This is a genomic window from Legionella stuttgartensis, assembly GCF_977063405.2.
Genome location: NZ_CDRUHA020000033.1, coordinates 230,011 through 460,696 on the forward strand (window position 1 = coordinate 230,011; position 230,686 = coordinate 460,696).

The following is a 230,686-nucleotide window of genomic DNA, read 5'->3' on the forward strand; positions in this document are numbered from 1 at the left end:
GTATAAACCAGATTCTGCTTCGCTATACTTAAAAGTTTATCTCAATGTAACAGTAGATTGATTTTCTATTTGATCGAATAAACTATCAGGTTCAACTTGTTTTGTACTGATCCAACTCGCTAACGCATTTACTAGCAGTTCAATCGTTTGTTGTTCTCGTTCTTGTGGAATACCAGCAATAACAGGTTTTCTGTTTGATTGCTCAAGGGCAAACGATATAGTATTGTTCGTTTGCGCAGGTAAAAAGGTAATATAGAGTCCCATTAGTTGTTCCAGGGTTAATTCACCGGCAACAACCATGCTTAAAATAGTCTTACGCCATTGCTCATAAGACTGTAATAGCTGTTTATTGTCTTCTGCAATCAGCGTCATAATATCGCTTAAAGTTTCTCCCTGCTCTTTTGTATTTTCAATAGGTTTAGGAGCATTAATGGCTAATTGACCAACATATGCAAAATCTGCTTTATGTTTTACAGCGGGGAAATACTGATCCCCTTGAACTTGAATTACTAAATTAATTTTATTAGACATCATGCTTCTCCATCATATACATCTCTTCTTCTCAGTTCCTTTCCAAGTTCTTTAAAAGATAGCGTTACACTAATTCCCAGCACCTGAGCTAAGGCCTTTAAAGCACTTGATGGTAGTTCGACCTCTGGATCACGCAAATAACTTTTTGGTGTGTCAGCACTTAACCCATCAAATACTTCACGATACATTAATGGATGAGTATAGATCTCATCCACTGCAAGCTGGCGTAGCACATAAGCCATGCACTCCACTAACTCTGACTTTCGAGAAGTATTGAGCAACATACCCATACGTTCTGAAAGTGTTAAATAAGGTTGGTTACTTATATATTTGGGGAAATGAAGATAAAAGCGCTCCAAAATTTTTTTCAAGGTAGCATCATTACCTCGTTGGGAAATGCTTTGTAACGAATCAATCATTGCGACAGCAACGGCATGAAATTGCTCATTACCAACGTTGATAAAATTGTATTCTGCGCGTGGCCTAGCTTCATGATGTACATAAGCTCGGTTACTAAAAAAACCAGCCATAATGCTCTCCTACCCCTCAATATAACTTCATTCTAATGAATCAAAATTAAGGAAATATTAACTATAAACATCATAAGACATAATTTACAGTTACTCCCGATTTCTAGAAACAAAAACGTTAAACAAAAATAATACTTAACACTATAATTCTATACTACATGCGGAAATTTTACTCGATTATAATGCAATAAGACAGACTATTTATGCTTTATGATTATATGGGGTTAATGAGAAGAAATGCATTATAAGTTCGAAATAATAAGCATAGCCTTCTTTAAACTAATTAAATTGGAACAAAAAAGGATAAAACGAAACCATTTGGATACTTTGGAACAGGTAGCATCTCAACATGAGAATAAGATATACTAATTAGACTCTTATTTTTCTAAGGTTCTAGAGCAACAGCTAAAATCAGCTGCATATTTGAGAAGGATTTTACTCTTGGGCCATTCCATACTTTATTTTATTTGTTTGCTCCTTGTACTCTTAGCCTTACTTCTTCATTTAAGGTGCAAAAGCAAACAGCTCAGTGTTAGCCGGTGGCAAAAATCTTTAAATCTGCTAGAACACGCCCAAGTATTTCACCAAATTTACACGGATTCTAACGGCTTTATTCTTTCTCGAAATGCGCGCCAGAAGCATGATGCAATGGAATATGCTTATGGAGAAATTGAGTTCTTATCATTTATCGCACTGTTGTCCTTAACCAACCCAGATGAAAACACGGTATTTTATGACTTGGGCTCAGGGATAGGGAAAGCGGTTTTAGCCTGCAGCATGGTTTTTCCCGTCCGCAAAAGTGTTGGAATCGAATTATTCCCCGAACTGTACTTTGATGCATGCCTACGGGTCAAGCAATTGGCAGCATTGAAGAACTATACTGAGCACGCTAAAAAGATTCAGTTTATTTTAGGTGATTTTCTTGAAGCGAATCTAACAGAGGCAACGCTTGTTTTTATTAATTCCACTGCGTTTATTGGTCCCATATGGGAAAACCTCTGCGCCAAACTGGATAAGCTTCCACAACTGAGTACCGTAATTACAACCAGCAAAACATTATCCTGTACTCATTTTACTGTAACAGCGCATACTAAAGTTGAAATGAGTTGGGGCGTGGTTTTTGCCTATATTCATACTCGAAAAACAACTTTTGACTAACTGTCTTGAAAATATTGAATAATTTTTTTCCCAGTCTATACTTATAAAACAAGGGACCATTGTCAGCACCTAATCTGTATTGGTAGCAGACTTTGAAACACGCGACAACACGAGGTGGGTATGATCAAATCGGAACTCATTGAACACATCGCTGCTCGAATGACGCATCTTACTGAAAAGCAAGTGGCTGATGGCATAAATAGAATATTGGAATTAATGAGTGATGCACTCATTAAAAATCAAAGAATAGAAATCCGGGGATTCGGCAGTTTTTCTCTTCATTATAGACCGCCACGTAATGCCCATAATCCCAAAACAGGTGAAAAAGTAGTGACTAAAGCAAAATACAGTCCGCACTTTAAGCCGGGGAAAGAATTACGTGAACGCGTTGATGCATCGCGTGATAAGTACAAATTACCTGATGAAGAGTAAGGTGTATTTGTTTTTATATCCTATATTAGCCTGAGCAGGAGCCCCAGGAACTTCATGTCCAAAACCCAGGGCTGGCTCAAGTAAATAATTTGTGTCATTCCCGCGCAAGCGGGAACGAAGCCCTTTCTTAGCCTAATGGCAATAGTTGCCAACCCACCGGGTTACAAAATTTTATTTATTCGCTAAATTTAAGTGCGAGGTAACGTAACGCCTGTTTGCCCCTGATATTTCCCACCGCGGTCACGATATGAAACAGCACAAACTTCAGAAGCCTCCAAAAATAGCATTTGCGCCACACCCTCATGCGCATAAATTTTAGCGGGTAATGTAGTAGTATTTGAAAACTCCAGCGTCACATGACCTTCCCACTCTGGTTCCAAAGGTGTCACATTTACGATAATCCCACAACGCGCATATGTCGACTTGCCAAGACAAATAGTTAGGATATTTCGGGGAATGCGAAAATACTCTACTGTTCTTGCTAAAGCAAAGGAGTTGGGAGGAATAATACACACATCGGACTGCACATCGACAAAACTGTTTTCATCAAAAGCTTTAGGATCCACAATCGCAGAATTTATATTAGTAAAAATTTTAAATTCATTCGCACAACGAACATCATATCCATAGCTGGACACACCATATGAAATAATTCGACCATTGTTATTTTCACGAACTTGTCCGGGTTGAAATGGAGATATCATTCCATGTTCAAGCGCCATTTTTTCTATCCATCTATCTGATTTAATCGACACAATAAAAACCTCATGAATTCTTCAAAAGGAGTGTTCTATCATAAAAGTCGGATAAACGAAAGATTGTATTGATATTGCGCCAAATGATTCATGACTTTCTCTTACAGAAAATCGTTTATACTTATAATATGAGTTGCATAATTACGCGAATCAAATGGATGAAGAAACCCCAAGGTATAGCCATGCGGCAAGACAAATCGGTTTCGTAATGAGGCATCATTACTTAGATCGCTCAGAAATCAAATTAATTAAAAAGCTGATTCAAGACAGTTATAATACTTTTGGCCAATTACATCATAATAAAGTATTTCTGAACTTAGGTTTATGGGATAAAAAAATCCATGAAGAATACAAAGAATTGAATTTTGATTTTTCTAAAATATCTGAGGTACAAGATATTTATTCACAATTACTTCTTTACTCCCTAATAAGACCATTAATAAAAACTCAATTTTTTAATAAGCGACTGCTTGAGATAGGCAGTGGTAATGGCCTTGGTCTTAAAGCAAGTTCTGAGTTACTAAAAACTAATTATGCATTAGGGATTGATTTGGTTAATCGATTAGTAATCAACTCCCATCGTCATTTCTACAAACAAGATAAAGTGAATTACATTCAATCTGACGCGGAAACTCTACCTCTAGGAAACGAATGCTTTGATATTGTCATCAATCTTGAAAGTTCTCATCTTTATCCTCGAATTGAGGACTTTTTTTCAGAAGTGGAGCGTGTCTTATCTTTAGGTGGATTTTTTTGTTATGCAGATCATTATTTTAAAAATAAAGATCAATCAAATAAATTAGAACAATTTATTAAGAGCAGCGATAAATTAAAAATAATTCAAAAAGTGAATATTACCAAGCAAGTACAAGCCTCTCTTTATCAACGATTAATCGTAAATGAAGAAGGATTTTACCGGCAAGCCTTGGCTATTGCTGGAGATGATCTAAGTCAATTCATATCCGAACTTCCAACTATTGCAGCGGTCTGTGGATTAATATTTCTTCCATGGTGGAAGATTAGATTTAAAAATCCTGCGCTTCATTACGTTGCCAAATATGCCCGCAAAGAAAAATTTTGGGGAAGAAAATATTATTTTTATTATCTTATTCAAAAGGTTAATAAATGAAAATAAAAAAAATACAAGAAATTGAGTATGAATACGGTCAAGAAGAATATATTAAACGTCTTATTTATCGCTCAAAAGAACCTATTTTGATAAAAATAAAAAATTTTACCGACAAGTTTTCTATCGATTATTTTGAAAATCTTCTTGAAGGAGTAATCACCTATGATACTTATGAAAATGATAGGTGGAAATCATATGATCGGGGTAATTTTTCAACCGTCATGTCCCAAATTAAAAATAATAAGCCGTATAGAATTTTTGGTCAGACCTTTCCAAAGCATTCCGGAGCAATAGAACGGCATGTGCCACTTTGGCAAAAAATTCCCTTTCGCCCTAGGTACTTTAATAAAAATTTAAAAGTTATTTATTTTTTTGGAGGCAAGGGAGCGCATACAGAAATCCACTTTGATAGAGAACATTGCTGTAATCTTCATCTATGCTTAAGTGGAAAAAAGCAAGTGTTATTATTTACTCAAAAACAAAGCCAATATATTTATAAACTTCCTTTTGTTGGCGACAGTTTAGTGGAATTTGGCCAACCATTGGATTTATTATCACAACAATTTCCAAGATTAAACCAGGCTGAAGGTTATAACATTACTCTCGAACGAGGAGATATGCTCTTTTTGCCTAAAAATTGTTGGCATTATACGAGCTACCTAGAAGCCTCCGCTGCCGCAACCTATGTTTTTTATCCGCGAAAAATACTTCAATTTTATGGGTATTTTACGGGTTACTTTTTTATGGGGTATAAATCACCGAATGGTTTTAAAATTTGCGATTGGCCACTATTTGAAAAATTTAGTCGAAATTACGCCCTGGCAGAAGGAAAAAGAAAGTATTTATTTAAAGCAATTGAACTAGTTTCTTATATCGTTTTGCTCCCAACAATAAGTATCCTTAGTAAAATCTCCTTTAGATTAAAGCCACGCAGAGTTTTTTAATTCCAAACGAAAGAACACACTGATTTAAAATTGACACAACCGCTGGAATTTGCTGATTTTATGAACACCCGGGTTACGGCATTGCCTTCACCCAGGCGATTGTCTCAGCTCAGCTATTTTTTCCTTGACGCTATATTAGATAAAATATCACCCAATTCCATCGGCATGGGGAACACAATGGTAGAATTATTAGTTCCGGCTATCGCCGCCAAGGTTTGTAAATAACGTAACTGCATTGCCTGGGGTTGTTGTGCCAACACTTGAGATGCTTGCAGTAATTTATCTGAGGCTTGTAACTCTCCCTCAGCATGGATCACTTTCGCACGTCGTTCGCGCTCAGCTTCAGCCTGTCTTGCAATTGCACGAATCATGCTTTCATCCAAATCAACACGTTTTATTTCAACATTAGACACCTTAATGCCCCAGTTATCAGTTTGTGAATCCAGTATTTTCTGTACGTCACTATTTAAACGTTCTCGCTCAGAAAGCATTTCATCGAGCTCATGTTGTCCTAATACGGAACGAAGTGTTGTTTGTGCCAATTGACTGGTTGCTTCATAGTAATTTTCTACTTGGATAATAGCATTTTCTGGAACCACCACCCGAAAATATAAAACCGCATTAACTCGTACTGAAACGTTATCTTTAGAAATCACATCTTGGCTTGGTACATCCATCACTATGGTACGTAAATCGACTCGTACTACTTGTTGAATCACTGGAATAATAAGTACTAAACCGGGCCCTTTAACTTTCCAGAAACGACCTAACATGAATACAACGCCCCGCTCATATTCCCTAAACACTTTAACTGCTGAGATCAAAAGCAGTAAAATTGCAACGATTATCACCGTTAAAAATGGTCCCATGTTATCCTCCTCGATTACTCAAATCCTCTTCAATTTCCATTTTCAGTCCTGAAATCCCTATTACTTTTATCGGCGTGTTTGCGGCTATAGGCAGTTTAGAGTGTACGCTCCAAATCTCTCCACGAATCATTGCCTGTCCTTCAAGATTAATATTGCCAAGCGTATGACCTTTGGCACCTATCAAAACGATTAAACCATGTTTTACACTTTGGCTCCTTGCTTTTACCACCATCCCGAGCAGGAAGACAAAAAAGATAATATTTACAACAGCCATTGCTCCGATTACTGACCAAGCGATTTGGTACATTTGATTATCGGTTTCTACTAACATAATGGAACCAATAATGAATGCGATGGTACCGCCAATCCCTAGAGAACCATAAGCCGGCACAAATGCTTCTCCCACAATAAATGCGATTCCCAAGAGAATAAGAAAAAACCCAGCGTAGTTTATTGGTAATAATTGAAGCGCATACAGCGCAATACACATTGAGATGGCTCCAATAACGCCTGGAAATAAATGCCCAGGGTTTACCAACTCAAAGAAAATACCATATATACCCAGCAAAAGAAGAAGATACGCAACTGTTGGATCGGTAATTATCGATAAAAATTGCGTACGCCAATCAGGCTTAATTAATTCAATCTGTGCATTACTGGTATTGAGTATTATTTTTTGATTGTTCTGTACTACTGACACGCCATCTAACTGCGCCAGTAAGTCTTTCTCATCATTTGCAATATAATTAATAACACGCTCCTTTAAAGCCTCGGGAGCAGTCATTGTTTCTGCATTTAAGACTGCTTTTTGTGCAAAATCTGGGTTGCGACCTCGCAATTGAGCCAATGATCGTATTGTGGCTACAGCATCATTAGTGATTTTTTTCTCCATAGTAGTCTGTTTATCTTGGGAGGCTGTATCGCTAAACCCTGTAGCTAAATTGACTGGACTCGCAGCGCCCAGTTGAGTTCCAGGCGCCATGGCAGCCAAGGTACTGGCATAGAGTAAAAAAGTCCCCGCGCTTGCTGCCCGGGCACCATTTGGACTTACAAAAGTCACGATAGGAATATTAGATGATAAAAAACTTTGAACGATAATTCGAGTGGATTCATCAAGCCCGCCCGGAGTATCAAGTGTAACTATGATTAAATCTGCATGCTGTGCATTATCAATGGTACGAATAACATAATCGGCTGTGGCAGGCCCAATTGCTCCTTTAATATTTAATTCAACTACTTTAGTTGCATAGGAACATGAAGTGTAAACAAGTATTAGAATCAACAGAATACTGGATCGCAATAAAAATATTATTCGACCTGTTGGCGTTTCTATGGACCTTGGCATGCTGTAGGATGTACACATGCTCCCTTCCCTAATCAAATACGCTATATGTTAAAAGATAGCACAGTTTGCATTCTTTATTGACGAGTGGGAATGAAAATCAATTGGATTGGCGTTGTGAATAATAATTGATTAGGTTAATGATGCGATACATATCTTAACAATTTTTTAGACAATAAACACCTGGGTTACAGCCTCGCTTTCACCCAGGTTAAAAAATATTATTTTAGAAATAAACCCCAATTTGCGCAGAAACAGTATCCGCTGTACCTCCGGTACCTAGTGTGGGCGCATTAACAAATCCAGGCGCTGAAGCACCATTGGCAAAATCGTTGGATCCGTAATCTATTTCATGTCGGTACTCAATACTTTCTACAGTATCTTTCCAGATAGAAATATTAAATACGCCAATAAAACGGTGTTCTGGTAGATTTAACGCAAGAGCCTCTTTAGTCCGTTGATAACCAATCCCAATCGATGCAGGTCTGTGAAAGGCTCTGAACGTCATATCAATTTCTGTTTGTAATGCCTGTGGTTTTGCACCATGTCCATTAAAACTTAAATCCTGAGTTCTAAATGATTCAATTGTACCAACCCATTCAGCAGCAAAGTTAAATCGGTCATAACCCATGTTACCATAAACATCCACAGCTTCTGTCTTGCGTACCAATTCATTGCCATTAAGTAACGAACCAAAACCGCCAAAAGTTCCGGGGTTACCACCTGTATTTTGCATTCCAGCGGCATCATCGATGGAGCTGATGTAACTTGCTCCTATTTCTCCAGTGGCTTCCGCAAATGCAAAAACATAACCGAGATTCGCACCGCCCACTCCAGCACGTCCTAAGGTAGTATCACTCCGATAGATGTATGTTGCGGCAAAAGGCCCAGTATCTTCTTGTGATTTATAACCTATAATAAAAGGTCTTGTTTTAGTTCGAGCTAAATTTAAAGTCAGCGGCGCACTGATCATGGAACTTGAATAACGTCCGAAAGGCACATACAACTGCCCAGCAGTGAAGTAAAATGGCGTTTTATCCAAGTTTCCTATATTCACAAAACCCATATTGAGGTTAAATGCTGAGTTGTTAATTCTTGGACCAACATCAGGAGGACTCTCATCATAGGCTAGTGCGATATACGCTTCGACATTTTGATTTAACGCCGCAGCAACGTCTACCTCACTCGAGCCTAAGGTTAAATCAACATTTGTTCCTCCAACATAATCACTATTGATCATGCCAACAGGCTCTGCTTTACCACTAAGTGCAATGATTGGCCTTTCGGGAATTGGGTACCCCATATTTCTATAGGCTCTATATAATTTTCGACGTTGTTGCATCAAGCGGATGTCACGGTTAATACTTGAAATATTAACAATATAGTCTGATCCATCAAAAGCAGGTCTGTCGCCCAAATATGGAGAAGTTACAACAGGTGTTCCTGCAATATAAGTAACAACTCGATTTTCTGCCACTAAAGCAGTTGGATAAAATCCAATTGATTCTGGATGCTCCTCAGGGGTATGTACTGAGAGCCTTGACGAATGGTATTTAACCATTTTTTCATGCGGTTCATGTTGTTCACGCTTATCTTTTTTTGCATGTTTTTTATGAACAATAGGCCCTGGCTTTTTAGATTCCTCTTTAGTTGGCTTGCTCGAATGACTCACTTTCTGAGCAACCATTTCTTTCTGTAAAGTATCTAGTTGAGTTTGTAATTGTTGTGCTTGTTTTTGTAAACGAGCTATTTGACGTTGCAACTGCTGATCATGTTCCGCATAGAGTGGCGATGACAAACAGACTAGGGCCAATATGATTTTTTTATATTGCATGCGGTACTCCTGTTCATTATTTTTACTTCCACATCGGAAAGGCAGAAAATTATAGCTTGGTAAACAAGGAGTGGCTAGCTTCTTTTTCACAAATTTGCTTAAAATTTGTTACTTTATTAGAATCTATAAAAAAAAACCCATAGTCTACTTATGGGTTTTAATTGAGTAATAAGTGTGTAGTACGTATTCAGTTTAAATTATGCATTACCAATTAACTTTAGACCAAAATAGGGACCAAATAGTCCATAATCGACTGGACGAATTGGACCAAATAAATTCGGGAAGGGTTGCTCTTCCAAAACGTGAAAGTAATTCACTACTTGGTAACCGGCTTGAATATTTGCAAGACCTATAGGTGTAGGACGGGCATAATTTATACCAAGTTTTGCTTCCAGGCTTGGAACAATACCTCTTTTACGGAAGAATACTTGCTCAACAATTGCTTGCTGAGGTGATACAACAAAACCTGCGTGATAGCGATTCGTTCCATAAAGCACTGATCCGCCCCCATTTGCAGTTACGCTTAGAGAGTCTGTCAGGTAGTAAGCATAGTCAATTCCAACTACTGGTCCAAAACCTTTATAGTCAGTATTGTCGAATTTGCTAAATGGATTTGTCACCAGGGCAGGAATAAAGTCGGTTATGTAATAATTTCTTGCAGTAGATTGGATATTTGCATATTGCATACCACCGTAAAAACGCATTTTCTTCCGCATACTGATGTCAGTATGTTGTCCCATCACTACATTAACTTGGTCTATCCTATTGCGACTAATAAAATCAAATGGAGCAGGGATAGGTGGTAAACCCGTTACAGGTATATTTAGAGTTCCGAAAAATCCAGTGGGATCGGTTGAAGTACTGAAGTGCATCCAATTGACACTAATATCATTTCCGGTATTAAAATGATAAGACCCCTCTAAAAAATACCCCCAGTTCCAATCATTCTTTATTTCTTTGTTTATTGGTAATGTGCCGAATTGGATCGATTTTTCACTACCATAGATGGATCTTAGATAGAGCGCTTGAGCGCTGAAGTCCCAGAGGTTTGTTCCACATGGAACTGTAACATTACTTGGGGTACAAACTGGGCCCATACCGCCAGCAGTTGCTATACTTGCAGCCAATCCCAATACAGCTATAGTTGCTTTCTTAAACATGAATACTCCATTAGAAAAAAAAAGCCCATCATTAATGACGGGCTTTTATAAGATCTTAATCAATTAAGAAATTAAACATTTCCAACATACTTCAGACCGAAGTAAGGACCAGCAGCAGCGAAGTCAGTTGCTGTAACTGGTAATACGGTTGTGTTTAACGCATGGATGTAGTTGAACCACATGTACCCAGCATCCAGAGTTAAGTCACCTTGAGCCATTGCATAAGTATAGTTAGCACCTAACTTAGCTTCTAACTCAGGAACAATCGCTGTTCTAGTTCCGCTAACATCAACAGTGAACACTGTAGGAAGACCAGGAACAGAACCATCTGGGTCAACAAAGTCAACATCATAGCTGTGTTTTTGTGAACCAACTAACAATGCAGCAGCTGCTTTAGCATAAACACCAAAACCGTTGCCGAATACGTAGTTCATGTCGATACCAGTACGTGGACCAAATCCGTTGTATTGAGTGTTACCTTCAAATCCAACAGTGAAATCTGGAACACCTGCATCAAAGTCTGTTGCAAATGCATGAACGCTTCTCTTGATGCTTGCAAATTGGAAACCGCCATGGAAACGGATTTTCTTGTTAGCGCTGAAGTCAACATATTGACCGAATTCACCGTTAACAGCATCCCATCTGTTTTTATGACCAAAACCAATTAATGTATCTGGGTCAAAAGCAGGAGTAAACTCATGGTTGTTCCAACCAGTATCTAAATGATACCAAGTTAAAGTGATGTCGTTTCCAGTATTGAAATGGTATGAACCTTCAATTTGGAAGCCCCAGTTCCATTGAGCGTCTAATTCAGTATTGATAGAAACGCCTGTTGGAGTTACATCGATATCTAAAGAAACATCGTTATCGGTCATTGTTTGCAATACTAGTGCTTGGCCACCGATGTTCCATCCAGTACTTGGGCAAGGAACAGTAACGTTACCTGGGGTACAAACTGGGCCCATGGTACCAGCGAATACTGCACTGCTACCTAAAGCAAGAACAGCTAACGCTGTTTTTTTCAAATTTAACATGCTTATCTCCACTTTTTATTATTATTTCCGTTCGTTACCAATTTAAATTGTTAGCAACGGTACGCATTTTCGCTCTATACCGAGAGCGTACCTTGCTCAATTATCTAACCGGACCTTCATAAAGTCAACAGTATCGATTAAATTTATTAAAATGATAGCGAATTAAATGTTTCCTATATATTTCAAGCCAAAGTAAGGGCCAGCAGCAGCGAAATCAGTTGCTGTAACTGGTAATACAGTGGTGTTTAACGCATGGATATAGTTAAACCACATGTATCCAGCATCCAGAACCAAATCACCTTGTGCCATTGCATAATCATAACTAGCACCTAACTTAGCTTCTAATTCTGGAACGATCGCTGTTCTAGAACCGCTAACATCAACAGTGAACACTGTAGGAAGACCAGGAACAGAACCATCTGGGTCAACAAAGTCAACGTCATAGCTGTGTTTTTGTGAGCCAACTAACAATGCAGCAGCTGCTTTAGCATAAATACCAAAACCATTGCCGAATACGTAGTTCATGTCGATACCAGTACGTGGACCAAATCCGTTGTATTGAGTGTTACCTTCAAATCCAACAGTGAAATCTGGAACACCTGCATCAAAGTCTGTCGCAAATGCATGAACGCTTCTCTTAATGCTTGCAAATTGGAAACCGCCATGGAAACGAATTTTCTTGTTAGCGCTGAAGTCAACAAATTGACCGAACTCACCGTTAACAGCATCCCATCTGTTCTTATGACCAAAACCAATTAATGTATCTGGGTCAAAAGCAGGAGTAAACTCATGGTTGTTCCAACCAGTATCTAAATGATACCAAGTTAAAGTGATGTCGTTTCCAGTATTGAAATGGTATGAACCTTCAATTTGGAAGCCCCAGTTCCATTGAGCTTCTAATTCAGTATTGATAGAAACGCCTGTTGGAGTTACATCGATATCCAAAGAAACGTCGTTATCGGTCATTGTTTGCAATACTAATGCTTGGCCGCCAACGTTCCATCCAGTACTTGGGCAAGGAACAGTAACGTTACCTGGGGTACAAACTGGACCCATGGTACCTGCAAATAGTGTACTGCTGCCTAAAGCTAAAATTGCTAAAGTAGTTTTCTTTAAACTTAACATGCTTATGTCTCCGCATAAATTATTATTGTTTCCTATTTCATTGATAACTCTCTACTAGGAGTTGTCATTAGCATGCCTTCGTCGCTTCAGGTCGATGCATGCAACAGTGTGAGTATTAGCAGCGGAATAGAATAAGTCAAGAAGATTTACAAAAAAAAATTAATATTTTTCAAGTAGATATGCTTTTTTTATGCATTGAATATTTTTTTTGAGCATCATGATGATTCTTTGGTTTTTTGTATTAAAAATTGAAGCCGATGCACCATCTGTAAGAAAAGCAAGAATTACGTGTTCAGGATAACTAATATAGTGTATCCCTTACAACTTGCAACCTTTTTCTAAGATTTTACGACAGTGCTATCTAGTTAATTAGTTTGCCCTAATAACAGCCAGTCCACTTTATTTTTTTATGAGCGTAATCACAACTCTGCGATTCGCTGCGCGACCTACATCAGTATCATTTCTGGCAACAGGATATAGCTCTCCCACCCAGGTCACATGAAGCATTTCTTTAGGTACACCAAGTTGTAACAGATATTTTTGCACAATTCGTGCCCTATTTTCAGATACTGCATTGTTATAACCTTTACGCCCATTAGCATCAGCATAACCAATAATTCTTATTTCATTAATTTGAGCATCCGCCTCTACATATCGCGCAATACGTCGCAATTGATCCTTATCTTTATCGCTCAACTCGCAGCCATCTTCTTTATAATGGAACATACTCTCTCGTACTTGCTCATAGTCAAAGGGTAACAAACTTCCAATACATTCTTGATATCGCGAGTAGGGCTTTTGAAAACCAACAGGTGACAAAGCAACCGTTGTATTAAACCCAGTTTCACCTCGATATACGAAGTTAGGTTCGTAGCCTTGTGAGAGGAACGTAAGTAACTTTAAACTCGCATCGCGTCTTAGATAGATGCCATACTCCCCTGGTTTAACTACTAATTCGCCAGCAAGAGCTGAAGGGCGATCTGGTTTCCAATTGGGAGATTTTATGATGATTTTGGCAGGTAAATACTGTTGTACCTCATCCCAAGTTCGTAAAATAAAATGAGGTGGTTGGGCCGCATATTGTTCAAAATATGCAATACCATAATTAGGAATAGTCAGTGATAATCCACAACGCATTGGGTTACGGCTGACACGCCACCCCTTTGCTCCTAAAGGATTTGCAAAATCAACTTGCGTCATTGCGTGTGCTGTATCTATTGTAAGCAGTGTGCTTAATGCAATACATGCTAGAAATTGTCCTTTTTGATCCACAAATGCCATCTTTTACTCATTCTCGTGACTTGTTTCATGTTATCCTTAATTATCGGCAAGAACGCAGGAATCTTTACTATGCAAACGCTAATAATTAATCGCCCAGACGATTGGCATGTTCATCTTAGGGATAGTGAGATGCTACAACACACCGTGCCTGATAGTGCCCAGCATTTTGCTCGCGCTTTAATCATGCCAAATCTCAAACCGGCTTTAACCTCAGTATCATCACTTAGTGAATATCGAAATAGAATTCTAACCGCACTGCCTAAAGGAACTACTTTTGAACCGTATATGACTTTTTATCTGAATGACTCCGTACGTGCCGAAGAATTACAGCAAGCTACGAAAAACCCTTATATTCTCGGTGCAAAACTGTATCCCGCAGGTGCGACAACCAATTCAGAAGCAGGTGCAAAGTCATTAACCGATCTTTACCCTCTTTTTGAAGTGTTACAAAGCAGTAACCTAGTACTGCAAATTCATGGAGAAGTAACTCATAGTGATATTTTTGAACGTGAGTCCTTATTTATTGATGAGTATTTAAAACCGATCGTACGAAATTTTCCTAAACTAAGAATAGTGTTTGAACACATATCAACCCGTGCTGCCGTCGAATATGTGACTGATGCTCCATCAACAGTTGCAGCAACGATTACCCCCCATCATTTGTTATATAACCGCAATAAATTGCTCGCAGGGGGATTGAGACCACATTATTATTGTTTACCTATTTTAAAGCATGAGCACGATCAAAAAGCATTACAAGAGGCTGCCTGTAGCGGTAACCCCAAATTTTTTGCGGGAACGGATAGTGCCCCTCATATTGTAAGCACCAAAGAAAGTGCCTGTGGTTGTGCAGGAATTTATTCTGCACCATTTGCTCTCGCTCTATATACACAAGTATTTGATGAAATGAACCAGTTAAAACAACTCAATCATTTTCTCAGTCGGTTTGGTGCTGAGTTCTATCAACTGCCGATCAATCAACAACACATTGAATTAGTTAAATCCCCACAAACCATCCCCGCCTTTCTGCCTTTAGGCTCTAATCAAGTTGTTCCGATCGCAGCAGGTGAAACCATTCAATGGAGTATTCATGCGCCCACGCGATAGTGTATTTTATATGAATTTAAAAGAACGATTTCGTGGTTTTTTACCTGTAGTTGTTGATGTAGAAACAGCCGGGGTCGATCCGTGCAAAAATGCATTATTAGAAATGTGCATCGTATTAATTTCTATGGATGAACAAGGTAATTTTTATCGTGGAGCAAGTCATTTTGAACATATTTTGCCTTTTCCAGGTGCGGAATTGGATCAAAAATCTCTAGAATTCAATCAAATAGATCCTTACCAACCCTTGCGTTTTGCCCTAGATGAAAAAATCGCTTTAGAAAATCTGTTTAAACCCATTTTTGTCGCGCTGAAAAAAACTCAATGTCAACGCGCTGTCTTGGTGGGACATAATGCATGGTTTGATTTATTGTTTATAAAGGAAGCCATCAAAAGAACTGGAGTTAAATCACCCTTTCATGCCTTTACTTGCTTCGATACAGCCACACTAGGTGGATTCATGTATGGACAAACCGTATTAGCCAAAGCAGCTCAAGCTGCAGGAATCCCTTTCAATCCTCAGGAAGCTCATTCAGCTATTTATGATGCAGAAAAAACCGCCGATTTATTTTGCCATATGGTGAACATCTGGAAAAGTGCCCAGCAAAATACATAATTAGAATGTTGCGAAGAGTAAACCATACTGCCCGGGACACATTTTTGCACCCCGGGCAACTATTACAATGAATCAGAATGCTCTGATAAATAAGCAGCAACACCTTCTGTTGATGCTTTCATACCTGCTTTACCTTTTTCCCAGCCAGCAGGACATACTTCACCATTTTCTTCAAAGTGTTGAACTGCATCAATGATTCTTAAAATTTCGTCCATATTACGACCGATAGGCAAATCATTCACGATTTGTGAACGAACTACGCCATTGGTATCAATAATAAATGCACCACGGAACGCAACACCTGCAGCAGGATGCTCAACTCCATAGGATTGGCAAATGCTATGAGTCATATCAGCAGCCATAACATATCGCACTGGACCAATACCACCCTTGTTAATTGGTGTATTTCTGTACGCATTGTGAGTGAAGTGTGAATCAATTGAAACGCTAACCACTTCAACATTGCGGCTTTTGAACTCATCAATACGATGATCTAAAGCAATCAACTCAGAAGGACATACAAAAGTAAAATCCAGAGGATAAAAAAACACGAGTCCATACTTACCTTTTAAATGCTCGTGTAAATTAAATTTATCCATAATCTCACCGTTAGGCATAACAGCTGCTACGGTAAAATCAGGAGCTTTTCGTCCCACTAATACACTCATTCTATGATCTCCATCATTATCGTTATTATTATGGTATTAACTCATTATATTAGGCAGCGATTGCATCACGCAGCATGGTTTCTAATTCACCTTGTTGAAATAATTCAGCAATGATATCAGAACCACCGATTAACTCACCCTTCACATAAAGTTGTGGAAAAGTGGGCCAATCAGCATACTGTGGCAATGTTTGGCGAATATCAGGATTAGCAAGCACATCAACATAGGCAAAGTCTACCCCGCAAGATTCAATGCATTGTACTGCACGAGCAGAAAATCCACATTGTGGCATCTTCGGCGTGCCTTTCATATAAAGCAGAATGGCATTTTCCGCAATTTGCTTCCTAATTTTTTCTAAAGTATCCACGCACACACCTTTATAATAAGTTAATTATTGCTCATTATCGCGAAAACGTATAAAACCCGCAACCAATAAATTTTTAGTACAATAGATTAACAGATCTTAGTTTAAAAGCCAACTAATGTTCCATTTGAGCTAATAATAACCAAGTGTACACACTAATGGCACTAAGTTAAGAATATTTTTTAGCCTACGCTCCTTGGATTTCGCAAACAACTCGCGGAACGTAGGCTCTGGGCGAATAAACTTAACTTAGCGCCTGGTGAATACACTGATTATAAATAGTTCCATTTTTTTCAAGCACAAACTGCTTTTTTGTGTATTATGGATAATCTTCATTGAATATCATCCCCTTCCTGCTACACTTACCCGCACAGAATAAAATAATAGGAGATTAGGATGACATTTACATTGCCTGAGTTACCTTACGCCAAAAATGCGTTAGAACCTCACATTTCCAGTGAAACATTAGAGTATCATTATGGCAAGCATCACCAAGCCTACGTTACCAATTTAAATAAATTAATCCCAGGTACTGAATTTGAATCCATGGATCTGGAAGAGATCATTAAAAAATCAAAAGGCGGAATATTCAATAATGCCGCACAAGTTTGGAATCATACCTTTTACTGGCATTGCCTCAGTCCTAATGGTGGTGGAGAGCCCAAAGGCAAGTTAGCTGAAGCAATTAACAAACATTTTGGCTCATTCAGTGCATTTAAAGAAGAATTTACAAAAACTGCCATATCTACTTTTGGATCAGGCTGGGCTTGGCTTGTTCAAGATAGTACCGGTGCTTTAAAATTAATCAGCACCAGTAATGCAGGCACACCAATGACTGAAGGTTTAACTGCCTTATTGACGTGTGATGTATGGGAACACGCCTATTATATTGATTACCGTAATGCCCGCCCCGACTATGTTTCTGCATTCTGGTCTTTAGTTAATTGGGATTTTGTAGTCAGTAACTTTAAATAAATCATTCTTTTTACCATGGATATCTTTCCTCATGTAGCATAGGGAAGAAAGTTATGTCTATAATGTGACCGCACCCGATCTCTCCCTGAAGGGAGAGATAATTTTTGAGTGGAGATCCTTCAGTTTTAAGGAAAACATTATGGCTTTAATTACGAGTTACAATCCTATGCCAATAACTTTCACCCATGGAGAAGGAGTTTGGTTGTATGACGAACAAGGCAAGGCCTATCTTGACGCTTTAAGTGGGATAGCGGTTTGTGGATTAGGGCATGCTCATCCTGATGTCACAAAAACCATCCAGCAACAAGCAGCCAAGCTTATCCATACATCAAACACCTTTCACATCAAACAACAAGAATTACTTGCCGAAAAACTTACAACTATGGCCGGCATGGATCAGGTTTTTTTCGCTAATTCAGGTGCTGAAGCCAATGAGGCTGCCATTAAATTAACCCGTCTTTTTGGCCATAAAAAAGGAATAGAAACACCCTCAATTATTGTTATGGAAAGAGCGTTCCATGGCCGAACAATGGCAACATTGACTGCATCAGGAAGTCGAAAAGTACAAGCAGGATTTGAACCCTTAGTACCTGGTTTTATTCGCGCCCCTTTTAATGATTTGGAGGCCGTTCATACTATTGCAGCCAACAGAGAAGATGTTGTTGCGGTTATGCTCGAACCCATTCAGGGAGAAGGTGGAATTTATGCAGCAGAAGAAAGTTATCTTCGCTCCTTGGCCAAACTTTGTGAACAGCATGATTGGTTGCTTATTTTGGATGAAATCCAAACCGGAAATGGCCGCACCGGAAAACTTTTTACCTGCATGCACTATGACATCCAACCAGATGTTCTTACTACAGCAAAAGGTTTAGGAAATGGGCTTCCTATAAGCGCTTGCCTGATGAGTAAAAAAGCAAAAGATTTATTTAAACCAGGAAATCATGGTTCAACTTTTGGAGGCAATCCTCTTGCTTGCGCTACCGCTTTAACAGTATTAGAAGTCATAGAGCGTGACAAAATTTGTGAAAAAGTCACGAAAAACAGCGCTCTGTTAATGGAAAAATTAATTAAAAATCTGGGCGAACATCCTGGGGTTAAAGCGATTCGTGGTAAAGGATATATGATAGGCATTGAACTGGACCGACCTGCCATGGACATGCGTTTGCTTGGGCTGGACAATGGCATACTTTTTAACATTACTGCAGATACGGTGGTACGACTTTTACCCCCACTCATTATAAATGAAGATGAAATCGATGAATTAGTTAAGCGTTTAACCCTAACGATCAATCAATTTATTCAAAATTAACTACCCTCCATATTTTAGCCTGTATCCAATGACGATTGCTTCGAGATACAGGCTAAATATCAACAGAATTAGATTGTGTTTGCGTACACAATGGACTTTAAACGCTACGAATAGGGATGCAAGTGGGATTATTAGGCCTCTTGCTTCATTATTTCAAAAAAATCAACAACCGTATCATAAATCTTTCTTATCACTTGATTCTTTGACTTTAAATTCAAACACGTATCTTCTTCCACATTGGCTGCTTCCAGTTTTTGACAAATAAGGTCAAACATATGGGCATCCATTTTCTCTAATTCAGGAAGCATGTGGCTAATTCGCTCTAGTAGATAGTTTTTTTTACTTTTTCTTGACCCAAATAACCGTCGCTCCAATCTATCCATTAAGTCATGGAGTTCATTTTCGCGACCGCTGCATGTGATGCGCATAAAACCATCATGTTTTGACAATCCAAAATAGGATAAAGGAGTAATCATGAGATTATCTTCAAACAATAAATAATAGGCTAGCTCTTCATCCGTCTTTACTAAACCCGACCGCTGCAAAACGCGCGCAACATCTTTGGGCAATGGCAAGCCAAACATATCACTAAAATCAGCAAGAACATAAAAAGTGGCTTCTATCTGATATGAAGGATCGGGCATTGCAGCCCCCATGGCTTTTAACCGCGCAACCACATAATCGACCTTTTTCTTATAGAACGTAGCAATATTATTTTTTTCCTCGGCCCCAAAATTCGCCATGGTCTGTGCATAAGCGGCTTGTGCTGAACGCGGCGCATGAATAAAGTAGCTTATGTTTTTATTGAGCATTTCATTCATCAAACTGGATTCAAACACCAAAAGAACTGCCATGCGTTCGCCGGCTGCAGATAAAGCCTTTGTTGCTGAACGTAGGACGATCACTCGTTCTTTAAGATCGGGAGCAATTTTTAAGAACGAAGGCATATCTGAAAAACTCATCTCGGTATAAGCTTCATCGAAAATGATGTACAAATCAGGATACTGACGTAAAACATCCGCAATTTTTCTTAACTCATCTGCATCAATAATGTTTCCCAGAGGATTGGATGGATTACAAATGAGTATGGCCTTTGGCCAACCGTGATCCATTTCAGCAAGGGAATAAGCCTCCTTAATACTTTCTTCCGTAGCCTGTGCGGTGAGTTTATATCCTGGCTCATCCATCACATGAATAGGGTGTAAACAATGCAAGGGGTTATTGGAATAAGCGCTGTAATAAGGAAAAGGGGTAATAATTCGATAACCCGGTACATCTTCATAATGAGTATTAAAAGTTTCAAATAATACTCGTAAGGCACCAATACCTCCTACAGTAAATAATATATTTTGTGCTGTAATTTCTGTTTCATACCAGCGTGACATGATGTCTGCCATTAATTCTCGTGGCGCAAAATCTCCGCGAGGATCGCCATAATCAATAGCAATATCTTCTTCGACCTGGTGAGGGTCTACTTTCCATTTATTGGTTAAATGGTCTAATTTTTGCCAATATGAAAGATAAGATGCAATCGTATGTGAATTAATAGGATAGGTTGGTTTGCCAAGGCCGGCAAAGATTAATTTTTTGGTTTCGGATAAACCTTGCGCCTGTATCTCATCTCTTAAAGCATTTGCCCATAATGCCAACAGCATTACTTTTTCAATTTTATTTGCACAATGTCCATCTGGAGTGAGCATGGTATTACCGGATATTTAATTTTGCTCATTATAACAGAATGCAAATGAAACATGACCTCAATTTTAAGAACAATCAATTCAATAAAAATCCTATATTAATAAAAAGTTAGTAACCTCTTTATCTGCTATGCTTAAAACAAGGGAATACTTCTTTAATTTTTATGGCAATGGAGACGATTGACCAAGCCCTAAAATACAGGATAATTCATGTTTTTTAGATTTGGGCACTCAAAAATACACTGAATTAAAATTTTAATTTATCACGGAACAAAATGGCAAAAAAAGAAACTTCCAGCACTGCTAACTTAATCGCTGATTTAGAAAAAACAGTTCATACGTTACAAAATAAAATCGATCATCTGGAAGCACAATATGCCCAATTAAAAAATCTGCTTGATGCCGTACCAGGAGATGTCTACTGGAAAGACTTAAAAGGTGTCTGGTCTGGTATGAATCAACGATGCGTCCAAAGTCTTCATCATATGAAATTCATTAATCAATGCGATGAAAATGAAGTTCTGGGCAAAACTGATTATGAGATATTCGGTAAACAAACCGCCGATATTTATCGAGCAAATGACCTGGAAGTGATGGAAAAAAATGTTGAGTTGTCACGGGAGGAGAAAACTCTTTTGCCATCAGGCGAAGAAGTGATTTTACTTTCGACTAAAAGGCCTTTGTTGGATAAATCCGGAAGCATTATTGGCATTCTTGGAAATACCATCGACATTACTCATTTAAAAAAAATCGAATCCGAGCTCAAAAGAGCTAAAGAAAAAGCAGAAGCTGCGAACTATGCCAAAGACGAATTCATTCGCAATATGAGTCATGATATTCGCACCCCTTTAAGTGGAATTATTGGAATATCTAGCATTCTGGAACAAGAAGCTCAAAATACCCGCGGCAAAGAACATGCACGCATGATAAACATAAGCGGAGAGCAGCTCTTGGCGCTGCTTAATGGGGTGCTCGATATAATTGCTGCAGGTAGTCAGCAAGAAAACATTATCAATGAATCTGTATGTAATGTGCATGATTTAATCGACAGCATTGCAGATTTAGAACGTCCAACCATCGCTTTGAAAAAATTGGATTTATTAATCAGTATCGACTGCAATACTCCTGAATGGATAACTACAGATGCGGTAAAACTGCATCGAATTTTATTAAATCTTTTAGGAAATGCGGTTAAATTTACGGAAAAGGGGTTTATTGAAATTGGAGTCAGGCCTAAATCACATCATGGCCAAACATTACTTGAATTTTTTGTTAAAGATACTGGTCCGGGAATTAAGCCGAAAGATAAAGACAAAATTTTCAAACGGTTTTATCGGGCAACACCCTCATCTCAAGGTCTTTACTCAGGCCATGGCTTAGGCTTACATATAGTGAAGCGTTATACCCAACTTTTAAAAGGCAAGATACGTGTTGACTCTGCCATCCATGCTGGGACCACATTCACGCTCACAGTACCTATTCAGAATGCAGAAAAACCTGTTCATGAACAAGAGTTGACACCTCTCCCCCTCTCTACGACTTCTGAAGAATTAACTAATGTTCCTATGGTACTACTTATTGAAGATAATGCTATTGCTTTAACCATGATAGAAAATCTTTTACAACAAGTTGGCATCCGCTTTTTATCGGCCTCAACAGGCGCTCAAGCGTTAGAACTATTTCAATCCCATACTTTCGATTGGATATTAAGTGATATTGGTCTACCTGACACCACCGGGATACAATTAACCAAAAAATTTCGTCAGTATGAACAAAGTCATAACCAAACACCCATCCCAATCATTGGTTTAACGGCCCATGCAGTCGCTGATGTTGAAAAGGAATGCCTACAATCTGGAATGAATCAAGTAATAACGAAGCCTCTTCGCACTAACTTGCTGCAGGAGCTATTGATTCGATACAGCAATTCCAAATTTCCCGCGGCTAATTTATCGGCTTCACAGCCTGAATCCATTCTGCAATTTAATGAATATCCCTTATTTGATAGTACTGAGGGTATAAATAATCTAGGTTCAGAAGGAGCCCTAAAAAAAATACTGCACCTTCTTATCGAAGAAAATACCAAAGATTTAATAAAAGCAGCTCAGGCTTGGGAAAAGCAAGATCTGATTGAAATTAACAAGTTAACACATAAAATGAAAAGTAGTGCACTTTATTGTGGTACCATGCGTTTGCGTCATACTTGTGAAGTCTTAGAAAAACATTTTCAAAAAAATCCAGAACTATATCCTCAAACGCTTTACCAACAACTACTCAAAGTTCATCAGGAAACTGTGACGGCACTACAGGATTGGCTTCAGCAATAACTAAATCTCAAGTGAATCCTAACAATTTCGAAACGAATCTCCGTGAAACGTTCCATTTAGAGATCCTTTACTACATTCGAGTGACATATTCTGCGAAGACACCTCCCCTGTGAGCATAAATTAAGCCAACTTAAGGATGCCTTAATATTGATCAATATATACTTTAAAGGTTCAAATCATCTCAAGAGTATCAATGACAGGCTATTTCAAACTGGGTGACATTGTCTATCCGTACTTATTTAAAGAGAATGAGACAAATTTCTCCCCATTAGAGTTGTCCCATGTGCAACGGGGAAACGTGGTTATTGTTCGTAATTCAATACCTGTTGGATCACTTAAACTACTTTTAGGTTATCTCAAGAGGAATAATTTAAACCACATGCATGTCCTTGTTGGAGTCGAAGGTCAAGGGGCTACCGAACAACATATTGTTACGATGCACCTTCCACCTAATGGAGCACAGCCAAAAATCTATGATTCCAAGTACAGCAATCCTGAACGCTTCTTTGCAAAAGATTCTTCAAAAAATACGACAAGAGGCATCTTAGCTGCTGCATTGCATTCTTTAAATCCATTTGCACGCTCAGAGCAAAGTGTCGATTTATCGCATTTAGGTTCTGAAATCCACTCTGCTACCTATTATACTTTGGGAACTCAATCGTTTTTTGATGGCATTACTTGCGGTTATCATACAGGGAGTGTCATCGAAGCTTTAGCAAGTTTACTCGGGAGCGGTGACGATCCTAATCCTACAGAACTATTAGATGCTCTGAAAAATCCAGTAACGGATTCAGCCAAAAAACTTCGCGCACAAGAAGCACCCATAACCCCAGATATGTCAATTTTTTCCTTCTGGATAAAGGCCTGGCAAGATACTTTTTTACCTCTTACTGAACAAGGGGAACGATCTAAGTATCATTTTGGCCATTACTTTCTAGGGTGGCCATCCGATAAAGGCTCAAAAATAGCCTATGCTATTACTTTAAAATTTATTACCGCCCCATTAACCAATTTACTATCGCTTCTTACGGAGTTCCCACTTAATTTTCTTAGTGAAACATGTTCCTTTTTAAAAAATAGGACACTTTCCTGGGCTCCAACTAATTGGTTCACCCAAAGCATACGAAGTGTTTTACTGCTTTCCACTATGGGACTACAGGGACTATTTAAAGGGACCTATTATCTGATTCGAACCGTTACTTCGCCCATTGCAAGCTTTAAGGACGCTCAAAAAGTTCATCCTGCTTTAGGATATCTCAGTGCACTAGCCTCTTTATGCTTTATTGGGGCCGCAATAGGTGCTCTTGCCTTCTTTGCCCCCCCTCTCGCGGCAGCACTTATGCCCTCTATGGGTCCTGGAGCACTTTCCATGTTAAGTACTCTAGCTTATCCTTTTATCGAACTGTTTTCTTTAATCAGTTTATCAATTCCCACAGCTACCGGGGCTATGCTCTCATTAATTACCCTCGCATCTTCTTTTGGTGTTATGCATCTGCTAGGCAGAAAAACTATTTACCCCGAAGAGACTCCAACTCCACCTGTACAGCACAAAGAAATCCATATTGAACCACCCGAAATAGGCAGTAATGTGAGTGCTCTTCTACCTAGTGAAAACGGCCTTTCTAAGGATGATGTTTGGGTGGATGTGGGAGATGACATACCGATAAAGAAAGAACAAAAATCTAACAATGACTTCAAACCCAATGATATTCAGGCTACTATAGTGCTCAAGCCTTAAATAACAAAATACCCAATTCCTATGAGCACGCTGGATACTCTAATCGCCGAAGTAGATAATGCGCTACGTACTATATTTCCCCCTGCACAGCGGATAAGTACTCGTCCATCCCCTGCAGAACCACTTCCTGACATAGCTCTTTCTATAAAAGAAAAGAAACATGTGGCTGGTCTCATGCGCGTCAATCATGCGGGAGAAGTCTGTGCCCAAGCACTTTATCAAGGTCAAGCGTTAACAGCTCGCTTAACCCATATTAAAAAGCAAATGAGTAATGCTGCTGCCGAAGAAATAGATCATCTAGCTTGGTGTGAAGAACGATTAGCGGAGCTCGGTTCAAAACCAAGTATATTAAATCCTTTCTGGTATGCTGGCTCAATTATATTAGGAGCTTTTGCTGGTTTTGTTGGAGATAAAGTCAGTTTAGGTTTTGTTGCAGAAACGGAGCGCCAAGTCTCTGATCATCTGGGGCGTCATTTACAAAAACTACCAACAAAAGACAAAAAGTCTCATGCGATTCTCGTTAAAATGAAAGAAGATGAAGAACAACATGCAGCAACAGCGTTGAACGCTGGAGGAATTGAACTTCCTTACCTGGTCAAACAATTAATGCGTGGTGTATCTAAATTAATGACTAAAAGTAGTTACTATGTATAGTAGTCTGATGAAATAGAGCAAATACACAATTTGAGGATGGAAATAACATAAGATTGCAATAGAAGAACCCCTGGCTCCGCTTCGCTGCACCCGGGCTTTACACTATCTTGTGTTTGCTATGTTTCGCTAAGGCTATAAAGCTATGGCACAAGGAGCTATTGCTATGGACTCAGCCATTTTATTTACACTTTTTGTTATTTTGGTTGCTTATATCTTTGACTTTATCAATGGGTTCCATGATGCAGCAAACTCTATAGCCACAATTGTTACTACTAAGGTTTTATCTCCAAAACAAGCAGTCATATGGGCTGCCTTTTTCAATTTCATTTCATTTTTAGTATTTAATCTCACGGTAGCAAAAACTATTGGTAGTGGTCTGATTGAGTCTGATTTTATTGATACTCATTTTATTTTAGCTACATTGATCGGCGCCATATTCTGGAATCTTGTTACTTGGTATTATGGACTTCCATCAAGCTCATCCCATGCGCTTATTGGTGGCCTAGCGGGTGCCGCAATTGCTAAAGGGGGATTTTCATCACTGAAAATGTCAGGTTTTGCTAAAGTCATTGGTGGGATTTTTATATCACCGGCAATTGGTTTATTAATTGCATTGGCAATTACTTATTTTTTTAATAAATTTTTGCGCAATAAAAAAGATACTCAATTCAAATTATTTAAAGGATTCCAATTGTGCTCCTCCGCATTGCTGAGCTTAACTCATGGTAGCAATGATGGGCAAAAAACGATGGGCATTATTTCCATAATACTATTTTCATCGGCGTGGATTGAAGGCCCTTTTTACGTCCCCTTTTGGGTGATCATTTCATGTCAGGCAGCAATTAGTCTTGGAACCTTAGCCGGAGGATGGCGAATTGTGCGGACTATGGGAACTAAAATCACCAAACTGGATCCCATGAAAGGTTCTGCTGCTGAAACTGGAGCGGCTGTTTCACTTTTTATTGCGACACAATGTGGAATTCCAGTATCAACTACATATACCGTAACGGGAGCAATTACTGGCGTAGGCTTAATAAACGGAGTAGGAGGAGCACATTGGCGCGTTATTAAAAGAATTTTCTTTTCCTGGCTCATTACCATACCTGCAGCAGCAATAATTTCAGCTGCATTGGTATTAAGTCATATCTAAGATTATCAAACAGCATATGATCAGCGACCATCACGCTTTAGTTCTTAGTAGGTCTATCTCTATTTGGTTAATTCAGTTTAGATTGAGTTTCTTCTTCTGCCTGAATGCGCTCCTGTTGGACTTCATATTTTTTCTTTTGCTCCTCAAAAATGTTAGGGCCTTGGCTTAATGACTTCTCCAGTTGCCGGGGTTCAAAAGTCAGACTCCACAAAGTCGGAGGAACTTCCGCTAATACTTTTTGTAACTCCGTGCTATCTTCTTCTGTAGCAAAAGCAATTTTAACCCTGCCATTAGCTAATTCAGTAATGATTGCTTTGGTGTTGTATAAAGCATCCTCAAGATTATTAGAACCTATATATTCACCACTCGCATGTTTTTCCAATATCTCTGCATCAAAGCCATAAGCCCCAGGATAACCTTCAAAATAAGCTGCATATTCAGGCTCTAGTATTATGATCGGTCGATTTGTGTTTTTTGGCTTAATTATGTCTTTTATTTCTACAGATGATTCCATTGCCGCTCCAAACTTTGTTTATTTAATAATCTGTGCGGCGATTATAAATTAAATTTGTCATATTTTTTAGGGAATTAGCTCAAGAAACTACATTTGTTTTTTATACTACATAGATGAGATAGCTTTTTCTCTTGTTAGAAATAGAGAGTAAGGAAGCAGAATGCTCCCCAGGACATAACACGCCATTAAATTATTTTTTTGCCAAAGCACTATTGGAATAACCAAAGATAAAATAAATCACTAATCCAATAACCATCCAAATAACAAAACGGATTATCGTCACCAGAGGTAAATGAATAATTAAATAAAAACAACTGAGCATCCCCAAAATAGGGACATAAGGCATTCCAGGGGTTCTGAACGGCCGATGCATATTGGGTTGTTTATAATGTAAAAAGAGGACGCCCGCACAGACAATAAAAAATGCAAATAGAGTGCCGACATTCACTAATTCGGCCAAAACGTGTATTGGGGCAAAAGCAGCAAGAGAAGCCATTAACACACCACATAGCAAAATAACGCGTATAGGGGTATGAGTATATTTATTGGTTTTGGAAAAAACGTTTGGCAATAGACCATCACGAGTCATTGCGAGCATAACCCGCGTAAGACCATAAAATAAAACTAACATTACAGTAGTCAATCCGGCTATTGCGCCCACACTAATAAAGCTAGCCACTGTTTTATAACCTAAAACCAATAAAGCATGGCTAATTGGCGAAGCAACATTGAGTGTGCTGTAGTGTGCTATACCCGTTAATAACCCTGCAACAATAATATATAAAATCGTACAAATAAATAATGAGCCTATTATTCCTATAGGTAAATCGCGTTGTGGATTGATCGCCTCTTCAGCAGCTGTAGATACTGCGTCAAATCCAATATAGGCAAAAAATATTAATGATGCCCCCTTAATTACACCTTCCCATCCAAAAGGCAAAAAGGGTGACCAATTAGGCGGATACACCTCCCTCGTAGCAATCACAATAAAAAGAAAAATTACGGCAAGCTTGATCATCACCATAATATTATTGACTCGGGAACTTGATTTGACCCCCCAAATTAATAATCCAGTTAAGAATGCAATAATCAGAAACGCCAGCAAATTAAAAACGCCGCCGTTCGTTGGCCCATGCAAGAGCATTTTAGGGAGGTGTATTTTTATAACCATTAGAAAATCATTGGCATAACTACTCCATCCTACAGACACTGCCGACACAGAAATAGCATACTCCAATAGCAAGTCCCAACCCACAATCCAGGCAATTAACTCTCCAAAACCTGCATAAGCATAACCATAAGCACTGCCGCATCCACCGATTGACGCAGCCAATTCAGCATAAGATAAGGCAGCAAAGACACAAGCAAATCCAGCCAAGATATAAGAAAAAACCACTGCAGGACCCGCATCTATTGCAGCTACAACCCCTGTCAAAATAAAAATACCTGCACCTATAATGGCTCCAATACCTAAAAAGGTCAGATCAAAGGCAGTAAGACATTTAACCAGATGGGATTCTCCCTCAAATGATGCATTAATCTCTTTTTTACGTAACAAGTCCATGGTATGCTCACGATGTTGAAACTTCATAGTTCTATTTTATTTATAAGCAAGAACGCTGCCAAAATAGGAAAAGTTAGCTCATAAAATTATATGTGTAGTTTAGATCCCGCATAGGTTTAAAATTAAAATGAACAAAACAACCTTACGAATGATCATTAGTGGTCTATTAATATTATTTTCTCTAAATACTTACAGTAACAGATCCTCTGTAATCTCTTCTACCCCCTCATCCAACGAAACTCAAACATCAATCGCCAATGCCTCAACACCGAATGATGCAAAGAAAAAAGACATCGTTGGGTTGAGTACAGAAGAACCCAAAGGCTGTAAATATTGGCTCCCGATATTTAGGCCTCTTTGTCATCGGCTGCATCAAACATGGACCGAAGGCAACAGAGAACTTTACTTCTCAGGTTATGCCTGGCATAACCGCTTTACTTATTCTGCTGAACGACTCCGAGAAAAAAAATACAATGAACTAGCTTGGGGTGGTGGATTTGGTAAAGGTTTTTTTGATGAAAAAGGAAATTGGCATGGTCTTTATGCTATCGCATTCCTTGAGTCCCACCGTAAGCTTGAACCAACTGTTGGATATGCTTATTTGAAAGTCGCACAATTGACGAAAAATTTTAAAGCAGGATTGGGCTTTTCCGTACTAGTTACTTCACGCCCTGATATCTTACACAGCATTCCTTTCCCAGGAGCAGTCCCATGGGCGGGTATATTTTATAAAAAACTCTCTTTAAAAGCCGCCTATATTCCTGGCTCATCAACCAATGGAAATGTGCTTTATCTGGTAGGGGCATACACATTTGATAAGTAAGTAAATTTAGCCTGTGCTGCGCCGCGCATCACCTAGGCTACATTACAACTGCTTTTTTTAAGAGAATGTGCTATGTTTTATAAAACTCTATTAGTAAGCTTTTAAAATGAAATCTTTTATTGAACAAGCACAGTTTTATGCCGACTATCATCAAAACATCCAAACACGTTATACACATATGGCAGGTGTGCCACTCATTATTTTATCGGTGATGATTCTGTTCGGTTTTGTAAAAATTATCGTTCCCGGTGTCTTTGCAACTAATCTTGCCTGTTTAATGACATTAATTGCCTTAATTTATTACTTCCGTTTAAATTGGCAACTCGCGTTGGCACTTACTCCAATTATGTTTATCCTGTTATTAATTGCAAATTGGTTCAGCCAAGATGGTCCAACGACATTAGGTCTTTGGTCATTTGTTATTTTTTTTATCGTAGGCTGGGGATTACAATTCTATGGTCATTATCTCGAAGGTAAAAGACCCGCATTTATGGATAATTTGAGCCAGGCACTTATCGCGCCATTATTTCTGATTGCAGAGTTATTTTTCATGGCCGGGTTCATGCAGTCTTTAAAAGAGCAAATCTATGGTATGGAAAAAAATGAGTAACCGTACTGGGAGTAGGCTTGAATCTTGGGGCTGTTTGATTTGAGCGCAGATTGCGCAAAATAATGCCGAGGAAACTCAGCATAAATTAATGGCTCTAAATTAAGAATATTATTTTATATATTTTCTCCCTTCCTATGTCCAGCGACTAAGCCTACATTCCTTGGTTTCTACGAACAAGTCGCGGAACGTAGGCTCCAGTAAAATAAGCTTAACTTGCCATTGGATAAATTCGTACGTGAAGCTTTCCTAGGTATTATTTTCGCGCAAGATATGCCAAATACAGCTCAGTGATAGGGCGTGAACGTTCAAAAAAATACTTTTTAATTTGGTTTGTTAACTTTCTTCCTGCTCATCAGAATAGATCGTTTTACTTTCCAAATGAATTTTACGAAAAAACTGATGAATCAGGGGTGAAAGAATAATCACCATAATTGCAATAAATGCCAAGCCGCTAAATAACGCATAACATCCTGCAAAGACTTTTCCAGGGATCGTTACCAAATTGGACGCAGGTCCCATCCCGGAAAGAATCATGGATGCATTCATGAATGAATCAACCCAGGACATATGCTCCAAAAGATGATATCCCAACATTCCGATAAAAAGCGCCAGTGCAGTCATTAAAAGCCCAAAAAAAGCATTACGGAGCATATGTTGGTAGACATTAGTAGGAGTTAATAATCTTTTTCTTCTTTCCTTTCGCTTTTTCATTCTTACTCCCTATACACTAATCCTAGGCTCAAGTACTCGCAAATTGCGGCATCATGATCTTGTAACAATGATGTATTTTTTGATTTCGCTTAAAATCTTGATCTATAGTCTGGGCACTAATATCGTGCACTGAATATTTTTCTTTAAGTTGAGCATCCAATTTAAATTGTCGGAAATTGGTAGAAAAATATAAAACCCCATTGGGATTGAGTAAACGCATGGCAGAATTAACTAAAGAAACATGATCCCGTTGAATATCTAAAGTGTCTGTCATACGTTTGGAGTTGGAAAAACTCGGGGGATCTAAAAAAATCACGTCAAATCGATCGCGAGCAACTCTCATCCATTCGCGACAATCATACTGCACAAACTGATGTCTCGATAAATCAAGATGATTTAATTTGAAATTTTCTTCAGCCCAATGCAAATAAGTATTAGACAAATCAACATTAGTGGTCAGAGCCCCGGCTAAGGCCGCATGAACGCTGGCACTGGCCGTATAACAAAAACAGTTGAGAAAGCGGGTTCCCGGTTTTAATTTACCGAAACTCAAGCGCATTAAACGATGATCCAAAAATAAACCAGTATCCAGATAATCATATAAATTCACTTTAAATTTAGCCGGACCTTCTGTGACTACCATGGTTTTTTTACTTTGTCCCAGTTTTTGGTATTGCTCGCTGCCTTTTTGTTGTTTCCGTTGCTTTACTACGAGTTTATCAGGCTCCAATCCTAATACTCGTGGAGTTACCTGCATCACCTCTAAACTTCGCTTTTCTGCTTTATGAGTGGGAATGCTCGCGGGAGCAGCATACTCCTGGAGAACTACATAATCGTTGTAAATATCAATGGCATATGCGTATTCAGGCAAGTCCGCATCATATACTCGATAACACGAAACTTGGTTATTCTTAGCCCATTTTTGTAAATGACGATAATTCTTTTCCAGTCGATTAAATAACATCTGAGCACTGTCAGATAGGTTATTACCCATGATCCCTTTAAGCTCATTAGTTGCATGAATATCCAAACAATACAGCTTACACTCCAGGGCACCGTTATATATGGTGTATTGTTTACTAGCACGCAATCCTAAAGCTTTAGCTAAAACAGGGTTAGAGGTCAAAACAGCTGCCTTCCAACCTTGATAATGCGCATGTAAAATCTTACCTAGCTGCTGGTAGAGAGGGACTAAATGCGTGGCATCACTAAGGCGTTCACCATACGGAGGGTTGCATATGACCAATCCCTTTGTTGTGGGAGCCTCAATCTCTTTCAATGCCAAGGGTTTAAAATTAACTAACGGTGCAACACCAGCATGTTCCGCATTTGCCCGGGCGATAGCAATTATTTTGTGATCTGCATCAGTTCCTAATAAAGTTACGGGTAGCGATTTAACCTGTTGCAAAGCTTCTACCCTCAATTTTTCCCATAATGAGGATTGATGTTGTGCCCAATATTGTAATGATTGATCCTGACGTAATAAACCAGGAGCAATATGCGCGGCCATCATCGCCGCTTCAATGACTAGGGTACCGGCCCCACAAAAAGGATCATGCAAAGCATAGCCTTTAGCCGCTAACTCTGGCCATTTGGCTCGCATAAGCAATGCCGCAGCGACATTTTCCTTTATAGGGGCAGCACCAGCCTTCTGACGATAACCCCTTTGATGCAAGCTATATCCAGTGAGATCAAAGCTCACTGTGACTACATCATTTTTCAAATAGGCATGAATAAGAATTTGTGGTTTTTCTTTGTCTACTGTAGGTCGTGAATGATCTAACCTACGGAAATGATCGACAATCCCATCTTTAACTACCTGTGCACCAAACATTGTATTGCGAATGTGTTCAGATGCCCCATGGAATTCTATCGCGATTGTTTTGTCATGTGAAAAAACTGTTTGCCAATGAAACTCTGTACACAGTTGATGCAGTGCCTGCTCATTACCCGCATACCCACTAAAAAGAATTAATTGCACGCGATTAGCTATTCTTGACCAGAGGCATAACTCATATATCGTCAATAAATTAGCCTCTCCGTAAACTCCTTGTGGGCTGACCCGCGTAACTGAGAGACCCAAGGACTTTAATTCCTCTTCTAATAAATATTCAAGTCCACGTGGACAGCTTACGAATAAAGAATATTTCATTCTATGATCGACCTCAAATAGCGGAATAGTGCTTTGGCAGCGCCTGTATTTTTTTCTTTCTGTTGATCATCAATTGCTTTTTTAATTAATTGCCTTAAATGTTGAACATCTTCTGGATGATAGCCTTCGATAAACGCAGTTAGTGCATCTTTACCTTCATTGATCAAGCGATCACGCCAATGCTCAACTTCATGGAATGAGGCAGTGACAGCACTTTCTTCTTCAAGCAAACGATCATAAGCGGCCAAAATTTCTTCATGTTCAGCGGCGCGCATTAATTTTCCAATTAATTGAGCTTGCCTTCTTTTTGCACCATGACTTTTAATTGATTTTGCGTCAATGATGGCTTTGTATAGATTGTCGGGAAGCGGAAGCAACTCAAGTTTGGATAAACTCAAGTCGATCAATTTTACACCCATTTTCTGCAAAAAATCGGCATCTCGTTTTTTCTGCGATTTACTGACTGGTTCATCCATAGCGTATACTGTTATTTTTAAAAATTAGCTAATCATACTATATACTTCACACGCTCACCAAATGAGCGTGTGAAGTATCGCTATTATTCTGCGGTTACAAGGGAAGCTGGTGTTGAGGCTTGTACATAATTTTTGCTGGGTCTGGAACGTAAATACGAACGTCCTACAGCAAAGAAATTATAGATCAGAATGATTAATAAAAGAAAATGCAACCAAGTAATGGTTAATTGCATAAAAATGGGGATCGTAATAAAGACGCCTAAACAACCTGAAAGACTTAGAATCATGGTTTTCTTTAAAGGGATTTTATCGTGCTTTAAGAATACCAGAGTAGTTAATGGTTGCTGCATGGCTCCCGCAGTTGTCATAATTGGGAATGCAACTACAGGCGAAATATTCATTAAAAATAATACGCCTTGAACCATCACAAATAAACCGATTCCCACTGAAGTTAAAGCACCGCAAACCACCATTGCCAGAAAGCCTATAATCAATTTCCATGAGTGCAATTCTGTTAATTCACCACCAACAGGCAATAAGCGGAATTGATGAGAAACTAACAGTAAGATAATTAAAGCGAAACAACAAACCATCGCCAAGCGAATCGCCTGCTTGCTTAAGTGACTTACAACAAAACCACCAAGTAGACCACCAACACAAGTACCCATAACTAAAGTTAGAAGCGTCGTTAAATCAACGTCAATCAAGCCCATAAAAAATAAAGATTCGATCGTTCCTGGAATCACTTGGGCGCCATTATTTACAGCAGGCATTTCATCATCACGGAACGTACCCGTCAATTTGGCCAAAGCCACATTCACAGCAAAACTACCCACGCCTAAAGTATCTGCAATAAAAGCGATGACGCCGCTGATGCTTAATTTCAAATATTGCATCAAAGATATAGGCTCAGCAGGTTGGCGAGAGAGTTTGAACACCATCACAGCAACACAAAGCAGGCTTAATATCAGGATGCTTAAAGTAATAAAAAAGATGACCATTTAAAATTTTAATCTTAAATTAAAAACTTGATAATTATATACTAATTATGTTGATCGGGAAATAACATGTAGAGCAAAAAAGATGCTTTATGAATTACCCCAAGACATAAATGGAACACATTTGGGCGATTTATCCAAAAAATTGATCGACGCTTAAACTGCAAGTAACAAAGTGAAGGACTTCCGCCCACCCAAAACAAGTAAATTCGTGTCCTGGGCAGGAAAAGATACTGATTTAATTGACCTTACAACTGGTGGTACTCACCCCTACTTGGCCAAACACCGATTTGACCATTTGCGAATCAATCTGCAAATCTTTAGCTGCATACAACACCCCGCAAGCGCCTTGAGTAAAATTCGTCGTGGGAGTCCAGTATTTGCTGTTGGCAACTATCATCGCCTGGTAGGCCTTTTTAATACCTATATTCTTAGCTAATAAATAAAATGCTTTATTGAACACGCCACTTGCTGTATGCACAATAAAGCTTTGTCTTTCTTGCGGATTAGATATATTTGACTTTGCATAAGCCACTAATTCAGGATAACTGATTGCGCAATAGGCGCCGTGACTTTGAGCTAAATTTTTATCCAAACAATCTGCAGAACTACCATCCGAAGAAGGAAAATCCATGAAGCGCAACGCTTTACCAAATGAATCACGAATAATCGTCTCGCCAATACCCCAAGTTACAGTATTGGGTTCCAGATACAGTTTATTATAAAGTTGAGGGAACTTTTCCAAAAGATAAGCACGCGATGCTTGTCCCGCCATATCAGACAAAGATTCATTAAGAGCTCCGGATTGATCATGATATTCAAGACCTGAATGTTGCTCCGTAAAACCATGCGTTACCTCATGACCTGCGACATCGAGAGAGACTAAGGGGTAAAAGTCTTCACCATCGCCAAAAGACATAAATTGACCATCCCAAAACGCATTGTCATAATGCTGACCAAAATGGACGCGCATAACAAGCTGCATGGGTGCTCCATTCGTTTGTTGCAGCGCATTGAGTCCATACCATTCTTTATACATATCTACTATAGTCTGGCCGAAATAATACGCATCGTTGGTTGGCGAAAATGCACCATTGATATTTTCTTCTGTATTTTTGCTACAAGGATATTGGAATGGAGTAATCAAAAGATCATTCCAATCCCAAGCAGATGCCAAATTAACTAATTTTACCTTTGCAGTATTCATCACACATTGGCTGCCATTTTGGGTTACTTCCAAGAACGGCAATCCATCTCGTCCATACCAATACTCATGAACTTTTTCATTGCCACCAGGGCCAGTGTCCATATAATTTTTTATGTTATTCCACTGTTTGGTTATCTCACCATTTTGTGCATCGATAATGAAAAAGGGCCACGCGGGTTTGTTATCCGTTTGGGTGGTTTTAAACGAAACCTGATAAACCAGTTTCAATTCATTATCTTGGCTTGCCCTAATTTGTAACTCACTCAACTCTTCATGAATGGGTGCTTGAGAATTAAAGCTGAACCAAGATTTTTTGGCCAAATCAATGGCCTGTTTCGAGGTCAGAGCAGGTTGGGTATTGAGCTGAATGTCGTTAAGTAAATGACCATTTACTTGTGCATCTTCTTTAGTAATCATAACTTGTGCACCAACAACTGGGATCCCTCGATATATTTGTTGATACCGCATGATCGTTTTTGAGTGCTCTTGTGTTTGACTTACTTGTTGCAAGGTATTTTTTTCTGCAGTTGGTGCTGCGGTGCGTGCACTTTTATTTGAGGGTTGTTTCACTGAAAATTGATTCAAACTACTTAATGGAGCCTTATATAAATCCACCTCAGTGGCAGCAAAGGCATCATAAGTGATAAAAGCAAGAGTAACGCTCAGAATTTTTTTTAACATAAAAATCACTCAAAAAAGTCACACTGACACCATCATGGCATGAAAATAGACAATATCCAAGTGAATTGTGCAAATATTATTTAACATGCAACCTACTCAGACAAAATAACTCTTTTTTCAAAGCACAAAAACCTCTCTATTACTCTTGCAAAAAATAGAGGCTCTGTATAAGGTGGGGCATTAGTATTATAGGCGGTTAAAAAGCCATAAATACGAAAAAGCTTTATATCACATTAAGGATAATGCATATGATGTTTACTAAAAAATGTACCGTACTTTTCCTTACTCTCTGCACTACTTTTTCTACAGCTCAAGCAGGAGTGGTAGAGCGCTACTTACAAAATAAACAAACAGAAAAAATTCCTTTAGTTGCTGAAAAAACCATTCACCTCAGCTATTTCAAACAGCTAATCGATCATAATGAACCTTCTATAGGAACCTTTTCTCAACGCTACTATATTGATGAAACCTACGGTCCAACTGATGATTCTCCCGTATTTTTTTATATTTGCGGTGAGGCGGCTTGTACTAAACGCGCACTAAATGGTGCAATCAGAAATTACGCACAAAAGTTTCATGCCAAACTCATTGCGCTAGAACATCGATACTATGGTGAGAGTTTGCCCTTCAATTCATTATCCACCCAAAATCTACGTTTCTTAACTACAGAAGCAGCTTTGGATGATTTGGCTTATTTTCAACGCCATATAAGTAACGAAAAAAACTGGACTGGGAAATGGGTCGCTTTTGGTGGTTCTTATCCGGGCTCATTATCCGCTTATTATCGGTTAAAATTCCCATATTTAGTTGTCGGCGCCTTAGCTTCATCCGCACCAGTCATGGCTAAAGAAGACTTTATTGAATACGATGCCCATGTAACTCAAGTGGCGGGACCACAATGCGCCAATCAAATGAGAGAGGCAGTCAGTACCGTGGAGGCCAGTTTAAGTGATGCAACGAAGTGGAGCCAAATGAAAGCTTTGTTTGATGCATCTGCGGTTGATGATCCTGTTGATTTTTTGTACTTGATTGCTGATACCGGTGCTGCAGCTGTACAATACGGAATGCGCGATGCGTTTTGTACCAGCTTATCTGCAAGTCCAACCCCACTTCAAGGCTATGCAGAGTTCGCTAAAAAATTATACCAAGACATGCATGTCAGCGCGGTAGAGATGACTGCGCAGGGCGCCATGAGCGAAAATCCAAGTGATTATAAAGATGGCTTGGGCATGCGTCAGTGGTACTATCAATCATGCAAAGAATACGGTTATTGGCAAAATGCCCATCCTGACGCGACTCTTTCTACGCGATCGTCATTAATTAATATGGATTACCATCATCATGTATGCCAACGCTTGTTTGGTTTATCTCAACCCGCCAACACCATAGAACTCAATAACACTTTATACGTTCCTTTAATGGATATCCTAAGCTCGAATATTTATTTTACGAATGGAGAAAACGATCCCTGGTCTACTCTTTCTTTGGCTGAAAAAAATGGAAATGCAATTAATCCTAGATTGACGTACCAATTGATCCCAGGAGCCGCCCATTGCGATGACTTGCATAGCCCATCTGCGCTTGACTCCGATGCATTAAGAGCGGCTAGAAGAACAATGGAATCGTTGTTGGTTGCGTGGCTTAAATAACCCTTATTCCCTAACCCTTCTCCCGCAAGCGGGAGAGGGGCTGGGGGTGAGGGCTTGCTTAGAATCGACCACTGCGAAAATCGTCCAAAGCTTGTATTATTTCTTCCTGAGTATTCATTACAAATGGCCCATGTCGCGTAATAGGTTCATGGAGTCTCGCCGCTGCAATCAGAATACATTGACTTGCGGTCTCACTTTTCAAAAGTAAATTATCTCCGGCGCCAAGTTTTGCCAAAGTATCGTGCTGTACTAATTGCTCACCGATGCGAACCGTACCCGAAATTACCAGCAGGATGGCCTGGTAATCGTTGGGGATATGTTGCTGCATACTCGCCCCCGGAGGCAAAATAATATCAAATAATAAAGGTTGGGTCGCAATACCTGTAATTGGCGAATTGGTTCCATTATCAGTCTTACCTGCAATAACTTTAAGTCGTGCACCAGAGTCATTTGTTTCGACTGGTAGCTGAGCGCTTTGCATTTCTTGATAGAAAGGAGCCCGCATTTTCTCTGCCGCAGGCAAATTTAACCATAACTGCAAGCCATGTAATTGGCCATTTGCTGAAGGCATTTCTGAGTGAATTATTCCTTTCCCGGCAGTCATCCATTGCACATCACCCGCCGCGATAACTCCTTTATGCCCTTTATTATCTTCATGAGTAATACTGCCATCGAGTAAATAAGTGATGGTCTCAAAACCCCGATGTGGGTGAGAGGGGAAACCCGCCATATAATCCAAGGGATCAGCGCTTTTGAAATAATCAAGTAAAAGAAGAGGCTCAAAATCATTGCTTCTCTCGATACCAATATAGCGATGTAATTTCACACCAGCCCCTTCTCGTACCAGGATACCTTTGATTAATCGCTCTACTTTAATTTCGCTCATGAATACACTCCATGTTTGCTAACAAACAACTTTAATTTCCTTCCGCTAATATAGCATAGTTCAAAATCCATGATTCGATCTTAATGATTAGTTTTCTGCTCCCAAAAGAGCCCTCTAGGACTCCTCTTCGGCACCATGAGACAACAGGATTAAGCCATTTTGTACAAAAAACCCTCTGTGCTATGCTTAACAAATAGGCAAACCAGACAAAGTTGTTTCACCAACTTGAAAATCAGGAGACCTAATCATGTGGAATAAAGCAAAGGAGCTTACAACATTCACTCCTTTAAGTTTTACAGTTTTAAGCCAGATAAACCCTGGTAAATTGGGTTTAATTTTTAGTAGCATGCCTCCCGGTCGAGAGTTAGAGAAACATCAACAGATACCTACCAAAAAGGCAAAGGAAGATCTTCATCAAATGCTTGACCGGTTGCCAAAAGAAAAGGATTTTGTTCATCGCGGGATGGCTGGTTACGATGAAGTAAAAAGTATTGTGACCCATGATAAATTTGGGGCTGGGAAATATACTAAAAGACCAGATTCTTTAGATATTGCAGAATTTGTACATAAACCCGAGAGTTGCTTATTACTTTCTACCTCACCAGACCCTTACACCGTTAGTAAATATATGGTGGGGTTTCAGCTCCTCACTGCAACAGGAGCCATTACATCAATGTGTTTACCCGGAGTATATATTCGTCCACAAACAGCACGACACATCGATGTTGAAACTTTTCGAATTTATCAAAACAAACTCGATGATGATTTGGAAGCAGGACTCCGTGCAAGCGCTGAAAATATTTTTGATCTTGCTGAGGGAAATAATGAAACAACCGTGGTCTTGGGTGCATCAAAAGAAGATGATTGGCGTCCACAATTTAATAGAGATCTCCACAGTATAATCCTTGTGAAAGGTGCTGGACGTATTTTGAGTGGCTTTACAAATGCTAATACATTAGAAACTACAACCATCATAAATCCAAATTTTTGTAAAAGGGTGATGGCAATTGAAATTTTCTCAACTTATTCTGGTAAAGGTGCACTATTTAACGATTCCCTTAAAACAATGACTAGGAGGGCCCAAGAATTAGGATTAATTGCACGCGACCAAAGAGTTTTAACAATAGATGACGCTCAAGTCCTAATGAACTCCAAGGAATATCAAGAGCTTATTGAAAAATATAAGGCCATTGGAGAAACACTAATATTGAATGGTGTTCCAAAGAATATTCCTGTTGGCTCAGAGGAAGTCGTTCAGTATGCAATTTCCTTAATTAATGAATATTCTTTAAAAGAAGAATATAGAGCAGCCAATCCATCAATGCATTTATAAATTTAAGTCTTCAGATAACAATTCTTTTCTTAGCCTCCAGTAAATTAGGTGGCTAAGAAAGGCTTTATTTTTTTACCCCAAGTATGCTGCGCCCCCATTTATTGCTTGCTTTTTGAACATCCCCCCCTCTGTGCTATGCTTAATAAAAGGACATTAAAATTAAAAATAATGATTCTTGACCAATTAACATGCGGAGGTCGAAATTATGTGGAGCAAAGCACGTCAGTTAAGCGTAAATCCATTAAGTTTTGTGCTTTTAAACCAGATAAAACCCTCTTATTTCACTCATAAGTTAGGAACTATTTTTAGCCATACTCTTCGCTATCAAGAACTTGAACATCTTGAAAAGCACGGTCATGAAAGGCATCACATATCTACTACAAAAGCCAAAGTAGATTATCAGAAGATGCTTGATAATTTACCCAAAGAAGCGGATTTCGTTCATCGTGGCATGGCAGGTCATGAAGAAGTACAAAGTATTGCATTAGAAGGGAAATTTGGCGCAGGGAAATATACTAAAAGACCCGTTTCCTTAGATATTGCTCAATTTATACATGATCCCAAGAGCTGTTTGTTGCTTTCGACCTCACCGGATCCACTCACCGTCAAAGAATACATGATAGGATTTCAGCTCATTACTGCAAAGGGAGCTATTGCATCAATGTGTTTACCTGCAGTCTATGTTCGTCCGCAAACAGTAAGACATATTGATGTTGAGTCATTTGAATATTATCAAAAGATTCTTGATGGGGCAGTAGAGTTTGGTAATCGTATACGGTCCGAAAATATTCTTGATCTTGCTCAAGGGAATAATGAAACAACCGTAGTTTTGGGTGCAACCAAAAAAGATGACTGGCGCCCTAAACTTATTACCGATCTCCATAGTTTAGTACTTGTAGAGGGCGCAGGACGCATCTGGGGTGGTTTTACAAAAGCAGACTTTGTAGAGACAACAACAATTAAAAACCCCTACTTTCGTAAAAGAATAATGTCCATAGAAATTGCATCAACTACCACCGCCGAAGGAGACGCGTTTCCAAAACAATTTGATAGAATGAATAAACGAGCACAAGAACTAGGGATAACCAAAACTGGTTTTAGAGTTTTAACTCTTGCGGACGCATCGTGTATGATGAGTTCACCTCAATATCAAGAAATTCTGGGAAAATATACAACCTCAGGCAAGACCATGGTAATGCAGGAGGTTCCCCAAGAAATTCCTGTTGGTTCGGAAGAACTCGTCGAATATGCGCGGCTAATGATCGAGGAAAATCCCGAAAAAGAAGAGTCAGAGATCCTAACCGCCGAAAAAATGGATCATAAATTTTAAGCCATGACAAAAGCCTTACTTAGCATCCAATAGATTAGGAGCTAAGCGAGTTTTACTTCATTTAATATAGATAGTCATTTAATCACTATGCTTTTTTCACGCAAGTCTGCCACCTATATTTCTAATATCCCTATTTCAATAAAGCGTCTTTCGAACAAGATCACTAACTTTCCATAGCGGCATCCCACCCCATTATCGCCTCATTTTTGAACAAAACCCACCCTATGCTATGCTTATAAAATAGACAGCTAAATTTATATTTAGCCAAAATACCCCGGAGGGCCACGTTATGTTAGGCAGAGTCGCTCGAGTTGCACCTGTTAGTCCATGCCGTCGTGTTGTTTTAAACCATTTGACAAAATCTGGCAGCATAGGAAGGATTTTTAGTCGAGATATACCCAAGGAAAGTGCGCATCATCATGTACCTATTAAACAAGCAAAAGTAGATTACCATCAAATGCTAAGCAGTTTGCCTAGAGGATTAGATATAGTTCACCGGGGCATGGCAGGCTTTGGTGAGGTAGAAAATATTGCGACCGATGGAAGATTTGGGGCTGGAAAATACACTAACAGACCTTTTTCTTTAAACATTGCTGAATTTATCCACAACCCTAAGAGTTGTGTGTTGCTTTCAACCTCACCGGATCCATACACTGTTAAAGAATACATGATAGGGTTTCAGCTCATTTCTGCGAAAGGAGCCATTGCATCGATGTGCTTACCTGCAGTGTATATTCGTCCACAAACAGCCCGACATATCGATGTAGAACAGTTCCAATATTATCAAAGTATTCTCAACGCCCAACAGACTCCTGGAGAATACACCAGAGGTGAGAATATCTTTGATCTTGCTCAGGGAAATAATGAAACCACCGCCGTTTTGGGCGCCACAAAAGAGGATGATTGGCGCCCGAAATTTGATCTGGATCTACATAGTTTAGTACTTGTACAAGGCGCTGGGCGTATTTTAAGCGGTTTTACAAAAGCAGAAACCGTAGATACTACAACCATCATGAACCCATTCTTCCGTAAAAGAATAATGTCTATAGAGATTGCCTCAACTACCTCTGCAGAAGGTTCTCTGTTTCATAAGTACTTTGACAAAATGAATAGAAGAGCACAAGAACTAGGCATGACTAAAGAAGGCTTTAGAATTTTAACCATGGCTGACGCAGTGCGCATGATGGGCTCACCTAAGTATCAAGAAGTTCTAGAAAAATATACAACCTCTGGGATGACTATGATTTTGCAGGATGTTCCCAAAGAAATTCCTATTGCCTCTGAAGAGCTCGTTGAATATGCACGACAGTTGATCGAAGACAATCCTGCTAAAGAACTAGTCTCCACCATTGCCGAGGATGCACAACATAAACTTTAAGTCATAGGAAATTCGTTCTTAGCCTCCAAAGGGGCTAAGAACATTTCATCAATATTCTGTCACTTCTTCTGTCATCACTCGAATGATTCCTGGTTCTCGTTGTTTAAAATGCTTTCGACAAGTAGAGGAATACATATCATTACCACCAATAACAACTTGCTCACCTTCAGTAATTACCTCACCTTGAGCATTTAATCGTAAAATCATGGTCGCTTTACGTCCGCAGTGACAAATGGTTTTAAGTTCAACCAACTCATCCGCCCACGCTAAAAGATATTGGCTCCCTTCAAATAATTCGCCACGAAAATCCGTACGCAATCCATAGGCAAGCACAGGAATATTTAATTGATCTGTGATTTCCGTTAATTGATGCACTTGTGCTCGTGTTAAAAATTGAGCTTCGTCAACCAAAATACACGCGTATTTTTTTTCTTGCGCTATGACCTGCTGATACAGATCATCTTCTGGATGGAAAATCAAAGCCTGTTCGGATAAGCCAATGCGAGAATAGACCATACCATGTTGATAACGATTATCTATGGCTGGCGTAAATAATAAGGTATTCATACCGCGTTCACGATAGTTATAACTTGATTGCAAGAGCACTGTACTTTTTCCAGCATTCATTGCTGCAAAATAAAAATAGAGTTTAGCCATTGGAGATCTCGGTTATTTTCAAAATCCAATCATCATACCTAAATCATTGATCACGGGTCTACTATGCAAACAAAACTCATAGAAGGATGCGATTTTAGGAGCATTTTTTGGTATAGTACAAAAAAATATTTTTTCCGGCTCACACTTACAATAAAATAAAGCAGCTTCTGAACAGTGCATGAGATAAACTATGAACTCAAAAATAAAAACCTTATTTGCAGCATTAATGTTGTTGAGCACAGCAGCCATGAGTCAGGCGGATGTTCTACTAAAAGATACTCAAGGTAATACAATTTCTTTTGCATCTCTGAAAGGAAAATGGGTGCTTATTAATTACTGGGCGGGCTGGTGTAAAACCTGTATTGATGAAATTCCTGAACTGAATCAATTTTATCGAAAACACGAAAATGACCCGATCGTATTGTTCGCCGTAAATTATGACGGGTTGCCAATACACAAGCAAAAGAGACTGATTCGCAAATTCAATATCTTATATCCGTCATTAGCTACGGATCCAGCTCTTGCATTAGGATTAGGTGATATTATTGGCGTACCTGTGACCTTCATTATCAATCCACAAGGAGAGCTCGTTAATACACTTTATGGTGGCCAAGACATTAAAACTCTAGATACTGCCCTACAAAAAGCATAATCCTCGTAACTGTAATGTTGGGGCATTTTGACCCAACAATTTAATCGATAGTAAAATAGTTACATCGTAGTCCGGATGCAGCAAAGCAAATCTAAGCTAAAAGCGGTTACAATGAGGGTGGACTGTCCACTGCAAACAACCGTTGTTTTTGCGCTTGGGTAAGGCGGATTTTCAATAACCAATCACCATCTTCATTATGGGACTCACTTAATACAGCACCCAATTCATACAGTTGCGACCGTAATCTTGCCTGGGTTGCTTTGAGTACTACATTTTCAATAAGTACCGCCCCATGCAATTGAGTACTTATGGCCTCTTTGAGCAAATCCAATCCCAAATTTGCGGCGGCAGAAATCCATACTTTACATTTCCCTTCCTGGTAATCAATTTTAGGCGTCCATCCTTCTTGTAAATCAATTTTATTGAATACGAGAATGATAGGGATATCATGTACTCCCAACTCATCTAAAACTTGTTGGACTGAAAACACATTGTCTCGCCAATGGGGATCAGAAATATCGATTACGTGTAGCAATAAATCCGCCTGTTGTGTCTCTTCTAAAGTCGCGCGAAAAGCCTCTACTAGTTGATGCGGTAAATCCCGAATGAATCCCACGGTATCGGTTAAAATCACCGAGGAAGAACCCGGCAAATTCAGCTGGCGCATGGTGGGATCTAATGTGGCGAACAATTGATCGGCCACGTAGATGCTTTCTCCGGTCAATGTATTGAATAAAGTAGATTTCCCAGCATTGGTATAACCTACTAAGGACACGGTCTGTAAAGAAGCCTTACGTCTGGCTTGGCGGTTTTGATCGCGACTACTCCGTACCTTTTCCAAACGTTTGTTAATGTATTTAATGCGTTCTCGCAATAAACGACGGTCGGTTTCTAATTGGGTTTCACCAGGGCCTCTTAATCCAATACCCCCTTTTTGCCGCTCCAAGTGAGTCCAACCCCGAATAAGGCGCGTTGATAAATGTTGTAATTGCGCCAACTCAACTTGCAGTTTCCCTTCAAACGTGCGTGCACGCTGGGCAAAAATATCAAGAATCAAACCACTTCTATCGACCACTCGACATTCAAATAAACGCTCCAGGTTTCGTTCTTGTGATGGGGATAATTCATGGTTGACTAGAACCAATTCGGCATCGAGCGCTTTAACCAGCTGTGCAATCTCTTCTGCTTTACCTTTACCAATATAATACTTGGCATCAGGGGTTGCACGCGTACCTAAAACACAATCCAATAGTTCAGCTTTGGCCGAAAGAGCTAATTCTTCAAATTCCTGCAATGCCTTATCTGCATCAACTCCCGGCAGTGCTAGTTGCACCAATACCGCTCGCTCACCACCTTGAGGACGTTCAAACACTAAGCTGTTCTCCGAAAAATATATTTTTTATTACTATGACTAGAAGATATGAACGATGTAATTATTTCTAATCTCTATAAGGAAAATAAGTTTACTATAATCTTCGTTTATAAACGACCGGCTAGCACTGATATAACTGCGAGAAAAAAATAAAATAGCTCTTTGTTATTTCTCTATACAGCAAATAAAAATATCAAGAACTGTACAAAAAAGAAATAATAAAGAACGTTATGTGGGTAAAAAATTTTTTATCAAATTTTTCAAAGATTAGTCAGATAACTGCATTTAGAATGATATCTACTTTATCATCGATGAGTAGATATCATAACGAAGTGGTGTCTTAAAGGTTTACTTAATAGGGATTATAGGCTGCTGAACTGTCTCAGGCTCTTTAGCCTCTCCTACCTCTCTCTTATACTTAGCCATCATTTCCTTCGGATCCGTATGAGACTCTACAAGCGATTCGTTTAAATTACGCACTTCTTGACCTGAGTTAGTCCGAGAGAAAAAGGTTTTTCCTTTACTAAGGCGACTTAACCCTGTAATAGTAGCAATATTTAAAGCCTCGGCCAAAGTTTCTATAATTGCGATTATCCAAGATCTTTGTTTTACATCAACCACAGACAACATCTTTTGAGAAGCATTATCTATTCTCGCCTCGAAATCTTTTTTGGACATCGGTTTGTCCTGACTATCAAAGACTGCCGCATATAAACCTTTTCGATATTCTTTCTCGGCCCCTTTAAATGACTTAGCTTTACCATCTGGTGCCTCGGTGCTCAATCGACTTCCTATTTGCTTGCAAGTTTCTTCAATTTTAAAAATGGCATTCCTAAATTTCTCGCCTTTTGTGGTGCAACTTCCTTTTGATGTTATTAATGTATCGCCCACTGCAGGGGTATGACCTCCCTTGTTTGTAATGCATGCCATAATTTGAACACCAGTAAGATGCAATGGGTTACCTTTTTGTTTGCTACGGCGATCTAATAAGGTGAAATCATTCATTTTTACTTCTTCAACTATCCCGAGGTTATGCCCTCCGTTTGCTGTGATGCACGAATTAACTTGTTCCGAAGTAAGGTGCAATGTGTTAACGCCCTGTTTTTTAATACTTTTAAGATTTTCATCAAATAATTTAAAATTAGTAATATTTACCTTTTCAGAAGCCCCATCTGGCTTAATATAATGTAAATTTTTATCTTCTCCATCACCACAATAAACATAGCTCCCTTTATACTTTGTCAGATCAGCTGGTAATTCAGGCAGAAAATGAAGGTCACATCTCGTTTTAATATAATACAATTTTCTATTTTCAACATCGTCTTTATTACAATAAATATAGCTCCCTTTATATTTTGTAAGATCAGCTGGCAATTGAGGCAGCAAATGAAGATCGCGCTCGTCGAGTCCATTTAAAAACATACTAAAGACATCTCTGCCTTTAAGAAGAGATTTGCCAGTCACTTGGTGGGTTGGGCCTAACTGAAGCGAACAAAGGGCTTCAATCATTTTGGATTTAGTTTCCAATTCTAGTTCTTTATTTCCATCAATCTCAAACAAAACTTTTCTGAAATTTTTTGCGGTAGGAGTATCCACAAGCGCCCATTGATAGGCCAACCTTTGCTCATCGTTTAATGTCAACGACATTAATATTTCCATAGCTCTGGACTTCTCACTAGTTGGGTCTAATAATCGGCTGAGTTGAGATTTAGAGAGGTCTATATTTGCATCGCGTAAAGTGATTAAACGCTTGTTCCCCAATATCTTTCTTACCCTATCGATTGAAAAATCTTCAGAGCTGAGTTCATCTCGCAGCAACTCATTAATCGAGGGACGCTCAATAAATTTAACGAATGAGGACGCTAATTGAGCATCAAAACCAAAGTGCCGGTATTTATCTAATAGCCTATACTTGCTTAGTTTTTCTGCTAACTCAATCAGGTTTTTACGTTGTTTTTTAGATGTAATTTCATTAATATGTTTAAGATTTTTATCTGTTAGTGTATCAATCGAGCTAGGGAATTGTTCATTTAAATTCTTTAGTTGTGATTCTTCAAGTTGTATATTCAGAAGTTGGTCTTCAGTTTTGTTATAGTATAAAAACTGATTATCCTTAGTGATTATATAACTAGAACTCTTATATGCTCGAAGCTCATCAGGCGCAGGAGTTTTATCTACTCTTTTTAGACCACATACTTGATCTTTATTTACCCTCATTAGAGGGAGGTCATTGACAATAGATAGAAAACTTTTCTCTTCAATAGCTAGTCTATATGCATCTGCTCCTGCATCAAGTGCATCAAGTGTTTTATAAGCTGCTTTAACTTTAGAAAGTAATTCCTTATTTTGATAATTTTTAGATAAAAAATCTACCATATTGTCTCTACTGGAATTAGATTTAGGAGTATCCTGCAGAAACTTAATTATTAAACTGAATTCTTGAAGTTCAATTTTAGGTTGTTTAAATAAAACTTCAATGGCCATAGAGGTGATTGCTGGAGAGGGACTTTTTCTATCCAGCCAATTTAACAGCTTCATCACATTCGGGCTTGAATCCTTTACAAGGTTCTGAAAATATTCAGCAGGCTTACCGCTATAAGCAATGAGTCTTAATATGCCCAGTCCTGGAGCTAATTCAGGTACAGCTAACATCTCTTTTAATAATTTTTCGTTCTCAGCACCAAATGTATGAATCAAATTCAGAAAGCTATTACTATCACTATCTTTAAATTCATCAAAAGATCCCAGAACCCCTAATTTATCTAGATCTATAGCCAATTGATATAAAGCTTTTTCTCTCTTGGCCAGTTCCCCTTCAATTTCTTTAGTAACCGGCTGCGGTTTCTTGGCCAGTTCATCTTTAGTTTTTTTAGTAATCGTATGCAGTTTCTTGGCCAGTTCATTTTTTGGAATTAGGATTTTAGTTACCTGCTCCTCAGTAACTCCGATATTTGCAGCGACTAATGTCTTCAATAAGGAGTTATCTAATATCGGTTTACAGGCTTCGGCAACATTATCAGCGTCTAGTTTTTGAGCCAAAATACCTTTTAATACATTATTTTTTACAAGTTTATTAAATGAACGTACCCATTCTAAATTGGTAGATATTTGGGAAAATGCTGACAAATGCCCTAATTCAAACAAATTTTTTGCCAATTCACATTTGTCTCTGGCATCCTTTTTAACTTCTTTTACATCTTTTACATCTTTTACATCTAAAGCAGCAACTATCTTTCTAAACTCTTCGGATTTTAGAACTAACTCCTCATATGATTTAGAATCCGATATCTCTAGCTCAACTAGTTTTGCTAAAGTTTTTTGAACAGCAGAAACGTCTACGGAAGTAATTATCTCTCTAAACTTTTGAGAGCTTAGAGCCAATTCATATAATTCGGAATTTGATATCTTTAGCTCGACTAATCTCGCCAGAGCTTCTTGAGCTGACTTTAATACTTTCTCATTGTCTATATTTTCAGATAAAAAGCCAAGCAATAATTCTGGTTTAATCTTTTCAATTCCGGGGGTTTTATTTAAAAAACCAATTAGCTTTTTGAGCTTGCATAATTGAAACACGCGGCTTGGATCCAAACCTAGATCTTCGATGTTTGGAATAACATCCTTTAAAAATGAAAATGGACGACCTATTACCTCTCTATTTATTTCTCTATCTGGATACGTTAATAAAAATTGAGTAGTTAATGTCAAAACCATCTCATTTTTAGGTTTATTGGCTGCTTGTACTTTAGAAATAAATTGACTCAGCCCCATCAATTGGTCGATGAGCTGTGCTAGATGCTCCGAATTTTCGAGCAACCTCATCAGCCCAGCAGAGTTCTTACTTTTTTGAATTAAATCATGGATTGAGCGTAAACGATCTAACTTTCCATCTTGTAAAATTTGCTTCAATATTTTATGGTTTTGCTCATTACCTGCCAGTTTATTAAAAAATCTAAAGTAGTCTTCATTTTTTTCAGGAGCACCTACAAACTTCTCGAATTTATCTAGGCAACCTAATTGATATAAATTATGCGTTAATATAAGTAGCTCTTTTTTAATTTTCGGGCGTGTCTTCAATGATTCATTACCTAAGATGATTGCTAGTTTTTTTGATAATTCGCTATTTTCATCCAAGCAAGCTTTAATTACATCTTTACTCAATTTTTTGTGCTCTATTGAGTAAAACAATTCGATTATAAAAGGATTTTTAATTATATCTTCAGCTCTATCTTGCAGAAGCTTCATCCATTCTGCATCGTCATCGAATGGTTCATCTCGAACTATGCGTCCAGTAAATAATTCATGAAGTAACTCAGCATTTTTCTTAATTGTGCCATCAGCATTCAAAATGCTACTAATTATTTCTCCTACGGGTGAATCAGCGAGAACTTTCATTGTATTCACTGCATTTGGGAATGATTGGTAGTCAACTGTTTCAACTTTTTCCAAACCATCTACCATAAAAGCCCTCGGGTCCACTGAAGACAAGATGTGAACCTGGTGTTGATCTTTTGGTAGATGAACATTTCTGGTTACGATAATTAGCCATTGCTCAGGTTTATCTTTTCGATAATAAAAGGAAATACCTGCTGGTACTCCTTGAGAGTCAAGATAAGCACCTCGTGCATCATCTGCATTTCTAAAAGCTGTCTCGACATAATCCTCTGGATCATTCTCATCATAGAAAGGAATTGGCCCCAATATAAACTTTAAACCGGAGCCTTCCATATCCCCCTGCATATAATAGTCGCTAATTTGCTTCGCATCTGCAGACTCAGGTTGAGTTAAATGAGAAAAACCTCCGTTTAATGTTATCAATCTCTTAAGTTGGTCATTAGTAAGCAATAATAGGGTTTTAGTCTCTTCTTTGGTTTTATTGTATTCCCCGATCGCCTTATCAAATTGATTGAAATCAATAATAACTACATTTTCAGCAATCCCATCTGAATTTATATAATAAAGATTTTTACTGTCCTCAGTATTGCAATATATATAGCTCTCTTTATATTCTGTCACATCGGAAGGCAACCCAGACATCAAATGAAGGGGGGGATCAGGTAAAAAATATTGCTCAAGTTTTTTCTTTAACCCGGGTGTATGAAACGTTGGGACTCGTCCATATATATCTTTTTGAATTTCACCAGTACCTATATCCTTTCTTATGTTTACCATTGACTTTAAGCCACAATCACTAAAAAGTTTAGCAAATGAACCTTCAAGATAATAAAACTTAGGTTCAGACTTAGACATAGACATATACGGATTCCTGGTTAATAGTAGTCAAATGTGATCGTTTTATAGCTAATTATAGAATATATTTCATTAACAATTCATTAAGTGTGCATCAAAATAGAAATGTACAACGACTGTCATTGAATTAAAAACCGTCACTCCCGCCTTCGCGGGAATGACAATGCAGGTATCAATAGGGATAATGAAGTTTGGCACTCAATTTCCTAGCCTTCTTCCGGCCCTTCGTTTCCAGAGTTTTCATCTTCCGCTGGCATTTTTATTGCGCGGGAAGGAACGACTGTAGAAATTGCATGCTTATAAACCATTTGAGTGATCGAATTTTTCAGCATGACTACATATTGATCAAAAGAGTCCACGATACCGTGTAGTTTAATTCCGTTGACCAAAAAAATAGATACAGGCACCTTTTCTTTGCGTAATTCATTTAAAAAGGGGTCTTGTAGTAAATGAGTTTTAGACATTGCCCACTCCTTGTTGTTATTGTATTTTTAAAAGGCAAAACATGCATCTGATCACTTATTCGACATTTTTTGCTAAAACTTTAGATTAATTTCATGACAGTTCGATTTTAATCCGTTACTATAGTTTGCAAATTTAACTCTAAATTCTACTAAAAACGGAATTTCGGTAACTTACGCCGGAAGAGAACAAAGGAGATAACTTATCATTTTGCTGGAGTAAACTCCTTTGTATATAGTTCATTACACTTTCTCATCTTCATTAAGGAGGATTAAATGGCATTTACCCGTATCGATTTAACTACGCTAAAAAATCCCTATGAGCACCTCAGCAATGGCGACGCATTGGCAAAGAATGCTAAGGAACTCAACGCCTTAAGTACTAAAGAACAAATTTCTCTTGCTACTAAACTCATTGCGGAATGTCCTGAGTCAGAATTCAAGCAATATGGTCTTCATATTAGATCATTAAGTGGCTTCGTTAAAAGCGAAGGCTCATTTCACTCGATCCTTTCCGAAGCATATCAAGTACGGCGGCGAATCTCCTCGTTACTTGATCCTCTCAATAAGACACCTCAGACCTTATTTTCAATAAGAGAATTTGATTCCGCACCTTTCCATCGTTTCAGCTCCCTCGCCGAGCAGGTATTAGAGGGTAATGAGTCAGCGATTGCAGAACGACTAGCCTTATGCACACCTGAAAACGAACGCAGCTCTATCGCTCATAACATAAGCACCGCGTTCCCCGAGCATAGTCTTGCAGAAAAAACCCAAACTGCATTCATGCTGCGTCGAAATATTGAGCGCTTGTTATTAAAAGAAAATCCAGAGAAATTTTTTACAAGTCGCGATTTCAATAAAGAGACCTGCAAAATGTTCGTAAATATGTGTAGCACTTTATTGAAGGGTCATGAAGCAACGATTGGAGAAAAATTAGGTGCTCTAGAAGATCAGGCGCAAGCATCAATTAAACGTCACTTAGAATTGTTGCACACTGAAGTATTTGACGAGACCAATCCGTTTAAACTCATTGCGGATTCCATGAAAACAAAAGAAAGCATTGAGCAAAAGAAAAATGAATCTCAAGCTATTAATCCAAATGGTTTCTTATTTAAGAGCACGCTAATTCCGCCACTGAGCAGAAAAAAACAAACTAAGGAAGAACTTGAATCAAGTAGTAATACTGATGAAAAGGAGCGCTCTTTTGACAAAGATGAAGAATATGAAGACTCACAGGATAGTTCTCCTACGAACGCTTGGTTTTAAATACATCCGCCCTTACAAAGTAAGGGCACTTTTTTTTGATCCTTAATTTCAAGAGAGGTAAGTTAATGACGCAAGAAAAACTGACTGTCGCATTAGTACAAGAAAAATGGTACGAAAACCCTAAAGAACATCAAGATAAACTGGCTTCCGGAGTCCATGCTGCAGCCCAACAGGGAGCTGCTGTCGTTTGTTTGCAAGAACTAACCCTAAGTCCTTATTTCTGTACGCGCTCAGATGTAGATCCTACTCCTTTTATGGAAGATATTCATACCGGCCCTACCGCCCAATTCGTCAGTAAAATGGCAAAGACTTATAATCTATGTATCACCGCTTCTCTATTTGAAAAAGCAGGTTATAACACCGCTGTGGCCTACAATAATAAGGGAGAACTTGTTGCAGTCACCCGAAAGCAACATATCCCCAGCGGGGAAAAATATCATGAAAACTTTTACTTTAAACCAGGGGACTCCAATTACCCTGTTCATCAAATCGCAGGGCATACCTGGGGATTACCAACCTGTTATGATCAATGGTTTCCAGAGTTGTCACGAATTTATGGCTTAAAAGGTACCGAAATCTTGGTCTATCCCACCGCCATAGGTGGCGAGCCTACGGCTCCTGAAGTTGATACGCAACCTATGTGGCAAAAGGTAATGGTGGCACAAGGAATCATGAGCAATACGTTTATCATTGCGGCCAATAGAATTGGTTGTGAAGATGGATTGGAATTTTATGGCAGCAGCTTCATTAGTACTCCCATGGGTGAAATATTGGCGCAAGCCTCTCGCGACAAACCAGCCGTACTCGTTGCAGAATTAGATTTTAGTCAACGTACATTGTGGGGAAGACTATTTCCTTTTGCACAACAGCGAGAACCTACCACCTACCATGATCTGGTAAAATCACGTTAATCCCTTTGGAATATCGACATTATGAACATCAGTGCACCATCTGAAGAAAATTTATATAATATCAATAACTGGGGTGAGGGATACTTCAGTATTAATGCCAAAGGGAATATTGAAATGAGTAAGGCGCCAGGAAAGCCTGGTGTCGAGTTGCAAGCTATTGTTAATGCGGCGAGCAGGACAGGATTGCATCTACCGCTTCTAATTCGCTGTTCTGATATCTTACATGACCGGGTGCATCGCATTTATGAAGCATTTTCTCAGGCCATAGAAGAAAATGAATATTCTGGTCATTACAAGCTCGTTTATCCCATTAAAGTAAACCAAGAGCAAAGTGTTGTTCGCGAATTGTTGAAATCACCAAATCACTCTATAGGACTGGAAGCAGGCTCAAAACCCGAACTTATGGCGGTCATTGGCATGCTGGGCAATCAACAAAACAGCACCATAGTTTGTAACGGTTATAAGGACAGTTATTATATTCGTACGGCATTAATAGCCCAACAAATGGGGCATAAGGTTTTTATTGTTGTTGAAAAGATATCTGAGTTGGATATTATTTTAAAAGAATCTGCTCGCTTGAAAATAAAGCCCTCGCTCGGCGTTCGTATCCGTTTAATTACTAAAAGTGCAGGGAAGTGGGAACATACCGGGGGTGTCAAATCCAAATTTGGTCTTACTGCAAAACAAGTACTCGAATTAGTGAACTGCTTAAAAGCTCACGACATGCTCGATTGCCTGCAATTGATGCATTGTCACTTAGGCTCACAAATAGCCAATATTCACGACATTCGTCACTGCATGCAGGAAGTGTCTCGTTACTATGTTGAGTTACGCCAGCTTAATGCACCAATAGATACTATAGATGTGGGGGGTGGGCTTAGTGTGGATTATGAGGGCACACATTCAAATCAAGGTTGCTCCATGAACTACAGCTTGCGTGAATATGCCACTCATATTCTCCTCGCCATTCAATATTTATGTCAGGAAGCAAATGTTCCTGAACCTAACATTATTTCCGAATCAGGCAGAGCACTAACAGCTCATCATGCTGTTTTAATTTCTGATATTAGTGATATAGAAATAATTAATAAGTCCCCCTCGCTTCCGGAAATTACCAATGAGGATTCGCATGTAATTCGCGATATTTATGATACCTATCATTCTATTACCGCAAGCTCACCCATTGAAATCTATAACTACGCAGAGCATTCATTAAATGAAGCCCATTCTTTGTTTAAGCATGGGGTTATTAGCTTACAAGAAAAGGCTAAAGTTGAGGCATTTTATACCAATATATGCTTGGAACTTAAAACGCGTCTCAATGTAGAGAATCCTACTGAAGAAGCTTTATTGGCAAAAATCAATGAAGACATGGCAGTTAAGGTTTTTTGTAATATCTCGTTTTTCCAATCAATTCCTGATGCCTGGGCTATAGGACAAATTTTTCCAATTGCCCCCATTTCCCAACTTACTAAAACACCCGCCATGCACAGTGTGTTACAAGATTTAACCTGTGACTCAGATGGCACCATTAAAGAGTATCTTGGCAGTTCTTGTGTGAACTCAACATTAATGTTGCCTCCCTATGATAGTAACAATCCTTACTCTCTAGGCTTTTTCTTAGTAGGGGCGTACCAGGAAATATTAGGTAATTTACATAATTTATTTGGGGATACGAACTCTCTGGATGTCAAACTCTTTGATGATGGACAGTTTGAGCTAAATGATTTGGTTAGTGGCGATACCGTAACCAATGTTTTGAATCTTGCTCATTTTGATACGAAGAAACTTGTTCAATCTTACGAAAAGCAATTAATTCAAGCCGAATTACCTAAAGAAACAACGCTTCTATATTTAAATGAATTAAGAAGTATTTTTTCTCAATTAACCTATTTAGACGAAAACATTCGGAGAAAATAAGATGACACCAAAACAAAGTGGATTTTTAATGCCCGCTGAGTGGCATCCACATGAGCGCTGCTGGATGGCATGGCCCTGTCACCTTGAAACCTGGTCTAAAATAGGCCTACAAAAGGCTCGTGCCGCTTATGCTCGAGTTGCCCAAGCCATCGCTCAATATGAACCAGTGACAATGTTAGTTAATCCTGGAGATGAGGAATCGGCCAAAAGCTTATGTGGTGATGGAATTAGCTTATTTACTCTCCCCATCAATGACTCATGGACAAGGGATACCGGACCTACTTTTTTGTTAAACCAAAAACATCAATTAGCAGGTGTCGATTGGATTCACAATGCGTGGGGTGGTAACTATCAAGATTGCGCCCTGGATAACCAAATTGCGGCCGCAATCATTAAACGAACACATGCTTTATCCTTTTCAGCACCTCTGGTGATGGAGGGAGGATCATTCCATGTAGATGGCGAAGGAACGATTTTAACTACTCGTGAATGCCTACTCAATGAGAATCGAAATCCTCAACTCAGCCAAACAGAGATTGAAAACTACCTGTATGATTTTCTTGGTTATCAAAAAATTATCTGGCTAAACAAAGGATTATTAGGTGATGAAACGGATGGTCATGTCGATGAAATTGCCTGTTTTATTGCCCCAGGAAAAGTTTTATGCCTTATTACCCACGATAAAGAAGATCCAAACTATGCTGCATTACACGAAAATATGGAAATTCTTAAATCAACAACTGATGCGAAGGGTCGAGCGCTAGAAGTTTTTACTGTAGAACAACCGCCAGCGACTTACCTTAATGGCGAACGATTAACTTTATCCTATATCAATTTTTATTTGGCGAATAAAGGGATTGTCATGCCTGCTTTTGGTCATGAAGCACAAGATAAGGCAGCTTATCAATTATTTACCCAATTATATCCCGGTTATCATATTACCCAAATTGATGCCCTGGATGTATTTGCCGGTGGTGGTGGGATTCATTGTATTACTCAACAAGAACCCAAGACAACACGTACTTCTCTTTGAGATATTTCTTACGTTCTGTTGCTCTATCCACGCAATGACAACAACCACCAAAAGACTATACTCTAACTATAAAGGACGACACGGAATTGTCTGACAGGAAGTCGAACTACAGGGACCAGTACATGGGATGTACTCCGCTGCAAGGATGCAGCACACTAAAATGCTTAAAATCTTATTTCTCCGTAAGAAAAAAGTCTCTCTTTCATCAATGACTGAGAAGAAGAGAGACTGTTTTTTATTTCGAAAATTAAAGGATCAGCTCAAACTCCATTTATCTTCATAACTTATACTGAGCAATGATTTCTTCTTCCTCTTTCTCGGTAAATTCTTTAACGAACTTTCCTTTAAAATCTCCGAAAACACCACTAAAATGCCCTTCAAATTTACGAGTTTGAAATAGAGTTCCCGCTAACAAGTGACTTTTAGCAACCAGATCCTGGACATTTGGTGAAGAACTTTTAGGTTCGTTATTATTGTTATCAATATCCTTTTTTCCATCCTGTTTTTGTTCTTTCAGTTTTTTTTCTACTGCAATAATAATTTCATCTGCGGCAGCATCTAGAACTACGTTTTGACCATCTAACCCATCACGATGTTCGTTGATAACATAGATATCGGCCCCCATTGCACTGCTTGCTGTGTATTTGAGAAAGCCTGGACCTACATATTTTCGTTCTTGTTTCTCGCTGTCCTCACGAACACGTCCACGATGTGCTATATCACGACTAATACGACGCTCAAGAATGTCTGAATAACTATCCGTAGCAATATTCGCAGTAACAACGGTCAAATTGGAAGGCCAATATTTTTTATAAAAATACTGAGCAAATATACCTTCCAAAATAATGACATCGGATGGATGAACCTCTTCTTTGTCGATACGACTATTGGTTTTAAAATCAAAAATTGGTTTCGTCACTGACTTGCCATGATGAAGCAACTGAATATGTTCTTGTAATAAATCTAAATAGAGCATATCTGGGGTATCGAAATTAGTGTCTCTGCGATATGCTTGGATATCCACTTCTTTGGGACACTCACGATAATAATCATCCATATTTAGTAGTTGTGCGCTTACTCCATTTTGTTTTAGCTTTTTTAGTACATGCTCAGATAAGCCTGTCTTTCCGGAGCCTGAGGCTCCTCCAATAATTATAAAAATCATATTTCGCCTCAAAGATATGTCAAATTTGGATTCATAAAGCGTGAGGATTATACATATATGCTTTTGATTACACAAACAAAACATTGATGTATTTTCTTGATTTTTATATATATTTGCACAAGTGCCTCAACGTTATTTAAGTTAACGTATTGTGTCCGTCATTCGCTACTCCTGACTCTTAATCCTAAGAAAAGAGCAAGAGTCAGATGTTTACTCGGCAAAAAACACCTATCCGATTATTTATAATTTACCAAATCATGAATTAAGTTACCTAGCTCTGGGGTTCCTAATCCGGTCACGTAGTCATAACCTTTTTGGGCGGTACAGTAGTATCCACATTTTCCATTAGTTCCAATGGTAATATCATTAAAATTGTAGTGATATTTTCCCGGATTTGCTGCAGCGTAGAGCACGCTAATAAAACGGGTACCGTATACTTTAGAATACAGTGAGTTTGTAATCGCCACGATTCCTGCCCATTGTGGTGCACCCGCACTGGTACCACCGACTACGGCCCAACCTACACCATCGCTACTAGGAACTGAGTTATACACTGAAAACCCTGTTTCTGGATCCGCATTATAAGCTACATCGGGAACTCCTCGCTTATTAGTAGATTTTGGAATAGGTAATTTTTTTTGATGCGCAGGCCAAGGTTCTACAATGCTCACTCCACCACCACTTCCGGACCATGCCTCCTCACCTTGATAGTTTCCGTAGTTATCTACAAGTAATGTAGTTCCGCCAACTGCCAAAACATAAGGTGATGATGCGGGATAGAGGGTTCCTTTCCCGCTATCTCCTGAAGAAGCTACAAAAGTGACCTTTGGATTATTAAATATCACATCATAATAAGTTTCTTCGCGAAACTCATCTGCACCCCAACTCATGGATACCACGGTGGCTCCATTTTTAACTGCGACCTGTACGGCTTTAAATAAACTACCTCCGGTATCATCTGCTGCCTCTACTAAAATTATTTTAGCTGCAGGCGCTACAGCATGTGCCCACTCGACATCCAGAGCAATTTCTCCAGCCCATCCAGCATCTGTTTTTGGCTTTTTGCCACTTGCATAGATTTTCTTAAAACACCCATTTGCAGTTGTGCATACAGGTAAGGCAAAACGTTTTGAGAAAACCCCTAGATCTGCTTCAATTTTGGGGTCGTCATAAGCATCGACTATGGCAATAATTTGTCCCTTTCCTTGTGAGCTCACTGAATTATATCCATAAGCAACACGTACCTGACTTGGAGTTAATCCTGTGGGAGTAAAATGGGGGGTATTTGGTTTATAATGGATAGGATGATGTACTATCCCAGACGCTTTGGGTAAAGCATAGGTCTGAACACTCAATAATCCGAGTACAACGGGTGTCACTAATAATTTAAATGGGAAACCATTTAACTTCAATTTCATAGTATCTCCTTATATCGATGTAATTAAATCCTTCATCGCTTGCACACGTAGCAACGTTATTAGTTTCAATTAGGAATAGCTGGAATAATTGACTTAATTGCATTGAACACTTCATATCCGCTTGAAATGTATTATCTGACACGTAGGGTGATTAATGTGCAGTAATCCTGTCATAGGAGTTATCATTTGTCCAGAATTGTTTTCATAAGGGTCCTCCAGGAGTTACTAAAAATCTCCGGCTGTTGAATGCCATCTACTTGAGATCCCTCAATGCGTTCTAAGTGCTTATCCTAAGGAACATTCAATGGAGTCAACTTACACTTGTTGCCTGGTAGCGAAATCCGGGGACCTCGCTAAGATCTCCCGGATTAGAATGATTGTTCAGCGGAATACTTTATACGTCTATATTTTCAGCTTCTAAAGCATTATTTTCAATAAACTCACGTCTTGGCTCAACATTGTCTCCCATTAATGTCGTGAAAATAGCATCTGCAGCCACTGCGTCTTCGATACTGACCTGCAGCATACGACGCACAGAAGGATCCATAGTTGTTTCCCATAGTTGGCCTGGATTCATTTCCCCAAGACCTTTATAACGCTGAATCGCTTGACCTTTTTTGGCTTCTTCCATCAGCCAGTTTAAGGCGTGTTCAAAGTTTTCTACCGGCAGCTCTTTGTCACCTCGTTTAACATACGCGCCTTCCTCAACTAAACTTGCTAGCTTAGAACCTAGATTAACTAGTTCTTTATAGTCTTTAGAGTAGAAGAATTCGGCATTCATGGGGATGTAATTATCCATTCCATGTTGGGTAACAATGATTCGCGGTATAAATTGGTTAGTATCCGCTATAGAGTGTACCTCAACTTGGTACTGCTCTGTCTTACTTCCAAGTTGTTGCAAACTTAAATGCAACTGTTTGCACCAATTGGCTATTTTTTCTTGTTGATTGAAATCTTCACTATGCAACGCGGGCAAATACGCAACTCGCTTCAGTATATCGGTTGGATATCTTCTTTTATACCTCTTGATAATTTTTTCAGCACGTCGATATTGTTGCACCAAGTCTTCTAATGCCATAGCAGCAATTGCAGGAGCATCTTTCGCTGGGTAGAAGGCGGCCCCGTCTAATGCGCTCTGTGTTAAATATTCATACAATGCCTCATCATCTTTTACATATTGCTCTTGTTTTCCACGCTTAACTTTATATAGCGGTGGTTGAGCGATGTAAATATATCCACGCTCAAGCAATTCCGGGGTTTGTCTATAGAAAAAGGTAAGTAATAAGGTTCTGATATGCGAGCCGTCAACATCGGCGTCGGTCATGATAATAATACGATGATAACGTACTTTATCCGGATCATATTCATCAGGTCCTATGCCACAACCTAAAGCAGTGATGAGCGTCGCAACCTCTTGTGATGAAAGCATTTTATCAAATCGTGCTTTTTCCACATTCAATATTTTTCCTTTGAGCGGTAAAATTGCTTGGAACTTTCTATCCCGCCCCTGTTTTGCGGAACCACCCGCTGAGTCTCCCTCTACTAGATATAGCTCGGATAATGCCGGGTCTTTTTCTTGGCAATCAGCCAGTTTTCCGGGTAAGCCGGCGATATCCAATGCACCTTTTCGGCGAGTCATTTCCCGAGCGCGTCGAGCGGCTTCTCTTGCTCGCGCAGCATCTATTATTTTAGCAACAATTGCTTTGGCACATGCTGGATTTTCCAAGAGGAAATCATTGAATTTCTCAGCCACACTGGACTCAACAACTGATTTTACTTCAGAAGAAACTAGCTTATCCTTTGTTTGAGAAGAAAATTTTGGATCGGGTACTTTAACAGAAAGTACCGCTGTTAATCCTTCACGAGCATCATCTCCCGTTGGGGATACTTTGGCCTTTTTGGCATACCCCTCCGTTTCGATATAATTATTTAGTGTTCTGGTTAGTGCAGCCCTGAAGCCAGCCATATGAGTTCCACCATCACGCTGGGGAATGTTGTTAGTAAAGCAATAAAGAGTTTCTTGATATGAATCATTCCACTGCATAGAAAGTTCAACAACAATATTATCTTTTTCAGCGCTCATAGAAAACACTGTAGGTATAATGACGTTTTTATTTTTATTAAGATGCTCAACAAACGCCTTTATTCCCCCTTCATAATGAAAGGTATCTTGTCGTTGAGTTCGCTCATCAAACAAATGAATACACACACCAGAGTTTAAATAGGATAACTCTCTTAGCCGTTTTGCTAAAATATCGTAATGAAATTCAATATTGGAGAATGTTGCAGCACTTGGTTTGAACCAAATTTGCGTGCCCGTCGTTGTTGCATCGCCTGTTTCTGCCATTGGGGCTTCAGGAACCCCATTGCGATAATGTTGTTCATGAATTCTACCATGACGACGCACGGTCAAATGCAATTCTTCTGATAAGGCATTAACTACTGAAACACCAACGCCGTGCAAACCACCTGATACTTTATAGGAGTTATCATCAAACTTACCTCCTGCGTGAAGTACAGTCATGATTACTTCCGCAGCAGAACGCCCTTCTTCTTTATGAATATCAACTGGGATTCCTCGTCCATCATCTTTAACACTAATTGACTCATCAGAATGAATAGTAACAAAAATCTCTTTGCAGTGTCCTGCCAGTGCTTCATCTATAGAGTTATCAACTACTTCAAAAACCATGTGGTGCAGACCGGTACCATCATCCGTATCACCGATATACATCCCGGGTCTTTTTCGTACGGCATCTAACCCCTTTAGGACTTTAATATTATTTGAATCGTAACTGGCATCAACGCTCATTAGTTGGTCCTCTTACCCTATTTAGGTAGTGTTCTGAATACCATATCATAGCATATTTTACGAGCCGTTTATATGTCATCGAGGAACTTTACATTAATCTATATCGACAGGATAAGAAGAAAATAGTTGATACAATTTGAACTATTGCTTCTTGTTTATTTTATCAACTACGTTTGATGTTTTGTTTCACGTGAAACATTATTTTGGATTTAAAACGCCTTCATTTATTTGGTAAATAGAATGTTCTTCCGTTGAGATTACCGAAATAAGCTCTGATGGGAACATGGTAGAAGTAATAATGTACTGGCCGTTTCGTTTTGCAAGATACTCCATAAGTTTCTTTTGATGAGTTTCATCAAGTTCAGCAGGTAAATCATCTATTAAGTATAAGCATTCCTGTTGCAACAGATTAGCTTGCGCTAGTCGTAATGCAATTAAGATAATTTTTTGTTGCCCGCGAGATAAAACTTGTTTCGCTTTATTGTGATTAACTTCAATTAATATATCAGCTTGATGTGCACCAAATTGGGTGTATGTCTTTAGATTATCAGCAGCAAAACTCTCAACTAATATTTGTTCTAATTCTCTTCCTGTGTTTTTTTTGTCCCAACCCTTATAGTAGCTAATCATACAATCAAGTTGACACAGCTCACTTAAAACGGTGACAAATTCATGCGCCCATTGGATAAAATATTCTTGACGAAGATCGTGTAATTGCTTCGCCAAATGACTAAGCTGTTTATCCCATGGAACAAAATGCGTAAAAGGGGCATGTTGCTTCAAAAGTGCATTACGTTGTTTTAGTACTCTCTTATATTCCTTCCATAAAGGAAGATAATTATGTTTCACGTGAAACAACCCCCAATCCAACAAACTACGACGGACAGAAGGTCCGGCATCAATAATTTGAAAAAGATCAGAATAAAAAATCTGACAGGGTAAAGCGTAAGCCAATTGACTCGTAGTAGAACAAAACTGGTTATTCAACTTTATTTGAGTGGGTTCAGAATAAGATTTTTGAATACTGATGGTTTCTTGCTGTTGTGCACGAGCAAATACGGTTAAAGATGGATGCTCATAAGAAATAATTGGTGAAATTTCTCGTGAACGGAATGAGTGGCCACAACTTAAAAGATAGAGTCCTTCAAGGACAGAAGTTTTACCACTTCCATTTGGACCATATAAAAAATTAAATCTGGGACTTAAGCCCAGATTCATCGATGAAATATTTCGTAAGTGATGAATTTTTAATTCAGAAAGGATCATATTTTCATGGGCATAATAATATATTGGTAATTATCATCATCTAAAGACTCAATTAAAATGCTGCTGTCAGTATTCGATAAAGATAGACGTATTTGTCCATCACCAAAATGTGAGAGCACATCGAGCAAATAAGTAGCATTCAAACCAATTTTTAATTCATCGCCTTGCGTTTCAGCAATTAAAGATTCAACAGCTTCTTCTTGTTCATTGTTATTGGCGATTAAAGTTAACATGCCAGGTTGTAAATGCAGCATAACTGCTCTTGATTTTTCATGAGCCAAAATAACAATACGTGACAAAGAACGTTTAAAAACAGAACAATCAATAATGATCTGCTTATCCTGATTTTTAGGAATCGCTTTAGTATAAGGAGGAAAACGTGCTTCAATTAGTTTTGACAAAAACATGAATTGGCGTGATACAAGTTTAAAATGTGATTTACCTGCAGCCAATAATACTTCCTCATCTTCAATACTATTTAGAAGACGCAACAGCTCTTGAATTCCTTTTTTAGGTAATAAGAGTTTCTTATCATTAGTATTGGAACATTGATGGCGACAAATCGCCATTCGATGCCCATCAGTAGCAACAGCAGAGATGAGATTCGGTTCAAAGTCGAGAAATAAGCCATTAAGAAAGACTCGCACATCTTGTTGTGCCATCGCAAAATGAGTGGATTGCAATAACTTTAATAAAACCAAACGCGGAATAGTTAGTTCAACCTCGTTGCACTCATCTTCACTCAAAGGATAACTATCAGCAGGTAACGTCGTTAATTTGAAGGAACTCCGTCCTTGTTTAATGGTTAAAAGAGCATTATCTACAATTACCCTAGGGCTAGGTTCATCATCCAAAGAGCGAATAATATCGATAAACTTCTTGGCAGGGACAGTAATGCTACCAACCTGTTGACCTGAGTCACAAGGTACCTGTGCAGCAATTTCAATTTCAAGATCCGTTGCTGTAATATTCAACGAATCCTCGGATAATTTAAGATAAAAATTCGATAAAATAGCTAAAGATTGCTTTTTATCAACAGCGCCTGCAACTGTAAGTAACGGAGAAAGTAAATCCTCTTTTTTAATAGCGAATTCAAACAAGATAGAACTCCATATTAACTCTTAAGAATAACAATAAAAAAATGGCTTCATCGATCTCATTCACAATCTGAATACGGATATTCCTGAGCGAGAAGCGGAACCAGGTTTAAAAAAAACCTGGACGAATTTATTAATCAGGGGCTCTACTTCATTTTCCAGAACCACATGATATTCCGGTTAGATACCTGTCAAATGAATTAAGAAGACAAAATACGCATTAAATTTTTATAATCTTCAGCAAAATCACTGTCATCCTGAACTAATTCTTTAACTTTCCTGCATGCATGAATCACTGTTGTATGATCACGACCACCAAAATGATCGCCAATTTCTGGCAAACTATGATTCGTTAACTCTTTACTCAAAGCCATGGCCATTTGTCTAGGTCGAGCAATAGAACGACTACGGCGCTTTGACAAAATATCAGCCACCTTGACCTTATAATACTCAGCGACCGTTTTTTGAATGTTTTCAATAGTAACTAGCTTATCCTGTAGGGCCAAAAGATCACGTAACGCTTCATGAACAAATTCAATAGTAATTGGTTTCCCGGTAAAATGAGCATTAGCAATAACTCGACGTAATGCCCCCTCAAGCTCCCTAACATTAGAACGAATACGCTTTGCAATAAAAAATGCAACTTCATAAGGTAATTCAATGTTCGATTGCTCCGCCTTACTAATTAAAATAGCAACCCGCGTTTCAAGCTCAGGCGGTTCAACAGCAACAGTTAATCCCCAACCAAATCGCGACTTCAGACGCTCTTCCATACCTTCAATTTCTTTTGGATATCGATCACTGGTTAAAATGATTTGTTGTTGCCCTTCCAATAAGGCGTTAAAGGTATGGAAAAACTCTTCTTGGGATCGATCTTTACCTGCAAAAAACTGTATGTCATCAATAAGTAACGCATTAAGTGAGCGATAAAAACGTTTAAATTCATTGATTGAGTTCGTCTGGATAGCCTTAACCATATCCGCAACAAAACGCTCAGAATGTAAATAAAGAATCTTTGCATCCGGATTATTTTTTAATATGGCATTACCAATAGCATGCATCAGATGCGTTTTACCTAAACCCACACCTCCATAAATAAATAATGGATTGTACGCATCACCTGGTCGTTCAGCAACCTGCATTGAAGCTGCACGTGCAAGCTGGTTGGAGTTACCTTCGACAAAGCTTTCAAAGACAAATTTTTTATTTAAGTGACTGCTTTTATAATCTACAGCTTTCTTTGGTGTAGTCTTGATTGCAACGGAACTGACCCGAGCAGATGCATTTACTTCGGATGAAAAGGAAGCAGTTGAACTGGAAGAGCCCGAATCAGACTCAGTACTAGCGGCTTTGCTGCCAATTTCAATGGAAATCGATTTAATCTCATCACCACAAAACTGTTTGATCAACTCTTCAATTCGGGCAAAAAAATGCTTCTTTACCCAATCAACAACAAATCGATTGGGTGCAAATAAAATGAAACGTTGCTCATCTGTATGAGCCTGTAAAGGACGCAACCAGGTATTAAATTGTTGAGCAGAATACTCATCTTGCAATAGACCTAAACATTTTTGCCAAACAGATGCTGACACAACATAACTCCTCATTAAATAAGGGTGGTAAAAAGAATATAAAACTAATTATCCACAGCATTTAAATATGCCACTGAAAGTACCTGGACAGCAAGATAATTAAGCATGAAATTACTATGTATGAAATCGTGAAATAGAATTTCTTCGGTTCACTAAGGTGCTGCTTCAAGTAAATTATACTCAGCCTTGGGAATAAAGAAAAGTTATCCACAAAAAAAGTGTGGATATTTTCAAAAGTAAGAATTTAAAAGTCATGTTATCAATATAAATTCGAATATTAAAGAGAACTACTATGAGAAGATGAATAATGTGGAATATCTAGTGGATCTAACTGACTCCTATTGAAAAAAGATAAAAAAGGCAATTTAGATTGCTCTTTATATAATTGTTTTAAGTAAAGACGAGTAAAGTGAGGTTGATCAACAAAAGCTGTTTTATCCTTTTGTTCACTTTGAGTACCTAACGTTCTAAAAACATCAGAGAATGAGACACTTAGATTACGTGCCATAGTGACCTTACTTAACTGTTGATGCATGCTTTTAAAGGTTAGAATTAACAGTTTGTTGTTAAAGTCATCACGAGCCCTAATAAAAGCTTCATAAGCCAAAGTAATCCCACTACATAATGCAAATGCTAAAACACCCCAACCCAGCAGAGGAAATGAGGCAAAGCTTGAAAAAATCCCCATACCGGTTAAAACCCCAGAAACTCCGGCGCTACATCCAGCGATTGAACCAAAAGTACCGACAAAAGTAAAAAACGCAGGAATAGTCCTTTTTGATACTGGGACAGGTTGCAGAGATACCGCGTACGCGAGATGCTTTAATATAATAGTATTATTAGGAATATTTTGTTTTGCTGCATATTCATTTTTGAGAAGCGATAAAATTTGATATAAAGGAGAATAAGCATCCACGTGTCTTATTTTATCAAGATCCATATTAAGAATCCGTATAAATGCATCATTAAAACATTCAGAGTTTTGTGTATAGGAACAATAACGACGAATAATCTCTATATATTCATGGATGTCAGTTAATAGTTTTTGTTGATTTTTCTGTAATTGTTCTTGAAAAAGTTGCTCATTCGCTTGCATTTCTTGATATGAAAAATAAAAAATAGAACCGCCAATACCAAAAAATAAAGAGATAGAAATAACACCTAGTGCTAGAGAAAAAAAATTAGCAATTGATCCACCAAGGATAGCAAACACAATACCAAATAATGGCCATGCGACCCCAGCGCCAGATCCAACACCATTCAAAACCGATTTGAAAAGTAACATTATTCTTCCTAAATAGCGGACATCATTATCTAATTAAAAGCACTTGTGATGTTCAGTTTCTTTGAAAAAAACTCTCTTTACACAAAACAATAAGTTAAATATCAAAACATATAAAACAAAAAACACTATAAAACATCTAAAGCAAAAGGAAAAAAAAGCTAAAAAATAAATCATATTGGATCAAGTTAACTATGAATAAATGGGATCGAATAACGGGTATAAGATGATAATAAAGCATTGAATAAATCAAAACATAAAAATACATACAAATAGATCACAGGCTTAAAAAGAGCTTACAAACAAGGTTGCATAGTAGTTAACATACTGATTTATATTGTTTTTTATAAGTTATCAACAAGAGATTAAAACATAATAACAATAAAATATTTTAAAAAATAAAATAATGTAGTTATTAACAACGCAAAATGAGAAAAAGAAGAGATACAAAAAATAATCAATTATCAAAATTGACAGTAGAAAAAAAGTTCTCTATTATTGCCAGCCTCATAATTTTATTAACAGGTTCATCATGAAACGTACCTTTCAACCTAGTAATTTAAAACGTAAACGTGACCATGGTTTTCGTGAACGTATGGCTACTCGCGCAGGTAGATTAGTAATTAAGCGTCGTCGTGCTAAAGGCCGTAAACGTTTGACTGCCTAAGTGTTTGCTTTTAAAAAAACACAACGATTATTAACAAAATATGATTATAATCATGTGTTTGAACAAGCAGAAAAAATAGCAACATCCGAATTTATCGTTCTCTTTAGAGAGAATAATATAGGTTATGCTCGACTTGGGCTGGCGTTATCGAAGAAAGTGATAGCAAAAGCTCATGATCGAAATCGTATTAAACGGCTGTTAAGAGAAAGCTTTCGACAAAAAGAATTACCTCCAGTCGATGTGGTTTTTTTAGCAAGACAAGGCGTAGCAAAACAAACGAATGCAATTATAAATGCTAGAATGAGTAAAACATGGAAAAAATTAATCTCATGTTACGAAAAATAGTTTGTTTCCCTATCAAATTATATAAATATTTGATTAGCCCCTTGTTAAAGCCTAGTTGCCGATACTACCCAAGTTGTTCACAATATGCTGAAAGCGCTATCCAACACTGTGGCATAACCAAAGGTTTATGGATGGCTTTAAAAAGAGTATTGCGTTGCCACCCTTGGTCACGTGGTGGCTATGATCCTGTACTCCCCAACAACGAGAATCATTGATGGATATACGACGTATTGTTTTATATATGGCGCTTGCGCTAGTTAGTTTATCACTTTGGAATGCCTGGCAAATAGATTACCCTCCTCAGCCTCTACCTACAGAAAATGTGAGCGCCCAAGAGAAGAGTGGACAACCTTTACTACCACAGGTAAGCCCATCTAATACGCCTACATCTACTCCCATCAATCCCATAGCGGAGGAACCTAAAAGTAGTAATACACCGTTAATTCAGGTTAAAACCGATGTTTTAGATGTAGCCATTGATCCACAACACGGTGATGTTGTCTCCGGGCAGCTCCTTGATTATCCGCAAAGTGTAGAAGATAAGAATAAACCATTTCTTCTTTTACAAAATCAACCCAATGAGCGTTATGTTGCAAACAGCAATCTGTTTGTAGCTTCAGAACAAAACGTCCAAGCGCAAGATTTTAACTTTACAACAACTCAACAGCATTACGAAATGTCGCCTGATCAGCAGCAATTAACCGTGACGCTTAGTGGAAAAAATAGTGAAGGCCTCGAGGTTAAAAAAGAATTTACTTTTACCAAGGGAAGCTATCTTATTGATGTAAATTATAAAATTGTTAATCGGGGCAGTAATGTATGGACTGGCTATTTAAATACCCAGTTGTTACGCAGCTCACCTAAAGAAGATAAGTCAAGTGTATTTCATGTTGGTTCATATACGGGGGCTTCTTATTCAGAACCCGGAAAACACCGCTATCAAAAAGTAAGCTTTAGCGATATGAATAAAGCAAATCTGGATGTGGATAGTAAAGGCGGTTGGGTTGCTATGCAACAACATTACTTTTTAAGTGCATGGGTTCCCGCATCTAATGCGAACAATAAGTTTTACACCCGGGCTGTGAATAATGATTACACTATAGGAGCTGTAAGCAAGCCGATTACGCTTAAGCCCGAAGAGCAAGCAACAATTGGCTCCAGATTGTATATAGGCCCAGAAATCACAAGCGTGTTGAAAGAGATTGCTCCATCTCTGGATCTAACCGTTGATTATGGAATTTTATGGTTTTTATCTTCGTTATTATTTTCGGTGATGAAAGCAATTTATAATTTCATTGGCAACTGGGGTTGGTCGATCGTTTTAGTGACTGTGTTGATTAAACTTGCATTTTACCGTTTATCTGCTGCCAGCTATAAATCAATGGCAGGTATGCGTAAATTACAACCCAAATTGCAAGCCTTGCGCGAACGTTATGGTGATGATAAAGCGAAAATCAGCCAAGCGACCATGGAATTGTATCGGCAAGAAAAGGTTAATCCTTTGGGTGGTTGTTTGCCTATAGTAATCCAAATTCCAGTATTTATTGCGCTGTATTGGGTTCTTTTGGAAAGTGTTGAGTTGAGACAAGCTCCATTTATCTTGTGGATTAAAGATTTGGCGTCACCTGATCCTTATCATGTATTGCCATTAATCATGGGTGCTACTATGCTGATTCAACAAAAACTGAATCCAGCACCACCAGATCCTATGCAAGCAAAAATTATGATGTTTTTGCCCGTATTATTTACTGGTTTATTTTGGAATTTCCCCGCTGGTTTGGTTCTGTATTGGATTGTGAATAACACCTTGTCCATATTGCAACAATGGTATATTACACGTAAATATTCCGATGAAAAGCCAGCGAAAAAACTTGTTCCAGCTAAATAAATGTCTACAGAAACTATAGTAGCCATAGCTACCCCACCTGGTAGAGGTGGGGTAGGAATCCTCCGATTATCCGGTCCAGAAGCATACTCCATTGCCACTACTCTCAATGACAACAAGTCATTACAACCACGTATAGCGACTTTTTGTTCTTTCTATTCATTTTCTGAGGATGAGCAAGCGCCGCAATTAAATTCTTTAATTGATCAAGGGATAATGATCTATTTTAAAGCACCTCATTCGTTTACTGGCGAAGATGTGGTTGAGATTCACGCGCACGGATCTCCTGTGGTACTTGATATGCTGACCCAAACATGTATTCATCTAGGAGCTCGATTGGCTCGGCCGGGGGAGTTTTCTGAACGTGCATTTTTAAATGACAAAATTGATTTAACTCAGGCTGAAGCAATTGCTGATTTAATTCAAGCCAGCTCACAAACTGCAGCACGAATGGCATTAAAGTCATTGCAGGGAGAGTTTTCGCATAAAATCAATAAATTAAATGAAAAAATCATTTACTTACGTTTATATGTTGAAGCAGCAATAGATTTTCCCGAAGAAGAAATTGATTTTCTTAATGATGGTAAGGTCGCCCATTTGCTGCACGAGATTTTAACTGAATTAGATACAATACGCGCCCAAGCCAATCAGGGAGTGATCTTGCGGGAAGGATTATCGGTCGTGATAGCTGGAAAACCCAATGCAGGTAAATCCACATTGATTAATTGCTTAGCGGGACGCGATGTAGCCATAGTTACCGAAATTGCGGGCACTACGCGTGATGTTATGCGCGAGCACATTTTATTGGATGACATTCCCTTACACATCATCGATACCGCCGGTTTACGAGAGTCTGATGATCTTGTCGAAAAGGAAGGGATTAAACGTGCCTGGCAAGAATTAAAAAAAGCTGATTGTGTGTTACATGTGGTGGATGTGAATGACCTGGAACACCACCATTATTTAACAAACGAAATAAGGGCCGCACTACCTGCTGAAGTTCCGATTATTACGGTGTTTAATAAAATTGACACCTTAGGTCGTAGTGCGCAAATAAGCAATCAGGACATCTATCTTTCTGCAAAATCAGGTGAGGGCATTGATGGCTTAAAAAAAGTAATAAAACAGGTTGTAGGCTATCAACCCAATGAAGGACATTTTCTTGCTAGAAGACGGCATTTGCAGGCATTAGATGAAGCAAAGAGTTTACTGTCTATAGGCCAGCAACAATTGGCAGACCACCGTGCTGGAGAGTTATTGGCAGAGGATTTGCGTCTAGCACACCTAAGTTTATGCGAAATAACAGGTGAGTTCAGTTCCGATGATTTATTGGGGCGTATCTTTTCGAGTTTTTGTATTGGTAAATAAATTTCGTTGCATTATTCAAGATATTTCACCTAAGTCCCACGTTTCTAAAATCAATTTTTAATACAAAAGGGAATTTACAGGTCTAAATTCTTTCTTTACTGTTTTGAAACATTATGTTAAAAAAACAACCAGAAATGTCTTGTCAAAACCATTGTCAAATGATACCGTATCTACCTTACTGTCTATTTTTTGTGAGGTTGTCATGGCTCATTCAAAACATAATGCGGATCTTAGCAACGATAAGAACACGTTTTTTATGCAATATAATCAGAATGAGCTATCTTTTAGTGATATTGATCTTCGTGCAGGTAAGATAGGTTATCGCTTTATATTAGAAAATCAAAAAGCCCTTGAAGCTGAATTCACGCAATTGTTCGCTGTGTTGAAAAAACGAAAAGAGGATGATGATAAAGCGTTTTGGATGTACTGTTACTATTGCGCTACCTTGTTAGAGACCTTTCATAAAGCTTATTCTCAGCACAGCAAAGAAGAAGATTATAAAAAAATAAAGCAACAAATTAAGAAATATTTGTCAAAAAAAGTTCAAGAGGATGCTAAAGCTGAAGAAGAGTTCATCGAATCATTAAAAAACAGTTTTCTTAACAGTTTTCGTAATTTGATGACTGCCCCATTACATTTGTCCCAAATTCGTGATTACGTAGCTTATTCCAATTTATGCCGTGTATATTGGGTATTTTGCCGTTTAACCTTGGTATCGGGTTTAACTTTTGCAAAAGAGACGCAAATTCTAGAGCAGCTAGATGCAATTTTAGGGACACACACGGATGCCGATAAAATAATTGATTTTATTAAAGCGCCTAATGGAGTACTTAATTATTTTAGTGTGGGTTTATTTTTAATGCGTTTTGCGATCGATTTTGGCTACCTGGTTCGACATACTTGGTTCCCTACTGTTGAGGAAAAAAAGGATGGAACTACAGCTTTTGATCGATTTAAATTTGAACTTTATAAGCGTCATTGTAATTTTGCCAATGACTTGGTATGGGCTACAGTGAATTTCTTAACAAATTTCAATCATATTACCCATATTCCTGATCCAACAGCCGGAGCAATAACCTTTGTCTTTTTAGGTTTTGACGTTTGTATGACACTTTATAAACGAAATTTGGCGAAGCAGGAATATCTAACTAAAAAGGCACAATATAATAAAGAAATGGAAGATTACCTAAATCATCCAGAGAAATTTCCGGGTATGACTGAAGCGCAACTGCGGGCCCATGCTGCTATGCTTCAAAGACAACTTCAAGAGTTGGAAATTGATTGGCGCACCAAAGATAGAACTTTTTGTTTTGTTGCTGCGGCTGCTGCCTTGCTGATGATGGGATTTGGCGCTTCATTAATATTTACTGGCCCAGGAATAGCTGTTGCCTGTTTCATTGTTTGTACGCTTGCCGTAGCTATGTATCTTTCTTCTGATGCCTATTCGAAATACCAAGAGAAAGGTTTGCGCTTAGAGTACGCTTCAGAAAAGGAATATGCAGCAGCACTGAAAGAATATGAAGCAGCGCGTAATGATTTTATCTTCACCATGATAAAAAATACGGTTATGCCAACACTTTTAATTGCTACTTATGCAATCTGTTGGCCTGCAGCCATCGCTTTAACCGTATTGTATATTGGTTATGAAATTTACCATGCTTATGATCAGCATCAGAGTAAAAAAGAGGCTGCTCAGTTGGCTTTGGAAGGACCTACCAAGGAAGAGGACGAACTAAATGTTAAGCATGATGAAAAGGCTAAACTAATTAGCGAAGACGATTTGGATAAATCTGGTTGCTTTTGTTATTAATTGTAGCCCGGGTGCAGCGAAGCGAAACCCGGGATCTCCCATCATAACTCTGTGCTACCGCAGTGAGATCCCTCGCTGCACTCGGGATGACATATCGTTTGGGGATGCATATTGTCGTTCGTGATGACGAATGCTCTTTCCCTCCCTCTTCTACATTGATTTATTTTTTATTGCCAATGCTTTATCGTACAATTCATTTTTACTCCCATTACTCAATTTACATGCGATTGCTACCGCCTGTTTAAGTGGGAGCTCATCCAATAATACAGTTAGAAGTTTTTCATGCGCTTCAGGTTCATGAGAAATGGGTCGTGGGGGAATTAATAGAACAAACTCCCCTTTTATATGCCCAGCATCGGCCAAAAGCCAATTTTTAACTTCAAGTACAGTGCCAGTAATAAAGCGCTCAAAGGTTTTAGTTAGTTCCTTTGCCAGGACCATCTCACATGTTTGCCCATAAATCTCACCAATGTCATCAAGGCATTCTAGAATGCGATGAGTTGATTCATAAAAAACCAAAGTGTGTGGCTCTGTTTGTAAGGATTCAAGTTTGCTTTTTCTCGCATGCTGTTTCGCTGGAAGAAATCCTAAAAACAAAAAGGAATCACAAGGAATGCCTGCTGCACAAAGAGCGGTAATTAACGCGCACGCTCCGGGAACAGGAATAACTGGAACTTGATGTTGGCGTGCTAATTTTACTAATAAAAAACCTGGGTCACTAATTAATGGAGTACCGGCATCACTAATTAATGCTATGGATTTTCCTGCTAAAAGAGCTTCAATAAAGTGTTTGCTTTTATCATTTTCGTTATGTGCATGGAGTGATTCCAAATTATTTTTTATTCCTAAAGAGCTCAGCAACTGTACCGAATGACGGGTATCTTCAGCTAAAATAAAATCAACAGACTTAAGCACCTCTAAGGCTCTAAACGTAATGTCCTCACGGTTTCCTATAGGAGTGGCAACTATATAAAGCGTTCCTATGCCTGTTGCTAGTGAGTTAGTCATGGTTTATCCTCTTGCGTTATTGCTCATTCAATTCTTGAAAAACATGTTAATAAAAATTCGCGTATTTTTTTTACTGACATCTACTTTTTTTCTTTGCCAGTGTACTACCGCTGTGAATCCTCCAGAAATGGCAGCGCCAGTGCCTGCAGCTAAGGTAGAGAAGAAAAAAATAGCGAGTCCTTATTCCAAACCTACTGCAAATTACCTGACGCAGGCTAAAAATCAAGAAGGCATTGAAAAGCAACAATCATTACTCTTGGCAGCTGGTCGTTTGATATCAGATGGTCAATGGCGACAAGGTGCGGCTATTTTAGCACAGACTTCTGACTTAACACCGGTACTTAAGGATGAAAAAAATCTTTTATTGGCGAAAATTGATCTAATCCGTGACCGACCTAAAATGGCATTAAGCAAATTAGTCAATATTAGCGACAGTGAAGCATTTTCTGCATATCAAAAAATTCAATTTCATGAGCTTTTAGCACAAGCCTATCGTGGGGAAGGAAAGCAATTTGAGTCAATTAATGAGCGAATAAACCTTGAGACTTTGTTAGCAGATCAAGAGAGTCAGGATGATAATCGTCGCATTCTTTGGTTAACTCTGACACGGATGCCACAAACTGAATTAAATTCTTTGTCGGCTCAAGCATCAAGCCAGCCTGTTTTACAAGGTTGGATTCAGCTTGCATTAATATCTCGCAAGTATCGTGATAATCCAAAGGGCCTGCTCGCTGCTATAGAACAGTGGCAATCGCAGTACAGTAACCACCCGGCAGGTCATATTTTACCTAATCCACTAGACACGATTGCAGATAAGATGCGTGCCCAACCGAAACAGGTCGCTCTTTTGCTCCCTGTAAGTGGTGCATTGCAAGGACCAGGAACCGCTGTACGTGATGGTTTTATGGCAGCCTATAAGAACAATAACAGCGAACCATCCATGCAGGTGAAAACCTATGATACCAATAAAGGAGACATTACCTCTTTGTATCAAAAAGCAATTGATAATGGTGCTGATTATATTGTAGGTCCTTTAACCAAATCACAAGTTGCTACAGTTGCAGCATTACCACATCCCGTTCCTACTCTATTATTAAATGATGCAGATACCAATATTCAGGAAAATTCCTATTTATTTGGACTTTCACCAGCAAATGAAGCAACCCAGGTGGCGATCAGAGCAAAAAACAAGGGATATAATCGAGCATTGATTATTGCACCTGCAAATGATTGGGGAAAAGAAATAATTAAAGCGTTTACGCAACAATGGCAAAAAGGTGGTGGACGAGTTGTTGATACTTTTTTATATAGTGCAAATGATGATTTGAATAAAAAAATGAAGGATTTTCTGCAAATCAGCAATAGCCAGCAACGTGAAAAAAAATTAAGGGAATTATTAGGGTACAAAATTCAGCCTGTTATTAGTCGCAGACAAGATTTTGATATGATATTTCTGCTCGCTTACCCGTCTAAAGCCCGTCAAATTATGCCTTTACTAAATTATTATTATGCAGGAGATGTTCCTGTATATGCGACTGCAAGTGTCTATGGGGGAAGTGCTAACCCACTGAAAGATAAAGATCTTGATGGAGTTATTTTCTGTGATATCCCCTGGGTTTTCTCACATCAGGCAGGCACGCGCAATTGGCCAGAACAATTTAACAGTTACAACCGATTGTATGCTTTAGGAATAGACAGTTATACTTTGGCCACGCAATTAAATCAATTAATGCTATTCCCTGCGGATCAGTCGCATAATGGCGAAGGAATTTTATACCTACAGCCGTCTCAACACGTTGCTCGTGTTTTAGAGTGGGGGCAGTTCAAACAAGGCCTTGTGCACTCCTTGGGTGAGACCGTGTAATTGATGACTTATGAGAAAGGTCGTATTGCTGAAGAAAAAGCTTTAGCTTATTTAAAAAAACAAGGTCTTGAATTAATTACGCAAAATTATAATTGCCGCTTGGGCGAAATTGATTTAATTATGCGTGACAAAGAACAGTTAGTTTTTATAGAAGTACGCTCGCGAGTTTCTACCCAGTTTGGTGGTGGTATCGCAAGTGTTACTTATACAAAAAAACAAAAAATACTCAAAGCAGCGACCTATTATCTACTGCAACATCAAAAGTATGACCAATTAGCTCCTCGCTTTGATGTTGTTAGTATTGATGGAAAAACAGCATCCATTAATTGGGTAAAGGATGCGTTTGGTGCAGATTATTGATCGATTATTAATTAAACGTAGCTTGGATGAAGCGAAGCGGAACCCAGGCTACAAAGAAAATACGAAGTAGAGGTTTAATATGATGGGACAAATGGAAGAACGAGTAAGACATCTGTTTGGGGTGAATATAGAAACCAAAATAGCACTTGCTGATTCTTTATCTGATTCAATCGCCAAAGCCGGGCAACGTTTAGTGAATTGTTTGCTTGCTGATGGAAAAATATTATTGTGTGGTAATGGGGGTTCTAGTGCCAATTGCATGCATTTTGCAAGCGCTATGTTGAATCAATTTGAAGTTGAAAGACCCTCTCTTCCTGTAATCAATTTAAGTACGGATGCGAGCAGTTTAAGCTATTCTGCCAATGATAATCATTATAGCCAGGTTTTTGCGCGCCAAATTCAGGCATTAGGGCAAGAAAATGATGTGTTACTTTTGTTAACTACCTCGGGTAATTCGGACAGTGTGTTGCATGCACTCCATGCTGCAAATGAACGGGGAATGGACACCGTAGCTTTAAGTGGACGAGATGGAGGTGTACTTGCAAATCATTTAGGACCAGAAGATATTGAGCTTCGCGTTGCTTCAGATAATTCAGCACGAATTAGAGAAATGCACTTGTTCATCTTGCATTGCTTTTGTGATTTAATTGACCAGTCCTTATTTGGTCAGGTGTTGGGGTAAAAAAATGAGTTTCAAATTAAAATCAATCGCTTTTCTTTTAGTAACTACCTTACTTACAGGTTGTGTTGCAGCTGTAGTAACGGGAGCAGTTGCAGGAATGGTTTATGATCGACGCGGTGTTATCACTATGGAGGCTGATGCGCGATTATTTCATGTAATTCATAAGGCAATAGTAACAAATCGACAGTTTAGTGATTCACGAGTTATTGTGACCAGTTTCAATCGTGCGGTTTTACTTGTAGGGCAAACACCCACTCCATCTTTACGGGATTTAGCAGAAAAAATTGCCCGAGGCGCTCCAGGTGCCCATAGAGTTTATAATGAAATATCGGTTGGTTATCCCCTACCGCTTACAGATCGCTCCAAAGACAGTTTGATCACCAGTCAAGTCCGTAGCAGAATGTTGGCTAAAAAAGGACTTGAGTCTGGATCGATTCGTATTGTGACAGAAAATAAAGTAGTTTATCTCATGGGTATCGTTGATGAGCAGCAAGCAGCTCTTGCAGTTGATGTCGCGCGGCGAGTTAATGGTGTTGATAAAGTCGTTAAAATTTTCCAGTATATTCACTAAATAAAATGTTAAAACAAGGATGTTTTGCGGTATTACTTGCAGGTCTTCTGTTCGGTTTATCTGGCTGTGTAGGCGGTATATGGACTGGCGCTACTATGGTTTATGATAGACATAATGTGTATAAAAAACTGGATGATTACAGTTTAAATATTAAGGTGAACAATGCGATAACTGTCGATGACGCATTTAAAAATAATGAATGTGTTATTGATATCGCCGTATTCAATGGTGATGTGTTAGTTTCAGGCCATGTTCCTACAGCTGAGATGAAAGAGAAATTGAGTCGCCGATTAGCTAGGGTAAAAGGCTATAGACGTTTATTTAATCAAGTACAGATACGTACTGAAGAATCTAATTTGATGTTAGACAGTTGGATAACAGCGAAAATTCGCGGTCAAATGTTTGCTGATGATTCGATTGATCCTAATGCATTCAAAATTGTTACTTCAGATCAAGTGGTCTATTTGATGGGAGATGTCCATAAAGAGCAAGCTGACAAAGTAATTAATATGGCAAGAGAGACGAGTGATGTTGTACGCGTGGTAAAAATGCTAAAATATTTTACTTATCAGGATAATTTGGTAGGTTAATCCTAAAAAAAGCGCTTGATTTAAGCATCGTATACATCCAACCGCTTTTTTTAGGATGGATGTATATTAATGGAAATTTCCCTTATCGGGTCGTTTGCGCATTTTCCTTAAGTTAGATTGACGTACTAATCCCGTAGAGCCGGTTAACTCTTCTTCTTCCTCATTAAAACCATTACTTTGAGTGCAAGGGTGGGATCTACAGTGTTGTCGATATTCTAGATGATGTTTGTTATGTTTATGATGTAACCCATCGCTATAACGAGCGAGCATTTTTTGCTGCAGACTGGCTGCAGTACGTTGGATCTTATCAGGCATGTTCTTTCCTTTTGCGAGGTTAATAAACACTACTTATTACCCGAGTTGCGATAATAAGTTCCACACTTTAATTATAGACACTAAAATCCAGTGTAGACGGGCTTAGACAGGCAAAAATTCAATAAATAAGTGGTGAAAAGCTCATAAGATTGATTTATTTACAATAAATAAACTGTCTGTAGGATGGTGGGAGCAATTATCCTTGCCAAGAATGTTACATTTGGAGCAATCTATTAGCTTATAAGCAATTCAAAAAAGTTCATTTAGGAGAAAAAGGATGCAATATTTACATACAATGGTTCGAGTTTCTAATTTAGAAGAGTCACTCGATTTTTATTGCAATAAACTGGGGCTCGTCGAAGTCTACCGTTCAGAACACGAACAAAATAGATATACTTTAATATTTCTCGCTGCGCCTGAAGACGTAGTCAATGCAAAAAAAGTCAAAGCACCCCTACTTGAGCTTACATATAACTGGGACCCAGAGGAATATAATGGCGGTCGCAATTTTGGCCATTTAGCTTATCGGGTCGAGAATATTTATGAGACATGTCAACGATTAAAGAATGCAGGGGTTGTTATTAATAGACCTCCTCGAGATGGGCATATGGCATTTATTCGCTCACCAGATAATATTTCCATCGAATTATTGCAAAAAGGAGAGCCTTTACCGATACAAGAACCATGGGTATCAGCACCTAATGTAGGTCAATGGTAAACAAAGAATTGACACATGTATAAAATATGGCATTGATTATTCATGTGGGTTGCTTTATAATTCGCGCGGTGAAACTTAGGTGAATATGTGAACAAACAACTAAGTAAGCGCGGAATTGTACGATTATGGCTTATACAATTAAGCGTTACATTGGTCTTTGCAGCTTTATGTGCACTAGTATATGGTACTAATGCAGCGAGTTCGGCATTGCTTGGTGGGATGGTTTGTATTGTTCCTAATGCATATTTTGCAAGTAAGCTATTTAGGTATCAAGGGGCTCGTTCAGCCAGACAGATCGTAAATAGTTTCTATAAAGGCGAAGCATTAAAGATAGTTATATCCATATTCCTATTCACTGCGGTGTTTTTACTATTTAAAATCACACCGCTAGCGTTTTTTGCGTCATATATTATGATACTGATGACGCATTGGTTTGCCCCGTTGATTATTGTAAATAAACAGAATAGGCCTGAAAGTGACTGAAATGGTATCTAGCACAAACTACATTAAGCATCATTTAACGTATCTTACTTATAACGTTAGTGATATGAAATTGGGTTCGGGTGGTTTCTGGACATTGAACCTTGACACCTTGTTTTTCTCAATTGTTTTAGGAATTGTCGTTTGTGGACTAATGTATTTTGGTGCACGTAAAGTGACTACGGGCATACCCGGTAAATTACAAAACTTTGCTGAAATCATGCTGCAATTTGCAGATAATCAGGTTAAGGATTGTTTTCATGGCAAGAATAACTTAATAGGCCCCTTGGCATTAACCATATTCCTCTGGGTTTTCCTGATGAATTTCATGGATATTTTGCCTGTAGATATATTACCTGCACTTGCTCAAACTGGTGGGATCCATTATCTGAAAGTAGTACCCACAAACGATTTAAACTTAACCTTTGGTATGTCAATTTCTGTATTTATTTTGATTATTTTTTACAGTATTAAAATAAAAGGTCCGAAAAAGTTCATCAAAGAATTAACATTACAGCCTTTTAATCACCCTGGATTTATACCATTTAACCTGCTACTCGAGGTGGTTGGTCTGGTTGCCAAACCAATTTCACTAGCACTTCGTTTATTTGGTAACTTATATGCAGGCGAATTGATATTTATATTGATCGCACTGTTAACCTTAAATGCTGCAACTTCATCAACACTAGGTACTGCGACTTTAGGCACAGCACAATTTATTTTGGCGCTGGCATGGTCAATATTCCATATATTGGTGATAACATTGCAAGCATTTATTTTCATGGTGCTAACGATTGTTTACCTTAGTTTGGCACACGAAGATCATTAACCGATTTAATTTTCATCCATTGTAAAGGGGATAAATATGCAAGCCGCTAGTTTAATAGCACAAATTCAAAGTATGACCGTTGTTGCGGTTGCCTTGTTAATTGGTTTAGGTGCATTGGGCACAGCGATAGGATTTGGTTTGCTTGGTGGCAAATTCCTTGAAGGCTCAGCTCGTCAACCAGAAATGGTTCCAATGTTACAAGTAAAAATGTTCATCGTTGCAGGTCTGTTAGACGCAGTAACCATGATTGGAGTGGGTATCGCATTGTTCTTTACTTTCGCAAACCCTTTCCTTAGCAACCTGGGTTCTTGATAACACATGATCAGGGCGCCAAGCGCCCTAATTGTTACAGGAGATTAAACGGTGGAAATTAATTTAACATTAATTGTACAAATGCTCGTTTTTGCAGCATTTGTTTTGTTTACCATGAAGTTGGTATGGCCTCCATTAGCAAAAGCAATGGAAGAACGCCAAGACAAAATTGCTGATGGTTTAGCTGCTGCTGAGCGTGGTCGAAAAGAGTTAGAGTTGGCACAACATCGCGTAAAAGATGAATTAAAACAAGCTAAAGTTCAATCAGCAGATATCATTGAAAAAGCAAATAAGCGTGCTGCGCAAATCATCGAAGAAGCAAAAGAAGCTGCAAAACATGAAGCGCAAATGCAAGTGAAATTGGCACAAGAGCAACTGCTGCAACAAGTCAATCATGCAAAAGATGAATTGCGTAAACAGGTTGCAAACTTAGCAATAACTGGCGCTGAGAAAATTCTGAAGCGTGAAATTGATGCTAAAGCAAATACTGCCTTGTTAGATAACTTGATAGAAGAGATTTAAAATGTCTGATAGTACCACCATAGCCAGACCCTATGCTAAGGCAATATTTGAATATGCTTTAGGGGAAAAGAAATTAGCTGAGTGGTCAGCACATTTGCGAAATCTTGCACAAGCTGTGCTGATGCCTGAAGCTGAGAAGTTCATTGCTAATCCAGCAACAACGGTAGCGCAGCATATCGAGTTGTTGAATTCAGCAATCGATGCAAAATCAAATGAAAACAAGCCATTAAATAATTTAATTACCTTACTGGCTACAAATAAAAGATTGATATTGCTGCCAGATATCTGCGCACTCTATGAAGCACATCGTGCAGAACAAGAGAAAACTCTGAGTGTTGATGTAAGCAGTTATTCTGATTTATCAAATGCGCAACAACAGCGATTAATCGAATCATTAAGTCAGCGCTTACAGCGCAAGGTCTCGTTAAAAATCAGTATTGATCCTTCCTTGCTTGGTGGAGCAATAATTCGAGCGGGCGATTTAGTTATAGATGGTTCAGTTCGTGGCAAGCTTAACAAGCTCAGTACAGAATTGGCCGCATAATTTAGAGGATAGTTTCCATGTCAGAACAAGTAGCGTTAAATCCTTCTGAAATCAGTGAATTAATCAGAAAGAAAATAGAACACTTTAGTGTAGTATCTGAATCACGTAATGAAGGTACAATTGTCAGTTTGAAAGACGGTGTTGTGAGCTTGCATGGCCTTGAAGATGCAATGGCTGGGGAAATGATTGAATTTCCAGGCGGAACTTTTGGTCTGGCTCTTAACCTAGAAAGAGACTCGGTAGGCGCGGTTGTTCTTGGTGATTATTCTTCTTTAGCTGAAGGTCAAAAAGGTAAATGTACTGGTCGTATTCTTGAAGTCCCAGTTGGTAAAGGACTTTTAGGTCGTGTTGTTGATGCCTTAGGAAATCCAATTGATGGTAAAGGCCCTATTGATGCATCAGGCATGGCCCCCATTGAGAAAGTGGCTCCAGGCGTAATTGCACGTAAATCAGTAGACCAACCCGTACAAACTGGATTAAAAGCGATTGACGCTATGATTCCAGTAGGACGCGGCCAACGTGAGCTCATCATTGGTGACCGTCAAACAGGTAAAACTGCAATCGCAATTGATGCGATCATTAATCAGAAAGGCACAGGCGTTAAGTGTGTGTATGTGGCAGTAGGTCAAAAAGCTTCATCTGTGGCAGCCATAGTTCGTAAGCTTGAAGAGCACGGTGCTTTAGAACACACCATCGTTGTCGTTGCTGGTGCCTCTGACTCAGCTGCATTACAATTCATCGCACCTTATGCTGGATGCACCATGGGTGAATACTTCATGGAACGTGGTGAAGATGCATTAATTGTATATGATGATTTAACCAAACAGGCTTGGGCTTATCGACAAATTTCATTATTGTTAAGAAGACCACCAGGTCGTGAAGCATATCCTGGAGACATTTTCTATTTGCATTCACGCTTGTTAGAAAGAGCAGCGCGAATCAATGCTGATGAAGTAGAAAAATTAACAAATGGTGAAGTTAAAGGCAAAACAGGATCATTGACTGCATTGCCTATAATTGAAACACAAGCAGGTGACGTTTCTGCATTCGTTCCAACTAACGTAATTTCGATTACCGACGGTCAGATTTTCCTTGATGTTGATTTATTTAACTCAGGTGTAAGACCAGCAATTAACTCCGGTCTTTCTGTATCACGGGTTGGTGGAGCGGCACAAACTAAGATCATGAAAAAACTGGGTGGTGGTACACGTCTAGCACTTGCTCAATTCCGCGAATTGGAAGCATTCTCTCAATTTGCTTCGGATCTAGATGATGCAACTCGTAAACAGTTAGAGCGCGGTCAACGAATTACAGAGTTGATGAAACAAAAACAATATTCGCCATTATCTGTTGCAGAAATGGGAACTGCATTGTTTGTTGTTGAAAAAGGTTATTTGGATGATGTGCCTGTAAGTGAAGTTGCTGCGTTTGAAGCGTCATTACATGATTATATGCGTACCTCACATCCTGATCTACTGCAACTGATCAATGAAGCGGGCGCTTACGATAATGACATTGAAGCAAAATTGAAAAAAGCTGTAGAGGACTTTAAACGTACAGCAAGTTGGTAAGTCAATTTAAGGCGAAGTGATATTATGGCTGGAGCAAAAGAAATCCGTTCGAAAATTTCGAGTATTAATAAGACTCGAAAAATTACTCGTGCGATGGAAATGGTGGCAGCAAGTAAGATGCGTAAAACTCAGGAAAGAATGCGCGCATCTAAACCTTATGCCAGTAAGATCTACAGTGTAGTAAAACATATTGCTCGTGCTCATTCAGAGTACAGACATCCTTTTATGACCCATCGCGAAATAAATCGTGTGGGTCTAATCGTTGTTACTACTGACCGTGGTCTGTGCGGTGGTTTAAACGTAAATCTACTGCGTGAGACGGTTCGTACGATTCGAAACTGGAAAGAGCAAGGCAAAGAAGTTGATATTGCTGTCATTGGCCGTAAGGGACAAGCATTCTTTAAACGCGTGGGTAGTAATGTTCTAGGCTCAAAAGACCATCTAGGTGATACGCCAAGCATTAAAGACCTCATCGGGATCGTTAAAGTGATGCTTGATGCTTTTAGCAATGGCACCATTGATGCATTGCATATTGTCTATAACGAGTTTGTTAACACCATGACGCAAAAGCCTGTGGTGAAGCAATTACTACCATTGCCGAAATCAGAAGATGACAGTAAGACAATGGGGCATCATTGGGATTATATCTATGAGCCCGATGCTAAGGAATTGCTGGATAATCTTTTAGAACGTTATATCGAATTGCAGATTTACCAAGCAGTAGTTGAAAATATTGCTTGTGAACAAGCGGCTAAAATGATTGCAATGAAAAATGCAACGGATAATGCCGGTGATTTGATTAAAGAATTTCAATTGGCTTATAACAAAGCTCGACAAGCTGCAATTACTCAAGAGTTAGCAGAAATTGTCGGTGGCGCAGCCGCTTTATAAGAGGGTATAAAATGAGCTTAGGAACTGTAGTAGAAATTATTGGCGCGGTTGTGGATGTGGAATTCCCCCGTGAGAATGTCCCTAAAATCAATGATGCATTGAAACTTGTTGATGGTGATTTGGTTTTTGAAGTACAGCAACAGTTGGGTGATGGTGTAGTTCGTACTATTGCAATGGGAACAACCGAAGGGCTTAAGCGCGGTTTAAAAGCTGAAAATACAGCTAATCCTATTCAAGTACCTGTTGGAAAGAAAACTCTAGGTCGAATTATGGATGTTTTAGGTCGTCCAGTTGATGACGCAGGTCCAATCGGTGCTGAAGAGCACTGGTCAATTCACCGCAAGCCACCAAGTTACGAAGAGCAAGCAGGAAGTCAAGAATTGCTTGAAACAGGTATTAAAGTTATTGACTTACTTTGTCCTTTTGCGAAAGGTGGTAAAGTGGGTCTGTTCGGTGGTGCCGGTGTGGGTAAAACCGTTAACATGATGGAGTTAATCCGCAACATTGCCATTGAGCATAGCGGATACTCAGTATTTGCGGGTGTTGGTGAGCGTACTCGTGAAGGAAATGACTTCTATCATGAAATGAAAGACTCTAATGTATTGGATAAAGTATCCTTGGTTTATGGTCAAATGAATGAGCCACCAGGTAACCGTTTACGCGTTGCGTTAACTGGCTTGACTATGGCGGAAAAATTCCGTGACGAGGGTCGTGACGTTTTATTGTTCATTGACAACATTTACCGTTATACCTTAGCAGGGGTTGAAGTATCAGCGCTTTTAGGTCGTATGCCTTCTGCGGTAGGGTACCAGCCAACACTTGCTGAAGAAATGGGTATGCTGCAAGAGCGTATTACTTCTACTAAGACTGGTTCTATTACTTCAATTCAAGCAGTATACGTACCCGCTGACGATTTGACTGACCCATCCCCAGCAACTACGTTTGCTCACTTGGATGCTACAGTTGTATTGTCACGTCAAATTGCTGAGCTTGGTATTTATCCTGCGGTAGATCCTTTGGATTCTACTTCTCGACAATTAGATCCACTAATTGTAGGACAAGAGCATTACGATACAGCGCGTCGTGTACAACAAACATTACAACGCTATAAAGAATTAAAAGATATTATCGCGATTCTTGGTATGGACGAATTATCTGAAGAAGATAAACGTGTTGTTACCCGTGCGCGTAAAATCCAAAGATTCTTATCACAACCATTCTTCGTTGCTGAAGTATTTACTGGTTCTCCAGGAAAATACGTCTCATTGAAAGATACGATTAAAGGCTTCCAAGGTATTCTCGCTGGTGAGTACGATGATTTACCTGAACAAGCATTTTATATGGTTGGTAGCATTGAGGAAGCGGTTGCTAAAGCTAAGACCTTGTGAGGTAGGCAAATATGACTAGAACAACGCACTTAGATATCGTCAGTGCTGAACATGAAATATTCTCTGGTTTAGTAGAAATGGTAGTCGCTACAGGAGAATTAGGCGAAATAGGTATTACAGCCGGTCATGCACCTTTGCTTACAGTTCTAAAACCTGGCGAGGTAAGACTTACTTTGCCTGGTGGCCACCAAGAAATTTACTATGTTCAAGGTGGAATGCTGGAAATACAACCTAACTGTGTGACTATTCTTGCTGATGTGGTTGAGCGTGCTGAGCATCTTGATGAAGCAGCCGTTCTTGCAGCTAAAGCGCAAGCTGAAGCAGCAATGTCGAGCAAAGGTGGTGAAATGGATTATTCTGTAGCCGCTGCTGAATTAGCTCGAGCTGTTGCTCAAATTCGTGCTATTCAAAAAGTTAGAAAAATAGTTAAATAATATTGCAGTTCCCCCTTTTAGGGTCTCTTTTAAATATTAGCTTATTATGAAAGAGGCTCTAATCTAAATTCAGCCAGTATATCTTTTTCAGCCTCAATTAAAGTCAAAAGTACTGTAACTATATTCATGAATAAACTTCAGAAAAACCGATATATATGCAAATTCTAAATCAATTCGCTAAACGTCTACATTAATCTTCTATCATCAGGTTTACTATCCCCATTTTTTTTTCGATTAGCAGGGTATTGTTTACCGCTGATTTCTGAATAAAGGATAACCTGATTTCTCCCATTTGCTTTGGCAAAATATAAAGCTTTGTCCGCTGACTCAATTAATTCTTCAGGAGTACGTCCATGAGTGGGAAATATGGATATACCAATAGAAATAGTGATGGGGCCAACGTGTTGTGCTCCGTATTTTATTTGTATACGAGATACGGAATTTCTGATGTTCTCAGCCCGGTTTTTTATCATATTTGCATCCGTATCATAAAAAACAACAATAAACTCCTCACCACCATAGCGCGCAGCAAGGTCTCCCATACGAATATCGTCTTGTAATACTTTTCCTAGCTCTTTGAGGGCTGCATCTCCGGCATCATGACCGTAGGTATCGTTTATTTTTTTGAAGTGATCTAAATCTAACATTAAAACGGCCAGTGGTGCTTTTGTGCGGTCTGATTGATGGATTTGCTTTAAAAGAAAATCTTCCAGATAGCGGCGATTATACAAACCCGTTAACGGATCACGCATAGATTGATAGCGGAGATTTTCTCTTAAGCGCACATTTGCAAATGCTAAAGCAGTTAACTCCGCGAATGCCGTAATGAAAAGACGTTGATTGTCAGAAAATGCAGCTGGAGTTTCTTCTACAATCTCCAAGTATAGTAAACCATATATATCATTTTGCGCCATTAATGGCACGCAGAGATAGGTTGAATTTAGGTCATTGCTTAGGTTCACATGATTACACATCAGTTCATTATGAGATGAGCGTACATGATGAATTCGTCCCAAACGGATTGCCCAACATTGTTCAGGAGTAAAAGTGCTTTCCTGTGCATTTGGAGTTCCCCAAGTTGTGGCAATTTCCAGGTAGTTTTTCGACGGATGCATGACATATAAGTAACCACTCGAAAAATTGAGCATTCGTTGGCAATATTTGGTCATTACGTTACTTAATTCATTTTGAGAGTTACAGGCCAGCATAATATCGCTCATTTCAACCAGTAGTGTAATTTGCTCATTTTTATCTTGCAATGCTTGCATCCCCGCATTGAGTTTTTCATAAGAATCTTTAAGTTCAAGCTGTTCTTCAAGCTGCTTGGTTATATTACGAATAATGTGCATCGTGCCATTGATTTCATTTTTTTCGTCTTTAATTAAACTGGAGGTGATTTCAAAGACAATCCGCTGCTTATGGAGTTCATATTCAATATTTTTAACAAATTCCTCACCTCTAAGAGATTCCTTCCATGCTTCTACTAATTTATTTTTGGAACTCGGGAGATCCGAAAAAGCTTCCTCCAAGCTCATGCCTACTACAATAGACTTACCAAATAAACGCTTGAATTCACGTTGATATGCCTCATTAAAGATAATAAAGAGACAGTTATTATCTACAGCAGCTATCATGTCTGAGGCGCTTTCTAAAATACTTCTTAATTGTGCTTCAATATTTCTTCTGTCCTGCTCAGCTTTTAAACTTCGGGAGAGTTCTTTGTTCGCGAGAATGAATACTAAAATTAAACCACTTATGCTGATCATACCCCCGACAATATTAATGAAGTTTGCCAGCTGAGTATCACTCAGGACGATATCATTTCTTCCATTTAATAATACTAATTCGACCGATTTAATTTCTTGACCTAAGTCTTTGATTTGATTTGAAAGATCTACTTCTTGTCTAAAAAAATCTAATCGTTCTTGATTATTGAGCTGATTATTCATTTTTAATTGAATTGTTTCATTCAATTGACTAAGTCTTTGATTCGTTAAATCTCTAAAACGAGTTACACGCTCCGCTTGAGAGGGATTATCTTTTGTCAACTCAAGGAGATTATCGAAATTGGTTTTAAAGGTTAGCTTTATTTTATCAATATTCATTATGAATTGATTGTCACCAGAGATCAGATAACCTCTTTGTTGTGAATTAATGTTGACAATTGCGTAGAGGATTTGATCGGTAGTATGAATGACCTGATAGGTATGACTAACCCAATGATTTGCATCGACGAGCTTGTTCGATTGACGATAGGCAAAAATCCCATCAATTATCACGAGAATAAGGGCAGGTATAAAAATAAAATAAAGCAACATCTTGCTAAATTGAGAGTCCTTTTTAGCAAAGAGCGAGTTCTGTTTTGGCTTTTTGCTGTCATTCATAAGAGTCAATCATTCCATTTTCCTATTATTCAATTATATAACATTATTTCTACAAAATAATTTCGTTAGAAAATTGGGTGAAGACTACACGAACAATTTATTCGTATTTACAATAAGTTATGTTGTTATTGCATCATAATGCACAAAGTTATCCACAGGATAGAAATGACTTAAAAAACAACATATTTTAAAAATAGTTTATTTTCAATAAGTTAAGATTGAGTTTAGAGTTATTAAAGAAGTGCCAACAAAGTTATTCACAATTTATAAGTTGTTTCTATATATGCACCACGCAGACTTTGATAAAATTACTTTGCAATAGGGCATCACGATGGTTAAATAGTAATTATTAATCCTATGAATAAAAAGACAATGAACGAAGTAACAGAACGAAAAGCATTAACAGAATTTACAGAAAAGGCATACCTGGATTATTCAATGTATGTCATTTTAGACAGGGCCTTACCCCATATTGCAGATGGATTAAAGCCTGTTCAGCGACGTATTATTTATGCGATGTCTGAACTGGGTTTGAAGGCAACTGCCAAATATAAAAAATCAGCGCGAACCGTGGGGGATGTGCTGGGTAAGTTCCACCCTCATGGTGATAGTGCCTGTTATGAAGCCATGGTATTAATGGCGCAGCCGTTTTCTTACCGTTATCCTTTTGTGGATGGCCAAGGAAACTGGGGGTCTCCTGATGATCCTAAATCTTTTGCGGCAATGCGTTATACGGAAGCTCGGTTATCTCCTTATGCGGAAGTTTTACTATCAGAGTTATTACAAGGTACTGTAGATTGGGTCGATAATTTTGATGGGACCCTACAAGAACCATCATTACTCCCAGCACGCTTACCTAATATATTATTAAATGGTGCAACAGGTATTGCTGTAGGTATGGCTTCAGATATTCTGCCCCATAACTTGACCGAGGTGGCTAATGCCTGTATCCACTTATTGGATAACCCCGATGCAGATTTAACCGCAATCACCCAATATATTAAGGGACCAGATTTTCCGACCGAAGCTGAAATAATTACCCCGCCTGATGCCATAGCGAATATGTACGAGACTGGTAATGGTTCAATTAAAATGCGGGCCGTTTATTGTCAGGAAAAACAAAATATTGTCATCACTGCGTTACCCTACCAGGTTTCAGGTGCCAAAGTAATCGAGCAAATTGCGTTACAGATGCAACAGAAAAAACTCCCTATGGTGGAGGATTTACGTGATGAATCGGATCATGAACATCCTACACGACTGGTTATTATTCCGCGTTCAAATCGAGTCGATGCCGAAGGATTGATGTCTCATTTATTTGCAACCACAGATTTGGAACGCAGTTATCGAGTTAATTTTAATATGATAGGACTCGATGGCAGACCAAGAGTAAAAAATTTACTCGATATCATAACCGAATGGTTGTCTTATCGATTAACTGTAGTGAGGCGACGCTTAGAGTATCGTTTGGCCAAAGTGCTCGATCGCATCCATGTGCTTGAAGGTTTGCTGATTGCTTATCTAAACATCGATGAAGTCATTGCCATCATTCGTGAACATGAGCAGCCTAAGCAAGGATTAATGTCGCGTTTTAATCTCAGTGATCGTCAGGCTGAAGCGATTTTAGAAATGAAGTTGCGTCATCTAGCAAAACTGGAAGAGATAAAAATCCGCGGTGAGCAGGATGAGCTTTGTGCTGAACGAGATAGTCTGCAAAACATTCTAGCGTCAGAGCAACGCTTAAAAACTCTGATTAAAGAAGAGATTATTAGAGACAGAGACGAGTTTGGTGATGCACGACGTTCACCAATTATTGTACGCCAAGAATCACAAGCATTAAAAGAAGAAGATATTTTACCTAATGAACCCATTACGGTAGTGCTCTCTAAAAAAGGCTGGGTAAGAGCTGCTAAAGGTTATGATGTAATTGGAAGTGAGCTGAGTTATAAAGCTGGCGATGAATTTAAGGCACAAGCCATGGCGCGTTCAAATCAGCAAATCCTCTTTTTCGATAGCGAGGGCAAAGTGTATTCTTTGCCAGGTCATGTTTTGCCATCGGCTCGAGGGCAGGGTGAACCCTTAACCGGGAAGCTTAATCCCGCTGAAGGTGCACTGTTTGAAGCGGTAGTCGGAGGCGAAGCAGAACAGTTGGTGTTATTAGCTGGTGATGCGGGATATGGTTTTATAGCTAAGGTAGGCGATCTTTATGTGAAAAACCGCAACGGTAAAGCATGTATTAAATTGCCTGAATCCAGCCATATTTTGTCACCGCGTATTCTACCCAAACATGAAGAATTGTTCGTTGCCTGTGCGACAAGTGTTGGCCGTTTACTGATTTTTTCAGTGAAAGAGGTACCTGAATTATCTCGAGGAAAGGGAAATAAATTAATCAGTATTCCTGCTGCGAAAGCTGCATCACGTGAAGAGTATGTTATCGACTTGCAAGTGCTCACCGCCGATGACTCACTCACTGTGCATGCAGGTAAACGTCATTTTACGTTGAAAGGTGCGGATCTAGAACATTATAAGGGAGAGCGCGGGCGACGAGGTAATCGTTTGCCACGTGGTTTGCAAAATGTGACCCAATTACAAGTCAATACCTCAGAATAATCTTTAATTAGGATTGTAACCTGGGTGAAGGCATAGCCGAACCCGGGTTATAAGAGATGGTTCAATGTACCCATGCCATGAGTTTTTTTATGATACTGATTCCATCGTTTAATCCCTGGGATTTACTGTAATGATCTATTAAATAATTCATAGTAGTGATAAAGTGCTTGAAGTAATAAGCTAATGTCATTTCCAATAATGGAAAATAGTTTAGATAGGGAAATCTTAGTACCCATGTTAAAAATTTTTACCTTTGTTGCGTGCCTGTTACTAAGCTCCTGTATGGTTGGCCCTAATTATAAGGAGCCGATAAAACCAGTTGTTGCCCATTGGCCAAAAAAGGATGCAACGGTAAAAGAGGCTCCCTTTACAACGACGAAGTGGTGGCGAGTTTTTAATGATCCGGTGCTGACCTCCTTAATATGTCAAGGATATCATAACAACTTGACCCTCCAGAGTGCCGGGGTAAGGGTTTTACAAACCCGAGCGTTATTGGCTCAATCGGTAGGTCAGCTGTATCCGCAACAGCAGGCAGCTATTGGTAATTTCACCTATTATGAGATTGGTGGCAGTGAGCTACAAACGATTCTACCTTCATCCTTTGAAACGTTATCATTAGGTTTTTCTGCGAATTGGGAAATTGATTTTTGGGGTAAATATCGAAGAGCGATTCAAGCCAATGATGCTACATTTTTATCTTCTATCGCTGCATATGATAACGCCTTAGTCACTCTTACCGCAGATATTGCCAGTACGTACATCCAAATTCGTACTTATGAGAGACAAATCAAGGTAACGAAAGCCAACATCGTCGTACAAAGGGAAGGCTTAAAGATAGCCCGGGCTCGATATAATGCGGGTCAAACGAACCTCATCGATGTGGAACAAGCCCAGACTGAGCTTTCGCAAACTGAAGCCTCTTTACCTCCTCTTGTAAATAATTTAGAACAGCAAAAAAATGCCTTAGCTCTTTTATTAGGTACGGTCCCTAATGGGCTTGATGGAGAACTTAGAAAAAGCAAAGGGATTCCCCTCGCCCCTTCTACTGTCGCTGTGGGTATCCCTATCGAAACATTAGCACGTCGTCCGGATATCTATCAGGCGCGCATGGAGGCTATTGCGCAATCCGCTAAAATAGGCGCAACAAAAGCCAACCTGTTCCCATCATTTGCTCTAAATGGAACTTTCGTTTTCTCTTCAAATAGTATTGGTCAAAACTCGATTTCCGATATATTCCAATGGTCAAATCGCTCCATCACAGCTGGCCCAGCAATGACATGGCCCATACTTAACTACGGCCAAATCACTAATGCTGTACGAGCACAAGATGCTGTATTCCAGCAATCTATATTAAGCTACATTAATTTAGTACTCAAAGCGCAGCAAGAAGTTCAAAATAGTATTAGCGCTTATATCGAGGCCAAAAAAGCAGAACGTGCTTTAACCAAAGCAAATACCGCTGCAATTAAAACGTTAAAACTAGCAATAATACGATATGTGGATGGAGAGGTTGACTTCACTCCGGTATTGAATGCTGAGCAACAACAATTAAGCGTGCAGACGTCACTTGTGAATGCACAAGCCAATATTCCGCTGGCATTAGTCTCTCTTTATCGTGCACTGGGTGGTGGCTGGCAAATTCGTGGTGCGAACGATGTGGTACCACAACAAATAAAAGCTGAAATGGCTGCAAGAACGAACTGGGGTACTTTGCTGAAACAGCAAAATCATGAAATTCCGCGCACTAAGAAAGAAAAATTCAAAGAACTTTATTTACCTAAGTGGTAGAGGAAATGCATTAAATTCCCCTCTCTTATTGGGAGAGGGATTAGGGGTGAGGGTATAAGGCTTAGGCTCCTATAAAGAAAAAGGGAAACTTTGGAAAAATAATAAAATGGTATTGGGTATGAACTTTAATAGAGATTCAAAATCAGTCAAAATTGCAGGGATAGCTGTTGCTATTTTACTTCTCATCTATTTGATTTCACATTTTTTTGGCAAAAGTAATGCTCCAACTATTCCCGTTCCCGCAGTGGTGGTGCAAAATCCAATACTTGCGGAGATGGCTGAATATGTGACACAAACAGGGAACACCGTCGCTTATAACTCAGTTAACTTGGTTGCACGCGTAGAGGGTTATCTTGATTCAATTGAGTTTGTTGATGGTACTTTTGTTAAAAAGGGAAAAGAACTCTTTGTAATTCAGCCCGAACCATATTTTGAAAAACTTCGAGCGGCAAAGGCGACTGTGGCCGCAGCAAAAGCATCACTTGTGTATAACAAGTCAGAATATGCCCGCCAGCAGCGTATGTATAAGGAGCATGCCACCTCCCTAAACGAAGTCGAAAAATGGTATGCCAAAACGCTAGAAATTGCGGCCGAATTGGATAAGTCAGAAGCTGAAGAGGTAAATGCAGCGATCAATTACGGTTACACCCATATTTCAGCCCCATTTGATGGCCGCATTGGTCGGCATTTGGTGGACATAGGCAATCTTGTGGGACATGGAGAAGCCACCAATTTAGCCACAATAGAACAGATAAACCCCATCTATGTTTACTTTAATCTGAATGAAATTGATTTAATCAAATTACGCGCGGCGGCTCGTGCACGTGGGTTTAAACCCGAAGATATTAATAAAATTCCTGTTGAAGTAAGCTTACAAAATGATCCTGAGACTAAGTATAAGGCAACGTTAGACTTTGTTAATACAGGTCTTAATGCGTCCACAGGGACTATGGAGCTTCGCGCTATTTTACAAAATAAAGACTACATTTTTGTGCCGGGTCTTTTTGTGCAAGTTCGGGTTGCAATTTCCAGACCTAAAAAACAATTAACAGTGCCAGATACCGCAATCCTTTATGACCAAATCGGCTCTTATGTTTTGACTGTGGATGAGAACAATATAGTGGTGACGAAAAGGGTAACATTAGGCAGTGTAGAAAATGGAATGCGAGCAGTGACCACAGGGCTTACTGCCAAAGACCGAGTAATTATCGAAGGCCTGCAGAATGCGACTCCTGGTAATAAAGTTGAGCCACGTGAGAAGGCGACACAAACAAAAAGTACAGGGGAAGCCAAGCATTAATTGTGTCAGGCGTGCGTTGTTTGGGGGAATTGTTACAACAAGTGAGAACACGGCAGAATGATTTCTAAATTTTTTATTGAGCGGCCTATATTGGCAAACGTTATCGCACTACTCATAGTGCTGTTGGGCGCGGTGGCTGTATTTGTACTACCGGTATCTCAATATCCTGCCATTGTCCCTCCAACCATTCAGGTGACAACTACATATCCAGGTGCGGATGCGAAAACACTCATCAAAACTGTAGCCTTGCCTATTGAGCAGCAAGTGAATGGGGTGGAAAACATGTTGTATATGCAATCCACCAGCACTAATAATGGTACTTATACATTGATTGTTACTTTTTCAATTGGGACGGATCTTAATTTTGCTCAAGTATTGGTGCAAAACCGAGTGCAATCCGCAATGGCCCAGTTACCCGAATCAGTGCAAAAACAAGGGGTTATGGTCCAACAAAAATCCACAGCGATTTTGCAATTTATTACCCTAACATCCAAAAATAATGAATATGATGGGCTGTTCCTTGATAATTATGCTGCCATTAACATGCAAGATGAGTTGTCACGCTTACCCGGTGTAGGAAACGTGCTTATTTTTGGAACCGGGACTTATGCAATGCGTGTTTGGCTGGATCCTAAAAAAATGCTGGCTTATTCTCTTAATCCAAGTGATGTCCTGGAAGCCATTAGCCGTCAAAACCAGGAAGTTTCTTCCGGACAAATTGGCGCCCCTCCAACTGACGGTAAGCCTCCGTACCAATTTACGGTGAATGTCCCAGGACAACTTGCTGATGTCGATCAATTTTCCAATATCATCGTAAAAACAATAGCCCAACAACCCAATCAAACTGCGAATCAAAGTAGTAGTGCCCAAATTGTCCGTATTCGTGATGTTGGACGGGTGGAACTAGGCTCTAACAGCTACAATCAGATCGCGAAACTTAATAACAAACCGGCAGCTGCTATTGGTATTTATCAACTTCCTGGAGCCAACGCACTGCAAGTGGCAACCGAAGTGCGTAAAGCAGTTGAGAAAATGGCAAAGAAATTTCCTCCCGGGATGGAATATTCAATTCCTTTTGATACAACCGTTTTTGTAAAAGCCTCTGTAGACGAAGTATATAAAACCTTGTTCGAAGCGGGCATTTTGGTTTTGATTGTTATTCTGCTTTTTTTACAAAACGCTCGCGCTACTTTGGTACCTACAACCACGGTACCTGTAACCATCATCGGTGCATTCTTTGCCATGCTGGCATTAGGTTATTCCGTTAACCTATTAACATTATTTGCCCTGGTTTTAGCGATTGGGATCGTGGTTGACGATGCGATTGTAATAGTTGAGGGTGTAACCCAACATATTGAAAAAGGCACTCCACCCAAACAATCAGCAATTAACGCCATGACGGAATTAATGGGGCCGATTATTGGTATTACGCTGGTATTAATGGCAGTGTTTGTTCCCGCGGGTTTTATGCCGGGATTAACCGGAGCGATGTATGCTCAGTTTGCATTGGTTATTGCCGCAACCGCATTTATTAGTGCGATTAATGCCATGACCTTAAAGCCTACTCAATGTGCTTTGTGGCTCAGACCAATTGATCCTCAAAAAAAGAAAAACGTTGTTTTTCGTGTATTTGATAAGTATTACTATCCTATTGAAAATACCTATCTCAGATTCATTGACAGACTGGTTCATAACAATAAATCGGTTTGTCTTATTGGTCTTACATTAGTGCTTTTGGCGATTTTAGGCCTCAGTCGCATCCCAACAGGATTTATTCCAATTGAAGACCAGGGCTATGCGATGATGAACGTGCAATTACCAGATGGTTCCAGTTTAGGTCGCACCGAAGCTTTATTGCGCGATTTAAGCGACCAAGTATCTAAAATTGATGGCATAGCCAACGTAATCACTATTGATGGGATTTCGCTTTTAGATAACAGCGCAAGTCTTGCCAACGGTGGGGTTCTTTATGTGATGTTTAAAGATTGGAGCGTACGGGGTAAAAAAGAGGATTTGCTGGCGATGTATAAAGCGCTTAATGCAATCGCGGAAAAAACCTTAGGCGCTAAAATATTGGTGATGATTCCTCCACCAATTCAAGGGTTAGGTACTTCAGGTGGCTTTCAAATGCAAGTTGAATTGCAAGATGGATCATTTGATTATCAAAAATTACAAACCGCCACAGATCAGCTGATACGCTATGCCAGTCAGCAACCTGAATTACAACGGATGATGACTTCTTTTCGTGCTTCAGTGCCTCAGCTTGCTGCGCCAATCAATCGAATCAAAGCAGAAGCTTTGGGAGTTTCTGTAGGCGATGCATCCGATGCATTACAAACCTATCTTGGTTCATCTTATGTGAATTTATTTTCAAAATTCGGGCAGGTATTCCAGGTTTATGTGCAGGCCGATGCAAATTCACGGATGACGATTGGCGACGTTCGTAACTACTATGTAAGAAATAAATCGGGTGAAATGGTGCCATTGGGCACCCTTACGAATATGTCACCTACTGTTGGGCCGTCCATTATTTCTCTTTATAATTTATACCCTTCCAGTAATATTTATGGTGCTGCAGCTCCAGGGTACAGTTCAGGTCAAGCCATGCAAGTTATGGAGCGCTTAGCCAAAGAAGTGTTACCTGCCGGTATTTCTTATGAATGGACGAGTACTGCCTACCAAGAAAAAATTGCCGGAAATATGAGTTATTATATTTTTCTGTTGTCCCTGGTATTGGTGTATTTGATTTTGGCAGGACAATACGAAGATTGGATCGCGCCTGCAGCTATTTTATTAAGTGTACCCCTTGCCTTGATTGGAACGGTACTGGCTTTATCTGCATTAGGTCTTTCCAATAATATGTACACCCAAATTGGAATCTTGCTGCTTATTGCATTGGCGGCAAAAAACGCTATTTTAATTGTTGAAGTGGCACGAGAACAGCACGAGCTTCATGGTAAATCGATTATGGAATCCGCCGTAATTGGTGCAAGAACGCGTTTTCGTCCTATTTTAATGACCTCTTTTGCGTTTATTCTTGGGGTAATGCCTTTAGTATTTGCAACGGGTGCTGGAGCTAATGCACGGAAGTCCATCGGTATTGCTGTATGCAGTGGAATGTTGGCATCGACTTGCTTGGCAGTAGTTTTTGTACCTGCTTTTTTTGTGATGTTGCAAACATGGCATGAGAAAAGAAAAGCTAGGAAAAATGCACATTCGCAAAACTTAGGTAAAGAGGTTGAACTTTAGGCATACAAAAAAAATTAATAGAGAGATTGATGGTTTATCTCTTTCCTTATCCGCGAAACCCGGTAACACACTAGATTCTAAGGATAGTCGCGGGATAGGGAATTAAAAACTAGCTGAGCTCGTCGATTGAATTAATCTTTCGCTAAGGACATAAGGTTGGCATAATATTGGCATGATAAAATATACTCAGAATGTATATATTTGGAGCTTTTATTGTCATTTTCGAATTAACTCTAGGTTTCGCTGCACCACATTGATTAGTTGGATCCCGTGGAGTTCCGCGCTCTATTTACGTCTTTTACCAAAAACATAAGGTTTAGATAATGTTTCGTATGCTAAAATATGATCATAAAGACTATTTTAGGAGTCGGGATGTCATTTTTAAAACATTTCAATGATGTTCTTCAAGCAGGTGAAGGAAATTATCTAAAAAAATTCCAAGAAATAAAACGCGTAGACGTCCAAATCGCCATTTATCAGAAGTTACTTTATAAAGCCGGCGAAGAAGGCAAAGACAGCGCTGCTCAAAAAGCCTTAAATAGTATAAATGACGCCCTCCAAAATTGGTTTCCAGAAGATAATCTAGAAGAAAATCTCGGTCAGGTTATTAACGCAAAAGATGGGAATTATCTAGATGAGTTCAAAAAATTTGAACCAAAAGTCCAAGTTTTAATTTATCGAAAATTACGTGATAAAGCTGTTGAAGAAGGAAATGAAAGTGCTGCTCAAAAGGCTTTAGATAGCATTAATGTTATTCTCCAAAAGAGTCCTTCAAAACTTGATGTACGTAAGGCACTTGGTCATATTATTAAAGCAGGCAAAGAAAACTATTTAACAGCGTTCAAAGAATACGCTGGAAAAGTGGATGTCCAAATCGCAATTTATCAGCAATTACTTCATTTGGCTGCGATAAAGGGCAAGAATAGTGCTGCTCAAAAAGCGTTAGAGGCGATAGATAAGGATTTTGAAAATTGGTCCCCAGAATTTAAAGCACTTAAAGAGTTTAATGATGCATTTAAAGAATATAATGATGCGCTTAAAGATTTTACTGAGCTCCAATCAGGGATAGAGATTGAAAACAAACGCTATGCGGTAGCGAAAGCTAATGCCATATATCAAGATTATTTATATCGAAAAACGTTCGAACGGGTAAAAAATAAAGATAAGTTATTATTTGATCCCCAGGCGCGTTTAGTTTACGAGTTAACACTTACAAAAGAAGAGCGAAAAGAAGTTCTTGATGAAATAAAAGAAGCATTACAATTGCAAGATGATCAAGAATTAAGCGGCTCCAAAGATGTTGAAGATATAGGGGTTTCCAAAAAGATAATAGACTCCATAATGGTTGACGCGAAGCTCAAAGAATTACTTGGCGGTCGCACCCCAACGAAAACAACCTTATGCTCCATTGATTTAGGCTGTATCGATAAAGCTCCTAAAGATAAAGATAGTAAAGAGATTTTTAAAGAGCTACGTACAAAATTTGTGGCAAAGTATGGTAGGCAAAACCTAGTGGCACATCAAAGAGCGAGTATGGTTGCTTCTTTTGAAGAAAGCTATGCCCATATGTGCTTGATGGCGAAGACCTATAGGGGTGTTTCCAAACATTTTGATAAAGAGAAACCTCGAAAGATTACTAAAGCGGATTGGGAAGTCATCCGTCATGAAGCCGCTTTAAAGCTTCAGGATAAAGTGGCTGAAACGTATAAGAAGGCGGTTGCCGAAGCCACGACTCAAGGCGTTGTGGATCTTTATAAACTTAATAAAAATTTGGCAAAAGAACGTGTTAAGCTAGCTGACTTTTCAAAAAAGATACTTATAGAAGGTGTAGTTGAGCATTTAAAAGCAAAAAAGATGGAGCGGACTGAAATTCTCAGGTACATGCAAAATCTAAGCAGTCGTGTAGAGAAACATTCATTTACCGATCGAACTGCTACTGGATACGATTATTTTTATACCTCCAACTATTTGCAACAAGGAATGTTGATAACTGGCACTGAAAGTACGGCACATAATAAACCTCACTATAAAGCAAACTCAGAAGATCAAGCAGCCTTTAGGCGGGTTACTTATACTTACCGAGATGAAGATGGGGTTTTGCAACCGACTTCTGCAGTGAGTTCGCGTATTCCATCTCCAGCGCTGGTTTTTCATGGCATGTCCGATGAGTTAATTAAAAAAGACCTAGTGCAAAAATTTGGTTTTTTGCATGAGCAAATGCGCGCCATGCGTGGTGGAAAAGATGGGCCTGCTGTGGAAAGTTTATTTACCTCCTTTCATTCAGCAGCATACGAGCGATTGGGCGATAATAATAATCGACAACGAGCAAGTGCCTTATACATTATTCAAGCCATGCATGATTTTAACACTCCATGGCACATACGCGTGGAAAAACTCAAGGAGGAAATCGACAAGTTTCAGAAGAAAAATCCTTCTTTGGCGAACGACGTTAAAGTAGCGCAAGATAGTATAAAAAATGTAAAAAATGAGTCACAACTTGAAGATCTAATTAATCAACATAAGGAAACATTTGCAAAGCAACGCTACCTTGAAGGACTTCTATCCGAACTAGAGAGTGCAGAGGCTCAGGCGGCAATACAACAACAAGAACAACCCCCAAAAAATAATTTCTTATACATCCAAAATATAGGTACAAATCGTCAAACTCGAGATTTAGGCTATCGACAGGATCGGGGCATTTTCGATGTTACTGGCTCTTTGGAGTTGGATGATATTACTTTAAGTGCCGAAATGGCGATGCTGCATACCCTACAAGAAAATAGCGCTTTTCTTAGTGATGAAGTAAAAGAACAATTGTCTGGAATTAATGCGAAAGTACTTACGGAGTATCGGAAGTTCCTAGAAGATAAGTCCAGACCAATATATTTTGCTGAATCCAAACAGGGTGAAAACTTAATTAAGGAAATTAGAACTTTTAAAGAAGTATTAAAAAATCAATTGGACAATGAAGCTAAAATAAAAGTTGAAGAAGATAAGATAGAACCTAACCACTTACCTTCACTAGCTTCCAATACCTTAGCTCGCATGATTGCAACCAACCAGCATTGGGACAGTCGCTATGGCCAACTTAGCCAAGCTCTGAGCATGTATATCGAATGGGCATCTACTGGTGGGTGTAAAAGTGGTAATGAACGAAATCAGGATGTCATGTTACGCTTTGGATTATTAAAAAGTATTCATGAACGTGTAGAGCATGCGGGAAATGAGAATGGGTTAAAAGCTCATGAACGCGCTATTTATGAACAAATGACAGCTTATACCAAGGGAGAGACCGCCGATCCTGAGGCATTACGAGCCGCTATTGCTACATCAGTAAGCAAATGTAATATGCACGGTGGGGCTGCGGCGATTTCCCGTGAGGACCAAGGTGGTGCTGCGAAAGTAAGCAGTTTCTCAGCGGTGCAAGATATTAGAAGTCCTTTTTTACAATGGACTGCACGTATTGCCTTATTATCACCCATGCTCCTTATCGTTCCATTGGTTGCATTAGCATTTCCTAAGGTGAGAAAATTCTATTCTGATCTATTTGATACCAACAATGCTGCCGATAAAGAAATGAAACTTGATGCCACCGGGGCAAGTAAGACTCAAGCCCATAAAGGACAAGATAAACGAACCCGCGATGTAGTGCTGCAAGTGCTAAATGACGATCCTTCATTTCAGGGTAAAAACAAATTAACGAGTGCAGAAAAGGATTTATTTAAGGAAGGGCGTATGGAGGAGCTAGAAAAAAAAGAACAGCAAAAGACACCCGAGGCACAAAAGAAACGCGAAGAGCCCAAAGTGGACCCAGTTGTTCTTTCTGATAATTTTGACGGCAGTATAGAGCATTTTAGGAGTTTAGGGGGACGAATACCAGATGCTGAATCACCGCAAGTAGTGTCTAAAAATGTGGTTAACACTTTTGACGGTCCCCCACTACCTGTCCTAACAAAGGATGAAACTCCCTCTGACGGTAGGCAAAACTCAGGCACCACTACACCATCGGTACTAGTCACTAATAAGATGTAACCCGGAGAGCCCGGGTTTCCCTTTGCTGCCCCCGGGCTACAATCGGGCTATTTCAAACTACAAAGGTCGCTAATTTGCTGTTTTATCTCCAAAGACAATTGCGTCATAGGCAAAGTAGCCAATGCCGCGCGTTGGTATAAACGTCTTATTTCGGGATTATCGATAGAGTCTAAATGCAAGGCGATGGTTTGGACATCGCCTCTGGCTAATGGTCCAGTTAGTGATTCTGCAATCTGTTCGGTTTGGAGTAAGTTGTTTAGATTTCCTTGCATTAAATTAACCATCATTTGTCGACTTTGTTGGCTATTAATTCCTGCGTTTAGCAATAATTCTTCACTGCAGGCTGCTAAGGTAATTAAATAATTTGATGCCATGCATGCTGCAGCATGATAGGTTGCTTTTGCTTGGGGATTAATGGTGATGAGATGTGCCTCTAACTTCGTAAACGAACTTCTCAACCATTCACATACTTCCTGATCACCTTCTAAAACACAATCAACTTGTTTAAATGCAGTGGGCTCAAGATAGTTTGTCTTAAACGCTTTTAAAGGATGAAAACTTGCAACCAAACAGCCCTCTCTTTTTAATGGGGCAAGTAAGGCCGAGCTGAGTACACCGCTGCAATGAATGACAAAGCTTCCTGGTTTTAAAATGGCACTATGAGCTAAAGTTCTAACAACATCCTCAATGGCATCATCATTACAACAGATAAAGGTGACCTCTGCTGCGGTTAAGTGCTCTATTTGGTCGATTGGTTGCCCCAAACCTATCTCATCACATGCTTTTTGGGCGCTGTGAAAACTTCGGTTACAAATAGAAATTGATGAGATGAACTGCGCTTTAAACAAGGATAGAGCTATATTTTTACCTAGCCGACCTGCTCCTATGAGATTGCATTTCATGTTTTTTTCTTGCCTAAAAATAGAGTAGGTTAACTGCTTAATAACTTTTTTATAGAGCGAAAAGAGTGCTCTTTTACGTCAGTTTTTGCCTGCCTTATTGAGAATCTATCATAGCAATGTTCAATAAGGTATTAAAAATGCAATTTTAGCAAAAAATCATCACCACTTGGGGCAATTATTGGTTATAATACTCTCAATTTGTCATATTGAGAAATGAATTATGCCTTTCATCGTACAGGGAAATGCACAACAAATGTTCCAAGCTTTTGGACAGGACTGGGCAATTGCAGAGCAAAAAAATGACATAAAAATAATTTGTAGGGAAGTCATTAATTTTCTTGGCACTATGCCGCAAGCGATAAAACATTTAAATATTTGGCAAAAACAAGCATCAGCAACGCATTTTCTGCAGGGTAATATGACTGCAGGTAATTTGGGTTATTTATTTGGTCCCGAGCCTCTAAAGAAGAAAGGTGAAGCCTCAGAAGTTTATCGTGCTCATTTGATTCGCCAAGATTTCGCTTATATTGATGACGCAGGACAAGACTGTGGTCTCATGGTGATGTATCGAAAGGATGACCCAAAACAATGGGTAATAGGCTTAATGAGAAAAGGCCATGCAGTGCCAAAGGACCGGGAAATTATTTGCGCAGCGAGTTTTGATTTACAACCGTTTATTAAAGCACCTGACTCGGGGATGACTATTTCTGCTGTGTCCTCTCTAGAACAAGTATTTAATCAGCTTGGTTCTGCGCTGCCGAAATATTTAATCCAAAATGCATTCAATGTTGATAATGGAATCAATTTACGCTTTCAACGTGTTGCGCTATTGATGCAAAAGTTACATGTAGGTCAGGATGCAGCAACAATTCGTGCCTCTATTCCTTTTCGCGAACTAAATTTTCATGCCTTATTTACAGACAATCCAGCTTTAGATTTGCTTGTTCATTACAAAATACTGAATGAGTTTTCTTTACCTGCCTCCTTAATCAAGGAACTTTTGTTGCCTTCCAGCCAATTATGTAAGGAAATTTTGGGAATTCAATTCACCGATGATGAGCGGATTAATAAGAGTCTATTAAAAATCATCATCACATTTTATGAAAAAGGGCTTCTCGAACAAAACCGGGATCTACTGAAGAATTTGAATTTTATTAAAAAATTCAGTGGTTTTATGTGGAATGAGACGCAAATTAAATTAATTCCCTTTTTAATTCAACAAAACTACCCTGAAGATTTAATCCGTCTTATTTTATCTGATGAAGCGTATTATCAGGCTATAGATAGCTTAGTTACATTAGAGCCGGCACTTACGGAAGATGTCCCCCAATTTTTTAAAGACTCTAAAAAACTCGAGGAGTTAAGGTTAATTCATTCTCTACCCGATGAAGACTGTAAGCGACTTTGTTTGATTTTTTGGGTTAAAGGATCTTTATCTTTCGATGGTTATCAATCAATAATTGAAGCAACAAGAGAATATCCCTTATTGGCTTCGACCTTGGTTGCTTTGGATCAAAGGAAAACCCACAGTATTCAAGAACTGTACAGAATTGCATTAAGTCCTCGCAACCATTTGTATGAATCAATCCTGCATCATTTTAGGGAAGAACTTGCAGACCTAGACAATCCTTCTTCTTATTTACGGCGTTTAATGCCGCCAGAAATTGAAGCTGCGAGTAAGGCTCTACTTTTATTAAGGGAGTCAGGAGTATGGGAGTCTAAGGCAATAAACCCAGAGGCTTATCAATGGGTGTTGGATAAAAATCATAAGGCGCAAGCCCTACGTCTGTTTTTACCGCAGTTGAAACATATTGAAAAGAATACTCGAAAGGTATTAATAAAGGTTCTCTATGCTGGTGTACAAAATGGGATTCAGACTCAAGGCAATGCGGTCCTTGCAATAAAAGATCCAGAGCAATTGGCTTTAGCTACAAGTTTACGAGAGCGGTTTATTTGCGTCAGCCAAATGCAAGATTTAAAGCTCAAAAATGAGATAGTTGAATTCGCGGCAAAGGAAGAAGATGAAAGTGAAAAAGCCAAGCGCTTTCGCCAGGTTATTTTACGAGTTGAAGCACAATTTAAAATAATTCATGAGCGGTTGTATGGGGCGGCTTCAGCGGCTTCAGATAGACCAACGCTTGAGGAATGGAATCAAGCAGAAGAGGCCTATAGAAAAACATTATACACTAACGCTTATAAAATGCTTTCGAATCCTGAATTAGCAGAAGAACTGAAGGGCGAATTAAAGAAAGCTGAACAGAAAATTCTTGATATTGTTGATCCCAAAATCGAGTCATATCTTTACAAGGCGATAATTGTCCTTGCTAATATAGTGATTACCGCTTGTTCAGTTTTCGGAGCTAATGGATATAAATACCACAAGACTGGAAATTGTTGGTTTTTTAATCAAACCAGATCAGGAGAAGAGATCCGTGCTCTTGATAAAGAAGTCCTGAAGCTTATAGAACCCAAAAACGAGGATGAAAATGAGGTTTGGTCATTCACTCCATGTTGTAAAATGAGTTAAACAAGTGTAGCCCGTAATAGGCTACAGCCTTAGCCCGAGAACTTATCTCCCTCCGGGCTAGGGCATTCTTACTCACAGGCACTAACTTGCTGAGTTATAATAAAAAAAGTAAAAAAACATCGTATGTAAGACCATTTTTTAGTGATGTGGTTGGCACTTGAACCGTACTGTTTAGTTTCCTTGTTATCTGTTTTAAAATTATTCTTGAACTTATTGAATATTTCTGCTTAATATGAACTATTCTAAAGGACGACTGTGATTTAATGGATTAAACATATGGGAATTCCAAAAAAGGCGCTAACACATAGCCAACTCACTTATTCTGAAAAAACTCCTATCTCGGATAGCTCTCATCAAACATTTCAGGTTACCTTTGAAGAAGATGGTGTTATCAAGAAGGCTTTCTTTAAAAAATTAGAACCTAAAAATCACTACCCCGAATTATTAGCCAAAATAAGTGTAGCTACTTCATCATTCAAAAGGTTGTTCCAAGGAAAAAGATCGGCCGAAGAGCGCTTGGTATTTGAGCAGTATAATATTGAATTAATGTCGGATAATAATCCACAGAAAGAGAACACACTCTTTATTAAATTAGATAAACACGATTCGCTGAAATACGTTGTTAAGACTCCCGAAGGATTGGTTAAAGAAGATACAATTTTAATAAAAGATATACCAGGTTTTAATCCTGAACAGCCTTTGACGATAGAGCAGCTTCAAACGGTAAAAGGTCATATTCTAGAAATCACAGCAAAAAGGGGGCACACCCAAGATAAATTAATCGGAACACTATCCATTGGCGTGGAAGATTTTAAACCTTTTCATTTCTCTAAAGAAGGTATACCTGTTAACAGTACATTAAAGGAACAAGTTGCGCCCAGCGTAAAAACACTTATTGAGAAAAACATCATGGAGATTTTGCTTGGCAGATGGTTTCTTGATGATGATGATGCGCATCCACATAACCTTAGTTTAGCCGGTGACATCGATTTCGATATGTTTTTCTATTGGTTCACTATCTACATGAAAGAGCCAAGATCAGTAATCGGCGTCCCTAAAAAACACATTACCCTGACTGTTCGTGATTATGAGGCTTTTCCTAATGTTCAGGACTCGGTGCCTTATCACTGGCCACATTACACACATCCTGGACAAGAGACTATTCCGGTAATCGTACCTGGGGTACAAGAACTGGCGCTTAAACAATTGCCTAAAGCTTATGCCGACCCAGTTGAGTTCGCACGATTAGCGCAAAATTCTGTTGCCCAAGAACAAAAGTTCGCTGCGGCGTTAAAAGCTTTATTAACGTTCCAGCCTGAAGTTCAACGCAAACGCTTAACAGAGCTCTTCGGTGATCTGCCTTTAAATTACACCTCCTTAGATGAAACCGATCCCCTTTTAACGAAAAAATACGAAGAGATGTATCCTCGTTTTTGTAATGAAAAAACGAACAAAGAATCATTCGTTGATTTTATGATGAACTTATATCAGGAACATTATGATAATTTGTACCGGGTTGTAGTCTTTTATATGGGATGTATGGATAACGGATATGGGTTACCGTTACCCCCCACGTATTTGGCGCTTTACCAAAAGCCATCTTTTTATCGCAAGGTAGAGGAATGGGCCAAAGAGGAAAATAAAACAAACTATACTAAAGAGGAGCCGCTTAAGTATGATCTTGGTGAATTGCAAAAACGTTATCACCAAGTTTGGCGAGATGCGTTTGCTCCTATAATGAAAGAGTTAATTTATAGCTCCTATAGACTAACAAACGATTTATTGAAAGAGGCTACGAATCCGCCATATGTTCAAATCTCTGAACTGGTGAGTAAAAATGCCACCGATGAAACCTTAACCAGTGCATGGGAATTATTTGGAAATCTCCCCTTACTTTCTGCCGACACTCTTGAGTCAAAAATTAGTGTAGATAAGGACAGTAAATTGCGAGATGCATTATTATCGATGGTCGCTTTTGTTAATGAATTTCGGGCGGTCACAAAAGCTTATTATGAAAAGGAACGCAAGGATCTTACAGAAGAAGATAATCTCGATTTTTCAAATAAACTAAGTTTACTTTATCAAACGAATAACTTAAAAATTCGCCAAGCTTTAGCAAACACGACAACGCATGCCGCTGAATTTAATGGAATTGCTTCAAGTCTTAAGTTGATAGCCGACCAGGTCAGTTTCCAATTGCATTTGACCACTACCGATGAGCTCATGGAAAAAGCAGTGCTTTCAGTAAAAAGGGATGTCTTGCCTTTTACCCATGAAGATATAAAAAAACAATATCAGGACTCATTATTTGTTTGGGCAAAAAGCCTTAAGCCTGAGGATTTAGAACGTTATATTAATGAAATTATTGATAAAAAATATGCTCCTTTATTGCCTGCAATATCATTTCGTCAACGAGAGGAACCCGTGAAACAATATTTAAAGACGAGTGGAAGCGAAAGTGGTGATAATCGCTTGGCTTATGTTTTAAGTTCTGGAACTCATGATAACGGCGCATTGAATACTCAGCTAATCCTTGGGCTTACCCCGCTTATGTTACAAAAACATCCTATACCCAGTATTGATTTGGCAATCAGGGATAAGGATAAGAGTTTTGAAAAAGGCATCGCTGATTTTACAAGCGATGTAGTATCTTTTGCGAAGGAAAACAAGCGATTTACTCACCCTTATAGTGATGGAGGCATCAACATGATGTATAAGGCGATTTATGATTGGGTAGATACATTAACTCCTAAATCATTTAAGAGCTTAATCAACTCTACATTAAAAAAATATGAATCACAAACATGGGGAAGCATAATAGGTGTGACCAGGAGATCAGAAGTAGAAGGGTATATAGATGGAAATTGTAATTCGAAAGCTCTTGCCATGATCTTTATGAATGGAGGTGAGTCGTCAACATTAAATGAGTGTTTGTTTGTCAAAATAGTAGAAACAATTAAAAAGGAAGTCTCTAAATATCCATTGATGCTGCAAGAGCAAAAATATCAAGTAGTGGACCAATTTCAAATGACTGAAACGCACAAAGCGTTTTATCTTGCCAATCTGAAATATCATCGTGAAACGATTTGTGCTTCGCATCGTCAGTTACAAATTACCTCTGGAGAAAGTAGTAATAGTAAGGACGTTACCCCCGTATATTTGTGAGCATGTGAAGTATAGGTTATGATCCCTTTTTTAAAAACGCGGTGCGAGTTTCACATGTCTTTTGATTTAATAAAAACATTACCTCAATATCTGATTCCTCAGCATGGCCTTACGACCCTTGCGGGTTGTTTGGCAGATGTAAAAAATGTAAAAGTAAAAAACTATATTATTCAACGATTTATAAGGAAATATCAGGTTAATATGAGTGAGGCTTTAATCGAAGATCCCACCGCATACGCTTGTTTTAATGATTTTTTTATCCGCCAGTTAAAACCCGAATGTAGACCATTGGCCAACGCGGACATCATCTCACCGGTAGATGGTTGTATTAGTGAACTCGGAACTATAGAGCAAGGTCAATTAATTCAGGCAAAAGGCCATTATTATTCGGTTGCAGATCTTTTAGCATGCGATAAAGATAAGGCATCTCAATTTATAAATGGGTGTTTTGCTACAGTGTATTTATCGCCTAAAGATTATCATCGGGTGCATATGCCTATGGATGCCGAAATCGTATCCATGACCTATGTTCCCGGGGCCTTATTTTCAGTACAACCTTCAACGGTTCGGGTTGTGCCGAAATTATTTGCGCGTAATGAACGCCTGGCAATCTTTTTTTCCACTAAAGTAGGTCCTATGGTGATGGTGATGGTGGGAGCCACTATAGTTGGCGCGATAGGAACCAGTTGGCATGGGGACATCAAACGAAGTAAGAATCGTGTTGATTTTGAATACAACAAAGATAAGGATCAAACGATGATGGCCCAAGGTGATGAGATGGGCTACTTTAAATTAGGTTCCACGGTTGTCTTGTTATTTGCAAATGGCGCGCAAGTGCATTGGAATGAAGCTTTAAACGCAGGGAGTGCTATACGTTTAGGTGAGGCATTAGGCGAAATTAAATAGCAGTTAACCTGAGGAAATCTTTGTCGTACCCCCCAAGATGACCTTGTACAAAATGTAGCCCTGAGGAGCGCAGCAGAATCTGAAGGTTCCGTTGCACCCAACTACAGTTTGACTCCCATTAATTTAGCGCAAACAGCGTTCCTAAGTTCTTGTTTATAGCATTTTGATAAACGACAGAGGCCACACTTAAGTCTTGTATGGAGAGCCCTACCGATTTGAATACGGTGATTTTGTTTTTGTACTCTACATTTTTTTGTATTAACCAATTACCAAGCTCAACAATATCTTCTTGTTTTAACTGATTTTGCTGTATCGCACTAATGATTTCACCTGCTTCAGCCATAACAGCACTCAATTGATCAACAATCACTACCGAGTGTTTAAGGACTTCGCCACTTATTTCTTTCATCATAGAAGTATGTGAACCTATGGCATTAATATGAACATGAGGTTGTAGGTCGTGCAAGTGGATTAATGGCTCGGTGCTTGCAGTCGCTGTACAGATAATATCCGCATCTTTAATCGCTAAAGAAATGTGATCACATACATTGATGCTATATTGGTTGGCGAATTGAGCTGCAAATTGTTCTGCATTTTTAATATTCCTTGACCATACGGATACTTGCTTTATATCACGCACAGTCGAGACAGCTTGCAGTTGAGTCTCTGCTTGAACCCCTGAGCCGATGATGGCAATATGAGTTGCGTTATCGGTTGCAAAATATTGGGTTGCCAATCCAGAAATCGCCCCGGTTCTTAACGCAGTGAGATAACTCGCATCCATGAGTGCTTGAGGTTCGCCCGTGGTCGCATCAAGTAACATGATAAAACCGGTAATAGAAGGTTTATTGCGAGTGCTATTTTTGGGAAAAATAGAGGCCACTTTCAGACCCAACGCTTTCTCTTGAGCTAGATATGCAGGCATGGTTAAAGTGAGCGCTTCTTCTTCCTCAATGGTGATCCCCGTTCTTAATGGTAATTTAACCTGTTGTTTTGCTAATTGAATAAATGCATTTTCCATTGCTTTAATCGCTTGGCTCATGGTGATGCTTTGTTTGACTTCATCTAAGGATAATATGCGAAGACTCATAATAATTTTTAACCTCTAAATTCTTTAGTTAAAGCGGATAATAAAGTGGGATATTTGAAATTAAACTGATACTCTGACAATCGCTGCGGCATAACAGTTTGTCCAGATAATAATAACTCCTCACCCATCTGACCAAATAAAAGTTGTGTTGCCCATGCAGGTATCCACATCAGCGCCGGTTTTCCGAGGACCTGAGCGAAGGTTTTGGTAAAGGTTTTTTGTGACACCTGTTGCGGTGCTACCAGATTTATCGGTCCTGTAATTTCAGGGCGTGATATCAAAAACCGGATCGCCTCAACGAGGTCGGTGCTATCAATCCATGCCAGGGGCTGCTCTCCAGAGCCAATCACTGCTCCCATTCCATATCGAGCAGGTAATTCCAATTTCTTTAACATGCCCCCGCCACGCTTTAAAATCACACCAAAACGCATTATAGTAACCGGCATACCCGCTGCAAAGCCTTTTTTTGCAGCTTCTTCCCACTGAGTAACCAATTGATTTGCAAAACTGGTTTCAGACGAACCGATAGGTGTTGTTTCCGTAAAAGTAATATTGTCTTGTCCCAGTTTTTTCTGGAGGCCATAAATGCTAACAGCACTTGCATTATACAAATGTGGTTTTTTTGTGGTGGCTTTGATACCCCAAAGTACCAATTGGTTGGTCCTTTTTATGCGACTTGAAAGCAGCTTTTCTTTTGTTTTAGTACTCCACCGATGATCTGCAATGTTTTCGCCTGTCAAATTAACGATCACATCAAACTCATTTGGATTTAATGTATTAAGCTCATCCCAAGTGACCGCATGAACTGTATTTGAAAAGATGCGTTTAATTTTCTCTTTATCTCGTCCAATCACATAAATGTTATGTTCGGACTGAAGTAATTCGGGGACTAATAACTGACCGACTAATCCTGTTCCGCCGCAAATAATGATGTTCAAGCGATCCTCCTTAGAGTTGATCTAAATACTTTCAGCAAATTTACTTTAATCCATTTATGAAAAACAGACTATTTATGTCTATCCTTTATTTAATACTATTTAAGGGAATAACCATCATGTCTAAAAAAAGTTTAGTTAGAATAATTGGTATGAGTAGTATATTTTTTTCCACCGTCACACTCGCAGCAACGAATAAGAGCTTGTCTAAGGATGAATGGCTTACTGCTTTTAAAGAACTCGCCCCATCAAAGATGTGTCGCCGCTTAGTTGATGATCCTAAGACCAATACATTGCTGCAAAATGCAAATATTAACTATGATAAATGTGTGACATTAATTCCTGCAAGTTTTGATAAATGTCAAACTAAGTTTTATTCAGAGCTTCCCCAAAATATAAACGATAAAAATGTATCCATATGGAGCAAAAAATTGGGGAATTGCATCGGCCTCGATTTTTATTCGAATAATCTCTTAAGCACTGCTAATAAGGCAACACCACCATCATCTCCTCCTCCAGCCACCACATCGCCAACAATAGCAAAACCCGGTGATATGAGCAAAGAGGAATGGTTAAACGATCTCACTCTAGTGTCACCGAAGCTAATCTGCGGAAGACTGATGGAGGATCATTTATTTCACAAAAAGTTGACTAAAAAGGGGATAACTACTGAGAAATGCCTAAATTTAATGCCCAATAGTATCGCTGCATGTGAAAAAGAACTTAGTCCTAAGATACCCATGACTTTAGACAAAAAAAATCAAGATAAATGGAGTAGAACGATTGGCAAGTGCATTGGCGCAACTTTTGCCAAGCAATATTTAAAGTAAAGTAATGAAGAGTTGATGGTACAATTTTGGAAGAAAAAGTCAGTATTGTTTGAGTGTTCTCAAGTGTACAATGGTACCGAGAAGAGGACTCGAACCTCCACGGAGTTGCCCCCACTAGCACCTGAAGCTAGCGTGTCTACCAATTCCACCACCTCGGCATTGTGGCGCTAAGTTACTCATATTTTGCTGATCTGTCAATGGCTTTTTCAGATTATTGAAGGAATCATATCCAGATTAATTGGGATAAGGAGTCCCTGCTTTTAAAATACGCTCTGTTACTCCTTGCCATTCTCCTGTAGATGGCGGAAGTTCGATTGCAATAATTTCGGCATCGGAGGCATCAGCTTTTCTTAATTGGTAATACAAGTCAAAGGCTACTTTTTCAGGATGATTTTCTAAGAGATGAAAATGATCTTCACGGACGTCTATTGGTTGACTGCTGGCAATGACATAGACTTTATCAGGATTTTTTTTGCAAAAATCGGTAAGTGTTTCGTAGCAGGAAAAATAATATAGGATTTTTTGGGGTTGGTAATGACTTTCCAATTTCCCAGGAACCCGAAGTGTATTTTTGTGGTTAAGTGAAGGCGTCGCAATGACTTTGGCTAAGGTTTTTTCATCGAGAAGCCCATGACGTAAAATTTGATAGTTTTCTGCATGTGTCGCATCAATGATAGTGGATTCAATACCTACGGTACAGCGACCTCCATCTAAAATGGTTAATTCTTGGTGAGGGAATGATTCACTAACATGTTCTGCCGTAGTGGGGCTGACTTTCCCAAAAGGGTTGGCAGAGGGAGCGACTAAAGGAATGCCTATTTGGGTTAATAATTCCTGGGCTATGGGATGGGCTGGACATCTAATTGCTACGGTAGTTTGCCCCCCAGTAATTAATGGATTAATTTGATCGCGTTTGCAATGAAATACCAGAGTTAAAGGGCCTGGCCAAAATGTCTTAATGAGTTGTTGGGCATAGATAGGAATATCCTGGACTAGCATGTTGAGATCCCAGTCAGGGGCAACATGGACAATCAAAGGATGATTTAATGGCCGATCCTTCATTGCAAAAACAGCTCTAATTGCCTTTTCATTATTAATAGGGGCGGCTAATCCATAGACAGTTTCAGTAGGGATGGCTACAGGTTTTCCTTCTTTTAAATCGTAGATCGCCCGCTCAATATCGGTGGTGATTAAAGGCATATACAGTTCATCAAATTAAAAAGTCTATTATTTTTACACAAGTTGCAAGAGAAATCAGCTATTTTTGCGTTTTCAATGTTCCCTGTTTAGAATAAATGTATATAGAACATCAGGAAATTATTGTGTTGCTTAATTTTTTGCAAAAAACAGTGGATAGTTATTTTGCTCTTGTGCCCAGAGATAAACCCTCTTTAGAGATTGTAAAGAGCGCACGTTTGATTGCCCACCGAGGCGCCCACAATCATGCTCAAGGCATTATGGAAAATACGCTTGCAGCATTTGATTTAGCAAAAGCATTGGGATGTTGGGGGATTGAGTTTGATGTACACGCCACCGCAGATAAAGTGTTGGTGGTGAACCATGATGCAACGTTAAAGCGGCTCTGGGGGCATGATCGAAAAATTGCCGATCTAAAATTTGATGAATTACGCGCTCTCGCTCCGGAGGTGCCTACTCTTGATGAAGTAATCGCTGCCTATGCGCGCAGTATGCATTTGCTCATCGAATTAAAAGAACCGTTTCACGACGAGGACGCTTTAATCCAATCCTTAGAGGGGCTATCTGCTGGCGAACATTATCATCTGCTGACTTTAAATTCGGAGATTTTTTCTTCGATGTCGCAATTTCCAAAAAACGCCCTGTTGTTGGTTGCAGCTCATAACAATGTACATCAATTTTGTGATGTCAGCTTAAATGAGAATTATGGAGGAGTATTAGGTCATTATTTTATGATTAATAACAAGACTCTTGACCGACTAAAGGCCGCCAAACAAATCATTGGGGTGGGAATGGTCGATTCAAAATACAGTTTATATAGAGAACTCAATCGAGGAATCAATTGGCTGTTTACAAACCGTGCCGGTACTATAAATTCTTATTTGCGACATTTTTAGAATCGTGTAGAACGCGCACTCTTTTCTTGCAAGCAATATCATAGCGCAGCTTGTAAATAATATTGACCAGTTGAAATAGATATGTTCTGATTATTGCGACAGAAAACTTGTCAATATTTGACTCGCTATAAATAAACGGAGCGAGTTGTTTTTTACGATCAAAAAAAGGGATGTTTATGCGGTGGAGAGATAAATTTTGGACGGCAACGAATTGGGTATTTGATACTGCAGTTCATTCAGTAGCAGATACAGTGAATGTCTGCGCTACATTGGCGTGTTCTCTTGGCGGTGCTGCATTTGCTGTTTCTAATGCGCTTCCTTTACATGATGTAAGCGCATCCTATTGTGGCTCGGTTAAAGCTCAGGGTAATTTTATTCTAGGCGTGGATCTCATAAATTTGAACTATTGTTTTAACGAACAGTACCCGTTGTCATATAATAAGGATATTAATAATGGCACTACTTACAATCTCACTGATTATATTAATGCAGGAACGTTACAAACTGCCAGTGCTGTTTGTGTGGCCTCAGGTGTCGCTTTAAAAACTATAGGTGCTAATATTAAGCATTGGCAACAAAATAGAGAAGAGCGGCGTTATTATGCTCGCACGAAAGACATTCAAATTGCCAAACCGAGTTATAAAGAGTATGCATTGGTAAGTGCGGAAGCCTTTACTGGAGCTGTATCCAATGCAATGCTAAGCCATACAGTTACGGCTGCAGTACTCCACTTTTCAGAAAAGAGTATCCCGAGTATTACTTACCCTCCAAATAGTGCGGAGCATACCAGAGGTGCGCACTACAATGGCCCAGTGATAAAAGAACCTTTTAAAATAGGAATTGATTTAGGTACTAGTAATTTCTCAATTCCACTGTATTTTGGCGATTTGGATGTGATGCTCACAAAAGCACTTGATGCAGCGGCAAATGCGACTTATGGAGGGGGATTTTTCTTTAAACGAAATACCCAAGAACCAAAACCATCTTTGGAGGTTACGGAAGCAGTTTCTTCAACTGTAGGTGTTAGTGCCTATTTGGCAAGTAATTTTTTTGGACGGAAAGCCAAAGAGCTTCATAGTGAAAGGGTACATCCAGAAGCAAGACCTTATTCAATCGTTTAAATTAACATGTTACCTGGGTGTCGCAAAGCGAAAACCCAGGCTTAGTTCTTAATGCAATGATTCTAGCTAGCGTTCAATAATCGCAGCAACGCCCATTCCCCCGGCAGTACAGACGCTTAAAAGAATACGACCTTGCCCTTTATCGGCAAGTATTTTGGCCGCAGCACCGACTAATCGTCCGCCGGTGGCAGCAAATGGATGACCAAGAGCAAGGCTTCCGCCTTTAATATTCATTTTTTGCGGATCAATACTTCCTAAAGGTTTTTTGAGGTTCAAAACTTTTTGACAATATTCAGGCGATTCCCAGGCTTTTAAAGTACAGAGTACTTGGCCGGCAAAGGCTTCATGAATTTCATAATAATCAAAATCATCTAAAGTGAGCCGATTTCTTGCCAATAATCGTGATACTGCGATTGTGGGCGCCATTAATAAGCCCGCACCATGCACAAAGTCTACGGCAGCCAACTCACAATCAACAAAATAAGCGAGTGGCTCCAGCTCATGACTATTAGCCCATTGAGGAGAACCTAATAGTACCACAGAGGCTCCATCGGTAAGTGGGGTTGAGTTTCCTGCTGTTAAGCTGCCTTTATCTGACTTATCAAAGGCAGGTTTTAAGGTTGCTAATTTTTCCAATGAGGTATCTTTGCGAGTAATCGTATCACGCTTTAAGGCGTCAAAAGGTGTTATCAAATCGTCATAGAATCCTTCATCATAGGCTTGTGCGGCATGCTGATGGGAACGAAAAGCTAATTCATCTTGAGCCTTGCGGGTAATTTGCCATTCTTTAACCATCAGTTCACAATGATCGCCCATGGATAGACCTGTTCGGGGTTCGCGAACTTCGGGTAATTGAGGTTTTAACATGCCTAAGCGGAATTCTTTGAGAATACCAAGTTTTTCTTTGAGGCCTTTCGCATGTTGAAGTTTAATTAAAAAATGGGTTAATTTTCTTTGACCAATTAATGGGGTGTCTGAATTCGTATCAGTCCCTCCTCCTATTCCTGCGGTAATTTGTCCACTGGCAATTTTGAGCGCAATCAAATTGATTGATTCTAAACCGGTACCACAGGCTCGTTGTATGGTTAATCCTGGGGTTTCAGGAGATAAGGTACTGCCTAAAACCGTTTCGCGTGCAAGATTCCAATCAAAAGGATGATTCATAATCGCCCCGGCAATAAAATCACCCAATAGCTCACCTTGAATCTTAGTTTTATTGATCAGATCAGCTAATGCTGCTCCTAACAAATCCTGATTGGACTTCCCTAAATAGTAGGTTTGCGATTTGACAAATGGGGTACGGGAACTGCCGAGAATGGCCACTTTTTCTTTGAAGCTCATGTGAAATCCTTTTTGCTGCCTATGATTTCTAAGAATAGCCTAAAAAAAATAACTAAGCATCTCCGTGTATCCAGGTTTTAGAGGTGATTTAAGTTTGGGAATAATCAATAGGTGTCAGATTTGGTTTCTTTAAAATTATAGTCTATCTTGTCATTAATTAGGCCGGGTTAATTTGCATAAAAAAATGATACGGCGCTTTATTTAAAGAATTAACACAGGGAGGTTCTCATGTATACCTTATACTCATTTGGTACTCCGAATGGGATTAAACCGACGATTATGCTTCATGAGTTGGGCCAATCTTATACGATTAAATTAATTGATATTTCCAAAGGCGAACAATTTGATCCGGAATTTTTAAAAATTTCACCGAATAATAAAATTCCAGTTTTATATGATTCGCAAAAAGATTTTTATTTGGCTGAAAGTGTTGCGATTTTGCAATATCTTGCAGAGAAACATCATAAATTTCTGCCAGAATCACCAGAAGATAAATACACGATTTTGCAATGGTGTTTTTTTCAAGCGGCACATATAGGACCTATGTTTGGTCAATTAGGTCATTTTCATCGCGCAGAGGAAAAGATTCCCTATGCAATCAAGCGTTATGCGGATGAAAGTGAGCGTTTGCTCGGTGTGATGGAAAAACAGTTAACGCATGCCATCTATATAGGCGGTTCCGATTATACTATTGCTGATATGGCTATTTGGCCCTGGATTTACTGTTTTCAAATTTTTTACCAACAAACAATTGATGAGAAACGATTTTCTCATTTACTCAAGTGGTATCATCGAGTTGGCGAACGCCCTGCTGTTAAAGCTGCCTTAGAGGCCTATGGTTTGAATTTAGAGGGTAAAAAGTAGTGACTAATCCAATTTTTTAAAATATTACAGCTATGATGAATACCTAAACGGGAAATTATACTCCTTATGCCATCAAGAGGAGGTGAAAATACGTCATCGTGAGGAGTTTACGAAGGCTCTCTTGGATTGGCATCATATTTTATTATGATGCCGTGCCATTTGTTGGAGATCCCTCACTGCGTTCGAGATGACGTATCGCGATAGGTGAAGAGGGGATGAATCAAATACTTTTAGTTAAACTCAGGCGAGCTCGTGGGAGTTACCTCACTTCCGGGTTTTTCTTGTTTTGGAGCATAAAATCCCTTCGTGCTCAGTAACTCGGAAACCGGTGTGGCGTTCGGTGTTTGTTCTGAAGGAACTTGCGTTTTAAGCGTTACGAGTGCATTTAAATGCTGCTCTTGAATTTTCAAAAGTTCTCTATATTGGTGGTTCGTACTTTCCAGGTCCTTTTGTACTAGTCCAAGCTGCTTTCCAGATTGCTCCATATGGGTAGCTATCCCCGAAAAAGTTCCTTCTTTCTGTTCTATGAAGGCATCTAGTTTTTCTTGAAAGGCATGGCGCTGATCTTCGCCCATGACAGTATTTGATAATTGACTTATGGTACTGCTTAAAGTTTCTACCATCGATCGCGCTTTATTTAACTCCATTTCAAGGTCTAACTTTACTTTTTTAATTTCCTCAATTTTTTCAGACAATTCTTTCCTGGTAGCCCCATAAGCCTCAGTAAAGTGGACTAACTTCTCTTGGTTTTGCTTCATTAAGTCAGTGTGCTGGGCGACTCCTTCTTTTAGGACGCTAGAAACTGCCACCAATCCATCTTTTGTTTCGCCTAATACTGTATTTATATTGGTAGTGGCTCTGACTTGTTTATCAATTTCATCAATTTGCTTACTTAAATCGCTGATATTTGCTACAAGTATTTCATTTTCTTTGGCGAATTTTTGAATTTCTACTACTAATTGTTTACGGATAATCTCCAACGCACTAATAGTTAATTCTAGAAGATCAGCCAGCCCCAAAATTCCTTTTTGTAAACTTTCTACAGCACTGGTACTGCATTTGTGATGATCATCAAGAATGACGCCACCTGCGGCATAAGTCACGGCGGTGACGCCACAAAGAGCCAAAAGAAAACCAACATGAGCCATGATACCAATGATTAAGGTAGGGACCGTTAATGCGACACCACCAATAATTTTTTGCCAAAGGGGTAGTTCCCCCCAGTATTCTGCAGCGCGTGAGAAAATACTTGGGTTTTTTTCCATACTTTGAATTGTATTTTGTAGGCTTTTTTTAATTTCATCAAATAGTTCTTTGGTAATGGTAATTTTTTGGAGCTTATCTTGTCCTGTATCCTCATTGAGAATTTTTAATTGAGACTTTATTTTTTCTTCTAAGGTGGTTGGTGCCGATTCTATTTCTTTTGTTTGGGTTGTATCAATTTCGATAAGATGTTGAAGCTCTTCTGCGTTGGTAGCCATATGATTTCCTTTCTGTTGAATAATCTTCCTGTGCCTACTATTTTTAACCAGGATAACTTAAAAAAACAAGGAAAATTTGTTTTTTAGAACGAATAAGAATCGGACTCAGTAAATAGGTATTATTTAACGAGTTAAAATTTACTGCAGTGATGAGTTGGGCTTTATAGCCCAACTTTAAATCAGTGAACTTAATTTATACTAGCAATTTTATAGCTGTCCTCATAATGATCTTCTTTTGCTTCAGAGGAACAAGAAGAGATGCACTTAGATGCTTCATTTACAATACTTGCACCAGAACGAGTAAGAAAATATACAAGAGCTACTGGAGCTAAAACAGCGGTTAATATAGCAGCAGCAATTGTGATGGCAGTACAAGCAGCAGCAAGAATACTTGCCTTTGCAGCAACCATAAGCGCTTCGTTTGTTGTTTCTTGAGCTTCGGGTTGGTGTAGACTATACAATCCAGAACCTGCAGCAAAAACTAAGCTTCCTAAAGCAGTTAATGCAGCCCCTGCCGCAGTGGCTGCTGCTGCAGCACTAGCAATGGCGAAAGCGATGGGAGCTACAATCGGGGCTGATGCTACAATCCCGAACTCTGTTTTGCTATTGTAGGGTGTGAAGAAACCAGGGATATTTTTTTGGAGAAAGGAATACGCTTTCAATGCGCCCGCGTCCAATTTATTGCGCGCGGATTGTTTTTTTTCTTTAGAGCCTATGCACAGATCAAAGATGGAGTCCTCATCTTCTTCAGTGTTAATTAAAATGGGTTGTGGCTTTTTTTCATAATTAATTGTTTGCTTTGAGATTCTTCTTGCGCCACTCAAATTGTCATCGTATTTTGCATCCATTGTATGACCTCAGGTTGTTTAAAACCGAGCCATGCTATTCAAAAAAAGAATACAAGTCAAGTTGAGTTTATTTAATTTTTTGATTATTTTATCCGCACTTAACAATTAAAGATGATTTTTTATGACTTTTAATATTGGGCAACGCTGGATAAGTAATACCGAAACACAACTGGGCTTGGGTATCATTATTGAACTGAATGGTAGGCAAGTAAGTTTGAGTTTTCCTGCTGCTGGCGAGGAGCGAATTTATTCTACGGATAGTGCTCCACTAAGCCGCATCATTTATAAAGCGGGTGAAGAAGTAACTACGTCTGACCAACAAAAGATGCATATTACACAGGTTGAAGAGCGTCAAGGATTGTTATTTTATACTGGAATTGATGAGGCAGGTAATGAGATTCGTATCAGTGAGCTTTCTCTGGATTGTTTTATCAATCTCAATACTCCAGAACAAAGACTTTTTAGTGGATTGCTTGATAAATTAAATACATTTAAATTGAGAATAGATACCCTAAATCATGCCAGTAGACTCCAGCAATCTATGGTAAGGGGATTGTTGGGGTCACGAACCAGCCATCTAAAACATCAGGTTTATATCGCGAGCGAAGTAGCACAACGTTATGCCCCTAGAGTTTTGCTTGCCGATGAGGTAGGGCTTGGTAAGACCATAGAAGCTGGCATGGTGCTCCATTATCAGTTATGTACCGGTCGTGCTAATCGAGTATTGATTGTGGTGCCTCAAACTTTGATTCATCAATGGCTGGTTGAAATGATTCGTCGTTTTAATTTGTATTTCTCCATTATCGATGCGGAGCGCTATGAACTGATATACGAGCTAGATGAAGAAGAAGGGGTGCAGATCGGTACAACGCAAGAGAATCTTTTTGAAAATGAACAATTGGTTTTGTGCAGTTTGGATTTTCTAATGGAAAATGAAAAAGCACGCCAACATGCGCTCAGTAGCCAGTGGGATTTGCTAATTGTCGATGAAGCGCATCACTTGCATTGGTCCGAGGAAGAAAAGAGTCCTGAGTATGAATGCATTGAAGAATTAGCGGGACAAAGTAAAGGTTTGTTGCTTCTTACTGCAACACCGGAACAAGCCGGAATTGCTAGTCATTTTGCTCGTTTAAGACTGCTCGATCCTTCTCGCTTTTATGATTTTTCTGCATTTAAAAAAGAAGAAGAAGGGTACCAGCAAATCAATAAATTGGTACAAGAGTTGATGACTTATGGGGAACATACATCAGCGGATGCTTTAAAACCAGAACATAAGTCGCAATTAGAAGCTTACTTGGGAAAAATAACGGATTTGAGTGTTAATCAGATCATTAAAGACTTACTCGACCGACATGGGACAGGTCGTGTCCTATTTCGTAATACACGCGCAGCGATTCAGGGTTTTCCTGAACGACGGGTGCATGCGAATCCTTTGGAATGTCCTACTATTTATTCTTCTCTGGATGAACAAAAAGGTCAGAGAAAGCTGTATCCCGAACAACTTGTAGCGAACGAACTGTGGCTCGAAAATGATCCTCGAGTAAAGTGGTTAGCAGACAAAATCAAAGAAGTGCACCCCCAAAAAGTGCTCGTTATTTGTGCCAAGGCAAATACCTCCATCGCATTGGATCAGTATTTAAAAGTAAAGATAGGGATTCGTAGTACTTCTTTTCATGAAGGGTTATCGATTATTGAGCGCGATCGGGCTGCAGCTTATTTTGCTGAACAAGAAAATGGAGCTCAGGCACTTATCTGTTCTGAAATAGGAAGTGAAGGTCGCAACTTTCAATTTGCTCATCATCTCGTCTTGTTTGATTTGCCATTAAATCCTGATTTATTGGAACAACGTATTGGTCGACTTGATCGTATAGGTCAGCAGCATACTATTGAAATTCATGTTCCTTATCTGATGAATACGGTGCAAGAAAAATTGTTTCGCTGGTATCACGAAGGGATAAACTTATTTACAAAAAGTTGCTCTGTTGGTTTTACCCTTTATGAAGAATTTGAAGATCAGTTACTCCCAATTCTTGATACGGTAGACATAAATAAGGAAACCTTTGAACATCTGATTACTGAAACCAAAACGCGAGCGGAACAAATTAATCAAGCACTTCATGAAGGACGTGATCGACTGTTGGAGTTAAACTCCTGCAATGCACCCCAAGCAGAGGCATTGATTGCGGCTATTGAAGCAGAAGAAAATTGTTTGGGCTTGGAAAATTATATGGCGCAAGTGTTTCAGGAATATGGTATCGATCATGAATACCATTCTGAGTCTTCTGAAATATTGCGCCCTACGGATCATATGAAGACCAGCCATTTTCCAGGGCTAAAAGAGGATGGGGTTACGGTAACTTATTCGCGCTTGAAAGCGTTAGTGCGTGAGGATGTTGAATTCCTAAGTTGGGAACATCCAATGGTCAGTGAATCCATGGAAATGATCCTGGATTCTGAGTTAGGTAATGCAACTTTAGCGACAATCTCAATTAAAAGTATCAAACCTGGAACGTTATTTTTGGAATCTTTTTTTACAGCAAATTGTGCAGCACCCAAATATCTGCAACTAGATCGTTTTTTACCGGTTACACCAATTCGTGTGCTTATGGATGCATCAGGAAAGAATCTTTCTAAAATCTTGGATTATACGCAATTGAATCAAATGTGCGAACCTGTGAAACGTCATTTAGGATACCCAATCATTCAGCAGATTCGTGGGGATCTTGAGAATATATTGACACAAAGTAAAAAAACAGCTGAAGCCCAACTTCAAGAAATCTTGAGAGAGGCAACAGCACAGATGACACAAAATATCGGTTATGAAGTAAATCGGCTTGAAGCCTTAAAAAGCATTAATCCCTCGATACGTGAGGATGAAATTGCTTTTTACAAAAAGCAGCTTGTTGACAGTGAGGAATTTATTCAAAGTACGTCTTTAAAGTTGCAAGCGTTACGTGTGGTAATCAATAAAATCTGATGATTTTTTTGTAGCTACTTTGACTCATGCTCTTGATGATAAGGTAATTCATAATGCCATGATTTTATAAATGGTTTATTATTTCTTTTGAAGGGGTGTGAGTTGCGTCAAATGCATCATTAAGCTACGGTTGACTCATGATATTTTTGAGCAATAATTATTTGCAATGGATGTAGAGTGGATGCATAGTGTATAAGAATCGGGGCATAGGCTAGGTAGGGTAATATTATTTGCTATCTATTACTCGCTATTTTCTTGAAGCAGGTAGTACAAAGGGATGAGTCTACTAATGAACCAACAGATTAAAAAAATTGTAACGGACCTTTTGCATTCAGCGGGAATCACTCCTAATGGGAATGAAGCCTGGGATATTCAAATTCACAATGAAGGGTTGTACCAGCGTATTTTTAACGGTGGTTCATTGGCACTTGGTGAGTCCTATATGGATGGATGGTGGGATTGTAAAAGTCTCGATCAATTTTTCACGCGCATTCTTCTGGCTCAATTGGATCAAAAAATTAAATCCGACAAATGGTTATGGCCAAAATTAATTTGGCTTAAGCTGATTAACCATCAATCTAAAAAGCATGCCCTGGAAGTGGGTAGAAAACATTATGATTTGGGAAATGATTTATTTAAATTCATGTTGGACAGTCGCATGAATTATACCTGTGGCTATTGGAGAAATGCGAATGATCTGGAGACCGCACAATTAAATAAATTGGAATTAAGCTGCCAAAAATTGAAGCTTGAGCCAGGGATGCGTGTACTGGATATAGGCTGTGGCTTTGGTGCTCTTGCAAAATATGCTGCAGAACATTATGGAGTCAGTGTTGTTGGTATCACTATATCCAAAGAACAATTTGAATATGCAAAACAGAATTGTTCCGGGCTACCCATAGAAATTCGCTTTCAGGATTATCGCGATGTTCATGAACAATTTGATCGAGTGGTCTCTTTAGGGATGTTTGAACATGTTGGTTATCGAAATTACCGCATCTATATGCAAAAAGCTCGCGATTGCCTCAAAGATAATGGTCTGTTTTTGTTACATACTATTGGCGGTGATTTGACGCGCACTACAGCGGATCCTTGGATTAACAAATATATTTTCCCTAATGGCATGATTCCTTCCATGGCACAAATCAGTCAAGCCTCGGAAGGCTTGTTTGTTATGGAAAACTGGGCTAATTTCGGTGCTTATTATGATCACACCTTAATGGCATGGCATGAACATTTTGAACAAAATTGGGACCGCTTAAAAGAGCAATATGACGCCCGTTTTTATCGGATGTGGCGTTATTATTTATTGGCCTGTGCGGGTAGTTTTCGTGCGCGTACGAACCAGTTATGGCAAGTTGTTTTCTCCAAAAATGGAGTTCCCGGGGGGTATCAGGAGCCTTTATTCACAGGTGTTAAAAAAAAAGGGTCTGAATGTAAAGAGGCGATCTCCGATCTTGAATTGTCTTAATTAAAATAAAGGGATACTGCATTGGTGCAGTATCCTCAAAGTGTATGGCTTAGTGCTTTTTGTCAAATACCATACGCAAATGGCTATTAATCGTTTCAATGGCATTGCGGCATGCTGGAGTATCAGCAAGCTCATTTATCATAAGAAAATCATGAATGGTGCCATGATGACGAATACCGGTAACGGGTACACCTGCTTCATTAAGCTTGTGCTCATATGCTTCACCCTCATCACGCAATACATCGCATTCACCGTTTATCACCAGCGCAGGAGGTAATCCTTTTAGTTGCTCAGTAGTTGCTCGTAAGGGGGAGGCTGTTATTTCTTTTCTTTTTGATTTATCAGGTAAATAATTATCCCAAAACCATTCCATTGCTTTTTTGGTTAACCAGGGACCTTCGGCAAATTCTTTGTAGGAATCATTTTCAAAATTTGCATCGGTCACAGGATAAATAAGCACTTGGTAATCAATTTTTGGGCCACCACGCTCTTTCGCGAGCAGTGTCATTACTGCGGCCATATTTCCGCCAACACTATCTCCTGCAACAGCTAAACGAGAAGTATCCAGATTCAATTCTTTACCATGCTCTGCAATATATCTCAGTGCAGTATAATCCTCTTCAATTTGCGTTGGATATTGTGCTTCAGGTGCTAAAGAATAATTGACAAATACAATGGCAGCATGTGCACCAACTGATAGTTCCCGTACAAGACGACCATGAGTTTGCCAGTCACCAAAAACCCAACCTGCTCCATGATAGAACATAACTACCGGAAGTTTTTCTTTTGAGCCTTTAGGACGAACAATGCGAAGCTTTAATTTGCCATTCGCGTGTTGAATAAAACGATCTTCAATATCCACTTCAGTTTTTTCTTTTTCTAAAGGTAATTCTTGTAATTTGTCAAAAATAGCCCTTCCTTCTTTTACCGGAAGATCATAAAGCGGTTTACCCCCAGCTTTCTTGATTTTTTCAACGAAAGCCCAGGTTTTTGGTTCTATACGTTTACTTAGATCCATTTTACTTGTCCTCATGGTTGAAGTTTAAAAATATAATTCATTATTTTTTAAAATATGAAGCCAAAACTGTCACTTTTATTATCGGGACAAAATAATTATAGACAATTTGGACGGCTTTTGTTTTGCACAGTAAAAAATCGAAAAAAATGAACGAATTAATTGATTGAGAAACACCTAGGTGGACAGGAGAGGGAACAGATTTTCAAGTGGTTTTACTTGAAGAGCTGAGATTGTTGTGCCTAAAATTAGTTCATAAAGGATCTTTTGGAGTTCAAAATGAAATCATTAATTGGCGGCATGCTCTCCTTGGTTGCTTTTTCTTGTTGGGCAATAGATCGCGGTATTAATTATGATCCTGCACACAGCAAAGCCTTTACGGATGCTCAGATAAAAAACAATTTACAGGGTATGAAAAATGAGATTATAAAAGATCTACAAGTCGCACAAAAAAATGGATTTACGATCATTAAAACATTTTATGCGGGAATTTCTACTGTAGATGGCAAAAGTACAGCAACTATGGCTGATTTAGCTTGCCCTTTAGGAATGAAATTAATGTTAGGAGTGTATGAGTTCGATCCAGGAAAAGATCATTGTGATAACTGGTGCGATATTGCCAGAAAAAAGCAAGTAGATGATGCCATCGCGAGTGTGAATAAATACAACAAAGATAATAAAAAATGCATTATTGGTATTGCGGTAGGAAATGAAGATATTTACAACTGGAATTTTACCCAGCCCAATACTTTAGTACAAAAACATATCTCTGAAGATCTTAGTCGTCTTAAAAGTGCAGTCGGGAATAAAGTAGTGATTGGCACGGCACAACAAGATGGGGCGTTATTAAAACTGGCAGCGAGCGATCCCAATGGAATTATTGGCAAGCTCGACTTCATAGGCGCCAATATTTACCCTTATTGGAGCAGTAAACCATACACCCCAATATCTGGAGCTGCTACTGAATTTACGACTCGCTATGAAGCCATCAAAACTAAATTCCCTGGTAAAGAAATTATTGTTACCGAGGAAGGCTGGCCAAGCCAGGGGTCCGCACAGCAAAATCCAGGCGCATCATTACCTAATGAAACGACCTATTATAATTGGTGGAAGGGCCGGTCTGATGATTTTGACTCCTATTATTTTGCCTTGTTTGATAAGCAACCAACGGATGGCGATGCAGATAAGTTTTTTGGATTATGTAAAGCAGATCGAAGTGACAAGATACTTAATGATTGTGATTAATAAATGCCTTGAAAAGTTTAGTGAGAAAGAGGTTATTATAGCTACAATATAATAACTTCTTTCATCAATTATCCCACACTATATTGTAGGGACCGAAGCAGATAAACCGGGCACGCTAATGTGTTGTAACTCATCAGGCTCACCCGCTAGATTGAATCCCTGCGGTGTGTAATATCCATCCTTGCCCTTCTCATTTCGATATGAAGTAAATCTTCCTCCTTGAATCATATGTGTATCATTGGCCTGTTTACCCGGTATTACATCTGCAGCCGCTAAAGAAATTTCAATTTCCTGGATTAAATACTCCCATTCGCTAATTGGCCTATTGTCGGAAATATAAACGGTTACATCCTTTCCTGCTGTATTCGCAGAGATGGGTTTGTCTTCTGGAGTAATCTTAAATAAAGGAATATTTTTTTCTACTAAGTGTTTTAGCACAATATTTATTCCTTTTTCATAATTTCCGGGTGTTTCACGATCAAAAGAGAAATGGAGTTTCCATCCATAATCGCTTTCATTCAATTGATAGGGTGTTAGTTGATATGATGTAAATTCTAACCATTGATGAGGGGTTCTTTGACAATAATAGTTACCTGCTTTTATAGTGGAACCTATATGTAATGCATTTATATTTTTACTATTAGCCCAACTTTCAGTATCTCCCTTGTAAACAAAAATCCGTTCGTTATAAAGAAGTCGTATTAAATCTTCTTTCACACTATTTAACAGTGTTTTCATTCGAGGATCAGAAGATTGTTGCGGATCCGCAAGGAGCATGTTTATTTTTTTTATTGCTAGATGGTTTCTTTGGAGAAGGGATAACTGAGTATCACTCAATAAATGAATTAACGACAGGACTGTTTTTTTCCCTTGGAATCCAAAAAAACCAAAAATGCCTAAACTTTTTTCCTGAGCCAAACAAAAAGCATTTAGTTTATCTACACATGATTCAAATGAAATTGGCATACCCACCTCATAATGAATTTTATTTTTAAGTATAGGTCTTCTTTTTCTTTTTGTTTGTTGGACGGTCTAGGATGGGGACGCTCATGAAAGCGGGTAACTATGTTCTACTTCCATTAGCTTAAAAGGAACAGAATCTGAGATTTAAACTTGGTAAATCCCAGTTCCACGGTATCAACATTCCCTTTGTTTATTCATTACCCACTGGGAAGGAACCATTTTCGGCGTTTCTATAGTCAGGAAAAGAACAATGCATGTGGGCTATCTTCCACGATCCGTCTTCTTTTTCAATAGTCAGGGTACCGCGTAAATGTTCAAATAAATGTTCTTCCCCTTCAATGATAATTCGTGCACGACATATGGCAGCAGCCCACAAAGCATCATCAGGAGTTGGGACAAAGCGAATTATTTCTATTTTACCTTGCTCTGATTGGCTCCAGTCCCTTCTTAACTGTTCTTCAATTTCTTCTAAACCAACGCGATATTCATCAATCCCTGACCCCCAGACGTTCGAATTATTATTAAACAGGCTTAGCAAAAAGGATGCGTTGCGCTGCTCATATCCATCACAGAATTGTTTAAAAAGTAGTTCCGCAGGTTTTTTTTCTAGAGTGTTCATGAAGCTTTTTCTCCTGGATAATAAAATCTTGGCGGAGTATAAAAAGATGAGAAAAAATTGTCTGTCCGTGCCGAACACGGACAAAACGAAGCGCTATAATGCTGAGTATAAATACAACATGCGTTCCATTTCTAGCCTAGAAGAAAATCCGGTGCGTTGTTTAATACGCAGCAAATAGGTCTCTACGGTCCGCGGAGAAAGTTCAAGCAACTGGGCGATTTGTTTGTGTGTTGCACCTTGCACCAATAATCTAAGGCAAGTTAACTCTTGAACAGTGAGGTATGTTTTCTCATTTTTTCCAAGCACCGGAATTCTGCCTTGCGTCAAGCACATCTCTTTGTAATTTACATCGCGATAGGCTTCGGGTAATGCGAGCGGATTTTTATTCAGTACATGGATTAAATCTTTATTTTGGATGTCAAAATCAAAAATAAATTGTTCAATCGCCTTGAGTTTATTGAGATAAAAGGAACCGGGATTTGCATGTTCATAGGGTAAGGCAACTGCAATCATATCGTAATAGTTTTTACTCCGACGTACTAAAGTAAGTCCGTTGTGAAAATTAAATTTTTCACGAGCAATTTGCACCGGTGTACGGGGTAATTCTTCATCCCAAAAGAACCAGTATGAATGGTTATTTTCATGCTCATCGTCAAATGAAGAGAATACTACTGGGGCATTATCAATGTGTTGGAAGTATTCAAAGAGCCCTGTGTGGTTGGTCAGGCAATTAATGGAACCGTCTGCAAAACAACGTAAATATTGAAAATAATTAAATCCAAATGCATCTAATAAATTTTTACTTGCTTCATGGACTTTGTTTTTTAATAAAAATATAGGGTGGTTTAAGTCAACTTTTAATGACATGTAAATAAAATAACCTAGGTAAGCGGTACAAAGTGAATGCTATTTTCTCAGTAATTTTATTATTGATCAAATTGGTGTCGCCTCACTTGGTAAATACTCACTCGTTTTGAATTAATAGAGGATGAACACTAGAGCAAGACCTTGAGCGTGTAACCGATGATCATTTGAGTTGATTATGATTGCATTTGCCAATTGATCTCATTACCCTTTTTCATTTTGAGATTATTTTGTAATGAGGAGAGCCCTGGGATGCATGAGGGAGAAGATGAGATACAAGAACCAGTAAAAAAATCCGTTCGAACCAGTGAAAAATTACTTGCCAAACTTTCAAGATACCTCGACGAACTGGATTCTGAAGAGGATCATGAACTACACAAAGAATATGAAATAGCGGCTGAAACCATTCTGGAAATCCATTATGAGCAAATAGTAACAGACGCAAGCCAAGTTCTAGTTGGATTATTAGAGAACTATATAAACAAAATAAATACCGATCTTATCTCTTCATCTTTTTTTGAGCAGCCCCACCGTAACAGCGATCTCATTCTCGCCAAACATTGCTTGAAGGTATTAAATCCTGATTTTGCTACTGGGCCTACGGGTGATGCCGCCATTTATCATTTACTGAAATATCTGAATTTACATCCTGAGAAGTTGGATATGAAACACGGCTCGGCACAAATACTATCTGCCTTTTTTTCTTTGTACAGACACTATACTGATGGCCTCTCTGAAGAGCTTACCAAGAAGTTACACGTTCACAATCTCTGGGATGCTATTACTTATGGGGATTGGGTGGACCCTTTACTGGTTGAAATGAGTTATAGCACTGGTGATGTCCGAAAAAGGGGTTTTGAACAATTAGCAGCCGTTCAAAGCTGGATGCCCGAGAATAAGTCCTCATTTCAGGAATTGTTTACCCTGAATGTCCTGGCCGCACTAAAAAGAAAATGGATGAATAGTGAAGACAGTAGAAGCATGATATCTGGGCTGGAGCAATTGACAGCCTGGGTTTCCCCCGCATCGAATGAAGAAATTGCGGAGAGCCTGGCTTTTCTTTTGGCACATGATAATTATGAGCTGGCATACCCAATCTCCCAAACCATAAAAAAATTAATGGAAGGTAGGATTTTCTATAAACCCATTGATTTTTGTATTAGTGCTTTACTCAATCACAGAGACTTTCTGCAAAAACTTGGCTCTAGAACGGGCGCATTTAATATACTTAATGATATTAATAAGTACAGCGAGCTGGCTTCCCCTGATTACCAAGCCATGTTGATGGCATCTTTTAGCCAAGAATTTTTACAGGTATCTGATGTTGCACTGAGTGGCCTTCTTTGCAAGTCGTTCAATCAATTACACGTACCCCTTCCCCCAGACATACAAGACGATGTGCTTGCAAAAATAGTCCGCTTGTTACGTTATGATAAAGATCGCTCGCCTCCTCGCCATAATTTTAATGATTTTTGCGATACGTTCATAAAATTCGGCGACAATATGACTCCCACATCGCAGGAAAACCTATGCTATGACTTATTTAAGAGTTTTATTCATTATCATGGTTGGGAAACTATTTCAAAACCGGTTAACGAACATTTTTCTAAACTCATTGAAATGATGTCGTCAGAAAAACAAAAACAACTTATTGAATATGCACGTTCGCAAATGATGATGGAATTCGTACCCGATCTATTTGATACACGGAAGACTTTTTTACAGTGGAAGAGTCAGGCAATAATTAATTCGATTACCATTATCGCAGCCTTAGTTGGTACTGTTACTGAGAAAATGGAAATGCAGACCCGATTTTTTGATGATCTCATGGCTCTGGTGATGGATAAGGAGCAATATTTTGAGACTATCTCAAAAGCAACAGATACACTGAATCACTTGCATTGGCATTTATCTGATGAATACAAAATCAAAGCAATTCAAGATTTGTTTGATTTAATTAAGCAAAAGGCAAAATATTATCACCGAAGCAAGAAGCCTTTTGCTTTAAAACTGATAGCGCATCTCTCCGCGGGGTTAGACGAGGCCACCGGTGAGGCTGTAAATGATGGATTGCTTGCTCTTATTCATAAAAAGGGAGCTCCCGGCCTAAAATGCGATGCTATTGCAGCACTTATAAAACTACAAGTGATGTTCAACTCCAAAAAACGTACTGCTGTTGCTGAGTCCTTAATTACCTATTTAAAAAACCCCAAAAAAAAGAAAATAGTCAAAGTAAGCATTATCAACTTTATTAAGGATGAGCAAAAAAGAAATCCGCTGCCCGTTTATGAAACGGTGGTTCCCATTCTTATTGACATTATTAAATTGAAAACCAAACATCTTAATTTTCAAATTGCTGCTTGTCGGGCTTTGTGTCAATTTAGCATGACACAAAACTCCGCATTAAAGCAAAGTATTAGCTCTGCTTTAATTGAAACAATGAACAATCCCACCAATAAGGAGCTTTGGCAAGTGCTTTACCAATCCATAGTGGCACTACAGCATTGGCTAACCCCTGAACAAAAAGCCAGGTTTATGTCTGATTTAATTGAAACCATACCAAACACTAAAAAAAATGACCAGGCTAAGCGTATAAAAGCACTTTTTACTTTAAGAGACTGGTTACCTGCTGAACAGCAATTTCCAGCCCTTGAAGCGACATTAAATAATCTTCTAATTCATCCCAACTGTGTTAGTGACTATCGATTATTAGAAGAGTTAATGCCTGTTCTCAATGAGTCTGAACGCACCAAGGTTCTCCATCATTTGATAGAACATTTGGATCATGATAGTCCCTATCAGACTCGCTGCCTGATAATGCTGTATGCTGCCAACATCAATGATAATGATAAAATATCCCTTTTGGCACGTCTGAGGAAACTTGGGTCACAGGGAGAAACTTGGGATACAAATAAAGCCAGGTCACTCTTCGTAATGATTTATAATAATTACCATCAAAGCATCAAAGAAAAACTCCTGGACAACGTTGCACAACAGCACAATTTGCCGGTGGAAATTTCACAGCATATCTTGAGCTATGCTGGAGCATGATTCTGGGCACGCTCTAAAGCCTGCGGTTTGGCGCAGGCTAATCAACCACATTCTGGTGTAGTGAATTCAGGGTAGTTTGATGTCTAAATTATGGAACATAATTAAATCCAAATGCATCTATAAATTTTAATTGCATTCGTAGACTTGGGTTTTAATAAAAATTTAGGAGATTTAAGCAATTTCTAATGACATGTAAATAAAACTAATTTAATTAGAAAAACAAAGTGAATGCTATTTCGCCAATAATTTTTTTATTGATCAAATTGAATTGTATGGTTTCATCTCCTTAGATTTGATATAAAGTTTTGGAGAACTATGGACTTCTATTTCAGAAAATAGAATAAAGGAGATATAAATGCTTAGGAATAATTTAGGAAGACCGCATAAAGATCTATCATCAACACGGCTAAAACGCCAGTTATCAATATTCTACACAGGCCCTGATGGCCGCATTACTTCAGATGACCCTGACTCCTACAAAGGATTAGAACGTATTGCTTATCAAGATGCGCTAATTAGTCAACACCCGGAGACAGGCTATGCCGATGGAATTTTAAAGAAAAGAGCCAAGGAAAAAAATGCAAACTTTTTTTCTGATGCAAAGACTAGTGAATCTTCTAAGTATGAGGTTTCGGTACCTACTTCTCCGTGATGTAATATAATTAAAAGAGATACCTTTCTTAAGGGGAGGTATCTATTCGCCTCATTCAGGACTGATTAATCTTAAACCTAAACGGATGTAAATAGAATGGCTAAACCAGTAATTCCACAAGAAGTATTTCATGAACTTATCAAGGCAAATGGATTTTTCCCAAATAATTCCCGCTACCCTTTAGTACTCTACAAACAAACTAAAGTAGTTAAAAGTCTGACGCCGCAGGCTATCCAGGCGCTTTTAGAGCGAAATCACTGGGGGAATTCATGGGTCGATTCGATTTATGATTATCATCATTATCACAGTACGACCCATGAAGTACTCGTCATGATTGCGGGAGAAGGATCTGTCCAATTTGGGGGGGATAACGGTACAGTTTATCAAGTAAGCGCGAGCGATGTAGTCATTATTCCTGCGGGGGTGGCGCATAAAAGTTTGTGCTTATCCAGTGACTTTCAATGTATTGGTGCTTATCCATGGAACGTCGATTTTGATATGAATTATGGCAAAGCCGAAGAACATCCGCGAGTGGTTGAGCATATTAAGGCTGCTGGGTTACCCAAAAGTGATCCTATATTCGGTGAGCAAGGACTGTTATTTAATTATTGGAAATAGCATATATGCTAAATCGGCATAGTAGCGATTGCATTAGTCTTTAGCGTTTTTTATCTCTGACTCGAGAAAGGTACGCAATACACCTGTTATTCGTCCTTGATGACGTTTGTGAGGATACCATCCTGGACATTGAGTTAACCGATAAAAACTCAAGCAGTATTTAATGGGGCTTAAACGTTTTGCCAACGTAAATGCCTGTAACAATCGCTCCCGTGATTCAAAAGCTTGCCAATGCTCCAAGTAGCTGTCACGCAATTGATTATAGGTTTGATCCTTTATTTGATGAGCGCGCATCATGTTCAGCAAAAACGAAATCAGAGAAAAAAAAGGATGAGAAAGTACACTTTCTCCCCAATCAATAATTGTAAGATGTTGCGCTTGATACAGAATATTATTTTCGTGAAAATCACTATGTTCTATTGTTTCTGGAATAGAATATTGAGCCAGCTGATGACAAAGCGTTGCAACCTTGGTGTGCATCGAGAGGAGTTGTTGCAGCTCATTTGCAGTTAATCCATCGCGCATTAAAAACGCAGACTCATCCAGTAATTTTAAATATAAATGAGGGAGGTTCGCTAATCGCCAATCGGGTATTCCAAGTGTCAGGAGCAAATCAATTTGACTTATAAGACCTGTCTGGATCACCACATAGGATTTAAGTGCTTCTCTGGACAAATCAATCTGATAGTTGATGGTCAATTTTTCTTTAAGCGGTGTGCCTCGGTCATTCATTAGAAAACAGCGTAAATTTGAATTGTGAGCCAGTACCTCGGGTACCAAAGCGGGGAAAAAACTCCGTAGATATAATAATAAATTAGGCTCAATAGCAAATAACTCGGGGACTTGTTTTAAATACAAAAAGCCTTTAGTTGTAACTAATTGATGAACCCTGGCCCAGGATGTGTTCTGTATTAATCTAAACGGTCCTTGTATGGAATAACCCTGCTGATGCAAATAGTTTTGTGCCCAAAGAAGGGCTGGTTCATTTTCTGCATTCATAGATAATTGTTTCATCCTGTTTATCTGGCGATGCAGTTCTGTCAAATGCTTTAAGTAAGCGAATTTCTCTAAAACCTGTTTCATGAAGTAAGTCAATTAAAAATGCTGGATCATCATAAAGACGAATCTTATATTCTTCGATTTCTGTTTTAATAAGTTGATTTGCTTCGACGAGCTCATATTTACCAATTGAATAACAAAGGGATTTTTCAAGAAGGGCCAGCTGACTGAGCAAAATAGTTTGTCCATCGGCACGGCGCCAACGCGAGCCCCGCCAAATCCCCAATTCTTTAGGGACTGCCTTTGAGGTTTCTGTTTCAAATACAAAAATACCACCATCCTTTAAATGATGATGGATTACCTTGAGCGACTGTTTTATGGCCGCGATGTCAATGATTAGGCCAAATGAACCACTGGGAATGAAGATTAATTCATAGTGTTTTGCTTGGCCGAGTTCTTCAACATACCCATGCCATACCTTAGGCTCTAACTGCTGTGTTTTTGCTTTGGCATGGAGCGCATCCAACATCGATTGACTGGCATCAAATCCTTCGATTGCAAACCCCTCCCTCAACATCGGAAGCAGAAAACGGCCAGTGCCACACATGGGTTCTAAAATAGCCCCTTCTGTTTCTTTTGCATAACTCAAATAAAAATTCCATGCATCTTGTGGGGGATGAGGCTTACTCAGATCATAGACCTGAGTGCAGAGGCTTAAGTAAGTATCCAGAGATTTATTGAGCATACACACGACCTTCATTAGAGTGAAAAAGGATAATTTTATCCACTGTTTTTCTCTTTTTTTATTGATATTATCTGTAATGAATAATCAATGCCAATTTTGTGTTCCGATTTTGAGAATCAATAAATGAATTCAATACCCCCGCACATCCGCTTAATGAGCGAAGAGGACATCGACTTAGTTGTAAAGCAATTCGCAGCTCATAATTGGCCGAAACCTAAAAGTACGTTTACAAACTATTTACAAGAGCAGGAGCATCAAGAACGTCTGATTTGGGTCGCATTCTATGACACCCACTTTGCAGGGTATGTTACCTTAAAGTGGCACTCACTCTATCCATCCTTTAATCAACAAAAAATTCCTGAAATTATGGATTTAAATGTCTTGCCTCCTTATCGAAATAAAGGAATAGCTACTGCTCTTCTTGATTGTGCTGAGGTAGAAGGATTTAAAAAACATCCGGTGCTTGGAATTGGCGTAGGACTTTATGCAGATTATGGTCAAGGGCAAAGACTCTATGTGCAGCGAGGCTATATTCCCGACGGTTTGGGAATCACTTATGCTTATAAAACTGTTGCACCGGGCGCTATGGTTTGCCTAGATGATGATTTAGTTTTGTGGTTTACCAAACGTTTTGCTTAATGAAGGATGATTGTGTCAAAAAATACATTGGTTTTTTTACCTGGGGTTTTGTCGGATCACCGCGTATGGTCCTATCAAGCAACTCATTTGCAAGATCTCGTGCACTGTCAAATCATTCCTTTCACACACGGGAATATGACTGAAGATTTACTCCAAAGGGTGTTAAATCATGTTGAAGGGAAATTTTTCTTGGCAGGACATTCTATGGGTGGGTGGTTGGCGTTGGAACTGGCCAGAAGAGCGCCCGAGCGCATTTTAAAATTATGCTTATTGAATACTTCCGCGCAACCAGATTCTGAAGAAAAACATCAAAGAAGAATAGAAATGATACGAACGGTGGAACAGGGCGCTTTTCAGACGGTTGCTGCTGCACTTGCAGACAACTATGTATACGACGAGCGGGTTAAGGCGGAAGTGCTTTCCATGTTTCTAAGTGTGGGTCCGCAGACGTTTCTTGCCCAGCAAAAAATTCTCTTAGCTCGTGACGAGTGCAACTCGTTTCTTGCATCATTGACCATGCCTACCTTAGTCATGCATGCGCGGCAAGATAAAAATTTTTCTCTGGCAGTTCATGCAGAACTGGCAGACAAAATTCCCCATGCCAAATTAGCGATTATTGAGGACTCTGGCCATATGTCCCCTATGGAGTCGCCACAAGCGGTAACTGCATTATTACGTTTATGGTTGGATTATTTTTGATGCAGTTAGTCTTCATAATCATTCAAATCAAATGCTTCCTGCAGATTTTCTAGCTGCTCTTCAACGACCGTTAATTTTTCAAAGCTCGCAATATGGAACAGGGCCTGTCCTGAATGCACGAGCGGTAACATATTTTCACCAATGATAATGCCAGAAATTGGTGATTTTAATTTATATTCTTCCGTACTGGTTGGATTGGCGATAACTGCAATCACTTGTCCTTTAGCCACTCGATCTCCTGATTTTTTAATATGTCTTAAAATGCCACTTATAGGTGCTCTTATCCAATAACTGCACCTGGATACAGTAGAGGTACATTTTTTTACTTTATATCTACCGGGTTGAACCATTCCTAATGCACCCATAACACTCAAAATACCATTAATACCCGTTCTGATGGATAATTCATCAAAACGCAAAGACTCTCCTCCCTCATATACCAAAATAGGAATGCCTTGCGCATTCGCATATTCGCGCATGGAGCCATCTCTAAAGGTTGAATGCAGAATGACTGGAACATTAAAAGCACGAGCTAAATCTTCAATACCGGGCATATCAAGATTTGCTCTAATTTGAGGTAAATTAAAGCGATGATTGGAGCCCGTATGTAAATCAATGGCATGCGTTGATTGAGATAAAATTTGTTTACTGATAATTTCAGCAAGAATAGAGGCAAGAGAGCCATTCGAGCTGCCTGGAAACGATCGATTTAAATCTCTGCGATCCATTAAATATCGTTCCTGGTATAAAAAACCGTACACATTAACAATAGGAATCGCAATGACATTCCCGTTGATATTTTTTAACCCCTTCTTTTTCAAGAAGCGTCTGATGATCTCAACCCCATTAATTTCATCACCATGAATGGCGGCAGTAATGCATAACGAAGGTCCTTCTTCCACCCCGTTAATGATATGTATTGGCAAACTAATTGGAGTCCAATCATATAATTTGGGCATGGGTAATAAAACGGTTTTGCGTTCCCCGGGCTTAATTTTCATGTCCCCAATTACAATAGGTGCTTTACTCATTATCACTATCCTTAAACGGGTTATATAACAAGTGTAGCTGTAATTGGACAAATATGTTCCAAAAAATAACCTTAAATTTAAGCTTATGAGCGAATCTATTAGTGAATAAAAACAAAAACTTGTTGAATAATTTTTAAATAATTTGTTTACACTTGCATATGAATCAGTTAACTTAAATAAAGTACAAATTGTAATAAAAGGAGTTATTATGTTTGCAAAAGGAATATTATTTTCTTCGGAGTTTACTTGGGATAACGATTTATCAATCAAAAAGAATGTTTGTAATATAATGCGGGGTTATATTCCATATGGATTTAATATACTCACGCAAAAGACTCATGTAGCTGATGCAAAAGCGCTGGTCCTTTTCTTAGAAACGAATACGACGGTCACCGAGTTTGAAATTTATATGAACCTCCAAGCGATGAGACAAGTACTTAAGGATGAACAGGGTGAATATAAGGTAAGGTTGAATTTTTGTGTGCAAAAAATAGAAGAGCAGAATAGTCTACTCAAAACCTTAGGCGTGGCTGGACAAGCTTTTAACACTGTTTTTGGTGTGTCATAAAATTATTTAATCAAGGGTTAAATCGGAATCAACAGAAGGTGTTGTTCCAAGCTTTATACCCTTAAGTTGTTGATTAAATATGGCATAGTTATTATGTGAACCTGTGTTAATTATCGGGAACACAATATGGTCGAAGAAATGGGCTCGTTTTTCGATTTCTTCGCCATATACCTGAGCTACTATGTTAGGGTCATTTTTAAATTCCCCACAACCCCAGGCACCTAAAATTGCGTTGGGTTGTTTTGCCAGGATTAATGTATCAAGTTGGGCGCCGATGCGTCTTCTTAGATCCGCTATATATTGTTCCTTGGTTTCAAGATCCAATCTATGAGGTGTGATAGCAAGTTGTGGGGCTGCGGATCGTAATTCATAGAAGGGGAAAATATCTGATTCAGGAAGAAAGGCATAACTTAAGGCACTATCTGCAATATGTTGTGCTGAGGTAAAGTCTTCAGGAGCCGTAGGGAAAACTATCTCAGGTCCTCTGAAACATACCCTGGATTCTGGGCTAAAAAAAACTTTATATCCTTGAGTGTCCGTTTCGCCACTGTACTTTAATGTCTCACGTTCTTCCGCGGTCATTTTTATCTTGCCCTCTAAAAGCTTTTTTGCGGCGTCACTGTAGCAAAATGTCTTCGCTTCTTTATCTAGATAAATGATTTTGTCTAATAAAGATTGAGCGCAAGTACTTCGATGCCATATATTTTCCTCTTGGGCACTTCCTCCTTCTAAGGCCGCCCCACCTGGGAACAGCGGGTTTGCCATATTAAGTACAGAATAAGGTACGCCATATTTTTTGGTCGCTTCAAGCGCTGCAAGTCCCCAATCTTTATGAACTACTTCAACTAACTTTGGTGCGGATGATTTTTTTTTGGCCCATAGATTTAAATTCACTTGAGCTTGCCGGTGTAATTCATCTGATCTTTTTATATCAGTGATCCAATCCAAGGTTTGCTCCATACTTTTGTGTCGCCATCTCTGACCAGTATAAGAGCCTTTAAACAAACTTGGTTTATGCTCAGCATGCACTTCTTTAATCACAGAAGCGGAGCTTCTCTGAGGTGCGGGTTTAAATAGTCTAATTCTTGCCATCATTTTTTCTATCCTTAATTTCTGGTTCGCGTCTTCTACTTTCAGCGTATGGGTTTTTAATAATCTGTTGATTCGTTTTATTAAGATTCCGCATTTAAGAGAAGACGGTACTCGTCACATTTCCATAGGCACAACAGCTTGGAGTGAGATCTGATTGAATTTCCATGCACAGACAGCACTCGTGATTTTTATTTTTTTTGATAGGGCGAACATGCAACAAGATAGGGAGTAATCTCATCACATATTCTAAGCAATTGTATCCTTCCTTTTGTACATCCTTGACTCAACGATGAATGCGTTGAATCAAATTCAGTAGACCAAAATGATTAAAAAAAGTCAACTTTGTTTTTTGTTGTGAGATGAAGTTCATTTATTGCCATATTCAAAGAGAATGTAGTATCACATAAAAGATGGATTCAAATATTGCTTTTAGATACTAAAACAGGGAGGTGCTCAGAGGATTTTTTCAGCAAAACGTGATTAATATTTGGGCTATAATTATATTAATCTCACTTTTTGCTTGATAAATATGAAAGTTGATGAGAAATCTGTAAAAGCGCTATGTGGTGAGAGTTCCGAAGTTGTTGTATTTGGCTTTGGCAAATATGACTATAAAGAGCTCTGTAACGCCATCAATAAATATAGTGGAATGAATGCTTTAAATTCTGACAATTACGACAGCAAGCATACCGATTTAAGTAAAAACAACCCTTATTCTATGTATAATTATTTTAAGTTTATTCTCAATGACTTAATGGTTGAAAATTATAAGCGGCAAAAAGAAGGTAAACCAATCGTTCCTTTAATTTTTGTAGTGGGAAAAAGTGATGCAAAATATGACCCAAAACAAATTGCTCAAAGAGATGATGATCCTACTGAGAAATGGGTTACGCTCACAGAGCTACGAAGAGTCTATAAATTAGCAACAGAATTTGGCCCCGAATTTTCTCAAGTTGCTTTAGATACAATTAAGTTTGTAAATATTGAAACAAACTCCGATGTAACTACATTAAAGCTTGTTACTCCTTTTTGGGAAAGCCAAGATTGGCAGAAAGATTGGCAAACACGAAAGGAAGACACCCAGAAAAGACATGGTCAACTGATAAAAAACAGTATTTGGCGATCCAATTTACACGATAAAATTCAAGAAATCGACAGTCAATATTCTGATGGGGTAGGTAAAGATGAAAAAAAAACTTTTAATAGTTAACTAGAAATTGGCTAGCTTTAGCAAATTCAATTTTTTCTGCTCGAGATTTTAAATTGTTCATATTTGTAAAAAATTATAATTAAGGAGATTTAGAAACGTTTTTATGGAGACTATCTTAAACTAAGAGATTTCATAACGCAGCGCTATAAATCAATCATCAGTTGAATAAACACGCTTACTAAAATCGAACGCAAGAATCCACTTATATCTAAATTGGATGATTCGCGGATAATTCAACCGCTTCATCAACTTCTAATTCATCCAAATCCAGGCAATTTCGCACTTGCGCGTAAAGTTCTTTATCGATGTGCTGATATTTTTGTTCTTCTTGTATTCCGTCCTTGAGTAATTTTGCGGATAGAAATTTAAAACCAAGCTTCCACCAATATTCGTCCTTTACTTCACGTTCTAATAGTGTTTTACATTTTTTTAATGAGATATTCCCAATTAACATTTCAAGAACTATACTTCTTGCGTTTTGCCTAAAATTTGCAACAATTCCATCATGCATTTTAATTGCCAAGAGATCCTTGTATTCATAATGAACACTAATTGAATCGATTGTTTTTTTAGTGGAACTATCTAGGCTTATTCCTTCTATCTCTGTGCATTCATGTAGGTAATGAGTATTATCGAAACTTTGTCCTAAGTGTATATATCTTTGAAGTATAGGTGGGGTTGAAGCTTGCTGTATTGGGCAACAATAAAAGAAGGTTCCATTTGTTCGGCTCGCATAATTACACGTTTCGGGAGTTTCTCGTACTTTGTCGGCACAAATTTCTTTTAAAGATTTGGGCTTGCACATTACCTCAAAAATACAATCTTTTAGTTCTTCGGGTATAATAGTTTGTTCATATAGTTCTATAATTATCTTTTGTATAGAATCCTCTCCCTTTATTATTTCAGGGCAACCTGAATCAATATAAGTCTCTATTATTTTTTCTATCTCAGAAGGAATACACCGTCCTGAGCGTGTAAAATTTTTTATATCTAAACTGTAATTATTCAGATCAATAACTAACAAACCGATACGAGTTTCGGTTAATGGAGGAATGTATTCATATATAGGGTAAGGCTTATCGGTTAGAGACTTTTCACTGATTGTCCAACCACAAGTTAATATTAACATAATTTTACCTATCTAAATTGACTATGAGGCTTCTATTGAGCAATCGTAATGAAGGAATACAAGAACGCATAATGATCACAAAAAGATCTTAAAATGCTAAAAATGGGCATTTTATAATAAAAGAGCATAAAAGCATATTAATTTAACCCAAGTAATAGATAGGTTAGTATGGGTGATTTACTGCCCCGTGGCTCTTCCAAGAAACTACTCATGAATTTGAAGAATGTAAAAAATATAAAAGAATATTTATTATGTTTTAGAAGTGATTATTATCTTTAAATATCCAAAATGCGTTTACAATTCGCACAGCACTGATCTTCTTATTAAGGAAATTTAGTGATTATTGTCGAGTTGGGGCGGATATCATTCGCTCCTTAAAATCCTTCATGCCTTTGAAGATTGGTTGTGCAATTTTTTCTGGGAAGTGCCTCGGTAATTGTGCTGAGACCTCATCAATAGCAGAATCAATACGGTCAATCACTTCTTCAAAAATCTGAACTGCTTTAATTTTAGAATATTGTATGTATTTTGCTGTTTCAATAAAGTGTCTTTTTTGAATATTGTAAACCGTGTAATGACTGGTGTTGCCATATAAAGCCATGGCCATTTTCAATTTCTTAAACGCTAGCTGTTTTTGTTCCACGATAGGATAAGCTGAAATGACGTCGTATAATGGAGTGAGCTGGTAACCACCTTGTGGTTGTATACGTATACTGAAATTTTTGGCATGCGCATCAATTGCGCCAAGGCACCAGTAAGCAACCTGTGCTCTGAAAAATTCATCTCTATCTTTTTGAGGCCGCTGTGAACCATTAAGTAGCTGCATAATTTCTTTAATGCCGGGCCCACCATCTGACTGATATTTTAAATTTGGCGAATAACCCAATGATTGACATAGGTCTTCTTGTGGTAACCTAAGTATATAATGGTTATCTCGACTCCATTTTCTATCAAATCTTTCGACAACCAGCACCTTTTCATCTTCGAATTGTAAGATTTTTGATTTTGCAACATCCAAACCAAATTTGCTGGCCAGTAGTAAACAGAGATGTTCATTTTCACAACTCTCACTTAAATCAATTCCTTGATGTGGTAAATATCCAATAGGTAATTTGAATATGTGAGTTGTTGGTGTAGGTCCTAATGGTTTATGCCATCCATTTTGGTAATATAGAAAAGCTGTTTTTTCCTGAGCACCTGCTATTGATATTCTGAACTCATCATCCTCTTTATCCATTCCCAGTGGTGCGGTTTGGTAAGAACGTAAAGTACGAGCTATCTCGGCCTCACTGACAATGTGACTTTCAATGTTTAGACGCTGCGTCTGAGGAATATGTTCAACAATTTGTATTGCACCAACACAATCACTGCCAATTAAGGCCAATAAATCAAAGGGTCGTGATGATTTTGCCTGAAAACGAGCTTGAATTCTGGCTCTTATCTGCGGATTATCAGGAAGCAAGTTATCAAAAAAGTTATAAACAACTTCTCCTGAAAATTTTTGATTTACTAACGGTAACGATAAAGATACTGGTCGCGAATGTGGCTTGGAAATCCAGTCCGCAACATAGGAAAAACCTAAACCCCCTGCTTTATCCTGGGTAAGCTCCCCCACGAGCTCATTGTTCATCAATATGTATAATTTACGCATTACCATTCTATTTCTTCATGAGTTTCTTGGCCTTTTTCAACAAGACTAATATTTAAATTTAGTGCGGACAATATTCTAAATAAGGTATCAATTCGACTATTGTCGGGGCTATTTTCAAATTTTGATATGGTATCCTGTTTTAAACCCACTAAATCTGCAACTTCAGATTGACTCATTTTGAGTTGCTTGCGTTGATCATTTAAAAATAATGCCAAATCTTTTGCTGATCGAATGATCATAAATTTCCTCTTTTTACCCCCAATTGCCAATAATGTTAACTATACCCTCAAATGCGGGTAAAATCAATTATACCCGCATTTGAGGGTAAAAATTATTGGCTGCCCTGTACTTTGTCTATGTCTGATAAATTACTATTTTGTTTAGGAATGAAAGTTCTTACTCGTTTGCAAGGGGCTACCTTGCTGAAGTTTGGGTTGGGGCGCAGATTAGGAGCAAAAAATATTCTCATTCATACTGCTTATCATCGAATGATAGTTACTTCCTAAAATATTAAAAATTTAAAGTTATTATCTGTATTGCACTTCAACTTAGAAACGGAAATTAATATTTTGATGAGAGAACTTAAAAGTCTTATGGGATTGGCTCCCCGGACAAGACTCGAACTTGTGACCTAATGATTAACAGTCATCCGCTCTACCGACTGAGCTACCGGGGAATAGGGTCGGAATCTTAAAACGATTCTGATTGGTGGTCAAGTAGATTTACTAATAATTTTTTAAAATTTGCTTTTGTAGAGGAGGTTTTTGTTTTGTTCTCGTATTTTCATTCATTTTGGGGGCGTTATTACAAACGCCCTCATCCGCCCTTGCGGGCACCTTCTCCCCATTGGGGAGAAGGATTATTGGTTTTAACTGCAAAAGCGTTGTAGGCGATTTAAAGCATCTTCTAATATTTCCATGCTGGTCGCAAAGGATAAGCGAATACAGCCCTCATTGCCAAATGCAGAACCGGGAACTAAGGCAACGCCTACTTCAGTTAACAGTTTTTCAGAAAACTCAAGGTCATTGGCATATCCACGCTTTTCAATGATTGCTTGTACACTTGGGAAAATATAAAAAGTACCATCCGCTGGAATGACTTCTACTCCAGGTATTTCTTGTAATCGAGATGCTACAAAGTCGTGTCGTTGGCGAAAGGCTTTTACCATTTCCAATACACTTTCATTGCCACCGGTTAGTGCAGCTACCGCTGCTCTTTGAGCAATGGAACAAGGATTTGAGGTTGATTGGGATTGGATGGTTTTCATCGCATTCATTAATGGAAGAGGACCTGCTGCGTAACCGATGCGCCAACCGGTCATCGCATAAGCTTTAGAGACGCCATTTAACACAATGGTCCGCTCATAGAGCTCGGGACATGCGTTAAGAATATTGGCAAAAGGTTGGCTCCAAAGAATATGCTCATACATGTCATCCGTAGCAATAATAATTTGCGGATGCTTTTTCAGGACCTCAGCTAAAGTCTTTAATTCATCCAGTGTGTAGGCGATCCCCGATGGATTGGAAGGACTATTTAAAAAGATCATTCTTGTTTTGGGGGTGATGGCTGCTTCAAGTTGCTGGGCATTAATTTTATAACGTTGTGCTGGAGTTGTAGAAATAATAACCGGGATTGCTTCAGCTAATAACACCATATCAGGGTAAGAAACCCAGTATGGAGCAGGAATAATGACCTCATCGCCAGGATTAAGCAGGGCTTGGCATAAGTTGTAACAGCTTTGTTTGCCACCTACTGACACGAGAATTTGATTGACCTGGTAATCAAGATTATTATCTTTTTTGAATTTATTTTTAACAGCTTCTTTAAGTTCGGGAATGCCATCAACGGCGGTATACTTGGTGTACCCTTGATTAATGGCAGTGATAGCCGCTTCTTTTATGTAATTGGGTGTGTCAAAATCGGGTTCGCCTGTACCCAGATTAATGACATCATGCCCTTGAGCACGCATTTGGGTAGCCTTTGCTGCTACGGCCAAAGTAGGTGAAGGCTTAACTTTTTGCACGCGTTTTGCTAATGCGATATCCATTTGTTGCTCCTGTGAGATATACTATAAAGATATGAAAGATTTATTTAAACTATATGCCGATTATAAGCCTGCTGGCGACCAGCCGACTGCCATAGCCTCATTAATTGACGGCTTGAAATCAGGGTTATCCAAACAAACCCTTTTAGGGGTTACTGGCTCAGGCAAGACTTTTACTATAGCACATGTTATACAAGCCATGCGCCGGCCTGCCTTAATTATGGCTCCTAACAAAACGCTTGCTGCTCAGCTTTATGGCGAGTTTAAAGCCTATTTCCCCGATAATGCGGTGGAATATTTTGTTTCCTACTATGATTATTATCAGCCGGAAGCTTATGTGCCTGCTTCGGATACCTTTATCGAAAAAGATTCATCCATCAATGAGCACATAGAACAGATGCGTTTGTCTGCAACCAAAGCCTTAATTGAACGTAAAGATGCGATTATTGTCGCAACCGTTTCTGCAATTTATGGTTTGGGTGATCCTGATTCCTATTTGCGTATGGTATTACATCTTTCCCGCGGAGAACAATCCGATCAGCGTAAAATTTTAAGACGACTTGCTGAAATGCAATACACACGTAGCAACTTGTCTCTAGAACGTGGCCAATTTCGGGTCCATGGTGACATTATTGATATTTTCCCTGCTGATTCAGAGCGTGAAGCCATACGCATCGAACTATTTGATGACGAGGTGGAAAATATTGCTCAGTTTGATCCCCTTACCGGCGAAATTCTGCGGCGGGTGCCTCGGATTACCATTTTTCCTAAAACTCATTACGTAACTCCTCGCGAGCGTATTTTACAAACAGTAGATTGGGTCAAGGAAGAGTTACAAGAACGTCTGGCTGAATTTAAAGAGCAAAACAAATTGGTTGAGGCTCAGCGTTTGGAGCAACGTACTTTTTTCGATGTAGAAATGATGCTGGAATTGGGGTATTGCTCTGGTATTGAAAACTATTCTCGTTATTTATCTGCACGAGAAGCAGGGGAACCCCCTCCAACCTTATTTGACTATTTGCCACAAGAAGCGCTGCTGATTATCGATGAATCACATGTAACCGTACCGCAAATTGGGGGTATGTATCGAGGGGATCGATCCCGTAAGGAAACATTAGTGCAGTATGGTTTTAGACTGCCTTCGGCGCTAGATAACCGACCGTTACGATTTGAAGAGTTTGAGGGGCGCTCACCACAAACTATCTATATTTCTGCAACTCCTGGCCCGTATGAACAAGAGCATTCTGATAATGTGGCTGAACAGGTAGTCCGTCCTACAGGGCTTATCGATCCCGAAGTGGAAATTCGCCCGGTGCGTACCCAGGTGGATGATTTAATGTCAGAAATTCGTTTAGTGGTCCAACAAAATGCCCGCGTTTTAGTGACGACTTTAACGAAACGAATGGCCGAAGATTTAACCGACTATCTGAATGAACATGGCGTTAAAGTGCGTTATTTGCATTCGGATATCGACACGGTTGAACGCGTTGAAATTATTCGAGATTTGCGTCTAGGTGTTTTTGATGTTTTGGTTGGAATCAATTTATTGCGCGAAGGTTTGGATATGCCTGAAGTTGCTTTAGTTGCGATTCTTGATGCAGATAAAGAGGGTTTTTTACGCTCCGATCGTTCTTTGATCCAGACTATAGGGCGTGCAGCACGTAACATGAAAGGGCGTGCTATTCTTTATGCGGATAAAATTACCGGCTCCATGCAAAGAGCTTTGGATGAAACCAGCAGAAGGCGCGAAAAGCAACAGGCATATAATGAAGAACATGGAATCATCCCCAAAGGGATTAATAAGTCCATAACCGATATCATGGAAGGCGCATATCAAGGAAAACGCAATGTTGCCGTTGCAGAGCCAAGCCCAGAATATTTACAGTGGTCAACTCAGGAGTTAGTGAAACATATCAATACATTAGAAAAGCAAATGTATGTACATGCAAAGAATATGGAATTTGAAGCGGCAGCTAAAGTGCGCGATGAGTATCTTTTATTAAAAGAGCAATTAATGAAAGGATAGCCCGACAGACATGGATTATGAACCCTGAGGTTCAAGTGGGTAGCGGATGAGTCGGTTCAGGCTTCCCACTACAGGGTGGGCTTGCACAACGCCGACTTCAGGATGCTTCCCATGCTGTTAGCATTGGTTCTAAAATCACTCGCTATCGGGTTAAGTTGATTATACCATGGTCAACTCGCCTAAAGTCAAGAATGAAGCTGTTTCGGACGGAACCACGATTCGTCATCTTGTTCTTAGGGCATCTCAAACTACCACGCTGTCTTTTCGGGCTGCCAAATGACTGCTGCTTACTTTTTTATTATTCTCGACCCTCGATTAAATAAATCGCAAATGCTTAGGAAGATTCAGGATTAACCCATTTGATTACCCATAATTTTTCATTTAACATGTCCGCAAAAGAGGTTATCCCATTCTTTTTGAATTTTTATTCAAACTTAGCGCAACTGACCCATTCAATGAACTTACACCCAGTTATTCTCTAGATATTATGCTGCAGTGATTGAATAAAAGTGCATAGGATGATGATGTGGCATATATGATTAATGAGAGGTAATTATGGCAGCAACTGCATCAAATATGCTTCCACTAGGAAGTAAGGCATCTGATTTTACTTTAATTGATACGCGTAACGATCAGTGGATTTCTCTTGCTCAGATCAAATCACCCATTGCAACCGTGATTATGTTTTTGTGTAATCATTGTCCCTATGTCAAACATATTCAGACCAAAATAGTGGAGTTGGCGGAACACTATCAAAAAGATGGGATTCAATTTGTCGCGATCAGTTCCAATGATGCAGAAGCCTACCCCGCTGATGGTCCTGAAAAAATGCGGATTGAGGCGGATAATTTTCATTATCCATTTCCTTATTTATATGATGAATCACAAGAAGTTGCAAAAGCCTACAAAGCTGCCTGTACTCCTGATTTTTATATTTTTGATAAAGACCTGCTTTGTGTCTATCGTGGTTGTTTGGATGAATCAACACCTGGTAATAATAAACCTGTGACCGGCTCTCACTTGCAAAATGCGCTGGACAATATCCTTGCTGGTAATCCAGTAAGTCCAGAACAAAAGCCTAGCCTGGGTTGTAATATTAAGTGGAAATAATAGGTAGCCTGGGTGAAGGTCTGAAGGACCGTAACCGGGCTCCCCTGCGCTTCGTCCAGGACTACAATAGTGGAGAATACGTCAATCTCGAATGAAGGGCTCCCAATACACCTTAAGTTTACTGACTTATAACAATACCCCGTCCCGCGGCTTGTCCGCGGGATCCAGTGATTGAAGCACTAAACTCGCTTTTTGCTGGATGCTGCGAATAAGTCCAGCACGTAGGGCTCTACTTAAGGTGAATTGGAGACTATTGAGTATCTCCAGAAGATAGCTATAAGTAGAAATTAAAATTTGTCTGGGTCGGCCTTTTCCCAATGTGCTTTAAAACTTTCAGGGATATCAGGACCTAGTAGTTGTCCTGGTGTCAGATACTCATAAATATCATTAAAGCATTTAACTTCTTGGACGCTGATTCGTCTCATGATGTGGCCAGGTTTCAAATCACTTGGGTTATCTAAACCGATAGAGCCCACCATTTCCAAAAAGCTTTTCATGGTGTTTTTATGAAAGTTGGCAACGTGATATTTTTTCTGATCGACAACCAAACCATATTGTAAACGTTTATTTTGTGTTGCAATTCCTGTGGGACAGGTATTCGTGTTGCATTGTTTGGTCTGCAAACAACCTGCAGCCATCATCATTGCGCGTGCGGCATTACACATATCGGCACCCAGCGCGATATTGGTTAATAAATCAAACCCGTTTGCAACTTTACCGCTGCAGATGATGCGTATTTTGTCGCGTACATTGATTCCTACCAATGCATTATGCACAAAGATCAAGCCCGCTTCCAAGGGGGTGCCGATAAAATTAACATATTCTACGGGTGCAGCACCAGTTCCTCCTTCAGCACCATCTACAGTAATAAAATCAGGTAAAATATTGGTTTTTAACATGGCCTTACAAATAGCCAGAAACTCATCTCTGCGTCCTAGGCATAATTTAAAACCAATTGGTTTGCCATGAGATAAGTCACGCAATTTTTTTACGAAAAGAAGTAACTCTACAGGAGTAGTGAATGCAGAATGAGCCATGGGGGAGATGACATCTCTTCCCATAGAGACTTTCCTTACTTTAGCTATCTCTTCAGTTAATTTGGCAGCAGGTAAAATACCTCCATGCGAGGGTTTTGCTCCTTGAGACAGTTTAATTTCAATCATTTTTACTTCTTTACGATTGGCTTCAGCAGCAAATTCCTGCTCATCAAAATTTCCTTGAGCGTCGCGACAACCAAAGTAGGCGGTTCCAAATTGAAATATTAAATCGCCGCCTTGCAGGTGGTATGTGCTTAATCCCCCCTCACCAGTAGCTTGAGCAAAACCACCAATCAATGCCCCCTTGTTCATGGCCATAATCGCTTTACCAGAAAGTGCGCCAAAACTCATGCTGGAAATATTAAACCGGGAGGCATTGTAAGGTTGAAGGCAGTCCGGACCGCCCACCATAATTCTTGGCTCAACTTCTGAGTGATGTTTAGGGGCTAAAGAGTGAAGTGCCCAGGTGTATCCCACACTTAAAATATCGCGTTCGGTACCAAAAGGTACGGTATCGCGCGTATTTTTGGCTCGCTCATAAATAAGAGAACGTGTTTCACGATTAAATGGGAGTTCATTTTGGTCGGTGGCAATAAAATATTGTTGGATTTCTGGGCGAAGAAACTCGAGTAAATAACGTACATGACCTAGCACGGGAAAGTTTCGTAGAATCGTGTGCTCTTTTTGAATCAAGTCATAGATCCAAATGATAATAATGGGAATAAGAAAAGCGATAAACCATTTGAGGCTATGGAACATAGCGAAAAGAGCAAATGTAATTAATAAAGCTACTCCAAAGCCTACATACCATTGGCGTCTCATTTTAAATCCCTTCAATTAAATTGGTTCGCTTTCTCTTACTCAGAGAGCATCCATTAAATTATATTGTCTCCCCGCGTAAGGCGAGGAGGCTCATTCATAAATGACTCACCATAAAACTAATCTAGTTCTGATAGGCGTTCTACCATCTCACCACCTACCATTTTGTTAATTTTATTTTCTAGTGAGTTAATAAATTGTGTTACTTGATGCTGTTGGTGTGCTTGTTTGTTTTTGCATAATATCAATTCATGACTGATATCGAGAGCAGCGAGCAGTAAGGTTTGGAAATCATCCAACTGCTTCGCTTTCTTTTTATTAATCCCTATTTGGTTATTTAATTTTTGAACCGCAAGCAGCAAATTGGGTTCTTCGCCTTCAGGGCATTTAATTTCATAAGTTTTATTTAATAATTTAACTGTACACGATTTCATTTGCGTCATAATAATAAGACCTTTGCAATTCCATAGAGAGCCTAGGTGAATAGTAACAATTTTGCTCGCAAGCAGCAATTAGTAGGGTGAACGCTTGCGTTAAATCGGTTATCATGGGGTATTTTTTATAAATGAGTTGAATATGTCCCAAGAAAGAGCACATTTGCATTTGCCCAATTATGATGAATTTTCTGCAACGATTTCGGTTTTGATGTTACACATATCTGCCAGTTTATTACACGGGATGATGTGTGGCTACCTATGCGCTGGCTCCGACGCCCAAGGTGAAGCCTATTTGCGTGCTTTATTAAATAATAAAAAAGATGAAGCCAGTCGTAATGCGGTATTAGCGATGTTTTCTGTTTTTTCCATAAGCCAGCAACAAATTAATACTATGGATTTTGAGTTTGAAATGTTGCTCCCAGATGATGAAGAGTCCTTGCTAGTCCGAGCGCAAGCGTTTAGTGAGTGGTGCGAAGGTTTTACTCAAGCCTTAACCTTGGCTGGTATTACTGCCAACCAATTTCATGAGGATGAAGCGCAAGATGCATTTCAACATCTTGTTGAATTTGCGGAGCTTGATTGTGATACTTTAGATGTAGACGAAGAAGATGAGCGTGCATTAATGGAAGTCAGTGAATATGCACGAATGGCGGTGCTCCGTTTATACAGTGATTTAGTGACGAGTGAAACAGACCGTGGCGGCCATACTGGAATGACCCATTAATAAGGATGTTAATATGATTTCCCAACAAGAATATCAAACAAGAAGAAATCAACTGGCAAAGAAATTGCCCGAAGGCAGTATCGCCATTATTCCCGCGGCTCACGAAGTATTACGTAATGGCGATGCCCATTATCGTTTTCGTCAGGACAGCAATTTTTATTATTTAACTGGATTTAATGAACCTGATGCATTGTTAGTTCTTATTAGCGGGGCGAATACTCAGAGTATTTTATTTAGCCGTACCCGCAATCCTGCAGAAGAACAATGGACTGGAAAACGCCTAGGGCAAGATGGCGCGCTATCGAAATTAGGCATGCATGCTGCTTTTCCAATAGATAGTGTTGAGGAAGAGTTACCGAAACTATTAAGTGGTAAATCAGCGGTTTATTATGCTCTTGCGCGAAATCCAGACATGGAAAAAACCATCATGCAGTCTTTGGTGACCCTTAAAGGTCAGGTACGACGTGGAGTTAAAGTACCGGATTACTTGTGTGATTTGGAGCCAATATTAGGGGAAATGCGTTTATTTAAAAGCGATGCAGAACTGGATTTAATGCGCCGAGCGGCAACTATTTCTGTTAAAGCCCATGAACACGCAATGCGTCGTTGCAAGCATTTGGAACATGAATATCAGTTGGAAGCAGAGCTGATTTATGAATTCAGTCGTCATGGTTGTCGAAGCGTCGCTTATGATCCTATTGTAGGTTGTGGCGAAAATGCATGTGTTCTGCATTACACGGACAACAATAAACCCCTACACCGAGGCAGTTTAGTGCTTATTGATGCAGGGGGCGAATTTGAAAATTATGCTGCGGATATCACAAGAACATTTCCAATCAATGGCAAATTCAGCGCAGAACAAAAAAGCATTTATGAACTGGTGCTCAAGGCACAAAAAGCAGGAATTGCAGCGGTTAAGCCTGGGCTTCCATGGAATTCGGTACAACAAATAATGGTACGGATTTTAACAGAAGGTCTTTGTGCGTTGGGAATTTTACACGGCAACGTGGATGAATTAGTTGCTAAAGAGGCGTATAAACCTTTTTACATGCATAATTCAGGACACTGGTTGGGGTTAGATGTTCATGATTGTGGCCTTTATAAAATTAATGGCGAGTGGCGTCCTTTAGAACCAGGAATGGTTTTAACTGTTGAGCCAGGTTTGTACATTAGTGCAAATATCCCAGGAGTAGATAAACGTTGGTGGGATATTGGTGTGCGTATCGAGGATGATGTAATCGTAACGAAAACAGGTCATGAAGTATTAACTGCGGCATTGCCTGTAGAGGTAGATGATATTGAGGCGTTAATGCGTGATTAATAAAGAAATTGATATACTGGTCATTGGTGGGGGGCTTACGGGGGCAACCTTAATGCTTGCTTTGCAAGGATTGGGCCATAGCACCTTGTTGGTCGAGGCAAAGCCTTTTAGTGATAAAGTAAACCCTGATTTTGATGCGCGATCCTTAGCTTTATCTCCTGCGAGTCGACGCATTTTAACCATGCTTGGCGTTTGGGATCTCCTTAAAGATCATGCCACTGCTATCGATTCGATTCATGTTTCTGATCAAAATCATTTTGGGATATCACGTCTCCAAGGGGAATCAGATGCTCCGTTAGGCTATGTTGCTGAAATGCAGCATATAAATCAGGCCTTGCATCAATTATTGCCTCATAACCAGATTATTGCGCCAGCAAGCCTAAAGTCCTTGGATTATGAACAGAATACGGCAACAATTCTTACTGACTCTGGAGAAATGAATGTTACCGCACGTTTAATTGTTGCTGCAGATGGTGCGCAATCCTTAGCGCGTCGTTTTTGTTCATTACCCGCCAAGACCAAACTTTATGGTCAACATGGGATTGTCACTAACGTGGGCTTACTTAAGCCCCATAATCATCGTGCTTATGAGCGCTTTACTATCCATGGTCCGTTGGCACTTTTACCCATGCAAGAAAATCGGATGTCATTAGTTTGGGCGGTTCCACCTAAGGAAGCAGAGCGTCTATTGTCTTTATCAGAAGCCGCTTTTTTAGGAGAATTACAACAAGCTTTCGGTTACCGCTTAGGTCGTTTTGCCAAAGTGGGTAAGCGCTTTTCTTATCCCTTACAACAAGTTTTAATGCCAATACAAACTAAATGGCCCGTAGTTTTTGTAGGCAATGCGGCACACACTCTGCATCCAGTGGCGGGACAGGGATTTAATTTAGGGCTTAGAGATGTGGCTACTTTAGCGCAATGCATTGCTGAGCAAGGACTGAATGCGGAGATGTTGCAACATTATGTGCAATTAAGATCCCACGATCAAAAAGCGATTACTCGTTTAACAGATGGTTTGATTCACGTATTTACCAGTCGCTTACCAGGATTTGGAGTAGCACGTGGGCTCGGATTGCTTGCTTTTGATAATATTCCTGTATTGAAGAGCCTTTTAGCGCGTTATGCACGAGGATTTGGGGGAGTGGTTCCTGATTTGGTTTGTGAAATCGCATTGGCAAAGCGATAAAAATAGTTATGAAGGAAAAAACATGAGTCTGCAATTTAACGTATTAGTAATTGGCGGTGGCATTGTGGGTTTAACTGCTGCCCTAGCCATGGCTCAGCGTGGTTACTCTGTAGCAATAATCGATGCAGGCTCATTAAAAGTTGATGGCTCAGAACCCGATACGCGTGTCTATGCAATTAATTTTGCCTCACAAACACTGTTACATCAATTAAATGCTTGGCAACATTTGGATAAGTCGCGTCTTTCTCCTTACCGTAGTATGTATGTTTGGGATGCTGAAAGTAAGGCCCATATTGATTTTGACTCACGTTATATAGGGAAACAGTATCTAGGGAATATCATTGAAGAATCCGTGTTGAAACAGGCTTTACTACAGCAAGTTTCCACTTTGCCTTCTATCCATTTATTCCCTAATAGCCGTGTTGAGGAAGTGTTTAGTGGAGCAGATGGGGTTAAAGTGTGCAGTAATCAGCAAACTTGGGAAGGGCAATTGTTAATGATTGCTGATGGAGCTAACTCGCCCGCCCGACAAAAACTGAAGGTGCCATTAAACAGCTGGTCTTATGAGCAACATGCTATAGTAGCCACTGTATCGGTAGAGAAACCGCACCAACAAACCGCATACCAAGTATTTCGTGCTGATGGGCCTTTGGCATTTTTACCGCTTGCTGATGCACATCAATGTTCTATTGTTTGGTCCACTGATCCTGAGCACGCAAAAAAATTAATGACTCTTTCAGAACAGGAGTTTAATGAGTCATTAACCCAGGCCTTTACTAACAAACTAGGTCGGGTTGAAGTACTAAGTACGCGCCATCAGTTTCCTTTACAGATGCGCCATGTCAAACAATATGTGGGGGATCGTTGGTTGCTTCTTGGTGATGCAGCGCATACCATCCATCCTTTGGCTGGCTTGGGTTTAAATGTTGGTCTGGCTGATGTACGCTCTTGGATAGAGTGTTTGGATATAGTACAAGATAAGCTGTTATCTAAAAAGGCGTTAGGTGCTTATCAACGTGAACGCAAAAATGCAGTATGGCAAATTATTATGATGATGGAAGGGTTCAAACGATTATTCAGTAATTCCTTTATACCGATTGTTACCTTACGTGGTTTAGGGTTACGGTTATGTAATCGATTTATGCCTATTAAACGATTATTTATTCAACATGCTCAAGGCGGGCGTCAATAAGTTCCCTCTTTATTACAAAGCTTGTATTCATAATCCTACTTTATCGGGATGCTCATCATTTAACATGAAGAATGTTTATTAGGCCAAGCGCTTAATATTTGGTTAATGTTATCTTTGTATAATTTCAACAAGAAGCTAATTTTTGTTGAGGTGTTTTATGTGGGCAAGATTTTCTCCTAAGACTTTTTTTGGGAAAGGACTTAGTATTGGCGACCCTGTAGTGGGTAATAAAATTATCGAACTCCAACGCTCTTCTTTACTCGTACGTGTAGATGGACGCAGTCTTGAGCAATTATTCCAACAAAATGGCTTGTTACCGCGTGTATCAGGGATGAAACTAGAAACACTTCGTTTTTCTCATGTAGAACGATATCAAAAATATAATGAAGAACCCTTTGCATGGGGAGCGTGTTCATCATTACATGATTTAATGCGCTTTATTAAGAACAATTCCTCCCATACGCAAGATGCCTGGATACATAAGTTTTATGGCAGGGCAACATCACTAATGGTATTGAAGTGGGAAACTGGAATAGAGAGTGAAGGACATGATGATGAAAAAGAGGAGTTGGTAGTAGAACATGTTCCCTTCGCACAGTTTATTGCCTCAACATGTCCTAAATACAGAGAAAAGTTTTTAAGTGGTGGTTTAGTACCTAACGCCATGTTTGAGTACAATAACTCTCTGCCTAAGTCAATGCGAAAGAGCGATTTACTCACTGAAGGGGATGTTCTTAGCTGGTTATTGATCAATAACTGTGAAGAAGCATTTACTACTATTTGCCAAACCAGCTACAGCAATTTGAGTCAACAAACGTTGAAACGACGCTTTGAGGGAGATCAGAAAATTTTGGACGCAATTGCTAGTGCTTTAGGTACGTCGACTTTACAAATTCATCTGTAACTTGCCGGATTTTATCTCACCAAGTTCAGCCCCAAAGTTGCTGTTGATTTTGACCGGAATGTGATGGTCAGAATCAAGCAACGGAGGGTTTGCCAAAGGTATTTGATCGAAACGCAATGATGAATTTAAACCTATCATTGCCTCAACACTACCAAATGACCATTCATTTCCAGCATAGGAGAATGCATCGGAAGGATTGATGGCACACACGTAATAATTTTGCGTCTCTTCTTCGGTAAACTCTAGAACATCGCGGTTTTGTCGATATACCTCAACATGTTCAAATGGTTCATCCATAATCAAGTCAAATTGTGCCTGAACTTGCTCGCCGAATGTAGGAAATTCAATTTTTGCTATCCAAGGATAGGAGTTATCTTGTAATAGTTTTTGAAATGCACGAAGAAAACGAGGATAAAGGAGATATTGAATATCATATTGTCCATCCACCTTAGCAAAAAAACCCATTCCCACTGCCGTAGCTTTTAACAAAGCAGGTTTTCCTGATTCCTTAGCTGCTTCATTTACTGAAGCTAACAACATGGAAATATCTTCCAGCTGATGCCGGTAATACGCTTCTCCTAAAAAAATAACCGCATTTTTTTTAGAAAAAGAAGAATAAAATTTTCCAGATTCAGAACGGGCTAGTAGCGGAAATCCGGTTCGAATTCGGGTAATAGAGCCATCTGAATCGTAGGTTCCAAGGGATGTTTGTGCCTCTTTAAAATCAGATGGTAAGTTTTCAAATAAATGATCAAACATTGGATTTTTATTTTTGGGATTCACTGCATCCAGCATAAAAAGGGAATAATGTAGGTAGTGATTTTCAAAACTAGCCCCCGCTAGAGAAAAAATTCCAACTTCAAAAGGATCTTTCTTAATAATTCTGGGATTCATTGCAGGATAACCGCCTACAGCAAACACGGAGCTATTCGAATAAATAATTTTTTTTGCAGCACTTAAGCGTTCAATAGGCGACAAAAGTTCAGGATGATGCAATGGGATTTTTTCAAAAAACTCTGGGGATGGCGGAAATGGAGTGCCATTTGGAAATACCCCTTCTCTATCGCCCGCCACATTAATTGCAGGTATTTTGCACAATGCTCTACCTAGGGAAAAAGGAGCTCCTGGATTAGTACTCGTGAAATAACGTGTGTTATAAAATACTTTTGCGGTGCTTTGGGTTTTTTCTCGGACAAGTTGGGGAATGAATTCGTTTAATCCACTTACATTTAATCGTTCATTGAGCCATTCTTTGGGAGGTCTCGGGCTACTAGGCTTGGTTGGACGAAAAAAATTTTTTAAAAACATATAATTCCCTAAAAATGTGCGAGTGTCTTCCTCATTATATTATACAAAAGGGGTAAATTGAAACAAATTGGTTATTATTTTTATATATGAAATGAATTTTTTTTGAAAATTATTTGTGACATAATGAACAAATTTTTCTGTTGCTAAGGATAGTCAGTATTATGTTAAGTCGTATGTTCACTCAAGCGTTCACCAAAACTGGTGAACGCTACGCTGTTTCTTCAAACAAAATTCTTCCAAGTGTTCGTGTTGGCCGTATGGCTCCAGAAACTACCAGGGAGACGATTGCTCAAGAGTTGCAAGCCGAGCTGGAAGAAAAAGGATTGGTTCAACTAGGCAAGACTCTAAAGGAGGAACAAATAATCTTACAAGAGCTGCAAGCGTCGCAAGAAGAAAGTTTACAGCGCATAAAAGAATTATGCGTTACTCCGGCCAAAAAGCGAGCTGCTGAGGGATATAGTATTAATGGTTTGTTCTGGCAGCAAAAACAACAAGATATGACACAAATAGCAACAAAAGAGACCTTGCAAATTAGAGAGGAGAACATTGACTGGCTAAAAACCAGGCAAGATTTATATGCGGTTCTTAAAGAACGTCATAATAAGACACAAGAAAGTTCCGACAATTATGCATTTAATTGGTGAAATGAACCCCCATTTTTTTAGAAACATTCTTAACGGGTGATAGTGTTTGCTCAACTTACCACCCAACATCTTCTTTGTTTAGAAATTAGCTGGACAGGTTAATTTTTTTTATTAAAATTCATCCGCATTCAAACGGTGAAGAATTAATATGAAAAAATCCATTACATTTTTAGACAACTCAGAAAAAGTAAAAGCCAGTGAAGATATGCTTAGAGAGCAACTCATTTTTTTTCCTGAAGAGGATGATTCTGTACTTAGATTAGGAAATTATTTAAAGTATAGTTGCGGGCAAGCAGATTTTGATTACCAACATACCGAGTATGATGATGGCGTAATAATAGCTGCTAGTCCGAATCTGGGTCCTAATCAACTAGCTGTCTATGCAGCTAAATCCTTTAGACAAGGAGACATTGTAGGAGAAATAAAAGGCACGGATTTATTCGGCATCCTACCTAATACTACTATAGAGCGCAAAGTTGAAGACTACCAAGGAGATTCCACTTTTGTTTGGAAATTAAACTTAGATGACGAAGATAAATATGCTGTAGTAATCGATTTACTTAAATCAGGTTCAAGTACACGTTGGGTTAACCATGCTAATAAACCCAATCTAGAAGTAAAAGTAATTTGTAAAAAAACAAAAGATGAGAATGGAAAAATTTTATTTGATTATCATGCTTATTATATTGCAGTGAAAAAAATTAATTTTGCCGATGAATTGACTATCTCTTATGGAGATGAGTATTTTACGGAAGAACGTCCTCAAATTGTATGTCAACCACAAACCTTGGTCGGAATTCTAGAGGATCTCGCAAAAAAACAAGAAGTTGCAGTAAGTAAGATAAGTACACCTAAGGAAATAAAAGATTTGTTCACTTTATTAAGATCAGACATGTTAAGCAAACAAGAACAAAAAAAACAAATGTATTTAGATAAAAACTTAGATCCTAAGATCTATGATTTAAGAGCGTTCGACGATGTGTTGCGTTTTCAAAAAGAGCAAAAAATAAAGCTGGAACAAACCTCTCCCTATCATTTATTTATAGCCCCTACGGTACGAGGTAATGGGGAATATCGGTATTCATTATTTAGTACTGAGAAAATTCCTGCTAAGAAAACCCTATGCCAGCTTGTGGGGCAGAAAATGGAAGGCGTGCCCGAAAAGAATAAAGAGATGCAGTTATGGGCAGCAAAGCATAATATTGATACGAATTATTTAGTGCAATCAGGCAAGGGAGGATATCTTTATACTAAAGATAATGCATCAGAAGCCTATTGCGTAGAAGGAGCAAAGTACCGAAGTGATATGAATGTTCGTTTCGATTTTGCAACCAATTCTTATATAACGACACGTCAAATTCAACCGGGTGAAGAAATTCTGGCTTTTTATGAGGGCTATAATTACGGCGCCTCTCCGGTCACGTTGGCTAAAGTGTTCACTGATTTTAATGAAGCTCAATATTATTACAAAGCTACTTGGGAGAACGATACAGCAATTGTGGAATACGTAACACCAAAAACTCCGGGTTATGGTTTAGAAGATTTTGATGAGACGATTTATTCCCAATCAGCAGAACAAGGGAGTAGCCCGGTGTGGAGTCCGATATCGAATTATGATAATGAGCACATTTTAACCCCTGGTCGTGATTTGGAAGATGATGAAAAAATCCCCACATCTGATTATATTGATACAGTTGGTGGGGACTTTTATCGAGATTCGAAGGAAGGGCTTTTAATGGATCAAGAAAGCACCTCTGAAAAAAGGAAAACTTGGAGTCCAACTTTTCAATTTGGTGAAAATCTTAGTAACAAAAAAAGAAAAAATTCAAAAATGGAAAAGGATGAACATAAAGATGAGGAATCTCTTTCTGAAACAGAGTATACCCCTTAACGAATAACATAAGTCATGCTGAATGCAGTGGGAGCTCCAGTAGGGAGCACGGTATTGTAATAAAGTATAATGCCAAAACAAGAAGATACTTCGGGTAAACGCCTCAGGATGACGTGGTTCTAAGGGACGAGCCCCGGTCATCCCGAATGCAGTGAGGAATCCTCCGGGAGAGAAAATTGTTTTAGATTTTAACTCTATGAGGACAATAGCCCGACACGCTACTTTAACCGAGCAAAATGTTCACGGCTAAAAGCCACTTTTGCGGCAACTGATTCTTTAGGATGATTCTGATAGTGGGCTTCAATTGTTCGATAGCGTTTTAATCCGCCTTCCCTGTTCGCAATTTGAATATTTAAACCGGGCCGTGCATTCAATTCAAGCATTAAAGGTCCGTGTTCTTTATCAAGTACTATATCAACCCCAAGATAGCCTAGACCTGTTAACTCATAACAGCTGGAAGCTATCTCAAGTATTTTATTCCAATAGGGTACTTCAATACCTACGATAGAATTTAGAGTGTCAGGATGATAATCGATGATGTCATTATGATATACGCCACCAAGGGTTTTACCTGTAGCTAGATCGACTCCAACGCCAATAGCACCTTGATGTAAATTTGCTTTTCCACCGGACAAACGGGTCGGGAGCCTCACCATGGCCATAGCTGGATAACCCAATAAACTAATAATGCGAATATCAGGAATGCCCTCATAACTTACTTCGGCAAATACCGGGTCTACCACTACTCGTTTCTCTATAATTGCATAATCTGAGGAGCCTCCCAGACTATATGCTCCTGAAAGAAGACAGGATAAATGATAGCTAAGCTCTTGGGTGGTGGTGAGTTTGCCGTTAATTTGTCGATAACGGCCATAAACTTTATCCTTAAAAACCAAAATACCATCTCCCCCAGAACCACGAGCTGGTTTAACAACAAAGTCATTATAAGGTTCTAAACGTTCCTCTATGGTTTTAATTTGTTGTTCTGTTTCAATGATATCGTATAAAGGAGGGACCGCGATGCCTGCTTTTAGAGCCAGCTTTTTTGTTTTTAATTTATCATCAACTAGAGGGAATAGTTTTCTGGGATTATAGCGTAAAACAAAATCTGAATTACGCTGGTTAATACTTAATATTCCGTGGTCTTTTAAACGGCGAAACAGATTAATCATTTGACGTGTCCCGCAAGTGATTTAAAGCGTTTCAACTCAAATAATCGGTATCCTCGATATTGTCCAAACCACAAGATTAACGCGAGCAGAACTAAAACCAACTCAGGGAAGGCAAAGACAAGATATTGTAATGGTTCATAACTCATTGCCCAATAAGAGATAACCGCGGCGATTAGGCTGCCTATACCTGATTTGATGGCTTCTGATGCCCCTCGCTCATCCCAAGTAATGCACATACGTTCTATAGTCATAGTCAAAATGACCAGAGGGAATAAGGCAACTGATAGGCCCGCATCGAGTCCAAGATTTTGACTGATAATACTAATGAAGATCATAAGCATGATCACGACAGTTAAAATTGCCGCGAGTCTTGGTACCAAAAGCAGCCTTAATTGGTCTAAATAAAAGCGTGCCAGTAAACCAAAAGATACAATAATAACGAAGAGGGAAATCCCCCAGACTACGTGCGTCTCTCTAAACGCTAAAGCGATTAGAACGGGCATAAAAGTCCCAAATGTTTTGAGTCCGATAAAGTTTCGTAGAATCAAGATAATAAAAGCACCTATAGGCACGGTTAATAAAATCTTATAAGTAGCTTGAGCATTAACTGGCAATTGTAATAAGGAAAATCGCAACAGTTGCGAATCGGATTGCAAACCCCTGGATTTAGCAATACTTAAGGCATTGATGGGCGTAGGTGATACAGTTAAGCTAAATTGCGCCTTTTTGCCCCCTTCGACGTTAAATACAGGCTCATTGCCATATTGCCAAATCAGGAAATCTTTAGGCAAGCCTGCACCACCGGTTTTAGGATTAATGTAAATCCAATTTTTACCATTGAATACCGCTAAAAATGGGCTTAATTCAGCTTTGCTTTTTTGGGATAAATAAATTCCCTTTACCGGAATCGCAGAAATTTTAGATTGATTTAAAATTAAAATGGCTGCATTGATAAGGTGTTCATCACTAAAGTCATTACCTGTTAATAACTTAGCATTTCCATCTTTTTTATTCAGTTCTTTTATGGTGCTCTGAGCAAAGGTTTTAATATCCGCCGAAGATTGGCGCACTTGGCTGATAATGGTTTCCACAGCGGATTTTTGACTTTCTTCAAGTGGTTGTGTTTTGGCAGCAGGAGGAGTGGCCAGTGGTGATTCATTGCCTTCGGTTTGGCGAAAAATTGCTCTGTAATACAGCGATTGCGCGCCATGGGCTCGCCGGATTGACCAAACGGTTTCCCGATTATCACCATTTAAGTTCGTCGTTACCCCGTAATTTCTTGAGACGAAATACTCATCAAGAATAGCAAAATGTGGCGGTAAATAAGGGATATTAAAACTCGCTTTAATCGGCGTATTCGGGTCCGCAACGAAACGCAAATTGGATTCAACCATCCAACTGTTTATCGTTTCAGTATCAGTTAACGGCACATCGAGTACGAAGTGCCGATACAAAAAAATTCCTGCTCCAAGGATAAATAGTGTAAAGATCAATCCATAAACATGACGCGTGTTGTTTTTCATTGTTTCTTAAAACTCTGATTTCTTAACGTAAATGTGAGTGCTGGATTAACTGCACCATTAAAAGCAATAATTGCATCTCTACCTAAAAGTAAAGGATAGAGGAACCGCTTGCGGTTTGTTAAATTTACTTTAATTGTTCTGACCTTATCTCCAAGTTGAATATCAAGCAGTACCACGGGCCGTTTGATTGGTGCGTGTGCAATGATCTCTGAACCATGCTCTCCATCACGAACTTTAATTTTTACTCGGCCTTTGTATTCAGCTTCAAATATAAATTCGCCTGTCTTTGTTGGCACTGTAAAACGTAAATAAGGGACCCCATTTTTAGTAATTTCAGTAATGTTAGTCGCATTTAAAGATGCTGATTTAGCCCCGGTATCCAATTTAGCTGATAGAGTCAAATTTTTTTCGGGAAACGAAACTTTTTCAACATAACCATAAATTTGTGTTTCATTCGATGCCATAACGGGTCCAGTCATTAGTGCTGCAAAAATAAAGAGAGCAAATATTGATCTCATTGAATCCTCTTTCCTTAGTTGTTTTTATATTAGGGCAATATCGTAGCAGGTTTGCCTCCTAAGTCACAACCCGTAAGTGGATTTAATGAAATATTTTTTGTACGAACTTAGTGTGATATCATGATTAACTGCCTGAAAATTGTATTTTTTTAGCTCATGATGAAACGATTATTGACATCGAGAGCAACAATCAATATAATCCGCCCATCCAAACTGGTGGCCATTTCTGTGTGTAAGAATGACTGTTAAGGGCGAAGAAAATTCACAGTTAAAATCGGAAGACCTCGTTTTCCTCTTGGCAATCGCCGGTCGTATTGACGCGCAAAGTAGACTTCTCGCTCAAAAGCTCGATAAAGATCGTTATATTTATCATGCTTATGCCATTATGGATTCCCTAAGCTCCTCTTACAGTATGTTTAAATACTTTTTTGAAGTATTTTTTTCCAAGACTGATCCTGACTTAATACACAAAGTACTGACCTCTCCTGAGGGAATCGCCGCGGTTGCTGCAGAAGCGATATTTTTAGTTTCGTTTTCCTTTTTAGCAAGTGTTTATGATAAAGAGAAAAAAGATTCTGTAAAGAAATTCATAGCATCTGCCTGGCCCTATTTTCGTGACCTGATGAAAGGCCTAAAGAATGCTTATAAAGGATGGCGAAGTACTGTACAAGTTTTAAGCTTAATTAGTGGGATGGACCTTAAATATATGGTGATCCCCGTAGGATTAGTTTTAGGCATATTTGCTGCCGCTAATCGTCTTTGGATACGCAGCATGGTTGAGCAGCGTAAAATACAAATGGATAAGAATAAAGAGCTTTTATTGCAAATCCAACAATTAAGCTCCATAACTCCGTTAGACCGTAATTCCTATTTATCAAGAATAGAATATCAGGATAATGATACTCGCGCTTATGCTTATTTAGCAGTAGCGACTGGGGGATTGCTTGATGGGTTATATCTTTATATTGGTGTAGTAAGTCTTTCGGTTCTTTCGCCACCTCTTCTTCTTGCTCTGTCAATTATTGGCGTTTTTTACACTCTATCCTGTGTCATTTCACGAATTTATGAAGAATATGATTTTCAGTTACGTTTGGAAGTTACCCAAACCCGGTGTAAGTTGGCATTGACCACTAAAGAATTGGAGTTGACCTATGCTAAATTGCTTGAGTTACAAGCGCATAAGAGCACCCAAAATAATGACCTAGAAGAAATCAGGGCATTGAAACGGGAGATTTGTCGCTTAATTGATAATTTTGAAGAAGAGCGTCAATTATTACAAGATCAATTAACCTACAGTTATGCAACAGCTGGCCTGTTAGGTATGAAGTATGGCTTATTTGCTTACGGTGTGTTGACCAGTATCATATTTACAGCCGCCTCGCTTTCTTTAATCACAGCAGGTAGCTTTCCTCCGGCTTTATTGGCAGTAATTATCGTTTCTGGCCTGGTGCTAATGATAGGGTTGGCCGCATACACGCTGAATGCTCATTATCAACACATGCAGCGACGCGAAGAAGCGAGCAAAAAAGAACGTCCTTATACGCAAATCATGGATATGAGGAAACGTATCGAGACCAACATAGATGCTGATGTTTTAGATGCAGAACCTTTTGCGACCTCATTAAAGGATGGTCTTAAACTGGATCCTTCACCACAGACTTTTTTCCAGGAGTGGTTTGAAGTGTTCCGCTCTTTTGCTTCCGGTCTATCCAAGGGAAATAATTTCTTCAATTTTGCAATGACCTTTGCTCAAGAGGCAGATTCTGATGGGCATTATCACGATATCCCTATAATGGGTGAATTCGCAATCGTAAGTGGGGTCTTATTTTCATTAGTTCTAGGCCTTCGGGCTCTAGCAAAAGGTTTGGGGCGTCTTCAAGACCAAGCTAGTTCCACTAAAACTAAAGGAACTGACTGTGCTGGTGTGTCGATGGAGGAAATAAAAACCCGGTCTTTACGGGAATCAAGTGAGCGTCCGAAACGCAAAGCCTCTGATTCCCAGCCGAAAAACGGTTCTTCCTTTTTGAATTTCTTTTATCATAAAAAAACCTCACCAGCCGCCACGCTGCCTCATTCAAGGAGCGACACTAACTTAAGTCAGCACCATCCTTCTTCTTCTCCTGGGAGTATATTTGGGGGTTTAGAGTAGGATCATTATACATTTTAAATTGATGATAGATTCTGAACGTACGTTTTTTCATCTGTACTTCTTCAAGCAATTCGTTAAAGCACTGAGTTAATTGTTCTAATTGCTGATTAATAATTAGTAATTTATCGGCACAATTGTTTCGATGCTCGTCCGAGACGTCTTCGCGCTTGGTTTGTAGACCCATGTGATAAGATTTCAAAGATAAAATAGAAAGCCTATCGATAATCATTCCCGGTGATTCAGAGTTCACTGGACATGCATTATAATTGGCTGGTTGTAATTTCTTAAACAGCCATTCATCCATTGCTTCCATACGGTTATTACGCAATTGATTGAAGCGGTCAATTTCTCGCTTTGCTTGGTAGACAAATTCATATCCTTGATCGTCACGACGTGCTCTATCTTCTGCGTGCCAGAGTTGATAGTTAAAGGCATGATTTTCTTCAACTAAGCGATAAAATTCCTGGTGTTGATGCACAATACCCGAGGCTTTCCATTGAATGATGCAGTTTTTATGTAGACTGATGATTTCTGCGCTATTAATACGATCTGACATGTTTTATCCTGTCTCTTTGAAAAGAGGTGCCAGTTTAACCTATACTGCATAACGCTACAAATTGGAGCCAAAGTATTTATTATAAATGGTTTCATAAGTACCATCATTTTCCATTTGTAATAAAACTTTGTTGATTCCATTAATGAGTGCAGTGTTTTTGGGGAGTGCGAGGATTCCATATCCATTTCCCAGAACAATAGGTTTACCTACAGTTTGAAAGTTAATCACTTTATTGAGGGTAAGATATTTAAAGATATTGACGTTCAACACAATTGCATCGACATTATTACTAAGCAATGCTGTAATCATTAAAGAAATTTTTGGATATGATTTTATATTATCTTTGCTGGTATACAGTGCAAGGGTATCATCAAGGTGGCTTGCTTCTAGAGTGCCAATTTTTTTGTTTTTAAGATCAGCAATGGTTTTTATAGTTGAGGACATCGTTAAAAATTGTCCATCACTTGTCATATAGGGCAAACTGTAAACATAACTTGGGGATAGAGCTGATGGTATGGGACTTGGCGGGAACGTAACATCAATGTTTCCTGCATTTAGTTCATCCATTTGGTTTTTCATGGTGACAGCTTTGTATTCACAGGTAATATGGAGACGGTTACACATTTCATTCATAAGATCGATGCAAAAACCAAAATAGTGATTGCTGCCATCCACTGCAGAAAAAGGCGGTGCTGATTTGGAAACCCCTACGATAATGATGTTGCTATAAGCGAGCGTAGTACCCACTAACAGAATAAAAAATAGAATATGTCGAACCAGCTTCATGCAGTTGTACCATTCCATCTTGAGCATATTTAAAATCTAGGTTGCTGGGAATTATTTGTCAAATTTTTATATTTTCTTGGCTAAGCATCGATCTAAGGCATTGGCAAATGCAGTTTTTTCCTTAATGCTTAATGCAGCTGGCCCCCCCGAATAATGACCCGTAGCGCGTAATTGTTCGTGTATATTCCTTAAATTTAAACGTTGTTTGATATTGTTTTCAGTATATTCTTCTCCGCGTGGATTAATTGCTAATCCTTTTTTAGCAATAACATCTGCAGCCAGAGGGATATCTGCGGTAATAACTAAATCAAAAGGTTTCAAATGAGTTGTGATATAATGGTCGGCACTATCAAAGCCTTTCACGACTTGTACTGCATCGATAAAAGGCGAGGGAGGATAATTAATAAAGGAATTAGCCACCAAGGTGAGTCGTGTTTTTGTACGGACTGCGGCGCGAAATAAGATCTCTTTAATTATTTTAGGGCACGCATCGGCATCTACCCAGATATGCATATTAATTAGATTGTCAGGCGAAAGTTAGAATGATTTTAGCAAGTAAGGCTGACAAGTAATATAGCCTAACTATATAATTTTATCCTTGCAAGCTGCCTTCATGATTTGAATCATCAGATTTTTCTTTTTTGGGAGAAAGTAATGAAAGTTTTCGCTTTTCTTTGTTGTTCACTGGTATCTTTTTGTGTTGCTGCTGAATCAACCTTGCCTGTTGGATGTCAGGCTGTTGCTGTTCAAGGTGAGTCAGTGACCCTACAAGCTAAAAGGAGCAGCCTCGTTTTTATTCATAATCTCACTTCTGCCGATTTATGGATTACCCATCCCGTTACCGAGCCAAGCGCTAGCGCAGGTTGGACAACCCGATTACAAGGTGGAAATTGGTCTGCATTAGCTTTGAATAAAGGCCCATTTGCTTTAAATTGCATTGAATCGAAGCCTGGCCATGAACAACAAGTTCCTTGTGAAGGTCTCATCGCGGTATGCAAATGGATTGGGGTGAAAACTCCCGCTAACGGACAAGACAGTACGTTTTGGGCAGCAGAAGATATGTCATTATCTGCCCTAAAGGCTGCGGTAGGTGCTCGTGGTTTTGTGATTCCGGTATCTAAGAGCTCTAAGTAAGCAAGAGAACGTTATTTCATCAATCAAAATTTGGACAAAGAAATTTAATTTTAAGGATTTATGATGTACATGAAGTTATTTGATAAAAAAACAGATCCAACAGAAAATAAGGTAACAGAGGATAAGGAAAAAAAAATCCAGTTAATACGTAATGTTTATTCTGTATTATCTCGTGATTTCTCAATGAGTGACGAGATGAAGCAGAAGATATTAATTGGTGCATTGATTCATACAACGCTCTCTGCAAAAGAAGTTCAAGCAGATATAGAAAATAGATATACATTCAGTACTATTCACTAAAAATTAGTGAAGCGAGATTAACTGGCGGTTGACTACTTATCTTGCTACTTTTATAGATAAGTGGTAGAACTGGGCAAAAGATATGTAACTTAAATGATAACAACTAAATACAAACAGGATAAGCGGTGAGCAAAAAATCAAAAGATCCCTTTTATAAACGGGAAAGTGAAAAATATACCGATCCTGTCCCCAGTCGCGAATTCATTATGGAAATTCTCAATGAATACGGGAAGCCGATGTCGCGCAATCAATTATTTGACAAATTAAAGATAAGCGATGAGCGAAAACAAGAGTCTATGGGGTTTAGACTAAAAGCTATGTTGCGCGATGGCCAAATTATGCAAGACCGCCGTAACCGCTTTTGTCTGATGCAACGCATTAATTTATCTCGTGGTACTGTTCAAGGACATCCAGATGGTTTTGGCTTTTTTATCCCTGGTGATGGTTCAGAAGATATGTTTTTATCCGCTAAAGAAATGCGGGGGGTGATGCATGGAGATGTGGTTCTGGCCTATCAGGTGGGTGTGGACCGACGCGGAAGACCCGAGGCAAAAATTCATGAAGTAATTGAGCATGCGAATGCCTCCGTGGTGGGACGGTTTTTTACCGATCATGGAGTTAGTTTTGTCTTGCCAGATAGCAAACATTTGACTCAGGATATTTCTATTCCACAAGAAATGGTGAATGGTGCCAAAAATGGTCAAATCGTTTTAGTTGAATTAATCTCCTTCCCCAGTAAGCGAACACAAGCCATAGGTAAAGTGGTTCATGTGCTTGGTGAGCATATGGCGCCAGGCATGGAAATTCAAGTTGCACTTTATGCACACGGAATACCTTTTGAGTGGCCAGAGGATGTGAGCATTGAAGTAGCAAAAATTCCACTCCATGTGGGTGAGGAACAAATTAAGGGGCGTACCGATCTTCGCAGCCTTCCTTTTGTTACGATTGACGGTGAAGATGCCAAAGATTTTGATGATGCAGTTTATTGTTACAAAAAGCCAAAAGGCGGTTTCCAATTATATGTTGCGATAGCAGATGTCAGTAATTACGTAATGCAAGATTCCGCGTTGGATAAAGAGGCCGCACGCCGTGGTAATTCGGTTTACTTTCCTGGGAAAGTAATTCCCATGTTACCTGAAGCTTTATCCAATGGTGTATGTTCGTTAAATCCTCATGTCGACCGGCTGTGTATGGTTGCTGAAATGTCTATTAGCAACGAAGGAAAGATTTCACGTTCCCGTTTTTATCGCGCAGTGATTCATTCCCATGCTCGATTGACCTATACTCAGGTTGGTTCTTGGCTTGAGCAGGGCGCCACAGACGAACAACATGGTTCTTTATGGCCTACTTTGCAAGCTCTTTATGATTTGTATCAAGTTTTATTGGTAACCCGGAAACTTCGCGGGGCAATGGATTTCGAAACAACTGAGACGCGAATAGAGTTTGATGAACATAAAAAAATTCAATGCATCATACCAGTGATTCGCAATGATGCTCATAAATTGATTGAAGAGTGTATGTTGGCTGCCAATGTGGCTACGGCACGATTTTTGGAAAAAGCGCAGATTCCTACTCTTTATCGAGTGCATGCTGCTCCTGAAGAGGATAAAGTTACGGCATTAAGGCAGTTTTTAGGTGAGTTAGGATTGCAATTGGGTGGGGGTAAGAGACCCGGGCCCAAAGATTTTCAGCGTACTATGAATTCTATAGAAGGACGGCCCGACCAACATTTGATTGAAACAGTAATGCTCCGTTCTTTAAAACAAGCGCACTATGTTGAAGCGAATGAAGGGCACTTTGGTCTCGCTTATTCTGCGTACACTCATTTTACTTCGCCCATCAGACGCTATCCGGATTTATTGATCCATCGTGCAATTGGTCATTTGTTAGACGATAATCCGGTTTATGAATTTAGTTATACCCATGAAGACATGAATCGATTGGGTAAACATTCATCGATGACCGAGCGTCGTGCAGATGAAGCTACAAGAGAAGTCGTGGCTTGGTTAAAATGTGAGTACATGCAAGATAAATTAGGGCAAGTATTCAAAGGGCGAATTTCTGCAGTGACGAGTTTTGGAATTTTTGTCGAACTTGATGAAATTTACGTCGAAGGTTTAGTCCACGTCACTTCATTAAAGAATGATTATTATAATTTTGACTCTGTAAAACATCGTTTGATTGGGACACGAGGAGGACAGGTATATCGCTTGGGAGACAAGATGACTGTTTTAGTGGCCCGCGTTGATCTGGATGAGCGTAAAATTGATTTTGAGCCGGTAGAGGAAGCAGTAAGTCATGAGTGAGCAGTATGTTTATGGGGTTCATGCGGTTTCTGCTTTGTTAACCAATCCGCATCGAGTGACTAAGAAACTCTATATAAGTGAAGACCGAGTAGACACACGATTGCAGGGCATCATTGATAAAGCTTTACAAGCGCATATCCATATTGAAAAGTTAAGCACCCAAAAAATGAACCAGCGTTTCCCAGACTTTACCCATCAAGGAGTCGTTGCAAGCGCTTCATCGTTGCCTGATTATAATGAGTCTCATTTGCTTGCATTATTGGAATCGAGTAAACAGCCTACATTGATTCTTATTCTAGATGGAGTGACCGATCCTCATAATTTAGGAGCCTGTTTGCGCACCGCAGATGCAACGGGTGTTGATTTTGTGGTAATTCCTAAAGATAAAAGCGCCAGTATTACTCCTGTAGTGAGCAAAGTCGCCTGTGGTGCAGCGGAATCAGTACCTTTGGTGAGAGTGACCAATTTAGTACGAAGCATGAAGCTTTTAAAGGAGAATGGGGTTTGGATTTATGGTGCAGCTGGCGAGGCAACCAGTTCTCTATATCAAATAGATTGCACTGGTGATGTTGCTATTGTGATGGGTGCTGAAGGTGAAGGGCTGCGTCGCCTGACCCGTGAACATTGTGATGGTTTATTTTCTTTGCCTATGTCAGGCAGTGTAACAAGTTTAAACGTTTCTGTAGCCACTGGTGTTTCTTTATATGAAATTATAAGGCAAAGAAAAGGGAGCGGTTCCTAATGAGTGAATTGAAAATGAAAGCGGCAAAAGCCGCGCTGCAATACATTGAAGATGATATGGTGGTTGGTGTAGGTACAGGATCTACAGTGAATTTCTTTATTAAAGAGCTTGCTACTATAAAACACCGAATTGATGCGTGTGTGTCAAGTTCCAAAGCAACAGAAGCGTTATTACGAAAAGAAGGTCTTCCTGTTATTGATTTAAACTCAGTACAGGATTTACCCATTTATATTGATGGGGCCGATGAAGTGACTGAGCATGGCGAAATGATTAAGGGTGGCGGTGGTGCACATACGCGCGAAAAAATAGTAGCCCAAGTAGCAGAAAAGTTTATTTGCATCGTCGACAACTCAAAGCTTGTGAAGCATTTGGGAAATTTCCCTGTAGCTGTTGAAGTGCTTCCTATGGCAAGAAGTCTGGTTGCGCGTCAATTAGTTCAATTGGGTGGTGATCCCGAATATAGAGAAGGATTTGTTACCGATAATGGTAATATTATTCTGGACTTGTTTAATTTAACCATCAATGAACCTATGGATATGGAAGAACGCATCAATCGAATAACTGGAGTGGTGGAAAACGGGATTTTTGCACATCGGACAGCGGATATAATTTTATTGGCTTCTCAAGATGGTGTGAAGCGTGTGAAATAGACAATCCAGGGAAATGTTTTAATGAGCCACTCTACCTTTTTCACAGGATAATACTTGGATACCGCGCATAAAGCGCGGTACGTAGGGAAAAAAATATGAGAGTCTCTTAAGACAAGTTCTGAGGTTTTGGTATTGTTCAATACCATAAAGTTAAGAAACTAAGTATCTCTACGTTCCGCAGCTTGTCCGCGGAACTCAGAGTCCCGTAATATCACCGGATCCCGCGGGTAAGCTGCGAACAAATTGTGAGGCGGAATATAAGATAATAGTATTAACTTAAGGTACTAACACTACGTTACGCTGAGTACTTTATAACTAAATAGGTTTTAGGCTAATGAACGAACATAAAGTTTACGTAAACCGAATTTTAAATATGAAAAAAATCAAGTTAATTGGTCTGGACATGGACCATACCTTGATTCGTTATAATTCTGAAAATTTTGAGTCGCTGGTTTATCAACTTGTTAAAGAGCAGTTGGTAGAAGTAAAGCATTATCCTGAGCAAATTAAAAAATTAAATTTTAATTATCATGATGCCATTCGTGGTTTGGTTATTGATAGAAAAAATGGCAATATTTTAAAGCTCAGTCGTTATGGTGCAATTCGGCAGAGTTATCACGGCACGAAACCTATCGATTATGTAGAACAACAACAAATTTATCGAAGTATCTATGTGGATTTGAGTGATCCGAATTATATGGCTATTGATACCTCTTTTTCCATTGCCTTTTGCGTTTTATATGGTCAATTGGTTCACTTGAAAGATACTCTATATCCTGAGGAAATTCCTAGTTATCAAACCATAGCGCAGGATGTACAATTTTGTGTAGATAAGGTCCATTCTGATGGTAGCTTAAAAACAATCATCAGTAAAAATTTACCAACATATGTAATTAAAGAACGCGCGCTGGTTGATGGGCTGAAGCACTTCATCCATCATGGTAAAAAAATATTTATTCTCACCAACTCTGATTTTTCTTATACCAAGCTATTGCTGGAATACGCAATTAATCCTTTTCTAAAGAAAGGTGAGAGTTGGATCAATTTATTTGAATTTGTCATTACCTTAGCCAATAAACCCCGCTTTTTTTACGATAATCTTCGTTTTTTATCAATTCATCCAGCTGTGGGTACAATGACTAATACAGTAGGTCCAATAGTGCCAGGCGTGTACCAAGGAGGTAATGCCAAAAAATTTACCGAAGATCTACATGTCCGTGGTGATGAGATTCTGTATATTGGCGATCACATTTATGGGGATATCTTAAGGTTGAAAAAAGATTGTAATTGGCGCACTGCTTTAGTTGTCGAAGAGCTTGGAGATGAAATAGCGGCGCAAGCACGAGCCATGCCCATAGAGAAAGAAATCAGCAAGGCAATGGACGTCAAAAAAGATTTAGAAAAACAATACGTCAAGTTGTACACTAAAATGGTTGATGAAGACTCAAAGCAATACAGCAATGAAATACAGGAGTTGCAAGCACAAATCAGCAGAATTGACGCACAGCTTACCAAATTGTTAAAAGAGCAACAAAGCTATTTTAATCCAAAATGGGAACGTATTTTTCGCGCGGGTGCCGAGGAAAGTTATTTTGCCTATCAAGTGGACCGTTTTGCATGTATTTATATGGAAAAACTATCGGATTTATTAGAGTACTCTCCTGTAACTTATTTTCGTGCGAACAGACGTCTCCTGGCGCATGATGTCGAAGTGTAGGCATCTTTGGTTGATCTTGAGTTAAAATGGTTCTAAGAAATGCTCACATGGCAGCTATGCTGTAATGGCACTAAGTTAAGCTTATTCTCTTAGAGCCTACGTTCAGCGACTTGTTCGCGGAAACCAAAGAGTGCTGGCTTCGTAGCTGGATCCCGCGAACAAGTCGCGGACGTAGGCAGAGAGGAAATATAAAAAATACTTTTAACTTAGTTCCATTAATCTGTGCTGCGTTTTTCTAAAACCAATTCAACCTGTACGCATTTGATTTTTCAGCAAGATTTTCTACTCGTGGCTAGGAGACAACAACTGTTTGAGGTAATAATGATGGTACAAATTGATGTTTCACTTGTACGAAGATTGATTGATTCACAATTTCCACAATGGGCTAATTTACCTATCAAACCCGTAGAATTTAGTGGTTGGGATAATAGAACCTTTCATCTAGGCGATGAAATGACCGTTCGCCTTCCAAGTGATACATTTTATGCGCTCCAAGTAGAAAAAGAACAGCATTGGCTTCCCTACCTTGCTCCTCATCTAACGTTGCAAATTCCAACACCTATAGCGAAAGGAGAGCCGGCAGAGGGCTATCTTTGGCAATGGTCAGTTTATCGATGGATTGAAGGGCAAACAGCATCCATTGAACGCGTTAACGATCAGAGCCTATTTGCCGCGGATCTTGCAAAATTTTTATTGGAATTACAAGCAATTGATACGACAGGAGGACCATTAGCTGGCGAGCACAGTTTCTATCGTGGAGGCCCACTGATAACTTATGATGCTGAAGTACAAGAGGCAATCAAAATTTTGGCGAAACAAACCGATACAGCAACTCTATCTTCAATATGGTCCGAGGCGCTCGCTGAGCCCTGGCAAAAACATCCTGTTTGGGTTCATGGTGATATTGCTGTGGGCAATTTATTGATTCAAGAAGGATGTCTTCGTGCAGTAATTGATTTTGGTCAATTGGCTATCGGTGATCCAGCATGTGATTTGGTACTTGCTTGGACATTTTTAAAAGCACAAAGTCGGGATGTGTTTCGTAGGACTCTTCAACTTGATAAAGCCACATGGGCGCGCGCTCGGGGATGGGCCTTGTGGAAAGCATTGATTGTATGTGCCGCATTACCAGGTACGAATCCTTTGGATATTACGAAATCTTGGAGTGTAATTGAGGAGATCATTGCAGATTATAATAATGACAACTAAGATCATATTGAGGCATGAATTAAATCCTCTAAGTAGGATTTTAGACCTATAGACAACTTATGGAATAAATAATTATAAGGAAAGCCATGTCAACAATTAACCTATTGAAAAGAGTGATTTTTGTATGTTGTTTGGTGGGTGTTACTGTATTCCTCAGTTCCTGCAATACAAGTGAACCCGATCAACCCATTTCATCAAGTAATGAAAAAGGTTATGGCGGAGAAGGAGGCGGTGGCCATTAAGTTTTAAATACTCATCATCTTGCAGTGTTTATCTGTGGGATGATGAGTGCCTTGCCAAATGGAAACGGAGTATTTATCAACTACCGAATTACTTTTCTTAATGTTTCCAGGCTAATATTTCCTCCACTTAAAACCACCACGGCATTTTTTCCTGGATAATCTTTGGCGCATTTTAAAAATGAAGCCAGAGCAACTCCTGCAGCACCTTCAATTAATAAATGTTGTGTTTTTATGATTGTAAGGAGTGCCGATTGAATTTCATTTTCGGAAACTAAAACAAAATCATCCACATAATCGCGACACAGGTCCAAAGTAATTGAGTCAGGCTCAATCCCCCCAGCTGTAGCATCTGAAAGGGTTGGCAAGGTTTCCATGGAAATAATTTTCCCTGCCTTTATTGACTCAGACATAACTGGAGAGTTTTCTGGTAAACACCCTATAATTTTGGTTTTTGGAGAAACGGCTTTCATGTATCCGGCAATTCCCCCAATTAATCCGCCTCCGCCAACGGGTATAAAAACTACATCAATGGAATTTAGTTGGCGCATCAGCTCTACAGCAATGGTGCCCTGACCCGCAACTACTTGAGTATTGTTATAGGGAGACACATAAACCATGCCCTGTTGTTTTGCATAGTCTATTGCGTGTAACTCAGTTTCTACACAATCGTTCCCATAGAGTTTAAGAGACGCATTATAAAAACCTATATTTTCCTTTTTTACGGGAGATACATTTTCGGGAACAAAAATAATTCCTTGGCGATTGAGCTGATGCAATCCATAGGCAATTGCTGCCCCATGGTTTCCGGTAGATGCCGCGATAATCCCATTTTGCTGCTCTGTTTTTAAAGACAATAAAGCATTAAATGCGCCGCGTACTTTGAATGAACCTGTATGCTGTAAATTCTCACATTTTAAATGAAGGTTTACCCGGGTTAATTTACTAAGTGGAACAGAGAAATCCAAAGGAGTTTCACGAATATAGGAACGAATTCTCTGTTCTGCCTTAAGTACTTCAGTTTTAATATCCAGCATGAGTTGCTTTCTCCCTCAACTATGAACGATGTGGGTAATTATATAGTGGCGCGTGAAATCTACTTATATAGACAAGAAAATAAATCAGTTCAAAAAATAATTTCTTAATTCTTCCTTAAGGTTTGATCTTTATACTTAATCCTGAACTAAAAGGGAGCCCGGATGCTATGCGTGTATTAATTATCGAAGACAGCGTTTTTAATGCATTTTGCTTATCTCGACTCATGGAGTCAGTGATTACTCCAATATCAATAGATGTCGTAAGCAACAGCCAAGATGCTTTGTCTTTTATAGATACACATGCACCAGATCTGGTTATTATTGATGGTGAGTTGAATTTGATTGATGAGTCCTCTACTCATGGCCCTCAACTTGCAGCGGTAATACTTCAAAAATACCCTCATCTTCCTCTTATCGCATGGTCAGATTCTGAATTTATGCACGGATCTTTTGCTAAGATTTTTATTCAATATAATCGGTTAGTTAATGAATATAATACTTGGACTAAAACCATAAGTCCGGAATGTATTCAAAAAACTTGGGCTTATTATTTTGATGAGTCAATTGGAAAAAAACAGCAAGCGTTCTCACATGCCTCTCATGCTAAAAGACTGGCTGGCTATCAACTAGACTGCATTTAGGCTTACATATGTTGTTCTGAACTTCTCTTAGGTATTGTCAGCAAAGACCTGAAATACGCGCTATAATTGTAAATATATACTGTTTACAGGACAAGTAAATAGATCTTTTTTTTTAAGGAAATCGCAAATGATGGATTATGAACGAATGCAGAGGCCTTCGGATCATCCACCAAAAAAAATACATAAAACAAAAAGAATTCGTAAAAAAGAAATGGATAATGATCTCAGTTCCTTAGGCCAGCAATTTAACAAGGCTAAAAATCACCAAAACAAAAAGCATGCACCAATAAAGGAGAGCATACTTGATTTGGAGGTACAACCTATTAAGACAGAAGAAGCATTTTATGCAAAAAGTATTCTGCAAAATATTCTAGAAAGCTCAATTGAGTATTCAATTGTAGGAACAGATTTGGATGGAAAAATAATTGTCTGGAACGAAGGAGCTTATCGTAATTACGGATACCATGCTACAGAAATGGTAAACAAGAAGAATATTTTGGACCTCTATAATCCCGAAGATATTAAATCCGGAGCTGCTCAGGAGTTTATGCAAAAAACATTGCGAGAGGGGAAGGCAGATAAGGAGTTTGAACGCATTCGCAAAGATGGGTCAACTTTTATTGCCTCGGTCACCTTAGCATTGCGTCGGGATAATGAAGGCCGCCCCATTGGGTTCGTTATGATTTCCAAAGACATTACTGAAGCAAAGAAAATTGAAAATCAATTGATAAAGACGAATGAAGAGTTAGAACAATTTGCTTATATTGCATCACATGATTTAAAGGCTCCTTTGCGGGCAATCGAACGTTTAGCGACCTGGATTGAAGAAGATAATATTGATAAGTTAGATGATAAATCGAAAGATCATTTGGCATTATTACGGCAACGTACGTTGCGTTTGGCCAATTTAATCGATGGAATATTACAATATTCACGAGCTGGTCGATTAGATTTGAATCTTGAGCTTGTAAATACCAAAGAAATTTTGAAGGAAATTATTGAGAGCCTTAATCAAGAAGGCCGATTTGAAATACATTATCCAAAACATCTGCCGATTTTTAAAACAGCTAAAATTCCATTGATGCAGGTATTATCTAATTTGCTGGGCAATTGCATAAAACACCACCATCGAAAAAAAGGTACGATTACAATTGAGATTGAAACATCAGGTGCCTTTTATACGTTTACGATTCATGATGATGGACCGGGAATTCCCTCCGAGTTTTTTGACAAAATTTTTATGGTTTTTCAAACGCTTAAATCAAGAGATGAATTGGAGTCTACAGGTGTTGGCCTGAGTATAGTGAAAAAAATTGTTGAAGCTCAGGGGGGGCGAGTTATGGTTCAATCTCGGGTTGGACATGGAACTTCGATGTCATTTACCTGGCCTAAGCAAATCAGCAAACAAGATTTGAACCCTCATTAATATCGTTTAGCGGATAGTAATGGCTACTAATCCTCTTTTTTGTTAGGGAACTCAAGCAGATTCCAATAGTGATGTAAGGATGAAATTACTTCCATAAAGTCTGAAATTTGAAATGGTTTGACAATATAGCCAGCCGCATTCAAGTTGTATGCATCTATTTTATCTTTTTCACTATTTGAAGTAGTAAGAATAAAAATCAATAGAGATTTTAATTGTTTATTGGTTCGAAGAGTTTTCATAAACTCGATACCATTCATTTTAGGCATATTGATGTCTAAGAGAATTATTTTTGGGGTTGGTGTTAGTTTCTTTTCTCCATTAATGCCTAATAATTTGTTTAAGGCATCTATCCCATTAGTAGCCACATGCAGTGGATTATTGATTTTATTTTTTTTAAATGTTCTTTGCATATCTTTGATATCAATTTCATCGTCATCCACAAGCATAAAATTAATGGATTTGTCCAATTGATACATAATTTTTATTCCCTATGACCGTGTAATATAGATTATAGGCAATAAAGTTAACTATTTCACATAATGATCTTTTATTGATACTATAATCAAAGTATGAATCAATATAATTAGGATAAGTCTCTTTTAGAAAACTAATTCCTAATAACCGTGATTTTGAGCCATTTAAAGAACACCATCGCGGCAGGAGAATGACTATGGAATCCAAAGGAAACATCGTTGATATTTTGTATATTGAGGATGATATTGTTGATGTCGAGGGTGTAAAACGTGTATTTAAAAAAGTTAAAGAGTCGTGCGCTATTGAGGTGGCTTCAAATGGTGAAGAAGCATTAAATAAATTATTCGGGCGGGATGGACAAGCAAAAATTCATCCGAAAGTTATTCTCCTTGATATTAATGTCCCTAAAATGAATGGGATCGATTTGCTGAAAATTATCCGTAAAGATCCTTCATTAGCTTTTACCGAAGTATTTATTTTGACTAATGCTTATACAAAAGAGGATAAGCTTGCGATCAAGGACTTAAATGTTAGAGGACAAATTATTAAACCTCTTGAATATGGTGACGCCTTGAATATTTATTGGGCAACCCATCATGTATAAAATGAAGCGCTAATGCTTCACATACCGCACAACCACGCTGCTTCATCGCATAACAAAACATTATTAATGAGCTGCATCCCAATTAGCGCCTGTACCAATAGAGACTACCAGCGGAATGGAAAGTTCCACTGTATGCTCCATTAATTCTCGAATTATCTTTTTGCTTGACTCAATCTCTTGGGCATTTACTTCAAAAACCAATTCATCATGTACTTGCATAATCATCTTGGCGGGTGGATTTTTTTGCTCATTTTGCCATTTAGCAATAGATATCATCGCTTTTTTAATGATGTCTGCAGCAGTACCCTGCATCGGTGCATTGATTGCTGTTCGCTCTGCTGCCTTTTGGCGTATCATGTTGCGTGCATTTATTTCGGGTAAATACAAACGTCTACCAAACAAGGTTTCTACATAACCTAGATGATGAGCTTGCTGTCGGGTGCGATTCATGTATTCCAAAACTTTAGGATAGCGCTGGAAATAGGTGTCAATGTAATATTGTGCATCCTGACGTTCCACCCCGATTTGTTTAGCCAAACCAAAAGCAGACATTCCATAAATCAAACCAAAATTGACTGCTTTGGCGCGACGGCGTTGCTCACTGCTGACTTCATTTAAGGGTGTTTGAAAAATTTCGCTGGCTGTTGCTGCATGAATATCCCAACCGTGAGCAAAGGCTTTTAATAGATTTTCATCTTGTGATAAATGAGCCATGATTCGTAATTCGATTTGCGAGTAATCTGCTGCAAGAATGATGCAGTTTTCAGGTGCTATAAATGCAGTACGAATGAGCCGGCCTTCCTCACTTCGAATTGGAATATTTTGCAAATTGGGCTCGCTTGAAGAGAGTCGGCCTGTGGCAGCGACTGCCTGGTTGTACGTTGTATGTACTCGGTGCGTCTGCGGATTAATTTTTTTAGGTAGGGTATCAATATATGTAGAAACTAGTTTCGTTAGACTGCGGTATTCGAGAATTACTGCCGCAAGACGGTAATCATAAGCGAGTTCTTGCAGTACAGACTCTGCTGTGGAAGGTTGTCCGGTTGGTGTTTTTGCGATCACTGGTAGTTTGTGTGAATCAAAGAGGATCTCTTGTAATTGTTTGGGAGAATTCAGATTAAAAGGTTTGCCTGCCAATTGTAATGCTTCTTGCTCTAGCGCATTAATGCGCTCTTTTAAACGGTTTCCATGCTTCTCCAAAGTTACGGAGTCAATCAGCACTCCAAGTCGCTCCATATCAGCAAGCACCGTAACTAATGGCATTTCTATATCATTGAATACTTTTTGCACTGATTCAGGGAGCAAAGGGAACAGTTTATTGTGAAGTTGCAGCGTAATCTCTGCATCTTCAGCGGCATAAGCTGCTGCTTTATCCACCGGAATTTGATCAAAACGCAGTTGTTTTACTCCTTTTCCCGCAACTTCTTCATAACTAATGGCTTTATGTCCTAGATATTTTAAGGCCATTGAATCCATGTCATGACGCCCGGCACCGCTATTAAGCACATAAGATTCTAACATGGTGTCATAACAGATGCCTTGAAGGCTGATGCCATGATTTTTCAATACGGAATAATCATATTTGAGGTTTTGGCCGATTTTTTTAATTTTGGGATTTTCTAAGATAGGTTTTAATGCAGTTAATACTTCTTCACGAATTAATTGGGTCGTTCCATCTGTATGCGTAAATGGAATATATACGGCTTTTCCTTCTTCAATCGCTAAAGAAATTCCGACGATTTCTGCAAGCATAATCTCAATGCTGGTTGTTTCTGTATCAATGCAAAATGCTTGGCATTGTTCCAGTTGATTGAGTAAATGATTTAATTGGTGATTGGTGGTAATTAATTCGAAGGGAATGTTGAATGTACTAGGTTTTGAGGATGTACTTCCTTCTTCTCCTAAAAGATCTTTCAGCCAGTTTTTAAACTCAAATTGACGGGTTAACTCAATGAGTTGTTCTTTATTCATTGGCTTAGGTTTTAACTCCCCCCAGCTTAGAGGTAAATCAACATCTGTTTTAATCGTCACCAATTTTTTGGATAATGGCAGTTGAGGTATGCCTGCACGTAAGTACTCACCAATTTTGCCACTAATTTCAGCTGCATGTTGAAGGAGATTATCCAGAGTTTGATATTCGGTAAGCCATTTGACTGCGGTTTTAGGTCCACATTTGGTTATCCCTGGAATGTTATCCACACTGTCGCCAATAAGTGTAAGATAATCAATCATTTGCTCTGGTACTATCCCAAATTTTTCTTTGACCCCATCAATACCCATGATGGTATTACTCATAGTATTGATTAATGTAATATGTTCATTAACGAGCTGAGCCATATCTTTATCGCCAGTCGAAATGACCACAGAAATTCCTTGTTCGGTCGCCTGCCTTGCCAAAGTCCCTATTACATCATCGGCTTCAACGCCTTCGATAATCAATATGGGAAGTCCCATCGCTTCCAGTATCTGGATCAAGGGCGCAAATTGAGAGCTTAACTCTTGGGGCATAGGCGGTCTATGCGCTTTGTATTCTGGATACCATTCATCTCGGAATGTTTTTCCCTTGGCATCAAAGACTACTGCTAATTCTTCTGGTTGATAGTCTTTAATGAGCTTTTTAATCATATTAGCTACCCCATAGATGGCACCTGTGGGTTGGCCTTTTGAATTAGTTAAAGGCGGTAGCGCGTGGAAGGCGCGAAAGAAATAGGATGAGCCATCAATAAGAATCAAGGGGGATGTCATAGTTACTCTGCCTCTGCTTTGGCTAGTTGCTTCTTCAATGATTCAACTTGTTCCGAAAGTGCTTTAATGTTTTTACGTATCAAAGGGATTCGATTGACACCTAACTCATGTTGAATGGCAATATCTTTAGGGCGAGCTGGATTGCCTAAATAAACATTTCCTTCTTTCAAATGTTTGTTCGGTGGTACCCCTGTACGAGCACCTAATACCACCCCGTCATCAATACGTACATGATCGCTAACCCCAACATTCGCCGCAAAAATTACGTGATTTCCGGAAGTCGTACTTCCTGCTATGCCAGTGAAACCACATAAAATGTTATGTTTACCCAATTTAACAGAATGCGCTATCTGGACCAGGTTATCAATTTTGGTCCCCTCGCCAATAACAGTCGCCCCCATGGTGGCGCGATCTATGGCGGTATTTGCTCCTATTTCTACATCGTCTTTAATAATGACTCGCCCAACATGAGGTACTTTGAGGTGTTTGCCATCAACAAAGGTGTAACCAAAACCATCAGAGCCAATAACAGTAGATGCATGAATTATGACTCGGGAGCCAATTTGACACGAATCATACACAGTGACATGAGAATGAATGGTGGTGTGAGCACCGAGAGTCACCTCACGACCAATATGAATATGGCTTTTTAAAATACAATGATCCCCAATAACGCTACCTGATTCGATGACCACATAGGGCCCTATAAATACTTCCTTCCCTAATTGCACTCCTTCGCCGATAACTGCAGTGGGGTGAATGCTAGGAACGACTGTTTGGGGCGGATTAAAGTGATTCATCAGAGTAATAAAGGCTTTGAATGGATGCTTTACTTGTATTAATGGTTTTTGAGAGGTAGTGATTTGTTCATTGACTAATATAGCAGCTGCTGGTGAGGCCTCTGCCAATTTTATATTTTCATTACTGTCAGCGAACACTAAGCTTCCAGGTTTAATTTCATCAATAGGAGATAAGAAAGAGATTTTTATTGAGTCATCACCTATGACTACCCCTTGTACCTTATTTGCGACATCACGTAGTGAATAACTCATTTGTAAGCCTTTTTTTATAAAATAGCTGATTATATACTCAAGAAACCTCCATTGCTATGTTTTAAATGACTTGATTGCTTTGCGTAGAATCATCTACAAAGTGAGTCTTTATTAAGTCCCTTTCATTTTTTAAATTGGAATAAAATATGGTGATACCTGAGCTCGCTGTCTTTCACCGTGACTACAATTTTGACTTCATTGGATGAAGATTATGAACCATTTTCTGAAGCGCAACAAAGCCCGGCAGCCGCGGTTAAAATGTAGTGATATGAAGTATAGAAAAGTAGGTCCAAATACTGTATAAAATTAGCCTGAATGCTTAGGATTTCATGATTAAAAATCAAAAGGACATGTATGTTGAAAAAAATAATAGCCTCAGGGTTTTGTGCGCTGTTTACCGTAAATGTATTTGCTATGGTAGATCCTTATGCCCCAGTGTTACCCCAGGTTTGGTCCTCAATCATTATCGTAAGTGGGGGACCTGCGTGGTCTAATCCAGGGAAAGATCAATATCTTTATCCTTTTCCGCCCCCGCAGAACAACTTATATCTAGCTGACTCGAAATCCGATTGGTTAGGATCGGGTGAATTGTTTTTTGGACTACAGCATTTTATTGGTGCAAGCAATGTTATTGCTCAATTTGGACTCGGGGTGGCCGCAGCCAGTGATGCGAGTCTTTCAGGAACAGTTTCTGTTGATGGTGTTCCCGATGTTTATACCTATAGCTATAAGGTAAGTCATGTGCGGGCGGAGTTTAAAGGGAAACTTATTGCTTGCGGGTTCCAAGCAGTTCAGCCTTATTTAAGTGGTAGTTTTGGTGTGGGTTGGAACCATGCTCATGATTGGTTTCCTACTACAATCGATCCAGTTCTGTATCCTACCTACTGGTTTGACACTGCCAGTACGGTTGCTTTTTCCTATACTGTTGGGTTAGGCGTGCAAAAAATGTTAACCCCTAACTGGCAAGTAGGTGTAGGCGCTGAATTTGCAGATTGGGGTAAAAATTATTTAGGTGATGATGGTGCGACCTTAGACCAAGGCCCCGGTATGCCCCATTTATATACTGCAGAATTATTGTTCAGTGTGGGTTATATGTTTTAAGTAGCTGTGGTGTAAAGAATTCCTCTTTGCAAACAGCGGCCTCTAGATCACATCTGCGTCTACGCCCCGCGACTTTGTCCGCGGGGTCCAGTGTTTTAGGGTAGATCTTCTGGATCCCACGGACAAAGCCGCGGGACGTCGGAATAGAGATGGGCTGGTTTTTCAGCGATGTGTAGAAAATTTAGTTGCAAGCACCCAGGCTACGCCTCTATTTGATGTACCTGCGTAGGATCAAGGCTACGTTGGCGCCTCCAAAGGCAAAATGATTAGATAGTACGATATCAATAGCTTTTTTCCGTGCTTCATTAGGGACATAATCCAAGTCGCAGGCAGGATCTGGAGTTTCCAAGTTAATTGTAGGTAATAATAAATCATGCTGTAGACTCAGTGATGTGGAAATGACTTCCATTACCCCAGAGGCTCCTATGGCATGCCCAGTCATTGATTTTTGTGCGGTGACCGGGATTTCATAGGCTCGTTCACCAAATATTGATTTAATCGTTTGTGTTTCAATTTTGTCATTTAATGGTGTTCCGGTACCATGAGCTTTGAGATATTGGATATCTCGCGATGATAATTTAGCGTCATCTAATGCCCCCTGAATCGCACGTTGCTGTCCTTCTGAAGAGGGGGCGGTAATATGAAATGCATCACAGCTGGACCCAAAACCAATAATTTCCGCAAAAATAGTGGCTCCTCGTGCTCGGGCGTGATTTAATTCTTCAAGAATTAAAATTCCGGCTCCTTCCGCCATCACCATCCCCTCACGATTCAGATCAAATGGACGGCAGGCTTTTGTTGGTGTCTCATTATTGGTTGCCATCACCTTTAATTTGCACCAAGCAGACATCATCGATTCCCAAAGAGGTGCTTCTGTACCGCCACAGACAGCAGTGGAAAGTCGACCATGAGCGATTTGTTGGTAAGCTGTTCCTATGGCATCTGCCGAGGAAACACATGCATTCGAAATCGTCGAATTGGGTCCACCCAGGCCAAATCCGATGGCAATAAAATTGGCAATGGAGTTAGACATTCCTCGAATAACCGTCAGAGGTTGCATTTTTTTCCAATTATCATCAAAGAAAAATTTATAACTGCTTTCTGATTCGGGATATCCACCCATTCCAGTTCCTATGAAAGTCCCTGTTTTGCTGAGTTCCTGAGGAGTAAGTCCAGATTGTTCTATGGCATTATGTGTACAATAGAGTGCGAATTGAGCGACCCGTGGATAACGTTTATTTTTATTAAGCTCCGGAAGATGCTCCAGTGAAAAATCCGTGATTTCCCCTGCTATTTGTGTTGGGTACAAGGAAGGATCATAGCTCTGAATGCGTTTTATTCCACAGTGCCCTTGTTTTGCCGCTTCCCAGAATTTGTTTAAACTTGTTCCTATGGAAGAGGTTATTTCCATGCCGGTTATAACAACCCTTTTTTTCATCAATGATCCCTTTTAATTTTTTAAATGTGAGACGTCTTTTATGTAAGCTGAACGAACGATTTTGAGAAAAAAAGTTGTTACGGCTTTTTTAGGACAATACTAAAGGCGGGGTTTAAATTCTGTCAAGCTCTATATGAAGAGGTTTTATTTTAAGGAAATGGTTACTCACACTGTCATTAAGTGTCGTTCCCGCGAAGATGGGAATCGATTTTTTTTGTAGTATTGAGCGATTTTCGAGAAATGGATTCCCGCCTTCAGCGGGAACGACAGTTTTATTAACTTAATGGTTGTGATGATTACTCAGCGCAGCCAATATAATCTGTTTTTCTGGGACAGCAGAGTTTCAGTTCTGCTCACCACATCGATATAAAAGGTACCTCGAGTAGCGAAGACATATCAATGTTTGTTTTTTGGTTTAATTCGTTTTTGCAATTCGAAGAGGTTAATTTCCCAGTAATCACATGAATTTTGAGTTAGAAAACCTAGGCGGGTATATAGATTAAGCGCTTTTTGATTGTGTGTTTCTACATCAAGATTCAGATCGGGTTTCCCCTCGCTTAAAGCATAATTAATACAATGAGAAATCAAGGCTGTCCCCAATCCTTTACCTTGGCGAATTGGTAAAACGGCAATATCAGAAAGCGTTGCACCATGGTTTTCCCAGCGAATGTGTGCTTTTCCTACAAGGTGATTATCTTCAAAGGCCAGTATTATTTGATAGGTTCTATCACTAAGAATGTGTTCAAAACGAGGAACTAATTCTGCTTGGGTTTTGAAGAAACAGGCTTCATCTAAGACGCAAAGCAATGGAATATCTTTTTCTGTTGCAGTGCGGTATGTTAGATTTTTTTTGTAATCCAGTAATGGGTTTAAATCATGTCGCTCCATATAGTATTCACTATGCAGATACGAAAAACCAAGCTCAGTTAACCACGGACTATTTATATGAGCAGGATTAGAAAAAATCAATTTTTGAAAACCTTGTTCTTGCACAAGCGGTAATATATTGTGAAGCAATTTTTTGGCTATGCCTTTCCGACGATAATTTGGGTGAACAAGTAGAGAAACTTCAACTGCATCTTCGTAAAAGAAAAAAACACTCAGAAAGCCGACTAATTTTTTTTTGTCATAGTTCAGCACGAGCGTAGGTAAATTTCTTTTTTGTATGAGCAAGTGAGTGTATAAATTGGGTACACTGCCGTCATTTTTTTTGCATGCGGTTTTTAAATATTCTAGATCTTTGAGCTGATCTTTATTAAGTTGATTTGTTTTACTAAGCATAATTGATAATAAATTATTATTCATTTTTGTAAAGAATAGCTTGTTTTGGATTAATTTGCTCTAATTACAGCCTAATTTATTAAAAATGTAAGTTTAAGACCGCAACAATAATTTCCAAAATAATTAAGACGATAATGATAATCTCCAAGTTATGGCCATGTCGATTATCTAAGTAACCATTAAACATATCAAAAATTTCATTTAGAGTATCGAGTCGATGATTAATCGCATTGACGCGTCTTTGAATATGTAGGTAACGTTCCAACATGGTAAAATGTTCTTCTAAGGTTGGATGTTGCCAAAAATATTTAGGGTGATAAAGGAAATTACTAATTAAATTCAGTTCACTTTTAGCACCAAGGATTTCCCCTATAATTTGTTGTATTTGAGTACGGCTAATTTCCATTTCACCGGTATGCGAAAGCGTTTGAATCGTAGGATTATATTTATCGATTAGCGCATCAATAATGGTTTCAAAATATTGTAATTTGACGGATTGAGAAAACCCGTAAGAGAGACTGAGTTTGAGTTCATCACTCTCATCCTCTATAGTCAGGCAGTCCACATCGAAAAAATCATGTGGTTCTATCGTAGTTTTATCACTGAATTGATAATGAAATTCATCATGCACCAAAAGTGTGACCGGTTTATCAATCAGCTGCTTAATGGTGTTTAGATAGTCATTAATCTGATAACGTTTGATCCCCCATGAAACCACTGTGCCATTTTTAAAAATGAATATTGTATGGTCTTTGTTGTGGTTTGCACTTAACTTTAGAACATCTCGAGTTTTCAATGAGGTAAAGTCAGTTGAAGCATTTTTAAAATGACTGTCGACACGTGATAAATCAATTGATTTGGCAATACAAAAACTTAAGCATTCCATGATGGTAGTAACCCGCGAATAAAAGCTATTTTCTATGATGAAAATAGATACATATGCTGTATCTAATAATCGAATTTAAGATCAGATACAGCATTTTACAAATATATAATAATTATCTCAACTTTAACTATTATACATCATTCTGCAGTTTCACGAGCTTGATAAGTTTTTTTTCGGTCGGTTGCCCCACATAACCATTTCGGACAAACTTCTAAAATCTCGGCGATCCTATTAAGTTGTTCTGCTGCTGGAAGTATGTGGCCAAAGATTAAAGAGTTAGCTAAATGACGTGAAATACCGAATACTTTAGCTACGGCTTTGACTTTCTCGGTTAATTCCTCTGGAAAGTCCAATGAAGCCAACTCGCGATTGAAGCGTTGCGAAAATACTTTACTGTTCATTTTCTCACTCCATGAAAAAATAATGTTCAGCATCATGCTGAACAATCCTAGATAATACCCGTCAATCCTTGATTCAGGTAAGAGAGAGTTATAACTCATTTTTTTTTAATCGCAAAGACTTTTTTGGCATGAAATCAAATAGTTATTATTTACTTGCCATTATGGTAATTAGTTGATCAACGATTGTTAAAATCCGCAACAATTCATAGAAATAGTGCAGTGAGTCACAAATAAAGTAGAGCGATAAAAATATAAGCAGGAAAATTTTATGGTATAATATTTATACGATATGATAAAAAATAATTCCACCCCAGAAGAGAATAAAAAAATACATATCAGCAAAAATAAAAAGTATTTTTGAATGAGGTGTGGAATGGGAAATAGCTATAAAGACATTTATACTACATTAGGCTCTCGGTCCAAAGTCCAACAGCTTCATAGAGATGAAAGTTTTTCCGATCTAAACACCCTTAAATTAAGCTATCTGAATGAAGCATTTGCTGTTTATTGCGCAAGAAAATACCCTAATCATCCTGCGGAACAGATCCCTAAACATCCCACAAGCCTAAAAGCGTATCAATCATTTACTAAGAACAACCCTGATTTTATTAATTACAATAGGGCTGCTCTTCTTTTATACCAAGAAAAATTAGATGCCATGGTAGTTGAATCCAGAAAGGATGCCGCTTTAGCAGAAGCCTGTAAGCTTGCATTAACCAGTTTAATTTCAAAGAACATTATAAAAATTAATTAAAACCAAATGGATGAAGTAATTTCATCTTTAGTAGAAAAAGCAAAAGAAACACCACAAGGAAACTATTCAGATACCAAAAATTGGCATACTTGCTTAGCTGCTTTTATTGTTACTAAAGGAAACTCAAAAAAAGCTAAGGTGGAAGAAGAAATAAATAAAACAATGCAAAAGGCCTTGGGTGCATTAGAACCTTATGCCAGCTATAGCACAGCAACCATAGAATATGACTTTGCCAAAGTAATAGAATACGCTTGTAAGCGATATGAAGATTTAAATCCTAATCCCAATAAGAAGAGGGTAGCTGATCTCTACGCAATAAGAGAAATCTTAAATAGTTATCGTAGTCCACAAAAGGTACCACCAGATAGAATTGATGAGGTGGTTAAAGAGATAGCAAGCCATTTCTTATCCTCAAGTTTTAGCAGAGGCTTTTCAAGCCGGTTTGAGATTTTAATAAAGCAGGCCATTGTTGATTTTTCTGCCAAACATCCACAAGGATTTAAGCAATATAAAGCTGAAAATGATAATAGAACATTACAAATAAAAACATGGTCTGATTTTGCTCCAGAAAATGAAGCAGGCAAAAAATTAGTATTAGCGGTACATGGATTGCAAGACAGCGTAAACACTTTTAATGTGGTTGCTAACCAGTATGTCAGAAGAGGTTATAAGGTTATAAGTTACGATCAGTCCGGCGCTGCTTTTGATGAGTCTCGCGGGAAAGAGGATTTAAATATTAAACAAATGCAATTAGATTTTTATAGCATGTTAGAAAAGGCCTATTCTGATCCCAATGTCGATGAAATAATCTTATTAGGCCACAGCCTAGGAGGTGCAGTTATTGCCAATGCATTAAATATGATCCATGAACTCAATGAAAATCCGCCTCCAAATTTGCCTAAAGATAAGATAAAAAAAATTCAGTTAGTAGCCCCAGCAGCTATGAAAAATCCACTGTTACAAATCATTGGTAATTTACCAACGATTAAATTTAATCCGAGTGACAAAGATGAGCATGCTCATCTAATAGGGCAACGAGGAATAAGACGAGAAGGCGGTGCTTCTGCGCTTTCATCTCTTTCAGATTTTATTTCTTTTGTAGCGAACGCTTTTAAAAACTTAACACGATATTTCGAAGAAGGGCATGCCAAAAATCCAATTCCAATAGAAATCCATTACTCCGAGACAGATGGGTTGGTAAACAAATCTAATTTTGAAGAAATTGAACGAAAAGCACCTAATTCAAAGCATAAAATTTATAAAAATCCTACAGGACAACATCATCTTCATGCAGCACCAGATTCAACTATAGTAAATGGTCTTGAACCTGAGGATGATATGCACATAGGCTTCAACTAAATTTTATGAGAGACCAAAACCAACGGGTGATTCATCTTTATCCTCCTCAAACGTATCCTCAACTTTAATAAAGGGAACTCTAAAATAGGATAAGGTATTTTTTGGAGTCAATGAAGCTTTTTGGAACAACCTATTTGTTCTTTGGTATTCATTACCAAGAGAAAACCCAAACACATTAAAAATATTAAAAATTACTGCAAGGAAGTTGTAAACAGCAGATTTAAATCGCACATCACTTGCGATGGCGGTTTGATGTTCAGTGCAAATAAATTTTAGCTTTTTTTCAAATGCTGAATGCTCGTACAATTGTTTCTCGGGCGATAAAGTAAAATATTGATTAACTGATGCGGTTAGTTTTGCTAGAGCACTTTCTAATTCTGTAACATAAGGATTATTATTAACTTTTAATTGTTGGATTGTTTTTTGTATTAGCTCTAGTTTTTCCCGCGCGAGTTTTTCCGGATTAATTACATGTTCTTTTAAATACCAGTTATAAGTGATTGTGAGTACATGAAATGCGTATGCTTTATGCCCCTGATCCAACATCGATAATTCATGAGAAAACGAATCCAATACTTTTCCAAGATAAGGATGTACTTTAATTCCACGAGCTGCAACATGTACCATTTTATCGATAGAGTTCATAAATTTATCGGGTTCAATGCTATTATTGCATTTCACAGCATGATCATATATTGCAAAAGCAGATGCGGTTAGATTTTTTTTATGCTTTCTATCATAGGGGTTTTGCAAATAATATATTAATGCAGTTCTAAAATTTTGGATTAACTCTTTAGACATTCATCGCACAGTTAGTTTTTATTTGGGCAATTGTACCAAATAGTTTTTATTTGGTTAATAAAAAATGCAAGTAGGCCAAAAAGAGACTGCCCGCTTAAGAGCTAGGCGCTCTATCTAATTTATCGATAGTTCAACAATTCTAGAACCATTTAAATAAGCTGTTTTCGAGCAAAATGAGAATTAATTTATAAATTTTTACACTATTCGTATGAAATAGGGTATAATGACGGACTGAAATTGATCAGAGTAGTTGTTTTATTTTTAGACAATCTCTTGTTTTCTTGTTCTTTGCAGTGGTTTAAGGAGAATAAAATCATTACAAAGAATATTTATTTCAAATTAGGAGTTAAAACAGAATGATGAAAGTAGCCTCGGTAATATTGGGTTTGGTTTTAACTGGTTATGCTTTTGCAGACAATCCTAAAGAAATAGCAACTCATAAAGTGACACTTGCTGGTTTGCAACCTGGTGAAGGTCGTTTTATTCGTAGTGATGTATTCGAGAATGACAAGTTCCAATCCGGTTCTTATTTTTGTGCAGGCGCAGATAGCGTTTTGTACGATATGCAGTATGTTTTTTCAAAAAGCTATGAGCCATTTCACTCAGAACATTTAATTAAATTTTCAATATGCCAAGACGAAACCATGGCTCAATGCCAAGAGTTTGCTGCCGATAAATATTCTACCTTTAGAAACTTAGATGGTTATTTGCAAAATAATAGTACCAAATCAACTGTGGATGTTTCTCCATTAAAAGTTGTGTATCAATCTTGTGAACCTAGCGCTGACATGGATGAATTGGTTAAAAAATCAATTTATGAAAATGATCGCCGTTTTTCACATGTAGGGTAATGCCCCTTCTTTAGTTTGAAGTGTAACTCGGGAATTTCGAATGGATTACGATTTTCGGGTTGCGCTTCGATCAGGCTTTTTGTTTTTGCGTCAATTGAATTCAAATCCCATTTGTTAAATTTTTGCAAAACTCATCCATTTGTTGCCTGAAATTTATGTATCAGTGGTTAAATAACGTCCACTTTAAAAAGTATCCATGTATTAATTTGGAGGTACAGTGAATGAAAAAAATGAAAGTATTAGGAAGCTGTTTATTATTAATGCTTGCATTGGATGCGTACTCCTACCAAACTCGGGAAAGTAAAATTTACAATGATAAAGGTCAACTTGTTCATATAGATGGTCTATCATGGTCTGGATTTCAGGACACCAATGTTTTTCAAGGCTTACAGAGCAATCCTTTTTATGCAATTCCCTCGTTGAGTTCCAGCCCAAGAGCTTATGGAATGATGAATTTGATCAGCAAGCCATGGGAGTTCCCAAGTTCAGGCGTAGATAGAAATTCGGGGGTGAGTTTTAAAACCGTACGATTACCCATACAGCCTGAAGTTCTTTATGATGATCAACATGAGGTTGATTTGAATAAGTGGCTTTCAGATAAAGCAGCCCCCAGCGCAGGTAATGGTTTATTTTGTAAAACATGGCAAAGTAATGGAAGTGCTTGTGAAAAAGCAGTGAGCCCGAAACAAGCGTTCTGGACTGTTTTACAGGAGTTAAAAAAGAAGAATATCCGGGTAATGATTGACATCCATCATCGTCACGGCTATGGCGATGCAATGCGAGATGGCACGGTATACGATATGAATCGATACGAACAAGATATTTCTCTTTTAGCTACAGAAATTAAAAAGCGTAACTTAGATAATGTATTGGGCATTGATATTTTTAATGAACCTTATCGTTTAAATTGGTTTAAAACGCATGACTCGCAAGTACCATGGACAAAAGTCATAGCAACAGCTGCCAATGCAGTTCAAAAAAACAACTCTAATTTGTTGCTCTTTGTGGAAGGCCCTGATTCAGGAAATGATGATTCAAACAACCCTGTAATTTGTGTCCCTAAATCAAAGATCGTGAATGATAATGGATACAGTCACTCGCCTGATCCCGCTTTATGTGGCGCGTCAGATCGGATGTTCTTTAAAGGGAATTGGGGAGAAGATTTCAAGCCTTTACTCAATGAAAAACAGGCTAAAAATGGAGTAGCAGTATTTGATAAGGACAAATTTAAAAAAGAATTAGTGAGCCAAGGAATTAATCAGACTGCTTTGCAGTGGTTGCTGGGTGATGCACAAGCGCAAAACAGTCATATCGTTTTTTCACCGCATGTGTATCCTGCTGAGGTCGCTGGTTGGGAAACTGCACCCGGAATTCCAAGCCAATTACGTTTCGACTGGTCATGGGGATTTTTATCCAAAGCAGGTTATCCGGTTGTGCTTGGTGAGGCCTCATGGAAAACTGCAAAAGGTAAGGCATTTTTTACCAATTCAGTTATGCCTTATTTGCAAGCGAACATGGAAACCAACAACATCTTCTTCTGGGCGATTGGTTATCTTGGGGATACGGTAAGCGCTATCGATCCTAATTCTGGTGAGCTCAATTTGGATGTGCAACAAACATTAAAAAATTACTTTGATGATGTTTAAAGACAGTATCTAGAAGGGATTCACGACCACACGTTATCCTGAGGAGTTTACAACGAAGGATCTCCGGATTTTACTCATACCCATCTTCTGGAGCCCCCTCACTGCATTCAGGATGACGTATCCTCCGTTAGGATTATGCAGCTACAGTCAACAGCCCCTTACTCACTCCCTACACAATGATGGCAGCTAAATAGATTTTGGGGACGTATTTGTGTTTTATTTGCAGTAATTTAGGATAATTGCTTACCCATAAAGTCGGTTGTCAATTTTTAATAAAATAATCTGCTTCATTCGGATAAGTACCCGAGTCAGGACTTAGGGCTTGTAGTAATGCCATAGCCTTATTGGCTTGCTTTATTGCCAAATTGTAATTCTTATCCCGCACCAACTTCGCTTACTCAGAATATCATGTAACTTGTTTCCAGGTTTCACAGTGGCTTTATATTCCATGCCAGACACTGCCATTCCTCAGATGGCTCGTTGTTTTCAAAGACACACAATCCGCCTGTTGCGACTTTGATCCCATATTGCGCACTGAATGTTGCAAAGTCACCAGTTAAATAAGGTGCGAAGCGGGCAATCCCATTGCTGGTAACTACCAAACATGTTTTTCCAGGGTATTCTTTACGAATACGTATCGAAAAATCCAGCCAATTCTGAATCAGTAGCGAAGGATCGACTTTCCAACCTTCAGGCACTATGGCCTGGGCTTCCCATGCATTAATTGCTTCTTTTCCTAGACGCGCAACAACCTTTTCTTCGGGTTGATTTTCATCAGGCCCATAATCGATTTCATTGAAAATGGCCAGTGTTTCAATCGGCAAATTGGTCCCCATAGTACTTTGGGCTTGCTGTGCTGTTTGTATGGCTCGTTTGAGCTTTGAGGTGAAGATGACATCAGGAATAAGCCCATTATTTTGGAGGTAGTTGCCTAGTAAGCGTCCTTGATTCAAGCCACTATCTACGAGCGGCAAATCAGTAGTTCCTACTCTACGAACAATATCGCCAGGTGCAAAAGTATTTCCATGGCGTGCAACCAGTAATCGGGTCGTCATCGTTACATCCTCTCTAATAGTTCACCGTGTTGGGCAATCAATGCCTCAGCACGTACTACATCTTCTGGACTATCAATACCTGACATACTGGCACGACCTTTATAGTCAACGGGAATGCAACGAAGAGTATAACCATTTTCCAAGATACGTAATTGCTCTAACCCTTCCATTTTTTCAAATTTACTTTCTGGCAAGCTCAGGTATTGTTCGAGCATATCTCGCGAATAACCGTATAAACCAATATGACGAAATACAGGACTCTTATCATCTTTTTGACGTAATTCATTTTCTTTGCGTATGGCTGGAATGATATTTTTACTAAACCAAAAAGCGTTGCCAGTTTTTTCATCGAATACGGCTGTAGTACCACTAAAGGGAGTGGTCAATTTATTTTGGCGCAAATCGTCCAGTTGTTTCCAGGTTAATTGGGTTACGGGAGTGACGACGTCACAAGGAGAAGTGGCAAAAGCATCAATTAGGGCACGTAAGAAATCTGGCGGCGTTAAAGGGGCATCCCCCTGCATATTTAAAATGAAATCGGGTTGGTTCTTCATGGACCGGATTGCTTCGGCTACACGATCCGTTCCACTGGGGGCTTCAGGTGAAGTCATTACTGATGCAACACCCAGTTGATTACAATGTTGGACAATTCGTTCATCGTCGGTTGCTACGACTACAGACACATTTTCTAATCCTTCAGCAGCAGCATGTGATAAGCGGACTACACGTTGCAACATCGTTTGCCCTTGAATCATTGCCAGAGGTTTTCCTGGTAAACGAGTTGAAGCATAACGAGCAGGAATTACAATGGCAGTATGCATGGCAAAAATTATTCCAATAAAAAGGCCAATAATAGCCTAAATATTTGAGGGTTACTATAGTAGAATAATTTCACAATAATTTGGGTAAAAAACACATTCTGAGCCCTTCAGACAAGCCATAGGATGTAGAGGAATTGAATTTTCCCGGCTTATTGATCGTAGTTTTACACACTGGATTTTAGATAAGGACATTGGCATGAAAAAATTAAATCTCTTCACAGCAGGGTTAATGTTACTTGGGGCAACAAGTGCTATTGCAGACGAGCACTCCTTGGCGAAACTAACTGATTTGGCAGGGGCATCTGGTTTTGAGAAGTCTGTTCGCGATGCGGTAAAGCAACAATGGCAGCCATCCATGAACAGTATTACTGTAGATGGAATGGGTAATTTAATTGGCCAATATAAAGGAAATCAGAAAGGTCCTAATGTCTTGTTAATGGCACATATGGATGAAGTAGGATATATGATTGAATCAATTACTGCAGATGGTTTTATAAAAGTTATTCCATTGGGCGGCATACCTTCTTCAGTAATTTTTGCACAACGTTGGATGATATCCACGCCTAATGGACCTATTTTAGCTTATTCAGGAATGGACTCGACGCATCTTATTGATGAAGCCAAGAAAAATCAGTTGCCCTCGGGGAGTGCAATATTTCTTGATATCGGTGCAGAAACCAAAGAGCAGGCTGAAACAAAATTTAATGTGCGTCCAGGATTGCAAGTTACTCCTGCGAGTCAATTTAGTCCATTAAGTGAAAACCGCTTTTTAGCAAAAGCGCTCGACGATCGCTTGGGACTTGCGCTTATCGGAGATGTTCTTGACTCCATAAAAAATCAGGATAAATCCAATCAACTCTATGCTGCGGCAACGGTTCAGGAAGAGGTTGGTCTACGTGGCGCAAGTACGGTATATCACAGCACTCATCCAGATATTACAATTAATGTTGAAGTAGGTATTGCGGATGATTATCCTGCTTTAATTGCAAAACGCAAAGGTCGAATTGCCTTGGGTAAAGGTCCTACTTTATTTGTCTATGATCGCTCGATGATTCCTCATCAAGAACTACTTAACTGGGTTTTAGATTTAGCAAAAAAAAATAATATTCAAGTGCAACTGGAATCAGAAATTGGTTATGGTCAGGATGGATCAAAAGTTCAAGGTTCGGGTTCAGGTGTTCCCAGTATCAACATAGGAGTTCCTATTCGCTATGCACATCAACAAGCTGGGATGTTTGATAAACGTGATTATGAACAAGCAGTTAAATTAGTCAGTCTTATAGTGACCCATCTCAATCAACACGTAGTGGATCAAATTAAACAAGGTTAATGGATTTTTTTGCCCTTGGTGAAGCAAAAGCGACACCTAGGGGTCTTGCGCTTATAGATTTTGCAATTAGTCTGATTACGGTTGTGCAGCAATCATTTTTTCTTTGCATTGCTGCAAATAATATTGTGCTGGTGAGTCCTTTGGATTATTTATTACGATTTGCTCAAAAAGATTTGCTGCATCAGCAAATTGTTTTGCGTCATAATGCATTAATGCATTCGTAAAAAGAGTACTCGAATCCTTTTTCAATTGCATTTCGCTTACTGGGTTATGATTAAAAACTTCATAAATTTTTATAGGCAAGCTTTTACCTTTCACCTGTGTTAAACCTAAGCTCCGTAAATTGTATTTTTCTTTTTGTTTTAATTCTTCATAGGTTTGTTCACCAATGACGAGTTCAATATTAAAATTTCTAGTTAATGTTTCAAGTCGAGAAGCAATATTGACAGCATCACTAATTACACTGCAATCCATCCGTTTTTCAAAACCAACGGTACCTACAATCAAATTACCGGTGTTTATCCCAATTCCTACGTTAATGGGTTTCAGGTTATCGCGAATACGTGCGGCATTAAAATCATCTAAAGCATCTAACATGTCCAATGCCGCAGTCACAGCATCATCAGCATTATTGAATAATGCCATAATGGCATCACCAATATATTTATCTATAAGACCAGAATTTTTTAAAATAGCAGGATCTAAATAACTCATTAGTTCGTTAAAAACAGTGAAAATTTCAACAGGAGATAAGCGTTCAGCGAGGGAGGTAAACGATTTTATATCTAAAAATAGAACGGTCATTACTTTTTCAACACAATCGCCGAGTTTGATATCCGAAATATTTTTACGATTCAGAACCTTAAGGAAATCTTGAGGGACAAAGCGTGCTACCGCAACCGCATTTTGTTGAATTTCGACTAACTTATTAATCAATTCTTCATTTAGGGCTTTGACCCTTTGTTCAGCAATCTGTAAGTCTTGAAAGTACGAATTGGTTCGCACCATATAACGGACTCGATATCCTAATAACGTTGGATTAATTGGTTTGGTTGTAAAGTCGGTAGCTCCGGCCTGAAAGGCTTTATTAATGGATTCATAGTCTTCTAAACCAGTGACCATCATAATGGGAAGGAAAAGACAATCAGGTAATTTTCGAATCGCTGCACAGACTTCAAAACCATTCAGACCCGGCATTTCTACATCCAGCAAAATAGCATCCGGTTTAGAGGTTTTAAGTAGCGATAATGCGGCTTCTCCATGCTCAGCTTGAATGACTTCAAAACCCACTTTGATTAATGCATTGCAGGTAATCAAGCGCATAGTGGCACTGTCATCCACAACCAAGATCACTGGATTTTCTTTTTCCATAAAAGAGCTACTCATGTTTTGTCGGACAAATTTTGGTTAAATAACTTGCAATCTGCTCTAATCCAATGACCTGGTCTACAGCATTCAAAGACTGAGCCACAGCGCCCATTCCAAAAACGATGGAGCTCTCCTGATTTTGAATCAAGGTATGCCCATGAGCTTTTTTTAATTCCAATAAACCCTCTGAGCCATCATCACTCATTCCAGTTAATAGGATTCCAATCGCTTTGTTCCCAGAAACTTTAGCAATGGAGTGCAGCAATCGGGTAATTGAAGGACAAAAACCAGAAACTGGAGGTCCATCAACTAATTTACATACTAATTGTTCATGTACACGTTCAATTTCCATATGCTTGTGTTCCGGAGCTACATACACGGTTCCTTTTTGTAATGGTTCATAATTTACTGCATTTTTTACTTTAAGATGCGTATTTTCTTCAAGCCATTGTGCAAATCCTCGAATAAAGCCTGGACTCATATGTTGAACAATCATGATAGGTAATGGGAAATCAGGGCCTAATTGCGAGAGGATTGTCTTTAATGCCATAGGGCCGCCAACAGAAGCGCCTATTCCTATAATTTCATAATTAGCATGTTCTGTTTGATGCTTTTTGCTTTCATCAAGAGGCAAATGTTTTTTTAACGGTTTTTTGACTACACGAATATCAGAGAGACTTCGTAGGGTATCAACAATGTGTGCTCTGCTTTCTTCAAAAGCAGGAGAGAATACATTAACGGGTTTTGCTAATGCAGTTAACGCACCTGCTTCAAGGATATGGAATGTGGCGGCGAGCGACTCATCATTCACCATGGAGCTGATCACTACTATCGGTGTCGGATTTTGGGCCATAATAATGCGTGTGGCTTCGAGTCCATCCATAATAGGCATTTGAATATCCATCGTAATGAGATCGGGATTTAATGTGGCTGTCAAATCAATTGCTTCTCTACCATTTTTTGCAATACCAATGACTTCCATATCTTTTTCAGATTCTATGATGTGTTGAATTAATGCAGCTTCGGTTGGTGAGTCATCAACAATTAAAATTTTTATCATGGATAATAGTTCACTATAACAGCATTTTTTTAATGATCTCCGCGGAGTTTAATACGAAATTAATTTGATTGCTTCCTGTTAAAGTAGCTCCAATGACACAAGGGATATTTGTTAATGGTTCTTGCAACGGCTTGAGTACAATTTCCCTTTCACCAATAATTTCGTCGACAAGTAAGGCAATACGGTCCCCATTTTTTTTGATTACCACAACAGAGATATGTTCTTTTGTATTTTGTTTCTTTTCATCAAGATGCAGTACCTTAGACAAAGAGCATAACAAAACTGGTTGTTCTTTGACAAGAACACTTGGGCTTCCCTCTACAATCATAACTTCATGTTGCTTTAATAGCATGACTGTTTCTACAGAGTTGGTAAGAATTACAAATATTTGATCGTTACAATTAATGGTTAATCCACGCTCCGTAGCTAGAGTGAGTGGCACTCTCAGAAAAAAAACGGTTCCTTTTCCAGACTGGCTTTCGATACTGACCTGGCCTTTTAATCGAAGCAAATTGGAGCGTACGACGTCCAAACCTACGCCCCGCCCTGAAATATCAGTGGCAATTTCTCGAGTGGAAAAACCCGGTCGAAAAATGAGCTCATAAATATCTTCTTTTTTCATATTTTCAAGCTCAGATTGGGTAATTATTTTCTTTTGCAGCGCAATGCGAATCACTTCATCAGTGTTAATCCCGGCACCATCATCAATAATTTTGAACACAATCTGATTGTCTTCCTGATTGACATTGATGCGAATATTACCTTGAGGTGATTTACCTGCAGCGGTACGGACTTCGGTTTTTTCTATACCGTGGTCGATTGCATTACGCAAAAGATGCACGAGCGGATCCTTCAAGCCATCGAGAATCATTTTATCAATTTTTACATCGTTAGTATTTATTTCAAGATTGACTTGTTTATTCAATTCAAGGGCTAAATCACGCACGATTCGCGGTAGATAACTTAATTGAGTGGTTACCGGAATAAGTCGCAAAGTGCGAATTTCATCCTGAAGTGCATTTAATAAAATGGATAATTCACTCACAGGGATTCGCAACTCTCTTTGCATTAAGCGAGTTGAATTATGGATTTCGGATAACTCAATAAAACTTGTAGAAAACAAAGAGACCCCTGGTTCTTCTTCCTCTTGAGTAAGAACTTTTAAATTAGTCTTATTTTTTTTCCATGATTGGACCAGATGCTCGATTTTAAAATTAATCTTAGTTAATTTGTTGTAATATTCTTCGATGGCAATTTTAATGGCTTGAATTTCTTCTGTATAAACCGAAACACGATCTAAATTTTGCAAAGAAACACGGATTGATTCAAATTCGCTTGTTTTTACTGGTCCCTCTTGAGTTGTAGGCGTTTTGTTAACTGTTGAAGGTTCAGTACCTGATTCAGAGTATGGCATTTCTTCAGGGGATAATTCAGTATGATGTTCGAGTTGCAATAAATGATTTTTTAAATCGAAAGATAGTGGCTTTTGCTCACTGAAACATTGCATGGCTTCATTCATGTAATCAATCGATTGTAGACAAAGATTAATCAGGCCCGGAGAAATTGTTATACTCTTTTTTTGGATTGCGGCAAATAACGTTTCTATATGATGTGCAATCTCACCTACATCAAGAGCCCCTATACCCCGCGAAGAACCTTTGATGTTATGAGCAATACGAAAAATTTCTTCCAGTACACTCTGGAACTCCTGATCGGACAGAGTTCCTTTTTCAAGTTGCAGTAAGCCATCAGTAATGGTGATTAAATTTTCCTGGAGTTCCACTTTGAATGTTTCAACCAGTTTTTTTATAAATTCATTATCTAATGCTTTTGGCGTAGGTTTTTCTGCAAGAACAATGGGCTCAGTTGAGGTGGATTGTTCCTCTATACTTTGAATTTCTTCGGTTTTCTCCACATAGGTTATAGCGTGTTGTAACTGATACAACAATGCATGATGATCCTCAGAAAGTGGTTTTTTTTCTATATAATCATGAAGAATTCCACGCATTCCTTCCACAGCGTGAAAACCTAAATTAATTATTTCAAATGATACGTTCTGAGACGGTTCAAACAGTTTTTCAATGTACTCAGCCACTTTCCCCAGATCATCGATGCCAACAGAAAATGCAGAAACTTTAATATTTCGTCCTGCGCGGGAAATTTCTTCCATCATAGGGCTTAAATCACTAGACTCACTATGTTCGATTTTTTTTAAATGATCGGTGATGAGTGTCAGTAATGATTCAAGTTCTGCACTAAATGTCGCCAGTAATTGATCGTCTGGAGTCATATGGAGCTCCTAAACTTTATAGATATCTATATCATCCTTTAGATGTTTGACAATAGCATCCAAATTATGGATAAATGTTGTCATCTCTTTGATTCCACTGGAAAAAGTGGCAGTGGTTCGATTAATTTCATTCATACTTTCAACGATTTGCTCAATTCCAACTGCTTCTTGGCGGATGGCCACTTCAATGTGTTGACTAGAAATTGACGCGTCATTAATCATTTTACTTAACGCTTGAATAATGTGACCTGCTTTTTCAACGAGTTTTATTCCTGAGTCAAGAGTCTTGGCTCCTTCTTCGGTCACTGTAACCGCGCGCTCCGTAGTGCGTCGAATGTCTTCCAGAATTTTCTGTACCTGTACGGTGGATTGTTCTGATTGCTCTGCAAGATTTCGTACCTCTGTTGCTACTGCGGCAAAACCTTTTCCAGCCTCCCCTGCTTTTGACGCTTCAATGGATGCATTCAATGCGAGCATTTTTGATTGTTGGGCAAGAGTGTTGACTACTGAGGTAATATCACCAATTTGTTGCGTGTGATTACTTAAATCAAGAATGGTTTGCGCTATTAGTTTCATTTTTTCTTCTGAAATTTTAATACCCTGGATACTTTGCTCTACGGATTCGGTACCGAGTTTTCCCTGCTCATAGGTATTTTTAGCAACCTCACGTAGTGTTTGTGCCTTAGTCATAGTTTGTTTTGAGCTCTTATCTATTTCTTCCAATGAAGCGCTGATTTCATTAATTGCTGACGCTTGAGAGGTAATACTTTCTGCTTGTTCATTCGCTGAGGTGAGTACCGTGCCCACCATAGTGACTATGTCATTGCTGGCTTTGGTAATTTTTTTGGTGATGGAGGCTAGCCCATCAGTCATTGAATTTAAATCTCTACCTAGATCTTGCAAGATATCTTCTTTATCTATTTCAAGGCGTTCTCTAAGATCACCTGAGGCTACTTTACTACTATGCAGTCTATATTTTTTCGATGAATTGACTAATTTTTCAAATAATTCTCGAGATTCTTCTTCTTTGTTGCGAAGGATTTCCTCATTTTTCTTAATTGCCTCTTGCATTGTTTTTAACGACAAAAGCATTTTGCCTAATTTATCCGAAGTCTGGATCTGAATATCTATATCACGTTCACCAGCCGCAATGCGTTCCGCAATATTAATTGCATTATCTACCGGCCTTGCTATAGAGCGCTGTGTTACATAAGGAACTGTAATCGTTAAAAAAATGGCAAGAATTAATAACGCATAAGCAGATTTTTTTAAGGAATTTAAACTTTCATTTATTTTATCTGTATTTTTTTCAATTTCTTCCGACAAGTATACATACAAGCCCCCCATCCTTTTACCTGTTTCTAAAGAATAAGAGCCTAATATAATGTCGATCATTGCATTTTCGACATCTCTTGTCTTATTTCTGCTATTTTCTACATTATTTGAATTATTGGGATCTCTCTGAGAATTGATAATGGATGTTTGAACATCATAAAGAGGTATATATAATTCTTGCAATTTATCCCATTTAGTCTGTAATTTTTTATCACCCAGCGAGTGCATTACTTGATCCCACTGGTTCCTAACCTCATTAATCTCACTCCATAAACGGGCCAGATGTTCTTTGGCGCTCGGATCTCCAGTCATCGCCCAGTGTTCGAGAAGATCTTGTGTCTGATAGATTTGACTGTCTAGAATTTCAGGTAAGTTTTCAGTACGAATTTCATGACTTAGATAAACGACGTTGTTTACTTTGGGTATCAAAAACAGAATTGATAGGATTACGGGTAAACTAAGGGTCATAAAGCCAATCAACAAACGAGCGCGTACTGTAATAACAAACCGTTTATTCCCATTAGTTTCCATGGACTTCTCCTGTCTTATATAAGCACCTTTTAATTTCTTGATTTAAACTTGCTATTAACGTTTCTACATTAATGATTGCCGTAATGGCGTGGTGTAATCCCAGAATATATTCTGGATTAGTCACATTCGCAGAAGACAATGGCACAGCTAATTCGCTTGGTAGATAAAGCTCGCTACCTTCTACGCGCTGGACAAGTAAGCCAAGAGTTATATTATTTAACTGAACAACAATGATAAATTCATTATGTTGTTCGCTACTTGAAAGTGAATGATGTAGATGAAAAAATTTAAGAAGGTCTACTACTGTAATTAGTGCACCACGCCAGTTGATCACCCCAGCAATAAAATGGGGTACGAAAGGGGCTGGAGCGATGCTCACATTCCGTAACACTTCTTGGACATACTGATAAGAGATCCCATAATTTTCATTTTGGCCTAGGCTGAAGCGAACGAACGTAATACCATGATTTTTGCTGGTATCTATTTCCTGTTTGGCAAGTTGTTTTGCTCTTGCCTGCAGTATTTTAAGTGCTTCTTCATCTTTGGGTATTAATTCTGAAGCATGCTTTTGTTCTTTTATCATCATTCAAAATCCTTATTCGCTTCATCATTATTATCCAGAGAAAAATAGATTGCACCATCATGATGAAAAACAAGATTTGTCCCAGTTGTAACAATAGGATCTGATGCGCCCAGTAAAAGATAAGCGTTTTCAGACATGCATGCGCTTATCTTTTTCATAATTTTGGTAACAAGTTCATTATCAAAATAAATTAGCACATTGCGGCATAAGATTAAATCGACCTCGAATATTCCATTGATTATCGACGGATAAGTCTTATCACATAAGTTAAGGTATTTAAATTGTACTAAATCACGAATCTCAGGCGATAGAACATAGGCGCGATCCTTTTTCTCAAAATATCGTTGTAGGTATTTTTCCGGAATAGAGCGCATGGACCATAGCCCATATGTCCCTGAAATTGCTTTCTGAAGTGCGGCCATATTGATATCGGTGCCTACTAAATAGAGATCCCATACATCAAGATTGGGTATTAGTTTAGCCAGCAACATGGCAATGGTATATATTTCCTCACCTGAAGAACAACCGGCACTCCAAATTTTTAAAGTAAAATCTTCAGCTTTTCGTTTTAGTAATTGAGGGAGCAGTTTATGCTCAAGTAAATGCATTTGATTTTTGTCCCGAAAAAAGTAACTTTCCCCCACCGTAATTGCTGCAATTAAATCGGCTAATAAAGAAGAATTACTCGCACAGCTTTTTAGTTGTTCCAAGTATTCTTGGGGGCGATAATTGAATTTATTGCATGCGGCAGTAATGGTTTTTGCTAACTCTTGCGCTTGGTTTACATGGATTATAAGTCCATAACGGGCATGGATTAACTCCATAAATGCAGGCTCAAGTTTTTTGATGTCATTTAATATATTAGCGCCCATGTTACTCATGATTGCTAGCCGTCTGGTTGAATTGGGTAAGCTTTAAAGCAAAAACCCAATCGATATTGATTAATAGCGAAACCCCTGTTTCCAAAGTCACGGCGCCAAAAAACGGTGAGTTACTACTCGAAAACTCTTCATGTATTTCGATTTGCTGTTCATCGATGTGACTCAATCCAAGCATTTTATCAACAAGCAAACCCACCTGATGCGTGCCATCAGAGCATAGTAGAATGGGCATATTCAAAGGATAAGTTTCACTGCGGGTCAAGCCCGTACCAATAGCTAAGTCAAGCACAGGAATGCATTTGTTTTTAAGATTCATTAATCCAACAAAATAGACAGGACTCGAGGGCACGATTTCGAGCATAGGCAAAGGAAGAATTTTTTCTATATAGCGTAAATCCATACAGACTTGTATGTCTTGTAAAAGAAAATGGAGAACTGTAAGGTTCTTGGGGAGCACTTTATACATTCCTTCTTTTATAATTCAACGCCATTATCGTGTCTCTAAAAACGCAGGTGATGCTGGTGTAAAAATAAATTATTAATTCCATTTTATAGTTATAGACCTAATAGGATTGATGCACAAGACGTACTCTATGTGTTTTAAATGTAGCCTTACAGGGAGGATTCATAACTCGAACGTATCATGTTCATACGTCCAAGTTATGTTTAGAAGCGGTTATGATCTACTGCTTTTATGCATCAAAATCCAAAGTTGAAGATTAATGATTCTTCTAGGTTTCCTTATGAGATGCAAAATAATTTAAATCCAACTCGCGGGCTGCCTTCACATCATCTAACCGTTTGACTGGTAACGTATGAGGAGCACTTTTAACCAGGTCAGGGTTTGTGGCTGCTTCTTCTTTAATGATTTTCATAATTCGCACAAACTGATCTAATTCTTCTTTGCTCTCCGTTTCCGTAGGTTCAATCAGAAGACATTCAGGAATCAGCAATGGGAAATAAGTTGTTGGGGCATGTACGCCATAATCCAACATCCTTTTGGCAAAATCCATTGCGGTAATACCGTATGATTTCTTTTCTGGGCTTAAAGTAAGAATAAATTCATGAGAAGCACGTCGGTTCGGATAGGCTGCCGTAAATCCTACTTTAGTTAATTCTTTGAGTAGGTAATTTGCATTAAGCGTCGCATATTCTGAAACGCGAAGTAAACCTTCTTTTCCGAGCACCCGCATATAAAAATAAGCACGTAGTAAAATACCAGCATTTCCCATAAAACAAGACAGACGACCAATACTTTGTGGGTAGTCTTGGCGGGTTGCCCATTGATAACCCGAATCGGTTTTTTTTACGACCGGTAAGGGTATGAAGGGAAGTAATCGCTTACCTACAGCTACTGGACCCGCACCAGGCCCGCCGCCACCGTGCGGGGTTGCAAATGTTTTATGCAGGTTTAAGTGCATGACATCAAACCCCATATCCCCGGGTCTTACTTTCCCCAAAATTGCGTTAAGATTGGCACCATCGTAATACAATAATCCACCAGCTTGGTGAACAAGAGCTGCTATCTCTTTAATTTGACGCATAAACAAGCCCAAAGTAGAGGGGTTGGTTAGCATGATACCGGCTGTTCTTGGTCCTATTTTGCTTTTTAACTCTTCTAGATCGATGTCGCCATCCGCAGCAGTAGATATTTCAACAATCTTAAAGCCACACATGACCGCTGAGGCTGGATTTGTACCGTGGGCAGCATCGGGAATCAGCATTTCATCGCGTGCTGTATCACCTCGGGATTGATGATAGGCTTTAATCATCGCAACGCCAGCAAATTCTCCTTGTGAACCCGCCATCGCTGTTAAAGAAACACCAGCCATTCCTGTAATTTCAGCAATATGTTCTTGCAAGCGATATAAAGGCTCTAAAAAACCTTGGCTGTTTTCTTCGGTCGCCAGAGGGTGGCGATTGAGAAAGTTGGGTATGGATGCCGCTTTGTGAACTCCTCGAGGATTATATTTCATGGTGCATGAGCCCAGAGGATAAAAATTGCCATCAATCGAGAAATTTTTATGAGACAAACGAGTGAAATGCCTGACTACTTGCAATTCAGAGCATGCAGGCATTTTGGGGGGCGTTTTTCGCTGCAATTCCTCAGGAATAGCATATTTACTGATTGAAATTTTTGGTGCTTGGGCTGTTGCCTGACGGTCTTTTTTAGATAATTCAAAAATCAACATAATTTGCCCTCCATTTTTTGAATAAATTCTTTAAGTTCAGCTCGATGAAGGGCTGGAGTAAATTCAATAAATTGATATTCCGCGATTTCCGCCAAGTAATACGGATCCTTTTGGAATATGGATTCGAGATAGGCGCGATCATTTGTGGCTGCAATGATAATTCCACCAGTACGAGGTTTCATGGGACCTGAGACCAATAATAGGCCTTGCTTATAGTAGTAATCAAGAAACTCTCGGTGTGCTTGTAGGTACTTATCTACTTCACTTAGAGGAACTAAGTAGGTTAACTGAATTACAAACATGAGGCACCTCGTTGAGACATGATGGATTTCAAGGTTTGGGCATAAAAGGCAATTTCCTCTTCAGTACGCATTTCCGTAGCACAAACTAATAGAGTATTAGCCAATTGAGGATAATGAATTCCTGGGGTATAGCCTCCAGTAATACCTGCTTGTGCCAATTGTTGTAACACCAGTTCTACGGGTTGGTCGAGCTTAAGTAATGCTTCATGAAAATAAGGGGCATTAAAAACTTGCTCTACACCCTCAATTTGGGTTAATGCGTCTACTAATTCATGTGTATTCTGATGGCATTGACTTGCAACTTGGCGTAATCCTTCAGCGCCCAAAAGACTCATATGAATGGTTGCTGCGGTGACTAACAAACCTTGATTGGTACAAATATTTGAGGTTGCTTTAGCGCGGCGTATATGTTGTTCACGTGCTTGCAAGGTTAAAGTAAATCCTCTTTTTCCATCTTTATCCAAAGTACAGCCGATGATTCGGCCAGGCATTTGGCGTACATGAGCCATGCGAGTGCTTAAAAAACCAAAATAGGGGCCTCCCGATGCCATTGGAGAGCCTAAAGGTTGTCCCTCACCACAGGTAATATCTACGCCATGCTTTCCCCATGCGCCAGGGGGTTTTAATAAGGCGAGTGACACAGGATTGACGCAGGCGATACTAATGGTTTTATTGTGCTGAGCCCAATCGCTGAGTTCATCCACTTTTTCAAGACATCCAAAAAAGTTAGGCTGAGCGATAACCAGCGCCGTAATATCTTCGCCTGTATATCCTTCCAATGCGGAAAGAGGGGTAATCCCTTGTTTTTCATCAAAAGGCAGTGTGATCACTTCAATATGCTGATTACGCAGGATAGTCTCAATGGTTTCACGATAGAAGGGATGAATTGTCCCTGGGATTAATACACGACTTGTTTTGCTGTGTTTATTAACGCGTACCGCCATTAAAACCGCTTCGGCTAAGGCCGTAGCGCCATCATACATCGATGCATTAGATACATCCATCCCTGTTAATTCACAGATCATGGTTTGGTATTCGTATAGTAATTGCAAAGTGCCTTGACTGGCTTCGGCTTGATAAGGCGTATATGCGGTTAAGAACTCACCACGAGAAGCGATATCCCACACTGCGGCAGGTATATGATGCTCATAGCATCCTGCGCCCATAAAGCAGATTCCATTTTTATTTTTGTCTGCCAAATTTCTTGCTTCTTTGAGCATATCCATCTCATTGATACCAGCAGGTATATTTTGAAATCCTGCATATTGCAAAGACAATGGAATTTCATCAAATAGGGTTTGTGTGTCTTGAACCCCAATGGAATCAAGCATGGCTTTGCTGTCTTCGGGAGTGTGTGGGATATAAGGCATAATTAATGCTCCTCAGCGATCTCATTTTGATATTGTTCTGCAGTCAATAAACTATTAATTTCATCCGGATGACTGGGCTTCAGTTTGACAAGCCAACCTGCTGCATAGGGTTCAGAATTAACAAGAGCTGGATTTTCGACTACTACTTCATTGACGGCAGTAACGATACCGCTCACTGGCGCATAAAAATCAGAGGCAGCTTTTACTGACTCGACGACACCAAGTTCTTCTCCTGCGCTCACTTCATCTCCAATTTCAGGCAATTCGACAAACACCATATCGCCCAGTAATTGTTGAGCATGGTCGGTAATGCCTACGGTTACTTCATTGTGTTCTTCTTTTAGCCACTCGTGGGTATTGGTGAATTTTAATTCATTCATTGCATTGTCCTTATTTAATTCTATAGCACTGAAGCGAAGCTAAATCTATGAAATCTACAAAGTTACAAGAAAATCCAGATTCTTTTTCGTGTATTCAGACTATTTGTTCTCATTTTTACAGTTCTACTATCTGGGTCAAACTAACTTGATTTTCTGTGCCTCGATGCACGCATACTATGTATGCCGCCTTTAGTACTCGAAAATCAGGGCCGTTTGACTCAAGCTGGTGAAAGGTAAATGACCCTAACTTAATTCGATGTTTTAAATCGCCTTTCCTGATTTAACAAAACGTGGTTTTCCTACTTTTGCCGGGATTAATTTACCACGAATATCAACCATTACTTCCTCACCGGTTTCAGCTGGAACTCTCGCCAAGGCTATAGATTTTTCCAGTGTGGGTGAGTAGCTACCACTAGTAATAATTCCATCAGCACAACCAGGGATTATCACTTTTTGTCCATGACGCATAATTCCTTTATCTAATAAAGTAAGCCCCACCATTTTTCGTTTAATTCCAATTTGCTTTTGGGAGAATAAAGCGCCCATGCCAATAAAATCACGATCTGCGGGTTCCCATTTAATAGTCCAACCAAGCCCTGATTCTAATGGGCTGGTGGTTGTGTCCATGTCCTGGCCGTAAAGCAGCATTCCTGCTTCCAAACGAAGCGTGTCACGGGCACCTAATCCACAAGGATGCACACCAACCTGCATTAAATCATTCCATAATTGGACAATGGAATCTTGGGGGGCGATGATTTCAAATCCATCTTCCCCTGTATACCCAGTGCGGGCAAAAAACCATTGCTCCACATCCACGCATTCGAAACTGGTTAAAGTAGAAACGGCGTCAATTTGTGCAGGATTAAGAATTTTTTGTGTTTTTTCTATGGCCTTAGGTCCTTGCACGGCAATCATTGCCAATTCTCTTCGTTCTTGTAAACCAACGGCAAAGCCCTCACTTTTTTGGCGAATCCACGCCAGATCATTGTGTCGGGTTGCCGAATTCAGGACGACTCTGTAATTATCAGAAGCGCGTTGGTATACGATAAGATCGTCGATAACTCCACCATGTTCATTACACATGCAACTGTAAAGTGCTTTTCCGTTGTGTTCAAGCTGATCCACATCATTCGTTAAAAGCTTACGTAAGAATTGACGGCCACCGGCACCAAGAATATCAACAATAGTCATATGCGAGACATCGAACATGCCTGCATCTTTACGCACATAATGGTGTTCATTAAGTTGAGAACCATAATGCAAGGGCATTTCCCAGCCATGGAAATCAACCATTTTAGCGCCACATGCTTGATGTGTGGCATGGAGAGGGGTTTTAGCAATCATTGTACGTCCTTTTTCAATCACCTTAGTGTGGGTGATTATACCTATTGCGATATATACTGTATATTGCATACTGCATATTTCTTAGGACTACTTTAATGACTGGGCTAAATGTTTGGCGCTGGATGTTGGATTTAGGTTGGTTATTGTTTCTTCTAATACTCCTCAGGCATTTTTGGCGTGATAGACAAGTTTTGATTCAAGCGCAATCGTGGCTCAAAGTTAAAGGGTATATTACGAAATGCGAATGGACAAAAGTAGGTCATAGTATTTGGCCTAAAATTGAATATACCTATCAAGTTAATGATAAAAATTTGACTGGAGAATATTTGTTTTTAGATACCGCTCATAATAATCCGAATAGTAAATATTCCCGTGGTATTGCTTACAAAGCGGCCATTGCCTTTCAAGACAATACGGCTATTGATATCTATTATAATCCCCATGACCCTGAAGAATCAGCTTTAGATGTAACCATGCCGATCAAATTAAATATGATTTTGGTTTCGATCGGCATGTTAATCCTCGTGCATCTAGGACTTATGGCTTGGCGTTATTTGGGGTAGGTTGCCCTGCTGCTGGTGTGCCCGATGGTGGCGTACTTGCTGGCGTTGAATCACTTTCTTCTTCCACATCACATTTACAAGGTTGTTTGTTGACTGTTGATTGTAAACTGGTGATGGTATATCCCCGTACTCCCTGACCTGATGGCGCGACCATAAAATTAATGTTTACTTTCAAATTTTGTCGTTGTTGGTATTGTGGATTTTGGTACACCACGATAAGGCCCATAGTTGCTTTCCAATGTGTTGGGTCGATATTGGTGATTACAGGGGGGGCAGTAGCTACGGCGCTTACACTATAAAGATTTTTCTGTACATCCTCTGGTAATTTGGACGCATTTAAAGCATTGCTGTAGGAAATCCATGCATCAGCTGCAAAATACTTGGCTATTTTTCTTTGATCTTCAAGGTAGTTTTTATAGCTATAAGTATAGGTAGCAACTATTGCCTCATTGACCCAGACGGATAATTGTACGGGTTCCGGTTGTGCATAACTGAATTGGAAAAAAATTGATAAAAGAATAAAGACTAATTTCTTGTTCATAAGCATGTCCCGTTTACAGTAAAAAATAGAGTGTAGTCTAATAGTACAAAGTTAAGAATATTTTCCTATATTTCCTTCATCCGGCGACTTGTTCGCAGGGTGTAGGCTGGATGAATAGGCTTAACTTAGTGCCATTAGGGTGTAGTCAATTATCCAGGTGACCCGTTAAATCCACAATTAGATTATTTTATAGTGTAGCTCATTCATTCCACATAAAAAAATCCCCGGCTGCTGCCGGGGCAAATTGAATGTTTAGATAATGAATCTAAACACTGCTCCGCTTAAGAGGGGGTAAAGCGGAGCTAAGCATTCGGGGGAAATGCTCACTATATTAGACACAGAAATTATTAAAAAGTTCAATTTTTGTACAAATTATTTCATTTTAAATAAAAAAAGGAACTAATCTATTGAATATTAATGCATTTTAATAAGGACTTGAGTTTTAGCTTGTCATTTTTTATTTTTGAGCAGAATGCTCTTCGTTTTTATAAGAAAAGAAAGCGTTATATTCAGTCGCTTGAATCTATCGGAGGGGGCTTCTTTATGATATTTTATTACCCTGAAACAAGCAACTGAACTCGCATCAACAAAAACTAATTCCTGTGCGGAAATTTGCGATGCATAGGCATTATATTAATGCTCTTTAGTTTCACTGCTTTTTTCAATTATATATACTGCGTGATACATATTGCAGAGTGTGTCTGGGTGTCGACAAAGTTATTGAGGAGGGCATTGTGCGCGAAAGTCGGTTCTACTTTGCTAATCCTGATAGATTTGGCCGATATATCAATCGTTGGGATTTGCTGCTCCTTATTCTCATTTTTTCCATTTTGTTCTTTCTGGGTTGGGCCGGCTCGCAAATGGCTACTCCCTACCAGTTGGGAGAGCAGATACCCATTTCATTGGATCCTGCCAATCTTCCCTTTTATGCATCGCGTACGGTACTTCGTATGTTTATTGCATTGTTTATTTCAATTATTTTTACATTTACGGTAGGGCTTTGGGCTGCTAAAAATCGGCGCGCAGAACAAATCATTATTCCTGCAATTGATATTTTGCAATCCATACCGGTGTTAAGTTTTTTATCGATTACGGTAACCGGATTCATCCGCTTGTTTCCTAACAGTTTATTGGGACCTGAATGTGCATCCATTTTCGCTATTTTTTGTGCCCAAGTATGGAATATGACTTTTGGATTTTATCAATCATTAAAAACATTGCCACATGATTTACAAGAAGTTTCTTCTATGTTTCGACTCTCGGCATGGCAGCGTTTTTGGAAATTGGAAGTTCCTTTTTCCATGTCGAGCTTGTTATGGAACATGATGGTTTCGATGTCTGCTAGCTGGTTCTTTGTGGTTTTATCTGAAGCGATCTCTGTAGCGCATCAAAACATCCGCTTACCCGGGGTAGGCTCTTATATCGCTTTAGCAATCCAACAACGTGATTTACATGCAGTGGGTTATGCTATTTTGACAATGATGATTGTTATTTTTTTATATGATCAAATATTTTTCCGACCTTTAATTGCGTGGTCTGAAAAGTTTAAAACAGAGCCCTCACATGACGGAGCTGAATATCAATCTTGGCTCGTGGATTGGATTCGCGGCAGCCGGCTAATGAAGCAGTTTACTGAAATTCTGGGCATTTTTACCGATCATTTTGTCAATGCGCGTTGGCTGAGAATCAATGAGACGAAAGTCATTAAGGAAATTGATTTTAAAAAACAGAAGCGTCTGGATAGACTTTGGAGTTTCTTAGTTTTAATCAGTGTTTGTGCTGGAGCATGGTTTTTATTGCGCTTTATTCTTGCAGAATTGAAAGTGAGTGATATTTTGCATGTGTTTTTGCTTGGAGCAGCAACAGGTGCCAGGGTGCTTTGTATGATTTTCCTGAGCTCTTTAGTTTGGATTCCAGTAGGCGTGTGGATTGGTTTAAGGCCAAGAATTGCCCAAAAAATACAGCCAGTGATTCAATTTGTTGCAGCGTTCCCAGCAAATTTATTCTATCCTTTATTTGTGATTGCTATTGTAGCGTTTCATTTAAATGTAGAAATATGGGTGACTCCACTCATGATTCTTGGGACTCAATGGTATATTTTATTTAATGTGATTGCGGGAGCATCTACTATTCCTCGAGAACTTTATCTTGCTGCAGACAATTTTGGCTTGAAAGGATGGCTGTGGTGGAAAAGATTGGCATTGCCCGGCATTTTTCCTTTTTATATCACTGGCGCCATAACGGCGGCAGGTGGCGCCTGGAACGCCAGTATTGTGGCTGAGTTTGTGAGTTGGGGAAATACCACACTTAGAGCCACCGGTTTGGGTGAGTACATCCAAGCGAGTACGGCAACAGGAGACTTCCCCAAAATTGCTTTAGGTACTGCAATGATGTGTTTGTATGTACTTACTTTTAACCATTTGATTTGGCGTCCGCTCTATCGCTTGGCGGAAGAACGTTTTAACCTTAATTAAAAGATACCTATGTCTGAAACCATCATTGCTATAGAAAGCTTACGCAAGTCTTTTAAAAAAGCTGCAGAACAAGATTTGCTTGTGCTCGAGGATGTGAACTTTAAGCTACAAGAAGGCGAAATCGTTGCTTTATTAGGTAAGTCCGGTTCAGGAAAGTCTACTTTGTTGCGTATTATTGCGGGTCTTGTAGCCCCCACCGGTGGGACCGTAACTTATAGAGGCAAACCCGTCACCAGTCCCGTTGCAGGAATTGCAATGGTCTTCCAGTCGTTCGCATTGATGCCCTGGCTTACTGTATTGGAGAATGTGGAGCTTGGTCTTGAGGCGCAGGGTGTTAGTCGCGAAGAGCGTAGGCATCGCGCTATTGAAGCAATTGATATCATTGGTCTTGATGGTTTTGAATCGGCATTTCCCAAAGAGCTTTCCGGTGGGATGCGTCAACGGGTTGGTTTTGCGCGCGCCTTGGTGATTAATCCTGATGTATTATTAATGGATGAGCCTTTTTCGGCTCTTGATGTGCTTACCGCGGAAAACCTGAAGTCCGACTTGCTGGAGTTGTGGGCAGAGAAGAAAACCAATACGAATGGCATTTTATTAGTAACTCATAATATTGAAGAAGCTGCTACATTAGCCGATAGGATTGTAATCTTTGGTAATGATCCTGGTTACATCCGAGCTGAATTACCCGTCACCCTACCCCAGCCACGTGATCCTGAGTCCCCTGAGTTTCGGGCTTTAGTTGATAAAATTTATACTTTAATGACTACTGGTCCTAAAGAAAAGGCAAAACGCGCGCAAAGAGAGCGACAAATCGGTTTAGGATATCGTTTGCCCGATGTAGAGCCTTCCGAACTGACCGGCTTGATTGAGACGATGACCTCTTTTGAAGAGCGTATTGACTTACCCGAGCTCGCAGATGAGTTGATGATGAATATTGATGACTTATTCCCTATACTTGAGACGTTGGAAATATTAGGGTTTGCTAAAGTTTCTGCAGGGGATATCCAATTAAGCGACTTAGGAAAGCAATTTGCTGAGGCCGATCTTCAAGAACGTAAACAATTATTTGCGCAAAGATTATTAGAAAAGGTACCTCTTGCCCGTTATATTCGACGGATTTTAGATGAAAAAGTAGGGCATAGGGTTTCTGAAGAACGATTTTTAAGTAAGCTTGAAGATTATTTAAGTGAAAAAGAAGCAGACCGTGTATTACGTACAATGATTGACTGGGGACGTTATGCGGAGATTTTTGCTTATGATTTTAATACAGGAATTTTAAGTTTGGAAAATCCAGGTAAGGGAGCATAAAGACTTAATAAGCTAAATTCAAAGGTATATTCAGCAAAAAAAATGTTCGTTGCACTTCCTCCTGGTGCCAATAGCAATTCAATGAATACTTAAATTAGAACGAATAGTTTGTTATTATTTGTTCAGATTTGATCCAGGGAGGATTGTTTAGCATGGAGCACAAACAAGAATATGATGAGCATTTCAAAATAATTCTTCTGGGGGATAACGCAGTAGGTAAATCGTGCTTGGTTCAAGCTTATTGTGGTGGTTCCCTCTATGGTTATGATGTATACATGGACACTATGGGGGTTGACCAGGAAATAAAATCGCTAAAGGTGTTTAATAAAAAAGTACAATTACGCATCTGGGATGCCTCAGGAACGTCAAAATTAAAGGAAATAGTTGCCTCTTATTTTCGATCGATTGATGGAGCTCTGATCTGCTTTGATTTAACTAATAAAGCATCTTTGCAGCACACGAAAGAATATGTAGCTCGTCTAAGAGTGACTAAGGTAAATCTTCCAATGATTCTAGTCGGTTGTAAAGCAGACCTAGAGAAGCGAAGAGAGGTAAGCTTCATGCAAGCAAAGGAATTAGCTGATGAGCTGGGGCTCGAATATTTAGAAGTTTCCTCACTACACAAAATAAATGTTGAACAACTTTTTCTGCAAATTGCCCTGCACATATATCTTGCCAAACATCTAAGTAAAATTAAGCCTATCTTGGATGAATGCTTCAATAATTATTTAAAACTCACAAACCCTCATCGTACAAGCTTGTTTGCGGAGAAGCACTTGAACCTGGTCTTAAAAGGAGAAACAAGAGCAGAGTACAACGTGCAGTTTGAAAAATTGTTTGCTTCTACAAGAGTCGAGGAAGTGATCGTGTTTTGTAGAAAAACATTAGCTCTCATGGAAAAGGCCAATAACTTTTATAAACAAGATAGCCCTGTTTTAAGTACTTTTAAAACCTGTCCACTTGCAAGCACCTTAAAGGGAATGTTGGACGTTTTGTATGGTATGTTAGGCGACATGATGGGGGTTGTCGCGGCAAAAGAATTGATATATCAGAACCAATCCGTTGAGCACACACTTTAATGTCGTGAGATCTCCGGAAGGAAGGCATAAGTAAAAAGCAGGAGATCCTTAGTCATGTACTCCTTAGAATGACGTGATGATAAACGTATCAGTCTAACGTTTCACGTGAAGCATTATTTCTCTTAATTTAGAATGTACCCTTCGTTACTGGATCCCGCGAACAGCTCACGGGACATAGGCAGATAGGGTATATAGAGGATGAACGTTTCGCGACCCGGGTTACGCCTTGCGTTACCCAGGTTTTGAATGAGTACAATGGACTAGACTTTTAAGCCGATTTTCGCGTGAGGTAATTCAATAGTTCTAATAAACGCTCTGGGTTGCCAGCCATTTGTAAGTCGGTTTTATACTTACCATTTATCACAAAAGCAGGTACTGCATTAATTTGATAAGTTCCCATGAGACTCATTCCATTTTGTACCCGCATATCAATGGTTGGTGAGTTTTCAAAAGCACTTTTCGCGATTTCTTTATCAACTCCTTGTGTAACAAAGAAATTGATCATTGCTTGTTTGGAATCGAGAGGCTTTCTTTCTTCTTGTATGGCTTTAAATAGTAATGGAGTCATTTTATCAGAAAGTGCCAATGTTTTAGCGGTATAGTAGGCTTTAGCATAGAGCTCCCAGGAGGGTTTAAATACTACTGGGACACGTTCGAATTGAATGTTGTTGCCCATTTTACTAACCCAAGAATTGAGAGGTGCTTCTATTTTGTAACACCATGGGCAGCCATAACTAAAAAATTCTTCAATGGTGGGGGCTTTATTTTTATTATTTGTTGCATTCGGATTGGTAACAATTTGATAATCCTTCCCCTCCACAAATGAAGCAGCTAGGGCCATTGCTGGTAAAAGCAAGAATACAGCGATTAATTTTTTTAACATAATTTAGTTCCTAATGTAACCCTTCAATATAATGTGCAACTGCTTCCATATCTTCTTGGCTCATTCTACTACTTATATCGCGCATGATATGGTTTAAATCATTGTTCCTCTTCCCGTCTTTAAATGCAATTAATTGCAACACTGTATAAGCAGCATGTTGGCCAGACAGTATTGGGAAGCCAGCTTGAGCATTGCCCGTACCTTTGGGACCATGGCAGGCGATGCAGGCGGTAATCCTTTTTGCAAAATCTCCTCCACGGTAGATTTGCTCACCCCGGTTAAGAAATTCTTTAGGAGTACTGCCATTAGCAAGAGGCATTTTAGCATAATATGCTGCCAAGTCATCCATGTCCTGTTTGCTTAGGGTGGCAACAAGCGCATTCATTGTTGGTGCGTTGCGTAATGCACTATCTTTCATATCATTGAGCTGTTTTATAAAGTATTTGGGATGTTGTCCGGCAATATTAGGCCAATCAGGATTCGGACTGTTACCTTGTTGACCATGGCATGCGGAACAAATCACCGCTTTGTCTGCTGCAGATGAGGTGTTTTCTTGAGCAAAAAGAACTAATGGAAAACAAAGGATAAAAGTGAGTACAAATTTTTTCATCGATTTCTCATAATAAATTTACGAAGTAATGGTACACTGCCTTGGTTGAAATCCCAAAATATTATAATTCTTATGTCGGAAAATCCTTATTCAAAAGCTGTTTTTTTAAAAAGTGCTGCCAAAGTACCTCAGTTGCCTGAAGATTCAGGGTATGAAGTTGCGTTTGCTGGCCGCTCCAATGCGGGAAAATCAAGCGCATTAAATTGTCTCACTGGCATCAAAAATTTGGCCCGTACCAGTAAAACACCTGGGCGCACTCAATTAATTAATTTATTTGGCATTGATGAAACACGTCGCCTTGTTGATTTGCCAGGGTATGGTTATGCAAAAGTTGCTTTGCAAGTGAAAATGGACTGGCAAAAAAATTTAGCGCATTATCTTGAAGTCAGGCAGAGCTTAAGAGGGTTGATTTTATTGATGGATATTCGTCATCCTTTAAAAGATTTAGATGTGATGATGGTCGATTGGGCATTAAACCGTAAGCTTCCGGTCCATATTTTATTGACTAAATCGGACAAATTAAGCCGTAGCGAAGTAAAAAATACCGTATCAAAAGTTCGTAAGCATTATGAATTGGCTACTCATTTGATAACGGTCCAATCTTTTTCATCCTTGAAAAAAGATGGGGTGGGTGAGTTGATCACTTTACTAAATCAATGGTTTGACTTGTAGTTTGAATGAAGTAAATACTTTTCGTTGAACTTTCGGGTTACACTCGTTGTTGAGTATTATGTTATAAAGATAACAGACTTCACCAATGGATTGGTGAGAGATAGGTGTTCTATGCTGCATTAATTGTAAGGAATTTTAATGCTACGAGGCGGCAAATTTTTTAAAGATTCTCTATCTGAAACGGATTATCCCCACGAACAAACGGGTTTGTCGATTGAAAGCCTTCCCAATGAAATGCTCTTGCCCATTCTGCAAAAAGCCAGGACCACTCGCAAAGATAAAAATAACATGTCACTGGTTAGTAAATGGTTTCGCGAGTTGAACGAAGCAAAACCTCTTGGTACATCTCAACATTATGATATCGATTTTATTATTGAGTCTTTGCTGCGTGATTTGTATCGGATGGTATTTAATCCATGCCCCGCGGGGATTGCACAACTTAGTGCTAATAAAGAACTATTACCAGCAATTGAACAACTTAAAAAACAACTTTTAGCTGTTTTGAAGGCTGGATCTTTTGAAAAAATTGATAGAGCGACGTTTGCTCTTTTATTCAATGGTGATACGAAAACAATACGCTCCAATTTACTCATTAAACACGGAGGCTTGCTGCCTTATGTTATTGAGAGTGTGAACGATTTTCAATTTCTTGCTGCTACGGTGGATAAAAGTCAATGGAATGCTATCGAAGTAATTTTTCGAACGATTAAAATAAATGAGAAAAATGACCTAACCACACGCATCCATTTAATGTTACGTATTTGTGCTGAATTAAAAAACAATAAAAGCCAGACGGAGAACCATCGAAAGTACCGACAGATGTTAATCAATACGTGTCACCAACTGGCTTCTTTGTCTGAAGAGCAAAACATGGTTGCTATGGAAATGATTAATGAAGGAATTCGATTATCAGAAGAGATAAATTTGCATAATCTAACCAATACATTCATTGTAGTGCGCGGCATATTTAATGAGCAATTAGGTGAGGAGGCAGGCTACGATATGCGTTCACAATCGAAACCATTCAGATAAGTTTATATTTCTCACCCTATAAGCTACAGGGTGAGAATCATTTGCCCATACGGGTTTGAATTATCACTTGATTTCAGCATGTTCCAATACTTTTTGTGCTTGCGTCGCTCGATAATTTTTAATTGCTTCGCGGTACACAGGGTATTTATTCCCGAGAATCGTTACTGCCAAAATAGCCGCATTGATGGCGCCTGCTTTTCCCACTGCGAGGGTTCCTACTGGAATTCCTGCCGGCATCTGGACTATGGATAAAAGCGCATCAAGGCCATTCGTAAAAGTCGAGGAAGGCATGGGTACACCTAAAACGGGTATTATAGTTTTAGCTGCTACAACACCGGGCAAATGGGCCGCGCCACCTGCTGCTGCGATGAAAACTTCCACGCCACGTTGTTCTGCTGATTTGAGATACTCAAATAACGCATCTGGGGTACGATGTGCTGATAAGGCGCGAACTTCGTGAGGAATGTTAAATTGTTCCAGAGTTCGACTGGCTTCTTCCATAATGGTCCAATCAGATTTTGAACCCATAAGTATCGATACAAGTATATTTGACATAATTCCCTCGTTAATTATTTATCATCTTAGTATTTGTAGTTTGGGGAAGAACAGCTCGGGTCTTCTCGGTGCTTGCAATAATCTGTATTGCTTCAACCAAGGCTAATCCTTCGAGTTCTTGCACCCTAGCTTTCAAAAGCTCTGGAGTATCACCTGCCAAAACAGGACATTTCTTTTGCAAAATAATTGGTCCTGCATCCACTTGTTCTGTAACAAAGTGCACGGTACAACCTGTTTCAACCTCCGCTGCATCTAAAACCGATTGATGTACATCGAGATTCATTAGTCCTGCATGAGCAGGTAACAAAGAAGGGTGAATATTGATTATTTGATGTTCCCAATCGGCGACGAACTGCGCTGATAAAATGCGCATGTAACCAATTAACACAATAAGTTCTATTTGATGCTGTTTAAGTATTGCAGACAGATTATTATCAAATTCCGTGCGACTTAGACCATGAGAATTGGCGAACATTGCTTGAATTCCAAAGTTTGCTGCTTTTTCCAAAATGGGAGCATCCTCTTTGTTGCTTAAGACCAGTTCGATTGATGCCGATAAACGTTGTTGTTCTATTGCGGCAACAAGTGCATTCAGATTAGTGCCTCGAGTTGAACCAAGTACTGCGATGCGAATCATAATGCGCGTATCCTTTGCATATGGTCAATGCGTTGTTGAATCAATTGCTTGGTCCCTATATCTTGGCGATGAAATAAGGGGCCTTCAATTGAAGAAATTTCATTCTCAGCACTTTGTTCGGCAGCAAAAATCGAATCAGCAATGCCCACATATGCTGCTGTACGTGAACCTTCAGCAAGGATTTGATCTTCAACCTGATTTACTGATGAAAGATATAAATGGTCTTGATGAGCAACCTTGGAGAAATCCACCACAAAATTTTTCTTTGGTGCATCAGGATAACCTTCAGGGACGGCATATTTACACACAGTGGCTTGTTTTGAAAATTTAACCTTCTCTGCAGTCAGATTGCCGTTCACCATGGCTTGGCATAGGGCAACAAAATCAGACTCCAAAATCGATAGCACATTTAAGGCCTCAGGATCGCCAAAGCGTGCATTAAATTCGATCACATAAATCCCATTTTTAGTCGCAATAAAACTGCCATATAAAATACCAATATAGGGTTCATCGCATTCAGTAGATAGGGCTTTAAAGACAGCATTATTAATCGCTAAGGCTTCATGAACATCGTTTGCAGTTAAGAAGGGTAATCGATGATCGGTATCGGAATAACTCCCCATCCCGCCAGTATTGGGTCCTTTATCACCGTTATACGCACGTTTATGGTCTTGAACCAGAGGCATAGGAATCAGCTTCTTGCCATCAGCGAAACACATGAAGGAAAACTCTTGTCCAATCAATTTTTCTTCGATAAGGATGGTCTGTTTTTTATCAAGAATTTCCTGACAAAAATCCAAAGCTTCAGCAATTGAATGCAGATGATCTCCAGCAACTTTAACGCCTTTGCCACCCATTAATCCATTTGCTTTAATAACGTAATTGCCTTCGCCAAGTTCATTGAGAAAAAACTCAATCTCATTGAGGGTTGTAAATTTTTTATAACGTGGCAAACCTGCTATATGGTGTTTTTGCATGAGATCGCGTGCGAACTCTTTAGAGGTTTCAATTTGGGCCAATATTTTTTTGGGGCCGATAGTCGGAACTCCTGCTTGCCAAAAAGCATCAGCCATCCCTTGTTCAAGCGGCGCTTCTGGACCGATAATGACTAGCTCAATTCCCCAAAGCTTTGCTTTTGATACTACAGCCGCACAATCAGTGATATCGCCTGCGCAATATTGATTCGTTAATTGATGGATACCTGGATTTATTGCCGTACCATAACAAAACAATGACGTCTTGTGTGGCGAACGATGTAAGGCTTTGATCAGTGCATGCTCACGTGCGCCAGAGCCGATAACAAGAATGTTCATTCGCGAGTATCCTCTTTTTTGGGGGGAGTAGTTAGTCTGCTTGTTTCACGTTGTTGCTCGAGCTGCTGCATTTTTTCGGCAGTGAGTTTTTTACAAAAATAATCGCCATCCATACATGCCATACACGGTTTTTTGATTTGGTTGTCACCACGGCGAGTCACTGCTTCAACCAAATCTTCATTAGATTGATAGAGCAATACGTCAACACCAAGATAATTGGCAATTTCATCTTCAGTTTTATTGGCAGCAATCAACTCTTTGCGCGAGGGAATATCAATCCCACTAAAACATGGATTTTTAAGTGGTGGCGATGTGGAGGCAAAATAAATTTTCTTTGCGCCAGATTCTCTTACCATTTTGACAATTTCACGAGAGGTTGTTCCTCGGACAATACTGTCGTCGATAATCATCACGACCTTATTTTTAATTTCAGTTTGCTGTGGCGTTAGTTTGTAACGGATATTTCGACTTCGCGCCTTTTGATTAGGCATAATAAAGGTACGACCGATAAAAGGATTTTTATATAGGCCTTCGGAATATCTTACCCCTAATTCATGAGCAAATGAGAGGGCTGCAGTATTTGCAGTGAATGGAGCAGGAATGACTATATCCGGTACGAGTTCAGGGTATTTTTGCTTCCATTGCTGCGCTAGGTTTTGTCCCATACGTAAACGAGCGCGGTATACGCTGACATTATTGAGCGTTGCATCCGGACGTGCAAAATAAACATACTCAAACACACAAGGCCTGAATTGTTCGGTTTTTAAAACACGGCGGCGGTGCATCGTCCCCTTAAGATCCACAAAAGCTACTTCACCGGGTAAAATATCCCCTCTAGGCTCAAAGCCTAAGGCATAAAAAGGGGTAGTTTCTGATGCAAAAATAGTATCAACAGTTCCATCGGGATTTTCACGTGTTCCCCAAACCAGCGGGCGGATCCCATGAGGGTCACGGAAGGCAACCAGTCCTTTGCCAATAATCACGGATACAATGGAGTAAGCCCCTTCAATTCGTTCAAAAATATGCGAGACCGCCTGGGTTAGCAGTTCAAAAAAACTGTCGGTATTTTCCTCATTACTGGAAGCATTGCTGGCCAGATTATCTGCAAGCATGAGTAATAGGGCTTCAGAATCAAGGGAAGTATTAAGATGGCGATGTTGTTTCAAACGAATATCATCAGCCAGTTCTTGGTAATTGGACAGATTGCCATTATGGGCAAGTGCAATGCCACGTGGACTACCAATCCATAATGGCTGGACATCGGTTGCTGTATAACCACCAGCAGTAGGATAGCGGACGTGACCAATACCTATGTTTCCTTGTAGTGTGGAAACGTTATCAGGAGTAAAAATTTCCCGTACTAAACCTAATCCATGTTTCGTATAGAAACGCTGATCACAAGTGAGTATGCCCGCAGCATCTTGTCCTCGATGTTGTAAATGGATAAGACTCTCATACAATTCGGAGGCTACGGGTTCATGACTGTAAATACCTACTATCCCACACATTCCTTACACTACCTTAAATAATTTGCAACATGGCGCATGATCCGTTGCTCCACAGGTTCTTTATGTTCTATAAAACTAAATTTTTTACCGGTGATACGTTCATACAACTGAATATAACGTGAGGAAAGTTCTTCAATTAATTCTTGTGGTGCTTGAGGAAGTTGCTCATCGTGATAAGGATCTGAATTTTTTGCAAACCATAATCGCAAAAACTCTTTATCAATATTTTCGGGTTCTAAGCCCTCGGCAATGCGTGCTTGATAGCTGTCAGCAAGCCAGTAGCGACTCGAATCAGGAGTATGAATTTCATCCACTACTATAATTTTTCCATCAGCATCGCGGCCAAATTCATATTTAGTGTCTACTAAAATCAAGCCATGTTCTTTAGCGATTTCAGTACCACGTTGATAGAGTTTTAGTGCTAACGCACTTGCTTCTAACCAATCTTCTTCAGTCATCCATCCATCTGCAATAATTTCAGCTGGAGAGATAGGTCGATCATGAATTTTTTCTTTAGTCGTTGGGGTTAAAACAGGTTGTTCTAGTTGTTGATTTTTTCTTAATCCCTCAGGAAAAGTAATTCCGCAGTATTCACGTACTCCACTTTGATACTGAGTCCATAAAGAAGTGCTTGTGGTACCACTGATGAACCCTCGTACTACAAACTCAATCGGGAAAACGGTGCATTTTTTGGCAATAACGACATTAGGATCGGGAACTGCAATAATGTGATTAGGAACAAGATTTTTGGTTTGTTCAAACCACCAGGCACTAGTTAGGTTAAGTACCGCACCCTTATAAGGAATCAAGGCAAGATGTCTATCAAATGCGGTGAGTCTATCGGTGGTAACCAGCATGATGTAATCACCCAAGTCATATGAGTCCCTTACTTTTCCTTGATATTTTTTGCCTACAGGCAAATTGGTTTGGTCCAAGCAAAAAGCTAAGGCTTCTCGAATTTCATTTTCATAATGAGTGGTCGTAGCGGTAGCATTCATGAGCATAAGGGTTCCCGATAATGTGAGTTAATAAAATATGGTCTATTAACGCAGAGACATTGGTTTCATCACTGGTAAATTGCCATAAAACACCATGATTAATTTTACTTATTTTAGGTACTGCATAGTGAGTATTAAGGGTTTGTAACGTTTGCTGCCCTTTCAAGTCCTCTTTTGCACGAACCAGGTAAGCTAAGGCATTTGGAATGTTCAATTCGTTTGAAGAAACTTCGCGCTCTTTGCGATCCGAATACAAAAGGCCCGTTTTTTTAAGTTGGGCAAAATGCTCTGCAGAATCGCATTCAATTTCCCAGTGTTCAAAACGATTCACGGTTACTGGGAAACCTAAGCGTCTTAAGGTTTTTTGTACGGTTAAAGCTTGATTGTCCGTGATAATGAGTTTGACCAGACAAAGATGGCTTGATGGGATTTGGCTGAAGTTTTTAAGGCTGCCGGTCATTTCGTCTACTACGTTCTGGGACTTGGAGTGTAGACTGGAGGGAATGGCTGCGTCTTCACCCAAGCTACCTTTTAGTTCTTTGATATAATCACGCATGGAAGCAAAAATAGGGTCGCCATTCATCGTGCGCTCAGGATGGGGCATCATGGCCATAACATTGCCAGCCTGGTTGGTAATTGCTGCAATATTGCCCGCAGAGCCATTTGGATTAATTGGGAAATTATCAATGACCTGGCCTTGGTCATCACAATATTGAAATAAATTTAAACCCAGTTGTTCTATCTGCTTTAACAAGGAGTCTGGCATAAGAAAACGTCCTTGAGCGTGTGCAATCGGCAGATGAATAAAATCTTTGGTCGTTAGATGGCGAGTAAATGCGTTATGTTGATGATTTTCTGCCAAGCGCATATGCACCCAGGCATTATAAAAACCTGTCCCCACGATTTTTCCATGAGCAATACGCTTATTTTCTGTGAGCGCCATACTGATTTCATGCTGATTTAAGCCGGGTACTAAACCTGATTCAACGAGTATTTGGGCGCCATTGCAGATTCCTAGTACGGGCTTTCCTTTGTCACTTTGGGCTTTGATTTCTTGAATTACGGGATCAAGTGCGGCAATAATTCCTGCACGAGAGCGATCTTCATAGGAAAAACCACCGATAAGGATATAACCATCCAGATTACGTAGTTTTTCTAAAGATTCATTCCACAAAAACTCAACAGGCTCCATTCCGACCCGTTTTACAGCAAGTGCTGTTTCGCGTTCACAATTGGACCCTGGGAATTGAATTAAGCCAATACGTATCATAACAGCCTCACCTTTTGATCTCCTTTTACTACGCGTCCAATTTCATAAAGAGGGAAGGAAGGAAAATCGCGGAGCACTTCGCGAACAGCCGATAATGTTTCTGGTGCTATAAAAAGAACTAAACCTGCACCCATATTAAAAGTTCGATACATGTGTTCATCATCCAGATTTCCTAACTTACGCAACAGACTAAATATAGGCAGTTCAGGAATCTGTTTTTTATGAATTTCAACACCACATTGTTTGGGTAAAATGCGAGGAATGTTTTCCAGTAATCCACCACCTGTGATGTGAGCCATTCCTTTAATAGGGATGTTTTTTTCCAAAATACTTAAAATAGGCCTGGTGTAATTCACATGCGGTGTTAAAAGCTCTTCACCAATGCTTTGAGAAAAATCTTGAAATTGAGATTCTACCTTGTAACCTGCCACATCAAAAAGCAACTTTCTTGCTAATGAATACCCATTAGTATGTAAACCACTTGAAGGAAAAGTAACTACGAGATCTCCTTCACAGATCGTTTTGCCTTCAATCGCTTTGTTTTTTTCGACAACGCCAGTAATGATACCGACCAAATCCAGCTCACCTGGCAAGTAGGTACCGGGCATTTCAGCGGTTTCACCGCCAACTAAAGAAATGTGATTTTCTTTGCAGGCTTTGACCATGCCGCTAATGATCTGTTCGATGATTTCCGGTTTTAATTTGTCGTTTGCAATGTAATCCAGGAGCGTAAGTGGTTTTGCACCCAAAACAATAATGTCATTGGTGGTGGCACTGACTAAATCAATCCCGATGGTATCGAATTTTTGCATCATTTTCGCAACCATCATTTTGGTACCTACACCATCAATACTTTGTACGAGTACGGGGTGCTCATAATCTTGCAGTAGGCTTTTGAGATCATACATGGCACCAAAGCTGCCAATCCCAGTAAGAACTCGTGGGGAAAAGGTGCTTTCTACCGCTTTTTTAATACTCCGTACTGCTTCATTACCTGCTTCTATATCAACGCCTGCAGCTTTGTAATCAATAATTGACATTATATGAGCCTCTCAACTAAACCATTTTCCCAAGCAGTTTTGGCTGCACTGATTGATACATTGATAACCGAATTGATTACCAAGGTTGGGGTTGCTGTTGTTTCACCTATGGACTGAAACGATACAGAATATTTACGAAATATATCTTCCAGTGCGCTTAATTTCTCCAGTGATACCTCGAGGATAAATCCTCCACTTTCTGAAAACAGCTTTTTATCATTGGGTAAATTACCAGGAATAAATGCATTCACCCCAATTTCATTTTTAAAACTCATTTCTGCCAAAGCAACGGCAATACCGCCTTCAGAGATATCATGTGCGGATAACACTAGACCGGCTTGCATCGCAGCATGGATGGCACTGATTTCATCAGCGAATGAAGAAAGATTGGGTTTAGGGAGTTGACTACCTAATTGTTGATGTAATTGGTAATACACACTACCACCACACTCATCTTTGCGCTCGCCAATCATTAAAAGAACTGAATTAGGTTTCTTGAAGTCATAGCTTATTGCTTTGGAGTAATCGTTGATTGAACCAAGGCAACTGATAATCGGACTCGGTGGAATGGCACCTTGAGCTGACTCGTTATAGAGCGATACATTACCCGATATAATTGGTAGCGTTACATTGCGATCGTCGAACATTTTTACTGCATGGCATGCATCGACGATGCCGCGTACAGCATCAACAAACTCGCCCATTTGTTCGGGGTTTTCGGGATTACCAAAACACAGACAATCAGTTAGAGCAAGAGGCCATGCGCCTACGGCAACGATGTTACGTACCGATTCGATAACCGCATTAACGGCTCCCCAATAGGCATCAATTTTATTATAACGCGGATTATGATCGACGGATAAAGCGACCCCTGTATATTGAATTTCTTGGGGGTATTTATCTTCATTAAATGGAGCAATTACCCCAGCATCAGCCCATCCTGGTTCGACGACTGAGCGACCTTGAACTTGTTTGTCATAACTTTCATAAATTGGTGCACGGGAAGCAATATTTTCGTGAGCAAGTAAATCCAAGAATTGTTCATTGAAATCGCTCACTGTAATCTGCTCTGGTTCCTTATGCGTGTTTTGTTTCGCACTATAAGGGCGATCATAAAGAATCCCTTGGGTAATATCTTGGGCGCGAGCGGAGACAATTTCTTTTCCTTGGGCTTTAACAACGTATAAACCATCGTTTCTTATTGTTCCCACCACAGTTGCTTGGGCGCCATCGCAGATTTCTGGAAGGGCGAATCGCTCGTTATAATGTTTTAAAAACGTCTCAACCAGTTCTTGAGGAACAACCCACATAAAGCGTTCCTGTGTTTCCGAACAAAGGACCACTGCAGGTAATAAATTATTCATGCTGGTTGGCACCAGATCAAGATTGATTTCTGCGCCATAACCACTGGCTTCCGCCAATTCAACACTGGCGCAAGCAATTCCTCCAGCACCTAGATCTTTGAAGCCTATCCGATCAATCAGATCGTTTTCGCGCAGGAATTCAAACATGGCGTAATTGGCTTTAAGAATATGTCGTTGTAAGAACGCATTCGGTTCTTGGACAGCTCCTTTATTTTGCTCTTGTTGTTCTTCACTCAGTGTTGCTGAAGCAAACGCTGCGCCGCCAAAACCACTATTATCTGTGGGCTTACCTACTAAGATAAATTGATAGCCTTCTGCATTCGCTGGAGCATAAGAATGGATGATCTGATCTTCTCTCACTACCCCTAAAGTAACTACCGTAACCAGACAATTTTCATTATAGGCTTCGTCATAATAAGTATCACCACCTAAATTGGGGATGCCAAGAGGATTCGCATATCCTGCAATTCCTTGAACGACCCCTTGATTTATCCATTTCGTTTTTGGACGATCAATATCGCCAAAACGCAAACTGTCCGCGACTGCAATTACTTCCGCGCCCATACAGCACACATCGCGTACATTTCCACCCACTCCAGTTGCAGCACCTTCGAAAGGTACAAGTTGAGAGGGATGATTATGCGATTCATGGCTTACGACAATACCATAACGTCGGTTTTGTTTATCTGTTGCTACGGCAACAATTCCGGCATCTTCTTTAGGGCCCAGAATGACGTGGGGTGCCTTGGTATTGAACTGGTTAAGGTGTTTGCGGCTACTTTTATAAGAACAATGTTCGGAACCCTGAATAGACCATAAAATGCATTCTGCATAAGTTGGTGGTCGTTTTAAGAGGGTATTTTGTATCGTGAGGGCTTCATCAGGAGTTAGGCGCACGCTAAAACGTTGGAGTAAATTGGCTATTTCCTCCAAGGACAGCTGAGAAAAATCAAAACAATCCGGGGCTTCTTGCATTTTAGGGGATCTGACCTTTAGCTAAAACGTGACTAATTTTAATCGTATTTTGCATATAAAGCAACACATTTTTTGCATTTACTCAACAAATTGCTAAAAATTTACACATTTTAGGGCGTGGCTCTTGGAGCCCGGGTTAAGGCAAAGCATAACCCAAGTTTTGTGCTATTGAATTCCCAAATTCCCTTTAATGACAGAATAAACGACTAAGTTTGATTCGCCTCCTTCCACAGTTTTTCTACGATTTGGGGATTTGCCAAGGTGGAGATATCGCCCAACTCCTCGAGACTTTGTAGTTCTTTTGCTGCAATTTTGCGCAAAATACGGCGCATGATTTTACCGGAACGTGTTTTGGGTAAATCATTAACGATATGGATTACATCAGGTTTTGCAATAGGGCTTATCTCCTTATTAACCTGTTGGATTAACTGGGTTTTTAAGGTGTCATCTGGCATAACATCTTGTTTTAAAATGACATAGGCATAAATTCCCTGGCCTTTAAGATCATGGGGAATGCCCACTACTGCAGCCTCGGCAACTGCGGGGTGACTCACGAGCGCACTTTCGATTTCTGCAGTACCCAAGCGATGGCCGGAAACATTAATGACATCATCCACCCGACCTGTAATCCAGTAATCACCGTCCTCATCGCGTTTTGCACCATCTCCTGTAATGTAATAACCATGATGTAAATAGGTCATGCAATAACGTGGATGATCACCAGCAATGGTTCTCGCCATTGAAGGCCAGGGATATTTAATTGCTAAAAATCCTTCACCAGCCCCGGTTATTTCGTGGCCGTTCTCATTGAGTAATACAGGGATAACGCCTGGAATAGGTTGGCGTGCTGAACCTGGTTTATTAATTGGATCATCGGCTCTGGGACTAATCATTACCGCCCCAGTTTCGGTTTGCCACCATGTATCCACAATCGGACATCGCTCTTGACCTACTTTTTGATAATACCATTGCCATGCTTCCGGATTAATAGGCTCTCCCACAGAACCCAGTAAGCGTAAAGAATCCCGCGAGCTGGAGGCCAACCATTCATCTCCAGCACGCATTAAGGCACGTATGGCGGTGGGCGCTGTATAAAATACGTTTACCTGATGCTTATCAACAATTTGCCAATTTCGAGAGAAATCAGGCCAGGTAGGAATTCCTTCATACATTAGAGTTGTAATTCCATTACAAAGAGGACCATATACTACATAACTATGTCCCGTAACCCAGCCTATATCTGCAGTACACCAAAATACTTCGTCTGGTTGGCAATTAAAAATTAATTGGTGCGTATACGCTGTTTGTACGAGGTAGCCTCCGGTGGTATGCACTACGCCCTTGGGCTGGCCGGTGCTTCCTGATGTATACAATATAAATAAGGGATCTTCAGCATCCATGGGTTCTGGAGCGCATTGTGCGCTTACTTTTTCTTTGAGTTCATGCCACCAATGATCTTTATTTTTATCAATAGCAACAGGATCATCACTCGTTTTGATGAGCAGTCTTTTTAGTGATAAATCACTGCACGCCTCGTCAACCTGTTCCTTTAATCCAACCAACTTACCACCCCGATTAAAATGGTTGGCAGTGATTAAGCAGGCACATTCGGAAGCAAGTATACGTTGTCTTAAGGCATGAGCTGAAAATCCAGCAAATATTACCGTATGGATGGCGCCAATTCGTGTGCAAGCAAGCATGGCAATTGCTGCCTCAGGAATCATCGGTAAATAGATGGCTACTTTGTCGCCTTTTTTCACCTTTAATTGCTTGAGCACATTACTCATCCGACACACTTCGGCATGTAATTCGGCAAAGGTCAGTGTTTTATGTT

197 protein-coding genes, 2 tRNA genes, 1 other RNA gene and 1 pseudogene (1 of these 201 cut by a window edge) are annotated in these 230,686 nt (G+C 39.2%); 99 read left to right on the forward strand and 102 right to left on the reverse strand.

The features are described from left to right. Window positions 1-36: 36 nt before the first annotated feature. Both ACWTEW_RS09705 and ACWTEW_RS09710 read right to left on the reverse strand, forming a co-directional pair. Entirely contained in the window at window positions 37-534 is a 498-nt protein-coding gene (locus ACWTEW_RS09705; protein WP_454781480.1) for a hypothetical protein, read from the reverse strand. Beyond that, window positions 531-1,061, reverse strand: a complete 531-nt coding sequence (locus ACWTEW_RS09710; protein WP_454781481.1) for a transposase — start codon at window positions 1,059-1,061, stop codon at window positions 531-533. Before ACWTEW_RS09710 ends, ACWTEW_RS09705 begins: the two co-directional genes overlap by 4 nt. A gap of 432 nt (window positions 1,062-1,493) precedes the next feature. Here ACWTEW_RS09710 and ACWTEW_RS09715 point away from each other — a divergent pair, with 432 nt between their 5' ends. Together ACWTEW_RS09715 and ACWTEW_RS09720 are read left to right on the forward strand one after the other, a co-directional pair. Then, a complete protein-coding gene (locus ACWTEW_RS09715; RefSeq protein WP_454781710.1) occupies window positions 1,494-2,219 on the forward strand; it encodes a class I SAM-dependent methyltransferase in 726 nt (241 codons plus the stop codon). Window positions 2,220-2,339: 120 nt separating this feature from the next. Beyond that, on the forward strand, window positions 2,340-2,651 hold the full coding sequence (locus ACWTEW_RS09720) for an integration host factor subunit beta (RefSeq protein WP_454781482.1): 312 nt from the start codon (window positions 2,340-2,342) through the stop codon (window positions 2,649-2,651). A 188-nt stretch (window positions 2,652-2,839) separates the two neighbouring features. Here ACWTEW_RS09720 and dcd read toward each other — a convergent pair whose 3' ends face one another. Next, complete coding sequence (gene dcd, locus ACWTEW_RS09725; RefSeq protein ID WP_182392172.1) at window positions 2,840-3,406, reverse strand: dCTP deaminase; 567 nt, start codon at window positions 3,404-3,406, stop codon at window positions 2,840-2,842. 154 nt (window positions 3,407-3,560) lie between these two features. Between dcd and ACWTEW_RS09730 the strand changes: the two genes are divergently transcribed. Both ACWTEW_RS09730 and ACWTEW_RS09735 read left to right on the forward strand, forming a co-directional pair. Next, window positions 3,561-4,535: a class I SAM-dependent methyltransferase gene (locus ACWTEW_RS09730; RefSeq protein ID WP_454781483.1), complete on the forward strand. Its 975-nt coding sequence runs from the start codon at window positions 3,561-3,563 to the stop codon at window positions 4,533-4,535. Beyond that, entirely contained in the window at window positions 4,532-5,479 is a 948-nt protein-coding gene (locus tag ACWTEW_RS09735) for a cupin-like domain-containing protein (protein WP_454781484.1), read from the forward strand. The genes ACWTEW_RS09730 and ACWTEW_RS09735 overlap by 4 nt, the downstream gene beginning before the upstream one ends. 113 nt (window positions 5,480-5,592) lie before the next feature. Here the strand turns inward: ACWTEW_RS09735 and ACWTEW_RS09740 are convergent, their stop codons facing one another. The 7 genes from ACWTEW_RS09740 to ACWTEW_RS09770 form a co-directional block, all read right to left on the reverse strand. After that, the gene (locus ACWTEW_RS09740; RefSeq protein WP_454781485.1) at window positions 5,593-6,348 is read right to left on the reverse strand and encodes a slipin family protein; all 756 of its coding nucleotides are present in this window, start codon (window positions 6,346-6,348) and stop codon (window positions 5,593-5,595) included. Between the two features lies 1 nt (window position 6,349). After that, window positions 6,350-7,711: an NfeD family protein gene (locus ACWTEW_RS09745; RefSeq protein WP_454781486.1), complete on the reverse strand. Its 1,362-nt coding sequence runs from the start codon at window positions 7,709-7,711 to the stop codon at window positions 6,350-6,352. Window positions 7,712-7,916: 205 nt separating this feature from the next. Further along, the gene (locus tag ACWTEW_RS09750) at window positions 7,917-9,524 is read right to left on the reverse strand and encodes an LbtU family siderophore porin (RefSeq protein WP_454781487.1); all 1,608 of its coding nucleotides are present in this window, start codon (window positions 9,522-9,524) and stop codon (window positions 7,917-7,919) included. Between the two features lie 197 nt (window positions 9,525-9,721). Continuing rightward, window positions 9,722-10,684 (reverse strand): Lpg1974 family pore-forming outer membrane protein, encoded by a 963-nt coding sequence (locus ACWTEW_RS09755; RefSeq protein WP_454781488.1) that lies wholly within the window; start codon window positions 10,682-10,684, stop codon window positions 9,722-9,724. A 71-nt stretch (window positions 10,685-10,755) separates the two neighbouring features. Continuing rightward, the gene (locus ACWTEW_RS09760; RefSeq protein ID WP_454781489.1) at window positions 10,756-11,718 is read right to left on the reverse strand and encodes an Lpg1974 family pore-forming outer membrane protein; all 963 of its coding nucleotides are present in this window, start codon (window positions 11,716-11,718) and stop codon (window positions 10,756-10,758) included. 162 nt (window positions 11,719-11,880) lie between these two features. Continuing rightward, window positions 11,881-12,843 (reverse strand): Lpg1974 family pore-forming outer membrane protein, encoded by a 963-nt coding sequence (locus ACWTEW_RS09765; RefSeq protein ID WP_454781490.1) that lies wholly within the window; start codon window positions 12,841-12,843, stop codon window positions 11,881-11,883. A 399-nt stretch (window positions 12,844-13,242) separates the two neighbouring features. Next, window positions 13,243-14,124, reverse strand: a complete 882-nt coding sequence (locus tag ACWTEW_RS09770; RefSeq protein ID WP_454781491.1) for a flagellar protein MotY — start codon at window positions 14,122-14,124, stop codon at window positions 13,243-13,245. Window positions 14,125-14,193: 69 nt separating this feature from the next. On the opposite strand from ACWTEW_RS09770, the gene pyrC reads away from it, so the two are divergent. Both pyrC and rnt read left to right on the forward strand, forming a co-directional pair. Beyond that, window positions 14,194-15,231, forward strand: coding sequence for a dihydroorotase (pyrC, locus tag ACWTEW_RS09775; protein ID WP_454781492.1), 1,038 nt, complete (start codon window positions 14,194-14,196; stop codon window positions 15,229-15,231). Beyond that, the gene (rnt, locus tag ACWTEW_RS09780) at window positions 15,215-15,844 is read left to right on the forward strand and encodes a ribonuclease T (protein WP_454781493.1); all 630 of its coding nucleotides are present in this window, start codon (window positions 15,215-15,217) and stop codon (window positions 15,842-15,844) included. Before pyrC ends, rnt begins: the two co-directional genes overlap by 17 nt. 62 nt (window positions 15,845-15,906) lie before the next feature. Here the strand turns inward: rnt and ACWTEW_RS09785 are convergent, their stop codons facing one another. Together ACWTEW_RS09785 and grxD are read right to left on the reverse strand one after the other, a co-directional pair. Then, entirely contained in the window at window positions 15,907-16,512 is a 606-nt protein-coding gene (locus tag ACWTEW_RS09785) for a peroxiredoxin (RefSeq protein ID WP_182392161.1), read from the reverse strand. A gap of 49 nt (window positions 16,513-16,561) precedes the next feature. Then, window positions 16,562-16,879 carry a Grx4 family monothiol glutaredoxin gene (grxD, locus tag ACWTEW_RS09790; protein ID WP_454781494.1) on the reverse strand — a complete coding sequence of 106 codons (318 nt, stop codon included), beginning with the start codon at window positions 16,877-16,879 and terminating at the stop codon, window positions 16,562-16,564. 393 nt (window positions 16,880-17,272) lie between these two features. Between grxD and sodB the strand changes: the two genes are divergently transcribed. Then, a complete protein-coding gene (gene sodB / locus ACWTEW_RS09795) occupies window positions 17,273-17,851 on the forward strand; it encodes a superoxide dismutase [Fe] (protein ID WP_454781495.1) in 579 nt (192 codons plus the stop codon). 139 nt (window positions 17,852-17,990) lie between these two features. Then, on the forward strand, window positions 17,991-19,160 hold the full coding sequence (locus ACWTEW_RS09800; RefSeq protein WP_454781496.1) for an aspartate aminotransferase family protein: 1,170 nt from the start codon (window positions 17,991-17,993) through the stop codon (window positions 19,158-19,160). A gap of 131 nt (window positions 19,161-19,291) precedes the next feature. Here the strand turns inward: ACWTEW_RS09800 and ACWTEW_RS09805 are convergent, their stop codons facing one another. Next, on the reverse strand, window positions 19,292-20,860 hold the full coding sequence (locus ACWTEW_RS09805) for a pyridoxal phosphate-dependent aminotransferase (RefSeq protein ID WP_454781497.1): 1,569 nt from the start codon (window positions 20,858-20,860) through the stop codon (window positions 19,292-19,294). A 272-nt stretch (window positions 20,861-21,132) separates the two neighbouring features. Here ACWTEW_RS09805 and ACWTEW_RS09810 point away from each other — a divergent pair, with 272 nt between their 5' ends. The 4 genes from ACWTEW_RS09810 (at window position 21,133) to ACWTEW_RS09825 (ending at window position 26,726) form a co-directional block, all read left to right on the forward strand. Next, the gene (locus ACWTEW_RS09810) at window positions 21,133-23,184 is read left to right on the forward strand and encodes an ATP-binding protein (protein WP_454781498.1); all 2,052 of its coding nucleotides are present in this window, start codon (window positions 21,133-21,135) and stop codon (window positions 23,182-23,184) included. A gap of 193 nt (window positions 23,185-23,377) precedes the next feature. Further along, entirely contained in the window at window positions 23,378-24,922 is a 1,545-nt protein-coding gene (locus ACWTEW_RS09815) for a hypothetical protein (protein WP_454781499.1), read from the forward strand. Between the two features lie 21 nt (window positions 24,923-24,943). Beyond that, entirely contained in the window at window positions 24,944-25,576 is a 633-nt protein-coding gene (gene coq7 / locus ACWTEW_RS09820) for a 2-polyprenyl-3-methyl-6-methoxy-1,4-benzoquinone monooxygenase (RefSeq protein WP_454781500.1), read from the forward strand. A 163-nt stretch (window positions 25,577-25,739) separates the two neighbouring features. Then, window positions 25,740-26,726, forward strand: a complete 987-nt coding sequence (locus ACWTEW_RS09825; RefSeq protein ID WP_454781501.1) for an inorganic phosphate transporter — start codon at window positions 25,740-25,742, stop codon at window positions 26,724-26,726. Between the two features lie 67 nt (window positions 26,727-26,793). On the opposite strand, the gene ACWTEW_RS09830 is transcribed toward ACWTEW_RS09825, so the two are convergent. Then, window positions 26,794-27,240, reverse strand: coding sequence for a hypothetical protein (locus tag ACWTEW_RS09830; RefSeq protein ID WP_454781502.1), 447 nt, complete (start codon window positions 27,238-27,240; stop codon window positions 26,794-26,796). A gap of 190 nt (window positions 27,241-27,430) precedes the next feature. After that, a complete protein-coding gene (locus ACWTEW_RS09835; RefSeq protein WP_454781503.1) occupies window positions 27,431-28,804 on the reverse strand; it encodes an amino acid permease in 1,374 nt (457 codons plus the stop codon). A gap of 127 nt (window positions 28,805-28,931) precedes the next feature. On the opposite strand from ACWTEW_RS09835, the gene pagP reads away from it, so the two are divergent. Next, a complete protein-coding gene (gene pagP / locus ACWTEW_RS09840) occupies window positions 28,932-29,627 on the forward strand; it encodes a lipid IV(A) palmitoyltransferase PagP (RefSeq protein ID WP_454781504.1) in 696 nt (231 codons plus the stop codon). 106 nt (window positions 29,628-29,733) lie between these two features. Further along, window positions 29,734-30,237 carry an Mpo1 family 2-hydroxy fatty acid dioxygenase gene (locus ACWTEW_RS09845; RefSeq protein WP_454781505.1) on the forward strand — a complete coding sequence of 168 codons (504 nt, stop codon included), beginning with the start codon at window positions 29,734-29,736 and terminating at the stop codon, window positions 30,235-30,237. Window positions 30,238-30,570: 333 nt separating this feature from the next. On the opposite strand, the gene ACWTEW_RS09850 is transcribed toward ACWTEW_RS09845, so the two are convergent. From ACWTEW_RS09850 to ACWTEW_RS09870, 5 genes are all read right to left on the reverse strand, one after another. Continuing rightward, window positions 30,571-30,948: a hypothetical protein gene (locus tag ACWTEW_RS09850; protein ID WP_454781506.1), complete on the reverse strand. Its 378-nt coding sequence runs from the start codon at window positions 30,946-30,948 to the stop codon at window positions 30,571-30,573. Window positions 30,949-30,976: 28 nt separating this feature from the next. After that, window positions 30,977-33,100, reverse strand: coding sequence for a bifunctional 23S rRNA (guanine(2069)-N(7))-methyltransferase RlmK/23S rRNA (guanine(2445)-N(2))-methyltransferase RlmL (gene rlmKL / locus ACWTEW_RS09855; protein ID WP_454781507.1), 2,124 nt, complete (start codon window positions 33,098-33,100; stop codon window positions 30,977-30,979). Next, a complete protein-coding gene (gene yjgA / locus ACWTEW_RS09860; protein WP_454781508.1) occupies window positions 33,097-33,576 on the reverse strand; it encodes a ribosome biogenesis factor YjgA in 480 nt (159 codons plus the stop codon). Before yjgA ends, rlmKL begins: the two co-directional genes overlap by 4 nt. Before the next feature lie 83 nt (window positions 33,577-33,659). Continuing rightward, entirely contained in the window at window positions 33,660-34,577 is a 918-nt protein-coding gene (locus ACWTEW_RS09865) for a sulfite exporter TauE/SafE family protein (protein ID WP_454781509.1), read from the reverse strand. A gap of 235 nt (window positions 34,578-34,812) precedes the next feature. Next, window positions 34,813-36,462: a M4 family metallopeptidase gene (locus tag ACWTEW_RS09870; RefSeq protein ID WP_454781510.1), complete on the reverse strand. Its 1,650-nt coding sequence runs from the start codon at window positions 36,460-36,462 to the stop codon at window positions 34,813-34,815. A 248-nt stretch (window positions 36,463-36,710) separates the two neighbouring features. On the opposite strand from ACWTEW_RS09870, the gene ACWTEW_RS09875 reads away from it, so the two are divergent. Next, entirely contained in the window at window positions 36,711-38,111 is a 1,401-nt protein-coding gene (locus tag ACWTEW_RS09875; RefSeq protein WP_454781511.1) for a S28 family serine protease, read from the forward strand. 58 nt (window positions 38,112-38,169) lie between these two features. On the opposite strand, the gene ACWTEW_RS09880 is transcribed toward ACWTEW_RS09875, so the two are convergent. After that, a complete protein-coding gene (locus tag ACWTEW_RS09880) occupies window positions 38,170-38,997 on the reverse strand; it encodes a pirin family protein (RefSeq protein WP_454781512.1) in 828 nt (275 codons plus the stop codon). A 247-nt stretch (window positions 38,998-39,244) separates the two neighbouring features. On the opposite strand from ACWTEW_RS09880, the gene ACWTEW_RS09885 reads away from it, so the two are divergent. From ACWTEW_RS09885 to ACWTEW_RS09895, 3 genes are all read left to right on the forward strand, one after another. After that, entirely contained in the window at window positions 39,245-40,330 is a 1,086-nt protein-coding gene (locus ACWTEW_RS09885; RefSeq protein ID WP_454781513.1) for a hypothetical protein, read from the forward strand. Between the two features lie 205 nt (window positions 40,331-40,535). Further along, a complete protein-coding gene (locus ACWTEW_RS09890) occupies window positions 40,536-41,660 on the forward strand; it encodes a hypothetical protein (protein WP_454781514.1) in 1,125 nt (374 codons plus the stop codon). Window positions 41,661-41,949: 289 nt separating this feature from the next. After that, window positions 41,950-43,038 carry a hypothetical protein gene (locus tag ACWTEW_RS09895; protein WP_454781515.1) on the forward strand — a complete coding sequence of 363 codons (1,089 nt, stop codon included), beginning with the start codon at window positions 41,950-41,952 and terminating at the stop codon, window positions 43,036-43,038. 48 nt (window positions 43,039-43,086) lie between these two features. Here the strand turns inward: ACWTEW_RS09895 and ACWTEW_RS09900 are convergent, their stop codons facing one another. Further along, window positions 43,087-43,695, reverse strand: coding sequence for a thymidine kinase (locus tag ACWTEW_RS09900; protein ID WP_454781516.1), 609 nt, complete (start codon window positions 43,693-43,695; stop codon window positions 43,087-43,089). Between the two features lie 190 nt (window positions 43,696-43,885). Here ACWTEW_RS09900 and ACWTEW_RS09905 point away from each other — a divergent pair, with 190 nt between their 5' ends. Next, on the forward strand, window positions 43,886-44,347 hold the full coding sequence (locus ACWTEW_RS09905) for a TlpA disulfide reductase family protein (RefSeq protein ID WP_454781517.1): 462 nt from the start codon (window positions 43,886-43,888) through the stop codon (window positions 44,345-44,347). A 106-nt stretch (window positions 44,348-44,453) separates the two neighbouring features. Here ACWTEW_RS09905 and hflX read toward each other — a convergent pair whose 3' ends face one another. From hflX to hfq, 3 genes are all read right to left on the reverse strand, one after another. Further along, on the reverse strand, window positions 44,454-45,719 hold the full coding sequence (gene hflX, locus ACWTEW_RS09910; RefSeq protein ID WP_454781518.1) for a ribosome rescue GTPase HflX: 1,266 nt from the start codon (window positions 45,717-45,719) through the stop codon (window positions 44,454-44,456). 348 nt (window positions 45,720-46,067) lie between these two features. Then, a complete protein-coding gene (locus tag ACWTEW_RS09915) occupies window positions 46,068-50,732 on the reverse strand; it encodes a hypothetical protein (RefSeq protein ID WP_454781519.1) in 4,665 nt (1,554 codons plus the stop codon). A gap of 440 nt (window positions 50,733-51,172) precedes the next feature. Continuing rightward, window positions 51,173-51,430, reverse strand: a complete 258-nt coding sequence (gene hfq, locus ACWTEW_RS09920; RefSeq protein WP_454781520.1) for an RNA chaperone Hfq — start codon at window positions 51,428-51,430, stop codon at window positions 51,173-51,175. Window positions 51,431-51,703: 273 nt separating this feature from the next. Between hfq and ACWTEW_RS09925 the strand changes: the two genes are divergently transcribed. The 4 genes from ACWTEW_RS09925 to ACWTEW_RS09940 all read left to right on the forward strand — a co-directional run bounded on the left by ACWTEW_RS09925 (window position 51,704) and on the right by ACWTEW_RS09940 (window position 56,557). Next, window positions 51,704-52,693, forward strand: coding sequence for a lpg0008 family Dot/Icm T4SS effector (locus tag ACWTEW_RS09925; protein WP_454781521.1), 990 nt, complete (start codon window positions 51,704-51,706; stop codon window positions 52,691-52,693). A 65-nt stretch (window positions 52,694-52,758) separates the two neighbouring features. After that, the gene (locus ACWTEW_RS09930; RefSeq protein WP_454781522.1) at window positions 52,759-53,604 is read left to right on the forward strand and encodes a nitrilase-related carbon-nitrogen hydrolase; all 846 of its coding nucleotides are present in this window, start codon (window positions 52,759-52,761) and stop codon (window positions 53,602-53,604) included. A gap of 21 nt (window positions 53,605-53,625) precedes the next feature. Continuing rightward, complete coding sequence (gene speA, locus ACWTEW_RS09935) at window positions 53,626-55,524, forward strand: biosynthetic arginine decarboxylase (protein WP_454781523.1); 1,899 nt, start codon at window positions 53,626-53,628, stop codon at window positions 55,522-55,524. Window position 55,525: 1 nt separating this feature from the next. Next, window positions 55,526-56,557, forward strand: a complete 1,032-nt coding sequence (locus ACWTEW_RS09940; RefSeq protein ID WP_454781524.1) for an agmatine deiminase family protein — start codon at window positions 55,526-55,528, stop codon at window positions 56,555-56,557. A gap of 277 nt (window positions 56,558-56,834) precedes the next feature. Here the strand turns inward: ACWTEW_RS09940 and ACWTEW_RS09945 are convergent, their stop codons facing one another. The 7 genes from ACWTEW_RS09945 to ACWTEW_RS09975 form a co-directional block, all read right to left on the reverse strand. Continuing rightward, window positions 56,835-57,722: a uridine kinase family protein gene (locus ACWTEW_RS09945; RefSeq protein ID WP_454781525.1), complete on the reverse strand. Its 888-nt coding sequence runs from the start codon at window positions 57,720-57,722 to the stop codon at window positions 56,835-56,837. Window positions 57,723-57,958: 236 nt separating this feature from the next. Then, on the reverse strand, window positions 57,959-59,140 hold the full coding sequence (locus tag ACWTEW_RS09950; protein ID WP_454781526.1) for a S53 family peptidase: 1,182 nt from the start codon (window positions 59,138-59,140) through the stop codon (window positions 57,959-57,961). 394 nt (window positions 59,141-59,534) lie between these two features. Continuing rightward, a complete protein-coding gene (gyrB, locus tag ACWTEW_RS09955; RefSeq protein ID WP_454781527.1) occupies window positions 59,535-61,952 on the reverse strand; it encodes a DNA topoisomerase (ATP-hydrolyzing) subunit B in 2,418 nt (805 codons plus the stop codon). A gap of 198 nt (window positions 61,953-62,150) precedes the next feature. Next, complete coding sequence (recF, locus tag ACWTEW_RS09960; protein ID WP_454781528.1) at window positions 62,151-63,218, reverse strand: DNA replication/repair protein RecF; 1,068 nt, start codon at window positions 63,216-63,218, stop codon at window positions 62,151-62,153. Then, window positions 63,215-64,318 carry a DNA polymerase III subunit beta gene (dnaN, locus tag ACWTEW_RS09965; protein ID WP_454781529.1) on the reverse strand — a complete coding sequence of 368 codons (1,104 nt, stop codon included), beginning with the start codon at window positions 64,316-64,318 and terminating at the stop codon, window positions 63,215-63,217. The genes recF and dnaN overlap by 4 nt, the downstream gene beginning before the upstream one ends. Window positions 64,319-64,515: 197 nt before the next feature. Then, a complete protein-coding gene (gene dnaA, locus ACWTEW_RS09970) occupies window positions 64,516-65,907 on the reverse strand; it encodes a chromosomal replication initiator protein DnaA (RefSeq protein ID WP_454781530.1) in 1,392 nt (463 codons plus the stop codon). Window positions 65,908-66,184: 277 nt separating this feature from the next. After that, window positions 66,185-67,192, reverse strand: a complete 1,008-nt coding sequence (locus ACWTEW_RS09975) for a hypothetical protein (protein ID WP_454781531.1) — start codon at window positions 67,190-67,192, stop codon at window positions 66,185-66,187. A 529-nt stretch (window positions 67,193-67,721) separates the two neighbouring features. Between ACWTEW_RS09975 and rpmH the strand changes: the two genes are divergently transcribed. The 6 genes from rpmH (at window position 67,722) to ACWTEW_RS10005 (ending at window position 73,264) form a co-directional block, all read left to right on the forward strand. Further along, the gene (gene rpmH / locus ACWTEW_RS09980; protein ID WP_019232681.1) at window positions 67,722-67,856 is read left to right on the forward strand and encodes a 50S ribosomal protein L34; all 135 of its coding nucleotides are present in this window, start codon (window positions 67,722-67,724) and stop codon (window positions 67,854-67,856) included. After that, complete coding sequence (rnpA, locus tag ACWTEW_RS09985) at window positions 67,857-68,201, forward strand: ribonuclease P protein component (RefSeq protein ID WP_454781532.1); 345 nt, start codon at window positions 67,857-67,859, stop codon at window positions 68,199-68,201. Further along, the gene (yidD, locus tag ACWTEW_RS09990; RefSeq protein WP_182392122.1) at window positions 68,168-68,416 is read left to right on the forward strand and encodes a membrane protein insertion efficiency factor YidD; all 249 of its coding nucleotides are present in this window, start codon (window positions 68,168-68,170) and stop codon (window positions 68,414-68,416) included. The genes rnpA and yidD overlap by 34 nt, the downstream gene beginning before the upstream one ends. Beyond that, window positions 68,416-70,089 (forward strand): membrane protein insertase YidC, encoded by a 1,674-nt coding sequence (gene yidC / locus ACWTEW_RS09995; protein WP_454781533.1) that lies wholly within the window; start codon window positions 68,416-68,418, stop codon window positions 70,087-70,089. Before yidD ends, yidC begins: the two co-directional genes overlap by 1 nt. Beyond that, window positions 70,090-71,454 carry a tRNA uridine-5-carboxymethylaminomethyl(34) synthesis GTPase MnmE gene (gene mnmE / locus ACWTEW_RS10000; protein WP_454781534.1) on the forward strand — a complete coding sequence of 455 codons (1,365 nt, stop codon included), beginning with the start codon at window positions 70,090-70,092 and terminating at the stop codon, window positions 71,452-71,454. A gap of 202 nt (window positions 71,455-71,656) precedes the next feature. Further along, window positions 71,657-73,264, forward strand: a complete 1,608-nt coding sequence (locus ACWTEW_RS10005; protein WP_454781535.1) for a hypothetical protein — start codon at window positions 71,657-71,659, stop codon at window positions 73,262-73,264. A gap of 150 nt (window positions 73,265-73,414) precedes the next feature. On the opposite strand, the gene rsmI is transcribed toward ACWTEW_RS10005, so the two are convergent. Further along, entirely contained in the window at window positions 73,415-74,272 is an 858-nt protein-coding gene (gene rsmI, locus ACWTEW_RS10010; RefSeq protein ID WP_454781536.1) for a 16S rRNA (cytidine(1402)-2'-O)-methyltransferase, read from the reverse strand. On the opposite strand from rsmI, the gene ACWTEW_RS10015 reads away from it, so the two are divergent. The 5 genes from ACWTEW_RS10015 (at window position 74,271) to ACWTEW_RS10035 (ending at window position 78,339) form a co-directional block, all read left to right on the forward strand. Next, a complete protein-coding gene (locus ACWTEW_RS10015; protein WP_454781711.1) occupies window positions 74,271-76,136 on the forward strand; it encodes a penicillin-binding protein activator in 1,866 nt (621 codons plus the stop codon). The genes rsmI and ACWTEW_RS10015 overlap by 2 nt on opposite strands. Window positions 76,137-76,139: 3 nt before the next feature. Then, entirely contained in the window at window positions 76,140-76,496 is a 357-nt protein-coding gene (locus tag ACWTEW_RS10020; protein ID WP_454781537.1) for a YraN family protein, read from the forward strand. Window positions 76,497-76,578: 82 nt separating this feature from the next. Beyond that, entirely contained in the window at window positions 76,579-77,178 is a 600-nt protein-coding gene (locus ACWTEW_RS10025) for a D-sedoheptulose-7-phosphate isomerase (RefSeq protein WP_454781712.1), read from the forward strand. Between the two features lie 4 nt (window positions 77,179-77,182). Beyond that, window positions 77,183-77,749 carry a BON domain-containing protein gene (locus tag ACWTEW_RS10030; RefSeq protein WP_454781538.1) on the forward strand — a complete coding sequence of 189 codons (567 nt, stop codon included), beginning with the start codon at window positions 77,183-77,185 and terminating at the stop codon, window positions 77,747-77,749. Window positions 77,750-77,754: 5 nt separating this feature from the next. Continuing rightward, entirely contained in the window at window positions 77,755-78,339 is a 585-nt protein-coding gene (locus tag ACWTEW_RS10035) for a BON domain-containing protein (protein WP_454781539.1), read from the forward strand. 66 nt (window positions 78,340-78,405) lie between these two features. Here the strand turns inward: ACWTEW_RS10035 and ACWTEW_RS10040 are convergent, their stop codons facing one another. Then, window positions 78,406-78,654 (reverse strand): hypothetical protein, encoded by a 249-nt coding sequence (locus tag ACWTEW_RS10040; RefSeq protein WP_454781540.1) that lies wholly within the window; start codon window positions 78,652-78,654, stop codon window positions 78,406-78,408. Window positions 78,655-78,931: 277 nt separating this feature from the next. Here ACWTEW_RS10040 and ACWTEW_RS10045 point away from each other — a divergent pair, with 277 nt between their 5' ends. The 10 genes from ACWTEW_RS10045 (at window position 78,932) to ACWTEW_RS10090 (ending at window position 86,343) form a co-directional block, all read left to right on the forward strand. Continuing rightward, a complete protein-coding gene (locus ACWTEW_RS10045) occupies window positions 78,932-79,372 on the forward strand; it encodes a VOC family protein (RefSeq protein ID WP_454781541.1) in 441 nt (146 codons plus the stop codon). Between the two features lie 87 nt (window positions 79,373-79,459). Then, window positions 79,460-79,855 carry an ATP synthase subunit I gene (locus ACWTEW_RS10050; protein ID WP_454781542.1) on the forward strand — a complete coding sequence of 132 codons (396 nt, stop codon included), beginning with the start codon at window positions 79,460-79,462 and terminating at the stop codon, window positions 79,853-79,855. A 1-nt stretch (window position 79,856) separates the two neighbouring features. Further along, window positions 79,857-80,681 (forward strand): F0F1 ATP synthase subunit A, encoded by an 825-nt coding sequence (gene atpB / locus ACWTEW_RS10055; protein ID WP_454781543.1) that lies wholly within the window; start codon window positions 79,857-79,859, stop codon window positions 80,679-80,681. A 36-nt stretch (window positions 80,682-80,717) separates the two neighbouring features. Then, window positions 80,718-80,993, forward strand: a complete 276-nt coding sequence (gene atpE / locus ACWTEW_RS10060) for a F0F1 ATP synthase subunit C (protein ID WP_010655291.1) — start codon at window positions 80,718-80,720, stop codon at window positions 80,991-80,993. Window positions 80,994-81,044: 51 nt separating this feature from the next. Further along, window positions 81,045-81,515, forward strand: coding sequence for a F0F1 ATP synthase subunit B (locus ACWTEW_RS10065; protein WP_454781544.1), 471 nt, complete (start codon window positions 81,045-81,047; stop codon window positions 81,513-81,515). Window position 81,516: 1 nt separating this feature from the next. Further along, the gene (locus ACWTEW_RS10070; protein ID WP_454781545.1) at window positions 81,517-82,059 is read left to right on the forward strand and encodes a F0F1 ATP synthase subunit delta; all 543 of its coding nucleotides are present in this window, start codon (window positions 81,517-81,519) and stop codon (window positions 82,057-82,059) included. A gap of 17 nt (window positions 82,060-82,076) precedes the next feature. Next, entirely contained in the window at window positions 82,077-83,630 is a 1,554-nt protein-coding gene (atpA, locus tag ACWTEW_RS10075; RefSeq protein ID WP_454781546.1) for a F0F1 ATP synthase subunit alpha, read from the forward strand. Between the two features lie 24 nt (window positions 83,631-83,654). After that, entirely contained in the window at window positions 83,655-84,521 is an 867-nt protein-coding gene (gene atpG / locus ACWTEW_RS10080; protein ID WP_454781547.1) for a F0F1 ATP synthase subunit gamma, read from the forward strand. Between the two features lie 11 nt (window positions 84,522-84,532). After that, on the forward strand, window positions 84,533-85,909 hold the full coding sequence (atpD, locus tag ACWTEW_RS10085) for a F0F1 ATP synthase subunit beta (protein WP_182392106.1): 1,377 nt from the start codon (window positions 84,533-84,535) through the stop codon (window positions 85,907-85,909). A gap of 11 nt (window positions 85,910-85,920) precedes the next feature. Further along, a complete protein-coding gene (locus ACWTEW_RS10090) occupies window positions 85,921-86,343 on the forward strand; it encodes a F0F1 ATP synthase subunit epsilon (RefSeq protein WP_454781548.1) in 423 nt (140 codons plus the stop codon). Window positions 86,344-86,528: 185 nt separating this feature from the next. Here the strand turns inward: ACWTEW_RS10090 and ACWTEW_RS10095 are convergent, their stop codons facing one another. Then, window positions 86,529-88,727, reverse strand: a complete 2,199-nt coding sequence (locus tag ACWTEW_RS10095; RefSeq protein WP_454781549.1) for a sensor domain-containing diguanylate cyclase — start codon at window positions 88,725-88,727, stop codon at window positions 86,529-86,531. Window positions 88,728-89,099: 372 nt separating this feature from the next. On the opposite strand from ACWTEW_RS10095, the gene parC reads away from it, so the two are divergent. From parC to ACWTEW_RS10120, 5 genes are all read left to right on the forward strand, one after another. Beyond that, window positions 89,100-91,337 carry a DNA topoisomerase IV subunit A gene (parC, locus tag ACWTEW_RS10100; protein ID WP_454781550.1) on the forward strand — a complete coding sequence of 746 codons (2,238 nt, stop codon included), beginning with the start codon at window positions 89,100-89,102 and terminating at the stop codon, window positions 91,335-91,337. Between the two features lie 234 nt (window positions 91,338-91,571). Next, on the forward strand, window positions 91,572-93,125 hold the full coding sequence (locus ACWTEW_RS10105) for an efflux transporter outer membrane subunit (protein WP_454781713.1): 1,554 nt from the start codon (window positions 91,572-91,574) through the stop codon (window positions 93,123-93,125). Window positions 93,126-93,243: 118 nt separating this feature from the next. Beyond that, a complete protein-coding gene (locus ACWTEW_RS10110; protein WP_454781551.1) occupies window positions 93,244-94,425 on the forward strand; it encodes an efflux RND transporter periplasmic adaptor subunit in 1,182 nt (393 codons plus the stop codon). A 57-nt stretch (window positions 94,426-94,482) separates the two neighbouring features. Beyond that, window positions 94,483-97,674: an efflux RND transporter permease subunit gene (locus tag ACWTEW_RS10115; protein WP_454781552.1), complete on the forward strand. Its 3,192-nt coding sequence runs from the start codon at window positions 94,483-94,485 to the stop codon at window positions 97,672-97,674. A 372-nt stretch (window positions 97,675-98,046) separates the two neighbouring features. Further along, the gene (locus ACWTEW_RS10120; RefSeq protein ID WP_454781553.1) at window positions 98,047-101,706 is read left to right on the forward strand and encodes a hypothetical protein; all 3,660 of its coding nucleotides are present in this window, start codon (window positions 98,047-98,049) and stop codon (window positions 101,704-101,706) included. Window positions 101,707-101,753: 47 nt separating this feature from the next. Here ACWTEW_RS10120 and ACWTEW_RS10125 read toward each other — a convergent pair whose 3' ends face one another. Further along, window positions 101,754-102,629: a Rossmann-like and DUF2520 domain-containing protein gene (locus tag ACWTEW_RS10125; RefSeq protein WP_454781714.1), complete on the reverse strand. Its 876-nt coding sequence runs from the start codon at window positions 102,627-102,629 to the stop codon at window positions 101,754-101,756. Window positions 102,630-102,828: 199 nt separating this feature from the next. Between ACWTEW_RS10125 and ACWTEW_RS10130 the strand changes: the two genes are divergently transcribed. From ACWTEW_RS10130 to asd, 3 genes are all read left to right on the forward strand, one after another. Further along, a complete protein-coding gene (locus ACWTEW_RS10130) occupies window positions 102,829-105,135 on the forward strand; it encodes a hypothetical protein (protein WP_454781554.1) in 2,307 nt (768 codons plus the stop codon). Window positions 105,136-105,411: 276 nt separating this feature from the next. Continuing rightward, on the forward strand, window positions 105,412-108,300 hold the full coding sequence (locus tag ACWTEW_RS10135) for a hypothetical protein (protein ID WP_454781555.1): 2,889 nt from the start codon (window positions 105,412-105,414) through the stop codon (window positions 108,298-108,300). 54 nt (window positions 108,301-108,354) lie between these two features. Then, on the forward strand, window positions 108,355-109,206 hold the full coding sequence (asd, locus tag ACWTEW_RS10140) for an archaetidylserine decarboxylase (RefSeq protein ID WP_454781556.1): 852 nt from the start codon (window positions 108,355-108,357) through the stop codon (window positions 109,204-109,206). 118 nt (window positions 109,207-109,324) lie between these two features. Here asd and ACWTEW_RS10145 read toward each other — a convergent pair whose 3' ends face one another. Beyond that, entirely contained in the window at window positions 109,325-110,296 is a 972-nt protein-coding gene (locus ACWTEW_RS10145) for an ornithine cyclodeaminase family protein (protein WP_454781557.1), read from the reverse strand. Window positions 110,297-110,304: 8 nt separating this feature from the next. After that, window positions 110,305-111,234, reverse strand: a complete 930-nt coding sequence (locus ACWTEW_RS10150) for a TIGR01777 family oxidoreductase (protein ID WP_454781558.1) — start codon at window positions 111,232-111,234, stop codon at window positions 110,305-110,307. 116 nt (window positions 111,235-111,350) lie between these two features. On the opposite strand from ACWTEW_RS10150, the gene ACWTEW_RS10155 reads away from it, so the two are divergent. Beyond that, window positions 111,351-112,061: a hypothetical protein gene (locus ACWTEW_RS10155; RefSeq protein WP_454781559.1), complete on the forward strand. Its 711-nt coding sequence runs from the start codon at window positions 111,351-111,353 to the stop codon at window positions 112,059-112,061. Window positions 112,062-112,132: 71 nt separating this feature from the next. Here ACWTEW_RS10155 and ACWTEW_RS10160 read toward each other — a convergent pair. Beyond that, window positions 112,133-112,219, reverse strand: a tRNA-Leu gene (locus ACWTEW_RS10160). Window positions 112,220-112,295: 76 nt separating this feature from the next. After that, window positions 112,296-113,261, reverse strand: a complete 966-nt coding sequence (locus ACWTEW_RS10165) for an L-threonylcarbamoyladenylate synthase (protein WP_454781560.1) — start codon at window positions 113,259-113,261, stop codon at window positions 112,296-112,298. Window positions 113,262-113,383: 122 nt separating this feature from the next. Between ACWTEW_RS10165 and ACWTEW_RS10170 the strand changes: the two genes are divergently transcribed. Both ACWTEW_RS10170 and ACWTEW_RS10175 read left to right on the forward strand, forming a co-directional pair. Continuing rightward, complete coding sequence (locus tag ACWTEW_RS10170) at window positions 113,384-114,154, forward strand: glycerophosphodiester phosphodiesterase (RefSeq protein ID WP_454781561.1); 771 nt, start codon at window positions 113,384-113,386, stop codon at window positions 114,152-114,154. Between the two features lie 176 nt (window positions 114,155-114,330). Then, window positions 114,331-115,275 (forward strand): hypothetical protein, encoded by a 945-nt coding sequence (locus tag ACWTEW_RS10175; protein ID WP_454781562.1) that lies wholly within the window; start codon window positions 114,331-114,333, stop codon window positions 115,273-115,275. A gap of 66 nt (window positions 115,276-115,341) precedes the next feature. On the opposite strand, the gene ACWTEW_RS10180 is transcribed toward ACWTEW_RS10175, so the two are convergent. After that, on the reverse strand, window positions 115,342-116,616 hold the full coding sequence (locus ACWTEW_RS10180) for an acetyl-CoA C-acetyltransferase (RefSeq protein WP_454781563.1): 1,275 nt from the start codon (window positions 116,614-116,616) through the stop codon (window positions 115,342-115,344). Between the two features lie 228 nt (window positions 116,617-116,844). Here ACWTEW_RS10180 and ACWTEW_RS10185 point away from each other — a divergent pair, with 228 nt between their 5' ends. Then, on the forward strand, window positions 116,845-117,480 hold the full coding sequence (locus ACWTEW_RS10185) for a glutathione S-transferase family protein (RefSeq protein WP_454781564.1): 636 nt from the start codon (window positions 116,845-116,847) through the stop codon (window positions 117,478-117,480). Between the two features lie 230 nt (window positions 117,481-117,710). Here the strand turns inward: ACWTEW_RS10185 and ACWTEW_RS10190 are convergent, their stop codons facing one another. Both ACWTEW_RS10190 and ACWTEW_RS10195 read right to left on the reverse strand, forming a co-directional pair. Next, window positions 117,711-118,961, reverse strand: a complete 1,251-nt coding sequence (locus ACWTEW_RS10190) for a LegC2/C7 family Dot/Icm T4SS effector (RefSeq protein WP_454781565.1) — start codon at window positions 118,959-118,961, stop codon at window positions 117,711-117,713. Between the two features lie 188 nt (window positions 118,962-119,149). After that, a complete protein-coding gene (locus ACWTEW_RS10195) occupies window positions 119,150-119,809 on the reverse strand; it encodes a hypothetical protein (protein WP_454781566.1) in 660 nt (219 codons plus the stop codon). Window positions 119,810-119,930: 121 nt separating this feature from the next. On the opposite strand from ACWTEW_RS10195, the gene rapA reads away from it, so the two are divergent. After that, complete coding sequence (gene rapA, locus ACWTEW_RS10200; protein WP_454781567.1) at window positions 119,931-122,786, forward strand: RNA polymerase-associated protein RapA; 2,856 nt, start codon at window positions 119,931-119,933, stop codon at window positions 122,784-122,786. A 289-nt stretch (window positions 122,787-123,075) separates the two neighbouring features. Beyond that, the gene (cfa, locus tag ACWTEW_RS10205; protein WP_454781568.1) at window positions 123,076-124,257 is read left to right on the forward strand and encodes a cyclopropane fatty acyl phospholipid synthase; all 1,182 of its coding nucleotides are present in this window, start codon (window positions 123,076-123,078) and stop codon (window positions 124,255-124,257) included. Window positions 124,258-124,306: 49 nt separating this feature from the next. Here cfa and ACWTEW_RS10210 read toward each other — a convergent pair whose 3' ends face one another. Next, the gene (locus ACWTEW_RS10210) at window positions 124,307-125,275 is read right to left on the reverse strand and encodes an alpha/beta hydrolase (RefSeq protein ID WP_454781569.1); all 969 of its coding nucleotides are present in this window, start codon (window positions 125,273-125,275) and stop codon (window positions 124,307-124,309) included. Between the two features lie 276 nt (window positions 125,276-125,551). Here ACWTEW_RS10210 and ACWTEW_RS10215 point away from each other — a divergent pair, with 276 nt between their 5' ends. Next, window positions 125,552-126,517, forward strand: coding sequence for a glycoside hydrolase family 17 protein (locus ACWTEW_RS10215; protein WP_454781570.1), 966 nt, complete (start codon window positions 125,552-125,554; stop codon window positions 126,515-126,517). Window positions 126,518-126,595: 78 nt separating this feature from the next. Here the strand turns inward: ACWTEW_RS10215 and ACWTEW_RS10220 are convergent, their stop codons facing one another. From ACWTEW_RS10220 to ACWTEW_RS10230, 3 genes are all read right to left on the reverse strand, one after another. Further along, window positions 126,596-127,483, reverse strand: coding sequence for a hypothetical protein (locus ACWTEW_RS10220; RefSeq protein ID WP_454781571.1), 888 nt, complete (start codon window positions 127,481-127,483; stop codon window positions 126,596-126,598). A gap of 187 nt (window positions 127,484-127,670) precedes the next feature. Beyond that, a complete protein-coding gene (locus tag ACWTEW_RS10225) occupies window positions 127,671-128,099 on the reverse strand; it encodes a nuclear transport factor 2 family protein (RefSeq protein ID WP_454781572.1) in 429 nt (142 codons plus the stop codon). Between the two features lie 93 nt (window positions 128,100-128,192). Next, a complete protein-coding gene (locus tag ACWTEW_RS10230) occupies window positions 128,193-128,966 on the reverse strand; it encodes a helix-turn-helix domain-containing protein (protein WP_454781573.1) in 774 nt (257 codons plus the stop codon). A gap of 249 nt (window positions 128,967-129,215) precedes the next feature. On the opposite strand from ACWTEW_RS10230, the gene ACWTEW_RS10235 reads away from it, so the two are divergent. From ACWTEW_RS10235 to ACWTEW_RS10245, 3 genes are all read left to right on the forward strand, one after another. Further along, window positions 129,216-132,014 (forward strand): hypothetical protein, encoded by a 2,799-nt coding sequence (locus tag ACWTEW_RS10235; protein WP_454781574.1) that lies wholly within the window; start codon window positions 129,216-129,218, stop codon window positions 132,012-132,014. Window positions 132,015-132,369: 355 nt separating this feature from the next. Continuing rightward, complete coding sequence (locus ACWTEW_RS10240; protein ID WP_454781575.1) at window positions 132,370-132,666, forward strand: hypothetical protein; 297 nt, start codon at window positions 132,370-132,372, stop codon at window positions 132,664-132,666. A 96-nt stretch (window positions 132,667-132,762) separates the two neighbouring features. Further along, window positions 132,763-133,284, forward strand: a complete 522-nt coding sequence (locus tag ACWTEW_RS10245; RefSeq protein ID WP_454781576.1) for a cupin domain-containing protein — start codon at window positions 132,763-132,765, stop codon at window positions 133,282-133,284. Between the two features lie 33 nt (window positions 133,285-133,317). On the opposite strand, the gene ACWTEW_RS10250 is transcribed toward ACWTEW_RS10245, so the two are convergent. After that, window positions 133,318-134,298 (reverse strand): phosphotransferase, encoded by a 981-nt coding sequence (locus ACWTEW_RS10250; RefSeq protein WP_454781577.1) that lies wholly within the window; start codon window positions 134,296-134,298, stop codon window positions 133,318-133,320. Then, window positions 134,267-135,028, reverse strand: a complete 762-nt coding sequence (locus tag ACWTEW_RS10255) for a class I SAM-dependent methyltransferase (protein ID WP_454781578.1) — start codon at window positions 135,026-135,028, stop codon at window positions 134,267-134,269. The genes ACWTEW_RS10250 and ACWTEW_RS10255 overlap by 32 nt, the downstream gene beginning before the upstream one ends. Window positions 135,029-135,151: 123 nt before the next feature. Here ACWTEW_RS10255 and ACWTEW_RS10260 point away from each other — a divergent pair, with 123 nt between their 5' ends. Then, the gene (locus tag ACWTEW_RS10260; protein ID WP_454781579.1) at window positions 135,152-135,667 is read left to right on the forward strand and encodes a GNAT family N-acetyltransferase; all 516 of its coding nucleotides are present in this window, start codon (window positions 135,152-135,154) and stop codon (window positions 135,665-135,667) included. A gap of 6 nt (window positions 135,668-135,673) precedes the next feature. Further along, window positions 135,674-136,366, forward strand: coding sequence for an alpha/beta fold hydrolase (locus ACWTEW_RS10265; protein ID WP_454781580.1), 693 nt, complete (start codon window positions 135,674-135,676; stop codon window positions 136,364-136,366). A gap of 5 nt (window positions 136,367-136,371) precedes the next feature. Here the strand turns inward: ACWTEW_RS10265 and ACWTEW_RS10270 are convergent, their stop codons facing one another. Further along, on the reverse strand, window positions 136,372-137,397 hold the full coding sequence (locus ACWTEW_RS10270; RefSeq protein ID WP_454781581.1) for a succinylglutamate desuccinylase/aspartoacylase family protein: 1,026 nt from the start codon (window positions 137,395-137,397) through the stop codon (window positions 136,372-136,374). 208 nt (window positions 137,398-137,605) lie between these two features. On the opposite strand from ACWTEW_RS10270, the gene ACWTEW_RS10275 reads away from it, so the two are divergent. Continuing rightward, complete coding sequence (locus tag ACWTEW_RS10275; RefSeq protein ID WP_454781582.1) at window positions 137,606-137,965, forward strand: hypothetical protein; 360 nt, start codon at window positions 137,606-137,608, stop codon at window positions 137,963-137,965. 6 nt (window positions 137,966-137,971) lie between these two features. Here the strand turns inward: ACWTEW_RS10275 and ACWTEW_RS10280 are convergent, their stop codons facing one another. Then, entirely contained in the window at window positions 137,972-139,060 is a 1,089-nt protein-coding gene (locus ACWTEW_RS10280; protein WP_454781583.1) for a poly(ADP-ribose) glycohydrolase domain-containing protein, read from the reverse strand. Window positions 139,061-139,586: 526 nt separating this feature from the next. On the opposite strand from ACWTEW_RS10280, the gene ACWTEW_RS10285 reads away from it, so the two are divergent. After that, window positions 139,587-140,267 (forward strand): hypothetical protein, encoded by a 681-nt coding sequence (locus ACWTEW_RS10285; protein ID WP_454781584.1) that lies wholly within the window; start codon window positions 139,587-139,589, stop codon window positions 140,265-140,267. Between the two features lie 208 nt (window positions 140,268-140,475). Here ACWTEW_RS10285 and ACWTEW_RS10290 read toward each other — a convergent pair whose 3' ends face one another. The 5 genes from ACWTEW_RS10290 to ACWTEW_RS10310 all read right to left on the reverse strand — a co-directional run bounded on the left by ACWTEW_RS10290 (window position 140,476) and on the right by ACWTEW_RS10310 (window position 145,094). Then, window positions 140,476-141,396 carry a hypothetical protein gene (locus ACWTEW_RS10290; RefSeq protein ID WP_454781585.1) on the reverse strand — a complete coding sequence of 307 codons (921 nt, stop codon included), beginning with the start codon at window positions 141,394-141,396 and terminating at the stop codon, window positions 140,476-140,478. Between the two features lie 340 nt (window positions 141,397-141,736). Beyond that, window positions 141,737-143,047 carry a type II toxin-antitoxin system HipA family toxin gene (locus ACWTEW_RS10295; RefSeq protein ID WP_454781586.1) on the reverse strand — a complete coding sequence of 437 codons (1,311 nt, stop codon included), beginning with the start codon at window positions 143,045-143,047 and terminating at the stop codon, window positions 141,737-141,739. Further along, window positions 143,047-143,286 (reverse strand): helix-turn-helix domain-containing protein, encoded by a 240-nt coding sequence (locus tag ACWTEW_RS10300; protein WP_454781587.1) that lies wholly within the window; start codon window positions 143,284-143,286, stop codon window positions 143,047-143,049. Before ACWTEW_RS10300 ends, ACWTEW_RS10295 begins: the two co-directional genes overlap by 1 nt. A gap of 361 nt (window positions 143,287-143,647) precedes the next feature. After that, window positions 143,648-143,723 (reverse strand) — tRNA-Asn (locus ACWTEW_RS10305). A gap of 192 nt (window positions 143,724-143,915) precedes the next feature. After that, a complete protein-coding gene (locus ACWTEW_RS10310; protein ID WP_454781588.1) occupies window positions 143,916-145,094 on the reverse strand; it encodes a pyridoxal phosphate-dependent aminotransferase in 1,179 nt (392 codons plus the stop codon). 31 nt (window positions 145,095-145,125) lie between these two features. On the opposite strand from ACWTEW_RS10310, the gene uvrB reads away from it, so the two are divergent. After that, window positions 145,126-147,117 (forward strand): excinuclease ABC subunit UvrB, encoded by a 1,992-nt coding sequence (uvrB, locus tag ACWTEW_RS10315; RefSeq protein WP_454781589.1) that lies wholly within the window; start codon window positions 145,126-145,128, stop codon window positions 147,115-147,117. Here the strand turns inward: uvrB and ssrS are convergent. Further along, window positions 147,112-147,272, reverse strand: a non-coding RNA gene (ssrS, locus tag ACWTEW_RS10320) — 6S RNA. The genes uvrB and ssrS overlap by 6 nt on opposite strands. Window positions 147,273-147,672: 400 nt before the next feature. On the opposite strand from ssrS, the gene ACWTEW_RS10325 reads away from it, so the two are divergent. Continuing rightward, a complete protein-coding gene (locus ACWTEW_RS10325; RefSeq protein ID WP_454781590.1) occupies window positions 147,673-148,227 on the forward strand; it encodes a thioredoxin family protein in 555 nt (184 codons plus the stop codon). Between the two features lie 287 nt (window positions 148,228-148,514). On the opposite strand, the gene ACWTEW_RS10330 is transcribed toward ACWTEW_RS10325, so the two are convergent. Further along, window positions 148,515-150,086 (reverse strand): FMN-binding glutamate synthase family protein, encoded by a 1,572-nt coding sequence (locus ACWTEW_RS10330; RefSeq protein WP_454781591.1) that lies wholly within the window; start codon window positions 150,084-150,086, stop codon window positions 148,515-148,517. Between the two features lie 116 nt (window positions 150,087-150,202). Next, window positions 150,203-150,526, reverse strand: a complete 324-nt coding sequence (locus tag ACWTEW_RS10335) for a cell division protein ZapA (protein WP_454781592.1) — start codon at window positions 150,524-150,526, stop codon at window positions 150,203-150,205. 133 nt (window positions 150,527-150,659) lie between these two features. Here ACWTEW_RS10335 and ACWTEW_RS10340 point away from each other — a divergent pair, with 133 nt between their 5' ends. The 5 genes from ACWTEW_RS10340 (at window position 150,660) to ACWTEW_RS10360 (ending at window position 155,847) form a co-directional block, all read left to right on the forward strand. Then, on the forward strand, window positions 150,660-151,244 hold the full coding sequence (locus ACWTEW_RS10340; protein ID WP_454781593.1) for a UPF0149 family protein: 585 nt from the start codon (window positions 150,660-150,662) through the stop codon (window positions 151,242-151,244). 13 nt (window positions 151,245-151,257) lie between these two features. Beyond that, window positions 151,258-152,565 (forward strand): Xaa-Pro aminopeptidase, encoded by a 1,308-nt coding sequence (pepP, locus tag ACWTEW_RS10345; protein WP_454781594.1) that lies wholly within the window; start codon window positions 151,258-151,260, stop codon window positions 152,563-152,565. Then, window positions 152,558-153,751 carry a 2-octaprenyl-6-methoxyphenyl hydroxylase gene (gene ubiH / locus ACWTEW_RS10350; RefSeq protein ID WP_454781595.1) on the forward strand — a complete coding sequence of 398 codons (1,194 nt, stop codon included), beginning with the start codon at window positions 152,558-152,560 and terminating at the stop codon, window positions 153,749-153,751. Before pepP ends, ubiH begins: the two co-directional genes overlap by 8 nt. A gap of 22 nt (window positions 153,752-153,773) precedes the next feature. Beyond that, a complete protein-coding gene (locus tag ACWTEW_RS10355) occupies window positions 153,774-154,943 on the forward strand; it encodes a UbiH/UbiF/VisC/COQ6 family ubiquinone biosynthesis hydroxylase (protein ID WP_454781596.1) in 1,170 nt (389 codons plus the stop codon). A gap of 157 nt (window positions 154,944-155,100) precedes the next feature. Then, window positions 155,101-155,847 carry a hypothetical protein gene (locus ACWTEW_RS10360; protein ID WP_454781597.1) on the forward strand — a complete coding sequence of 249 codons (747 nt, stop codon included), beginning with the start codon at window positions 155,101-155,103 and terminating at the stop codon, window positions 155,845-155,847. On the opposite strand, the gene ACWTEW_RS10365 is transcribed toward ACWTEW_RS10360, so the two are convergent. Continuing rightward, window positions 155,830-157,155, reverse strand: coding sequence for a type IV secretion protein Dot (locus ACWTEW_RS10365; RefSeq protein ID WP_454781598.1), 1,326 nt, complete (start codon window positions 157,153-157,155; stop codon window positions 155,830-155,832). The two genes, ACWTEW_RS10360 and ACWTEW_RS10365, sit on opposite strands and share 18 nt — an antisense overlap. 161 nt (window positions 157,156-157,316) lie before the next feature. Here ACWTEW_RS10365 and ACWTEW_RS10370 point away from each other — a divergent pair, with 161 nt between their 5' ends. Both ACWTEW_RS10370 and ACWTEW_RS10375 read left to right on the forward strand, forming a co-directional pair. Next, entirely contained in the window at window positions 157,317-157,799 is a 483-nt protein-coding gene (locus ACWTEW_RS10370) for a hypothetical protein (protein WP_454781599.1), read from the forward strand. Window positions 157,800-157,947: 148 nt separating this feature from the next. Then, on the forward strand, window positions 157,948-159,690 hold the full coding sequence (locus ACWTEW_RS10375) for an SET domain-containing protein-lysine N-methyltransferase (RefSeq protein WP_454781600.1): 1,743 nt from the start codon (window positions 157,948-157,950) through the stop codon (window positions 159,688-159,690). 218 nt (window positions 159,691-159,908) lie between these two features. On the opposite strand, the gene ACWTEW_RS10380 is transcribed toward ACWTEW_RS10375, so the two are convergent. The 3 genes from ACWTEW_RS10380 to ACWTEW_RS10390 are packed head-to-tail and all read right to left on the reverse strand — an operon-like array spanning window position 159,909 to window position 162,903. Further along, window positions 159,909-160,862, reverse strand: a complete 954-nt coding sequence (locus tag ACWTEW_RS10380; protein WP_454781601.1) for an alpha-L-glutamate ligase-like protein — start codon at window positions 160,860-160,862, stop codon at window positions 159,909-159,911. Then, window positions 160,859-162,385: an inactive transglutaminase family protein gene (locus ACWTEW_RS10385; protein ID WP_454781602.1), complete on the reverse strand. Its 1,527-nt coding sequence runs from the start codon at window positions 162,383-162,385 to the stop codon at window positions 160,859-160,861. Before ACWTEW_RS10385 ends, ACWTEW_RS10380 begins: the two co-directional genes overlap by 4 nt. After that, entirely contained in the window at window positions 162,382-162,903 is a 522-nt protein-coding gene (locus tag ACWTEW_RS10390) for an ATP-dependent zinc protease family protein (RefSeq protein ID WP_454781603.1), read from the reverse strand. Before ACWTEW_RS10390 ends, ACWTEW_RS10385 begins: the two co-directional genes overlap by 4 nt. Before the next feature lie 238 nt (window positions 162,904-163,141). Here ACWTEW_RS10390 and ACWTEW_RS10395 point away from each other — a divergent pair, with 238 nt between their 5' ends. Next, window positions 163,142-165,052: a hypothetical protein gene (locus tag ACWTEW_RS10395; protein WP_454781604.1), complete on the forward strand. Its 1,911-nt coding sequence runs from the start codon at window positions 163,142-163,144 to the stop codon at window positions 165,050-165,052. Here the strand turns inward: ACWTEW_RS10395 and ACWTEW_RS10400 are convergent. The 3 genes from ACWTEW_RS10400 to ACWTEW_RS10410 form a co-directional block, all read right to left on the reverse strand. Continuing rightward, a complete protein-coding gene (locus ACWTEW_RS10400) occupies window positions 164,991-165,608 on the reverse strand; it encodes a DUF4254 domain-containing protein (RefSeq protein ID WP_454781605.1) in 618 nt (205 codons plus the stop codon). The genes ACWTEW_RS10395 and ACWTEW_RS10400 overlap by 62 nt on opposite strands. Window positions 165,609-165,662: 54 nt before the next feature. After that, window positions 165,663-166,394, reverse strand: a complete 732-nt coding sequence (locus ACWTEW_RS10405; protein WP_454781606.1) for a transporter substrate-binding domain-containing protein — start codon at window positions 166,392-166,394, stop codon at window positions 165,663-165,665. Between the two features lie 66 nt (window positions 166,395-166,460). Then, a complete protein-coding gene (locus tag ACWTEW_RS10410) occupies window positions 166,461-166,907 on the reverse strand; it encodes a YaiI/YqxD family protein (protein WP_454781607.1) in 447 nt (148 codons plus the stop codon). Between the two features lie 141 nt (window positions 166,908-167,048). Here ACWTEW_RS10410 and ACWTEW_RS10415 point away from each other — a divergent pair, with 141 nt between their 5' ends. The 8 genes from ACWTEW_RS10415 to ACWTEW_RS10450 all read left to right on the forward strand — a co-directional run bounded on the left by ACWTEW_RS10415 (window position 167,049) and on the right by ACWTEW_RS10450 (window position 174,694). After that, window positions 167,049-167,528, forward strand: a complete 480-nt coding sequence (locus ACWTEW_RS10415; protein WP_454781608.1) for a hypothetical protein — start codon at window positions 167,049-167,051, stop codon at window positions 167,526-167,528. A gap of 60 nt (window positions 167,529-167,588) precedes the next feature. Beyond that, complete coding sequence (locus ACWTEW_RS10420; RefSeq protein WP_454781609.1) at window positions 167,589-167,828, forward strand: hypothetical protein; 240 nt, start codon at window positions 167,589-167,591, stop codon at window positions 167,826-167,828. A gap of 125 nt (window positions 167,829-167,953) precedes the next feature. Then, on the forward strand, window positions 167,954-170,134 hold the full coding sequence (rnr, locus tag ACWTEW_RS10425; RefSeq protein ID WP_454781610.1) for a ribonuclease R: 2,181 nt from the start codon (window positions 167,954-167,956) through the stop codon (window positions 170,132-170,134). Continuing rightward, window positions 170,127-170,876, forward strand: a complete 750-nt coding sequence (gene rlmB, locus ACWTEW_RS10430; protein ID WP_454781611.1) for a 23S rRNA (guanosine(2251)-2'-O)-methyltransferase RlmB — start codon at window positions 170,127-170,129, stop codon at window positions 170,874-170,876. The genes rnr and rlmB overlap by 8 nt, the downstream gene beginning before the upstream one ends. Beyond that, window positions 170,876-171,526: a ribose-5-phosphate isomerase RpiA gene (gene rpiA, locus ACWTEW_RS10435; RefSeq protein WP_454781612.1), complete on the forward strand. Its 651-nt coding sequence runs from the start codon at window positions 170,876-170,878 to the stop codon at window positions 171,524-171,526. The genes rlmB and rpiA overlap by 1 nt, the downstream gene beginning before the upstream one ends. A gap of 334 nt (window positions 171,527-171,860) precedes the next feature. Continuing rightward, window positions 171,861-173,243, forward strand: a complete 1,383-nt coding sequence (locus ACWTEW_RS10440) for an HAD-IG family 5'-nucleotidase (protein ID WP_454781613.1) — start codon at window positions 171,861-171,863, stop codon at window positions 173,241-173,243. Between the two features lie 321 nt (window positions 173,244-173,564). Continuing rightward, window positions 173,565-174,452, forward strand: a complete 888-nt coding sequence (locus ACWTEW_RS10445) for an aminoglycoside phosphotransferase family protein (protein ID WP_454781614.1) — start codon at window positions 173,565-173,567, stop codon at window positions 174,450-174,452. Window positions 174,453-174,538: 86 nt separating this feature from the next. Next, on the forward strand, window positions 174,539-174,694 hold the full coding sequence (locus ACWTEW_RS10450) for a hypothetical protein (protein ID WP_454781615.1): 156 nt from the start codon (window positions 174,539-174,541) through the stop codon (window positions 174,692-174,694). Window positions 174,695-174,774: 80 nt separating this feature from the next. On the opposite strand, the gene ACWTEW_RS10455 is transcribed toward ACWTEW_RS10450, so the two are convergent. Then, the gene (locus tag ACWTEW_RS10455; protein WP_454781616.1) at window positions 174,775-175,728 is read right to left on the reverse strand and encodes a threonine/serine dehydratase; all 954 of its coding nucleotides are present in this window, start codon (window positions 175,726-175,728) and stop codon (window positions 174,775-174,777) included. Between the two features lie 167 nt (window positions 175,729-175,895). Between ACWTEW_RS10455 and ACWTEW_RS10460 the strand changes: the two genes are divergently transcribed. Both ACWTEW_RS10460 and ACWTEW_RS10465 read left to right on the forward strand, forming a co-directional pair. After that, window positions 175,896-176,369, forward strand: a complete 474-nt coding sequence (locus ACWTEW_RS10460) for a response regulator (RefSeq protein WP_454781617.1) — start codon at window positions 175,896-175,898, stop codon at window positions 176,367-176,369. 127 nt (window positions 176,370-176,496) lie between these two features. Further along, window positions 176,497-177,795 (forward strand): sensor histidine kinase, encoded by a 1,299-nt coding sequence (locus tag ACWTEW_RS10465; RefSeq protein ID WP_454781618.1) that lies wholly within the window; start codon window positions 176,497-176,499, stop codon window positions 177,793-177,795. Between the two features lie 26 nt (window positions 177,796-177,821). Here the strand turns inward: ACWTEW_RS10465 and ACWTEW_RS10470 are convergent, their stop codons facing one another. Beyond that, window positions 177,822-178,271 carry a response regulator gene (locus ACWTEW_RS10470; protein ID WP_454781619.1) on the reverse strand — a complete coding sequence of 150 codons (450 nt, stop codon included), beginning with the start codon at window positions 178,269-178,271 and terminating at the stop codon, window positions 177,822-177,824. Between the two features lie 194 nt (window positions 178,272-178,465). Here ACWTEW_RS10470 and ACWTEW_RS10475 point away from each other — a divergent pair, with 194 nt between their 5' ends. Continuing rightward, window positions 178,466-178,873 carry a response regulator gene (locus tag ACWTEW_RS10475; RefSeq protein ID WP_454781620.1) on the forward strand — a complete coding sequence of 136 codons (408 nt, stop codon included), beginning with the start codon at window positions 178,466-178,468 and terminating at the stop codon, window positions 178,871-178,873. Between the two features lie 63 nt (window positions 178,874-178,936). Here the strand turns inward: ACWTEW_RS10475 and polA are convergent, their stop codons facing one another. Together polA and lpxD are read right to left on the reverse strand one after the other, a co-directional pair. Continuing rightward, window positions 178,937-181,618, reverse strand: a complete 2,682-nt coding sequence (polA, locus tag ACWTEW_RS10480) for a DNA polymerase I (RefSeq protein ID WP_454781621.1) — start codon at window positions 181,616-181,618, stop codon at window positions 178,937-178,939. A 2-nt stretch (window positions 181,619-181,620) separates the two neighbouring features. Continuing rightward, complete coding sequence (gene lpxD, locus ACWTEW_RS10485) at window positions 181,621-182,670, reverse strand: UDP-3-O-(3-hydroxymyristoyl)glucosamine N-acyltransferase (RefSeq protein WP_454781622.1); 1,050 nt, start codon at window positions 182,668-182,670, stop codon at window positions 181,621-181,623. Window positions 182,671-183,024: 354 nt separating this feature from the next. On the opposite strand from lpxD, the gene ACWTEW_RS10490 reads away from it, so the two are divergent. Next, complete coding sequence (locus ACWTEW_RS10490) at window positions 183,025-183,771, forward strand: outer membrane protein (protein WP_454781623.1); 747 nt, start codon at window positions 183,025-183,027, stop codon at window positions 183,769-183,771. A 208-nt stretch (window positions 183,772-183,979) separates the two neighbouring features. Here the strand turns inward: ACWTEW_RS10490 and ACWTEW_RS10495 are convergent, their stop codons facing one another. From ACWTEW_RS10495 to ACWTEW_RS10510, 4 genes are all read right to left on the reverse strand, one after another. Then, on the reverse strand, window positions 183,980-185,209 hold the full coding sequence (locus ACWTEW_RS10495) for a beta-ketoacyl-[acyl-carrier-protein] synthase family protein (protein WP_454781624.1): 1,230 nt from the start codon (window positions 185,207-185,209) through the stop codon (window positions 183,980-183,982). Between the two features lie 396 nt (window positions 185,210-185,605). Next, window positions 185,606-186,490, reverse strand: coding sequence for a GNAT family N-acetyltransferase (locus ACWTEW_RS10500; protein ID WP_454781625.1), 885 nt, complete (start codon window positions 186,488-186,490; stop codon window positions 185,606-185,608). Between the two features lie 79 nt (window positions 186,491-186,569). Next, a complete protein-coding gene (locus ACWTEW_RS10505) occupies window positions 186,570-187,376 on the reverse strand; it encodes an RMD1 family protein (RefSeq protein WP_454781626.1) in 807 nt (268 codons plus the stop codon). Between the two features lie 137 nt (window positions 187,377-187,513). Beyond that, window positions 187,514-187,777, reverse strand: coding sequence for a hypothetical protein (locus ACWTEW_RS10510; protein WP_454781627.1), 264 nt, complete (start codon window positions 187,775-187,777; stop codon window positions 187,514-187,516). 373 nt (window positions 187,778-188,150) lie between these two features. On the opposite strand from ACWTEW_RS10510, the gene ACWTEW_RS10515 reads away from it, so the two are divergent. Both ACWTEW_RS10515 and ACWTEW_RS10520 read left to right on the forward strand, forming a co-directional pair. Then, a complete protein-coding gene (locus ACWTEW_RS10515; protein WP_454781628.1) occupies window positions 188,151-188,531 on the forward strand; it encodes a hypothetical protein in 381 nt (126 codons plus the stop codon). Window positions 188,532-188,537: 6 nt separating this feature from the next. Continuing rightward, a complete protein-coding gene (locus tag ACWTEW_RS10520) occupies window positions 188,538-189,890 on the forward strand; it encodes an alpha/beta hydrolase (protein ID WP_454781629.1) in 1,353 nt (450 codons plus the stop codon). 3 nt (window positions 189,891-189,893) lie between these two features. Here ACWTEW_RS10520 and ACWTEW_RS10525 read toward each other — a convergent pair whose 3' ends face one another. Further along, a complete protein-coding gene (locus ACWTEW_RS10525; protein WP_454781630.1) occupies window positions 189,894-190,691 on the reverse strand; it encodes a hypothetical protein in 798 nt (265 codons plus the stop codon). Between the two features lie 356 nt (window positions 190,692-191,047). Between ACWTEW_RS10525 and ACWTEW_RS10530 the strand changes: the two genes are divergently transcribed. Together ACWTEW_RS10530 and ACWTEW_RS10535 are read left to right on the forward strand one after the other, a co-directional pair. Next, complete coding sequence (locus tag ACWTEW_RS10530) at window positions 191,048-191,542, forward strand: hypothetical protein (protein ID WP_454781631.1); 495 nt, start codon at window positions 191,048-191,050, stop codon at window positions 191,540-191,542. Window positions 191,543-191,763: 221 nt separating this feature from the next. Further along, a complete protein-coding gene (locus ACWTEW_RS10535; RefSeq protein WP_454781632.1) occupies window positions 191,764-193,188 on the forward strand; it encodes a cellulase family glycosylhydrolase in 1,425 nt (474 codons plus the stop codon). Window positions 193,189-193,346: 158 nt separating this feature from the next. Here ACWTEW_RS10535 and ACWTEW_RS10540 read toward each other — a convergent pair. The 3 genes and pseudogenes from ACWTEW_RS10540 to kdsB form a co-directional block, all read right to left on the reverse strand. Then, a pseudogene (locus ACWTEW_RS10540) lies at window positions 193,347-193,543 on the reverse strand (BBE domain-containing protein); the annotation flags it as partial. A gap of 73 nt (window positions 193,544-193,616) precedes the next feature. Further along, complete coding sequence (locus tag ACWTEW_RS10545) at window positions 193,617-194,243, reverse strand: histidine phosphatase family protein (protein ID WP_454781633.1); 627 nt, start codon at window positions 194,241-194,243, stop codon at window positions 193,617-193,619. Between the two features lie 2 nt (window positions 194,244-194,245). Next, window positions 194,246-195,064: a 3-deoxy-manno-octulosonate cytidylyltransferase gene (gene kdsB, locus ACWTEW_RS10550; protein ID WP_454781634.1), complete on the reverse strand. Its 819-nt coding sequence runs from the start codon at window positions 195,062-195,064 to the stop codon at window positions 194,246-194,248. Between the two features lie 229 nt (window positions 195,065-195,293). Between kdsB and ACWTEW_RS10555 the strand changes: the two genes are divergently transcribed. Then, entirely contained in the window at window positions 195,294-196,394 is a 1,101-nt protein-coding gene (locus tag ACWTEW_RS10555) for a M42 family metallopeptidase (RefSeq protein ID WP_454781715.1), read from the forward strand. Between the two features lie 75 nt (window positions 196,395-196,469). Here ACWTEW_RS10555 and ACWTEW_RS10560 read toward each other — a convergent pair whose 3' ends face one another. The 12 genes from ACWTEW_RS10560 to gcvT form a co-directional block, all read right to left on the reverse strand. Next, window positions 196,470-197,765, reverse strand: coding sequence for a response regulator (locus ACWTEW_RS10560; protein WP_454781635.1), 1,296 nt, complete (start codon window positions 197,763-197,765; stop codon window positions 196,470-196,472). Between the two features lie 7 nt (window positions 197,766-197,772). Next, on the reverse strand, window positions 197,773-198,822 hold the full coding sequence (gene cheB / locus ACWTEW_RS10565; protein WP_454781636.1) for a chemotaxis-specific protein-glutamate methyltransferase CheB: 1,050 nt from the start codon (window positions 198,820-198,822) through the stop codon (window positions 197,773-197,775). Between the two features lie 13 nt (window positions 198,823-198,835). Continuing rightward, a complete protein-coding gene (locus tag ACWTEW_RS10570; protein WP_454781637.1) occupies window positions 198,836-201,112 on the reverse strand; it encodes a chemotaxis protein CheA in 2,277 nt (758 codons plus the stop codon). 9 nt (window positions 201,113-201,121) lie between these two features. Continuing rightward, window positions 201,122-202,978 (reverse strand): methyl-accepting chemotaxis protein, encoded by a 1,857-nt coding sequence (locus ACWTEW_RS10575; protein WP_454781638.1) that lies wholly within the window; start codon window positions 202,976-202,978, stop codon window positions 201,122-201,124. Then, the gene (locus ACWTEW_RS10580; RefSeq protein WP_454781639.1) at window positions 202,968-203,564 is read right to left on the reverse strand and encodes a chemotaxis protein CheW; all 597 of its coding nucleotides are present in this window, start codon (window positions 203,562-203,564) and stop codon (window positions 202,968-202,970) included. The genes ACWTEW_RS10575 and ACWTEW_RS10580 overlap by 11 nt, the downstream gene beginning before the upstream one ends. After that, window positions 203,561-204,433 (reverse strand): CheR family methyltransferase, encoded by an 873-nt coding sequence (locus ACWTEW_RS10585; protein WP_454781640.1) that lies wholly within the window; start codon window positions 204,431-204,433, stop codon window positions 203,561-203,563. Before ACWTEW_RS10585 ends, ACWTEW_RS10580 begins: the two co-directional genes overlap by 4 nt. 1 nt (window position 204,434) lies before the next feature. Further along, entirely contained in the window at window positions 204,435-204,908 is a 474-nt protein-coding gene (locus ACWTEW_RS10590) for a chemotaxis protein CheW (RefSeq protein WP_454781641.1), read from the reverse strand. 265 nt (window positions 204,909-205,173) lie between these two features. Continuing rightward, window positions 205,174-206,634 (reverse strand): aminomethyl-transferring glycine dehydrogenase subunit GcvPB, encoded by a 1,461-nt coding sequence (gcvPB, locus tag ACWTEW_RS10595; RefSeq protein WP_454781642.1) that lies wholly within the window; start codon window positions 206,632-206,634, stop codon window positions 205,174-205,176. Then, window positions 206,628-206,936: a YciI family protein gene (locus ACWTEW_RS10600; RefSeq protein WP_454781643.1), complete on the reverse strand. Its 309-nt coding sequence runs from the start codon at window positions 206,934-206,936 to the stop codon at window positions 206,628-206,630. Before ACWTEW_RS10600 ends, gcvPB begins: the two co-directional genes overlap by 7 nt. Continuing rightward, window positions 206,927-208,306 (reverse strand): aminomethyl-transferring glycine dehydrogenase subunit GcvPA, encoded by a 1,380-nt coding sequence (gene gcvPA, locus ACWTEW_RS10605; RefSeq protein WP_454781644.1) that lies wholly within the window; start codon window positions 208,304-208,306, stop codon window positions 206,927-206,929. Before gcvPA ends, ACWTEW_RS10600 begins: the two co-directional genes overlap by 10 nt. 2 nt (window positions 208,307-208,308) lie before the next feature. Continuing rightward, a complete protein-coding gene (gene gcvH, locus ACWTEW_RS10610; RefSeq protein ID WP_454781645.1) occupies window positions 208,309-208,686 on the reverse strand; it encodes a glycine cleavage system protein GcvH in 378 nt (125 codons plus the stop codon). 261 nt (window positions 208,687-208,947) lie between these two features. Beyond that, window positions 208,948-210,030, reverse strand: a complete 1,083-nt coding sequence (gene gcvT, locus ACWTEW_RS10615) for a glycine cleavage system aminomethyltransferase GcvT (RefSeq protein WP_454781646.1) — start codon at window positions 210,028-210,030, stop codon at window positions 208,948-208,950. Between the two features lie 95 nt (window positions 210,031-210,125). Here gcvT and ACWTEW_RS10620 point away from each other — a divergent pair, with 95 nt between their 5' ends. Then, window positions 210,126-210,593, forward strand: a complete 468-nt coding sequence (locus ACWTEW_RS10620) for a DUF3592 domain-containing protein (protein ID WP_454781647.1) — start codon at window positions 210,126-210,128, stop codon at window positions 210,591-210,593. Here the strand turns inward: ACWTEW_RS10620 and ACWTEW_RS10625 are convergent. Next, entirely contained in the window at window positions 210,568-211,134 is a 567-nt protein-coding gene (locus tag ACWTEW_RS10625; protein WP_454781648.1) for a DotI/IcmL family type IV secretion protein, read from the reverse strand. The two genes, ACWTEW_RS10620 and ACWTEW_RS10625, sit on opposite strands and share 26 nt — an antisense overlap. Before the next feature lie 734 nt (window positions 211,135-211,868). On the opposite strand from ACWTEW_RS10625, the gene ACWTEW_RS10630 reads away from it, so the two are divergent. The 3 genes from ACWTEW_RS10630 to ACWTEW_RS10640 all read left to right on the forward strand — a co-directional run bounded on the left by ACWTEW_RS10630 (window position 211,869) and on the right by ACWTEW_RS10640 (window position 215,995). Next, window positions 211,869-213,608, forward strand: a complete 1,740-nt coding sequence (locus ACWTEW_RS10630) for an ABC transporter permease (RefSeq protein WP_454781649.1) — start codon at window positions 211,869-211,871, stop codon at window positions 213,606-213,608. Between the two features lie 9 nt (window positions 213,609-213,617). Beyond that, the gene (locus tag ACWTEW_RS10635) at window positions 213,618-214,916 is read left to right on the forward strand and encodes an ABC transporter ATP-binding protein (RefSeq protein WP_454781650.1); all 1,299 of its coding nucleotides are present in this window, start codon (window positions 213,618-213,620) and stop codon (window positions 214,914-214,916) included. 152 nt (window positions 214,917-215,068) lie between these two features. Then, on the forward strand, window positions 215,069-215,995 hold the full coding sequence (locus ACWTEW_RS10640; protein WP_454781651.1) for a Rab family GTPase: 927 nt from the start codon (window positions 215,069-215,071) through the stop codon (window positions 215,993-215,995). 268 nt (window positions 215,996-216,263) lie between these two features. Here the strand turns inward: ACWTEW_RS10640 and ACWTEW_RS10645 are convergent, their stop codons facing one another. Next, entirely contained in the window at window positions 216,264-216,878 is a 615-nt protein-coding gene (locus ACWTEW_RS10645; protein ID WP_454781652.1) for a thiol:disulfide interchange protein DsbA/DsbL, read from the reverse strand. A gap of 10 nt (window positions 216,879-216,888) precedes the next feature. Further along, the gene (locus ACWTEW_RS10650; protein ID WP_454781653.1) at window positions 216,889-217,488 is read right to left on the reverse strand and encodes a c-type cytochrome; all 600 of its coding nucleotides are present in this window, start codon (window positions 217,486-217,488) and stop codon (window positions 216,889-216,891) included. 72 nt (window positions 217,489-217,560) lie between these two features. Here ACWTEW_RS10650 and yihA point away from each other — a divergent pair, with 72 nt between their 5' ends. Both yihA and ACWTEW_RS10660 read left to right on the forward strand, forming a co-directional pair. Then, window positions 217,561-218,160, forward strand: coding sequence for a ribosome biogenesis GTP-binding protein YihA/YsxC (yihA, locus tag ACWTEW_RS10655; protein ID WP_454781654.1), 600 nt, complete (start codon window positions 217,561-217,563; stop codon window positions 218,158-218,160). Window positions 218,161-218,298: 138 nt separating this feature from the next. Further along, on the forward strand, window positions 218,299-219,192 hold the full coding sequence (locus ACWTEW_RS10660; protein ID WP_454781655.1) for a hypothetical protein: 894 nt from the start codon (window positions 218,299-218,301) through the stop codon (window positions 219,190-219,192). A gap of 63 nt (window positions 219,193-219,255) precedes the next feature. Here the strand turns inward: ACWTEW_RS10660 and purE are convergent, their stop codons facing one another. The 9 genes from purE to acs all read right to left on the reverse strand — a co-directional run. After that, on the reverse strand, window positions 219,256-219,747 hold the full coding sequence (gene purE, locus ACWTEW_RS10665; RefSeq protein WP_454781656.1) for a 5-(carboxyamino)imidazole ribonucleotide mutase: 492 nt from the start codon (window positions 219,745-219,747) through the stop codon (window positions 219,256-219,258). 10 nt (window positions 219,748-219,757) lie between these two features. After that, complete coding sequence (gene purN, locus ACWTEW_RS10670) at window positions 219,758-220,384, reverse strand: phosphoribosylglycinamide formyltransferase (RefSeq protein ID WP_454781657.1); 627 nt, start codon at window positions 220,382-220,384, stop codon at window positions 219,758-219,760. Continuing rightward, window positions 220,381-221,697 (reverse strand): phosphoribosylamine--glycine ligase, encoded by a 1,317-nt coding sequence (gene purD / locus ACWTEW_RS10675; RefSeq protein ID WP_454781658.1) that lies wholly within the window; start codon window positions 221,695-221,697, stop codon window positions 220,381-220,383. Before purD ends, purN begins: the two co-directional genes overlap by 4 nt. Next, window positions 221,694-223,205, reverse strand: coding sequence for an amidophosphoribosyltransferase (gene purF / locus ACWTEW_RS10680; protein WP_454781659.1), 1,512 nt, complete (start codon window positions 223,203-223,205; stop codon window positions 221,694-221,696). Before purF ends, purD begins: the two co-directional genes overlap by 4 nt. Window positions 223,206-223,213: 8 nt before the next feature. Beyond that, window positions 223,214-224,209, reverse strand: a complete 996-nt coding sequence (locus ACWTEW_RS10685) for a phosphoribosylaminoimidazolesuccinocarboxamide synthase (protein WP_454781660.1) — start codon at window positions 224,207-224,209, stop codon at window positions 223,214-223,216. Beyond that, the gene (gene purQ / locus ACWTEW_RS10690; protein ID WP_454781661.1) at window positions 224,172-225,473 is read right to left on the reverse strand and encodes a phosphoribosylformylglycinamidine synthase I; all 1,302 of its coding nucleotides are present in this window, start codon (window positions 225,471-225,473) and stop codon (window positions 224,172-224,174) included. The genes ACWTEW_RS10685 and purQ overlap by 38 nt, the downstream gene beginning before the upstream one ends. After that, window positions 225,470-226,513 carry a phosphoribosylformylglycinamidine cyclo-ligase gene (gene purM / locus ACWTEW_RS10695; RefSeq protein WP_454781662.1) on the reverse strand — a complete coding sequence of 348 codons (1,044 nt, stop codon included), beginning with the start codon at window positions 226,511-226,513 and terminating at the stop codon, window positions 225,470-225,472. Before purM ends, purQ begins: the two co-directional genes overlap by 4 nt. Further along, complete coding sequence (purL, locus tag ACWTEW_RS10700) at window positions 226,513-228,852, reverse strand: phosphoribosylformylglycinamidine synthase subunit PurL (RefSeq protein WP_454781663.1); 2,340 nt, start codon at window positions 228,850-228,852, stop codon at window positions 226,513-226,515. The genes purM and purL overlap by 1 nt, the downstream gene beginning before the upstream one ends. Before the next feature lie 206 nt (window positions 228,853-229,058). Continuing rightward, a protein-coding gene (gene acs, locus ACWTEW_RS10705) for an acetate--CoA ligase (RefSeq protein WP_454781664.1) crosses the window boundary here: on the reverse strand, window positions 229,059-230,686 show its 3' portion. It continues 253 nt past the right edge of the window; the window shows 1,628 of its 1,881 coding nt (coding positions 254-1,881); the start codon falls outside the window, past its right edge — the gene reads right to left on this strand; it ends in the stop codon at window positions 229,059-229,061.

Excerpts from the sequence above, each read along its gene's own strand:
- ACWTEW_RS09705 (WP_454781480.1), bottom strand. The coding sequence starts at position 534 with ATGATGTCTAATAAAATTAATTTAGTAATTCAAGTTCAAGGGGATCAG.
- ACWTEW_RS09710 (WP_454781481.1), bottom strand. The coding sequence starts at position 1,061 with ATGGCTGGTTTTTTTAGTAACCGAGCTTATGTACATCATGAAGCTAGG.
- ACWTEW_RS09720 (WP_454781482.1), top strand. The coding sequence starts at position 2,340 with ATGATCAAATCGGAACTCATTGAACACATCGCTGCTCGAATGACGCAT.
- ACWTEW_RS09730 (WP_454781483.1), top strand. The coding sequence starts at position 3,561 with ATGGATGAAGAAACCCCAAGGTATAGCCATGCGGCAAGACAAATCGGT.
- ACWTEW_RS09735 (WP_454781484.1), top strand. The coding sequence starts at position 4,532 with ATGAAAATAAAAAAAATACAAGAAATTGAGTATGAATACGGTCAAGAA.
- ACWTEW_RS09740 (WP_454781485.1), bottom strand. The coding sequence starts at position 6,348 with ATGGGACCATTTTTAACGGTGATAATCGTTGCAATTTTACTGCTTTTG.
- ACWTEW_RS09745 (WP_454781486.1), bottom strand. The coding sequence starts at position 7,711 with ATGTGTACATCCTACAGCATGCCAAGGTCCATAGAAACGCCAACAGGT.
- ACWTEW_RS09750 (WP_454781487.1), bottom strand. The coding sequence starts at position 9,524 with ATGCAATATAAAAAAATCATATTGGCCCTAGTCTGTTTGTCATCGCCA.
- ACWTEW_RS09755 (WP_454781488.1), bottom strand. The coding sequence starts at position 10,684 with ATGTTTAAGAAAGCAACTATAGCTGTATTGGGATTGGCTGCAAGTATA.
- ACWTEW_RS09760 (WP_454781489.1), bottom strand. The coding sequence starts at position 11,718 with ATGTTAAATTTGAAAAAAACAGCGTTAGCTGTTCTTGCTTTAGGTAGC.
- ACWTEW_RS09765 (WP_454781490.1), bottom strand. The coding sequence starts at position 12,843 with ATGTTAAGTTTAAAGAAAACTACTTTAGCAATTTTAGCTTTAGGCAGC.
- ACWTEW_RS09770 (WP_454781491.1), bottom strand. The coding sequence starts at position 14,124 with ATGGCATTTGTGGATCAAAAAGGACAATTTCTAGCATGTATTGCATTA.
- pyrC (WP_454781492.1), top strand. The coding sequence starts at position 14,194 with ATGCAAACGCTAATAATTAATCGCCCAGACGATTGGCATGTTCATCTT.
- rnt (WP_454781493.1), top strand. The coding sequence starts at position 15,215 with ATGCGCCCACGCGATAGTGTATTTTATATGAATTTAAAAGAACGATTT.
- ACWTEW_RS09785 (WP_182392161.1), bottom strand. The coding sequence starts at position 16,512 with ATGAGTGTATTAGTGGGACGAAAAGCTCCTGATTTTACCGTAGCAGCT.
- sodB (WP_454781495.1), top strand. The coding sequence starts at position 17,273 with ATGACATTTACATTGCCTGAGTTACCTTACGCCAAAAATGCGTTAGAA.
- ACWTEW_RS09800 (WP_454781496.1), top strand. The coding sequence starts at position 17,991 with ATGGCTTTAATTACGAGTTACAATCCTATGCCAATAACTTTCACCCAT.
- ACWTEW_RS09805 (WP_454781497.1), bottom strand. The coding sequence starts at position 20,860 with ATGCTCACTCCAGATGGACATTGTGCAAATAAAATTGAAAAAGTAATG.
- ACWTEW_RS09810 (WP_454781498.1), top strand. The coding sequence starts at position 21,133 with ATGGCAAAAAAAGAAACTTCCAGCACTGCTAACTTAATCGCTGATTTA.
- ACWTEW_RS09815 (WP_454781499.1), top strand. The coding sequence starts at position 23,378 with ATGACAGGCTATTTCAAACTGGGTGACATTGTCTATCCGTACTTATTT.
- coq7 (WP_454781500.1), top strand. The coding sequence starts at position 24,944 with ATGAGCACGCTGGATACTCTAATCGCCGAAGTAGATAATGCGCTACGT.
- ACWTEW_RS09825 (WP_454781501.1), top strand. The coding sequence starts at position 25,740 with ATGGACTCAGCCATTTTATTTACACTTTTTGTTATTTTGGTTGCTTAT.
- ACWTEW_RS09830 (WP_454781502.1), bottom strand. The coding sequence starts at position 27,240 with ATGGAATCATCTGTAGAAATAAAAGACATAATTAAGCCAAAAAACACA.
- ACWTEW_RS09835 (WP_454781503.1), bottom strand. The coding sequence starts at position 28,804 with ATGGACTTGTTACGTAAAAAAGAGATTAATGCATCATTTGAGGGAGAA.
- pagP (WP_454781504.1), top strand. The coding sequence starts at position 28,932 with ATGAACAAAACAACCTTACGAATGATCATTAGTGGTCTATTAATATTA.
- ACWTEW_RS09845 (WP_454781505.1), top strand. The coding sequence starts at position 29,734 with ATGAAATCTTTTATTGAACAAGCACAGTTTTATGCCGACTATCATCAA.
- ACWTEW_RS09850 (WP_454781506.1), bottom strand. The coding sequence starts at position 30,948 with ATGAAAAAGCGAAAGGAAAGAAGAAAAAGATTATTAACTCCTACTAAT.
- rlmKL (WP_454781507.1), bottom strand. The coding sequence starts at position 33,100 with ATGAAATATTCTTTATTCGTAAGCTGTCCACGTGGACTTGAATATTTA.
- yjgA (WP_454781508.1), bottom strand. The coding sequence starts at position 33,576 with ATGGATGAACCAGTCAGTAAATCGCAGAAAAAACGAGATGCCGATTTT.
- ACWTEW_RS09865 (WP_454781509.1), bottom strand. The coding sequence starts at position 34,577 with ATGGTCATCTTTTTTATTACTTTAAGCATCCTGATATTAAGCCTGCTT.
- ACWTEW_RS09870 (WP_454781510.1), bottom strand. The coding sequence starts at position 36,462 with ATGTTAAAAAAAATTCTGAGCGTTACTCTTGCTTTTATCACTTATGAT.
- ACWTEW_RS09875 (WP_454781511.1), top strand. The coding sequence starts at position 36,711 with ATGATGTTTACTAAAAAATGTACCGTACTTTTCCTTACTCTCTGCACT.
- ACWTEW_RS09880 (WP_454781512.1), bottom strand. The coding sequence starts at position 38,997 with ATGAGCGAAATTAAAGTAGAGCGATTAATCAAAGGTATCCTGGTACGA.
- ACWTEW_RS09885 (WP_454781513.1), top strand. The coding sequence starts at position 39,245 with ATGTGGAATAAAGCAAAGGAGCTTACAACATTCACTCCTTTAAGTTTT.
- ACWTEW_RS09890 (WP_454781514.1), top strand. The coding sequence starts at position 40,536 with ATGTGGAGCAAAGCACGTCAGTTAAGCGTAAATCCATTAAGTTTTGTG.
- ACWTEW_RS09895 (WP_454781515.1), top strand. The coding sequence starts at position 41,950 with ATGTTAGGCAGAGTCGCTCGAGTTGCACCTGTTAGTCCATGCCGTCGT.
- ACWTEW_RS09900 (WP_454781516.1), bottom strand. The coding sequence starts at position 43,695 with ATGGCTAAACTCTATTTTTATTTTGCAGCAATGAATGCTGGAAAAAGT.
- ACWTEW_RS09905 (WP_454781517.1), top strand. The coding sequence starts at position 43,886 with ATGAACTCAAAAATAAAAACCTTATTTGCAGCATTAATGTTGTTGAGC.
- hfq (WP_454781520.1), bottom strand. The coding sequence starts at position 51,430 with ATGTCTAAAACTCATTTACTACAAGACCCCTTTTTAAATGAATTACGC.
- ACWTEW_RS09925 (WP_454781521.1), top strand. The coding sequence starts at position 51,704 with ATGGCATTTACCCGTATCGATTTAACTACGCTAAAAAATCCCTATGAG.
- ACWTEW_RS09930 (WP_454781522.1), top strand. The coding sequence starts at position 52,759 with ATGACGCAAGAAAAACTGACTGTCGCATTAGTACAAGAAAAATGGTAC.
- speA (WP_454781523.1), top strand. The coding sequence starts at position 53,626 with ATGAACATCAGTGCACCATCTGAAGAAAATTTATATAATATCAATAAC.
- ACWTEW_RS09940 (WP_454781524.1), top strand. The coding sequence starts at position 55,526 with ATGACACCAAAACAAAGTGGATTTTTAATGCCCGCTGAGTGGCATCCA.
- ACWTEW_RS09945 (WP_454781525.1), bottom strand. The coding sequence starts at position 57,722 with ATGATTTTTATAATTATTGGAGGAGCCTCAGGCTCCGGAAAGACAGGC.
- ACWTEW_RS09950 (WP_454781526.1), bottom strand. The coding sequence starts at position 59,140 with ATGAAATTGAAGTTAAATGGTTTCCCATTTAAATTATTAGTGACACCC.
- gyrB (WP_454781527.1), bottom strand. The coding sequence starts at position 61,952 with ATGAGCGTTGATGCCAGTTACGATTCAAATAATATTAAAGTCCTAAAG.
- recF (WP_454781528.1), bottom strand. The coding sequence starts at position 63,218 with ATGATCCTTTCTGAATTAAAAATTCATCACTTACGAAATATTTCATCG.
- ACWTEW_RS09975 (WP_454781531.1), bottom strand. The coding sequence starts at position 67,192 with ATGTTACTTTTCAAATCGGTTTTGAATGGTGTTGGATCTGGCGCTGGG.
- rpmH (WP_019232681.1), top strand. The coding sequence starts at position 67,722 with ATGAAACGTACCTTTCAACCTAGTAATTTAAAACGTAAACGTGACCAT.
- yidD (WP_182392122.1), top strand. The coding sequence starts at position 68,168 with ATGGAAAAAATTAATCTCATGTTACGAAAAATAGTTTGTTTCCCTATC.
- yidC (WP_454781533.1), top strand. The coding sequence starts at position 68,416 with ATGGATATACGACGTATTGTTTTATATATGGCGCTTGCGCTAGTTAGT.
- mnmE (WP_454781534.1), top strand. The coding sequence starts at position 70,090 with ATGTCTACAGAAACTATAGTAGCCATAGCTACCCCACCTGGTAGAGGT.
- ACWTEW_RS10005 (WP_454781535.1), top strand. The coding sequence starts at position 71,657 with ATGGCTCATTCAAAACATAATGCGGATCTTAGCAACGATAAGAACACG.
- ACWTEW_RS10015 (WP_454781711.1), top strand. The coding sequence starts at position 74,271 with ATGGTTTATCCTCTTGCGTTATTGCTCATTCAATTCTTGAAAAACATG.
- rsmI (WP_454781536.1), bottom strand. The coding sequence starts at position 74,272 with ATGACTAACTCACTAGCAACAGGCATAGGAACGCTTTATATAGTTGCC.
- ACWTEW_RS10020 (WP_454781537.1), top strand. The coding sequence starts at position 76,140 with ATGACTTATGAGAAAGGTCGTATTGCTGAAGAAAAAGCTTTAGCTTAT.
- ACWTEW_RS10025 (WP_454781712.1), top strand. The coding sequence starts at position 76,579 with ATGGGACAAATGGAAGAACGAGTAAGACATCTGTTTGGGGTGAATATA.
- ACWTEW_RS10030 (WP_454781538.1), top strand. The coding sequence starts at position 77,183 with ATGAGTTTCAAATTAAAATCAATCGCTTTTCTTTTAGTAACTACCTTA.
- ACWTEW_RS10035 (WP_454781539.1), top strand. The coding sequence starts at position 77,755 with ATGTTAAAACAAGGATGTTTTGCGGTATTACTTGCAGGTCTTCTGTTC.
- ACWTEW_RS10040 (WP_454781540.1), bottom strand. The coding sequence starts at position 78,654 with ATGCCTGATAAGATCCAACGTACTGCAGCCAGTCTGCAGCAAAAAATG.
- ACWTEW_RS10045 (WP_454781541.1), top strand. The coding sequence starts at position 78,932 with ATGCAATATTTACATACAATGGTTCGAGTTTCTAATTTAGAAGAGTCA.
- atpB (WP_454781543.1), top strand. The coding sequence starts at position 79,857 with ATGGTATCTAGCACAAACTACATTAAGCATCATTTAACGTATCTTACT.
- atpE (WP_010655291.1), top strand. The coding sequence starts at position 80,718 with ATGCAAGCCGCTAGTTTAATAGCACAAATTCAAAGTATGACCGTTGTT.
- ACWTEW_RS10070 (WP_454781545.1), top strand. The coding sequence starts at position 81,517 with ATGTCTGATAGTACCACCATAGCCAGACCCTATGCTAAGGCAATATTT.
- atpA (WP_454781546.1), top strand. The coding sequence starts at position 82,077 with ATGTCAGAACAAGTAGCGTTAAATCCTTCTGAAATCAGTGAATTAATC.
- atpG (WP_454781547.1), top strand. The coding sequence starts at position 83,655 with ATGGCTGGAGCAAAAGAAATCCGTTCGAAAATTTCGAGTATTAATAAG.
- atpD (WP_182392106.1), top strand. The coding sequence starts at position 84,533 with ATGAGCTTAGGAACTGTAGTAGAAATTATTGGCGCGGTTGTGGATGTG.
- ACWTEW_RS10090 (WP_454781548.1), top strand. The coding sequence starts at position 85,921 with ATGACTAGAACAACGCACTTAGATATCGTCAGTGCTGAACATGAAATA.
- ACWTEW_RS10095 (WP_454781549.1), bottom strand. The coding sequence starts at position 88,727 with ATGAATGACAGCAAAAAGCCAAAACAGAACTCGCTCTTTGCTAAAAAG.
- parC (WP_454781550.1), top strand. The coding sequence starts at position 89,100 with ATGAACGAAGTAACAGAACGAAAAGCATTAACAGAATTTACAGAAAAG.
- ACWTEW_RS10105 (WP_454781713.1), top strand. The coding sequence starts at position 91,572 with ATGTTAAAAATTTTTACCTTTGTTGCGTGCCTGTTACTAAGCTCCTGT.
- ACWTEW_RS10110 (WP_454781551.1), top strand. The coding sequence starts at position 93,244 with ATGAACTTTAATAGAGATTCAAAATCAGTCAAAATTGCAGGGATAGCT.
- ACWTEW_RS10115 (WP_454781552.1), top strand. The coding sequence starts at position 94,483 with ATGATTTCTAAATTTTTTATTGAGCGGCCTATATTGGCAAACGTTATC.
- ACWTEW_RS10120 (WP_454781553.1), top strand. The coding sequence starts at position 98,047 with ATGTCATTTTTAAAACATTTCAATGATGTTCTTCAAGCAGGTGAAGGA.
- ACWTEW_RS10130 (WP_454781554.1), top strand. The coding sequence starts at position 102,829 with ATGCCTTTCATCGTACAGGGAAATGCACAACAAATGTTCCAAGCTTTT.
- ACWTEW_RS10135 (WP_454781555.1), top strand. The coding sequence starts at position 105,412 with ATGGGAATTCCAAAAAAGGCGCTAACACATAGCCAACTCACTTATTCT.
- asd (WP_454781556.1), top strand. The coding sequence starts at position 108,355 with ATGTCTTTTGATTTAATAAAAACATTACCTCAATATCTGATTCCTCAG.
- ACWTEW_RS10145 (WP_454781557.1), bottom strand. The coding sequence starts at position 110,296 with ATGAGTCTTCGCATATTATCCTTAGATGAAGTCAAACAAAGCATCACC.
- ACWTEW_RS10155 (WP_454781559.1), top strand. The coding sequence starts at position 111,351 with ATGTCTAAAAAAAGTTTAGTTAGAATAATTGGTATGAGTAGTATATTT.
- ACWTEW_RS10165 (WP_454781560.1), bottom strand. The coding sequence starts at position 113,261 with ATGCCTTTAATCACCACCGATATTGAGCGGGCGATCTACGATTTAAAA.
- ACWTEW_RS10175 (WP_454781562.1), top strand. The coding sequence starts at position 114,331 with ATGCGGTGGAGAGATAAATTTTGGACGGCAACGAATTGGGTATTTGAT.
- ACWTEW_RS10180 (WP_454781563.1), bottom strand. The coding sequence starts at position 116,616 with ATGAGCTTCAAAGAAAAAGTGGCCATTCTCGGCAGTTCCCGTACCCCA.
- ACWTEW_RS10185 (WP_454781564.1), top strand. The coding sequence starts at position 116,845 with ATGTATACCTTATACTCATTTGGTACTCCGAATGGGATTAAACCGACG.
- ACWTEW_RS10190 (WP_454781565.1), bottom strand. The coding sequence starts at position 118,961 with ATGGCTACCAACGCAGAAGAGCTTCAACATCTTATCGAAATTGATACA.
- ACWTEW_RS10195 (WP_454781566.1), bottom strand. The coding sequence starts at position 119,809 with ATGGATGCAAAATACGATGACAATTTGAGTGGCGCAAGAAGAATCTCA.
- rapA (WP_454781567.1), top strand. The coding sequence starts at position 119,931 with ATGACTTTTAATATTGGGCAACGCTGGATAAGTAATACCGAAACACAA.
- cfa (WP_454781568.1), top strand. The coding sequence starts at position 123,076 with ATGAACCAACAGATTAAAAAAATTGTAACGGACCTTTTGCATTCAGCG.
- ACWTEW_RS10210 (WP_454781569.1), bottom strand. The coding sequence starts at position 125,275 with ATGGATCTAAGTAAACGTATAGAACCAAAAACCTGGGCTTTCGTTGAA.
- ACWTEW_RS10215 (WP_454781570.1), top strand. The coding sequence starts at position 125,552 with ATGAAATCATTAATTGGCGGCATGCTCTCCTTGGTTGCTTTTTCTTGT.
- ACWTEW_RS10220 (WP_454781571.1), bottom strand. The coding sequence starts at position 127,483 with ATGCCAATTTCATTTGAATCATGTGTAGATAAACTAAATGCTTTTTGT.
- ACWTEW_RS10225 (WP_454781572.1), bottom strand. The coding sequence starts at position 128,099 with ATGAACACTCTAGAAAAAAAACCTGCGGAACTACTTTTTAAACAATTC.
- ACWTEW_RS10230 (WP_454781573.1), bottom strand. The coding sequence starts at position 128,966 with ATGTCATTAAAAGTTGACTTAAACCACCCTATATTTTTATTAAAAAAC.
- ACWTEW_RS10235 (WP_454781574.1), top strand. The coding sequence starts at position 129,216 with ATGCATGAGGGAGAAGATGAGATACAAGAACCAGTAAAAAAATCCGTT.
- ACWTEW_RS10240 (WP_454781575.1), top strand. The coding sequence starts at position 132,370 with ATGCTTAGGAATAATTTAGGAAGACCGCATAAAGATCTATCATCAACA.
- ACWTEW_RS10245 (WP_454781576.1), top strand. The coding sequence starts at position 132,763 with ATGGCTAAACCAGTAATTCCACAAGAAGTATTTCATGAACTTATCAAG.
- ACWTEW_RS10250 (WP_454781577.1), bottom strand. The coding sequence starts at position 134,298 with ATGAAACAATTATCTATGAATGCAGAAAATGAACCAGCCCTTCTTTGG.
- ACWTEW_RS10255 (WP_454781578.1), bottom strand. The coding sequence starts at position 135,028 with ATGCTCAATAAATCTCTGGATACTTACTTAAGCCTCTGCACTCAGGTC.
- ACWTEW_RS10260 (WP_454781579.1), top strand. The coding sequence starts at position 135,152 with ATGAATTCAATACCCCCGCACATCCGCTTAATGAGCGAAGAGGACATC.
- ACWTEW_RS10265 (WP_454781580.1), top strand. The coding sequence starts at position 135,674 with ATGATTGTGTCAAAAAATACATTGGTTTTTTTACCTGGGGTTTTGTCG.
- ACWTEW_RS10270 (WP_454781581.1), bottom strand. The coding sequence starts at position 137,397 with ATGAGTAAAGCACCTATTGTAATTGGGGACATGAAAATTAAGCCCGGG.
- ACWTEW_RS10275 (WP_454781582.1), top strand. The coding sequence starts at position 137,606 with ATGTTTGCAAAAGGAATATTATTTTCTTCGGAGTTTACTTGGGATAAC.
- ACWTEW_RS10280 (WP_454781583.1), bottom strand. The coding sequence starts at position 139,060 with ATGATGGCAAGAATTAGACTATTTAAACCCGCACCTCAGAGAAGCTCC.
- ACWTEW_RS10285 (WP_454781584.1), top strand. The coding sequence starts at position 139,587 with ATGAAAGTTGATGAGAAATCTGTAAAAGCGCTATGTGGTGAGAGTTCC.
- ACWTEW_RS10290 (WP_454781585.1), bottom strand. The coding sequence starts at position 141,396 with ATGTTAATATTAACTTGTGGTTGGACAATCAGTGAAAAGTCTCTAACC.
- ACWTEW_RS10295 (WP_454781586.1), bottom strand. The coding sequence starts at position 143,047 with ATGCGTAAATTATACATATTGATGAACAATGAGCTCGTGGGGGAGCTT.
- ACWTEW_RS10300 (WP_454781587.1), bottom strand. The coding sequence starts at position 143,286 with ATGATCATTCGATCAGCAAAAGATTTGGCATTATTTTTAAATGATCAA.
- ACWTEW_RS10310 (WP_454781588.1), bottom strand. The coding sequence starts at position 145,094 with ATGGATATCGCATTAGCAAAACGCGTGCAAAAAGTTAAGCCTTCACCT.
- uvrB (WP_454781589.1), top strand. The coding sequence starts at position 145,126 with ATGAAAGATTTATTTAAACTATATGCCGATTATAAGCCTGCTGGCGAC.
- ACWTEW_RS10325 (WP_454781590.1), top strand. The coding sequence starts at position 147,673 with ATGGCAGCAACTGCATCAAATATGCTTCCACTAGGAAGTAAGGCATCT.
- ACWTEW_RS10330 (WP_454781591.1), bottom strand. The coding sequence starts at position 150,086 with ATGAGACGCCAATGGTATGTAGGCTTTGGAGTAGCTTTATTAATTACA.
- ACWTEW_RS10335 (WP_454781592.1), bottom strand. The coding sequence starts at position 150,526 with ATGACGCAAATGAAATCGTGTACAGTTAAATTATTAAATAAAACTTAT.
- ACWTEW_RS10340 (WP_454781593.1), top strand. The coding sequence starts at position 150,660 with ATGTCCCAAGAAAGAGCACATTTGCATTTGCCCAATTATGATGAATTT.
- pepP (WP_454781594.1), top strand. The coding sequence starts at position 151,258 with ATGATTTCCCAACAAGAATATCAAACAAGAAGAAATCAACTGGCAAAG.
- ACWTEW_RS10355 (WP_454781596.1), top strand. The coding sequence starts at position 153,774 with ATGAGTCTGCAATTTAACGTATTAGTAATTGGCGGTGGCATTGTGGGT.
- ACWTEW_RS10360 (WP_454781597.1), top strand. The coding sequence starts at position 155,101 with ATGTGGGCAAGATTTTCTCCTAAGACTTTTTTTGGGAAAGGACTTAGT.
- ACWTEW_RS10365 (WP_454781598.1), bottom strand. The coding sequence starts at position 157,155 with ATGTTTTTAAAAAATTTTTTTCGTCCAACCAAGCCTAGTAGCCCGAGA.
- ACWTEW_RS10370 (WP_454781599.1), top strand. The coding sequence starts at position 157,317 with ATGTTAAGTCGTATGTTCACTCAAGCGTTCACCAAAACTGGTGAACGC.
- ACWTEW_RS10375 (WP_454781600.1), top strand. The coding sequence starts at position 157,948 with ATGAAAAAATCCATTACATTTTTAGACAACTCAGAAAAAGTAAAAGCC.
- ACWTEW_RS10380 (WP_454781601.1), bottom strand. The coding sequence starts at position 160,862 with ATGATTAATCTGTTTCGCCGTTTAAAAGACCACGGAATATTAAGTATT.
- ACWTEW_RS10385 (WP_454781602.1), bottom strand. The coding sequence starts at position 162,385 with ATGAAAAACAACACGCGTCATGTTTATGGATTGATCTTTACACTATTT.
- ACWTEW_RS10390 (WP_454781603.1), bottom strand. The coding sequence starts at position 162,903 with ATGAGATCAATATTTGCTCTCTTTATTTTTGCAGCACTAATGACTGGA.
- ACWTEW_RS10395 (WP_454781604.1), top strand. The coding sequence starts at position 163,142 with ATGACTGTTAAGGGCGAAGAAAATTCACAGTTAAAATCGGAAGACCTC.
- ACWTEW_RS10400 (WP_454781605.1), bottom strand. The coding sequence starts at position 165,608 with ATGTCAGATCGTATTAATAGCGCAGAAATCATCAGTCTACATAAAAAC.
- ACWTEW_RS10405 (WP_454781606.1), bottom strand. The coding sequence starts at position 166,394 with ATGAAGCTGGTTCGACATATTCTATTTTTTATTCTGTTAGTGGGTACT.
- ACWTEW_RS10410 (WP_454781607.1), bottom strand. The coding sequence starts at position 166,907 with ATGCATATCTGGGTAGATGCCGATGCGTGCCCTAAAATAATTAAAGAG.
- ACWTEW_RS10415 (WP_454781608.1), top strand. The coding sequence starts at position 167,049 with ATGAAAGTTTTCGCTTTTCTTTGTTGTTCACTGGTATCTTTTTGTGTT.
- ACWTEW_RS10420 (WP_454781609.1), top strand. The coding sequence starts at position 167,589 with ATGATGTACATGAAGTTATTTGATAAAAAAACAGATCCAACAGAAAAT.
- rlmB (WP_454781611.1), top strand. The coding sequence starts at position 170,127 with ATGAGTGAGCAGTATGTTTATGGGGTTCATGCGGTTTCTGCTTTGTTA.
- rpiA (WP_454781612.1), top strand. The coding sequence starts at position 170,876 with ATGAGTGAATTGAAAATGAAAGCGGCAAAAGCCGCGCTGCAATACATT.
- ACWTEW_RS10440 (WP_454781613.1), top strand. The coding sequence starts at position 171,861 with ATGAACGAACATAAAGTTTACGTAAACCGAATTTTAAATATGAAAAAA.
- ACWTEW_RS10445 (WP_454781614.1), top strand. The coding sequence starts at position 173,565 with ATGATGGTACAAATTGATGTTTCACTTGTACGAAGATTGATTGATTCA.
- ACWTEW_RS10450 (WP_454781615.1), top strand. The coding sequence starts at position 174,539 with ATGTCAACAATTAACCTATTGAAAAGAGTGATTTTTGTATGTTGTTTG.
- ACWTEW_RS10455 (WP_454781616.1), bottom strand. The coding sequence starts at position 175,728 with ATGCTGGATATTAAAACTGAAGTACTTAAGGCAGAACAGAGAATTCGT.
- ACWTEW_RS10460 (WP_454781617.1), top strand. The coding sequence starts at position 175,896 with ATGCGTGTATTAATTATCGAAGACAGCGTTTTTAATGCATTTTGCTTA.
- ACWTEW_RS10465 (WP_454781618.1), top strand. The coding sequence starts at position 176,497 with ATGATGGATTATGAACGAATGCAGAGGCCTTCGGATCATCCACCAAAA.
- ACWTEW_RS10470 (WP_454781619.1), bottom strand. The coding sequence starts at position 178,271 with ATGTATCAATTGGACAAATCCATTAATTTTATGCTTGTGGATGACGAT.
- ACWTEW_RS10475 (WP_454781620.1), top strand. The coding sequence starts at position 178,466 with ATGGAATCCAAAGGAAACATCGTTGATATTTTGTATATTGAGGATGAT.
- polA (WP_454781621.1), bottom strand. The coding sequence starts at position 181,618 with ATGACATCCCCCTTGATTCTTATTGATGGCTCATCCTATTTCTTTCGC.
- lpxD (WP_454781622.1), bottom strand. The coding sequence starts at position 182,670 with ATGAGTTATTCACTACGTGATGTCGCAAATAAGGTACAAGGGGTAGTC.
- ACWTEW_RS10490 (WP_454781623.1), top strand. The coding sequence starts at position 183,025 with ATGTTGAAAAAAATAATAGCCTCAGGGTTTTGTGCGCTGTTTACCGTA.
- ACWTEW_RS10495 (WP_454781624.1), bottom strand. The coding sequence starts at position 185,209 with ATGAAAAAAAGGGTTGTTATAACCGGCATGGAAATAACCTCTTCCATA.
- ACWTEW_RS10500 (WP_454781625.1), bottom strand. The coding sequence starts at position 186,490 with ATGCTTAGTAAAACAAATCAACTTAATAAAGATCAGCTCAAAGATCTA.
- ACWTEW_RS10505 (WP_454781626.1), bottom strand. The coding sequence starts at position 187,376 with ATGGAATGCTTAAGTTTTTGTATTGCCAAATCAATTGATTTATCACGT.
- ACWTEW_RS10510 (WP_454781627.1), bottom strand. The coding sequence starts at position 187,777 with ATGAACAGTAAAGTATTTTCGCAACGCTTCAATCGCGAGTTGGCTTCA.
- ACWTEW_RS10515 (WP_454781628.1), top strand. The coding sequence starts at position 188,151 with ATGGGAAATAGCTATAAAGACATTTATACTACATTAGGCTCTCGGTCC.
- ACWTEW_RS10520 (WP_454781629.1), top strand. The coding sequence starts at position 188,538 with ATGGATGAAGTAATTTCATCTTTAGTAGAAAAAGCAAAAGAAACACCA.
- ACWTEW_RS10525 (WP_454781630.1), bottom strand. The coding sequence starts at position 190,691 with ATGTCTAAAGAGTTAATCCAAAATTTTAGAACTGCATTAATATATTAT.
- ACWTEW_RS10530 (WP_454781631.1), top strand. The coding sequence starts at position 191,048 with ATGATGAAAGTAGCCTCGGTAATATTGGGTTTGGTTTTAACTGGTTAT.
- ACWTEW_RS10535 (WP_454781632.1), top strand. The coding sequence starts at position 191,764 with ATGAAAAAAATGAAAGTATTAGGAAGCTGTTTATTATTAATGCTTGCA.
- ACWTEW_RS10545 (WP_454781633.1), bottom strand. The coding sequence starts at position 194,243 with ATGACGACCCGATTACTGGTTGCACGCCATGGAAATACTTTTGCACCT.
- kdsB (WP_454781634.1), bottom strand. The coding sequence starts at position 195,064 with ATGCATACTGCCATTGTAATTCCTGCTCGTTATGCTTCAACTCGTTTA.
- ACWTEW_RS10555 (WP_454781715.1), top strand. The coding sequence starts at position 195,294 with ATGTTACTTGGGGCAACAAGTGCTATTGCAGACGAGCACTCCTTGGCG.
- ACWTEW_RS10560 (WP_454781635.1), bottom strand. The coding sequence starts at position 197,765 with ATGGAAAAAGAAAATCCAGTGATCTTGGTTGTGGATGACAGTGCCACT.
- cheB (WP_454781636.1), bottom strand. The coding sequence starts at position 198,822 with ATGATAAAAATTTTAATTGTTGATGACTCACCAACCGAAGCTGCATTA.
- ACWTEW_RS10570 (WP_454781637.1), bottom strand. The coding sequence starts at position 201,112 with ATGACTCCAGACGATCAATTACTGGCGACATTTAGTGCAGAACTTGAA.
- ACWTEW_RS10575 (WP_454781638.1), bottom strand. The coding sequence starts at position 202,978 with ATGGAAACTAATGGGAATAAACGGTTTGTTATTACAGTACGCGCTCGT.
- ACWTEW_RS10580 (WP_454781639.1), bottom strand. The coding sequence starts at position 203,564 with ATGATGATAAAAGAACAAAAGCATGCTTCAGAATTAATACCCAAAGAT.
- ACWTEW_RS10585 (WP_454781640.1), bottom strand. The coding sequence starts at position 204,433 with ATGGGCGCTAATATATTAAATGACATCAAAAAACTTGAGCCTGCATTT.
- ACWTEW_RS10590 (WP_454781641.1), bottom strand. The coding sequence starts at position 204,908 with ATGTATAAAGTGCTCCCCAAGAACCTTACAGTTCTCCATTTTCTTTTA.
- gcvPB (WP_454781642.1), bottom strand. The coding sequence starts at position 206,634 with ATGTTGATTTTTGAATTATCTAAAAAAGACCGTCAGGCAACAGCCCAA.
- ACWTEW_RS10600 (WP_454781643.1), bottom strand. The coding sequence starts at position 206,936 with ATGTTTGTAATTCAGTTAACCTACTTAGTTCCTCTAAGTGAAGTAGAT.
- gcvPA (WP_454781644.1), bottom strand. The coding sequence starts at position 208,306 with ATGCCTTATATCCCACACACTCCCGAAGACAGCAAAGCCATGCTTGAT.
- gcvH (WP_454781645.1), bottom strand. The coding sequence starts at position 208,686 with ATGAATGAATTAAAATTCACCAATACCCACGAGTGGCTAAAAGAAGAA.
- gcvT (WP_454781646.1), bottom strand. The coding sequence starts at position 210,030 with ATGATTGCTAAAACCCCTCTCCATGCCACACATCAAGCATGTGGCGCT.
- ACWTEW_RS10620 (WP_454781647.1), top strand. The coding sequence starts at position 210,126 with ATGACTGGGCTAAATGTTTGGCGCTGGATGTTGGATTTAGGTTGGTTA.
- ACWTEW_RS10625 (WP_454781648.1), bottom strand. The coding sequence starts at position 211,134 with ATGAACAAGAAATTAGTCTTTATTCTTTTATCAATTTTTTTCCAATTC.
- ACWTEW_RS10635 (WP_454781650.1), top strand. The coding sequence starts at position 213,618 with ATGTCTGAAACCATCATTGCTATAGAAAGCTTACGCAAGTCTTTTAAA.
- ACWTEW_RS10640 (WP_454781651.1), top strand. The coding sequence starts at position 215,069 with ATGGAGCACAAACAAGAATATGATGAGCATTTCAAAATAATTCTTCTG.
- ACWTEW_RS10645 (WP_454781652.1), bottom strand. The coding sequence starts at position 216,878 with ATGTTAAAAAAATTAATCGCTGTATTCTTGCTTTTACCAGCAATGGCC.
- ACWTEW_RS10650 (WP_454781653.1), bottom strand. The coding sequence starts at position 217,488 with ATGAAAAAATTTGTACTCACTTTTATCCTTTGTTTTCCATTAGTTCTT.
- yihA (WP_454781654.1), top strand. The coding sequence starts at position 217,561 with ATGTCGGAAAATCCTTATTCAAAAGCTGTTTTTTTAAAAAGTGCTGCC.
- ACWTEW_RS10660 (WP_454781655.1), top strand. The coding sequence starts at position 218,299 with ATGCTACGAGGCGGCAAATTTTTTAAAGATTCTCTATCTGAAACGGAT.
- purE (WP_454781656.1), bottom strand. The coding sequence starts at position 219,747 with ATGTCAAATATACTTGTATCGATACTTATGGGTTCAAAATCTGATTGG.
- purN (WP_454781657.1), bottom strand. The coding sequence starts at position 220,384 with ATGATTCGCATCGCAGTACTTGGTTCAACTCGAGGCACTAATCTGAAT.
- purD (WP_454781658.1), bottom strand. The coding sequence starts at position 221,697 with ATGAACATTCTTGTTATCGGCTCTGGCGCACGTGAGCATGCACTGATC.
- purF (WP_454781659.1), bottom strand. The coding sequence starts at position 223,205 with ATGTGTGGGATAGTAGGTATTTACAGTCATGAACCCGTAGCCTCCGAA.
- ACWTEW_RS10685 (WP_454781660.1), bottom strand. The coding sequence starts at position 224,209 with ATGCTCATGAATGCTACCGCTACGACCACTCATTATGAAAATGAAATT.
- purQ (WP_454781661.1), bottom strand. The coding sequence starts at position 225,473 with ATGATACGTATTGGCTTAATTCAATTCCCAGGGTCCAATTGTGAACGC.
- purM (WP_454781662.1), bottom strand. The coding sequence starts at position 226,513 with ATGTCAATTATTGATTACAAAGCTGCAGGCGTTGATATAGAAGCAGGT.
- purL (WP_454781663.1), bottom strand. The coding sequence starts at position 228,852 with ATGCAAGAAGCCCCGGATTGTTTTGATTTTTCTCAGCTGTCCTTGGAG.